The 230,686-nt window shown below is 60.3% G+C and carries 190 protein-coding genes, 4 tRNA genes and 2 pseudogenes (2 of these 196 only partly in view); 121 read left to right on the top strand and 75 right to left on the bottom strand.

What is annotated here, in order from left to right; all coding sequences use genetic code 11:
• The 20 genes from HNO52_RS12840 to HNO52_RS12745 all read left to right on the top strand — a co-directional run.
• On the top strand, positions 1–1,229 hold the 3' portion of the coding sequence (locus HNO52_RS12840; RefSeq protein WP_197565680.1) for an acyltransferase family protein. 877 nt of this gene lie to the left of the window's left edge; 1,229 of the gene's 2,106 nt are visible here — the last part of the coding sequence; its start codon lies beyond the left edge, outside the window; it ends in the stop codon at positions 1,227–1,229.
• Positions 1,226–2,269 (top strand): NAD-dependent epimerase/dehydratase family protein, encoded by a 1,044-nt coding sequence (locus tag HNO52_RS12835; protein WP_197565679.1) that lies wholly within the window; start codon positions 1,226–1,228, stop codon positions 2,267–2,269. Before HNO52_RS12840 ends, HNO52_RS12835 begins: the two co-directional genes overlap by 4 nt.
• Positions 2,270–2,323: 54 nt before the next feature.
• Positions 2,324–3,100, top strand: a complete 777-nt coding sequence (rfbF, locus tag HNO52_RS12830; protein ID WP_197565678.1) for a glucose-1-phosphate cytidylyltransferase — start codon at positions 2,324–2,326, stop codon at positions 3,098–3,100.
• A gap of 44 nt (positions 3,101–3,144) precedes the next feature.
• Entirely contained in the window at positions 3,145–4,467 is a 1,323-nt protein-coding gene (locus tag HNO52_RS12825) for an NAD(P)H-dependent oxidoreductase (RefSeq protein WP_197565677.1), read from the top strand.
• 10 nt (positions 4,468–4,477) lie between these two features.
• Positions 4,478–5,026, top strand: a complete 549-nt coding sequence (rfbC, locus tag HNO52_RS12820; protein ID WP_197565676.1) for a dTDP-4-dehydrorhamnose 3,5-epimerase — start codon at positions 4,478–4,480, stop codon at positions 5,024–5,026.
• Positions 5,027–5,064: 38 nt separating this feature from the next.
• Positions 5,065–6,093, top strand: coding sequence for a glycosyltransferase family 2 protein (locus tag HNO52_RS12815; protein ID WP_197565675.1), 1,029 nt, complete (start codon positions 5,065–5,067; stop codon positions 6,091–6,093).
• A gap of 105 nt (positions 6,094–6,198) precedes the next feature.
• Positions 6,199–8,013 carry an ABC transporter ATP-binding protein gene (locus HNO52_RS12810; protein ID WP_197565674.1) on the top strand — a complete coding sequence of 605 codons (1,815 nt, stop codon included), beginning with the start codon at positions 6,199–6,201 and terminating at the stop codon, positions 8,011–8,013.
• 149 nt (positions 8,014–8,162) lie between these two features.
• The gene (locus tag HNO52_RS12805) at positions 8,163–9,242 is read left to right on the top strand and encodes a right-handed parallel beta-helix repeat-containing protein (protein WP_197565673.1); all 1,080 of its coding nucleotides are present in this window, start codon (positions 8,163–8,165) and stop codon (positions 9,240–9,242) included.
• A gap of 226 nt (positions 9,243–9,468) precedes the next feature.
• Positions 9,469–11,376 carry an acyltransferase family protein gene (locus HNO52_RS12800; protein ID WP_197565672.1) on the top strand — a complete coding sequence of 636 codons (1,908 nt, stop codon included), beginning with the start codon at positions 9,469–9,471 and terminating at the stop codon, positions 11,374–11,376.
• 499 nt (positions 11,377–11,875) lie between these two features.
• Entirely contained in the window at positions 11,876–12,997 is a 1,122-nt protein-coding gene (locus tag HNO52_RS12795; protein ID WP_197569226.1) for a polysaccharide export protein, read from the top strand.
• Positions 12,998–13,119: 122 nt separating this feature from the next.
• Positions 13,120–15,354, top strand: a complete 2,235-nt coding sequence (locus tag HNO52_RS12790; protein ID WP_197565671.1) for a polysaccharide biosynthesis tyrosine autokinase — start codon at positions 13,120–13,122, stop codon at positions 15,352–15,354.
• A gap of 79 nt (positions 15,355–15,433) precedes the next feature.
• Positions 15,434–16,774 (top strand): hypothetical protein, encoded by a 1,341-nt coding sequence (locus HNO52_RS12785; protein WP_197565670.1) that lies wholly within the window; start codon positions 15,434–15,436, stop codon positions 16,772–16,774.
• Between the two features lie 40 nt (positions 16,775–16,814).
• The gene (locus HNO52_RS12780) at positions 16,815–17,762 is read left to right on the top strand and encodes a glycosyltransferase family 2 protein (RefSeq protein ID WP_197565669.1); all 948 of its coding nucleotides are present in this window, start codon (positions 16,815–16,817) and stop codon (positions 17,760–17,762) included.
• Positions 17,763–17,799: 37 nt separating this feature from the next.
• Entirely contained in the window at positions 17,800–18,669 is an 870-nt protein-coding gene (locus HNO52_RS12775) for an ATP-grasp fold amidoligase family protein (protein ID WP_197565668.1), read from the top strand.
• Positions 18,670–18,781: 112 nt separating this feature from the next.
• On the top strand, positions 18,782–19,858 hold the full coding sequence (locus tag HNO52_RS12770) for a glycosyltransferase (protein ID WP_197565667.1): 1,077 nt from the start codon (positions 18,782–18,784) through the stop codon (positions 19,856–19,858).
• A 1-nt stretch (position 19,859) separates the two neighbouring features.
• On the top strand, positions 19,860–21,029 hold the full coding sequence (locus HNO52_RS12765) for a glycosyltransferase family 4 protein (RefSeq protein ID WP_197565666.1): 1,170 nt from the start codon (positions 19,860–19,862) through the stop codon (positions 21,027–21,029).
• On the top strand, positions 20,984–21,604 hold the full coding sequence (locus tag HNO52_RS12760) for a sugar transferase (protein ID WP_197565665.1): 621 nt from the start codon (positions 20,984–20,986) through the stop codon (positions 21,602–21,604). Before HNO52_RS12765 ends, HNO52_RS12760 begins: the two co-directional genes overlap by 46 nt.
• Entirely contained in the window at positions 21,601–22,569 is a 969-nt protein-coding gene (locus HNO52_RS12755) for an ATP-grasp domain-containing protein (protein WP_197565664.1), read from the top strand. The genes HNO52_RS12760 and HNO52_RS12755 overlap by 4 nt, the downstream gene beginning before the upstream one ends.
• Before the next feature lie 39 nt (positions 22,570–22,608).
• Entirely contained in the window at positions 22,609–23,781 is a 1,173-nt protein-coding gene (locus tag HNO52_RS12750; protein WP_197565663.1) for a DegT/DnrJ/EryC1/StrS family aminotransferase, read from the top strand.
• A 37-nt stretch (positions 23,782–23,818) separates the two neighbouring features.
• Positions 23,819–24,583: an ElyC/SanA/YdcF family protein gene (locus HNO52_RS12745; protein WP_332107636.1), complete on the top strand. Its 765-nt coding sequence runs from the start codon at positions 23,819–23,821 to the stop codon at positions 24,581–24,583.
• Between the two features lie 123 nt (positions 24,584–24,706).
• Here the strand turns inward: HNO52_RS12745 and HNO52_RS12740 are convergent, their stop codons facing one another.
• Positions 24,707–26,728, bottom strand: a complete 2,022-nt coding sequence (locus tag HNO52_RS12740) for a polysaccharide biosynthesis protein (protein WP_197565661.1) — start codon at positions 26,726–26,728, stop codon at positions 24,707–24,709.
• A 524-nt stretch (positions 26,729–27,252) separates the two neighbouring features.
• Here HNO52_RS12740 and HNO52_RS12735 point away from each other — a divergent pair.
• Positions 27,253–27,690 carry a low molecular weight protein-tyrosine-phosphatase gene (locus tag HNO52_RS12735; RefSeq protein ID WP_197565660.1) on the top strand — a complete coding sequence of 146 codons (438 nt, stop codon included), beginning with the start codon at positions 27,253–27,255 and terminating at the stop codon, positions 27,688–27,690.
• 72 nt (positions 27,691–27,762) lie between these two features.
• A complete protein-coding gene (locus tag HNO52_RS12730) occupies positions 27,763–29,127 on the top strand; it encodes an O-antigen ligase family protein (protein ID WP_197565659.1) in 1,365 nt (454 codons plus the stop codon).
• Between the two features lie 678 nt (positions 29,128–29,805).
• Here HNO52_RS12730 and HNO52_RS12725 read toward each other — a convergent pair.
• Positions 29,806–30,249, bottom strand: a complete 444-nt coding sequence (locus HNO52_RS12725; RefSeq protein WP_197565658.1) for a DUF488 domain-containing protein — start codon at positions 30,247–30,249, stop codon at positions 29,806–29,808.
• A 281-nt stretch (positions 30,250–30,530) separates the two neighbouring features.
• Between HNO52_RS12725 and HNO52_RS12720 the strand changes: the two genes are divergently transcribed.
• Entirely contained in the window at positions 30,531–32,348 is a 1,818-nt protein-coding gene (locus HNO52_RS12720) for an asparagine synthetase B family protein (RefSeq protein ID WP_197565657.1), read from the top strand.
• Between the two features lie 10 nt (positions 32,349–32,358).
• Here HNO52_RS12720 and HNO52_RS12715 read toward each other — a convergent pair whose 3' ends face one another.
• The 5 genes from HNO52_RS12715 to leuS form a co-directional block, all read right to left on the bottom strand.
• The gene (locus HNO52_RS12715; RefSeq protein ID WP_232090283.1) at positions 32,359–33,237 is read right to left on the bottom strand and encodes a PA2778 family cysteine peptidase; all 879 of its coding nucleotides are present in this window, start codon (positions 33,235–33,237) and stop codon (positions 32,359–32,361) included.
• Between the two features lie 80 nt (positions 33,238–33,317).
• A complete protein-coding gene (locus tag HNO52_RS12710; protein WP_197565656.1) occupies positions 33,318–33,710 on the bottom strand; it encodes a PA2779 family protein in 393 nt (130 codons plus the stop codon).
• Positions 33,711–33,892: 182 nt separating this feature from the next.
• The gene (gene holA / locus HNO52_RS12705; RefSeq protein ID WP_197565655.1) at positions 33,893–34,951 is read right to left on the bottom strand and encodes a DNA polymerase III subunit delta; all 1,059 of its coding nucleotides are present in this window, start codon (positions 34,949–34,951) and stop codon (positions 33,893–33,895) included.
• Between the two features lie 36 nt (positions 34,952–34,987).
• Positions 34,988–35,485, bottom strand: a complete 498-nt coding sequence (locus HNO52_RS12700; RefSeq protein ID WP_197565654.1) for an LPS-assembly lipoprotein LptE — start codon at positions 35,483–35,485, stop codon at positions 34,988–34,990.
• A gap of 22 nt (positions 35,486–35,507) precedes the next feature.
• Complete coding sequence (leuS, locus tag HNO52_RS12695; protein WP_197565653.1) at positions 35,508–38,090, bottom strand: leucine--tRNA ligase; 2,583 nt, start codon at positions 38,088–38,090, stop codon at positions 35,508–35,510.
• 206 nt (positions 38,091–38,296) lie between these two features.
• On the opposite strand from leuS, the gene HNO52_RS12690 reads away from it, so the two are divergent.
• A complete protein-coding gene (locus HNO52_RS12690) occupies positions 38,297–38,812 on the top strand; it encodes a zinc ribbon-containing protein (protein ID WP_197565652.1) in 516 nt (171 codons plus the stop codon).
• A gap of 7 nt (positions 38,813–38,819) precedes the next feature.
• Here HNO52_RS12690 and HNO52_RS12685 read toward each other — a convergent pair whose 3' ends face one another.
• Positions 38,820–40,076: a hypothetical protein gene (locus tag HNO52_RS12685; RefSeq protein ID WP_232090281.1), complete on the bottom strand. Its 1,257-nt coding sequence runs from the start codon at positions 40,074–40,076 to the stop codon at positions 38,820–38,822.
• 126 nt (positions 40,077–40,202) lie between these two features.
• Positions 40,203–41,093: a LysR family transcriptional regulator gene (locus HNO52_RS12680; RefSeq protein WP_197565651.1), complete on the bottom strand. Its 891-nt coding sequence runs from the start codon at positions 41,091–41,093 to the stop codon at positions 40,203–40,205.
• Between the two features lie 129 nt (positions 41,094–41,222).
• Between HNO52_RS12680 and leuC the strand changes: the two genes are divergently transcribed.
• The 21 genes from leuC (at position 41,223) to HNO52_RS12575 (ending at position 63,693) form a co-directional block, all read left to right on the top strand.
• On the top strand, positions 41,223–42,668 hold the full coding sequence (leuC, locus tag HNO52_RS12675) for a 3-isopropylmalate dehydratase large subunit (protein ID WP_197565650.1): 1,446 nt from the start codon (positions 41,223–41,225) through the stop codon (positions 42,666–42,668).
• A gap of 3 nt (positions 42,669–42,671) precedes the next feature.
• The gene (gene leuD, locus HNO52_RS12670) at positions 42,672–43,325 is read left to right on the top strand and encodes a 3-isopropylmalate dehydratase small subunit (RefSeq protein WP_197565649.1); all 654 of its coding nucleotides are present in this window, start codon (positions 42,672–42,674) and stop codon (positions 43,323–43,325) included.
• A 177-nt stretch (positions 43,326–43,502) separates the two neighbouring features.
• Positions 43,503–44,582 carry a 3-isopropylmalate dehydrogenase gene (gene leuB / locus HNO52_RS12665; RefSeq protein WP_197565648.1) on the top strand — a complete coding sequence of 360 codons (1,080 nt, stop codon included), beginning with the start codon at positions 43,503–43,505 and terminating at the stop codon, positions 44,580–44,582.
• A 105-nt stretch (positions 44,583–44,687) separates the two neighbouring features.
• The gene (gene asd / locus HNO52_RS12660; RefSeq protein WP_197565647.1) at positions 44,688–45,800 is read left to right on the top strand and encodes an aspartate-semialdehyde dehydrogenase; all 1,113 of its coding nucleotides are present in this window, start codon (positions 44,688–44,690) and stop codon (positions 45,798–45,800) included.
• 169 nt (positions 45,801–45,969) lie between these two features.
• Positions 45,970–48,567, top strand: a complete 2,598-nt coding sequence (locus HNO52_RS12655) for a FimV/HubP family polar landmark protein (protein ID WP_197565646.1) — start codon at positions 45,970–45,972, stop codon at positions 48,565–48,567.
• Between the two features lie 7 nt (positions 48,568–48,574).
• Positions 48,575–49,519: a tRNA pseudouridine(38-40) synthase TruA gene (truA, locus tag HNO52_RS12650; RefSeq protein WP_197565645.1), complete on the top strand. Its 945-nt coding sequence runs from the start codon at positions 48,575–48,577 to the stop codon at positions 49,517–49,519.
• A complete protein-coding gene (locus HNO52_RS12645; protein WP_197565644.1) occupies positions 49,516–50,163 on the top strand; it encodes a phosphoribosylanthranilate isomerase in 648 nt (215 codons plus the stop codon). Before truA ends, HNO52_RS12645 begins: the two co-directional genes overlap by 4 nt.
• Positions 50,164–50,224: 61 nt before the next feature.
• Positions 50,225–51,439, top strand: coding sequence for a tryptophan synthase subunit beta (gene trpB / locus HNO52_RS12640; RefSeq protein ID WP_197565643.1), 1,215 nt, complete (start codon positions 50,225–50,227; stop codon positions 51,437–51,439).
• Between the two features lie 2 nt (positions 51,440–51,441).
• Positions 51,442–52,257 carry a tryptophan synthase subunit alpha gene (gene trpA / locus HNO52_RS12635; RefSeq protein WP_197565642.1) on the top strand — a complete coding sequence of 272 codons (816 nt, stop codon included), beginning with the start codon at positions 51,442–51,444 and terminating at the stop codon, positions 52,255–52,257.
• A 75-nt stretch (positions 52,258–52,332) separates the two neighbouring features.
• Complete coding sequence (accD, locus tag HNO52_RS12630) at positions 52,333–53,358, top strand: acetyl-CoA carboxylase, carboxyltransferase subunit beta (RefSeq protein ID WP_197565641.1); 1,026 nt, start codon at positions 52,333–52,335, stop codon at positions 53,356–53,358.
• 72 nt (positions 53,359–53,430) lie between these two features.
• Positions 53,431–54,654 (top strand): bifunctional tetrahydrofolate synthase/dihydrofolate synthase, encoded by a 1,224-nt coding sequence (gene folC / locus HNO52_RS12625; protein ID WP_197569223.1) that lies wholly within the window; start codon positions 53,431–53,433, stop codon positions 54,652–54,654.
• Positions 54,655–54,683: 29 nt separating this feature from the next.
• Positions 54,684–55,385 carry an SPOR domain-containing protein gene (locus tag HNO52_RS12620; protein ID WP_232090279.1) on the top strand — a complete coding sequence of 234 codons (702 nt, stop codon included), beginning with the start codon at positions 54,684–54,686 and terminating at the stop codon, positions 55,383–55,385.
• 4 nt (positions 55,386–55,389) lie between these two features.
• Positions 55,390–55,953 carry a CvpA family protein gene (locus HNO52_RS12615; protein ID WP_197565639.1) on the top strand — a complete coding sequence of 188 codons (564 nt, stop codon included), beginning with the start codon at positions 55,390–55,392 and terminating at the stop codon, positions 55,951–55,953.
• 56 nt (positions 55,954–56,009) lie between these two features.
• Positions 56,010–57,533, top strand: coding sequence for an amidophosphoribosyltransferase (gene purF / locus HNO52_RS12610; protein ID WP_197565638.1), 1,524 nt, complete (start codon positions 56,010–56,012; stop codon positions 57,531–57,533).
• A gap of 8 nt (positions 57,534–57,541) precedes the next feature.
• Complete coding sequence (locus tag HNO52_RS12605; RefSeq protein WP_197565637.1) at positions 57,542–58,738, top strand: O-succinylhomoserine sulfhydrylase; 1,197 nt, start codon at positions 57,542–57,544, stop codon at positions 58,736–58,738.
• Positions 58,739–58,883: 145 nt separating this feature from the next.
• Positions 58,884–59,438: a cytochrome b gene (locus tag HNO52_RS12600; protein WP_197565636.1), complete on the top strand. Its 555-nt coding sequence runs from the start codon at positions 58,884–58,886 to the stop codon at positions 59,436–59,438.
• A 38-nt stretch (positions 59,439–59,476) separates the two neighbouring features.
• Positions 59,477–60,061 (top strand): YceI family protein, encoded by a 585-nt coding sequence (locus tag HNO52_RS12595; protein ID WP_197565635.1) that lies wholly within the window; start codon positions 59,477–59,479, stop codon positions 60,059–60,061.
• 222 nt (positions 60,062–60,283) lie between these two features.
• Positions 60,284–60,637, top strand: coding sequence for a PAS domain-containing protein (locus tag HNO52_RS12590; RefSeq protein WP_232090277.1), 354 nt, complete (start codon positions 60,284–60,286; stop codon positions 60,635–60,637).
• A gap of 119 nt (positions 60,638–60,756) precedes the next feature.
• Positions 60,757–62,067 carry an MATE family efflux transporter gene (locus HNO52_RS12585; RefSeq protein ID WP_197565634.1) on the top strand — a complete coding sequence of 437 codons (1,311 nt, stop codon included), beginning with the start codon at positions 60,757–60,759 and terminating at the stop codon, positions 62,065–62,067.
• Between the two features lie 83 nt (positions 62,068–62,150).
• Positions 62,151–62,621, top strand: coding sequence for a Spy/CpxP family protein refolding chaperone (locus tag HNO52_RS12580; protein ID WP_197565633.1), 471 nt, complete (start codon positions 62,151–62,153; stop codon positions 62,619–62,621).
• Positions 62,622–62,988: 367 nt separating this feature from the next.
• Entirely contained in the window at positions 62,989–63,693 is a 705-nt protein-coding gene (locus HNO52_RS12575) for a hypothetical protein (RefSeq protein ID WP_197565632.1), read from the top strand.
• Between the two features lie 82 nt (positions 63,694–63,775).
• On the opposite strand, the gene HNO52_RS12570 is transcribed toward HNO52_RS12575, so the two are convergent.
• A complete protein-coding gene (locus tag HNO52_RS12570; protein ID WP_197565631.1) occupies positions 63,776–65,314 on the bottom strand; it encodes an NCS2 family permease in 1,539 nt (512 codons plus the stop codon).
• Positions 65,315–65,526: 212 nt separating this feature from the next.
• Here HNO52_RS12570 and HNO52_RS12565 point away from each other — a divergent pair, with 212 nt between their 5' ends.
• Complete coding sequence (locus HNO52_RS12565) at positions 65,527–66,273, top strand: Crp/Fnr family transcriptional regulator (protein WP_197565630.1); 747 nt, start codon at positions 65,527–65,529, stop codon at positions 66,271–66,273.
• Positions 66,274–66,352: 79 nt separating this feature from the next.
• On the opposite strand, the gene HNO52_RS12560 is transcribed toward HNO52_RS12565, so the two are convergent.
• From HNO52_RS12560 to cfa, 3 genes are all read right to left on the bottom strand, one after another.
• Entirely contained in the window at positions 66,353–67,540 is a 1,188-nt protein-coding gene (locus HNO52_RS12560) for an amino acid aminotransferase (RefSeq protein ID WP_197565629.1), read from the bottom strand.
• Between the two features lie 143 nt (positions 67,541–67,683).
• Positions 67,684–68,595 (bottom strand): GGDEF domain-containing protein, encoded by a 912-nt coding sequence (locus HNO52_RS12555; protein WP_197565628.1) that lies wholly within the window; start codon positions 68,593–68,595, stop codon positions 67,684–67,686.
• Between the two features lie 222 nt (positions 68,596–68,817).
• The gene (gene cfa, locus HNO52_RS12550; protein WP_197565627.1) at positions 68,818–69,969 is read right to left on the bottom strand and encodes a cyclopropane fatty acyl phospholipid synthase; all 1,152 of its coding nucleotides are present in this window, start codon (positions 69,967–69,969) and stop codon (positions 68,818–68,820) included.
• Positions 69,970–70,160: 191 nt separating this feature from the next.
• On the opposite strand from cfa, the gene pyrF reads away from it, so the two are divergent.
• The gene (gene pyrF / locus HNO52_RS12545) at positions 70,161–70,862 is read left to right on the top strand and encodes an orotidine-5'-phosphate decarboxylase (protein WP_197565626.1); all 702 of its coding nucleotides are present in this window, start codon (positions 70,161–70,163) and stop codon (positions 70,860–70,862) included.
• A gap of 5 nt (positions 70,863–70,867) precedes the next feature.
• Here the strand turns inward: pyrF and lapB are convergent, their stop codons facing one another.
• Genes lapB through HNO52_RS12530 form a run of 3 tightly spaced genes read right to left on the bottom strand, consistent with a single transcriptional unit; the run spans position 70,868 to position 72,685 of the window.
• Complete coding sequence (lapB, locus tag HNO52_RS12540; protein WP_197565625.1) at positions 70,868–72,055, bottom strand: lipopolysaccharide assembly protein LapB; 1,188 nt, start codon at positions 72,053–72,055, stop codon at positions 70,868–70,870.
• Entirely contained in the window at positions 72,056–72,361 is a 306-nt protein-coding gene (locus HNO52_RS12535) for a LapA family protein (protein ID WP_197565624.1), read from the bottom strand.
• Positions 72,362–72,388: 27 nt separating this feature from the next.
• The gene (locus HNO52_RS12530; protein WP_010629003.1) at positions 72,389–72,685 is read right to left on the bottom strand and encodes an integration host factor subunit beta; all 297 of its coding nucleotides are present in this window, start codon (positions 72,683–72,685) and stop codon (positions 72,389–72,391) included.
• Positions 72,686–72,885: 200 nt separating this feature from the next.
• Here HNO52_RS12530 and HNO52_RS12525 point away from each other — a divergent pair, with 200 nt between their 5' ends.
• A complete protein-coding gene (locus HNO52_RS12525; protein WP_197565623.1) occupies positions 72,886–73,179 on the top strand; it encodes an FAD assembly factor SdhE in 294 nt (97 codons plus the stop codon).
• A complete protein-coding gene (locus tag HNO52_RS12520; protein WP_197565622.1) occupies positions 73,139–73,531 on the top strand; it encodes a hypothetical protein in 393 nt (130 codons plus the stop codon). Before HNO52_RS12525 ends, HNO52_RS12520 begins: the two co-directional genes overlap by 41 nt.
• A gap of 19 nt (positions 73,532–73,550) precedes the next feature.
• Here HNO52_RS12520 and nadB read toward each other — a convergent pair whose 3' ends face one another.
• From nadB to uvrY, 7 genes are all read right to left on the bottom strand, one after another.
• A complete protein-coding gene (gene nadB, locus HNO52_RS12515; RefSeq protein WP_197565621.1) occupies positions 73,551–75,146 on the bottom strand; it encodes an L-aspartate oxidase in 1,596 nt (531 codons plus the stop codon).
• A gap of 87 nt (positions 75,147–75,233) precedes the next feature.
• A tRNA-Leu gene (locus tag HNO52_RS12510) sits at positions 75,234–75,320 on the bottom strand.
• A 39-nt stretch (positions 75,321–75,359) separates the two neighbouring features.
• Positions 75,360–75,433 (bottom strand) — tRNA-Cys (locus tag HNO52_RS12505).
• A 13-nt stretch (positions 75,434–75,446) separates the two neighbouring features.
• Positions 75,447–75,521: transfer RNA gene (locus HNO52_RS12500), tRNA-Gly, on the bottom strand.
• 70 nt (positions 75,522–75,591) lie between these two features.
• Positions 75,592–76,140 (bottom strand): CDP-diacylglycerol--glycerol-3-phosphate 3-phosphatidyltransferase, encoded by a 549-nt coding sequence (gene pgsA, locus HNO52_RS12495; RefSeq protein ID WP_197565620.1) that lies wholly within the window; start codon positions 76,138–76,140, stop codon positions 75,592–75,594.
• 69 nt (positions 76,141–76,209) lie between these two features.
• On the bottom strand, positions 76,210–78,024 hold the full coding sequence (gene uvrC, locus HNO52_RS12490) for an excinuclease ABC subunit UvrC (protein WP_232090810.1): 1,815 nt from the start codon (positions 78,022–78,024) through the stop codon (positions 76,210–76,212).
• Positions 78,025–78,074: 50 nt separating this feature from the next.
• On the bottom strand, positions 78,075–78,722 hold the full coding sequence (uvrY, locus tag HNO52_RS12485; protein WP_197569221.1) for a UvrY/SirA/GacA family response regulator transcription factor: 648 nt from the start codon (positions 78,720–78,722) through the stop codon (positions 78,075–78,077).
• Positions 78,723–78,984: 262 nt separating this feature from the next.
• Between uvrY and HNO52_RS12480 the strand changes: the two genes are divergently transcribed.
• Positions 78,985–79,060, top strand: a tRNA-Ala gene (locus HNO52_RS12480).
• A 72-nt stretch (positions 79,061–79,132) separates the two neighbouring features.
• On the opposite strand, the gene HNO52_RS12475 is transcribed toward HNO52_RS12480, so the two are convergent.
• Positions 79,133–79,375, bottom strand: a complete 243-nt coding sequence (locus HNO52_RS12475; RefSeq protein WP_197565618.1) for a hypothetical protein — start codon at positions 79,373–79,375, stop codon at positions 79,133–79,135.
• Between the two features lie 188 nt (positions 79,376–79,563).
• Here HNO52_RS12475 and HNO52_RS12470 point away from each other — a divergent pair, with 188 nt between their 5' ends.
• Together HNO52_RS12470 and HNO52_RS12465 are read left to right on the top strand one after the other, a co-directional pair.
• On the top strand, positions 79,564–80,535 hold the full coding sequence (locus HNO52_RS12470) for an SDR family oxidoreductase (RefSeq protein WP_197565617.1): 972 nt from the start codon (positions 79,564–79,566) through the stop codon (positions 80,533–80,535).
• A gap of 88 nt (positions 80,536–80,623) precedes the next feature.
• Positions 80,624–82,048: an amidase gene (locus tag HNO52_RS12465; protein WP_197565616.1), complete on the top strand. Its 1,425-nt coding sequence runs from the start codon at positions 80,624–80,626 to the stop codon at positions 82,046–82,048.
• Between the two features lie 27 nt (positions 82,049–82,075).
• Here HNO52_RS12465 and HNO52_RS12460 read toward each other — a convergent pair whose 3' ends face one another.
• A complete protein-coding gene (locus tag HNO52_RS12460; RefSeq protein WP_197565615.1) occupies positions 82,076–83,752 on the bottom strand; it encodes a GGDEF and EAL domain-containing protein in 1,677 nt (558 codons plus the stop codon).
• 357 nt (positions 83,753–84,109) lie between these two features.
• Between HNO52_RS12460 and HNO52_RS12455 the strand changes: the two genes are divergently transcribed.
• Positions 84,110–86,107 carry a diguanylate cyclase gene (locus HNO52_RS12455; protein WP_197569220.1) on the top strand — a complete coding sequence of 666 codons (1,998 nt, stop codon included), beginning with the start codon at positions 84,110–84,112 and terminating at the stop codon, positions 86,105–86,107.
• 212 nt (positions 86,108–86,319) lie between these two features.
• Here HNO52_RS12455 and HNO52_RS12450 read toward each other — a convergent pair whose 3' ends face one another.
• The 3 genes from HNO52_RS12450 to flgA all read right to left on the bottom strand — a co-directional run bounded on the left by HNO52_RS12450 (position 86,320) and on the right by flgA (position 87,877).
• Entirely contained in the window at positions 86,320–86,769 is a 450-nt protein-coding gene (locus HNO52_RS12450; RefSeq protein ID WP_197565614.1) for a flagella synthesis protein FlgN, read from the bottom strand.
• Positions 86,766–87,047 (bottom strand): flagellar biosynthesis anti-sigma factor FlgM, encoded by a 282-nt coding sequence (flgM, locus tag HNO52_RS12445; RefSeq protein ID WP_197565613.1) that lies wholly within the window; start codon positions 87,045–87,047, stop codon positions 86,766–86,768. The genes HNO52_RS12450 and flgM overlap by 4 nt, the downstream gene beginning before the upstream one ends.
• 140 nt (positions 87,048–87,187) lie before the next feature.
• Positions 87,188–87,877 (bottom strand): flagellar basal body P-ring formation chaperone FlgA, encoded by a 690-nt coding sequence (flgA, locus tag HNO52_RS12440; RefSeq protein WP_197565612.1) that lies wholly within the window; start codon positions 87,875–87,877, stop codon positions 87,188–87,190.
• A 184-nt stretch (positions 87,878–88,061) separates the two neighbouring features.
• Here flgA and flgB point away from each other — a divergent pair, with 184 nt between their 5' ends.
• From flgB to flgL, 11 genes are all read left to right on the top strand, one after another.
• A complete protein-coding gene (gene flgB / locus HNO52_RS12435; RefSeq protein WP_197565611.1) occupies positions 88,062–88,475 on the top strand; it encodes a flagellar basal body rod protein FlgB in 414 nt (137 codons plus the stop codon).
• A gap of 31 nt (positions 88,476–88,506) precedes the next feature.
• Entirely contained in the window at positions 88,507–88,914 is a 408-nt protein-coding gene (flgC, locus tag HNO52_RS12430) for a flagellar basal body rod protein FlgC (RefSeq protein WP_167110799.1), read from the top strand.
• A gap of 5 nt (positions 88,915–88,919) precedes the next feature.
• A complete protein-coding gene (flgD, locus tag HNO52_RS12425) occupies positions 88,920–89,612 on the top strand; it encodes a flagellar hook assembly protein FlgD (RefSeq protein ID WP_197565610.1) in 693 nt (230 codons plus the stop codon).
• An 82-nt stretch (positions 89,613–89,694) separates the two neighbouring features.
• Positions 89,695–90,981, top strand: a complete 1,287-nt coding sequence (gene flgE, locus HNO52_RS12420; RefSeq protein ID WP_197565609.1) for a flagellar hook protein FlgE — start codon at positions 89,695–89,697, stop codon at positions 90,979–90,981.
• 19 nt (positions 90,982–91,000) lie between these two features.
• The gene (locus tag HNO52_RS12415) at positions 91,001–91,756 is read left to right on the top strand and encodes a flagellar basal body rod protein FlgF (RefSeq protein WP_197565608.1); all 756 of its coding nucleotides are present in this window, start codon (positions 91,001–91,003) and stop codon (positions 91,754–91,756) included.
• Positions 91,757–91,799: 43 nt separating this feature from the next.
• Positions 91,800–92,582, top strand: coding sequence for a flagellar basal-body rod protein FlgG (gene flgG, locus HNO52_RS12410; protein WP_197565607.1), 783 nt, complete (start codon positions 91,800–91,802; stop codon positions 92,580–92,582).
• Positions 92,583–92,771: 189 nt separating this feature from the next.
• Positions 92,772–93,425, top strand: coding sequence for a flagellar basal body L-ring protein FlgH (locus HNO52_RS12405; protein ID WP_197565606.1), 654 nt, complete (start codon positions 92,772–92,774; stop codon positions 93,423–93,425).
• Between the two features lie 49 nt (positions 93,426–93,474).
• On the top strand, positions 93,475–94,587 hold the full coding sequence (locus HNO52_RS12400) for a flagellar basal body P-ring protein FlgI (RefSeq protein WP_197565605.1): 1,113 nt from the start codon (positions 93,475–93,477) through the stop codon (positions 94,585–94,587).
• Entirely contained in the window at positions 94,587–95,708 is a 1,122-nt protein-coding gene (flgJ, locus tag HNO52_RS12395) for a flagellar assembly peptidoglycan hydrolase FlgJ (protein WP_197565604.1), read from the top strand. Before HNO52_RS12400 ends, flgJ begins: the two co-directional genes overlap by 1 nt.
• Before the next feature lie 61 nt (positions 95,709–95,769).
• Positions 95,770–97,713, top strand: a complete 1,944-nt coding sequence (gene flgK / locus HNO52_RS12390) for a flagellar hook-associated protein FlgK (protein ID WP_197565603.1) — start codon at positions 95,770–95,772, stop codon at positions 97,711–97,713.
• A 20-nt stretch (positions 97,714–97,733) separates the two neighbouring features.
• Positions 97,734–99,029 carry a flagellar hook-associated protein FlgL gene (flgL, locus tag HNO52_RS12385; RefSeq protein WP_197565602.1) on the top strand — a complete coding sequence of 432 codons (1,296 nt, stop codon included), beginning with the start codon at positions 97,734–97,736 and terminating at the stop codon, positions 99,027–99,029.
• An 86-nt stretch (positions 99,030–99,115) separates the two neighbouring features.
• On the opposite strand, the gene fliR is transcribed toward flgL, so the two are convergent.
• The 13 genes and pseudogenes from fliR to fliF form a co-directional block, all read right to left on the bottom strand.
• Positions 99,116–99,907, bottom strand: coding sequence for a flagellar biosynthetic protein FliR (gene fliR / locus HNO52_RS12380; protein ID WP_197565601.1), 792 nt, complete (start codon positions 99,905–99,907; stop codon positions 99,116–99,118).
• A gap of 7 nt (positions 99,908–99,914) precedes the next feature.
• Positions 99,915–100,184 (bottom strand): flagellar biosynthesis protein FliQ, encoded by a 270-nt coding sequence (gene fliQ, locus HNO52_RS12375; protein ID WP_197565600.1) that lies wholly within the window; start codon positions 100,182–100,184, stop codon positions 99,915–99,917.
• 42 nt (positions 100,185–100,226) lie between these two features.
• Positions 100,227–100,988, bottom strand: a complete 762-nt coding sequence (gene fliP, locus HNO52_RS12370) for a flagellar type III secretion system pore protein FliP (protein ID WP_197565599.1) — start codon at positions 100,986–100,988, stop codon at positions 100,227–100,229.
• The gene (gene fliO / locus HNO52_RS12365) at positions 100,985–101,425 is read right to left on the bottom strand and encodes a flagellar biosynthetic protein FliO (RefSeq protein ID WP_197565598.1); all 441 of its coding nucleotides are present in this window, start codon (positions 101,423–101,425) and stop codon (positions 100,985–100,987) included. Before fliO ends, fliP begins: the two co-directional genes overlap by 4 nt.
• Positions 101,422–101,993, bottom strand: a pseudogene (gene fliN / locus HNO52_RS12360) (flagellar motor switch protein FliN). Before fliN ends, fliO begins: the two are co-directional and overlap by 4 nt.
• The gene (gene fliM, locus HNO52_RS12355) at positions 101,986–103,032 is read right to left on the bottom strand and encodes a flagellar motor switch protein FliM (RefSeq protein ID WP_197565597.1); all 1,047 of its coding nucleotides are present in this window, start codon (positions 103,030–103,032) and stop codon (positions 101,986–101,988) included. Before fliM ends, fliN begins: the two are co-directional and overlap by 8 nt.
• Positions 103,033–103,049: 17 nt before the next feature.
• On the bottom strand, positions 103,050–103,526 hold the full coding sequence (gene fliL / locus HNO52_RS12350; RefSeq protein WP_197565596.1) for a flagellar basal body-associated protein FliL: 477 nt from the start codon (positions 103,524–103,526) through the stop codon (positions 103,050–103,052).
• 111 nt (positions 103,527–103,637) lie between these two features.
• Complete coding sequence (locus tag HNO52_RS12345; RefSeq protein ID WP_197565595.1) at positions 103,638–104,906, bottom strand: flagellar hook-length control protein FliK; 1,269 nt, start codon at positions 104,904–104,906, stop codon at positions 103,638–103,640.
• A gap of 19 nt (positions 104,907–104,925) precedes the next feature.
• Positions 104,926–105,381 carry a flagellar export protein FliJ gene (gene fliJ, locus HNO52_RS12340; RefSeq protein WP_197565594.1) on the bottom strand — a complete coding sequence of 152 codons (456 nt, stop codon included), beginning with the start codon at positions 105,379–105,381 and terminating at the stop codon, positions 104,926–104,928.
• Positions 105,378–106,775 carry a flagellar protein export ATPase FliI gene (fliI, locus tag HNO52_RS12335; RefSeq protein ID WP_232090275.1) on the bottom strand — a complete coding sequence of 466 codons (1,398 nt, stop codon included), beginning with the start codon at positions 106,773–106,775 and terminating at the stop codon, positions 105,378–105,380. The genes fliJ and fliI overlap by 4 nt, the downstream gene beginning before the upstream one ends.
• A 9-nt stretch (positions 106,776–106,784) precedes the next feature.
• On the bottom strand, positions 106,785–107,531 hold the full coding sequence (locus HNO52_RS12330; RefSeq protein WP_197565593.1) for a flagellar assembly protein FliH: 747 nt from the start codon (positions 107,529–107,531) through the stop codon (positions 106,785–106,787).
• Positions 107,524–108,528 carry a flagellar motor switch protein FliG gene (gene fliG / locus HNO52_RS12325; RefSeq protein ID WP_197565592.1) on the bottom strand — a complete coding sequence of 335 codons (1,005 nt, stop codon included), beginning with the start codon at positions 108,526–108,528 and terminating at the stop codon, positions 107,524–107,526. The genes HNO52_RS12330 and fliG overlap by 8 nt, the downstream gene beginning before the upstream one ends.
• Complete coding sequence (fliF, locus tag HNO52_RS12320; RefSeq protein ID WP_197565591.1) at positions 108,525–110,264, bottom strand: flagellar basal-body MS-ring/collar protein FliF; 1,740 nt, start codon at positions 110,262–110,264, stop codon at positions 108,525–108,527. Before fliF ends, fliG begins: the two co-directional genes overlap by 4 nt.
• 283 nt (positions 110,265–110,547) lie before the next feature.
• Here fliF and fliE point away from each other — a divergent pair, with 283 nt between their 5' ends.
• Entirely contained in the window at positions 110,548–110,877 is a 330-nt protein-coding gene (fliE, locus tag HNO52_RS12315) for a flagellar hook-basal body complex protein FliE (protein ID WP_167110757.1), read from the top strand.
• Between the two features lie 3 nt (positions 110,878–110,880).
• Here fliE and HNO52_RS12310 read toward each other — a convergent pair whose 3' ends face one another.
• Positions 110,881–111,246 (bottom strand): flagellar protein FlaG, encoded by a 366-nt coding sequence (locus HNO52_RS12310; RefSeq protein ID WP_197565590.1) that lies wholly within the window; start codon positions 111,244–111,246, stop codon positions 110,881–110,883.
• A 340-nt stretch (positions 111,247–111,586) separates the two neighbouring features.
• On the opposite strand from HNO52_RS12310, the gene HNO52_RS12305 reads away from it, so the two are divergent.
• The 7 genes from HNO52_RS12305 to HNO52_RS12275 all read left to right on the top strand — a co-directional run bounded on the left by HNO52_RS12305 (position 111,587) and on the right by HNO52_RS12275 (position 120,805).
• Positions 111,587–114,109: an EAL domain-containing protein gene (locus HNO52_RS12305; protein ID WP_197565589.1), complete on the top strand. Its 2,523-nt coding sequence runs from the start codon at positions 111,587–111,589 to the stop codon at positions 114,107–114,109.
• A gap of 171 nt (positions 114,110–114,280) precedes the next feature.
• On the top strand, positions 114,281–115,252 hold the full coding sequence (locus HNO52_RS12300) for an OmpA family protein (RefSeq protein ID WP_232090273.1): 972 nt from the start codon (positions 114,281–114,283) through the stop codon (positions 115,250–115,252).
• Positions 115,253–115,350: 98 nt separating this feature from the next.
• Entirely contained in the window at positions 115,351–117,174 is a 1,824-nt protein-coding gene (locus HNO52_RS12295; protein ID WP_197565587.1) for a methyl-accepting chemotaxis protein, read from the top strand.
• 139 nt (positions 117,175–117,313) lie between these two features.
• Entirely contained in the window at positions 117,314–118,678 is a 1,365-nt protein-coding gene (fliD, locus tag HNO52_RS12290) for a flagellar filament capping protein FliD (RefSeq protein ID WP_197565586.1), read from the top strand.
• 334 nt (positions 118,679–119,012) lie between these two features.
• On the top strand, positions 119,013–120,107 hold the full coding sequence (locus HNO52_RS12285; RefSeq protein ID WP_197565585.1) for a FliC/FljB family flagellin: 1,095 nt from the start codon (positions 119,013–119,015) through the stop codon (positions 120,105–120,107).
• Positions 120,108–120,294: 187 nt separating this feature from the next.
• The gene (locus tag HNO52_RS12280; protein WP_197565584.1) at positions 120,295–120,621 is read left to right on the top strand and encodes a hypothetical protein; all 327 of its coding nucleotides are present in this window, start codon (positions 120,295–120,297) and stop codon (positions 120,619–120,621) included.
• Positions 120,608–120,805: a hypothetical protein gene (locus HNO52_RS12275; protein WP_197565583.1), complete on the top strand. Its 198-nt coding sequence runs from the start codon at positions 120,608–120,610 to the stop codon at positions 120,803–120,805. The genes HNO52_RS12280 and HNO52_RS12275 overlap by 14 nt, the downstream gene beginning before the upstream one ends.
• 148 nt (positions 120,806–120,953) lie before the next feature.
• On the opposite strand, the gene HNO52_RS12270 is transcribed toward HNO52_RS12275, so the two are convergent.
• Together HNO52_RS12270 and HNO52_RS12265 are read right to left on the bottom strand one after the other, a co-directional pair.
• Positions 120,954–122,927, bottom strand: coding sequence for a diguanylate cyclase (locus HNO52_RS12270; protein WP_232090272.1), 1,974 nt, complete (start codon positions 122,925–122,927; stop codon positions 120,954–120,956).
• A 104-nt stretch (positions 122,928–123,031) separates the two neighbouring features.
• On the bottom strand, positions 123,032–125,614 hold the full coding sequence (locus HNO52_RS12265) for a bifunctional diguanylate cyclase/phosphodiesterase (protein WP_232090271.1): 2,583 nt from the start codon (positions 125,612–125,614) through the stop codon (positions 123,032–123,034).
• 353 nt (positions 125,615–125,967) lie between these two features.
• Between HNO52_RS12265 and HNO52_RS12260 the strand changes: the two genes are divergently transcribed.
• Complete coding sequence (locus HNO52_RS12260; RefSeq protein WP_197565582.1) at positions 125,968–126,165, top strand: hypothetical protein; 198 nt, start codon at positions 125,968–125,970, stop codon at positions 126,163–126,165.
• A gap of 122 nt (positions 126,166–126,287) precedes the next feature.
• On the opposite strand, the gene HNO52_RS12255 is transcribed toward HNO52_RS12260, so the two are convergent.
• From HNO52_RS12255 to HNO52_RS21485, 9 genes are all read right to left on the bottom strand, one after another.
• The gene (locus HNO52_RS12255) at positions 126,288–126,692 is read right to left on the bottom strand and encodes an acyl-CoA thioesterase (RefSeq protein WP_197565581.1); all 405 of its coding nucleotides are present in this window, start codon (positions 126,690–126,692) and stop codon (positions 126,288–126,290) included.
• A 62-nt stretch (positions 126,693–126,754) separates the two neighbouring features.
• Positions 126,755–128,332 carry an indolepyruvate oxidoreductase subunit beta family protein gene (locus tag HNO52_RS12250; protein ID WP_197565580.1) on the bottom strand — a complete coding sequence of 526 codons (1,578 nt, stop codon included), beginning with the start codon at positions 128,330–128,332 and terminating at the stop codon, positions 126,755–126,757.
• On the bottom strand, positions 128,325–130,481 hold the full coding sequence (locus HNO52_RS12245) for a thiamine pyrophosphate-dependent enzyme (RefSeq protein WP_197565579.1): 2,157 nt from the start codon (positions 130,479–130,481) through the stop codon (positions 128,325–128,327). The genes HNO52_RS12250 and HNO52_RS12245 overlap by 8 nt, the downstream gene beginning before the upstream one ends.
• A 57-nt stretch (positions 130,482–130,538) precedes the next feature.
• Positions 130,539–131,855 (bottom strand): TRAP transporter large permease, encoded by a 1,317-nt coding sequence (locus HNO52_RS12240; RefSeq protein WP_197565578.1) that lies wholly within the window; start codon positions 131,853–131,855, stop codon positions 130,539–130,541.
• A gap of 1 nt (position 131,856) precedes the next feature.
• The gene (locus HNO52_RS12235; protein WP_197565577.1) at positions 131,857–132,381 is read right to left on the bottom strand and encodes a TRAP transporter small permease; all 525 of its coding nucleotides are present in this window, start codon (positions 132,379–132,381) and stop codon (positions 131,857–131,859) included.
• A complete protein-coding gene (gene dctP, locus HNO52_RS12230) occupies positions 132,374–133,351 on the bottom strand; it encodes a TRAP transporter substrate-binding protein DctP (RefSeq protein WP_197565576.1) in 978 nt (325 codons plus the stop codon). Before dctP ends, HNO52_RS12235 begins: the two co-directional genes overlap by 8 nt.
• 41 nt (positions 133,352–133,392) lie before the next feature.
• The gene (locus HNO52_RS12225; RefSeq protein ID WP_197565575.1) at positions 133,393–134,274 is read right to left on the bottom strand and encodes a cyclase family protein; all 882 of its coding nucleotides are present in this window, start codon (positions 134,272–134,274) and stop codon (positions 133,393–133,395) included.
• 487 nt (positions 134,275–134,761) lie between these two features.
• Entirely contained in the window at positions 134,762–135,256 is a 495-nt protein-coding gene (locus HNO52_RS12220; RefSeq protein WP_197565574.1) for a hypothetical protein, read from the bottom strand.
• A gap of 133 nt (positions 135,257–135,389) precedes the next feature.
• Entirely contained in the window at positions 135,390–135,704 is a 315-nt protein-coding gene (locus tag HNO52_RS21485; RefSeq protein ID WP_442907052.1) for a hypothetical protein, read from the bottom strand.
• A gap of 138 nt (positions 135,705–135,842) precedes the next feature.
• On the opposite strand from HNO52_RS21485, the gene HNO52_RS12210 reads away from it, so the two are divergent.
• From HNO52_RS12210 to HNO52_RS12075, 27 genes are all read left to right on the top strand, one after another.
• Positions 135,843–137,069 (top strand): GGDEF domain-containing protein, encoded by a 1,227-nt coding sequence (locus HNO52_RS12210; protein ID WP_197565572.1) that lies wholly within the window; start codon positions 135,843–135,845, stop codon positions 137,067–137,069.
• Positions 137,070–137,146: 77 nt separating this feature from the next.
• The gene (locus tag HNO52_RS12205; protein ID WP_232090270.1) at positions 137,147–141,142 is read left to right on the top strand and encodes an EAL domain-containing protein; all 3,996 of its coding nucleotides are present in this window, start codon (positions 137,147–137,149) and stop codon (positions 141,140–141,142) included.
• A gap of 95 nt (positions 141,143–141,237) precedes the next feature.
• On the top strand, positions 141,238–142,893 hold the full coding sequence (locus HNO52_RS12200; protein WP_232090269.1) for an HD domain-containing phosphohydrolase: 1,656 nt from the start codon (positions 141,238–141,240) through the stop codon (positions 142,891–142,893).
• 197 nt (positions 142,894–143,090) lie between these two features.
• Complete coding sequence (gene fliS, locus HNO52_RS12195; protein WP_197565570.1) at positions 143,091–143,510, top strand: flagellar export chaperone FliS; 420 nt, start codon at positions 143,091–143,093, stop codon at positions 143,508–143,510.
• A gap of 1 nt (position 143,511) precedes the next feature.
• A complete protein-coding gene (locus HNO52_RS12190) occupies positions 143,512–143,895 on the top strand; it encodes a flagellar protein FliT (RefSeq protein ID WP_197565569.1) in 384 nt (127 codons plus the stop codon).
• Positions 143,892–145,238, top strand: a complete 1,347-nt coding sequence (gene fliK, locus HNO52_RS12185) for a flagellar hook-length control protein FliK (protein ID WP_197565568.1) — start codon at positions 143,892–143,894, stop codon at positions 145,236–145,238. The genes HNO52_RS12190 and fliK overlap by 4 nt, the downstream gene beginning before the upstream one ends.
• The gene (locus tag HNO52_RS12180; protein ID WP_442907051.1) at positions 145,219–145,500 is read left to right on the top strand and encodes an EscU/YscU/HrcU family type III secretion system export apparatus switch protein; all 282 of its coding nucleotides are present in this window, start codon (positions 145,219–145,221) and stop codon (positions 145,498–145,500) included. The genes fliK and HNO52_RS12180 overlap by 20 nt, the downstream gene beginning before the upstream one ends.
• Before the next feature lie 342 nt (positions 145,501–145,842).
• Entirely contained in the window at positions 145,843–146,169 is a 327-nt protein-coding gene (flhD, locus tag HNO52_RS12175; protein ID WP_197565567.1) for a flagellar transcriptional regulator FlhD, read from the top strand.
• Positions 146,170–146,172: 3 nt separating this feature from the next.
• Positions 146,173–146,748 carry a flagellar transcriptional regulator FlhC gene (gene flhC, locus HNO52_RS12170; RefSeq protein WP_197565566.1) on the top strand — a complete coding sequence of 192 codons (576 nt, stop codon included), beginning with the start codon at positions 146,173–146,175 and terminating at the stop codon, positions 146,746–146,748.
• A gap of 191 nt (positions 146,749–146,939) precedes the next feature.
• Positions 146,940–147,812 (top strand): flagellar motor stator protein MotA, encoded by an 873-nt coding sequence (gene motA, locus HNO52_RS12165; protein WP_197565565.1) that lies wholly within the window; start codon positions 146,940–146,942, stop codon positions 147,810–147,812.
• The gene (gene motB, locus HNO52_RS12160) at positions 147,809–148,756 is read left to right on the top strand and encodes a flagellar motor protein MotB (protein WP_197565564.1); all 948 of its coding nucleotides are present in this window, start codon (positions 147,809–147,811) and stop codon (positions 148,754–148,756) included. The genes motA and motB overlap by 4 nt, the downstream gene beginning before the upstream one ends.
• Before the next feature lie 55 nt (positions 148,757–148,811).
• Positions 148,812–151,187 carry a chemotaxis protein CheW gene (locus HNO52_RS12150; protein WP_232090267.1) on the top strand — a complete coding sequence of 792 codons (2,376 nt, stop codon included), beginning with the start codon at positions 148,812–148,814 and terminating at the stop codon, positions 151,185–151,187.
• 2 nt (positions 151,188–151,189) lie between these two features.
• Complete coding sequence (locus HNO52_RS12145; protein WP_197565563.1) at positions 151,190–151,684, top strand: chemotaxis protein CheW; 495 nt, start codon at positions 151,190–151,192, stop codon at positions 151,682–151,684.
• An 86-nt stretch (positions 151,685–151,770) separates the two neighbouring features.
• Complete coding sequence (locus HNO52_RS12140; RefSeq protein ID WP_197565562.1) at positions 151,771–153,138, top strand: methyl-accepting chemotaxis protein; 1,368 nt, start codon at positions 151,771–151,773, stop codon at positions 153,136–153,138.
• Positions 153,139–153,227: 89 nt separating this feature from the next.
• Entirely contained in the window at positions 153,228–155,414 is a 2,187-nt protein-coding gene (locus tag HNO52_RS12135) for a methyl-accepting chemotaxis protein (RefSeq protein WP_197565561.1), read from the top strand.
• 50 nt (positions 155,415–155,464) lie between these two features.
• Complete coding sequence (locus HNO52_RS12130) at positions 155,465–157,657, top strand: methyl-accepting chemotaxis protein (RefSeq protein ID WP_197565560.1); 2,193 nt, start codon at positions 155,465–155,467, stop codon at positions 157,655–157,657.
• A 20-nt stretch (positions 157,658–157,677) separates the two neighbouring features.
• Complete coding sequence (locus HNO52_RS12125) at positions 157,678–158,520, top strand: CheR family methyltransferase (RefSeq protein ID WP_197569214.1); 843 nt, start codon at positions 157,678–157,680, stop codon at positions 158,518–158,520.
• Positions 158,521–158,654: 134 nt separating this feature from the next.
• The gene (locus HNO52_RS12120) at positions 158,655–159,716 is read left to right on the top strand and encodes a protein-glutamate methylesterase/protein-glutamine glutaminase (protein ID WP_197565559.1); all 1,062 of its coding nucleotides are present in this window, start codon (positions 158,655–158,657) and stop codon (positions 159,714–159,716) included.
• Between the two features lie 57 nt (positions 159,717–159,773).
• Positions 159,774–161,552 (top strand): methyl-accepting chemotaxis protein, encoded by a 1,779-nt coding sequence (locus tag HNO52_RS12115; protein WP_197565558.1) that lies wholly within the window; start codon positions 159,774–159,776, stop codon positions 161,550–161,552.
• 76 nt (positions 161,553–161,628) lie between these two features.
• Positions 161,629–162,018 (top strand): chemotaxis response regulator CheY, encoded by a 390-nt coding sequence (cheY, locus tag HNO52_RS12110; RefSeq protein WP_111415342.1) that lies wholly within the window; start codon positions 161,629–161,631, stop codon positions 162,016–162,018.
• A 35-nt stretch (positions 162,019–162,053) separates the two neighbouring features.
• On the top strand, positions 162,054–162,746 hold the full coding sequence (gene cheZ / locus HNO52_RS12105; RefSeq protein WP_197565557.1) for a protein phosphatase CheZ: 693 nt from the start codon (positions 162,054–162,056) through the stop codon (positions 162,744–162,746).
• Between the two features lie 204 nt (positions 162,747–162,950).
• The gene (gene flhB / locus HNO52_RS12100; protein WP_197569213.1) at positions 162,951–164,138 is read left to right on the top strand and encodes a flagellar biosynthesis protein FlhB; all 1,188 of its coding nucleotides are present in this window, start codon (positions 162,951–162,953) and stop codon (positions 164,136–164,138) included.
• The gene (gene flhA / locus HNO52_RS12095) at positions 164,135–166,216 is read left to right on the top strand and encodes a flagellar biosynthesis protein FlhA (protein WP_197565556.1); all 2,082 of its coding nucleotides are present in this window, start codon (positions 164,135–164,137) and stop codon (positions 166,214–166,216) included. Before flhB ends, flhA begins: the two co-directional genes overlap by 4 nt.
• Positions 166,217–166,219: 3 nt before the next feature.
• Positions 166,220–168,442, top strand: a complete 2,223-nt coding sequence (gene flhF / locus HNO52_RS12090; RefSeq protein WP_232090265.1) for a flagellar biosynthesis GTPase FlhF — start codon at positions 166,220–166,222, stop codon at positions 168,440–168,442.
• A complete protein-coding gene (locus tag HNO52_RS12085) occupies positions 168,443–169,033 on the top strand; it encodes a hypothetical protein (RefSeq protein WP_232090263.1) in 591 nt (196 codons plus the stop codon).
• Positions 169,030–169,452: a flagellar protein FlhE gene (locus HNO52_RS12080; RefSeq protein WP_197565555.1), complete on the top strand. Its 423-nt coding sequence runs from the start codon at positions 169,030–169,032 to the stop codon at positions 169,450–169,452. The genes HNO52_RS12085 and HNO52_RS12080 overlap by 4 nt, the downstream gene beginning before the upstream one ends.
• Positions 169,453–169,508: 56 nt before the next feature.
• Positions 169,509–170,207 carry an RNA polymerase sigma factor FliA gene (locus HNO52_RS12075; protein ID WP_197565554.1) on the top strand — a complete coding sequence of 233 codons (699 nt, stop codon included), beginning with the start codon at positions 169,509–169,511 and terminating at the stop codon, positions 170,205–170,207.
• Positions 170,208–170,209: 2 nt separating this feature from the next.
• Here HNO52_RS12075 and HNO52_RS12070 read toward each other — a convergent pair whose 3' ends face one another.
• Together HNO52_RS12070 and HNO52_RS12065 are read right to left on the bottom strand one after the other, a co-directional pair.
• Positions 170,210–171,412 carry an EAL and HDOD domain-containing protein gene (locus HNO52_RS12070; RefSeq protein ID WP_197565553.1) on the bottom strand — a complete coding sequence of 401 codons (1,203 nt, stop codon included), beginning with the start codon at positions 171,410–171,412 and terminating at the stop codon, positions 170,210–170,212.
• Positions 171,413–171,495: 83 nt separating this feature from the next.
• On the bottom strand, positions 171,496–172,269 hold the full coding sequence (locus tag HNO52_RS12065; RefSeq protein ID WP_197565552.1) for an EAL domain-containing protein: 774 nt from the start codon (positions 172,267–172,269) through the stop codon (positions 171,496–171,498).
• A 317-nt stretch (positions 172,270–172,586) separates the two neighbouring features.
• Between HNO52_RS12065 and HNO52_RS12060 the strand changes: the two genes are divergently transcribed.
• Genes HNO52_RS12060 through HNO52_RS12050 form a run of 3 tightly spaced genes read left to right on the top strand, consistent with a single transcriptional unit; the run spans position 172,587 to position 176,862 of the window.
• Positions 172,587–173,405 (top strand): motility protein A, encoded by an 819-nt coding sequence (locus HNO52_RS12060; protein ID WP_197565551.1) that lies wholly within the window; start codon positions 172,587–172,589, stop codon positions 173,403–173,405.
• On the top strand, positions 173,398–174,084 hold the full coding sequence (locus HNO52_RS12055; RefSeq protein WP_197565550.1) for an OmpA/MotB family protein: 687 nt from the start codon (positions 173,398–173,400) through the stop codon (positions 174,082–174,084). Before HNO52_RS12060 ends, HNO52_RS12055 begins: the two co-directional genes overlap by 8 nt.
• A 45-nt stretch (positions 174,085–174,129) precedes the next feature.
• A complete protein-coding gene (locus HNO52_RS12050) occupies positions 174,130–176,862 on the top strand; it encodes a bifunctional diguanylate cyclase/phosphodiesterase (RefSeq protein WP_197565549.1) in 2,733 nt (910 codons plus the stop codon).
• A gap of 27 nt (positions 176,863–176,889) precedes the next feature.
• On the opposite strand, the gene argF is transcribed toward HNO52_RS12050, so the two are convergent.
• Positions 176,890–177,810, bottom strand: a complete 921-nt coding sequence (argF, locus tag HNO52_RS12045) for an ornithine carbamoyltransferase (RefSeq protein ID WP_197565548.1) — start codon at positions 177,808–177,810, stop codon at positions 176,890–176,892.
• A gap of 165 nt (positions 177,811–177,975) precedes the next feature.
• Between argF and grxD the strand changes: the two genes are divergently transcribed.
• On the top strand, positions 177,976–178,326 hold the full coding sequence (gene grxD / locus HNO52_RS12040; protein WP_197565547.1) for a Grx4 family monothiol glutaredoxin: 351 nt from the start codon (positions 177,976–177,978) through the stop codon (positions 178,324–178,326).
• Between the two features lie 227 nt (positions 178,327–178,553).
• Entirely contained in the window at positions 178,554–179,198 is a 645-nt protein-coding gene (locus HNO52_RS12035; protein WP_197565546.1) for an HPF/RaiA family ribosome-associated protein, read from the top strand.
• 26 nt (positions 179,199–179,224) lie between these two features.
• Here HNO52_RS12035 and rnt read toward each other — a convergent pair whose 3' ends face one another.
• Positions 179,225–179,890: a ribonuclease T gene (gene rnt, locus HNO52_RS12030; protein WP_197565545.1), complete on the bottom strand. Its 666-nt coding sequence runs from the start codon at positions 179,888–179,890 to the stop codon at positions 179,225–179,227.
• A 194-nt stretch (positions 179,891–180,084) separates the two neighbouring features.
• On the opposite strand from rnt, the gene HNO52_RS12025 reads away from it, so the two are divergent.
• The 3 genes from HNO52_RS12025 to HNO52_RS12015 all read left to right on the top strand — a co-directional run bounded on the left by HNO52_RS12025 (position 180,085) and on the right by HNO52_RS12015 (position 182,936).
• Positions 180,085–181,305, top strand: a complete 1,221-nt coding sequence (locus HNO52_RS12025; RefSeq protein ID WP_197565544.1) for an argininosuccinate synthase — start codon at positions 180,085–180,087, stop codon at positions 181,303–181,305.
• Between the two features lie 72 nt (positions 181,306–181,377).
• On the top strand, positions 181,378–181,677 hold the full coding sequence (locus tag HNO52_RS12020) for an HlyU family transcriptional regulator (RefSeq protein WP_197565543.1): 300 nt from the start codon (positions 181,378–181,380) through the stop codon (positions 181,675–181,677).
• 131 nt (positions 181,678–181,808) lie between these two features.
• Positions 181,809–182,936 (top strand): DUF294 nucleotidyltransferase-like domain-containing protein, encoded by a 1,128-nt coding sequence (locus tag HNO52_RS12015; RefSeq protein WP_197565542.1) that lies wholly within the window; start codon positions 181,809–181,811, stop codon positions 182,934–182,936.
• A 42-nt stretch (positions 182,937–182,978) separates the two neighbouring features.
• Here the strand turns inward: HNO52_RS12015 and HNO52_RS12010 are convergent, their stop codons facing one another.
• The 9 genes and pseudogenes from HNO52_RS12010 to HNO52_RS21480 form a co-directional block, all read right to left on the bottom strand.
• Entirely contained in the window at positions 182,979–184,979 is a 2,001-nt protein-coding gene (locus HNO52_RS12010) for a methyl-accepting chemotaxis protein (RefSeq protein ID WP_197565541.1), read from the bottom strand.
• A 214-nt stretch (positions 184,980–185,193) separates the two neighbouring features.
• A complete protein-coding gene (locus tag HNO52_RS12005; protein WP_197565540.1) occupies positions 185,194–187,941 on the bottom strand; it encodes an ATP-binding protein in 2,748 nt (915 codons plus the stop codon).
• A gap of 4 nt (positions 187,942–187,945) precedes the next feature.
• A complete protein-coding gene (locus HNO52_RS12000; RefSeq protein ID WP_197565539.1) occupies positions 187,946–188,146 on the bottom strand; it encodes an Asp23/Gls24 family envelope stress response protein in 201 nt (66 codons plus the stop codon).
• On the bottom strand, positions 188,143–190,206 hold the full coding sequence (locus HNO52_RS11995) for a 3'-5' exonuclease (RefSeq protein ID WP_197565538.1): 2,064 nt from the start codon (positions 190,204–190,206) through the stop codon (positions 188,143–188,145). Before HNO52_RS11995 ends, HNO52_RS12000 begins: the two co-directional genes overlap by 4 nt.
• Positions 190,206–190,577, bottom strand: coding sequence for a response regulator transcription factor (locus tag HNO52_RS11990; RefSeq protein WP_197565537.1), 372 nt, complete (start codon positions 190,575–190,577; stop codon positions 190,206–190,208). Before HNO52_RS11990 ends, HNO52_RS11995 begins: the two co-directional genes overlap by 1 nt.
• A 148-nt stretch (positions 190,578–190,725) precedes the next feature.
• Positions 190,726–191,013, bottom strand: coding sequence for a hypothetical protein (locus HNO52_RS11985; protein ID WP_197565536.1), 288 nt, complete (start codon positions 191,011–191,013; stop codon positions 190,726–190,728).
• A gap of 137 nt (positions 191,014–191,150) precedes the next feature.
• Entirely contained in the window at positions 191,151–191,552 is a 402-nt protein-coding gene (locus HNO52_RS11980) for a response regulator transcription factor (RefSeq protein WP_197565535.1), read from the bottom strand.
• Between the two features lie 48 nt (positions 191,553–191,600).
• A complete protein-coding gene (locus HNO52_RS11975) occupies positions 191,601–194,621 on the bottom strand; it encodes a CheR family methyltransferase (RefSeq protein WP_442907177.1) in 3,021 nt (1,006 codons plus the stop codon).
• Between the two features lie 93 nt (positions 194,622–194,714).
• A pseudogene (locus HNO52_RS21480) lies at positions 194,715–195,244 on the bottom strand (chemotaxis protein CheB); the annotation flags it as partial.
• 268 nt (positions 195,245–195,512) lie between these two features.
• On the opposite strand from HNO52_RS21480, the gene HNO52_RS11965 reads away from it, so the two are divergent.
• From HNO52_RS11965 to HNO52_RS11955, 3 genes are all read left to right on the top strand, one after another.
• The gene (locus HNO52_RS11965) at positions 195,513–197,186 is read left to right on the top strand and encodes a carbon starvation CstA family protein (RefSeq protein WP_197565532.1); all 1,674 of its coding nucleotides are present in this window, start codon (positions 195,513–195,515) and stop codon (positions 197,184–197,186) included.
• A gap of 15 nt (positions 197,187–197,201) precedes the next feature.
• Complete coding sequence (locus HNO52_RS11960) at positions 197,202–197,504, top strand: cory-CC-star protein (protein WP_197565531.1); 303 nt, start codon at positions 197,202–197,204, stop codon at positions 197,502–197,504.
• Positions 197,505–197,786: 282 nt separating this feature from the next.
• Complete coding sequence (locus HNO52_RS11955) at positions 197,787–198,794, top strand: ArsA family ATPase (RefSeq protein WP_197565530.1); 1,008 nt, start codon at positions 197,787–197,789, stop codon at positions 198,792–198,794.
• 9 nt (positions 198,795–198,803) lie between these two features.
• Here HNO52_RS11955 and HNO52_RS11950 read toward each other — a convergent pair whose 3' ends face one another.
• The 6 genes from HNO52_RS11950 to metG all read right to left on the bottom strand — a co-directional run bounded on the left by HNO52_RS11950 (position 198,804) and on the right by metG (position 206,218).
• Positions 198,804–199,547, bottom strand: coding sequence for a YdcF family protein (locus HNO52_RS11950; protein WP_197565529.1), 744 nt, complete (start codon positions 199,545–199,547; stop codon positions 198,804–198,806).
• Between the two features lie 13 nt (positions 199,548–199,560).
• The gene (locus tag HNO52_RS11945; RefSeq protein ID WP_197565528.1) at positions 199,561–200,622 is read right to left on the bottom strand and encodes a carboxysome shell carbonic anhydrase domain-containg protein; all 1,062 of its coding nucleotides are present in this window, start codon (positions 200,620–200,622) and stop codon (positions 199,561–199,563) included.
• Between the two features lie 146 nt (positions 200,623–200,768).
• Positions 200,769–201,407, bottom strand: a complete 639-nt coding sequence (nth, locus tag HNO52_RS11940; protein WP_197565527.1) for an endonuclease III — start codon at positions 201,405–201,407, stop codon at positions 200,769–200,771.
• Between the two features lie 25 nt (positions 201,408–201,432).
• Positions 201,433–202,203, bottom strand: a complete 771-nt coding sequence (locus tag HNO52_RS11935; RefSeq protein WP_197565526.1) for an RnfABCDGE type electron transport complex subunit B — start codon at positions 202,201–202,203, stop codon at positions 201,433–201,435.
• Between the two features lie 155 nt (positions 202,204–202,358).
• The gene (locus HNO52_RS11930) at positions 202,359–203,945 is read right to left on the bottom strand and encodes a diguanylate cyclase domain-containing protein (RefSeq protein WP_197565525.1); all 1,587 of its coding nucleotides are present in this window, start codon (positions 203,943–203,945) and stop codon (positions 202,359–202,361) included.
• Between the two features lie 230 nt (positions 203,946–204,175).
• Positions 204,176–206,218: a methionine--tRNA ligase gene (metG, locus tag HNO52_RS11925; RefSeq protein WP_197565524.1), complete on the bottom strand. Its 2,043-nt coding sequence runs from the start codon at positions 206,216–206,218 to the stop codon at positions 204,176–204,178.
• A 182-nt stretch (positions 206,219–206,400) separates the two neighbouring features.
• Between metG and HNO52_RS11920 the strand changes: the two genes are divergently transcribed.
• The 4 genes from HNO52_RS11920 to HNO52_RS11910 all read left to right on the top strand — a co-directional run bounded on the left by HNO52_RS11920 (position 206,401) and on the right by HNO52_RS11910 (position 209,747).
• The gene (locus HNO52_RS11920; RefSeq protein WP_197565523.1) at positions 206,401–206,934 is read left to right on the top strand and encodes a DUF421 domain-containing protein; all 534 of its coding nucleotides are present in this window, start codon (positions 206,401–206,403) and stop codon (positions 206,932–206,934) included.
• 59 nt (positions 206,935–206,993) lie between these two features.
• Positions 206,994–207,158, top strand: a complete 165-nt coding sequence (locus tag HNO52_RS11915; protein WP_197565522.1) for a hypothetical protein — start codon at positions 206,994–206,996, stop codon at positions 207,156–207,158.
• A 233-nt stretch (positions 207,159–207,391) separates the two neighbouring features.
• Positions 207,392–207,556, top strand: a complete 165-nt coding sequence (locus HNO52_RS21085) for a hypothetical protein (protein WP_232090261.1) — start codon at positions 207,392–207,394, stop codon at positions 207,554–207,556.
• On the top strand, positions 207,522–209,747 hold the full coding sequence (locus HNO52_RS11910) for a DNA polymerase II (RefSeq protein WP_232090259.1): 2,226 nt from the start codon (positions 207,522–207,524) through the stop codon (positions 209,745–209,747). The genes HNO52_RS21085 and HNO52_RS11910 overlap by 35 nt, the downstream gene beginning before the upstream one ends.
• Before the next feature lie 128 nt (positions 209,748–209,875).
• On the opposite strand, the gene HNO52_RS11905 is transcribed toward HNO52_RS11910, so the two are convergent.
• From HNO52_RS11905 to HNO52_RS11895, 3 genes are all read right to left on the bottom strand, one after another.
• On the bottom strand, positions 209,876–213,055 hold the full coding sequence (locus HNO52_RS11905; RefSeq protein ID WP_197565521.1) for a transglycosylase domain-containing protein: 3,180 nt from the start codon (positions 213,053–213,055) through the stop codon (positions 209,876–209,878).
• A 144-nt stretch (positions 213,056–213,199) separates the two neighbouring features.
• On the bottom strand, positions 213,200–214,675 hold the full coding sequence (gene thiI, locus HNO52_RS11900) for a tRNA uracil 4-sulfurtransferase ThiI (protein WP_197565520.1): 1,476 nt from the start codon (positions 214,673–214,675) through the stop codon (positions 213,200–213,202).
• Between the two features lie 294 nt (positions 214,676–214,969).
• The gene (locus HNO52_RS11895) at positions 214,970–215,254 is read right to left on the bottom strand and encodes a hypothetical protein (protein WP_197565519.1); all 285 of its coding nucleotides are present in this window, start codon (positions 215,252–215,254) and stop codon (positions 214,970–214,972) included.
• 458 nt (positions 215,255–215,712) lie between these two features.
• Between HNO52_RS11895 and HNO52_RS11890 the strand changes: the two genes are divergently transcribed.
• The 6 genes from HNO52_RS11890 to HNO52_RS11865 form a co-directional block, all read left to right on the top strand.
• Positions 215,713–217,941: a TolC family outer membrane protein gene (locus tag HNO52_RS11890; protein WP_197565518.1), complete on the top strand. Its 2,229-nt coding sequence runs from the start codon at positions 215,713–215,715 to the stop codon at positions 217,939–217,941.
• 111 nt (positions 217,942–218,052) lie between these two features.
• Positions 218,053–220,224, top strand: a complete 2,172-nt coding sequence (locus HNO52_RS11885; protein ID WP_232090257.1) for a type I secretion system permease/ATPase — start codon at positions 218,053–218,055, stop codon at positions 220,222–220,224.
• Positions 220,224–221,666: an HlyD family type I secretion periplasmic adaptor subunit gene (locus tag HNO52_RS11880; protein ID WP_197565517.1), complete on the top strand. Its 1,443-nt coding sequence runs from the start codon at positions 220,224–220,226 to the stop codon at positions 221,664–221,666. The genes HNO52_RS11885 and HNO52_RS11880 overlap by 1 nt, the downstream gene beginning before the upstream one ends.
• On the top strand, positions 221,663–222,277 hold the full coding sequence (locus tag HNO52_RS11875) for a response regulator transcription factor (protein WP_197565516.1): 615 nt from the start codon (positions 221,663–221,665) through the stop codon (positions 222,275–222,277). The genes HNO52_RS11880 and HNO52_RS11875 overlap by 4 nt, the downstream gene beginning before the upstream one ends.
• A gap of 178 nt (positions 222,278–222,455) precedes the next feature.
• Positions 222,456–230,333: a retention module-containing protein gene (locus HNO52_RS11870; RefSeq protein ID WP_197565515.1), complete on the top strand. Its 7,878-nt coding sequence runs from the start codon at positions 222,456–222,458 to the stop codon at positions 230,331–230,333.
• A gap of 91 nt (positions 230,334–230,424) precedes the next feature.
• Positions 230,425–230,686: the 5' portion of a tryptophan synthase subunit beta like protein gene (locus HNO52_RS11865; protein ID WP_197565514.1), read on the top strand. 65 nt of this gene lie beyond the right edge of the window; 262 of the gene's 327 nt are visible here — the first part of the coding sequence; the start codon lies at positions 230,425–230,427; its stop codon lies off the right edge, out of view.

Raw genomic sequence — 230,686 nt, 5'->3', positions numbered from 1 at the left:
TATGGCATCAGCCAGTGTTCGCGTTCGCCAGAGAACGTAGCTTGGGCCCCATTTCCCATATCGACTTCATTCTGTTGAGCATACTCTCCCTGCTGCTGGCCTGGTTTTCCTGGCACTATGTCGAATTACCCTTCCGTAATCGCAATAAATATACTCGACCCCAGATCTTCAGCACGGCCTTGGTAATGTCGTGCCTGATGATCGGTGTGGGTTTCTATGGTACCTACTCACAGGGTATCCCATGGCGCTTTAATGGAGAGCTTGAAAACCTAGTGATGGTGCGTTCACAAAAGAAAATAAACGCAAACTGTCAGAGCACTCCGGGAAACTTGCTGCCATTTGATGAGACATGTGTGTACAACGAGAACGGAAATAGGACGGTCGTGATATGGGGAGATAGCCAGGCAACGCCGTTAGTCGGACCGGTAGCCGAACGAGTCGATGCGCTTGACATGAAGGTAAGACAATTCGTTTATACAAACTGCCTGCCAATAGCGGGTTATACCAGAAGTGATGAACCGGAATGTGGTCGCCATAACGAACAAGTTCTGGAGTACGTCCTGGAAGACGATAGCGTCGAACTAGTCATGATGCTTGGACGATATCCGCTTCAATTTGAGGGTGTATCATTCAATAACGGCGAAGGAGGAATCGAGCACGATGGAGCGGTACGTGCCGTACCCATGAACCGTCTCGACATAAGTGATGAAGAACTTCGCATTGAACAGGTTGGGTCACTGCTTAAGGAAACTGTCGAGAGAATGGCTCGCGCCGGGAAACGGGTCGTCCTGGTCTATCCGGTACCTGAGGTGGGCTGGGATGTGCCTTACTTTCTGGTCAAGGAAAGATTGTACGGCATTGAACGATTTGCTCCCCTCTCTACGAGTTACGAAGTTTTTAAGCAGCGTACAGCATCGGCTTATGAACAAATGGCTAGAGTCGTGGAACATGACAATCTGATAAAAATAGAGCCGGCCAGACTATTCTGTGATACCTACCTGCCCAGTCGCTGCGCTACCCAGATCGAAGAAGTACTTCTTTATTACGATAACAATCATTTGAGTGTAGCCGGTGCTTCGATTCTGGTAGCACAGATATTTGAAGAAATGAAAAGCAAGGGTTGGGTGAGCGAAGAGGAGCTCAAGCTGAGCATGCTGAACGGTGGCTCAACTGGTAATGTCTTGCAGCAAAGCGACTCTGACTATCTGCAACGGGAGACTAGGCGATGAAGGTGTTGATTCTGGGGAACATGGGATACGTTGGGCCCGAAGTCACCAAGGAGCTGAAACGACGGCATCCTGAGTCGGTGTTACATGGTTATGACAATGCCTATTTCTCACACTGCCTGACGGGGGTCGACCGAAGCCCTGAAAGGCATCTGGAAAGGCAGTATTACGGGGATATACGCTATCTTCCAGAAGGATTGCTGGAAGGCTATGACGCCGTGGTACAGCTTGCCGCCGTTTCCAACGATCCCATGGGTAATCGCTTCGAGACCGTCACCCAGGAGATCAACCAGGAAGCCACCGTAAGGATTGCCAGACGGGCGGCGCAGGCTGGTGTGACGCATTTCGTCTTTGCGTCGAGCTGTAGCGTATACGGCCTAGCGAGCGGGGAGCCCCGTAAGGAGGCCGACCCGCTCGCGCCAATGACTGCATATGCTAGGTCCAAGATCGGCTCGGAGGATGCACTTGCTGCTATTGAAGGTGACATGATCATTACCAGCCTGAGGTTTGCGACCGCCTGTGGTATGTCGGCGCGCCTTCGCCTGGACCTGGTGCTGAATGACTTCGTTGCCTGCGCTCTTGCACAGAAAAAGATCACCGTGCTAAGCGATGGAACACCTTGGCGTCCCTTGATCGATGTCAGCGACATGGGGAGAGCGATCGACTGGGCCATTCAGCGACAGGCAAACAATGGGGGGCGCATTCTCAGCGTCAATGCCGGCTCCAACCGTCGAAATCACCAGGTGCGCGAACTGGCGGAAGCCGTCGCTGATGCTATTCCCGGAACGAGCGTTCACATCAACGAGAAAGAGGCGATCGATAGCCGCTCATACAAGGTGGATTTTGGCCTTTTCGAGAAGCTGGCTCCGGAGCATCAGCCCCTGATGTCGCTTCAAGATTCCATCCAAGGCTTGGTAGCGGGATTGTCCCGCATGAAATTTTCGGATGCGGGATTCCGAGATTCGCATTTGATGCGATTAAAAGTTTTACAAGACCATGTTGAACAAGGACGGTTAACAGAGGGCTTGGAATGGGTGGAGTAGCGAAACGGCTTTTACTTAAACGATAAAAAATAAGATTTTAAAGGGAGAATTATTATGAAAGTTGTGATTCTTGCTGGTGGCTTCGGAACTCGCCTGAGTGAGGAAACATCTATCCGGCCCAAGCCAATGGTGGAAGTGGGAGAGCGACCCATACTTTGGCACATCATGAAAATCTATTCTCATTATGGATTGAAGGATTTCGTAATACTGGGCGGTTACAAGGTCGACTACATTCGTAATTATTTCCTCAATTATCGCGGCAGACAGACAGATTACACCATCGATCTGAAAACGGGGCGTGTCGAGTGGCTGAACGGTGTTAGCGAGGACTGGAATGTGACGGTCCTCGACACAGGCTCGGAATCACTAACGGGAGGAAGGATAAAGCGAGCTAAGCATCTCATCGAGAATGAGACCTTCTGCTTGACGTATGGAGACGGTGTAAGCGATGTGGATATCGGACAACTTATCGAAAGCCACAAGCAATCAGGTTGTTGGTGCACGCTGACGGCAGTCACCCAGCCGGGACGCTATGGTGCACTCAGGCTGGATGAGAGTAGCAATCACGTCATGGCTTTTCGTGAAAAGGGAGCCGTCGACGGAGGTTTGATCAACGGCGGTTTCTTCGTCTGCGAGCCCGAGGTACTTGACCTGATCGATAACGATCGTACGACGTGGGAGAACGAGCCCATGGAGCGCATGGTGCAGATGGGCAAGTTGGGTTATTACCATCATCAGGGCTACTGGCAAAGTATGGACTCGCTACGTGACAAGATGGTGCTCGAGGCGGCATGGGCCGATACGCCGCCATGGAAAGTTTGGAAAGATTGAGCAGAGCTTTCAAATTGTTTCTACCAGCTGGGAAGCAAAGAACGATGATGATCGTAGATACGGCATTAGCCAAGCGGGAAGCGGACAATAAACCGATTCGTGTGGGCATGGTCGGAGCGGGTTTCCAGGGTAAAGGCATCGGCTTACAGATCATGACCGCAACACCTGGCATGACCCTTTGCGCCATCGCCAATCGCCATGTCGAATCGGCCATCTCGGTGTTTGAGCAGGTAGGGATTGCCCCAGAGCGATGCGATACGACAGCGGAGATCGAATCGGCAATCGCCAGGGGGGTGCCCGTGGTTACGGAAGATGCCAGCGCTATGGCCGCGTCTGACGGTCTGGATGCCATCGTTGAGGTTACGGGTTCTATCGAATATGCGGCAGAGGCAATATTGACGGCCATCTCCAGTGGCAAACACGTCATCCAGATGAATGCTGAGCTCGATGGAACGATCGGTCCCATCCTGAAGCGCAAAGCGGAACAGGCTGGGCTGATCTATACTTTTTCGGATGGTGACCAACCGGGTGTACAGATGAACCTGCTTCGGTTCGCTGAAGGTTTGGGGATCAAACCTGTACTGAGCGGCAACATCAAGGGATTGCATGATCCTTACCGGAACCCCGAAACGCAGCGCGCATTTGCGGAGCGATGGGGTCAGAAGCCCGCCATGGTGGCTTCTTTCGCTGACGGTACGAAGATCTCGTTCGAGCAGGCGATTGTGGCGAATGGCACGGGAATGCAAGTCGCCCGCCGCGGCATGCTCGGTCCCGATTTCTCGAACGGCGACCCCAGCTCACCACTCGTGCCCATCGAGGAAACGCTATCCAGCTTCGAGCCTTATCTGGATGCTTCAGGACCCGGACTCGTCGACTACGTGGTGGGAGCCCGGCCAGGCCCTGGCGTCTTCGTCATCGGCACTGTGTCCGATCCGCGAAAGCAGCACTATCTTGAACTCTACAAACTGGGAAAGGGGCCCTATTACTGCTTCTATACCCCCTATCATCTTTGTCATTTTGAAGTGCCGACCTCGGTCGCACGAGCCGTGTTGTTCAACGACCCTGTGTTAACCCCTCGCGGAGCCCCGGTTGTCGGTGTCGTAGCCATGGCCAAGAAAGACCTCGAAGAGGGGGCAATCATTCGTGAATTTGGCGGCTTCGAAGTATACGGCGTTGCCGAGAACATTGAGGTCATCCGCAGAGAGAGGCTTTTACCCGTTGGTCTGGCGCTCGGTTGCGTCGTGAAAAAGCGCGTCGCAAAGGATGTGCCTCTGACTTTCGATGATGTCCGGTTTCCTGAGGGACGCCTGGTTGACCGGCTGTATCGGGCGCAGGAAGACGTTTTCTTTGAGAAAATCGAGGAATAGGGGGTTAAATATGCAGTTCATCCAGACAGATCTCAAGGATGCCTACTTGGTGGAGCTTGAACCTCGAGGTGATGACAGAGGCTTCTTTGCAAGAACCATGTGCAGAGAGGAATTCGCCACGATAGGAATTAAAAACGATTTCGTTCAACAAAATACCTCCTTCTCGGCCCAGCGCGGCACACTTCGCGGCCTACACTTTCAGAAGGCCCCTGATGGAGAGGATAAACTGATTCGTTGCATCCGCGGTGCCATCGTTGACGTCATCGTCGATATTCGGCAGGACTCGCCTACCTACATGCAGCATCAGATGTTCGAACTCACCAGCAGAAACAGGCTGCAACTTTTAGTACCCAAGGGATTTGCCCACTCCTTCATGACACTGGAGGATGACGTGGAAGTCAGTTATCTAGTGACAGCACCCTATACACCGTCATCTGAAGATGGGCTACGCTACGATGACGTAGCCCTCGGCATCGAATGGCCTATGCCAGCTTCGGTGATCTCTGACAAGGATGCCAGTTGGCCATTAATTAGCGAGCGCTCCTCTCGACTTTATTAAGCCAAAATATATTAAAACGCTGACGCAGGGAGAATACCATGGAAAACAAGGTGATCGGCGTTATCCTTACGTACAATCGAAAGGAACTTCTCAAACGCTGTCTCAAGGCGGTTCACTCTCAGACCCGTCCGTGTGATATGGTTCTGGTGATCAATAACGCAAGCACCGATGGAACGTTGGAGTATCTGACATGTGGTAAGTATCCGGACATAAAAGTTTATACCATGAAGAAAAATGTGGGCGCGGCAGGTGGCTTCAATGCTGGATTCCGATTGGCCTACGATAACGGAGCGGACCATATATGGATGATGGACGATGATGTCATCCCGGATTCGGAGGCCTTGGAAAAATTGCTGCAGGCCGATGAATTTTTAGCCAATAAGGGTATGAAAAAAAGCTACCTTCTTTCAACTGCCTATACCGAACTTGGCCAAGTGTGCAATACGCCACAAGTGAGTAATGCGAGAAATGGGGCAGGGTATTTCGATTGGCCTGAACAATTGAAACATGGGTTGGTGGCGATCGGAAGTGGTACATTCGTCTCGATCTTGGTGCCTCGATCGACGTTGGAAAAATACGGCCTTCCCATTTCGTCGATGTATATCTGGGGGGAAGATGCCGAGTTCACCTTGAGAATCACCCAAGAGCAGCCAGGATATCTAGTCGGTAATAGTCACGTAGTTCATTTACGGCATGGCGGTGGGACGATTAGTATCGTCGCCGAGTCCAATCCTACGCGAATCGGCTATTATAAAAATTTTATAAGAAATAATTTGTACATTTCCAAGATTTATAAAACAAGGCGCAGAACAATATCGATTTTATTTAATAATATGTTTCTGGTTTTAAAGATGCTTGCAAGAAAAAAGATTTACAAAGCATGGGTCATTACGCTCGGGTTGGCTCAAAGCTTTGGCTATAAACCCAAAGTGGACCATGTGAATAGCACGTACGATTATTCAAGCGTTAGCGTTTCCTTTCCCGAGTCGGATCCTGCCGATACGGAAGATAAAACAAGAATAGCATGCGGTGGGACTTATCAGCAGGGATATGCGCGCTCAATATAAATCTACTGCTCGTTATGCATAAGGGAAGAAGATAGGTTGTGGCCATGAATATGCTCGCTTCTTGAGTTTAATCGATCTCGTTGCGATCGACATAAGGAATATAACATGCTAAGGAAATTAAAAGATCTTTACGTTCTGCTGACCAGGGAGCAGCGTATAAAACTTTTGAAGCTGCAAGGCCTTATCATCGTAATGTCCTTTGCTGAAATAGCAGGCGTCATGTCGATTGGCCCTTTCATGGCGTTGGTAGGTGACATGACAATACTGGAAGAATCTCAAGGTATTGCCTCGACGCTGTATCGTATGAGTGGTATTAAAACTCCTAGCGATTTTCTTTTCTGGCTGGGCATCATGGTATTAATGGTGCTGGCAGCAGCCACCTTCATATCAATGTATACGGTTTGGCGTTTGTCGCTATACGGCGCAAAAGTAGGCGCAGAATTGGGAAATAGGCTTTATCGATACTACATGTTCCAACCCTGGTTATATCACGCCACTACCAGTAGCAGTCACCTTACTAAGCAGATTTCTCAAGAAACCTTGCGGATGACGAATTTTGTCATTAATCCTTTGCTGCACATGAATGCGAAGCTTGTTATGGCATTTTTAATGAGCATAGTGATTTTTATCTATGACCCCATGGTGGCATTAATCGGAATCTCGATCTTTGTGGCTTCCTACTATCTTCTTTTCGTCACAGTGCGCCGGCGGCTCACCAAAAACGGCAAGGCAATTTCCGAAACCCAATCACAGCGCTTCAAACTGATGGCGGAGGGTTTTGGCGGTATCAAAGACGCGCTGCTGTTGGGCCACCAAAAGACCTTCATCGATCGGTTTGAGAAGCCCAGCATGCAATTTGCAAAAGCGGCAGGCAGCAACCAGGCCATCAGTCAGGTGCCACGCTACGCAATGGAGCTCGTCGCCTTTTCCAGTGTGATTTTTCTGGTTCTGTACTTACTAGCTACACACAACGGCAATCTAGGAGCTATTTTGCCAATACTTTCAATATATGCAATGGCCGGCTTCAAGTTGTTGCCAGCGCTGCAGAAGGTGTACTCCAGCTTATCGCAGATACGCGGTAATCTTGCTTCCTTCGAAGCGGTGAGAGACGACCTTTATAATAGTTCTGAACCAAGGGAGAAGGAACGGAGCTTGGCGGTGAGAAATGATATGGTCGGTAATATCACGCCCCAAGACGTTATTCGACTGGATAATATTGTATTCAGTTATCCCGGTGCACGGGAATTCGCACTTAACGGTGTTAGCATGGAAGTCCCGGCCAATCGCATGATTGGAATAGTAGGCGCCTCGGGATCGGGAAAATCTACGATCATTGATATATTACTTGGGCTCATCGATCCGGATCAGGGCGAAATCAGCATCGACGGCGTTCGTATCGAAACACACAATAAGCGGCAATGGCAGAATACACTTGGGTTCGTGCCACAAAGCATCTTTCTTGCGGATACCAGTATCCGAGAGAACATTGCTTTTGGCGTAGAGCCTGGAAAAATTGACGAAGAAAAATTAGACCGTGCTGCCGGTATGGCAAACCTCCACGAGCTCCTCGAAGAGCTTCCCAATGGGCTAGATACTTGCGTAGGTGAAAGGGGGGTTCAACTTTCAGGCGGGCAGCGCCAACGCATTGGTATTGCCCGCGCACTGTATCACGATGCTAAAGTACTTATTCTAGATGAAGCAACTAGTGCTCTGGATGGAATTACAGAAAAACTTATCATGGAAGCCATCCACGATATCATGGGGAAGAAGACCATTATAATGATTGCGCATCGACTTGCAACGGTTCGTCAGTGCAACCGAATCTATCTCATGAAAGAGGGGAGGATGATTGATTCGGGGAGCTATAGTGAGTTGTCCAGCCGCAATGAAATATTTCAGCGTATGGCGGCACATAGCTGAACATACTGGAAGGAGGCCGGATTATGTCACTTGGATCGGTTGGAAACGTTTCCACCAGCACTTCTCAAGCTACCTCGACAGCTGGCATGCGAGCTACAGTCAATGACACAGGCGGTATGTCTCGAAAAAGAAAGTGTCGACCAGACAGCATGACCACCAGCGAAATGGACATAGCGCCTTCGGGCGATCCCATCCGTGACCAGCAGCAGCTACAGACTTTCCTGGATAACATCGCCACCGATGGCATTGTGGGTATCATCGAGGCGGGTCACTGGTTTCTTTACCGCAAACTGCGCTTGCATGACGGTACTCGTCTCAGAGGGCAGGGCATGGAAAGGACCATTCTTGAAGCCAGGGCAGAAGACTGGCGTCAGGATGATTATGTTGCCATGCACTTGGACGTTGGTGAGAGCCTTCATCCACACGGTATCTTTCTATCAGACTTCTGCATGATTGGCGCTGACAAGCACGCAACGGACAATGGCCCACTGATTCGTCTTGAAGGAATGTCAGACTTTTTGATTGAACGAGTTAGAACTGAGGATGCATCGAGCTACGGAATCTTCGTTACCGGTTATGGCATTGGCCGCTTCACCAATGACATACATAGTGACTTCTGGAATTCGACTCACCGCGGCATTATACGTCAATGTCGTGCTCTGCGTGGTCAAGTCGGGATAGGCTGTGAAGGAGGGGCTCAGAACATTCTGATTATGGGTAATCATACGGACGGCCAGGTCTTGCATGGCTTTCGTCTCGCTTCGGCCTATGACACTCAGCTCCTAGGCAATAGTGCAATAAAGACAAGGAACGCGTATTGGATCGACCGACACCGAGGTATTCACGTGCTACATAACACAGCAGCCCAAGTTGAACGCGGGTGTGTATATGGCGGATTTCACGTAAGCCGTGACAGCGAGATGTCGACGGGCTTATGGATCATAGGAAATCAGTTCAAAACATCTAGATCGGCGATAACGGATGCCTACCAGGGGAATGCAGACAAGTTTACCCGCATCGTAAAGATTAAGGACAATTATCTGCAAGGGGGAAATATTCGCCTTCTCTGGTCCAAGCAAGTAGATGTCCAAGGTAACGATGGCGACGGTCGCAACGCTATCGTTACCTCTCATCAGGTCACTGGGATGATAGGTAATAATTTCATGAGTTTGATTAACAGGTCAGATGGGGTGGACGATATTGGAAGAAATTACTTAAGCAAATCTTGATGTGTTAAAAGATTGAAGTTGTGTGATAAAAACAAAACAGGGGGCATTAACTCTCTCCACTCCACTTCGAGATAAATTGAGCACTTGAGCTCTAATTTAATTAGTCGTATTTATTTGCTCTTTGTAGATCATGAAGTATTGAAATAGATTATCTTTCCTTAGTAATCATCACTGCTGTAATGAGCTCAAAAAACGATTGAAAATTCATTGGAAAAAACCGTAAATCATGGCATATAGAAAAGACATAGACGGTTTAAGAGCTCTAGCAGTACTTTCGGTGATTGCTTTTCACTCGGGACTGGATTTTACTTCTGGCGGATATGTCGGGGTGGATGTTTTTTTTGTGATTAGTGGCTTTATTATAACCAACATGATTTATAGGGAGGTTAAGGAAAAGGAGTTTAGCTATGTTGGATTTTATAAAAGAAGAGCCGCTAGACTTCTTCCTGCCTTTATTATTACTTTGCTCCTGGTTTTTGCTTTCGGGTTCTATTTCTATACAACCAAGTCGTTCGACAAACTTGGGAAGGAAATATTTTTTTCTTCACTTGGTACAGCAAATATTTTGTTTGCCCAAGGAGTCAATTATTTCGCTGAAGGCTCAGCTTACCAGCCTTTAATGCATTTATGGTCGCTTGGTGTCGAAGAACAATTTTATCTTGTGTGGCCCACTTTGTTGCTGGTAGCTTTTAGGATTTCAGATGGCGCAGTTATACCTTTGACGGGAATTGTCTTGGTTATAACAACTTCAATGGTTATTTCGGCAACTAATGACGGTAATAGCAAAGCATATTTCTTACTTCAATATCGGGCAAACGAACTATTGATTGGATCTCTTACGGCTCTTTTGTTGGCAAAATACCATAAGGATAAAGTAAAAGAGAACTACAAAAGATATCTAAGTTATTTGGGATTGTCGCTTATGGTTGCGCCCGTCTTGCTTTATGATAAAAATACTGCTTTTCCAGGTTATAACGCACTACTACCTTGCATTGGCGTTGCGCTCATCATCGCTTTTCCGAACAGAGGGCTTGTCACTAAAATGCTGTCTCACGGGATGTTGGTTTTAATAGGACTAATATCTTACCCATTATATTTGTATCATCAGCCATTTGTTTCTTTCGCTCGTTACTTCGAATTGGACATGCCGTCCTATGTTATGTTTATAACTATAGCTAGCCTATCGTCTCTTTTGGCTATGCCAACCTATCATTATATAGAGAAACCGATTAGAAACATTGCACGATCAAGCTCAATTAGTTCTTCGGCGACCATAATAGGGCTATGTCTTTTCATCCCAGTCTTGGCTGCCATTGGTTTTATCGTTGCTAAAACCAACGGCCTACCGGAGCGATTCAAGTACTTGAATCAATTTGCATTGGAAGTTACCGAATTTCATTCATCCACTTTTCATGATAATTACGAGCGCGGCTTTAATATAAGCAATACTGAACACGGAGAGATTTTATTCGTTGGTGACTCAGTATTGCAGCATTACGTTTTACCATTTAGTATCGCTATAGGGCTTGGGTCAGACGAGGTGGATACAGTAACGCGAGGCGGTTGTGTGCTTCTGAAAGGAGTAGAGTTTAATGATAAATACGCAGATATATCCTGCAATGATTTAAGATCAAGCTTATATAGTTCACAGAAAAACTATAATTATGTCGTAATTTCCCAGTCCTGGGAGTTATACCAAGACTCAGTCACCAATTTTCCTGACGGTAAAAGAAGTTATGATAGATGGACAGCTTTTATAAACCAGACAGTAGAGCATTTCTTACAGTATGCAGATGAAGTAATCATTATCGGAGCCCATCCAAGGGTCTCTGGGGCTACGAGCTTGCAACCTTCTATACGACTTACCAAGGAGTCCTACCTGCACGGGTTGAGGTCGCTTGAGATAGATAATGCTGCAAGTATAAGTTTAGCAAGTAACTTTTTCCTTGATTTCGAGAATATTAATGGCGTTACCATTTTGGAGCCACACAAAATTTTCTGCTCCCCCAACTGTATACTCAGCAGTGATATATGGTCTTACTACAGCGATAGTCAACATATCACGAGCGCAGCCACAAATTTTGTTGTCGAGAGAATAAAGCATACGCTTGCGATAAGGACAGGCGAAAGATGAACGAAACGTCTGGAAGTAAAGCTAAAGAAAAGGAAAGTCACCATCCAGACGGTGAACCGTTTCTAAGCCTAAAAGGTTGAATGGCTTAATTTTTTCATACCTACCATGGCTCCAAGCGTGAAACTGCTGGGAGCGGATAGCACATTAACCCAGGCGTAATTCACGCCGTAGTAAAAAAATCGAAATATCAATCGCTTAGTTTTTTCAGCCTGTTGGGTACTGACATTCCATCATGTCCCGACTCAACCTGGACGGATGAAGAAATCCATGCTCTTTCCGGTTCGTATTTTTTGTAATCTTGTGTAATGGTTATTGTATTCCTGTAACTTCTGGATGAATAACTGAAGTACTCAAGCTCTCAGCTAGCAGACAGAAAGGAAACTAGGAAAAGGGCTCGATCTCTATGCAGCGCCCTAGAGAATGTTTGCTATCAGGGGGATGCAAGTTAGGGGAAACTGCCATGAGCACACGAAATGACATGAAAGCAAGGGAGAAGACAATGAACAAATTTTCACGTGGTGCCTGCTTCGTTGTTGCATTGCTGCCACTGGGCATGGCAGGTGGGTGCGCCCTTGCGCCTGGAGGTCACATCGACTATGAAGCGCAGGAAGTTTCATTGGATGAACAAATAGATATCGTTACGATTACTCCCGAATTGATTGCGGAGTATCGCATAGATAGCGATACAAGCAAAGCTCAAGGCGTCACTACGGAGTTAACGAGTGAAATTGAAAATTATGAATATCGCGTTGGCCCTGGTGACGTCCTGAATATAGTTGTCTATGAACACCCCGAACTTACCATCCCGGCGGGTGGGGAGCGTAGTGCGGAGGAGTCTGGTAATATAGTTCACTCCGATGGAACTATCTACTACCCCTACGTAGGAAATTTGAAAGTCGAAGGCCGCACTGTTAGTGAAATTCGACAAATGATTACCAGCCGTCTTTCAACTTACGTAACCGAGCCTCAAGTTGAGGTCAGGGTGGCTGCTTTTAACTCCAAAAAAGTTTACGTCAGCGGCGAGGTCAATACACCTGGAGCACAGCCTATCACAAATGTTCCGATGACAATACTGGATGCAATCAGTGCTGCTGGCGGAGCAACGGAGAATGCAAACTGGCACAATATCGTTTTGAGTCGGAACGGTCAGGAGAGAACTATCTCTCTTTACGAAATGCTGAAAAGAGGAAACTTGGCACATAATTCGCTTCTGCAACCAGGCGACCTACTTCATATCGCTTCTTCTGAAAACCAAAATATATCGGTAATGGGCCAAGTAAGAAATCCAGGTAATATCACGACGGGCAGGGAGCGTATGAGCCTGACCGACGCACTCGGCCGCGCGGGTGGGGTTGTTGAGTCTAGAGCTGAACCTTCGGGTATTTTTGTTATTCGTGGTAATCCTGCCGGAAGCAACAAAATGGCGACGGTATATCAGCTCGATATTTCCAATGCCGTCGCTCTTAATATGGGTTCCTATTTCCCTCTCGAACCACATGATGTCGTTTACGTAACCTCGGCTCCGCTGGCGCGCTGGAATAACGTCATTAGCTTACTTTTGCCGTCCATATCCTTGCCCGGTAATGTGGCGTCAACCTCCAATGAAATTGGCGATCTCTAAAACAGCGAAGCTCTTGTCTATGGCGGGCACATTTCGATAAGTACGAAAAGCTGTTGTGCCCGCCCTTGTTGAGATTCTATCCAAGTCGCTATTGATGCGCGTATTCAGAGGGATGGCTGACGATGAATAGCTTGAATTCAAATAGCCCGGTTCTCAATACCGGATCTGGTGTGGCGCCGGCCGTCAGCATACCTGGGGATGAGAACGTTGACCTAGGGCGCACGCTGGGCATGCTGTTAGATAATAAATGGAAAATTATAATCTTGACCTTGCTGTTCGGATTTGTGGGGGCTGTATATTCGTTGTTGGCCACACCTATTTATCAAGGTGACGCACTTGTTCAGGTTGAAAAGACAGGGCCTAGAACGGGTGCAGATGAAATTGCTGCGATGCTACTGCAAGAGGAGCCAATTACCGGTGCCCAGATGGAAATCCTCCAATCACGACTTATTGTCGGGCAGGCTGCCAATAGGCAGAAATTGGATATCAGTGTGACTCCTGTCGTATTTCCATTTATTGGTAATGCGATTATCCGCTACGACATACCTCGCCCCGATTTCGCGCAGGGTAGACCGGAAATTTGGGGCGGTGAGCATGTCTATGTAGAATCATTAAGCGTAGCTCCCGAGCTGGAGAACAAGCCGTTAACACTTGAAGTTGCTGAGGGAGGGTATCGAGTTCTTGGTCCTGAAGGCGAGGAATTGCTGTTTGGTCGTTCAGGGGAGCGCTCCGAATCAAGCAACCCTTGGCTTGAAATATACATAAGCGAAATACAAGCGCCGATTGGAGCTCAGTTCGCACTGCGAAAGCGAAGCCAGCAAGCCACTATCGACTATCTCAGAAACCGTTTTGTCGTTACTCAGAAGGGTGAACGCGACACAGGTGTTTTACAGCTTATTCTGACAGGGCCCGACAAGGATGAAGTGAAGAGCTCGTTGAATGCAATTTCAGAAGTATACTTGGCCCAAAATATTGCCAGGCAGGCAGCTGAAGCAGAAAACAGTCTTGTGTTCCTGGATGAACAACTGCCTACAGTGCGCGAGCAATTGGTTGAGGCTGAGAATCGGCTTAATACTTATAGAATGGAGCAGGAAAGCGTGGATCTCACCGAAGAAACACGCAACATGCTTGCCGGCATGGTGGACATTGAGAGTCGCTTGAACGATCTTGAAATGCAGGAAGCTGAATTGTCACGTAGATTCACTCCAAACCATCCTGTCTATGCTGCTTTGCTTGAGAAAAGGGCTCAGCTTCAGCGCGAACGTGCCAACATGGAACAGCGTACCAGCAACCTGCCGGAAACCCAGCAGCAGATCCTGCGCATGAACCGTGATGTCGAAGTCACTCAACAAATATATGTCCAGCTCTTGAACCGCATGCAAGAGCTCAACATTGCCAAAGCTGCAACAGTTGGTAATGTAAGAATCATTGATTTCGCCATGACGCGGTCAAATCCCATTAAGCCTAAGTCCAGCTTAATCGTAATAATTTCACTTCTCGTTGGGTTCTTGCTGACTGTAAGCTTTGTTTTGCTGCGCGGCTTTTTAAGCAAAGGTGTGGAGAGTGCTGAGCAGTTGGAAGATATCGGACTTCCTGTCTATGCGACGGTTCCCCGTTCGGCAGACCAGATGAAGCTGGTAAAACGTGTCAAATATCGTAATAACAAAGCAAGCCAACATGCAATTGGGAGTTTTCTTGCCAAGTTGTACCCGACGGACATGGCCGTTGAGGCTATACGTGGTCTTCGTACCAGTCTACACTTTGCCATGATGGATGCGCTCAATAATGCAATTATGATTACGGGTCCCAGTCCTGGTATAGGCAAGAGCTTTGTTACCATTAATCTAGCGTTTGTTTGTGCTCAAGCAGGACAGAAAGTCTTGGTCATTGATGCGGATATGCGCAAGGGGAATTTGCACTTTACCTTTAACGACAAGTCAGAGAATGGTCTCTCGGAAGTACTCGCCAGCAAGCTGACTGTCGAGCAGGCGATCAGGCGCTCGGACGTGCCCGGACTGCATTACATGACCCGTGGTGTCGCGCCGCCTAACCCATCGGAACTTCTGATGCGCCATAGCTTCGCTGAAGCGATTGGCAAGGTCGGGCAGGAGTATGACATTGTGCTCATTGATACTCCTCCTGTTTTGGCGGTCACCGATGCGTCGATCATAGGCAAGGTTGCCGGAACGTCTCTTCTCGTTGCTCGCTTTGGCGTCAATCCGATAAGGGAAGTGAGAGTTGCGTCACGCAGGTTGGCTAATACAGGCGTGCATGTGCAGGGGTGCATTCTAAACGCAATCGAGAAAACGGCAGCCCTTAGCTATGGCTACGGCTATTACAGTTATTCATATAAATAACAATGCCCGCCAAAGCTTGGTGGGCAAACACCAGGCTTTGGGATCTTATCTTCTACATCTATGTTTAAGGTGGAATGCCGTGAAGTATACGACCAAGACAGCAGATGTTGATAGTATTCGCGGTGGGCTCCGTTATATACATGGTATCAGCTCTGCGCATATCTGCTGGATGACTCTATTTCTGTATCTCTACCTACTGAGCCCATATTTCGATCTTCGAGTTGCTGTGCTTCACGGCGGGATGCTGTCGATTGCACTGTTACTGGGTGCTCATCCAGCCATTTCTCTCAAGGCAGTGCAGCAAGTTCCCTTGTTAGTAACTTTTATTGGGCTTTGTCTCTTTTGTTTATATAACTTGACGGTTTTCATTTTTTATACTGAGGTTTTTGCTACGACCTTCTTGACATACATGATACAGGTTGCTCTTTATATTTTGCTAGGATATGTGCTGGCTTTATCACTAATGATAAAGTCACTGGACATGGACCAAGTCTTAACTTTGTGCTTCAAGCTTGTGGTTTTTATTGTGTTCGTAAATTCTATGATCATTCTTATAGAGTATAACTTCCCGCCGTTTAGGCATTTCATTGAATCGATGCTTTATCAACCGGAGAATTCTAATATTGATTATCTTACGAGAGAATTTCGTCTCCGAGGTATGGCTTCTGGCGGGGCGGCAAATCTATCACTGTTTCATGGCACGGTTTTGATACTTCTTCAGGCGCTTTATGTCAAGAAAAAAATAGGCTTTCTTTATTTTGTTACAGCTTCGGTAACCATTTTTACTTCTCTCTTGTTTATTGGGCGTACAGGGATAGTGGTGGCAATCATCGGAATCACATTATTTCATGTACTGAATTTTGTATTTTCAAAGGAAAAGCTGTCTTTTCGTCGTTTCCTTCTCTATATCACTATTGCTGGTATCGTCATGGCTGTCCCGCCAGTCTTTGCCTTTCTCTTTCCGGAAAACGTTCTTTCATATTCTATAAGTTTCTTATATCAAGGTATAGAAGGCGTTCAGCAAGAAGGAACCACTGCGGCTTTGGCCAGGATGGTAAATATCCCTAACGAATGGCCTAAGTTGCTGTTCGGAGTTGGTGTGCATAGCGGTGACTTTAGTTTACAGAGAAGTGTGGACCTCGGCTATATGCGAATGTTCACTGCTTTGGGAATTCCTGTGGCTATCGCATTCTACTTTTTTGTAGCCTTCCTTGGCAAAAGTGTCTATAGCGTAACGCATTACAAAAGTTTCTGGATCGTATTCATGATTATTATGTTTATTGCTGAGTACAAGGAGCCCTTTATTTTCAAAGGGTATTCTGCAAGGCTTATGTGGTTGATTATTGGGGTTGGGCTCTGTTACAGATACTCTTCTTTGCAGTCTAATTGTAATAAAACAGCCTCCGATTACGCACAATGATTTAGCGATTACGTTCTCGCATGCACAAAGGGAGAGAGTCATGCGTCCCATAATTTCCATTGTGGTTCCTGTATACAATAAAGAAAATTATGTTTCACGATCTATTATGTCAGCATTAGATCAGACATACACGGAGTTTGAAATAATCGTCGTCGATGATGCTTCTACAGATAGCAGCATGGAGAAGGTGGAAGAATTCAAGGATTCCAGAATTCGTGTGCTTCACCGTTCGCAGCCCGGCCCTGGAGGATATGCCGCTCGTAACTATGGCATACGCGAAGCCCGAGGGAGCTGGATTGCTTTTCTCGATGCCGATGACGCTTGGTTTCCTGAGCACCTCGCTCAATCGATGCGAATTGCTAACGAGTTTCCGGAAATTTCCCTTATCAGTGCCGCCCGGATGAGTGATATGGACGGGGCGATGAAGCTGGATCCCTTTGCGAAGCAGTTTATTTCTCAAGGCCCTCAGATACTTTACTTATCTGACTACCTTGAGTTCGCTTGTAAAGGGTTGAGGGCGATGGGGACAAATTCGATACTCATAAAGCGGGAGGCACTCTACCGCAATTCCATTTTTCCGGAGGGTCGTGCCGAGCGCTCAGGAGACCTTTATACCTGGGTAATGCTAATAGCAAGAATGAAGCTCATGGTTTGGTCCCCTCATGTTGCCTCTATCTCCTATCGTCAAGCCTCTTTCGTTTCCCGAAACAGTGTCCCTTCTATGCGCTTGTTTCATGAAATGGTGAGCGATTTGGAGCCTTATATCGATGAATGTCAATCCAAGGCTTTGAAAAAGTATGTGAATAGAATGGTGAAGTATGCTTGGCTTGAAAATAAAAAGGTTAGCACTAACATAGAAGTTTCTGAGCTGTGTAGGTCTTTTTACTGGGATGTTGATTTGATCTATTGCTGTAAATGGTTTCTGATTTCTTTGTTGCCATTTGATGTCCTTGTATCTCTTCACAAGCGCCATTTGTCATCTCGCTAGTATGGATCCTGCTTCCTTTTGGGACGGAGAGTGTGTCATGAAAAAAATATATCGCTTGGTTCCCGTTGGTCTTCGTGAAAGGGCTGCCTTCATGCTACGTGCTGGTTATTATCCTCAGTTCAGCAAACCTATTACGTATAACCAAAAAGTAAACTACCGCAAATTGTACTGGAAGAACTCTTTGTTTGTTACATGTTCTGATAAAGTTGCTGTTAAAAAGTATGTGGCGGAAAAAATTGGGCATGAACATATCATTGACAGTGTTTTTGTTGGTGACATGATTACGCCCGCACAAGCAAAGCAGCTAATGGAAAATTACGGTTCTTTGGTTGTTAAGGCTAACCATAACTCCGGGCCCGTTCAGTTTCTTGACCCAGGTGATAGCGAAGAAGCCATCCAGGTTGTTTGTCAAAACATCAAAGATCAACTTAATGAAGACTACGGTAAGGTAAAGCAGGAACCTTGGTACAGTCATGTAAAACCAAAGGTTCTTGTTGAGCGCAAGTTGCACATGATGGATGGTTCTGATCCTTGTGATTATAAATTTCATGTTTTTAATGGTCGTGATGGAGGCAGGCAGACTGTAATACTCCAAATGGATTACGATCGCCATAAGATGTTGCATCGCTCCTTTTTTAACGAGTCGTTAGATTGGCTACCTTTTTCTTGGAAGCAGCCTTGCCTTAGAACCAGTATTGTTCGCCCGCCAAGATATGACAGGATGCTTGAAATTGCGAAGTTGCTGGCGCTTCCTTTTTCACATGCCAGGATTGATCTTTACAATATTGACGGCAATATTTATTTCGGTGAAATAACTTTTGCCCATGCCTCAGGAAGAGGTAAATTTTCCTCTATTATTTATGATAAATGGTTGGGGAGGTTGTGGGAGCTTGATCCCGCTATTTAGAAAAATAAAACTGTTATTTACCTCTGAGGGTGGTTTTCCTGTCATGCATATCATGCACATTATTACTAGTCTATACCCTGGTGGAGCTCAGTCGGCTCTGTGCCGCCTATGCATGAACGACACGAATAACAAGCATACTATCGTTGCAATGATCGGTGGTGGGGAATTAGAGGTAAGGTTAATTGACCAAGGCATTGTTGTGGAGACGCTGGGTTTCACCCGGCAGGGTGGCCTATTCAAGGGGTTCTTGGCTCTCTGGAGACTTTTAAGATCGTATCGCCCGGATATTGTCCAGACATGGATGTACCACCCAGATCTAATTGGCGGTCTTTGCGCTCGTCTCGCCGGGGTCCGTCATGTCTGTTGGGGCATTCGACATACCGCACTTGAACCCGGTAAGAGTTCACGGTCATCAATGTTGATCGCGCGACTGTGCGCTTCGTTGTCCGGCTTGGTGCCCACCAGAATCGTCTGCTGTGCACACAAAGCGGCGCGAGTACATGAATCACTTGGATATCGATCCGACAAGTTGGTCGTGATTCCCAACGGTTACGATCTTTCTGATTTTTATCCCTATGTTGAGGATAAGAATGAGCGTCAAAAATTCCTTTGTGATAGCGAACAGCTTTTACCTATTTTGGGAATGGTTGGTCGCTTCAATGCACAGAAGGACCATGAAAATCTACTGAGAGCTTTGGCAGATCTCAAATCGCGCGGTGTGGGCTTTCTCTGCCTGCTGGTAGGGGCCGACCTCGATGCTGACAATAGAATGCTCTCCATATGCATTGAGGAGCTTGGACTTCAGCAAGATGTTAAATTGCTGGGGTTGCGGTCGGATATCCCGGCAGTTATGAACGTTCTCGATCTTCATATTCTCTCGAGTTCATTTGGCGAGGCTTTTCCTAACGTGATTGCCGAGGCCATGGCATGTGGAACCCCTTGTGTCGGCACGGACGTTGGGGATACATCAGTGATTATCGATAAGTGGGGATGGGTTGTCCCTCCTCGTGATTCCAAGCAGCTTGCCGATGCCATCTATGAAGCAATAAAAGAGCGCGAAACTTCCCCTTCGTTGTGGGCTCAGCGTCGCCAGTCATCGGTGGAGCATATAAGGACGCATTTCACTATCGACCGAATGGTCACTGCTTTCGATGACTTGTGGTCAGACTGTATGGAGGCGAGAAAATAATATGAAATTTCTCATCGTTGCCGGCGCGTCAGGATCACTGATTAATTTTCGCGGCCCGCTCATCAAGGATCTTATAGCAAGTGGGCTAGAAGTACATGCTGCCGCACCGGATCTAAGCAAAGACGTCCTGACGCATACGAAGCTGGAACAAATAGGGGCTAAGGCACATGATGTCTATATCAGTCGTACTGGAATTAATCCTTTCCACGATATCCGTACTCTGGTAGAGCTGGTGCGCCTCATGTGGGTCATCAAGCCCGACTACGTAATGGGATATACGATAAAACCTGTGATTTTTGGTACTTTTGCTGCTGTGCTGATACGTTGCCCGAGGCGTTTTGCACTGATTACGGGTTTGGGGTATTGCTTCTCCAGCTATGGGCAAACTGCTAAAACACGCTTTATTGGAAGTATTGCAGCCAAACTCTATCGGCATTCGCTGCGTTTTTCCAATAAGGTTTTTTTTCAGAATCCTGACGATCAGGCCCTATTTCGCGATCGGAATATAATCAACGAATCTGTTCCTTCGGTGGTAGTCAACGGCTCCGGTGTTGATATCGATCACTACATGCCGTGCGCCTACCCACGGAAAGTCGTATTTCTACTGATTGCGCGACTATTGATCGACAAGGGGGTTCGCGAATACGCCAAGGCGGCCTATAACCTCAAGACTAAATATCCAGAGGTCGTTTTCACGCTGGTCGGCGATCTCGATAGTAACCCAAACTCCATCACCGCTCAGGAACTCGACCGTTGGGTCCAGGATGGCGTCATCGACTATTTGGGCAAGCTGGATGATGTGCGCGATGCCCTGAGCAACGCTAGTGTCTTCGTTCTGCCTTCCTTCTATCGCGAGGGAATTCCCAGAACGATTCTCGAGGCTCTGTCAATGGGGCGTCCCATCATTACCACGGACACTCCCGGTTGTCGCGAGACGGTCGTCGACCAGGAGAACGGCTATCTAGTGCCTCCCCGGGCTGCCCCTGAGCTGGCGAACGCCATGCGTGCCTTCATTGAGTCACCGCAGCTCATCGCCACCATGGGGAAGCGCTCTCGCGAGCATGCACTTCGTAAATATGATGTACGCAAGGTCAATGCCATTATGCTCAAGGAGATGGGAATTTCATGCTCAAGCGTCTCTTCGATATCAGTGTTGCCACGGTCCTGTTGATCGTTCTGTCGCCGCTTATGCTTGCGATCGCCACCTTGGTTAGGCTCAAGCTCGGCACACCCGTGCTATTCAGCCAAGTGCGTCCCGGGCTGCAGGGTCGACCTTTCCGGATATTCAAGTTCCGCACCATGCTTGATTCGCGCAATGACGATGGTGAATCACTGTCCTCGGACAGGCGTTTGACACGCTTTGGCAAGAAATTGCGGGCGACGAGTCTGGACGAGCTGCCGGAACTCTGGAACGTATTAAAGGGCGAGATGAGCCTTGTCGGACCCCGTCCGCTGCTCATGGAGTATCTTCCTCTCTACAGTCCTGCCCAGTACCGTCGGCACGAGGTGCGGCCGGGCATAACCGGCTGGGCTCAGGTCAACGGACGTAACAATTTGAATTGGGAAGAGAAGTTCCGCCTCGATGTTTGGTATGTCGAGCATCATTCGCTGTGGCTTGACATCAAGATTCTACTCCTGACCGTTACCAAGGTGTTGGCTCGAGAAGGTATCTCCCCCAGAAGCCACGAGGTCACCCCACGTTTCAATGGTTCCAGCAATGCTCGCTCATTGGACAGAAACCCATGATGCGTCACAACGTTCTTCTTCTATCTGCGGGGCGACGGGTCGAGTTGCTGGAGTCCTTCCGCAAGTCGCTGAGCTTCCATCTGCCGCTGGCCAAGGTATTCGCGGCCGATACAGCATCTCGTTACTCTGCTGCTTGCCATGTGGCTGATGCTTGCTTTGACATACCGCGAGTGTCCGATCCCGGTTATATAGACGCTTTGCTAGCGCTGTGCCGAGAGAAGCAAGTTGGGCTGTTGATACCTACGATTGATACCGAGCTAATGGCTCTTTCGCAGTTCCAGGATCGATTTCTGGAAGAAGCGACTCAACCCGTCATCTCAGATGCAAGGTTAATAGCGCATTGCCGGGACAAGCGACTCACTGCCAAGGTGTTCAAGTCGATCGGGATCGATACGCCTGAAGTTTATCCGCGCCACGACCTGTCTTTCCCTTGCTTCTGCAAGCCTTACGATGGCAGCAGTGGCAAGGGTGCCTTCCTTGTCTCCGGACCGGATCGCCTCAGTCGTTCCATGCTTGAAGACGAACGAAACATATTCATGGAGTTAATCGGCAATGATTACAACGAGTATACCATCGACGCTTACTATGATCGGCATGGAGAAATGCGCTGTCTCGTACCGAGGCAGCGCCTTGAGGTTAGAGGCGGTGAAGTCAGCAAAGGAGTAACCCGCGGGGGGTACGTTTACGAGTATCTCACCAGGCGCCTCAAGCGGTTGAACGGCGCACGCGGCTGCATCACAGTGCAGCTCTTCTACCAGCCCGTTACCCAAAGCATCAAAGCGTTCGAAATCAATCCGCGTTTTGGAGGCGGCTTTCCTCTTGCCGATGCTGCCGGAGCCAATTACCCCGATTGGCTGATTCGCGAATATCTCCTGGGACAAGAGATCGAGAGTTTCGACCGATGGCAGCAGGATCTCTTGATGCTTCGTTACGACGCCAAGGTATTGCTGTCGCACAACAAGTAGCGGCTTTGCCGGCATTCATAAACCGAAGGGGCTTTACTTATGTTGAATACCCACTTTTCCCCATGGCCCTCCTTCACCTTTGAAGAAGCCAAAGCGGTCGAGCAGGTACTCCTCTCGAACAAGGTCAACTACTGGACCGGCGAGGAGGGGCGAGCTTTCGAGCAGGAATTTGCCATGGCAACTGGCTGTGAGTACGCCATCGCGGTCTGCAATGGTACGGTCGCCATGGAACTGGCGCTGCGCGGACTGGGTATCGGCCCCGGTGACGAAGTCATCGTTACCTCACGTACTTTTATAGCGTCTGCTTCCTGCATCGTCGCGGTGGGCGCGACTCCGGTCTTTGCCGACATTGACCGTGACTCCCAGAACATCACTCTCACCACAGTTGCCGCCAAGATTACACCTCATACGCGCGCTATAATCGCGGTCCATCTGGCAGGGTGGCCTTGCGACATGGACGGACTCTTGGCACTGGCGCGCAACGGGATCACTGTGATCGAGGATTGCGCACAAGCCCACGGGGCTCGATATCGGGGCCACGCTGTCGGATCCATCGCGAAAGTGGGTTGCTGGTCCTTCTGTCAGGACAAGATCCTGACGACAGGTGGGGAGGGCGGTATGGTGACGACCAACGACCCGGAGCTATGGCGGCTCATGTGGTCCTACAAGGATCATGGCAAGAGCTGGGATGCCGTTTATCAGGAACGGCACCCCCCCGGGTTTCGTTGGCTGCATCACCACTTCGGTACGAACTGGCGGCTCACCGAGATGCAGGCGGCCATCGGAAGGTTGCAGCTGCGTCGCTTGACGGAATGGTCCGAGAAGCGCCGGTACCATGCACAACGCATCTGGGAGGCTGCCAAGGAGTGCTCGGGGTTGCGGGTACCGACACCTCCCGAGTACATTCAGCATGCTGCCTACAAGTGCTATGTATTCGTCGAACCGGAGACGCTAGCCGGGGGTTGGGACCGGGATCGCATCATCGATCAGATCGTATCCCGCGGCGTGCCATGCTACAGCGGTTCCTGTTCTGAAATTTATCTGGAAAAGGCCTTTGAGGGAACCGGTTGGAAACCGCCGGAGGGGCTTCCAGTGGCGAGGGAGTTGGGCAGAACCAGCCTGATGTTTCTTTGTCACCCTACGCTAACCGAGGCGGAGCTTGATCTCACTTGCCGAGTTCTGTCCGAGGTGATGTCGCTCGCCGTTGATTGACTGGCATCGTATTGCACCCTGAGTTTACAGGAGCTCCATGTTCTCCAACTTGAAGGAACTGATTGCCGTCTACGCGATGCCGTTACCTCTCTTCGTTATTTTTCTTGGCCTCGCTGCGCTGCTATTTTTCAGCGGCCGACGGCGAGGAGGGTTCGGGTTGGGTGCGCTGGCTACGGTCATGCTTCTATTGGCGGCTTGTAGCCCCTTGGCTGATAGGTTACTGGAACCCCTCGAAAGTCGTTACCCGCCGCTGCGGATATCGGGTGACGAAACATGGGTGGAAACCATCGTGGTACTGGGAGGAGGTTGGCAGCCCGAGCGCGGGGGCTCAAGCTTGTCGCGTTTAAATGAAAGTTCACTCTTTCGGCTGACCGAAGGATTGAAACTGATGCAGGATTTTCCTCAGGCTCGCTTGGTGGTTAGCGGCGGTAGTCGGCGAGAGGGCATGCCTCCCGTGGCAGAAGCTTATGCTCAAGCGGCCGCCGAGCTTGGCGTATCTGCCGTGGAGCTGGTGGTTCTCGATTGGCCCACCGATACCGCAAGCGAAGCCCGGGCAGTACGTGACCTGCTCGATCGAGGCAGCAGGCCATTGTTGGTTACTTCCGCCTCTCACATGCCCAGGGCCATGGCCCACTTCCGGGCTGTAGGTCTCGATCCTGTGGCGGCCCCAACCCATCGACTGGTAAACCCCGGAGTGGCATGGAACTTGGCTTACTGGCTGCCCACCAGCCAGGCATTGAGCAAGACAGAGCGTGCTCTCCACGAGTACATGGGGCTTGCCGCTTTGGTATGGGAGCACTGAAAGCTTCCCACCACTTCTCACTGATCTCTATAACTTCTACGTCTATATAACTTTTACGTCTAGAGCGCAGACGTCAGGCTCAGGCTTTGCTGCTCTCGACCACTGCTCGAACGCAGCGGCTGCTCATCCCTTCATCGAGGGAGAGGATATGAAGGCGGTGGGTGCTGCCTCTTGCAAATCCGGCACCTTTGCCGGTCGGCGACTCCCGATTTCCATGGGAAGATCCAGCGAGCGCTGCCTCGAAGGGGCGGGTGTCCGACCTAGCCACACCTGGTCGACGATCTCATCCGTAGGAACATAACCCGTGGGGGCCGCAATCAGTAGTTCTCGAATCCTCTCGAGCTCAAGATATTCGACAGCTTGCAATAGCTGCCCCAGATAAGCTTCCATGCGCGACCAGGGCCAGTAGTGTTCTCTGGCTGTTCTGATGCGCGGATGGTCCGTAGGCGCCACGTTCTCTCCTATAAGTAGCTCCTCGAAGAGCTTCTCGCCGGGTCGCAGGCCCGTATGACGGATCTCGATGTCACCTTTGGGATTCTCCTCGCTCAGCACTTCCAGCCCCGATAGCCGAACCATCTCCTTTGCCAAGTCGGCAATGCGTACCGGCTTGCCCATGTCGAGTACGAAGACGTCGCCACCGCTACCCATCGCACCCGCCTGAATCACTAGCTGAGCGGCCTCGGGAATGGTCATGAAGTAGCGTGTCACTTCTGGGTGGGTCACGGTAATGGGCCCCCCTCTGGCGATTTGCTCACGGAACAGCGGAACCACCGAGCCGGAGGAGCCAAGAACGTTTCCGAAGCGGACCATGCTGAAGCGCGTGTGAGACTGATGGTCGGCCAGCGCCTGACAGATCAACTCGGCAATCCGCTTAGTAGTCCCCATCACGTTGGTAGGGCGCACCGCCTTGTCGGTCGAGACCAGCACGAAGGTTTCCACCTTGCAGGCCACGGCTGCCTGAGTCGTGGCCAAGGTGCCGAAGACATTGTTAAGGATCCCCTGGGTCACGTTGTGCTCTACCATGGGAACATGCTTGTAGGCTGCGGCATGGTAAATGGTTTCCACGCCGAAGGTACGCATCACGGTGTCCAGGCGCTGCCGATCCTGCACAGAGCCCAACAGTGCCCTCACCGACACATTCAACCCCTGTTCCTGCATTCGCTGTCGCAGGGCGCGCTCAATGGTGTAGAGCGCAAACTCGCTGAGCTCATAGAGCAGCAGTTCTCTGGGGGCCTGCTGGAGCACCTGGTGGCACAGTTCCGAACCGATGGACCCCCCTGCGCCAGTGATCATGACCACCTTTCCCCGTACATTGGCATCCAAGAGCTCCTGATTCGGCGGCACTGGGTCGCGCCCCAGGAGGTCTTCCACGGTAACGTCGCGAATTTCGTTGAGGCGGGTATGCCCGGCGATCATTTCTTCCATGCTCGGCAGGGTCTGAACGGGGACGGACAAGGGCTCCAGGACACATAGGATCTCCCGTCTGCGTGAGCGTGGAGCGCTGGGCATGGCCAGCAGGATTCGTTCGGCCCCGTAGTGCTTGAGCAGGCGTGGCAGCATTTTGGGGTTGTAGACCTGTAGTCCCTCGACAAAGGTACCGTGCATACCCCGCCAATCGTCGACGAAGGCAACCGGCGCATATTCAGAACCCTGCCGAAGGGTGTTCACCAGTTGCGAGCCCGCTGCTCCGGCACCGTAGATGATGACCCTGGCCTTGTAGCGGATCATGCTGTGCATATTGAGCGAGCGTAGTAGGTAACGCACCCCGCCTAAGCTGAGCAAGGCCAGCATCGGATAGATCAGGCAGATTGATAGTGGCAGGGGGATGGAGGACAGGCTGGAGATGATGGCGAGCAGAGCTGCGGAGGCCGAAATCCCGATTAATAGCGTTTTCATCGCCTTGACGCTGAGGTAGCGAATCACAGCGCGGTAGAACCCCAGCCTCGCGAATATTGCAAGGCTTATCGGCAATACGATCAACCACATGCCCCAGGCGCCATGGTCAAGGAGCGGCTCAATGTTCTCGAGGCGCAGCCAGATGGCCGTGACGAAGCTAAGGGTCAGCAAAATGGCATCGATGAAAATTTGTATCATTCGCTTGTAATGGCGAGGCAAGCGAAAGAGACGGTAGAGAATCATCAACATGTCGAGTCCTTTCTGCAAGTGATATCTAAAATAACTTGAAAAGGAATGGCTGCCAGACCAACATGATTCTCTGCGAGCAATCCCTTTTGTTAAACAATGTTACGAAGCATATGAAAGTAAATGGGAATACCCAAGTTGATTTTCCTAAGCAGGGGCTCGACATGCATACATTTAGTTACAAACAAAAGATGAGTGAAGTTTGAATCAGATATCATCAGGTTTTTAATACTTCAGATGAGGGTGGGGGACGAGCTATCTGTGAGAGATAAATGGTTAAGTACACTTGTCGGTTTGATAGCTAGGAATTAAGAGGGAGTCTTCTAATGCTTGGTTTGTGGATAAATGAAATTCAAACTAGGAAAAATAGTAATATCCTTCTCAGGAGAAAATTTCTCCAATCTATTTTTGGTGAGGTGGCGTGGTACTTGGCGCGTCATCATCGACCAGGCTCATCCTTTGAGGTGCGCTGTGTACGTAGCGGACCGAAACCTGGCTAATTCTGCCAATGTCATCACCGAGGCGCTATGTTTCAACGAATCCTAATACTTTGCACCGGCAATATCTGCCGTAGCCCTGTCGCTGCGGCGATGCTGGAAGATCGACTAACCGGCAAGCAGATCGAGTCAGCGGGCCTGAACGCGCCGGAAGGTCAGGGGATAGAACCCACGGCCCGTTTATTGGCCGAGGCCGAAGGTTTGGACGTCAGTGCTCACCAGGCGCGCCAAGTCAGCTTGGAAACCCTGTTCAAGGCCGATTTGGTGCTGGTGATGTCCGATGGCCAGCGCCTTGCCGTTGGCCAGATGGCTCCCTCCGTGCTGGGTAAGACAATGCTCTTCGGACGCTGGCTGGATGGCGGTCAGGGACGAGAAATTCCCGATCCCTACCGCAAGAGCGACGAAGCGTTTCGCCAAGTACACCAGCTGCTTCACGAGGCTGCCGATAGCTGGGTCGGCAAGCTGTGAAGCAAGCCTGGGCTCAACGTGGTTGGCTCGCGTCAGAGCAGGCCGGTGAATGGAAGGTCAGGAGGGTGGCGAATGTCACAAGCCACGTCGGGGCGAAGGATAGCCGAGCAAGGCGACATCTCTTGGCGATGGGTGAATACGGGCCTGCTGGGGGCTTTCGTTTCTCTATTGCTTCTAATCCCCAGCGGATACAAGTCAGTGCCGCTAGCGGCACTGATGCTGGCTCTCGCGGGGGCGATGTTGCGCCGTGACCCGATGAAGGAGGCGTGGCAAAGGCTGGATAGGGAGGATCGGCTCTGGCTGTTGTCTCTTATAGCTTTCTCAGGGCTGTGGTGCTTGGACGCAGCTCGCAGCAGCGTATTCTCTGGCGTGAAGCCGGATAACGAAATGATGCCGTTATGGTCTCTGTTGACGGCAGGGTTGATGATGTGGTGGCGTCGATACCCACCCTCACGGCTGGGCTTGTGGATAGGCTTGGTCGTAGGAGGGGTGGGAGTCGGTGTCATTGCTTTGTATGAGCGCTTCATGCTCGGTGCTTATCGCGCTGACAACGGTATGAATGCCATACCTTTCGGCAATCTCTCACTGCTGCTTGGTGTGCTGGCGCTAGTGGCCATGCTGGGTCGCGTAGACCGTCCGATTTCCTCCTGGTCCTTGCTTACTCCTGCATTGGGGCTATCCGCGGTGGCCGGTCTTGCTGCCTCCTTCCTGTCCGGCACCCGCGGCGGCTGGGTGGCCGTCCCCCTGCTTGCCTGGATGAGCTACGGAGCCTTTTCCCCCTTTCTTTCTCGGCGCCGGCTACTCCAGATGGCCGGAGGGGGCTGGCTTTTGGTGGTAGCGCTGGTAGCGATGACTGCTTTCACGGACTACGGCGTAATCCAGCGGGTAGAGCGTGCCATAGATGATGTGCGGGACTATGTGATCGAGGGTGATGGTGGCAGCTCCGTGGGGCTGCGGCTGGAGATGTGGCAGGCCGGAGGACGTATGTTCATGGAAAAGCCGCTGCTGGGGTGGGGAGATGAGGGGCTCAAGGAGGCACGTGATATGATGGTGAATCTCGGTTTGTTGCATCCCGGGGCGATACGCCACGATCAATTGCACAGCGACCTGGTGGATACCGCAGCACGACGCGGCCTGCTGGGAGTCCTGGTATTGCTGGCTTTCTATGGGATGCCGGCGGTGTTGTTCGCGCGTCACCTCCGCTGCTCTCGCGACATCCAGGCGAGAGCTCTAGCGTTGTCAGGCCTCCTGATCGTCACCGCCTTCATAGGATTCGGACTGACGCAGTCGATGCTGAGAGACGTGAGAGGACTGAGCGGCTATCTGGGATTGTCAATGGCTTGCTGGGTGCTACTGAAGGCACGTCAGGCTGAGATGGGAAGAACGCCAAACGTGGGAACCGGTGCGGTGGCGCTATACGATGAAGCGTTCAAATGAGTTGCGGCATAAGGGATATATGTTACTTTCTGTATCTGTGTTATATTGCGTATTGAGATGGTCGAAAGCTGACAGACAATGGCATATCCCAAAAGGGATAAAAGGCTTGTGGCTATCTCATTCATGATAATGGCTGCTGACAGAGCGTCTCAGCATTAAAATTTGCCATGAACGAGTACGAAATCTCTCAGGTAAAGGAAGTTTGATAAGACCGAATACTTCTTTAGATCCTGATGGTTTTGATGATCGTTACTACGCATTTTTTTGCTGCTGATGCTGCTGAAAGCAACTCATCAAGAACCCGCTTTTCTGATGAGGTGCTTAAATGAGCAAGATGAATACTGTACGCCTCCCCGTCGCTAGAACATCCAAGGAGCTGCGCAGGGAAATGTTGCGCGCCAATCGGTTCCTGGGAAGACATCAAGCATGGTGGGGGCTGGTGCTAACCCCCGTCATTCTCTTTGTGTTTGCGCTTTTGACTGTCAGTGGCTGGAATTGGTGGTGGCCCTTCTCCGCCTTCATGCTGTCCTGGGGAGCAGTCGAGCTATGCTTCCTTCCGCGTCGCCTAGCGATCCAGCGGCTCGCTGCGATTGAGAGCCGCGCCGAAGTGGTAAGGCTGGCCTGGCTGCATGGCGTCGCTTTGCGTGATGTCATCCGACAGCGGCATCGAACCGGACATTAGTCATGTTCTTGTTTCCCATTCCGGTCCAGTAACCCCAAATAACAAGGAGGAGAAGAGGGCAAGGCATCCTCGGCGTCTTCCTGCTGCAGTGCACCGAGAATCATCTGGCGCAGGAGGGGCAGGTGCGACTCTTCCAGATTGCGCATCGCAGAAAGCAGCGTAAGCTTACCCCGTCGGGCATGACGCATGAGAGGAAGCAGATTGTGGGGGGCATCACGTAGCTCCCCCCGGTAACGAACGGCAAACACCGCACTGCTGATATCTCCCCTTCGCAGCTGCCGGCTCAGGGCGAGGGATGGCGAGGCATCACGATACCAGTCAGTTAGTTCCAACCGCTCCCTTGGCATACCGCGTGGCCAGAGCCTGTCCACCAGGATGCGGGCGCCATCGCTGGCGTCGGGCTCGGCATAGATTCTCTTCAGTGCAATGTCGTATGACATGGGCACCTCCAGTCCTTGTCCGGGATGACTAGTTTCGTCATTACACCGAGTGGAAGCAACTCATACCTGTTTGGTTGTCTTTTTGGCCTGCCGTCACGTCGTAGGAATTTTTCTGGACGCTTGCTTTGTTCGTTTCCGATGTCATCGCTCGGGCGGCAGCAAGGCGGGGTTGGACGCCGCGATACGGGTGAGGTGTACTGACATGGATTTCATTAGGCTCGGACATCGACGAATCCAATCCTTGGTGCATAGTCGGGTCCGCCATCAATGCGAGGGATTGTATGAGCGATTTCCTATTCAGCTCCAGGCGCCTTCCCCCGGGTTGCCTCGCCAAGGAGCTGGAATCGATTTATCTCGAGGATCCCGTTTCTGCTCGGGAGTTCCATGGCGACTGGGGGTCCTTGGCCATAACCCCATCTCGTTATTCCGGTTTCGCTCCAGTCGAGAACGGAACCCATTTCTGTGTGATCATCGGGGGGCCGGTGCTGTATTTCCATGACAACCACTTCCTGACTGGCAACGATGACCAGGCAGGAACGAGGGCCATACTCGCTCACTTTGAAGAGGGTCAGGTTGACTGGGGCGAAGACCTCAGTGGTCCCTTCGTGATCTTGATCATTGACAAGGCCTCGCGTCGTGTCATCTGCATCACCGATCTCATGATGTTCATCCCCGTCTATCGATACCTGCGAAAGTCCTGGCTGGTATTGGGGACTCATGTCGATGCACTAGCGGGAGCCTGCGGCCCGGAGGTGGATTTCGATGAAGCTTCACTGGTCGATTTTATTCTTCACGATGTCGTGACCTTTCCATACAGTGCCTATCACCAGATTCGTCAATGCCACCCAGCCACGAAGCATGTGTTTAGGCTGCTGCGGCATGGAAAGGCTCCTTGCTTGGAGCGTACGGCCTACTGGCTGCCCAGTGAAACGGCGACTTTCCCCAATCTCAAGGAGGCGGCCGAGGTCTTGAAGGAAGGGCTCAATGGCTACATCGAGCGGGTCACGGGCTCGATGCGGCGGGTGGCCCAGTTCATCAGTGGTGGAGAGGACTCACGGGTGCTGGCAGCCCTGCTGCCGCCGTGGCTGGAGCGGGACAGCTTCATCTTTCTCAATAGCATGACCCGAGAGGGCCGCATTGCCGAGAAGGTGGCATCCGCTTCAGGGACTCGCTTCCTTGCCGATTATCGAGACGAACTCCATTACTTGAGCATCTTGCCGGAAGCTTCGAGTCTAGTAGGTAGTGGACACCAATACATCCATGCTCATGCCTTGGGTTTCCACCGGCGTCATGGGCTTGCGGATTACGATGCCGTTTTTGGAGGCTACGTCAGCGATTCCCTGCTTAAGTCACGCTCCGCGCGGAAGCTTCCGCTGTCCAGTTTCTTCAGCTTCCTGCCGCAGTGGCAGTTACCGGGCGAGACACGGACGCAGGCGGTAAAAAATCCCCTGTTTCCCGACCGGCTGCTGCAGGAAGTGACGCGGCGGCGTCGCGAGCATTTTCGCAGAGTGAGAGCCCTGCGGCCGCAAAGCGCTCACGAGTGGTTCTCGCTCTGGCCGATGACAATGCGGCTTGGGATTTCCAACCTCTACAGTAACCGTCGTCTGTTCAGGAGCTACGAGGTGTTCATGGCCAAGGAGGCGGTGAAGGTCAGTGCCGCTTGTCCTGCGCGCTGGAAGCTCAATCGACGATTGTTCCTCGCCGCGTTCGGGCCGTACCTGAAACGGACCCGCTTTCTGCTCCATGCGGACGGCCGGCTGCCGGCCTTTCCCTGGTGGGTGAATTTTCCATTGCATACCACGCTGTGGACCGCGCGGGAACTGGCAAGACGCTTGGGATTGCAAACGCGTTACCAGGGCTCCTGGGCCGATTGGAAGACGCTAATGGCCAGTCCAGAGTGGGCGATGGCAAGGGCCGGTGTGAGGCCTGAATACGTGCGGCTCCCGTCATTGTGTGCCGCATTGGCATCAGGTGCTCTGCAGGAGCATGGGCTCAGCGCCATCCAGCGCATCAACCTTCTGCAAACATGCCAACAAGTCAGCAACGCGAGCCTGCGTCGACAAGCGGAATGGCGGAGCACCTCGGCCCGCATATGCTGAGATCGCCGCACTATGTTTCGAGCGCGTCCTGTGCGCGCTTCTGCCATGGTCCGGGCAGGTCGGCGGCACGTGACAGCGCCCGCTGGGCTTCTCCATCTTCCCCTTGGGCTTGCAGCAACAGACCCAGGTTCAACCAAGCTGCCCCCAGGTCTTCTCGTTGTCTCACGGCGTTCCGCAACGCCTCGATGGCACCAAGTCTATCGCCAATGTTATGGCGGGCATTGCCTAGGGCAAAATACCCCATCCCGGAGCCCGGGAAACGCGCCACCAAGGCTTCCCAGGCCGGCAGGGCGGCCTGGGCGCCCTGGACCTGCTCGAAGGTGGCGATTGACTCCAGTGCGCGGCGCTGACCCACGCTCTGCGGCATTTCTCCTGGCGCCATGGCGACGAATGCCCAGCGCTCGCTGCGTGCCCAGGTGGCATCGAAGCGGCGAAAAGACTCGATACGCTCCGCCTCCTCGCCGCTGTGCAGAATCATCTCCTCGGCATCCAGATCGTAGCCGATGGCAACGGCATAATGCCACATCGGCCATGCCGGCAGTGCAAGGTTCTGCATGACAACCACTGGCTGGCCGGCGGCAATTTCAGTCAGCAACGCATCCAAGCTGCCATTCAATACGAACGGAATTCGGCCGTGGCGTCTCACAGTCGCAAGCATTTCGGGCTGCACGCTGCCTTCACGATCAGGAATGAACACCTGTGGAATCAGGCTCTCCATAGCCACATCCACGTCGCTATGGTTGAGCGCCATGGCCAGCGAGGCGGGGCCGCACTGGTACTCGCGCTGGGAATGGAAGGGCACACCGTCGATCAAAGCTTGCCGGGGGAGAGCCTGCTTGGTGCTCTCGGCTAAGCGCGGCGTGGAGGCACAGCCCGTAAGTACGAGCATCAAAAGGACCAACAGCAGAACGCCCGCGAAGCGGGCGTTCATGCATGCTGGCTGGAATCGGCCTTGCATGTCATGCCTCATCAGCGCGTGAACGGGAATACGTTGGTCAGGCCCAGAATATCGGTGACCAACAGGACGAGGAAGATGAGTACCAGAGCACCGACGACGCTGGCACCGGCGGGCAGTTGGTCGAGCTGTTCGGCCATCTGACGTGCCTCTTCATCGGAGAGGGCAGCGACGCGGGCTTCGACTTCGGCTAGGTCGACACCCTGGGCCACGAGTTGCTCCTGAACGTCAGCCCGGGACAGGATCTCATTGATACGTTCCCGGTCGCTGTCGGCCCGTTCTGCGGAGAGGGCGGCCTGGGTAGAGATCAGCTCGCTGGCAGGCTGCGGCGCGGCCGAAACGGAGACGCTGCCGAGCACCAGGGCCAGGATCAGCAGGGGGCTGAGAAAGCGGCGGAGTGTTTTCATGATCAGTGTTCCTTCTTCTTGGGTAAAGGCTTCCGGCTCTTGAATGATCCAACGCTCCCTGTTCGGGGAGCGCAGACGTCCACGTGCTCCAACGATGCTTTATAAGTATAAGCAGAAAGCGCGTGAAATTTCATGCCCTTGCATTCTAGTTGAGGGAAAGTTTTCTATTGGCGGCAGCAGCCTTAGCCCACACGGTAAGAAGAGGGCAGCTCGGCAAGGAGGCCGCGCCCGCCCGCAAGCGTCAGGGCCAGGTCGTGAAGACCCTGCCACAATGGCAGGGGTGCCGCCCCCTTGATCGAGAGGTCGAGACGCTGGGAAAACAGTAGTAGCTTGTGCAGGCGTTTCCTCGGCAAGCGAGAAATGGCCTGTTGGTAGGCGGGGCGACGCTTGTCGAAGATGGCCGGCTTCTGCGCCTTGCAGGCGTGTTCGAAGCTCTGGCCCTGATCGAGGTGTTGATGCAGAGAGAGTAGCGTACGCAGTTCGCGGTTGAGTGCCCACAACACGATGGGGGCTTCGACGCCTTCACCGCGCAGGCCGCGGACGATGCGCGAGACGCGAGCTCGCTCGCCCTTGAGGCAGGCATCGGCCAGAGTGAAGACATCGTAGCGAGCGCTGTCCTCCACGCCTCCTGCAATCTGTGTCGGGTCGACACGCGTTCCTGGCGGTAGCAGCAGGGCCAGTTTCTGCAACTCTTGGTCTGCTGCGAGAAGATTGCCCTCAGTGCGCTCGCCCAGCAGGCGTGCGGCATCGAGATCCAGCGAGAGACCGTGACGCTCGGCGCGATCGCGCAGCCAGAAGCCCAGCCTGGAGACGTCTACCGGCCATACCGGCACGAACAAACCGAGCTTGTCGAGTGCCTGGAACCAGGCGCTCTTCTGCTGACGGAAGTCGAGCTTGCCCATGCTGATAAGCAGCACGTTATCCTGGGTGCCCGGTGCATCGGCATACTCTCTGAGCGCCTTGGCGCCCTCCTGCCCCAGGTTCTGGCTGCCCAGGCGCAGCTCGATCAGCTTGCTCGAGGCGAACAGCGAAAGACTGGCCGAAGCCTCGCGCAGCCGGCCCCAGGCGAAATTGTTTTCCACGTGGAGAATGTCGCGCTCCTCGATGCCGCGCTCGCGGGCAACGGCGCGCACGCCATCGCAGGCTTCCATGTGCTGCAGCGGCTCCTCACCGGCAACGATCACCACCGGGGGTAGCTTCTTGGCCAGTGCCTCCGGCAGTTTATCGGCAAAGACTTTCACAGCAGTACCTTCACGCGAGCGCCTTCAACATGGTCGTCATGGGCGAGCGTCTCCCAGCGAGCGCAGTCGGTCGAACAGGCGGCGCAGGGCCTCCTGGCGAAGCTCCTGACGGGCCTCTTCGCGCAAGTCATCCTGGGCCAGCAGGTTGTCGTCGCTGACAGTGAAGCGGGTCGACACCTCGAGGCGTCGTTCGGTCAACTGATAGGCGCCATCGCTGCGTCGCTGGACTGAGAAGGGCACCGACAGGTTCATCTCGTGCTCTTGGGGGCCACTGTCGAGCACGCTCATCTGACGCTCACGGAATGTCTCGGGGCCGAGGTTGAGAATCAGCGGGGCGTTGTCATGCACCCGCGTGCCGATCGACGCCAGGCGCTCGGCCACCAGGCGAGACAGCTCGCTGTCGGCTCCCGCCACGGCGAGTTCATTCACGGTCAGGCCCGGCGTATCGAAGCCACGCAGGTGAAAGCCGCAGCCGGCCAATGCCATGGCCGCACTTGCGGTCAGGGCGAGAGTGAGAAATCTGCGTCGCTGCATGAATGCTCCCGTTCGGTCTGGGTCAGCCCACTACAATATTGACCAGCTTGCCCGGTACGACGATCACCTTGCGCACTGTCTTTTCCTCGGTGTGGCGTTGAACGTTCTCGGCGGCAAGAGCTTCTGCCTCGATGGCCTCTTTGGAGGCATCGGCAGGCACTTCGATGCGGGCACGCAGTTTGCCGTTGACTTGCACTACCAGTTCGAGGGAGTCACGCGCCAGGGCCGACTCATCCAACTTCGGCCACTGTGCATCGATGGCTGGCTCTTCGTGACCCAGTTCGCGCCACAGAGCATGGCAGGCATGCGGGGTGATCGGGGCGAGCAGCAGAACGCAGGCCTCTACGGCCTCGCGAGCCACCGCCAGGCCCAGGGGAGTGGCATCTTCAAACTTCGAGAGGGCGTTGCTCAGCTCCATCACGGCGGCAATGGCGGTATTGAAGGTGGTACGCCGGCCGATATCATCGCTGGCCTTCTTGATGGTCTCGTGGGTCTTGCGGCGCAGCTCGCGCTGGGCCTCATCGAGCGCCGAAGTATCCAGCGAGCCCGGTTCGCCTGCCTCCAGGTGTTCGGCCACCATGCGCCACAGGCGCTTGAGAAAACGGCTGGCACCCTCGACGCCGGAATCGGACCATTCCAGTGACTGCTCCGGCGGAGCGGCAAACATCATGAACAGGCGCACGGTGTCGGCACCGAAGCGATCTATCATCGACTGCGGGTCGACGCCGTTGTTTTTCGACTTGGACATCTTCTCGATGCCGCCCATCTCCACCGGCTGGCCGTCGCCGATCAGCACCGCGCTGACCGGGCGGCCCTTGTCGTCGCGCTTGACCTCCACATCGGCGGGGTTGAACCACTCTTTGCCGCCGTTCGGCGTCGGGCGATAGAAGGTCTCTGCGATCACCATGCCTTGGGTGAGCAGTCTCTGGAAGGGTTCGTCGACCTTCACCAAGCCCAGGTCGCGCATCAGCTTGGTGAAGAAGCGCGCGTAAAGCAGGTGCAAAATGGCGTGCTCGATACCGCCGATATAGAGATCCACCGGCAGCCAGTAGTCGGCACGCTCGTCGAGCATTGCCTGCTTGTTGTCGGCACAGCAGAAGCGCGCGAAGTACCAGGATGACTCCATGAAGGTGTCGAAGGTGTCGGTCTCGCGCACCCAGCCGTCGCCGAGCTCGTAGAACTCGGGCATCTTCTTCAGCGGCGAGCCACTAGCATCGACGGTGACCTCCATGGGCAGGGCGACCGGCAACTCATCGTCGGAGAGCGGTACGGTCTGGCCCTCGGGGCCGTACTTGACCGGGATCGGCGCGCCCCAGTAGCGTTGGCGGGCCACACCCCAGTCGCGCAGGCGGTAATTGATCTTCACCTCGCCGCGACCCAGTTCCTTGAGCCTTGCTGCAATGGCATCGAAGGCGGCATCGAAGTCGAGACCGTCGAACTCGCCGGAGTTGATCAACCGGCCGTATTCCACGTAGGCGGCCTCGGAGAGGTCCGGTGCCCGGCCATGGTCGTCGGCTATCACCGCCTCGATGGGCAGGTCGTACTTGGTGGCGAACTCCCAATCGCGCTGATCGTGGCCGGGCACCGCCATGACCGCCCCGGTGCCGAATTCCATCAGCACGAAGTTGGCGACATAGACGGGCACCTCACGGCCGCTCAGCGGATGCACGGCCACATGCCCGGTAGGCATGCCGCGCTTCTCCTTGGTGGCAAGTTCCGCTTCGGTGGTGCCGCCGCGGGAGCATTCTTCGCAGAAGGCGGCGAGCTCGGCGTTGCCTTCGGCAGCCGCCTTGGCCAGCGGATGGCCGGCGGCGACCGCCACGTAGGTCACCCCCATCAGCGTGTCGGGGCGGGTGGTGTAGACCGAAAGCGGCTCGGCAGCGCTTTCATCGGCGGCCTTGATGTCGAACACGAGTTCTACGCCGCGCGACTTGCCGATCCAGTTGCGCTGCATGGTCTTGACCTGCTCCGGCCACTCGATCTTGTCGAGGTCGGCAAGCAGCTCATCGGCGTAGTCGGTGATTTTGAGGAACCACAGCGGAATCTCCTTGCGCTCCACCAGGGCGCCGGAGCGCCAGCCACGACCTTCGATGACCTGCTCGTTGGCCAGTACGGTCTGGTCCACCGGGTCCCAGTTGACGGTGGCCATCTTCTTGTAGACCAGCCCCTTGTCGACCAGCTTGGCGAAGAACCACTGCTCCCAGCGATAGTAGTCGGTGTCGCAGGTGGCGAACTCGCGGCCCCAGTCGTAGGCGAAGCCCAGCGCTTTGAGCTGGTTGCGCATGTAATCGATGTTGTCATAGGTCCACTTGGCCGGTGGCACCCGGTTCTGGATCGCGGCGTTCTCGGCCGGCATGCCGAAGGCGTCCCAGCCCATGGGCTGCATCACGTTCCTGCCTTGCATGCGCTGGAAGCGCGAGACCACATCGCCGATGGTGTAGTTGCGCACGTGCCCCATGTGCAGCTTGCCGCTGGGGTAGGGGAACATCGACAGGCAGTAGAACTTCTCGCGGCTGGCATCCTCCACCGCCTTGAAGCACTGATTCTGGTCCCAGAACTGCTGGGCGTCGCGTTCGATTTCAAAGGGCTTGTACTGTGCGTCCATCGGCTTTCGAATTGACCTTAAAATGTTCGGGCACGGAGCGTCGTGCAGATGCGCAGGAAGTTGTCCGACGTCATGCCTCGCCGTCAACCACACGATAAAACGTTGAACTGACGGCAGGATGGCGTCTAAATGGTAACCAAGGATACCCCAGTAGGGCATGCCCGGCCATGCCCGGCCTATGCAGAACCCGCTTCGAGGAGATGACCATGAGCGAACGTCCCGACTCTCATCGCGAACATCGGCTGCGCGAAGGCTACGAGCGTATGCTGGCCCGCTTGCGTGAAGGCGCGGGTGACCTGACCTGGGAGAACCTGCAGCGGGAGCTGGACGAGGCGGTAGAATTCGAGGCCGAGTTCGAGGAGTTCACCAAGGATGAGCTCGCCCTGCTGCGCGCCTGGGTCGAGCGCGACCTGATCGACATGCGGCGCTATCTGCAAGCGGGCGGACGTGGTGTTGCCGCCTGGCTGGGGATCGACCTCGACCAGCTTTCGCGCAAGGTGGTGGACTCGCTGTTTTCCATTGCCGATCGCAGCATCGTCGAGAACGCCCGGCTTAATGAAGACCTCGAGGCCGCCCGCGCCGACTATTGCGAGGGCGAGGTGGCCGCTCCCGGGCGGATGGCCTGCGTGCACTGCGATGCGGTGGTCGAACTCGAGGGCGTAACACGCATCGATCCTTGCCATCAGTGCGGCCACCGCTACTTCTACCGTGTCTCGCAGTGAGCCTGCCTCACAGCCAGGCGTCGAGACCCAATATTGCCATGACAACCAGGACACTCAACACCAGGGCATAGTTCTGGTTGTAACGCATCATGCGGTAGCCGCTGACGCCGTAGCGGCCCTGCAGTGACAGATTGATTCCCGACAGCGGCCCTACCGAAGTGCCCACTGCCCATGAAGCGAGGGCGGTGAAGGCGAACAGGGTTTGCTCATTACCGCTCAGGTTGAGCATCGAAGCGAGTACCGAGACGCCGATGATTGGATGCAGCCCCACCACGGCACTGGCCACGATCGCGAGGAAACTGAGGACGGCCTGAGCGGGGCCAAAGCGGGTGAATAGCGTCCATTCACTGCCCGTGGCTGCGGCAACCAAGGTCGAAAGTCCCAGGGTTAGTAGCCCGGCAGAGAGGAACAAGGCAATTTCACCGCGCATGGCGGGCAGGCGCGACAAAGTATGTTGGCGCACGCGGTGAAGGGTCCAGCGCGGCCCGGCGGGCAGGTTGCTGGCCAATGCCACGGCCGGCAACAGGAAGGTGATGATGCTGACGATGCTGAGTTCGGGAGTCAGCTGGAAATGAAACAGCATTACCAGGGCGGCCATCACCACCGGCATCAGCAAGCTGCGCGGCGAAAGCGAGAAGCCTGCGACCTCGGTCAGATCGAAGCGGCGTGACAGTTCCAGCGTGGTCAAAGTGCCGCTGAGCAGCGCCAGCGGTAGGCCCACTGCGAGAATTCGGGCGTACTCCATTTCCGGTGCCAGGGTCATCACCACACCCATGGAGGCGAAAAAGGGGGACCACAACGCTGCGCTGGAGAGACCCCGGTTCAACGCCAGCAGCTGAGGCGTGGTCAGCGGGCCGCGCCGAGCCAGCCGGTCGCCGATCATGAAGACCGTCGACAGGTTGAGGATGGTGCCGAGCAGGTGCACGCCTAGCCAGGTGCCCAGGGTGCCGCGGCGACCGGTGACAGGATGGCCCAATTGACGTTTTGAGCCGCTGCGGTTGCCAATCAGCCCGATGAAACTCACCCCGACCAGCATCGCCACTACATAAGTGTTGCCGCTAGTGACGGTTGGCCAAGCGATTTCGGCGGCGTAGCGCCACCGTGCCAGGACCAGTAGCCCCAGGCCGATGGCGGCCAGCGCTCCGGCCTGCCAGCGGGTGCGGCGAGGAATGTCGCGCCACAGCAGCAGGGTGGCTAGCCATAGTGCATAGCCGACGCCGTTTGGCAGCGGTGTCAGCCCGGTGAAGCCGAGAATCTGCAGCACCAGGCCGATCAGTATCAGTACGCCAGCCAGGGTGTGGCGCGTAGAGGTCGATGGAGAATCGGGCGAGGGGGCGATGACGTCGGGCTCCGGATCGAGGTGTTTTGTAAGCAGTCTAACAATATTCTCTTATGCGCGGCGACTCGGTGCGTCACGCGCTTCTTCCAGCAGCGCCAGCATCGCCCGCGCAGCATTCGATAGTGTACGGCTTCGGTGCACCAGATAGCCCAGCGAGCGATGAATAACGGGATGCTCCACGTCCAGCTCGTGCAGCTCTCCGGCGACTAGCCGCTCCGGCAGCAGGCTCCATCCCAGGCCAATCGCCGTCATCATCTTGAGCGTTTCGAGATAGTTGGTGGAAAGCGCCACGGGTAGCGTAAGGCCGGCAGCGGCGAAGCGCGACTCGATCAATGTGCGGGTAAAGGTCAAGGGGCCGGGCAGTACGGCATCGAAGTCGCACAGCTCGTGTAGCATGAGGCGCGCGCGACTCGCCAGCGGATGATCATGGGCGCAAACGAAGCACATTCGATCGTCCCACACCGGCACTACGTCGAGTTGCGGGTCTGGGTGCGGGGCCAGGGTGACCACGGCCATTTCCAGTTCGCCATCCAGCACGCCCCGGTAGGCCTGCTCCGAGTCGAGGAAACGCAGGTCCATTTGCACTTCCGGATGGGCCTGGGTGTAGGCCTTGAGCAGCGGTGGCAGGCGATGCAGGCCGATGTGATGGCTGGTGGCCAGGGTCAGGCTGCCAGCGACCCGACCCTCAAGATTGATCAGCGCGCGGCGGCTGTCGTCGACCATTACCAGGATTTGCCGGGCGCGGGGCAGAAGTACCCGGCCAGCCTCGGTGAGCGTGACGCGGCGGCCGATGCGGTCGAATAGCCGAGCGTCGATCTGCGTTTCCAGTGAGGCGATGCGCTTGGAAACTGCGGGCTGGGTCAGATAGAGCTGCTCGGCGGCGCGGGAGAAGCTGCCGCTGTCGGCCACGGCGAGGAAGGCCTGTAGGCTTTGTGTGTCCATCGTTTTGTTGTATTCCTTTAGGGAATCCAATGAATAAATAACATGAATTGCTTTTATGGACGAGCCACGCAAGACTTGGTCAAGACTCGGACCGGATAGCAAAGGGCCATAAAGCCCGGGGAGAACGATATGACAGGCCAGACGCTTTACGACAAGCTGTGGTCACAGCACCTGGTGAAGGAGCGCGACGACGGTACCGCACTGATCTATATCGACCGCCAACTGCTGCATGAAGTGACCTCGCCGCAGGCCTTCGAAGGGCTGCGCCTGGCCGGCCGCAAGCCGTGGCGTCTCGACGCCAACCTGGCCACGCCGGACCACAACGTGCCGACCACGTTCAAGGAGCGCGCCGAGGGCAACGCCGGCATCAAGGACCCGGTGTCGCTGATCCAGGTGCAGACGCTCGACGACAACTGCATCGAGTTCGGTATCGAGGAGTTCAAGATCAACGACCCGCGCCAAGGTATCGTTCACGTGGTGGGGCCGGAACAGGGCGCCACGCTGCCGGGCATGACCGTAGTCTGTGGCGACTCCCACACTGCCACCCATGGCGCCTTCGCCGCCCTGGCCCACGGCATCGGTACTTCCGAGGTGGAGCACGTGCTCGCCACCCAGTGCCTGCTGGCGCAGAAGATGAAGAACATGCAGGTGCGCGTCGAGGGCAAGCTCGGCACCGGTGTCACCGCCAAGGACGTGGTGCTGGCGATCATCGGCAGGATCGGTACCGCCGGCGGCACCGGCTACGCCATCGAGTTCGCCGGCAGCGCCATCCGCGAGCTTTCCATGGAGGGCCGCATGACGGTGTGCAACATGGCTATCGAGGCCGGCGCCCGCGTCGGCCTGATCGCCGTGGACGACACCACCATCGAGTATCTTGCCGAGCGCCCCTTCGCCCCCAGGGGGGAGCAGTGGCAGGCCGCCGTGGCCGACTGGCGCAACCTCGTCTCCGACGCGGACGCCCAGTTCGACAAGGTGGTGACGCTGGATGCCAGCGAGATCGAACCGCAGGTGAGCTGGGGCACCAGCCCAGAGATGGTTACCGGCATTTCGGGCGAAGTGCCCGACCCGGTCGAGCAAGGCGATGACACGGTCAAGCGCGGCTACACCCGTGCGCTGGAGTACATGGGGCTCGCGCCGAAGCAGAAGATCACCGACATCAGGCTCGACAAGGTATTCATCGGTTCGTGCACCAACTCGCGCATCGAGGACCTGCGCGAAGCGGCTAAGGTGGCGCGCGGCAAGAAGGTGGCTGATTCGATCAAGCTCGCCATGGTGGTGCCGGGCTCCGGCCTGGTGAAGCGCCAGGCCGAGGCCGAAGGGCTCGACAAGATCTTCACCGAGGCGGGTTTCGAGTGGCGTGAGCCGGGCTGCTCCATGTGCCTGGCGATGAATGCCGACAAGCTCGGTGCCGGCGAGCACTGCGCCTCCACCTCGAACCGCAACTTCGAGGGCCGCCAGGGTTACGGTGGTCGCACCCACTTGGTCAGCCCGGCGATGGCCGCCGCCGCCGCCATTGCCGGTCACTTCGTCGACGTCCGTCGCTTCGACGCCCAGTCCGCAGCAGAGGAGGCCTGAGCCATGAGAAAGTTCGAACGTACCGAGGGGCTCGTCGCTCCGCTCGACCGGGCCAACGTCGATACCGACCTGATCATTCCCAAGCAGTTCCTGAAGTCGATCAAACGTACCGGCTTCGGCGTTAACCTGTTCGACGAGCTGCGCTACCTCGACGAAGGCCAACCGGGACAGGACTGCTCGCAGCGCCCTGTGAATTCCGATTTCGTGCTCAACCAGCCGCGCTATGAAGGCGCCAGCGTGCTGCTCGCACGGCGCAACTTCGGCTGCGGCAGCTCACGCGAGCACGCCCCCTGGGCGCTGGAGGACTTCGGTTTTCGCGTGGTGATCGCGCCGAGCTTCGCCGACATCTTCTACAACAACGCCTTCAAGAACGGCCTGCTGCTGATCACCCTGCCCGAGGAGACGATCGACCGACTGTTTGGCGAAGTGGAAGCCAACGAAGGCTATCGCCTCGATGTGGACCTCGAGAGCCAGCGCGTTATCACACCAAGCGGGGAGATCCTCGAATTCGAGGTGGATGGTTTCCGCAAGCACTGCCTGCTCGAGGGGCTCGACGACATTGGCCTCACCCTGCAGGACGAGGACGCCATTCGCGCCTTCGAACAGCGCCACCGCGCCGAGCGGCCGTGGCTGTTCCGCGATGCCGCTCAGGTCTGACACGCTTACTCTGCAACCGCTGGAGAAGCGAGGCTGATCCGGCGGCAGGCCTACGAGGAGGCGCTGTGAACCCATCCCTGGGCGCTACTTTTGCCATCCATGGCAAAAGACCTCCTTTACGGCCTGCCCCCGGCGCCCCGCTTGGCGACGGTGGTAGCTACTTAAGGAAACAACAGAATGACACGCAAGATTCTGATATTGCCGGGTGACGGCATCGGCCCCGAGATCACTGCCCAGGCCAGCCGTATCCTGGCCGCCTGCCAGGCCCACGGCCTCGACGTCGAAGTGGAGGAGGCGCTGGTCGGGGGCGCGGCCTATGACGAGCACGGCGAGCCGCTGCCCGCCGTCACGCTGGACAAGGCCAAGGCCGCCGATGCCATCCTGCTCGGCGCCGTGGGTGGTCCCAAATGGGATAAGCTCGAGGATCTGGCCAAGCGCCCCGAGAAGGGGCTGCTCGGCCTGCGCAAGAATCTTGGCCTGTTCGCCAACCTGCGCCCGGCGATCACCTATCCGCAGTTGGCCAGCGCCTCCAGCCTCAAGCCCGAGCTGGTGGCCGGCCTGGACATCATGATCGTGCGCGAGCTCACCGGCGGCATCTACTTCGGCCAGCCGCGTGGCATCGAGGTGCGCGACGGCCAGCGCGTCGGTTTCAATACCTACGTCTACTCCGAGAGCGAGATCGAGCGCATCGGCCGGGCCGCCTTCGAGCTGGCGCAGAAGCGCGGCAAGCGCCTGTGCAGCGTCGACAAGGCCAACGTTCTCGAAGTCACCATCCTGTGGCGAGAGGTGATGGAACGCCTGGCGCCGGAATATCCGGACGTCGAGCTTTCTCACATGTACGTCGATAATGCCGCCATGCAGCTGGTGCGCGCGCCCAAGCAGTTCGACGTCATGGTCACCGGCAACATGTTCGGCGACATCCTTTCCGATGCCGCGGCGATGCTCACCGGCTCCATCGGCATGCTGCCCTCGGCCTCGCTCAACGAGAGCGGCCAGGGCATGTACGAGCCGTGCCACGGCAGTGCACCGGACATTGCCGGACAGAACGTCGCCAACCCGCTGGCCACCATCCTCTCGGTGGCGATGATGCTGCGTTACACACTGGGCGAGCCGGCACTTGCCCAGCGTATCGAGGACGCGGTGGGAAAAGTGCTGGACGACGGCTTGCGGACCGCGGATATTTCATCCGAAGGCATGCGCACCGTGTCGACCCGCGATATGGGAGATGCGGTGCTGTCGGCCTTCGAGGCAGCCTGAGCGCCGTCTCCCGAATTGCTGCCGTTCCCCTGAGCCCGGGCTCGCCTGCGAGGTGGGCCCGGGTCATGTATACTATTGGCCTCATTCTTTTCAGGAGGACTTCACATGTTGAAAGTCGGTTTCGTCGGTTGGCGCGGCATGGTGGGCTCGGTGCTCATGCAGCGCATGCAGGAGGATGGAGATTTCGACGGCATCGAGCCGATCTTCTTCACCACCTCCCAGGTCGGCAAGCCTGGCCCCGACATCGGCGTGGACGTACCTCCGCTCAAGGATGCCACCGACATCGATGAGCTCAAGGCGTTGGATGTCGTGATCACCTGCCAGGGCGGCGATTACACCAAGCAGGTCTATGGCGACCTGCGCGGCAGTGGCTGGAAGGGTTACTGGATCGATGCCGCCAGTACCCTGCGCATGGAGGACGAGGCGACCATCGTGCTCGATCCGGTCAATCGTCGTGTCATCGACGACCAGTTGGCCCGTGGCGCCAAGACCTTCGTCGGCGGTAACTGCACCGTCAGCCTGATGCTGATGGGGCTTGGTGGGCTGTTCGAAGCCGACCTGATCGAGTGGATGACCTCCATGACCTATCAGGCCGCCTCGGGCTCCGGCGCCAAGCACATGCGCGAGCTGCTCAATCAGATGGGCGCGCTGCGCGATAGCGTGGCGAGCGAGCTGGACGATCCGGCCAGCGCCATTCTCGATATCGATCGCAAGGTCACCGAGGCCATGCGCGGTAAAGAATTCCCGATCGAGAACTTCACCGCACCTTTGGCCGGCAGCCTGCTGCCCTGGATCGACACCAAGTTGGATAACGGCCAGAGCCGTGAAGAATGGAAGGGCAGCGTCGAGACCAACAAGATCCTTGGGCTCCAGGACAATCCGGTACCCATCGATGGCATCTGCGTTCGCATCGGCGCCATGCGCTCGCACAGTCAGGCCTTCACCATCAAGTTGAAGAAAGATGTGCCGATAGATGAGATTGAGGAGCGCATCGCCAAGCACAACGAATGGGTCAAGGTGATCCCCAACGACAAGGAGGCCACCATTGCCGGGCTGACGCCGTCGATGGTCACCGGCACCTTGAGTGTTCCGGTGGGCCGCCTGCGCAAGATGAACATGGGGGGAGAGTATCTTTCCGCGTTCACTGCCGGCGACCAGCTGCTGTGGGGTGCTGCCGAACCGCTCAAGCGCATGCTGAAGATCCTGCGCGAGCAGTGATCGTCTCGCAGTGCCAATGACGGGGCATCTCCTGCGGGAGGTGCCCCGTTTTTGCGTGAGGCCTGCGGCAGGCGCTGCGAGGATGTGTTACATATTTCTTCAAGATCTTGATCCCGGTCGTCAAAAGAACCGGACGCTTTTAAGCAAGCGGGCAACGCAAGGGAGCTCAATGAGACGCAAGTTGACATTAGCCATGCTGCTGGCGCTGTCGGGGGCAAGCCCGCTGGCGCTGGCACTGGGGGTTGGGGAGGCCGATGTGCGCTCCTCGCTCAATACACCGTTGCGTGCCGTCATTCCGCTCACCGATACGGCCGGGCTCGATCCCGACTTGCTACGTGTCAGCGTGGCCGAGGCTCGCGAATTCGATTCTGCCGGGCTGGTGCGCACGCCGCTTGCGGCCAGTGTAAAGACCGATGTCGCAGTGCGTCAGGGGCAATGGGTGGTGACGCTGTCCAGCGTGCGTGCGGTGCGTGAACCTTGGATGGACCTGCTGCTGCGCTTCGACTGGCCCTCGGGGCGCCAGCTTCGTGAAATCACTTTACTGCTCGATCCACCCGATTACGACAGTATGCCCGCACTGGTGAGCGGCTCGAATCATCAGCCTGAACCTTCGTCCAGGCCATCCGCCGAAGAGCGGCCGATCGCCCCCGAAGTGGCGGGAGCTCGTGCTGCCGCTGCGCCGATGGTCGGCCAGGTTCAGGGTGAGAATGACGCTTGGGTCGGCAGCGGCGATACCTTATGGTCGGTTGCCGGGCGCCTGCGTCCCGACAACAGCATCAGCATGGATCAGATGATGGTGGCGCTGGTCGAAGCCAACCCCGACGTCTTTCCCTCGGGCAACATCAATGCCATGCGCGCAGGACACTCCCTTGATGTGCCGTCGCGCGATGCCATCGCCGCACGCTCCGTGGACGAGGCATCCCGCATCGTTCAGGCCATGAATCAGGCCTGGGCCAGTCGCAGTGGCGGCGCGCCCGCCCGTGTGCCCCTGGAACCGTCGATTGCGGCAGGCGAGAGTGTGGTTGCTCAGCACTCTCCGGCCGTGGCAGAGCCGGCTGGGCAAGCCGAGGACCAGGCTGAAGCAGAGGCTATGTCGCCAGCCGCTGAAGCCGATGCGTCGCCTCGGCTCACGCTGCTCAGCGACGATGAACTTGCCGCCGAGACCGCAATGGGCATTGCCGAGGATAACGACCGGTCGGCATCGAGTGACGAAGGCGTTCTCGATGCCGAGGTGCTGGCTACGCTGGGTGTCGGGGAATTGGCCATGGAGGGGAGCGACCCGCGCTTCGTACTGTTCGAGCGGCGCTGGCAAGAGAGCCGCGCCGCGCTCGAAGAAGTGCAGGCCGAACGCGACGCTCTACAGCAGGAACTTGGTGGCTTGCGTGACGACGTCGAGGCCATGCGCGAGCAACTGACTGCCCTGCTGTCCAGCGGTGCGGGCAGCGAAGGCATCGGATCCGGCAGCGTGGTGGTGCAGAGCGAGCCCGACACCCAGGTCGATGCACCTTGGTGGGGAGGCATGTATCCGACGGCCTTCGATCGCAACCTCATCCTTGGCGGTGCGGGACTGGCTGCCTTACTGGGTCTCTGGCTGTGGGTTCGCCGCCGTCAGCGCCGAGAAGCTGCCCCGGCGACGGGAAGCAATGCCATGCCCAACATGATCCACGGCATGCCGCCTCCCGGTGACGTGACGATGCCGCCCGGCGCTCCCACCAGTCCACCCCCGCCCATCGCTTCAGGCATGACTGTCGATGAACCCGGTCCTCACCTGGAGGAGGTGCCGCGCAGCACCATGCCGCAGGCCGAAGCGATCAGTGAAGCAGATATTTTCATGGCGTACGGCCGCTACGACCAGGCCAGGGAGCTGTTGGAGGCGGGCCTGGACCGTGATTCCGAGCGACATGACCTGCGACTCAAGCTGCTCAACGTACACGTGGAACAGGGCAACCGGCAGGCGGCAGAGCGCGAGGCGCAGTTGCTGGCCGAGACTGGCGACTCCGCGCTGGTGGCTGAAGCCGGGAGGCTACTGGCCAAGCATCAGCCCACGCCGCCCAGCAATGGCGCCCAGGCGAGCAGTAATGAAGCGCCACGCGATGACGCCCAACCAGCGGGGCAGAAGATCGTTGAACCGAAGGAACACGCTGCGGAGCAGGGGGCGCCTTCGGTTCCGGTCGAGCCGCAGCAGGTCGACTTCCCCCGCCTTGATACTGTCGGTCGCGAAGACACGCCGCCGGACGAGGTGGCGCCCCAGGAGCCGCCGCCACGGGATGAGACGACGGACGAAACCCCGGATGAACTTGGCGACGAGAAGCCGCCAACCGATGTTTCGCGACAGACACCGCTCGCCGAACGTAGCGAGACGACGGAGTGGCGAACGATCGATTACCAGCCTCCTACCTTGGACCCGGAGCCGCCGACACGTGAAGAGACACCCATGCAGCCCAGCGTCGAGTTCCCCGTGATGAGCGATGTCTCTGATGCTCCCCAGGAGGGCGAGCAGACGGAACGCTCGAGCGCTCGTTCAAGCGATAAGGCGGAGGAGCCCGAGTGGGAGGTGGAGGAGGTGGCCTTCCCGCCGCTGGATCGCGATAATGGCATTGCCATGGGCGATGACGCCAAGCGTGACGACCTGGAACAAGCGCGCCTCTTGCTGAAGAACGGCGACATGGAGCGGGCTCGCCCGCTGCTGCAGCGGTTGTTGAGGCACGGCGGCGATCCGCAAGTACGCGACGAGGCCCAGCACCTGTTCACTCACTATCGGCTCTGAAGGCGGCATGACCCTGTTTCGACATCTCGATGAACGTCACCCCCTGCATGGCCGTCTGGCCATGGGGGTGGAATATGACGGTAGCGCCTACTGTGGCTGGCAGCGACTCAAGCATGCCCCCTCGGTTCAGGCCGAGCTGGAGCGGGCGCTCTCCAGGGTGGCAGGCCAATCGGTGACGGTGCATGCCAGCGGTCGGACCGATTCGGGCGTGCACGCCACGCGTCAGGTCGTGCATTTCGATGCACCCGCCTCGCGCTCGCAGAAGGCCTGGGTGTTCGGTGTCAACGCCAACCTTGCTCGCGATGTCGCGGTGCATTGGGTGCGCGAGGTGCCCGACGACTTTCACGCTCGCTTCAAGGCGCTGGCGCGACGCTATCGCTATATCATTCTCAACCAGATGAGCCGGCCGGTGCTGGAGCGTCACAACGTGACATGGTGCCGCGACCCGCTCGATGCCGATACCATGCACCGTGCGGCTCAGGCACTGGTGGGCGAGCATGACTTCTCCAGCTTTCGTGCTGCTGGCTGCCAGTCGAAGACGCCTTGGCGCCATCTTCACTTCATCGAGGTTCGTCGGCATGGACCGCTTGTCGTCGTCGACGTGCAGGGAAATGCCTTCTTGCACCACATGATCCGGAACATCGTCGGGGCGCTGGTCAGCGTGGGGCGTGGCGAGCAGGACGACGGCTACCTGGCTGAACTGTTGACGCTCAAGGATCGCACGCTCTCCGCCGTGACTGCGCCGGCGTGTGGGCTGCACTTCGTCGATTCGCTCTACGACGAGGTCTGGGGGTTGCCGCAGGAGCCGCTCGGCCCGAACCTGCTGGCATTTCTGGGAGAATGGAGCGGCGAGCGCGAACTGCCGGCGTGTCCCATGGTCGAATTTCGCCGAGGCCGGCCAGTGGCCGGAACGAAGAGGGACGATTGCAGGGTGAAGGAGGGTGATTCATGAGGCTGATACAGCCCGTGCGCACGCGCATCAAGTTCTGCGGTCTGACACGCGAGCAGGACGTGACCGACGCCGTGGCGGCGGGAGCCGATGCGCTCGGCTTCGTGCTCTGGCCCGGCAGTCGCCGGCATGTCGATGAAGAGCGCCTCGCAGCGCTGGCGGCCTGCGTGCCGGCCTTCGTCACCCGGGTGGGGTTGTTCGTCGATGCCTCGCCCGAGTTCGTCATTCGCGCCAGCCGCCATCTCGACCTGCTGCAGTTCCATGGCGAAGAGAGCCCCGCCTACTGTGCCGGTTTCGAGCGACCCTGGATCAGGGCGCTGCGCATGCGCGACGGCATTGATCTGCACGGCGCGGCCGAGGCCTATGCCGGCGCCCAGGCGCTGCTGCTGGACGCTTATCGCCCGGGCGTGCCGGGCGGCACCGGGGAGACCTTCGACTGGTCGCGAATCCCCGCAAGCCTGACAAAACCTGTTATTCTCGCGGGTGGGCTGAGCCTGGGCAACGTGGCCGACGCCATCGAGCGCGTGCACCCCTTCGCAGTGGACGTCTCCGGCGGCGTGGAAGCCGAACCCGGCTGCAAGGATTCCCGCCTGCTGTCGGCTTTCGCCACGGCGGTGACTCAGGCCGACCGCAAGCGCCTGGGATAATCGTTTCGCCCAAGCTAGATTCCATCCCTGTCCCTTATGGCGACCCTATGAGGTGTCTTTAGTGAGCAAGTTCAGTGACCTGACCCGACTGCCGGACGCACGTGGCCACTTCGGCCCCTATGGCGGACGGTTCGTCTCGGAGACCCTGAGCTTCGCCCTGGACGATCTCGAGAAGACCTATCTGCGTCTTCGCGACGATCCGGATTTCCAGGCCGAATTCGACTACGACCTGGCCCATTACGTGGGCCGTCCGTCACCGCTCTATCATGCCGAGCGATGGTCGAAGCAGCTCGGCGGTGCTCAGGTCTGGCTCAAGCGCGAAGACCTCAATCACACCGGCGCGCACAAGGTGAACAACACCATCGGCCAGGCGCTACTGGCCAAGATGAGCGGCAAGCCGCGGGTAATCGCCGAGACCGGCGCCGGTCAGCACGGGGTGGCCACCGCCACCGTGGCGGCACGCCTGGGCCTCGAGTGTGAGGTCTACATGGGGGCCGAAGACGTCCAGCGCCAGAAGCTCAACGTCTACCGCATGCGCCTGCTCGGGGCCAACGTGATACCGGTGGAGTCCGGTACCCGTACCCTCAAGGACGCCATGAACGAGGCGCTGCGCGACTGGGTCACCAACGTCGACGATACCTTCTACATCATCGGTACCGTGGCCGGGCCGCACCCGTATCCCATGATGGTGCGCGACTTCAACGCCGTGGTCGGGCGTGAGGTGCGCCGGCAGTCGCTGGAGGAGTTCGGCAAGCTGCCCGACGCGCTGGTTGCTTGCGTCGGCGGCGGTTCCAACGCCATGGGCCTGTTCTACCCCTTCGTCGAGGATGACGAGGTCGCCATGTTCGGCGTCGAGGCCGGCGGTGACGGGGTCGATACCGGGCGTCATGCTGCGCCGCTGACGTCGAACGCGCCGCGCGGTGTGCTGCACGGCAACCGCACCTACCTGATGTCCGACGAGGGCGGCCAGGTATCGGATACCCATTCGATCTCGGCGGGCCTCGACTATCCGGGCGTGGGCCCCGAACACGCACTGTGGAAGGACGTCGGGCGGGTACAGTACGTGACGGCTAATGACGACGCGGTGCTCGAAGCGTTCCGCGAGCTGACCCGGGTGGAAGGCATCATGCCGGCGCTGGAATCGGCCCATGCGTTGGCCCATGCCAAGGTGCTGGCGCCGACCTTGCGGCCCGATCAGAACATCGTGGTCAACCTCTCCGGCCGCGGCGACAAGGACATCATGACGGTCGCCAAGATCGACGGCCTGGAGTTTTGACGATGAACCGAATCGATAAACGCTTCGCCGAACTCAAGGGTCAGGGCCGCCGCGCGTTGATTCCCTACATCACCGCTGGCGACCCGGCACCGCAATATACCGTGGGATTCATGCATGCCCTGGTAGAGGCGGGTGCCGACGTGCTCGAGCTGGGCGTGCCGTTCTCCGACCCGATGGCCGATGGCCCGGTGATCCAGAAGGCTTGCGAGCGGGCGCTGAGGCACAGCGTGCGCCTGAGTCATCTGTTCGAGATGGTGCGGGAATTTCGCCAGGCCGATCGCGACACGCCGGTCGTACTGATGGGCTACCTCAACCCCGTCGAGCGTATCGGTCTCGAGGCCTTTGCCGATCAGGCCGCAAATGCCGGCATCGATGGCGTATTGACCGTCGACATGCCGCCCGAGGAGGCCGATGAGTTCGGCCCCATTCTCAAAGCGCGAGGTCTTGCCTCGATCTTTCTCGTGGCCCCTACCACTTCAAGGGAACGGGCCGCTACAATATGCGCCCATGGCGAGGGCTACCTCTACTATGTCGCGCTCAAGGGCGTAACCGGGGCCGCAACGCTCAACGCCGACGACGTGGCAAGTCATCTGGCGCCCCTGCGCGAGCTGACCGATCTGCCGCTGTGTGTCGGTTTCGGCATTCGTGACGGCGCCTCGGCGGCAGAGGTCGGCAAGGTAGCCGACGGCGTCATCGTCGGCAGCGCCTTGGTCAGCCGCATCGCCGCTAACGCCGAGCGGCCCGAAGCGATCGCCGGTGAGCTCAAGGCGGTGCTCAGTGAGATGCGCCAGGCCCTGGATGCGCTGCCGACTCGCTGAGCTTGCCTTTGCCCAAGATTCGATTCATGACGCCTGGTACGGCTGGGCGCAACAGCATACGGAAGCCTTTCTGACATGAGCTGGCTCGACAAGATTGTTCCCTCCATGGGGCGGATTCAGCGCAAGGACCGGCGGGCCAGCGTGCCCGACGGCCTGTGGCGCAAGTGCCCGAAGTGCGAGGCGGTACTCTATCTGCCCGAACTGGAAAAGCATCACAACGTCTGCCCAAAGTGCGACCATCATCTGCGCCTGACCGCGCGCAAGCGGCTCGACTGGTTTCTCGACAAGGATGGGCGGGAAGAGATATCGGCCGAGCTCGAGCCGGTGGACCGTCTGAAATTCCGCGATTCAAAGAAGTACAAGGACCGGCTCAACGCGGCGCAGAAGGAAACCGGCGAGAAGGACGCTCTGGTGGCGATGCGTGGCACTCTCGACGGCTTGCCGGTGGTCGTGGTGGCCTTCGAATTCACCTTCATGGGTGGTTCCATGGGGGCCGTGGTGGGCGAAAAGTTCGTGCGTGCCGCTGCCCTGGCCCTCGAGGAGCGCATTCCGTTCATCTGCTTCTCCGCTTCGGGTGGGGCGCGGATGCAGGAAGCGCTATTCTCGCTGATGCAGATGGCCAAGACCTCGGCCGCACTGGAGCGCCTGCGTGAAGCCGGTGTGCCCTACATCTCGGTACTGACCGACCCCGTCTTCGGTGGCGTCTCGGCATCGCTGGCCATGCTCGGCGATCTCAACATGGCCGAGCCCAACGCCCTGATCGGTTTCGCCGGGCCGCGGGTCATCGAGCAGACCGTACGTGAAAAGCTGCCCGAAGGCTTTCAGCGCAGCGAGTTCCTGCTTGAGCACGGCACGGTGGACATGATCGTGACTCGCGGCGAAATGCGTAACCGTATCGGTTGTGTGCTGCGCAAGCTCACCCATCAGCCCCCTCACGGGCTTGAATTTCCCGAGCTGGTGGAGCCGGATCTGGTAGACGAGGCCGAGCGTGCAGCCTCGGAGGAAGGTGAGATCATCGAGGCCGTCGAGCCCGAGACGCCGGATGAATCGTCTTCCTCGACGATATCCGGAGATACCGACCGCTCTGACTCGGCGCGCTGATTGCTCGTGAAACCTTCGACGCCATCTCGCACGCTTGACGCCTGGCTCGGCTACCTGGAACAGGTCCACCCGATGGGCGTTGACCTCGGCCTCGAGCGGGTGGCCGAAGTCGCTCGCCGCATGGGGCTGCTGGAACGTTGCCTGGCACCGTACGTCATCACCGTGGCAGGTACCAACGGCAAGGGCTCGACGGTAGCCATGATCGAGGCGCTGGCGCGAGCACATGGTCTCGCCACGGCCGCCTACACGTCACCTCATCTACTGCGTTACAACGAAAGGCTGCGGTTCGACGGCAACGAGGCGGACGATGCCACGCTCATCGCCGGTTTCGAAGCCGTCGAGGCGGCGCGCCTGGCCGATGAGCCCGTGAGCCTGACCTACTTCGAGGCCGGCACCCTAGCGGCTCTGTGGGCGATCGCCCAACGCCATCCCGATCTCGCCGTGCTCGAGGTCGGGTTGGGTGGCAGGCTCGATGCGGTCAACGTCATCGATGCCGATGTCGCCGTCATTACTACCATTGCGCTCGATCATGCCGACTTTCTCGGCACCGACCTCGAGGGTATCGGGCGCGAGAAGGCCGGTATCATGCGTGCCGATCGTCCTGCCATTCTGGGCAGTCACGCGCTTCCCAAGAGTATTCGTCAGTGCGCCGAGGAATGCGGTGCACCGGCTAGGGTGCTGGGGCAAGATTTTCACTGGCACCCTGGTGGCGCCGGTCGCTTCAACTGGCGGGGAAAGGATGCCGTTGGGGCTTTTTCAAGCCTTGAGGACTTGCCCGATCCGGGACTGCCGCTGGACAATGCTGCTACGGCCTTGCAGGCCCTGCAAGCGGCCGGTCTGGCGCTCGACGAAGTGAGTTGCCGGTTGGCCCTGCGCGAGCTGCAGGTGCCCGGCCGCATGCAGTGGCTGGGACAGTGGTGTCTGGACGTAGGCCACAACCCACATGCTGCCGCTTATCTGGCGGGAAGACTCGCTGAGCAGCCATGCCGCGGGCGTACCTGGGTGCTGCTCGGCATGTTGGGCGACAAGGATGCCGATGGCGTCATCGGGGCGCTGGAGGGTGTCGCGGATGGCTGGGTCGCCGTGAGCCTGGCCGGTGACCGGGCACGTGCTGCCGCGGATCTGGCAGGACGCATCGAGGTCGCCGGGGGGCATGTGGCTTATCAGGCCCCGACGCCCGAGGACGGCGCGGTGTGGTTGTCCGGTCGCCTGGCGCCCGACGATCGTGTGCTGGTATGCGGCTCCTTCTTCACGGTAGCGGCCATACTGGCATGGAAACAGGCGCAGGCGGCATAAGCGGGGCAGGAGGGATGATGAAGTACGGAATGCGCGAACGAATCAGCGGTGCAGTCATTCTGATTGCCTTGGCGGTGATCTTCGTGCCGATGCTGTTCGATGAGCCGGCACCCCGCGACGAGCGCCCCCAGCCGATGCTGACCATCGAGCAACCGGTGCCGGTGGAGCGGCGCAACGTACCCGATCCGCAGCCGCCGACGAGTCTTGGGCAGATCCGTTCGCCCGAGACGAATCCGGCGCAGGTAGAGCCGCAGCCGCCGTTGGCTGATGTCGAGCCTGAGCCTGGCGACCCCGAACGTGTCGAGCCGGAGCCGGCCGTGGCGCTGCAACAGGCTGGCGCGGGCAGCGACGCGAACCAGGCCTCATCGCCGGCCGAGACACCTCGGCAGGATCCGATTGCCGACCTGGCCCGGGCCGCTTCCGAGCGCCTGGAGAGCAGCCAATCCCCTGCCCAGAGCTCCGGGCCCGAGCGTCAGGGCTCGTCGGCGAACGCATCGCCTGAAGGGGAATGGGCCGTGCAGGTGGGAAGCTTCGGCGAGCCGGGCAATGCCGAACGCCTCCAGTCACAGCTGCAGGAGAAGGGGTTTCCCGTCTACAGCCGGCAGCGCGACAACAACATGACCACGGTCTATGTGGGTCCCTTCGAGTCCTCGGACTCCGGTGAGCGTGCCATGAGCGCTGTGAAGGAACAGGTCAACCTGCAAGGTCTGCTGGTCAGAGTGAGAGAGTAAGTCGATGACGCTGACCTGGATCGATTGGGGCTTTCTCGCCGTACTGGCCATCTCGACACTGGCTGGCTTCATGCGCGGACTGATACGTGAAGGCCTGGGCCTGGCGGCCTGGATCATCGCACTGTTGGCTGCGCGGCTGCTTGCCGAGCCGGTAGCCGATCTACTCTCGGGGCTGATCGACAGCCCCGACGGCCGGTTGGTGCTGGCCTTCGTGCTGGTTATCCTGGGGGTGGTGCTGCTTTGTGGCATCATCATACGCATGGTGCATGCCGCCGTGGAGTGGGTCGGCATGGGTTTCTTCAATCGTGTCGCCGGCGCCTGTTTCGGCATTGCACGAGGAGCGGCGGTGCTAGTGGTGGCGACCATCCTGATCAGCCTGACGCCGCTGGCACAACTGCAAGCATGGCAGGATGCCGAGTTGCGCCCGACCTTCGAACAGATGCGCAACTGGGCCGTGAATCAGCTCGAGGCCTGGGAAGGCCGCGTTCCCGAGGCGCCGGAAGGGTGGCGGAACATTCCGTTGCCCGAGCGTCGTGACCGGAACGAACCCGGCGCCGAGGCGTTGTGAACAATGGTTTCTTCTTGCCGACCACCGTCGGCACCCTGCAAGCGAGGTAAGGTGGAATGTGCGGTATCGTAGGCCTTCTGGCCAAGCAGACCGTGAACCAGGCGATCTATGACGCTCTGACAGTGCTTCAGCATCGCGGCCAAGATGCCGCGGGCATGATGACATGGAGCGAAGGGCGCTTTCTGCTGCGCAAGAGCAACGGCCTGGTACGCGATGTGTTCCACACTCGCCACATGGCGCGGCTGCAGGGCAATCTGGGTATCGGCCATGTACGCTATCCCACCGCGGGCTCGTCCAGCGAGGCGGAGTCGCAGCCGTTCTACGTCAATTCCCCTTACGGCATCGCGCTGGCCCATAACGGCAATCTGACCAATTCGGACCAGCTCAAGCAGGAGCTGTTCTCTTCCGACCTGCGTCATATCAACACCAGTTCGGATTCCGAAGTACTGCTCAACGTGTTTGCGCATGAGCTGGGCAAGCAAGGGTTGCATCTCTCTCCCGGCGACATCTTCGACGCAGTGCGACGGGTGCATCGTCGCTGCCGCGGTGGTTACGCCGCGGTGGCGATCATCAATGGTGTCGGCCTGGTCGCTTTCCGCGATCCCAATGGCATCCGGCCGGTGGTGTTCGGCACTCGCGACGAGGGCAACGGTCAGGAGGTGATAATCGCTTCCGAGTCGGTAGCGCTCGACGTGGGCGGCTTCGAACTGCACCGCGACCTGGCGCCGGGCGAGGCGATCTTCGTCGACATGGAGGGTCAATTCCATACCCAGCTGTGTGCCGATGCGCCTACGCTCTCACCCTGCATTTTCGAACATGTCTACCTGGCACGCCCCGATTCGATCCTCGATGGCGCCTATGTCTACGGCACACGCATGCAGATGGGGCGCAAGCTCGGCGACCGCATCCGCAGCGAGTGGCCGGAACACGACATCGACGTGGTGATACCGATCCCCGATACCTCACGTACCTCGGCGTTGGAACTCGCTCAGCACCTGGGCGTGACCTATCGCGAAGGTTTCATGAAGAACCGCTACATCGGGCGGACCTTCATCATGCCGGGCCAGACCCAGCGCAAGAAGTCGGTACGCCAGAAGCTCAACGCCATCGGCGTCGAGTTCAAGGACAAGAACGTGCTGCTGGTGGACGACTCCATCGTGCGCGGCACCACCTGCAAGCAGATCATCCAGATGGCGCGGGAGGCCGGCGCCAACAAGGTCTACTTTGCCTCGGCGTCGCCCCCGGTACGCTATCCTAACGTCTATGGAATCGACATGCCGGCGGCCTCGGAATTGATCGCGCATGGTCGCAGCGAAGCCGAGGTGGGCGAGTTGATCGGCGCCGACCGTATCTTCTACCAGGACCTGGACGACCTGAAGGAGGCTTGTCGTGAGGTCAACCCGGGGCTCGAGCAGTTCGACTGTTCAGTCTTCGATGGTCGCTACGTGACCGGCGATATCGACGATGGTTACCTCTTGGCGCTCGAAGCCTCGCGCAACGATGCCGCCAAGCAGGAGCAGAGTGTCGGTGCCCATGCACTGGTGGGCATGCATAACCAGGAAGACGACATCGACGATTGAGGCCCACCATGCATGACGAGATGACCCCCGACGACAGTTGGGCACTGGAAACCCTGGCGATTCGTGCGGGCCATCAGCGTACCCATGAGCAAGAGCATGGCGAGCCGATCTTTCCCACCTCGAGCTTCGTCTACGCCAGTGCCGCCGAAGCGGCGCGCAAGTTCAAGGGTGAGGAGCCGGGCAATGTCTATTCGCGCTTCACCAATCCCACCGTGCATACCTTCGAGCGTCGCTTGGCAGCGCTCGAAGAAGGGGAGCGCTGTGTCGCGACCAGTTCCGGCATGGCGGCGATCCTGGCGACGGTACTCGCCCTGTTGCAAGCCGGTGACGAGATCGTCGCCTCGCGTTCGCTGTTCGGTTCCACGGTCAGCCTGTTCGACAAGTATTTCGGCAAGCTGGGCATCACCACGCGCTATGTGGAGCTCGCCGACCTGGCGGCCTGGGAGGCAGCGATGACGCACCGGACGCGTCTGCTGTTCGCCGAGACGCCCTCCAATCCGCTCTCCGAGGTAGTCGATATCGCGGCGCTTGCCGATATCGCCCATCGCAGTGGTGCGCTGCTTGCCATAGACAACTGCTTCCTGACCCCGGCGTTGCAGAAGCCGCTGGTGCTGGGGGCGGATCTGGTCATTCACTCTGCCACCAAGTACCTGGATGGGCAGGGCCGGGCGGTCGGCGGAGCCGTGGTAGGGCGTGAAAAGGAACTCGAAGAAGTGTTTGGCGTGGTGCGTACCTGCGGACCGTGCCTGAGCCCATTCAATGCCTGGATCTTCACCAAGGGGCTGGAGACGCTCAATCTACGTATGCGTGCCCACTGCGAGAATGCCCAGGCCTTGGCCGAGTGGCTACAGGGGCACCCTGCAGTGACGCGGGTGCACTACAGCGGCCTGCCGGACCACCCGCAGCACGGGTTGGCAAGCCGTCAGCAGAAAGGTTATGGCGCGGTGCTTGGGTTCGAGGTCAAGGGTGGGCGCGAGTCGGCATGGTCGGTCATCGATGCCACTCGCATGCTCTCGATCACCGGCAACCTGGGTGACGTCAAAACCACCATCACCCATCCCGGTACCACTACCCACGGGCGTCTTTCCGATGCTCAGAAGCAAGCCGCGGGCATCGGCGAAGGTCTGGTTCGCGTCGCGGTGGGGCTCGAGGCACTGGAAGATATACGTGTCGATCTCGCACGTGGGCTCGATGCGCTGATTTGACCTGTCCGGAATGCTGAGTGATGCATGTTCGGATGCGGAACAGGGAATTTTTACGAACGTAACGTTCGGTTTTTTCAGCGCATCCTGAGCATTCGTTACGGTATGCTGCCACCCATCGATGACGAAGCTCAACGGGAGCGACGAGATGTGGCGCAACACTCGCTCAGGCTGGGGCCTGGTCAGCATAACCCTTCACTGGGCCAGTGCCGTGGTGATCGTTGGCTTGTTCATTCTCGGCTGGTGGATGACGGACCTGAGCTATTACGACGCCTGGTACAACCTCGCTCCATGGTGGCACCGCTCCATTGGTATGCTGCTATTGTTCGCCACGCTGCTGCGCGTCCTCTGGCGCCTGTTCCAGCCGACGCCCGTCGCTCACGGTAGCCGCATGGAGCGTGTCGCAGCGCACTTGGGTCATATCGCCCTCTATGTGCTGCTGCTCACGGTAATGGTTAGCGGCTACCTGATCTCCACCGCCAAAGGGCGTGGCATCGGCGTCTTCGACTGGTTCGAGGTGCCCGCGTTCTTCAGCAACCTGCCCGACCAGGCCGGCATTGCCGGCGAGATCCACTGGTATAGCGCCGTGGCGCTGTTACTACTGGCAGCAGGGCATACTCTGGCGGCGCTGAAGCATCATATTCTCGATCGCCACGATACCCTTACCCGTATGCTGAACCCGGCACGTACGCGTCGCCGTTGAACGCCAGCGCTATGAGCGCTACCACCAAGGAGAGACTCATGTTCAAGAAAGCCGCACTCGCTACTGCCTTAGGCGCCGTTTCCCTGGCCGCCACCGGTCTGGCCCTGGCCGACGACTACGTGGTGGACACCGAAGGCCAGCACGCCTTCATCCAGTTCAAGATCAACCATCTCGGCTATTCCTACATTCTCGGCAACTTCGAGGAATTCGAAGGTCGTTTCCACTACGACCCTGAGGACCTCGAGGCATCCAGCGTAGAGATGGAAGTACAGGTGGGAAGTCTAAATACCAACCATGCCGAGCGTGACAAGCATTTTCTCAGCAGCGACTTCCTGGATGCCGACGAGTATCCCACTGCCACCTTCGTCTCCACCGGCTTCACGCCCAACGGCGACGAGGAAGGCGTGTTGACCGGTGACCTGACCTTGCACGGCGAGACCCGCGAGATCGAGATGCCGGTGACCCTGATGGGGGAAGGTGAGGATCCCTGGGGCGGCTATCGCGCCGGCTTCGAGGGCAGCACCATGCTGACGCTGGCCGACTTCGGTATCGACATGAGCGAGTTCCCCGAAGCGATGCATGAACTCGAACTCTACGTCACCTTCGAGGGTGTGCGTCAGTAGCCAAGCGCTGGTTGCACGATGAAACCCTCGGCGCGGCCGAGGGTTGACCTTTAAGCAAGCCGTAGCGGGGTTGTCGCCGTTTTCTAGTACCATGCAGGCCTAACTCGGTCATGGAGTCTGCAGGTGGGCTACTTTCTCAGATGTATCCGTTGCCTGTTGCAAACGTTTCGGCTCCGCTCACACTCAGGTAGCAAGAATTGCCAAGCTGATTCACGTTTCAGGGTGCTGCTGGAAAGTCTGCCTAACGTTGCAGTACAAGGCTATGATCGCAACCGACGAGTCATCTACTGGAATGCGGAGAGTACTCGACTGTACGGTTATCAGGCCGAAGAGGCCGCTGGTCGCTATCTCGAAGAACTCATCATTCCCGAGACCATGCAAGCGCAGGTGATACAAGATCACACCGCATGGCTACGCGTAGGGAAAGTAATACCGCCGGGGCGCCTGGTACTGCAAGAATGGCGAGGGCATCCGGTACCGGTCTATTCCTACCATGTGATGCTCGACGAGTTCACCAAAGATCCCGTCATGTTTTGTGTCGACGTTCGTCTCGATACCATCGAGGCCGAACAGTAAACCTCGTTTGCGCTTCGCTCCCTCGATAAGGTACTGGAGACACTACTGTAGTGATATCGCATCCTTCTCGTTCAGTTGACGTCTCTCTGGGGCTGACGCTCTGGCGGCAGACTTGGCCGATGGCCATCGGGGTGTTGGCGCTGCTCGGCTTCCAACTGGTGGACAGTGCCTTCGTCGCTCGCCTGGGTACTGCGCCGTTGGCGGCGCAGTCGTTCACCTTTCCGCTGACCTTCCTCATCATCGGCGTTCAGGTCGGGCTTGGCATCGCCATCGCAGCACTGATCTCGCGCGCCTTGGGCGCCGGTGAGACAGCCAGGGCGCGGCGTCTTGGCTCGCTGGTTCTGATGGTCGGTAGTGTGACCCTCGCTCTGCTAGCGTTCGTGCTGTGGTGGACCCAGACGGCAATTTTCTCCCGCCTGGGTGCCGACGAGGCAACGCGCGAGCTGATCCGCGATTATTGGACGCCTCAGTTGCTGGCAGCCTGGCTGGGGGCAGTTCTCTACTTCGTCTATAGCCTGTTTCGTGCCCATGGCGATACGCGGCTACCCGGCAAGATCATGGTGATTACCAGCTTGTTCAACCTGCTGCTTGATCCGCTTTTTATTTTCGGTGTGGGGCCCTGGGCGGGGCTTGGTCTCCCCGGGGCAGCCTGGGCCACGGTTATTGCCTTTGGCTGCGGGCTGCTGCTGGTTGCCAAACGGCTGGGACAAAATGATTGGCTGGCGCGTGAGGGGCTCAGGCGGGAGCTGGCTGGCTCGGCACGTCCCTTTGTCGGTATTGCCGGACCGGCCATGGTCAGCCAGTTGATGCCGCCGTTGGCGTCAATGCTTGCCATCTCGGTGGTGGCGAAATTGGGGGAATCAAGCGTGGCCGCATGGGGACTTGCGAGCCGGCTTGAAACGCTGACTCTGGTGGTGGTACTGGCCATGACCATGTCGCTGCCGCCATGGCTGGGGCGTTGCTACGGCGCTGGCGACTGGGCGCAGGTCCGGCAACTGGTGCGGCTGGCATTGAGGATCGTGGTGGGATGGCAACTCACCTTGGGCCTGGTATTGGCTCTGCTCGCCCCATGGGCTTCTCATCTGCTGGCGGGCAGTCCTGACGTGCGAGACGACTTGACGCTGCTGATCCGTTTCTTGCTGCCGAGTTATGCCGCTCTTGGTGTCTGTATGCTGGTGGTCTCCGCTGGCAATGCGTTGGGTTGGCCGCTACATGCCATGCTGATGTCCACGGCGAGGCTGTTCCTGTGCTATCTCCCGTTTCTCTGGTTGGGTGCTGTGCTTGGTGGCTTGCCGGGGCTCGCCATGGGGGCGGCTTTTGGCAACCTGCTGGCTGGGATGGCCGCTTGGCAACTGATGCGCCGCATGCTGGCACGAAGTGGAGCTGATGCCGACACCGAGTCGAAACTTTTGCCTCGTGAGCGAACCTGACGCTTGTTCCGCTGTCAGGGTTAGGACGTAGTGGCTCGACCGGTTCGGGCCATGAAAGCAACTCTGATGGAATGGAGTAAGTAATGAAGCTCACCAAGTTTCTGGCAACGATCACACTTACCCTGGGAATCGTCGGCGTAGCATCGGCACAGCAGATGCAGGCACCGCCTCAGGGGGATCAGGTGGATCAACTCGATCAGTTGCTCGATCTGGACGAGAACCAGCAGCAGGAGATTCGTAGCCTGCTGGACGAGGCTGAGAGTCAGCTGGCACCCAAGGAGCAGGAGGCACAGGCGCTCCAGGCGCGCCTCGGCGATTATGTCGGGCCCGATTACGATGAAGACCTCATTCGTGAGGATGCCTCACGGCTGGGTGATCTGACCGGTGAGATCACGGCCGAGACGGTATTGCTCCAGTCACGCATCGAATCGGTATTCACTGAGGAGCAGCGTCAGCAGTTGGATGATGCGATCGCTCAGCAGCAGCAACAGATGCAAGATCTTCAGAATCAGATGCAGCAGCAAGAGGGGCAGCCGGCCCAGCCAACCCAATAAGTAACTCTCCGGCAGCGGCTTCCTTGCTGGGAGCCGCTGTATTCCCTCCGCTTGTCCTCCTTGTACTTGTTTCCCGCATATCCGTGTCGTGGAAAGCAGACAGGGTTATTCCTCCTCAAATCGTCATTCTGCGCGATTTCTCTCCGATTTTTCTCCGGTTTCTGTTGCTTCGTTGCGACAGTTAATGGCGTGAAGGTGAGTGGTAAGCGCTATTAATAAAACAGCGTTCTCTTATAACTGCATATTTTCCAGTCAGTTTTTCTCTCGTGGCATACCTCTCGCAGGTGAGTGACGAGCGGTATCGCTGATGAGCCGCTCATGAGGAGTCTCACCGGAATAGCCCAAGGAAATGGGCCAAGGAGGCGCTATGAAGCTCAAGACACTGACTGCCAGTATAGCTCTGATTTTTGCCGGTCTGGCCGGCGCGACCGCTCATGCCGAGCCCGAAGGGCAGCAGAGCGGCAACTTTCATGCGGTAGGTGTGACCAGTGAGTCTTCTACCATGCTGCTGGCCCAGGCCGGCGAAGCCGGTGGTGGCCTGGATGGAGGTGCCGAGGGCAGTGTCGGCGGTAGTGCTGATGGTGGCCTTGATGGAGGAGCCGAAGGCGATGTCGGTGGCAGTGCCGATGGTGGCCTCGATGGAGGAGCCGAAGGCGATGTCGGTGGCAGTGCCGATGGTGGCCTGGATGGAGGAGCCGAAGGCGATGTCGATGGCAGTGCCGATGGTGGCCTGGATGGCGAAGCCGAAGGCAGTCTTGACGTCGACACCGACGGCGATACCGAAAGTGGTCTCGATGGAGATGCCGATACCGAAGGTAGCCTAGATAGTGATCCTGACGTCGAGAGCGATGTGGAGGCAGAGTCCACGGAGGAGTTCGGCGAGGAATCAGAGCTGGAGGCGGGCGTTGAAACTGAGGCCAACGCCGACAGCCGTACGAAAGCCCCAGGGTTGGATCGCGCGATGGAGCGAACCGCTGAGCCTGCCCAGGATCGGATCGAAGATAACCGTGATCGTATCAGGGGAACTGCCGAGAGTGAGACGGAAGTCGAGGGCGCCATCGACGCCAACTGACCCCTGGCTCGACAACCATCACCGTAGATGATGCAGAACGAAGTACCGTGGGGCGCTGCTGCACCCCACGGTGTTTGTTGCCTCAGTCAACGGCAGGCGGTTGCGTGGTTGCAGCAGGCCGCGAAGAGGAACCGTGAGGTGCTGCCAACTTTTCTTGCTGCCAGGCAAAGTACAGGAACAGGATGCCCATCACCAGGTAACCAAGGGTGAAATCCCAGGCAGCGTTCAGGGCCAGTTCCGGCGCATGCATCAGACCGACGAAGGAGAAGGCGGCCGCCACCGCGGCGAAGATGGCCGCTCGACGGAACTGATGATCGATGACTGAGACGGTCATGGCGCCGATGAAGATGGCCATGAACATGGCGCCCTGGCCCATGGCGACGATACCGCCTGAGATGTCCGCCACGACCTCACCGGCGCCGCGATTGAAGCGGGTCATCACGTAGTTGGCGAAGTAGGGCAGCATGGCCAGTGCCACGGCAGGGTAGTAACGGGTGTCGTTGCTCTGAAAGGCAGTGGCGATCATCGACATGCCGACGAAGACGAGGATGGGGGCAACTACCGAGACTGGAATGATGGCGGCCAGGGCGGCGATCAGGCCGAACATGGTGGCCAAGGCATAGACCGCCCCGTTGAGTATGCTGTAACCTCGGCCCGCGCCCATCCATTTCGCTCCGACGGTGGCGATATACACAGTGGTGGGGAAGACGCCACCGAACAGGGCGCCGAGCATGGTGCCGGCGCCATCCACGGCCTGGCACTCGCGCACGTCGTACTTGTCTCCGGCGGCTTCCATCGCCTCGACGTTGTTCATGGTCTCTATGGCGTTGTACAGCGTTATCGGCAGGACCACGGTAAGCACCGCCAGCATGCCGGTGAATAGCAGCCCCAGCCCCTCGAACCAAGCCAGGTTGGGCAACAGCGGGTAGAAACCGAGGTGGGTGAAGGCGTCACTGAAGCGCTCGCCGCCGGCATCGCCGATCAGGTAGGCCATGGCGGTACCGATGACGATGGCAAACAGTGAAGTGGGTAGACGGAAAGGCATGCTGACCCGTGCCACCAGTCCGACGATGATAATTGCCAGCACCAGCAGACCGACCACTGGCATCTCCAGGGTCTTGAACAGCATCTCGCCGGCAATGAAGGTCAGTGCCACGCCAGCCACGGCGCCGAGCATGGCGGCCCTGGGAAGATGGTACTGAACCCAGCGGCCGATCAGGCTCACGGCTACCTCGATGGCGCCGCTGATGAAGCAGGCCGCAACGGCCACCTTCCAGGCCAGTTCGGCATCGCCGGTAAGCTGCTTCGCGGGTAGCAGCACGCCGAACAGGAAGACGAACATGACCGGTGTGGAGATACCGTAGGAGAGGGCGGTGACATCCGCGCGGTTCTCCTTGCGTGCCAGGCGAGCCGCGCTCCAGGCATAGTAGAAATTGCCCACCATTACCGCCACCGCTGCCCCCGGCAGTACCTGGCCGAATACGATGGAGGCGGGGAAGCCCATGCCCAGCATGCTGATGGCAATGATGACGAAGTTCGCGATATTGTTCTGGAAGAGGGCGAAGAAGGCATCGGTGTCCTCCTTCTTGTACCAAGGGTAGTGCACAGGGGAAGCCGCCATGATGAGCCTCTTGTGTGTTGGGGTTGTAGTCAAGGCAGGGCCAGTTTGGCTTCGGTCTGACTGATTGGTCAAGTCTGCCTTTGTCGTAGTCGTGCTTGGCCCTGGCCTGTGTCAGGTCGCCAGAGCATGGCGGATTGCGTTGGAAGCACCCAGGGTTGCTTGGGTGTCATGTCGAAGCAAGGGCTTTGGCCCGTATCGAAGGGGGAGTATCAATGAGCTCAGACGAGAGCTGTGTAGTCCGCCATTTCAGTTATTACAGTCCGTTATCCGAAGAGGACAAAGCACTGCTGAGCGCTCTCGAAGATAGCGCCACGCCGGTGCGGGCTGGCACCGTGTTGTGGGAGGAGCGGGATGTTGCTAGTGAATTCTGTACTCTCAAGGCTGGCTGGGCGTTCTCTTATCGAAACCTGGAAAACGGTACGCGACAGATACTCGAGATCTACCTGCCGGGCGATATCATCGGGCTGCGGGAATTTGCCTTCTCTCAGCGCCTGGCCGGCGTGCAGATGGTCGAGGATGGCGAAGTCTGCTTCTTTCCTCACTGCAATCTCGTCAACATTTTTCGTCTTTCTTTTACCCTGACTTCGATACTGTTTGCCGTAGCCAGCCGTCAACAGATCTTGATCACAGAGCGCCTGGTCAACCTGGCTCGCCGTAATGCTCGCCAGAAACTGGCTCACTTTCTATTGGAAATCTACCAGCGCCTCAAGCAGACCCATGCACACGGCAGCGATAGCATTCGCTTGCCGATGTCACAGGAAATCCTTGCTGATCTGCTGGGGCTAAGCCCTGTGCATATCAGCCGTACGTTTAGCGCCCTGAGCGAAGATGGTCTGGTCACTCGTAATCGCCACGTGGTGACGTTTCCGGACCTGGAGGCGTTGACGCAGGAGGCCGGGTTCGACGATCGCTACCTGATCGAAAATATTCGCCCTGTGCTGGGTGGCTACAAGAAGTGAGGACGCGGGCCAACTAAGGGGACAACGCTGCGCCCCGGCATGTGCCGGGGCGCAGCGTTGTTAGTCTTGCTAGGCTCGGTCAGTTGACTGCCGCAATAGCCTTGGCCAGGTAGGGCAGGTTCTCATGGGAGAAGCCAGCCACGTTGGCCCGGCCTGAACGTACCATGTAGATACCGAACTCATCGCGCAGGCGATCGACCTGCTCCGGCTGCAGGCCGGTATAGGAGAACATGCCACGCTGCTCGGCAACGCAGGCATATTTCTGGTCGAGCCCGTAGGGTTTCAGTGCTTCGACGAAATCGCGGCGCAAGGTGTTGATGCGGTCGCGCATTTCCGTGAGCTCCTCGCGCCAAATGGCGGCCAGTTCGGCGGAGTGCAGTATCTCGCTGACGATGGCACCGCCATGAGCCGGCGGATTGGAGTAATTCTCGCGGGCGACGATGGCTACCTGCGAGCGAACGTTCTCCATCTGCTCATTGTTCTTCGCCACCATGATCAGGCAGCCAGTACGCTCGCAGTAGATGCCGAAGTTCTTCGAGCAAGAACTGGTAATTATCACCTCGTCGAGGCTTTCGGCCAACAGGCGAACGCCATAGGCGTCCTCGTCGAGACCCTCGCCGAAGCCCTGATAGGCAAAGTCGACCAGAGGCAGCAGGCTGCGCTCACGGATCACTTCGAGGATCTGCTGCCATTGCTCGCGGGAGAGATCGAAGCCGGTGGGATTATGGCAGCAGGCGTGCAGCACGATGACGTCGCCGGCGGGGATCTGCTTGACCGCGGCCAGCATACCGTCGAAATCGAGGCGATTCTCGGCGTCGACATAAGGATACTTGTGGAGCTCGATGCCAGCAGCGGTAAAAATACCGTGATGGTTCGGCCAGGTGGGGTTGCTGACCCAGATTCCCTTGCCGGGTAGCTGGGTGCTGATGAAGTCCGCAGCCAGGCGCAGCGCGCCGGTGCCGCCCGGTGATTGTGTCGCGCTGGCGCGGCCGGCCTCAAGCACCGGTGAGCCTGCGCCCAGCACCATCGGCAGGATGACTTCGCCGTACTCGGGTGCGCCATGGGAGCCGATATACGTTTTGGTGGTTTCGTTCTTGAGCAGCAGGGCCTCGGCTTCCTTGACGGCGCGCATCACCGGGGTGTTGCCCTGGGCATCCCTATAGACGCCGACGCCGAGATCGACCTTCTCCGGATTGGTATCCTTCTTGAAGGCCTCGATCAGGCCGAGGATGGCGTCCCCGGGAACCCGCTCAATATTTTCGAACATTGATTTCGTCACCTCATGGTTCTGGCAGCAAATTAGGATATTCGTGCAAAGCCAGGGCTCGTTCCCGCTTGGCCCGTTACTTATCCATGATGCCATTGCCATGGGAAATCTGCCACTCGGCTGATGGCACCCGCGAAGGGCAATCAGCCGCTGACGACACGGTTGCGCCCTTGATGCTTGGCCGCGTAAAGGCTGCGGTCAGCCCTGTCGATCAAGGTATCTCTTGGCTCACCCAGGCGATATTCGGCAAGACCGATACTGGCCGTGACCTGACCGGCATCGATACCGAAATTGTGCTCGGCGATGGCACGGCGCAGCCGCTCGGCCAAAGGACGGCTGGCTACCAATGGGGTCAATGGCAGTATCACGGCGAACTCTTCCCCCCCGAGTCGGCCCACGACATCTTCTTCCCTCAGTAGTTGTTGGCAGATAGTGGCAAACTCGGCAAGAACCAGGTCGCCTTGCAGATGACCCCAAGTGTCGTTGATCCGCTTGAAGTGATCCAGGTCGATCAGCATCAGGGAGAGCGGGCTACCATGACGATTGCTTCTGGCAATCTCTTCCTCCAGCCGAGTCATCAACCTACGGCGATTGGCCAGACCGGTCAGGTCATCGGTATCGGACAGCCGGCGTAGCCTGGCCTCCTCAGCCATTTGCTCGGTAATGTCGATCATCAGGCCGTACCAGAGCACACCGGTCTGTGCATCTTCCGGCTGGGCACGCAGCGCCACCCAACAACAACGCTGGCTCGACAGGCGTATGCGGAACTTGGTGGCGATGGGAATGCGCCAGCGAGCCGAGCGTTCGATGGCAGCCATCACGCGCGGGTAATCCTCCTCGTCCAGCCGATCGAGCAAATGGCGAGCGTCCTGATTCAAGGCGTCGCGGTCGATTCCTGGCAGGCCGGTGCCGCTTCCGGCCAGGTAGGGGAAATGCATGTGTCCGTGATGGTCACGATGAAACTGAAAAACAACGCCGGGCAGGCGTTCCGTGAAGTCACGCATGCTGATCGGCTCGTTCAGCTCCCCTCCCGTCATGGCATTCTCATCAGGCATGCGGGCATCCCTTGTGGCCTGCTGCGCACAGGCATGAGTCCTGGTGTTGTTATGTATCGGCTCGATGCCTCGTCACGCTATCAGCGGGAAGCCGCCTGCCTTCAGAAGGGAGCCGTTGGGTGAATGACTAATATACGTTGTAACGGTACGTAAATCATCTAGCAGAAGCTGTAAGAGATTGTCTATATAGCTTGTAAGAATAAGACGCACACAGCGTTGATCTCATCGTGGTGCGTCGTAGCGCGCCCTTCTACCGCGCGAGAAGACCACCTGCCAGAGCTGAAGGTCACGGGCACGGAAGGCGCCGGCGCACACCGACAGGTAATAGCGGAACATGCGCTCGGTGCGCTGGCTGTAGCGATCTGCGATCTCGTGCCAGTGGGTGTCGAAGTTGTCGCGCCAGGCCATCAGCGTTCTGTCGTAGTCGGGGCCGAAGTTGTGCCAGTCCTCCATCAGAAGCAGACTCTCGCTGGCATCGGCGATATGGCGCGCCGATGGCAGGACTCCATTGGGGAAGATATAACGGTCGATCCATGGGTCGACGCTGATCTCTGAGTGATTCGAGCCTATGGTATGCAGCAGGAACAAGCCGTATTCGGCCAGCAGTCGTTCGACGGTCTGGAAGTAGACTTCGTAGTTGCGATGACCCACATGCTCGAACATGCCGATGGAGACGATGCGATCATAACAACCGGTCAACTCGCGGTAGTCCTTGAGCTCGATCTCGACGGGCAAGCCGGCACAGCGCTGTCTGGCCAGCTCCGCCTGTTCGCGTGAGATGGTGATACCGGTGACCGAGACACCGTAATGGCGGGCTGCGTATTCGGCGAAGCTGCCCCAGCCACAGCCGATGTCGAGCACATGCATGCCGGGGCGTAGTTCGAGCTTGCGACAAGCCAGCTCGAGCTTGGCAAGCTGGGCTTCGTGGAGCGTCCTGGCTTCCTTCCAGTAGCCGCAGGAGTAGCACATGGTCGGATCCAGCATGCGCTCGAACAGGTCGTTTCCCAGGTCGTAGTGGGCCTCGCCGACGATGTAGGCGCGGGCTTTGCTCTGCAGGTTGAGCAGCCCAGCCTGGAGGCGATACATGATGCGATCCGCAGGCGGGCGAGCCCGCTCTCCCAGACCGTGCTGAAGCAGGCGGCAGGCCAACTCATCGATCTGTTCGCACTCCCACCAGCCGTCCATGAACGACTCCCCCAGCCCCAGGGAACCTTGGCGCAGTATTCTCGAGCAGAAATCGGGATGGTAGATCTGCGGGTCCCAAGGGGCCTCGCCGTTGAGTGTCACGCCGGAACCTTCCAGCAGCGTACTCAGCACCCGCTGGGCGCGGCTGTCGGTCAAGGCGATGGGGCCTATGCGTTGTTCACTTGTCATGGAGACCTCCCGATCCATCAGTTCAGGGGCATGGCGCTGGCCGTCGTCGTTTCCTTGCTATTTTGAGGATTTGAGCGAATCCGGCATCCGAACTCATATTAGGTAAGAGCATAGTTCAGCCTGAAGAGAACGGTGAACCGTCAGGGACTGGTATAATTGAGCGAACTGACCACGCAGCCGGAGCACTCAACGTGTCTAGTGATTCGCCACTGATCATTGCCCTTGATCATCCCTCTCTCGATGCCGCACTGTGCCTGGCCGACCGGCTCGATCCCGAGCGCTGTCGCGTCAAGGTGGGCAAGGAGCTGTTCACCCGCAGCGGCCCGGAGGTGATCGATGCGCTGCATGGGCGTGGCTTCCAGATTTTTCTCGACCTCAAGTTTCACGACATCCCGAACACCGTGGCTGGGGCCGTACAGGCGGCCGCCGAGCAGGGCGTATGGATGGTCAACGTACATGCCAGCGGTGGCAGGCGAATGATGGAAGCCGCGCGAGAGCGACTGGATCGCCATGGTTTGGCCACCCACCTGATTGCCGTAACGGTACTGACCAGCATGTCGGCAAGCGATCTTGCTGAAGTGGGCGTCGATGCGAGCCCGGCACAGCACGTCGAACGGCTGGCCATGCTGGCGCGTCAATGCGGCATGGATGGTGTGGTGTGTTCGGCTCAGGAGGCGGCCAGCTTGCGCGAGCTGTGTGGCGACGACTTCCTCAAGGTGACGCCGGGCATCAGGCCCAGCAGTACCGAGCATGGCGACCAACGTCGTGTGATGACGCCGGGCGAGGCAATGACGGTCGGGAGCACTCATCTCGTGATTGGGAGGCCGGTGACCCAGGCGGACGATCCGATGGTGGCCTTGAGGGCTATCGAGCAGGAACTGGCCGCGCGCTGAACCCCTTATTCCCCTTCGATGCCGGTAATGGGACGGGTGGTGCCCCAACTGCGGCAACTGGGGCACTGCCAGTGGAGCGGCTGGCCGGCGAAACCACAGCGCTGACACCGATGTCTGGGCCGGGCTGTCAGCAAGGTATGGGTGTGTTGCTTGAGTAGCTGCAGCCGGTTGTCGGGTGCGCCTTGCTGCTGCTGCTGGTGCTGATAGAGATCCAGCAGGTAGTCGAGTGCGCCCAGGCTAGGTGCCCGGTTGAGCTGCTCGCTGACCAGCTCGATGGCGACTTGTAGCCCATGGCGCTTGCGCTGAGTCTCCGCCAGCAGAATGATCAGGCTGGTTACGTGAGCCCGCTCGAGCAGCCGCTCCAGGCAATCCACCAATCCTGCTTCATCATCCAGCATGGCATAGGCGTGATGTAGCGGTTCCAGCGCAACCGGCATCATGTCCAGGTCCTGGTCCGGAATGCGCATGAGGGTCCGGATGGCCTCACGATAATGCCCGGTGTCCTGAGACAAGGCCGCCAGCAATAGGTTGGCGCGCACGCAGCGCGGGTCGATGGATAGCGCCCGGCGCAAGTGCTTGCGGGCCAGACCTGGGCTTGCGGAGCAGCGCTCGTGATCGGCCATTTCGCAGAGCCAGTGGGCCGCTGCCCGGCGGATGTCCTCGTGCTGGCGAATCAGGTTGGGATAGGCCACGTCGAAGGCGGCTTGCCACTCTGCCTCGCGATCGAACAGGTCCGCCAACAGGCGCTTGGCGGCATGACGAATGTCCTCATGGCTGGAATCGTGAACCAGTTGCTGTAGGACTCGCTCGCTACGGTCGAACAATCCCAGGTGCAGAAAGTCCCGTGCCAGCTCGAGCTGTACCTGTTCGCTCTGCAGCGCCGTCAGGGTGGGGCGAGCCAGCAGATTCTGGTGGATCTTGACGGCACGGTCGGCCTCGCCCCGGGTGCGGAACAGATTACCCAACGTAATGTGGGTATCGATGGTCTCGCTGTTGACTTCCAGCGCATTGACGAAGGTTTCGATGGCGCGATCGGGCTGTTCGTTGAGCAGATAATTCAAGCCGACGAAGTAGTCCCGCGACAGCGTATTCGGTGGTGCGCGATCATGGCTACCCTGGCGCTCACGGCGGCCTAGCCACCAGCCAATGGCTACGGCGGCCACCAGCAGCACAAGCAGCAGGGCATCTGGCATTTACGGCAGTTCCTTGAGCTCCTGAACGCGAAGACGGTCGAGTTCCTTGCGTTGCTGACGATTCAATCGCTGGGTGCGTGACAGCGCGGTGCGCAACCTCAGCCAGACTCCTGTCATCGCCAGCATGCCCAGCACTACGCCGCAAACCAGGGCGGTCAGGAGCCAGACGGAGAGCGATATGGGTGGTAGCTCCATCCAGATCAGGTTGAGCGGTACCGTCTGCTGATTGTTGACGGCGAAGAGTATGCCGACAAGCAGAACCGCCAGCAGAATGATGGCCAGGATCAGGCCTTTGAGCCAACGCATGTTTCTATCCCTTGTGAATGGAAAGTGTTAGTAGCCGAGGGCGCGGCTGGCATTGACCTGCTCGCGGAGCTCCTTGCCAGGCTTGAAGTGTGGCACGAACTTGCCCTCCAGCGCGACCGGATCGCCGGTCTTGGGGTTGCGACCTACCCGTGGCTCCCGGTAATGCAAGGAAAAACTGCCGAATCCCCTGATCTCGACTCGCCCTCCCTCGGCCAGCGTATCGGTGATGTCGTCGAGAATCAGGCGAACCGCGGATTCGACTTCCTTGATCGAAAGTTCAGGCTGGCGCATGGCGATCTGTTCGATCAACTCGGATTTGGTCATCGGGTCATCTCCAGGCATTGCCCGGTCCGGTGGGACCTGGGTGGCATTCTTGTTCTTCCGTCAGCATACTGCTCAAACCGAGATAAAACAACGCACTACGACCATGGTCAAGAAAAATGGACAAGTCGGGTCGAAGCACTGCCGCATTTTTCCGGCTCCGGTATACTGGATGCTCATTCCCCTAACCATCGAGGCCGACGTTGAGCGAAGCGAATACCCCCGATGCCGCTGCCTTGCGCAAGCGGCTCTATTGGCACTCCCGGCGCGGGATGTGGGAACTCGACCTGCTGCTGATCCCTTTCCTCGAACACTGCTACGACCAGCTTGGGGCCGATGACCAGGCGGCTTACCGTGCCTTCATCGAGGGTGAGGATCAGGATCTTTTCGCCTGGCTGATGCAGCGCGATGAGCCCGCCCCGGAATTTCGTCGCATCGTGACGCTGATTCAAGAACATGCCGAGAACGCCGACAACGATCCGCATCGTCCCGTCTAGGCTGGCATGGGGCAGCCAGTGGCTGCTGGGGTTGGCGGTCAGCGGTGACGTGGTGGTCCATGCTCCCGGCTGGCTGACGCTGGTAGCCCTGGCGTGGCTCCTGCCGCTGGGTTGGTGGCTCTGGCGCGGACAGGCTCGCGGTGAACTGCAGATGCTGCCCAAAGCCGGCGGCGGCTGGCACTGGCTATGGCGTCCGGCGGCGGCCGTCGAGGCCGCTCACGTCGAGTTGCGGTGCGCCTATCTCGGCCCTTGGCTGATTGCGCTGGAGATCGGACATCGCCGGGCCTGGCTATGGCCCGATAGCGCTTCGCCTGCTGCGCTGCGACAGTTGCGGCGCGCCTTGGCTCGTTGATCGAGGCTTCGAATGGCTCTCAGGCTGGGTGCGAAAGGTCGTCCATGTGGAGTCTCGAAGGCTGGGGCGACAGGTGATGGGGCTGGCAGTCCGGATTGAAGTGCAGGCCGCGTGACTCACGGCGCTGGCGAGCCGCCAGAACCGTCAGGCAGGCCAGCCTGACGGCATGCCATAGACTCGCCAGCGCTGCGCTGGGTGCAGCGCTGGCGAGTACGGCTTCCACTTCCCGACTCAGCTCACTCAGTTCTCTTGCTGCGGTATCGAGGCCCGCGTCGCGACGAACGATCGCCACGTGGCGGCTCATGATGTCACGCATTGTCTTGCGCCACTGCTGGATCTGCTGGGCTGCCACCTGATTTCCACCCCAGTTGCCTGCTGACAGCGGCGCCGTGGCTGGAGCATGGCTGAGTGCCAGCTTGGCGGCACAGCTGCGCGCGTAAACCAGGCATTCCAACAGCGAGTTGCTGGCCATGCGATTGGCGCCGTGCAGCCCCGTGCAGGCGACTTCACCGATGGCGTACAGGTGCGGCACGCTGGAACTGCCATCAAGGTCGGTGGCGATACCGCCGCAGCTGTAGTGGGCAGCGGGCACGACGGGAATCGGCTGTCGAGTAATGTCCAGCCCGCGGCTCAGGCAGTGGCTATGAATGGTCGGGAAGTGATGGCGAATGGATGTCTCACCGAGATGGGTCACGTCGAGCCATACATGAGGTGAGGCGGTACGCTGCATCTCGGCATCGATGGCGCGGGCGACGATATCGCGTGGCGCCAGTTCGGCACGCTCGTCCAGTGCGAGCATGAAGCGTCGACCGTCCGTGCTGTAAAGCCGTCCACCTTCACCTCTAACCGCTTCGCTGATCAGGAAAGGCGGGCCGTCCGGGTCGTAGAGACAGGTAGGGTGAAACTGCTGGAACTCGAGGTTCATCAGCTCGGCTCCCAGCTCGGCCGCCATCATCATGCCTTCGCCGCTGGCCGGGTGTGGGCTGGTGGTATGCCGGTAGACGCCACTGGCGCCGCCGGTCGCCAGTACGGTATCGCTGGCCAGCAGTTCCAGTAGCTGGCTGCGCTCGTCCAGGCAGCGAGCACCGCGACAGTGCTTCTCCGTGTCGGCCAGCAGGCCAATGGCGACGAGGTCGTCGCGGATGGTGATCGCCGGATGTGCCTGGACATGGGCCTTGAGGGTGTCGAGCACGGCACGCCCGGTGGCATCTTCGGCATGGATGATGCGACGGGCGCCATGACCGCCTTCCCGAGTCAGGTGGTAGGGGTAGCTGGCGCTTGGGCTGTCATCGCGAGTGAACGGCACGCCGAGTGACAATAGCCACTCGATGGCAGTGGGCCCTTGCTCGACGGTGAAGCGCACGGCCCGCTCGTCGCATAGGCCATCGCCGGCCACCAGCGTATCCGCCACGTGGGCCTCGAAGTCGTCCTGGGGGGAGAGTACGGCGGCAATGCCGCCCTGAGCCCAGCGGCTGGCACCCTGATCGTCGCTGGCAGGACGCACCAGGGTGACGCGGCGTGTCTCGGCGACGTGCAGGGCCAGGGTCAGGCCGGCAACGCCTCCGCCGATCACCAATACATCGTGTTCGCTACGAGTCGGGGTGCTAGGAGCCATGCGCGTTCTCGCTGAAGCCTGTTATGCAACAGCCAGCATGCCGTAAAGGTGTCCGGCTGGATAGGAGCGAGGGGATAGCGAAGAGCCTGGTGCCCGGAGCCGGGCTCGAACCGGCACGGTGTTGCCACCGAGAGATTTTAAGTCTCTTGCGTCTACCAATTTCGCCATCCGGGCGGCACGGTTTCGAGCAGGCAGCTGAAAGGGGTCAAGAAATGGAGGCTGGAGTCGGAATCGAACCGGCGTACACGGAGTTGCAGTCCGCTGCATGACCACTCTGCCATCCAGCCTCTATGAGTCGTTTGGAGCGGGAAAGGAGATTCGAACTCCCGACCCTCGCCTTGGCAAGGCGATGCTCTACCACTGAGCTATTCCCGCTCGACTCGAGAGCGAATTATACGGATAAGCTCGTTAATGTCAATCACTTGATGACGCCGGGAGCATGCTTCTACATCGCCCGAGACAGGTGGGGCCAGGCAGCGCGCAAGTATATATACATTGACCAGAGCGTCATGATGGCAGCGACGTGCAGGGTGAAAATCCCGACCAGGGCCAACTGAGTTCCCGGAGCGAAGGCCAGCAGCAGCAGCAGGGCGACCATCTGCAGCGTTGTCTTCACCTTGCCCAGCCAGGAGACGGCTACGCTGCCTCGCTTGCCCATCTCGGCCATCCATTCGCGTAGCGCCGAGATCACGATTTCACGTCCGATGATTACCAGGGCCGGCAAGGTCAGCCAGATGCTATCGTAGCGCTCGATGAGTAGGGCCAGGGCCACGGCCACCATCAGTTTGTCCGCCACCGGGTCGAGAAAAGCGCCGAAAGGAGTGGACTGGTTCCAGCGCCGTGCCAGGTAGCCATCGAGCCAGTCGGTGACAGAGGCCAGTGCGAAGAGACCGGCAGCCACCGGCATGCTCCAGGCATAAGGGAGATAGAAGAACACCACCAGCAGCGGGATGAAGGCGATTCTAGCCAGCGTCAGGATGTTGGGGATGTTCATGTGACGGGGGGTCCTTGCCTTGGAACGGAAAAGCCTAAGTGGGCCCCATTCTATCTGTACCGGACGTTATCATCCATGCAGGGAGCGATGAATCGTCTCTGCCAAGGTGGCGCTGATGCCCGGCACGCGGGCGAGTTCTTCTCGGCTTGCCTGCTTGACGCCCTGCAGCCCGCCGAAAAATCGCAGCAGCTCCCGGCGGCGCTTGGGGCCGATACCCTCGATATCTTCCAGCGCGGAGCTGCGGCGGGCCTTGTCGCGGCGGTTGCGGTGCCCGGTAATGGCAAAGCGGTGGGCCTCGTCCCGCACGTGCTGGATCAGGTGCAGGGCCGGCGATGCCGTCGGCAGGTCGAGGGTGCGGTCGACGGTCTCGATGAAAAGCGTTTCGAGGCCGGCCTTGCGTGTGGTGCCCTTGGCCACGCCAAGCAGACGGATGTTGCCGAGTTCCAGCTCGCCCAGTACCTGGTGTGCCAGATTGAGCTGCCCCTTGCCGCCATCCAGCAGCAAAATGTCCGGCGTGGGTCCTTCACCCTCGGCGAGGCGGCGAAAGCGCCGGCTCAGCGCCTGGCGCATGGCGGCATAGTCGTCGCCGGCAGTCACGCCTTCGATATTGAAGCGCCGGTAGTCCGACTTCCGCGGGCCATTGCGGTCGAACACCACGCATGAGGCTACTGTCGCTTCGCCATGGCTGTGGCTGATGTCGAAGCATTCGAGTCGCTCGATAGTCGTCTCGAGCGCCAGGGCTTTCTGCAGCGAATCGAAGCGGCGGTCGAGTTCATTCTGGCTGGCAAGGCGACTGGCCAATTGCTGCTCGGCGTTGGTGCGTGCCAGTTCGAGCCATTGGCTGCGATGGCCGCGGACCTTGTGGGTCACGCGTACGCGTCGCTCGGCCCGGCTGCCCAGAGCGCTTTCCAGAATATTGTCGTCGGGGAGCGGCAGGCTGCTGATCACTTCGCGAGGAATCTCGCGACCTTGGCCAAGATAGTACTGGCTGACGAATTCTCCCAGCAGCTCTGAGGCCTCAAGGCCCAAGCCGTTGTCTGGCGAGTGGTGACGAGCTCCCAGCAGTCGCCCCTGACGTACCGCGAGAACCGAGATGCACAGCGCACCTTCGCGTTCGGCCAAGGCAAATACATCGGCGTCGCCGCCTTCGGTATCGACGAACTGACGCTGCTGGAGCTGGCGCAGGTGCTGGATCTGATCGCGCAAGCGGGCGGCGTCCTCGAATGCCAGGTCACGGCTGGCGGCTTCCATGGCCTCGGTCAGTTCCTGCGTGACCTGCTCGCTGCGGCCTTCGAGACACATCACGGCATGCTCCAGGTCGCGCCGATAGTCGGCTTCGCTGATGTAATCCACGCAGGGCGCGCTGCAGCGCTGGATCTGGTACTGCAGGCAGGGGCGTGTGCGATGGGAAAAGACACTGTCCTCACAGTTGCGTATGCGGAAGATCTTCTGCATCAGCGAGAGACTTTCCCGTACCGCGCCACTGCTTGGGTAAGGGCCGAGGTAGCGTCCATCGTCGTGGCGCCTGCGGGCACGCTTGTACTCGAGTGCGGGGTAGGGATGGCGATCGCTGACGAAGACGAAAGGATACGACTTGTCGTCGCGCAGCAGGATGTTGTAAGGCGGCCGGAGCTCCTTGATCAAGGTCTGCTCGAGCAGCAAGGCCTCGATTTCACTGCGCGTCACCGTGACCTGGACGTCAGCGATGCGAGACACCATGGCCTGGGTCTTGGTATTGAGTGCGCCGCGAAAGTAGCTGGCCAGGCGAGCCTTTAGCCGCTTGGCCTTGCCTACATAGAGGGTGTCACCGCGCTCATCCAGCATCCGGTAAATGCCGGGGGCTTGCGTGAGGTTGGCAAGGAACTGCCTCGGGTCGAAGGTCATGGCGCTCTGGCTGTCTTGCATGGAAGCAATAGGTTACCAGAAGCGTGCCTTCAGTTGGCGGTGTCGAATCCTTCAATGAGGCCGTGCTTAAGCCCCAAGTGGGTGAGTTCCACGTCGGTTTCGACGCCAAGCTTCTCGAAAATCCGGTAGCGATAGGTGTTGACGGTTTTGGGGCTGAGGAACAGCCGATCGGAGATTTCCGAGACCCGCTGGCAGTTGACGATCATCATGGCCACTTGCAGTTCGCGCTGCGAGAGCTTGTCGAATGGGTTCTCCTCCGAGTCGAAACGCGAGAGGACCAGGCGCTGCGCGATGTCGGGGCTGATGTAGCGATGCCCGGCGAATACGCTGCGGATGGCGTCGACCATGTCCGGTACCTGGGTGTCCTTGCTGATGAAGCCGCCAGCACCGGCATCGAGCATTCGCTGTGCGAAATTGTCTTCCATGAAGCCGGTAAGGGCCAGAATGCGCACATCGGTATTGTTACGCATGATTTTTCGAGTTGCTTCAAGACCGCCGATACCTGGCATACGCAGGTCCATGAGAATGACATCCGGCTCGAGCTCGCGACATAGGGTGATGGCTTCCTCGCCGCTGGCGGCTTCGCCCAGCACATCTATATCCTCTTCGTTCTCGAGCAAGCGAGCGAGACTGGTGCGAACCAGGTGATGGTCATCGACAATGAGCACCTTGATCAAGACTGACATTCCTCGTCATTGCGGATAGCTGGCGGCGACGAAAAGACAGTCGCGGCGGAGCTTGAACTCGGGGCTAGGCTCTTCATCGCCGAGCCTTCGGCATATTTAGGTGCAAGCTTGCCATACTCATGAGGCAAGGGAAATTGAACGAGCATCCCGATTCCCGCTTTCTATCAACGAAGCGCATGTTCTCGTGCGTACTATTGACGAGCTTGGCTGTGATAGGTACGATACGCCTCGTTCTCGCAGGTCGAGGGCGTGTGGGGCCTTAGCTCAGCTGGGAGAGCGCAACACTGGCAGTGTTGAGGTCAGCGGTTCGATCCCGCTAGGCTCCACCAACGAAATATTATGAATCAGCCGCTTGGCGCACCGCGCCAGGCGGCTTTTTCGTGTCTATGTCGCTGGTACCTCTACCTTTCTGCACACCATTGAGTATATGTGCCCTGTTCGTCAGGATGACCTAGACGCCACTTGGGGGCCACATCAAGCATTTCTTCCCGATACCACTGTTCGACGTTCTCGCAATAGCGCTGCTGATCCGGTGACAAGTCCTCCGGGTTTACTGTTTCTGCCTGATCCCTTGCATCGTTGAGCAGATGGATGCCAGCGCCGATGCCGACTGCGCAAGCGGCAGCCACCAATGCCTTGTTCATTTTCATTTCCTTGCCGTATTGCGCATTTATTAACCAAGGTTAGCCCCTTGATACCCAAAGATACAAAGTTGGCTGTTCACGCTACGTCATTCTCACGCTCCGTCGTCTACGTTATGGGCACGGTCGGAAATGCTGGCGGCACCGGGCTGTTGCCGGCCCGGTGTGGGCGCCATCAGGGAGGAGTCAGGATGCGTACAAATGATTTGCGCGATGCGGTAGTCGTGTTGACAGGCGCTTCGAGTGGCATTGGCCGAGCTGCTGCCCAAGAGTTCGCGCGATGTGGTGCCGCACTGTTCCTCGTCGCCCGCGACCGTCAGGCTCTTCACGATGTAGCCGAGACGTGTCACCGCCTGGGCGGTCAGGCCCGGATCGTCGTTGCCGACGTCAGCCAGCCCGACGACATGGAGCGAGTTGCCAGGAATGCGTTCGATACGGCAGGCCGTATCGATGTCTGGGTCAACAACGCTGGGGTCGGTGCGTTGGGACCGTTCGAGGAAGTGCCTCGCGAGGTGCATGAGCAGGTATTGCAGACCGACCTGCTGGGCGGTTTGCGAGGTGCCCATGCGGTGCTGCCGTACTTCAAACGGCAGGCGTACGGCATTCTCATCAATAACGTCTCACTGGGGGGGTGGGCGCCACAGCCCTATGCCGCCTCTTACAGCGCCGCGAAGTTCGGCTTGCGCGCCTTTGGCGAGAGCCTGCGTGGCGAGTTGCGTGATTGGCCGAACATCCATGTCTGCAATGTCTTCCCCTCCGTCATGGATACGCCGGGTTTCCGGGATGGGGCGAACTATACGGGTCGTGTCGTCAAGCCCGTGCCGCCGGTCTACGACCCACGGCGTACGGCGCGGGCCATCGTAGGGTTGGCGAGGCATCCGCGGCCTAGCGTCTACGTCGGTTTGCCCGCCGTGATGTCGCTGTTTGCGCAATGGTTGCCCGGCTACAGTACGCTCAATGCCAGCCTGGTGGATGCCTCGCTGGGCCGCGCACGGCCGCAGTCCGAATCGCCGGGGAACCTGTTCGCGCCTCCTCGAGGAGAGCGGCGCATCGATGGCCGCTTTCGCTCGCCACGTCTGCGCCGGCGCATGCTGGCAGTGGCGTCGGCGGCAACTGTCGTGGCATCGATAAGTTGGATGATGAGCCAGCGCCACCAACGCTAATCGCTGCGTCGCGAAGCCTCTAGTTTGCCCAGCGGGATGTTTCTTCCCCACAATCGTAGGAAGTCTCACTGGAAAAAGGGAGGTTCTCGTGAGCGATACCGATCTCGGCACTATGGATGCAGGGCAGCTTCGGCAGCTTTTCGAAAGCGGCGCGGCTTCACCCCTGGAGGCAACGAGAGCTGCTCTCGAGCGAATCGATCGATTCAACGATCGGGTCAATGCATACGTACTGGTCGACAGGGAGGGTGCACAGGCGGCTGCCGAGGCCTCGACCCGGCGCTGGCGCGAAGGCCGAGCTTTCAGCCCCATCGATGGCGTTCCTGTCTCATTGAAGGATCTGACCGAGTCCGTCGGCCTGCCGGCGCGCAAGGGGTCGCTGACGGAGTCGGACGCTCCCTGTGAACGGGATTCCCCGCCGGCGCGCATGCTGCGCGAGGCGGGAGCGGTCATCCTGGGCAAGACCAATACGCCGGAATTCGGCTGGAAGGCCATTACCGATAATCGCGTCTTCGGCGCGACGAGCAATCCATGGGACACCAGACTGACGCCGGGGGGCTCTTCGGGCGGCGCGGCGGCGGCGGCGGCGCTCAATATGGGCGTGCTGCACCAAGGGGGCGATTCAGGCGGTTCGATCCGCATACCCGCATCATTCTGCGGTGTGTTTGGCTTCAAGCCCACCTTTGGCTGGGTGCCGGAGTGGCCGCGCGCGAAGGAAGCCTCGCTTTCCCACTTGGGTCCATTGACTCGAACCGTGGCCGATGCGGCGCGCATGCTGAACGTGATAGGACGCTACGACTATCGAGACCCCTACGCCTTGCGTGGTCAGCCCCACGACTGGGGGGAAGAGCTTGGTCAAGGGCTCGAGGGCATGCGTATCGCCTATTCACCCACGTTGGGCTATGCCCGGGTAGAGTCCGAGGTGGCCGAATGCGTACGCCAGGCAGCCTGTCGGCTCGCGGAGCTCGGCGCCGAGGTGGAAGAGGTGGACCCTGGTTTCGAGTCGCCCATACGTATCTTCAATACGCTCTGGTTCACTGCTTCGCTTGCACTGTATCGAGAGCACGGCGAGCGGCAGCGCCGACTGCTCGACTCCGGCCTGGTGGCCGATGCGAAACGGGCCGAGCAGTTGAGTGCACTGGACATGTTCTATGCCCTGAAGGAGAGGGCGCGCCTGACGGAGAGGCTCGAACATTTCAACCAGTGCTACCACTTGGTCATGACACCGTCGGTGGCGGTGCGTCCCTTTCCTCTCAATCACGACGTGCCGCCGGGCACCGGCATGCGCGACTGGGAGGAGTGGGCGCCGTTTTCCTATCCCTTCAACCTCAGTCAGCAGCCTGCTGCCTCCGTTCCCTGCGGCTTCACGTCGAGCGGCCTGCCTGTGGGGTTCCAACTGGCGGGCGGCAAGCATGATGATGCGCGGATCCTGAGGGTCAGCCACGCCTATCTATCGGCTTTTCCGCCGCGGTTCCCCGATGAGCTCGATCTGGCGCGAGGCGGTTCGGTCGTCTAATGGCGACTCCCGGTCAGGACGACCCCCTCACTCCTCGGCCGGCCTGTGCTCCTCGAGCCATTGGCTCAATGCCTCGGCCGGCATCGCCGGGCAGTACAGGTTGCCCTGCACGAGACGTGCGGAGACCGGCTCCAGGTTGGATGCCAGGTTTACGTTGTCGATGCCGACGATGACGGGCTCGATATCGAGAGCGTTCAGCAGGCGACACGATGCCTCCACCAAGCGCCGCCCATCCTGATGCGCTCCGACCAGTTGAGCATCGATGGTGGCCTTGTGAAAAGGCAGGCGAGATAGCCAGGCGAGGTCGACGGAGTTTGTGCCGACGCCCTCGACCGCAAGGCGTATGCCGAGCCGCTCGAGCCGCTTCAGCAGGTGGGTTGCCTTGTCCAGGTCGCTGCCGATACCGTGTGAGGGTACCTTCAGGGTCAGCCATTCGAAGGCCCCCGTCTCCTGGTGCCGCAGGAAATGGTCCAGTGGCCTGTGGTCGAAGGTGTCCTGCGCCAGATGCGATTCGCAGAGCTGGATGGAAACCGGCAGCCCTCCCAGGGCAGAGCCGGCGTCATGCCATTGGCGATGGTCGGATATCGAGGTCTGGATCATCCAGCGGTTGAGTCTTACGCCAAGTCCCAGGCGGGCGAGAACGTCCATGTAGTATCCCGGTGGTTGCTGCCAATGCTTGGGACGTTTCCAGCGCAGTACGGCTTCCAAGCCGGTACAGAGAAGGCTGTGCCGATCAAGCTCCGGCTGGTAATGCAAGACAAAGTGTTGCTCCGGCATATGAACGGCTTCGCTGAGCAGGCTCTCGAGCTGTTGTTTTTCCTTGAGTCGTGCCGTCAAACGATGATCGACGAAGGCCAGGCGGCCGGGCCCCTTCTTGCGGGCGATGAACATGGCGCTCCGGGCGGCTGTAAGCAGCGTCTCGACATCTTCGGCATCGGTGGGGTAAAAGGCAATGCCGATCGATGCCGTCATCAGCAAATAGCGATCCCCCGAGATAAAGGGGGGGTCCAGGGCTTCCTGCAGGCGTTCTGCTACCAGCTGTGCCGCCTCCGCAGTGCCATCCTTTTCCAGCAGAACCACGAACTGGTCGCTGCCAAGCCTGGCCAGGGTATCCTTGCTGCGCACCTCGCGTTGCAGCCGCTGGGCCAGTTCGCCCAACATGCGGTCTCCCTCGATATGCCCTGCCGCGTCGTTGACGGTCTTGAATCGGTCGATATCGATGAACAGCAGCGCCAGGGTGGTGTCGGCACGCTCGGACTGGGCCAGAGCGTGGCCCAGGCGGTCGCGCAGCAACAGCCAGTTGGGCAGGCCGGTGATGGGATCGATGTGAATCCAGTGACGATCGTCGAGTATCTCGCCGTTGGCTCCGGTGAGCTGGACGAAGCTATGCAGAAAGTGGCCTGGTTGCTGGCGTTCGTCGAGTATCGCGTCGACCGTCATCAATACCGGTAGTGACTCGCCATCGGCGCGACGACAGAGCACTTCCTGTTGCCAGGAGTGTGTCAGGTTCGTTTTGGTGCCAGCGGTAACCGGCAGGTGCGAAGGCGTGCGACGGGAGACGTAGAAATGCTCGATCGGCCAACCGCTCGTTTCGGCGCAATCGCTACCGGCGATGCGGCAAAAGGCATCGTTGACCAGCACAATGATGCCATTCTGGTCGGTGATGACCATACCGGTCTGGCTCTGCTCGAAGGCATGTTGCACCAACCTCGCCGGGTGTTGAGCAAGGACATGCAAGTGCTTGCCCGGGGGACGGTTACCTTTTTCGGTCATCTGAGCGGCTTCATTAAGTTGAGTTCGGGTCGACTTCAAATCTTTATCGGCCTGCCTCGCCAGGACTTGAGCAAAGGTTCCCCCCTCCCTTGCGTTGAGGGGTAGGGTCGTCATGTTGAGTAACATGTTTTGATGCGTCTACAGGGCTCAAGTTCGCTTCGGGCGTGCCGATAACGAAGTTAGTTCTCCTGCCTTGGTGCGGGGCTGCCAGGAAGAGGCGGTACACTCTGTCAAGGCGAAGCCGACAGGCCATATTCTACCTCCATCAAGGGGATTTCATTGCACGTGATGGCACCAATCGCGTCACTGGCTCGCTCGATCTGTTCGCTGCAGGGGCGTCTCCTAGCGGGGCTGGCCATGACCTGGCTGGTAATCGTCGGCGTCGTTCTGGTACTGGCCTGGCAGTTTGGCAAGGGGCTCGTCGATGAAGCCAATCTCTCGCATCTGCGCTACGAATCGCAACTGATCGCCGATGACTTGACCCGGCAGGTCGACCGCAGGATGGGCGCGCTCAAGCGACTCGAACGGGATCTGCGTGATGCCGAGGCAGATGAGCTTGCGTCTCTATTGGCCAATAACCAGGTGCTGCTGGAGTGGTTCGAGGGTTTGATGGTGACCGATGACGAAGGGCGTGTCGTTGCGGATTCGCCCATCGTGCCGGGGCGAGTGGGGCTTGAAACCGCAGACACGGAATATTTCCGCATGGTTCGACACTCACCATGGCCTTACGTCAGCCACCCCTTCATCGGCAGGGCGAGCGGTGACTCCCTGGTGTTGATGCTGGTGCCGCGCTTCGACGAGCTAGGTAGATTTGCCGGCGTGGTCGGCGGCATGATCAACCTCACCCAAGGCGGCCTGTTTCGCCGGTTGGAGACGATCCGCTTGGGCGAGGATGGCTACGTATCGGTATTCACCGCAGAGGGCGAGCGGCTCTTTCATCCGCGGCGCCAGCCATTAGCGCTCAGGGGGGAGGCCCTTGACGACTCTCCGGCGCTGCAGCAGGCGCTGGATGGTTGGCAGGGGGAAACGGTCACTCAGGCAAACAGCGGTGCCCCGACCCTGATGTCGTATCGCCAGATCTGGCCGGCTAATTGGATCGTCAAGGTGGCGATACCCCAGGCCCAGGTTCGGCAGCCCTTGGGCGACTTTCTGAGCCGGCTATGGTGGGCTTGGCTGGTACTGGCGGTAGTACTTTTGATTACCATGCGCCTTTTGGTCAGGCGACTGCTGCGCCCCCTGCACCGGCTCGAACGGCAGATCGCCCAGGTCGGAGCGGGCGAGAGGCGTTATCTGGAGCTTTCCACCAACATGCATGAGCTGCGTCAGGTCGCCAGCAGCTTCAACCACCTCGAGCACGAGCGTCTGGCGGCGCTGGAACACCTGCGCGATCGTCAGGCGTTTCTCGATGCGGTGCTCGGCTCGACTCCGATTGGCATGTTCGTGGCGGATCTGAACGGTCGTCTCAACTATCTGAACCCGGCGCTTCTCGAACTGCTCGGGCTCGACGAGCTGCATGGCGACAGAGAGTGGTGGGAGCGCATACACCCCGCAGACCAGCGGGGGGCCGAGGACATGTGGCAGCATACCCTGGCAACCGGCAACGATTTCGTGCGCCAAATACGTTTCCTCCATTCAAGCGGGGCCACGCTGTGGGTCGAGGTCCATGCCAGTCAGGTGCAGGGCAACGAGCAGTCGCTGGGTTTCGTGGGCATGGTAAAGGACATCACTGAGCGACGGCAGCAGGAGGCACTGCAGCGCTGGGAGGCCGAACACGACCCCTTGACGGGGCTGCTCAATAGGCGAGGCTTCGAGCGACGCCTCGAGGAGGCACTGGCGGAGTATGCCAAGACTGGTACCCCCTCGGTGCTGATCCTGTTCGATCTCGATCGCTTCAAGCCGATCAATGACGAGGGTGGGCACGCCCTGGGTGACGAGATGCTGCGGCGAGTCGCTCAGGTGGTAGCCTGGGAAGTGCGGCGCAGCGATCACGTCGCTCGCCAGGGCGGCGATGAATTCGCCGTCCTGCTACCCAGCTGTACGATCAAGCAGGCGAGTGAGATTGCCGAGTCCTTGCGTCGCGCAGTGTCCGAGGTCACGGTGACCAATGAGGACAAGACCTACGCCATCACGCTCAGCATGGGAGTCACGGCGCTGCAAGAGGGCGACGAGTCGGCCGAGACCGTGCTCGCTCGCGCCGACGAGGCGAGCTACAAGGCCAAGGCGGATGGACGTAACACCGTGGTGATCACGACCTTCGACGACGATCTGATCGATAGCCTGTGGTAACGGAACATGCACGCGGCCAGGTCGGAGGAATAAATAGGCTTGCTACGGGCGGGTTGGCAGTGTCGGTTACGCTGAGGCAGTGTGTCGGTGATGCGAGGGTGGTGCCGGCCGCCTGAGCAGCCGTCAAGCTGCGCCGGCAGCGATGCGCTGAAGCGAAGTATTGCATAGAAGGAAGCGAGAGGAGGGTGGGGCAGAGACGTCAGGAGGCGGTGCTAGACCGAGGCATTGATGCGCCCCGACTGGGCGGCAACACGCCCGCTGGAGCGATATACGGTTTTCTCTGCGGCCTGATGAATATATTCCAGAAGGCGTGTGTTCTGCTCCATGCGTAGTTTCACCAACTTCCCGTTCAGGACATTGAGACGCTGGGCTTCGCGAGTCAGTTCAAGGGTATGCAACCAAGCGTTTTCACAGCCGGCATCAGTCGCTGCTTGGCGTGCTCCTTCCGCTCCGCTGGCATAGCCCAGCCGCTGCTGTACGCCTTGACGCAGCGTTTCGCTGGCTTCCAGCTTGGCCAGTAGCGTCTGCTTCTGCACGGCAATTTCGCCGAGCACGTTGCCATCGATCTCAGCATTGGCCAGTACGGTGCGCTCTTGCTGAAGCAGTTCGATGACTCCGCCCAAGCGCCGCTGTTGTTCCTGAAGAAGCTTCGCCAGGCTCATTCCCCACGGCTCTCCGCAGACAGCGATTCGATCAGGGCATCGGCAATGCGCTCGGCACGAATTTCCAGCCGCCCCTCGCGAATGGCCTCGCGAATCTCCTCGACCCGTGTCATATCGACGTCACGTGAGGTGTCGGCGGCCTTCTGGCTGAGATGGGTGGCGGCAGATGGGCCGGGTTCCTGCTGTCCTGCAGGAGTGGCACCCTTGACCGGCTGAGCCTCCTCGCGCGGAGTCGTCTGGGTCGGGCGAGTCAGGGGGTTCTGGCTGTTGATTTTCACGATAATGGCCTCATGACCGAATGCTTTCATCTGCTATCGGCAGCGCGCTGGATAACTTTAGGCCTGTTTTTTCGGCAAGAGTTTCCAGGCGGATACGCCTGTGCTTGCAAGATGCACTCGCCAACGTACTGCGCTCGGTTTCAGAAGTCTACGACAAGGGTGCCCTCTCCGACCACTTCGGCGGTCACGACTTCACGGTTGTCGAAGCGCACCCTGATGCGGTCGCCCAAAACTCCAGGCTCCAGGGCCTGGCCCTCACGGGATACACGAAACGCCGAGCCGCGAGCTTCGACCACGACATGCTGGTTTCTCTCCACCAGCGGCAGGCTGCGAAACTGGTGAGCTTGCAGGGGCTGACCTGGGGGCAGGGGGCGCGTCGCTGCCTGGCCGACGATCTCGTTGATATCGAGCAAGGTACGATTCGGCAGTTCGGCAAGATTGCCCGTCTGCATCGTCAGGTGATCGCGTCGCACAGTTTCGCCCGCCGCCAGCGGGGCGGCTAGCACCGGGTACTCTCCCACTACCCCGACCTCTGCCTGCAAGTAGCGCACCTGGCGACCATCGCTGCCACAGCGTACGCCCACGGAAATACGTCCCAGAGGTGCGTCGCCTGGGCGCGCCAGGAAAGGCTCGGGAAATTCGCACGCCGGCAGCCTGGCGGACGGTGGGTGCAGTTCGATGATGAGTTCGTCACCCAAGGCCTGGGTCTCTTCGTGCAGGAAGGCGTGTACGGCTTGCAGCAGTTCGGTGTCTTCGGCCGAGGCTGCCGCAATCGGCAGCAAGCCGGCCAGTGACAGCGGTAGCAACAGGGCGAATCGGATCAGACGCATGAAACAAGGCCGTCCAGCTGGATGGTGATAGCAGGATTCTAGCGGGAGGCTGCGGACTGAAACAGCGGAAATGAACGAGGAAAACCGGCCTGTTCCTGCCATTGAAATGACAGCGGCGTAGCTATTCTTCAACCTCAAGAAGTTCCGCATGACATCCATTGGGTTTGTACGGGGGAGTGCCGGCATGATCGACCAGCTCGAGGCCGCCTTTAATTATCACCAGCAAGCGCTGGGCCTGCGCCAGCAGCGTCACAAGGTATTGGCGAGCAATATCGCCAATGCCGATACGCCCAATTACAAGGCGCGCGATATCGACTTTGCCAGTGAATTGAAGAAGGCGGTCGATCAAGGGCGCACCACCGGCGGTGGGCTATCGCTGGCGCGCACCTCCGAGGGGCACCTGCCCGGTCGGGCCATGGCGGCGCCCATTCAGGAGCTGCTCTATCGCATTCCCGACCAGCCAAGCCTGGACGGCAATACCGTGGACATGGACCGCGAGCGCACCCAGTTCGCCGACAATACGGTGCGCTACCAGGCGGCGCTGACCATCATGAACAGCCGCATCCAGGGGCTGAAGAACGCCATGCAGCCGGAATAACAGGCCGGAACAAAGGGAGAGAGATCTTACCATGTCGATGTTTTCCGTGTTCGATATCGCCGGCTCGGCCATGAGCGCCCAGTCACAGCGTATGAACGTCACCGCCAGTAACCTGGCCAACGCCGACAGTGTGGCCGGGCCGGACGGCGAGGCTTACCGGGCCAAGCAGGTCATGTTCGAGTCGCGCTTGCAGGGCGGCCACGGTATTGGCGGTGTCGGTGTGCGCGAAGTGGTCGAGGACCCCTCGCCCCTGCGCATGGAGTACCGCCCCGAGCATCCCTTGGCCAACGAAGAAGGCTATGTGTCGATGCCCAACGTCGAGCCGGTACATGAAATGGTCAACATGATCTCGGCATCACGCTCCTATCAGGCCAACGTCGAGGTCATGAACACGAGCAAGCAGATGATGCTCAAGACACTCACGCTGGGCGAGGGTTGATCGCCATGTCCAACACCATCGACGCCAATGTCGTCACGCGCATGAACCAGGGTGGCCCCGCTGCACGCGATGCCAGCCAGTCCGGCGACCTGCGCAACAACTTCATGACTCTGCTGATTGCTCAGATGCAGCATCAGGATCCGCTCAAACCGATGGACAACCATCAGATGACCAGCCAGTTGGCGCAGATCAATACCGTCAGCGGCATCGAGGATCTCAACGAGACCTTGAGTGGCATCACCGACCAGATGAACGCCGGCCAGACCCTGCAGGCTACCGGCCTCATCGGCAAGGGCGTGCTGGTACCCGGCGACCGCGTTTTGCTCGAGCAGGGCGAGGATGGCGAGCCGCATACCACCCCGTTCGGCATCGAGCTGCCTCAGTCGGCCGAGAACGTGAGGGTTGTGATCACCAATGCCAGCGGCCAGGTAATCAACCGCTACGATATCGGGTCGGCCAAGGCGGGAGTTGAGTCATTCACCTGGGATGGTCGTACCAGCGAAGGCGAGGCAGCCGTTTCGGGTTCCTATCGCGTACGCATCGAAGCGACCAATGGCGACAAGACGGTGAGCGGCACCACGCTCAACTACGCCGTGGTCGGCGGAATAACGCCTCCCGACCAGAATGGTGGCGTGAAGCTGGACCTGGGAGCCGTCTATGGCCAGGTCGGCCTCGACCAGGTCAAGCAGATTCTTTGAATTTTCATTCATTGACACAGCATACGCAGCATAAAAGAACCGCGCATAGCGGCACTTTCAGCGGTAGGCAGAGGAACGAAAAATGAGCTTTTCACAAGCACTTAGCGGCCTGAACTCCCAAGCGCAGAAACTCGGGACGATCGGCAATAATATTGCCAACTCCCAGACCGTCGGGTTCAAGGGCTCCAACGTCCAGTTCTCGGATGTATTCGCCAATTCCAAGGTCGGCCTGGGGACGCGGGTGTCGGCCGTGCTGCAGAACTTCAGCGAGGGTAACGTCGAGTCGACCAATCGCAACCTGGACCTGGCGGTAGCCGGTGAAGGCTTCTTCCGCTACGCGGATACCAGCGGCGAAGTGGTCTACTCACGCAACGGCCAGCTCTCCATGACCTCTGAAGGCGACCTGATCAACGCTCAGGGTTTCCAGATCATGGGTTACGGCCTCAATGCCGCGGGCGAGGTGCAGGTAGGTGGCCAGCCTCAAGCGCTGAATGTATCGGCCGAGGAGCTGGCGGCAAGTGCTACGACTCGCGTCGGCACTACGCTCAACCTGGATGCGCGCAAGGTGGCAGGCTCTGATATGAGCACTACCGAAGTCAGAACTGACAATACTGGCACGGCGACGACTAACATTGATTACCACTACTCGAATAACTACACCGTTTACGACTCGCTGGGCAATCCTCGTAACATCACTGTGTACTACGAAAAAGTTGACGAGTTCCCCGCCGGTACACCTGTTCAGAATACCTGGGCTGCCCGTATGACATTGGATGGACAGGCTCTTATGAACGGAGCTGATCCTCGCGCATTTGAGATCAGCTTCGATGCAAATGGGAAGCTACGGAATGCAGGTGACGTAGCTAATGGTGGAATAGCTGGTATCGAGTTTCTTTCTGCTGATTTCTTTAACGGCGAGCCGGACGACCTCTCCTTCGACCTCAATCTGGCCGGTACCACCCAGTTCGGTAACACCTCCACCGTCAGCAGCCTGACCCAGAATGGCTACACCTCCGGTACCCTGGTGGGCATCACCATCGATGAGAACGGCACCATCATGCGTAACTACTCCAACGAGGAGTCGCGTGCTGCCGGTCAGATCGCGCTGGTCAGCTTCCGCAACCCCGAAGGCTTGACGCCTGGCGGCGACAATGTCTGGCGCGCCTCTAACGAATCGGGCCAGGAGCTGGTCGGTGCCCCGGGTACCGGTCTGCTGGGCGGGATCGTTTCTGGGGCGGTCGAGACCTCCAACGTCGACATGGCACGTGAACTGGTCAGTATGATCGTGGCTCAGCGGGCCTACCAGGCTAACTCGCAGACGATCAAGACTCAGGACGAACTCCTGCAAACCGCGATCAACCTGCGCTAAGTCGGACGGAGCCTGAGTCATGGACCGCATTCTCTATACCGCCATGAGCGGGGCCAAGCAGAGCATGGACCAGCAGGCGGTGGTCAGTCACAACCTGTCCAACGTCTCCACCAGCGGCTTTCGCGCCCAGTTGCATGCCATGCGCGCTGTGCCGGTTCAGGGCGACGGCTTGCTGCCGACCCGCGTTTCGGTAGCGGCGACCACCCCGGGCAGCGATTTCAGCCCGGGGCCGATCACCCATACCGGGCGCGAGCTGGACGTGGCGATGGAAGGTGGTGCCTGGCTAGCCGTGCAGGCTGACGACGGTACCGAGGCTTATAGCCGACGTGGCGATCTGCAAGTGGATGGCAATGGCCTGGTCACCGTGGTGGGCCGCCCGGTAATCGGCGACGGTGGCCCCATCATCGTGCCGCTGGGCTCGAGCGTGACTATTGGTGCCGATGGCACCCTCAGCGCCATCGGTGAGGGCCAGGGCCCTGAGGCCTTGGTCGACGTGGGCCGGCTGAAGCTTGTCACGCCGGAGCAGAACCTGCTGCGCGGCGACGACGGCCTGTTCCGCATGCCACCCAATGCAGAGGGCGAGGTCGCTGCGCTGGAAGCCGACGAGGAAGCCCGTGTTGTCAGCGGTTCGTTGGAAGGCAGCAATGTGAGCGCGGTGGAGGCCATGGTCGCCATGATCGATGTGGCCAAACGCTACGAAATGCAGATGAAAGCGATCAGCACCGCCGACGAAAATGCCCAGCGGGCCAACAGTCTGCTCTCTATCCAAGGCTAACGGCTCCATCCAGGGCTGTGGCCCGTAGGGTCAAGGAAAAAATATGATCAAGTCACTGTGGACGGCCAAGACCGGCCTGGAAGCCCAGCAGGTCAAGCTGGATGTCATCTCCAACAACCTGGCCAACGTCAGCACCAACGGCTTCAAGCGCTCGCGGGCGGTGTTCGAGGATTTGCTCTACCAGAACCTGCGTCAGCCCGGTGCGCAGAATGACGTGCAGAACCGCCTGCCTTCGGGCATGCAGGTCGGCACCGGCGTTCGCCCGGTGGCCACCGAACGCTTGCATAGTCAGGGCAGCCTCGAGCAGACCGAGAACTCGCGCGACCTGGCGATCAACGGCAACGGCTTCTTCCAGGTGCTGATGCCGGACGGTAACACCGCCTATACCCGCGACGGCAGCTTTCAGCTCAACGAGAACGGCCAGATGGTGAATGCCAACGGCTATCCGCTCGAGCCGGCCATCATCATTCCCGACAATGCCCTGTCCATCTCCATCGGTGAGGACGGCATCGTCTCGGTGACCCAGCCCGGCGTCAACCAGGCGTTGGAGGTGGGCCAGATCACCATCTCGACTTTCGTCAACGCGACCGGCCTCGAGAGTATCGGTGGCAACCTCTATCGGGAAACCACCTCTTCCGGCCCGCGTAACGAGGCCATGCCGGGCATGAATGGCGCCGGGCGCCTGTTCCAGGGCTACGTGGAAACCTCCAACGTCAACGTGGTGGAGGAGATGGTCAGCATGATCCAGACCCAGCGAGCCTATGAGATCAATAGCCGTGCCGTGCAAACCAGCGATGAGATGCTGGCGCGCCTGAGCCAGCTGTGATTGAAGATCAACGCAACATCTTGGCCTGAAGCGTTTGGCTGGAAGCGAGTAAGCATGAAAGGTACGGGGACTCTCTCAAGTACTAGCTCAAGTACTAATTCAAGGTATAACTCAAGTACTAATTCAAGTGCTAGCTCACGTACTAGCGCAAGTACTTGCTCGGCGAGGATATCGACCGCGCGAGTGGTCATGGCGGTTCTCGCCATCGCGATGCTGGCCCTGGGCGGTTGTGCCCAGGTGCCACGTGCCTCTGTGGTGGGAGAGCAGGAGCAGATCAACATCGTCGAGCCGCCGCCGCGAATGGCCAATGGCTCCATCTACCAGGCGCATCGTGGGGCTCAGCCGCTGTTCGAGGATCGTCGCCCGCGCATGGTCGGCGATATCCTGACCATCGTGCTCGACGAGCAGGTCAGTGCCAGCAAGAACGCCCGCTCCAACATGGATCGCAGTGGCTCGGCCGGTCTCGATCTGGTCGAACTTCCCGATGCCCTGGAGCGTCTGGCCGAATACGGTTTCGACCTCTCCGGCGAGAGTGACTTTGCCGGTGGCGGGGGTTCTCAGGCCAACAACAGCTTTACCGGAACGATCACCGTGTCGGTGCTCGAGGTGATGCACAACGGCAACCTGCGCGTGCGCGGCGAGAAGCAGATCGCCATCAACCAGGGGGTCGAGTTCATTCGCTTCTCCGGTGTGGTCAGCCCGCGCACCATCACCGGCCAGAATACCGTGCCTTCCACGGCCGTGGCCGATGCGCGGATCGAATACGTGGGCAATGGTTATATCAACGAGGCGCAGTACATGGGCTGGATGCAGCGCTTCTTCCTGAACATTTCGCCTTTCTGATGGAAGCGCACGAGGGCGAACAATGAAGCAGATCGGGATGAACCGGAATATGAGGCAGATTACCGTGTTGGCGAGAGTGCTGCTGCTGTTGGCGCTATTGCTGCTGGCGCTGCCGGTACAGGCCGAGCGGATTCGGGAGATTGCCGGCTTCGCCGGCGTACGCGACAACCAACTGGTCGGCTACGGCCTGGTGGTCGGTCTCGACGGTAGCGGCGACCAGACCATGCAGGCTCCCTTCACCGGACAGAGTCTGACCAACATGCTGTCGCAGCTCGGTATCACCGTGCCGCCGGGCACCAACATGCAACTGCGCAACGTAGCCGCGGTGATGGTGACGGCCGATCTACCGCCTTTCTCGCGCCCGGGACAGCGGCTGGACGTCAACGTATCGTCGATCGGCAACGCACGTAGCTTGCGTGGCGGTACGCTGCTGATGACACCGCTCAAGGGCGCCGACGGTGATACCTATGCCATCGCCCAAGGTAACCTGCTGGTTGGCGGGGCCGGGGCGGCGGCGGGAGGCGCTTCGGTACAGGTCAATCAACTGGCCGGCGGCCGCATCGCCGGAGGTGCCATGGTAGAGCGTGAGGTGCCGCTCGATCTGGGGAGTAATGGCGGGCTGCTCGAGTTGGAGTTGAAGCAGGCCGATTTCGGCACTGCGCAGCGCGTGGTCAACGCCATCAACGACGAATTCGGCCGGCCGGTGGCCGCGGCGATGAACGGTCGCGTCATCGCGCTCGACGGGCCGATGAATGCCAATTCACGGGTCAACTTCATGGCTCAGGTGGAGAACATCCAGGTCACGCCCACGGAGGCGTCGGCCAAGGTCGTCTTCAACGCCCGCACGGGCTCGGTCGTCATGAACAGTGCAGTCAAGTTGCATCGTGCGGCGGTTGCCCATGGCAATCTCTCCATCGTGATCGACCCGCGCTTCATGGTCAGCCAGCCGGCACCCTTCAGCGAAGGTGAGACGGTGGTGGTGCCCGATACCGAAATCGAGGTTCAGGAGCAGGACGCTTATCTGCGCGTGGTCGAGGGTGCCGATCTGGTGGATGTGGTCAATGCGCTCAACGCACTGGGTGCCACGCCCACCGACCTGATGGCCATCCTCGAGGCGCTCAAGGCTGCCGGATCGCTGCGCGCCGACCTAGAGATCCTCTGATGAGTATTCAGGACGCCACCGGCCAGTTCGCCCTCGACGTACAGGGGCTCGAGCGGCTCAAGCATACTGCACGTCAGGATAGCGCGGCCGGGCTGCGCGGTGCCGCCCAGCAGTTCGAGGCGCTGTTCCTGCAGATGATGCTCAAGAGCATGCGCGACACCATTCCTTCCGGTGGCCTGCTCGAAGGCCAGCAGGGCGAGTTCTATCAGTCCATGCTCGACCAGCAATGGGCGCAGACCATGGCCGGGCGTGGAGTCGGCTTGGCTGATCATCTCGTCGCTCAACTCGAAGGCCAAATGGGCGGATCGCCTTCCCGCTCCGGCGTCGCCGACCGTGAGCTCGGCGAACTGATCGCCGGTATTCCCCGCGGTACGCCCAGGGTGCTTCAGGATGCCCTGCAGCCGGCGAGCGAAGAGGAAGCGCGTAACGATGAAGACGATACGACAGTACGCCAGGCCGAAGCGGTAACGGCGCCGAACAGTTTCCTCGAAGAGCTCGAGGCGGTGCGTGGCGGCTTCATGTCGGCGCTCGATGCCGAGTTGCCCGCAGCATCTGCTGCGCAGGCAGCGATGTCTCCCCAGGCCAACCTCACGGCTCCTCAGGCGTCTCGTACGAATGCAGCGGCAGGCGAGCACGTGCAGCGCTTCATGGAACGCCTCTCGGCGCCTGCCCAGGCCGCCAGTCGACAGACCGGTGTGCCGGCCGAACTGATCCTGGCCCAGGCGGCACTGGAAACCGGCTGGGGGCGACATGAGATCGCCACTGCCGATGGCGGTAACAGCTACAACCTGTTCGGCATCAAGGCGGGCAGCAACTGGGAGGGGCGTACCGTTGACGTTACCACCCATGAATACATCAATGGCCGGCGCACACGAGTCGTCGATACCTTCCGCGCCTACGGCTCCTTCGAGGAAGCCTTCACCGACTATGCGCGGCTGATCGGCAACAATCCACGTTACGCGGAAGTGACGACTGCCGGGAATGCCGAGCAGGCAGCCAGGGCTTTGCAGGCGGGAGGCTATGCCACCGACCCGGCCTACGCCGACAAGCTGGTCGCGGTAATGAACAGCATGGGTCCAGTGCAGCAACGTGGCGATTCGCTGGTCTTTTTCAGTTATTAAACTTCTAAAGTTTGGCGTCTTCAGGCCGATATAACGGGCATTGGCGAAAGGAAACGATACCATGAGCACCATTTTTTCCGTCGGCCTGAGCGGCCTTAATGCCGCTCAGAACGCGCTGAACACCACCAGCAACAATATCAGCAACGTCTATACCCCCGGCTACAATCGGGAGCTGACGATTCTGGGGCAGAACCGTGCCGATGCCGGCGTACAGGTCAATGACATCCAGCGCCAGTTCAACCAGTATGTGGCTTCGCAGCTCAACGCTGCGACCAGCTCCTCCAGTGCACTGCAGACCTACGAGAACCAGATCAGCCAGATCGACAACCTGCTGGCCGACCGGGACGCCGGCCTGGCGCCGCTGATGCAGAACTTCTTCTCGTCGCTGGAAGACCTCGCCGGTGCACCCTCCGACCCGGCTGCCCGTCAGGGCTTGCTGGGTACCGCCGATACGCTGACTGCTCAGTTCCGTGCCTTCGATGGCTATCTCGAAGACATGCAGAAGGGCATCAACGGCCAGATTGCGGATGAAGTCACCCAGATCAATAACACGACCGAGCAGCTCGCGACCCTCAACCGCGAGATCGCCCTGTCGCGTGCGCGCAGTGGCGAGGCTCCCAACGGACTGCTCAACCAGCGCGACCGACTGATAGCCGAACTCAGCGAGCGCATGGATATTCGCTTGAACATTCAGGATGGCAAGAGCTACAACATCAGTCTGCCCAACGGCCAGCCGCTGGTCGCCGGCACCAACCACTATCGCCTACAGGCAATGGAGTCGCCGAGCGATCCGCAGCGTACCGTGCTGGGCTACAAGGATTCGGGCGGCAAGGATGTGGTATTGCCAGAGGACACCATCAAGGGTGGAACTCTCGGAGGGTTGATGACCTTCCGTGCGGAAACGCTGGACAAGACACAGAATCAGATCGGCCAGTTGGCAGTATCGCTGGTAACAGGCTTCAATCAGCAGCATCGCCTGGGACAGGATCTCGACGGCGAACAGGGTGCCGATTTCTTCTCCATCGGCCAACCGCAGGCCTACTCTCTGCCGCGCAACATCAGCGGGGCAGAAGTCGTCGAGGCGAGCTTCGATGAGGCGAACATCAACAAGCTGCGCGCGACCGACTACTCGATCCGCTTCGATGCGGCGGGCGATCCGCAGGTAACTCGCAAGGACAATGGCCAGGCCGTGCCCGCCGCCGAGGTCAGCTGGGAAAACGAGGTGCTGAGCTTCGGTGGTATCAAGCTCGAGTTCAGTGAACCGCCCGCCAGCGGCGATCGCTACGAAGTCCAGCCGGTGCGCCGCGCTGCGGCGAATTTCGAGTCGCAAATCGGTGATCTGGACAAGATCGCGGCGGGGAGCTTCGTTACCGCCTCAAGCGACATGATATCGGGACAAGTGCGTGCCGAATCGGGTGCGCTCAGTGGGCTCGAGGCCGACGAGCTTTATGCCATTACTCTGGATAGCGCGGGGGAGCTGACCTTTGGCTTGGCAGCAGGACAGGAAATGCCAGCGACCATCCTGGTCGATGGCGAGGAGCGAACCGTTGCCGCTGATGGCACGATTAGCGGTGCTCCTGTGTCAACCGGTGCAACGCTCACCGTTGACGGTGTGAGCTTCGAGGCAATGGTCCCCAGTGCCGCACAGGGTGAGTTTACGCTCGACCTTGGTATCACCGCTTCCGGTACCGGCGACAACCGCAATGCACTTGCCCTGCAGAACCTGCAGAGCGAGGCCCTGGTGGCAGGGCGAGCATCGTTGAGCCAAGCCTATGCCGGCATGGTCAGCGACGTCGGCAACCGTGCCAATATCGTCAAGGTCAACCTCGATGCCCGCCAGGGGCTCACCGACCAGCTCAAGGCGGTGCAGCAGTCCGAATCCGGCGTCAACCTGGACGAAGAAGCAGCCAACCTTATCCGCTACCAGCAGTTTTACTCAGCTAACGCCCGGGTCATCGATACCGCTTCGACGGTCTTCGATACCATCCTCGGCTTGCGTAACTGATTACCCGGGAGACCAGTACGATGCGTATCAGCACCGTGACCATGTTTGACCAGAGCGTCTCGGCCATGAACCGCCAGCAGGGCGACTTCATGAAGGTCGGCCAGCAGATTGCTAGCGGACGCCGGGTGGTCAATCCTTCCGACGACCCGCAGGCGGCTTCTCGTGCGGTGGGCGTTTCCCAAGCCAAGGCCGTGACCGAGCAATATGCCGATGCAAGGGTGTCGGCTCGCAATACCCTTGCCCAGGGGGAAAGCGTGCTCAATAGTGTCAGCGATGCCATCACCAGTGCCAAGACACTGCTTGTGCAGGCGGCGAGCGATACCCTCAGCGATGTCGACCGTCAATCGGTGGCCTCCGAGCTACGTGGCATCTACGAGACCATGGTTGGACAGGCCAACGCTACCGATGGTAACGGGCGCTTCCTGTTCGGGGGGTATCGGGACGACTCGCCACCCTTTGCGCGCACTACGGGCGAAGGTGTTTCGGGTACTCAGTATATCGGTGACGAGAACACCCGAGAGCAGCGTATCGATTCCTCTCGTCTGATGCCGGTTGCAGATAATGGCATGGCAATCTTTAAGAGCGTCCCCTCCGGTGCGGGCTATGTAGCGCGGGCGGAAAAAGAGTCGGCAGGCAATGTCAGCATCGGCACCCAGCCGGGCTATGTGCGCAACGAAGGTTCTGTCGCCTTCACCAGCGGCCCGAATCGTGTCGACCCGGATAATGCGCATTTCGGCAAGCCGTTCGAACTTGAGTTTTCCACCAATGTGGATGGCGATCCGATCTTCTCAGTGAGTGCCATAGAGGCAGACGGTACACGGACGCCCATCATTACCGAGGCGGTTTACGAAACCGGCAAGTCGGTCAGCTTTGGTGGCATCAGTATCACGCTGGAAGGCACACCGGTAGATGGTGACCAGCTTCAACTACGACCGGCGAACCATGCGGATGCCAACCAGGACGTATTCAAAACACTCAAGGACGCCATCGATGTGCTCGAAATGGACCAAGGCGGCCTCGCCGAGAACCGTGCCCATTTCCGCAACACCATCAGCTCCACCATGCGTGAGCTGGATAACAGCCTCGATAACGTACTGACCGTGCGCGCTTCCATGGGGGCGCGGCTCAACGAGCTCGACGTGGTCGATGCCGTGGGTGATAACCGCATGATGAACTACGAGCAGACGCTCTCGGATCTGGTTGATCTGGACTACAACGAGGCCATTGCCGAATACAGCCTGCGCCAGGTGGGGCTCCAGGCAGCACAGAAAGCCTTCGTCGACGTCAAGGGTCTGTCACTGTTCAATTTTTTGTAAATCATTAGTTTTTCGCTTCCCTGCAGACCTTATAGGTATAACCCATGAGGTCTCTTTCGCCGCTCCGGCTTGCCGGGGCGGTTTTTTTATGTGATCGGCGCCAACGCCTCAATTAGAGAATAAAGAAAGTGGATGGCATTGCTGAACAGTCTTTGCAGAAAGCGTGACATATCCGTCATCAGCACCATCAGCAGCACGAGGCCGATGAACAGCGTCATGGGGAAGCCGATATTGAATACCGTCAGCTGTGGGGCCGAGCGGTTGAGAATGCCCATGGCCAGGTTGATGATCAGCAGCGAGCCCACGACTGGTAGCGCCAGCGCCATGCCCGCCACGAAGATGGTACCGCCGTAACGAACCAACATTTCGAAAGCAGCAGGGTTGAAGGAGCCGATGCCGATGGGCAAGCCGTGGAAGCTCGAGACCAATGCTTCCAGCACCATCAGGTGCCCGCCCAGGGCCAGGAATAGCAGTAGGGTAATCATGTAGAAAACACGTGACAGGATCATGGTGTTGGTGCCGCTACCGGCATCGAAAAAGGTAGCGAAGGCCAGGCCCATTTGCAGGCCGATGAACTCACCAGCAGCCTGCACCACGGCGAACGTCACGTGCATCACCAAGCCCATGGCGATGCCGATCAGCATCTGCTCCACCATGATGCCAAACCCTGCCCAGGACATGATCGGCACGTCGGGCATGGGAGGGAGTACCGGCGCGATGACCAGCGTGATCAGCAAGGCCAGCCCGATCTTGGCCTGCCTGGGTACGCTGGAATGACCCCACAGCGGGGCGGCGGCGAAGAAGGCCAGGATTCGCACGAATGGCCATAGCAGGATTACCAGCCAGCCGTGCAGCTGGGCGAAGGTCACCTCGACCATGCGTGCCTCACATCAACATGCTGGGTATGCTGGTGAAGAGGTCGCGAGTGAAGTCGACGATCAACCCGATCAGCCAGGGACCTGCGAGTACCAGCACGGTGAACACGCCGAGAATCTTGGGGATGAAGGAAAGCGTCATCTCGTTGATCTGCGTGGCGGCCTGAAACAGGCTCACGATCAAGCCGGTCAGCAGGGCGGTGATCAGCAGCGGGCCGGCCAGGAACAGCGTGACGCGCATGCCCTGGTAGGCAATGCTCATGACCATTTCCGGTGTCATATCGACTCCTCGCCGAGCATGGCTCGGTCTTGTTACGTCGGCCTAGATGAAGAAGCTTTCCGCCAGCGAGCCGATGATCAGCTGCCAGCCATCCACCAGCACGAACAGCATCAGCTTGAACGGCAGCGAGATTGTCGCCGGCGGAACCATCATCATGCCCAGCGACATCAGCGTACTGGCCACCACCAGATCGATGATCAGGAACGGAATGAAGACGGTGAAGCCGATCTGAAATGCAGTCTTGAGCTCGCTGGTGACGAAGGACGGCACCAGAATGCGTAGCGGCACGTCCTCGGGGCCCTGCATCGGGCCTACCTCTCCCAAGCGCGCAAACAGCGCCAGGTCGGGCTCGCGAGTCTGGGCCAGCATGAACTCACGAAAGGGCTGCTGGGCCAGCTGCAGGAACTCCGGAAACGTGATCTCCTCAGCCGAAAGGGGGACCCAGGCGGTTTCGTAGACCATGCTGATAACCGGGGACATCACGAAGAAGGTCAGGAACAGAGCCATGCCCAACATCACTTGATTGGGTGGCGTTGACTGGGTCCCGATGGCGGTGCGCAACAGACTGAGTACGATGATGATGCGTGTGAAGCTGGTCATCATCAGCAGTGCGGCCGGCAGGAAGGCCAGCGAGCTCAACAGCAGCAGCGTTTGAAGCGTGATCGACCATTGCTGGCCGCCGCCTTCCAGCGGCTGGCTGACGATGCCGGGAATCTGCTGGGCATCGGCACCCAGCGGCAGCAGGGCGAGAACCGGCGCGACAAGCAGAGCGAGCAGATGCAGCGAGCGAGAAGAGACGATCATGAATTTCCCCGTCCACGAGCGCCGCCCAGGCCGGCATTATGCTTGAGCGCGCGCGCGAAGCGGGCGGCAAAGCGCTCGCCCTCGGGCACGGAACCAGAGGAATCGTCGGGCGGGCGAGCCGGTGCTGCAAGCTCATGCAGCTTATTGATCTGGCCGCCGCCGACACCGAGCACCAGCCAGGTCCCTTCGACCTCGACGATAACCACTCGCTCTCGGTTGCCCAGGGCGGCACTGCCGATAACCTGCAGATGGCCGCCGGCTGCGCGTTTTTGCGGGTTCCAGCGGCGCAACAGCGCCGTGCAGACCAGGATGATGGCGATGACCAGCGCCAGGGCGGCGGCAGTCTTGCCGAGGGTGGCCATGCCCACCAGGGCATCGCCACCAACGGCAAAGGACTCGAGCCCGGTGGAAGCTTCGGGAGTGGCGGTGCTGCTCATCGGTTGAGTTTCTGCACCCGCTCGGAGGGGGTGATGATCTCGGTGATGCGAATGCCGTACTTGTCGTCTACGACGACGACTTCGCCCTGGGCGATCAGGTAACCGTTGATCAGAATGTCCATCGGCTCACCGGCCAAGCCATCGAGTTCGACGACGGAGCCTTGGGCCAGTTCCAGCAACTGCTTGATGGTCAACTTGGTGCGGCCCAGCTCCACGGTCAACTTGACCGGGATGTCCATGATCATTTCGAGATCGCGAGCGGTACCGCCTTCCTTGCCCTTGTCGAGCGGGCGGAATACGCGATCACCAGCTGACTGGGGGGCGGAGGCGGGTGTACTGCCACCGCCGAAGTTTCGTCTGCCGCGGCTTCAACCGCTTCCTGCTCGGCTAACGCTTCCGCCCAGGGATCGTCCTCGGCGCTGGGAGCGGACTCGGCCGCTTCCTGCTCGGCCATGGCCTCGGCCCAAGGGTCGTCGTCGGTTGCAGGTTTGTTGTCCTGCTGCTCGGACATGGCGGAGGCCCAGTCGTCGTCGGAAACGTTCTGATCGGGTTTCTTGGGATCAGTCATGCTTGTAGTCCTTGGCTTGAGGCGCTGCGCCCTTGATGAAGGCGTCCTTTGACACCGGATTCTGTGCACCATGGTCGATGATGCGGATGACACGCAGCGCGCGTTGCTCGTTCTGGCTACCGTAATCGCACTCCATCACCGGTACGCCATCGACGCTGGCGGTGACCGTCTCGGGTAGCTCGAGAGGAAGAACGTCGCCCACCTTGAGCGCCATGACATGGGCTATGCGGGTAGGGACATCGGCAAAATTGGCGATCAGTTCTACTTCGGAGCGACGAAGTTCGCCCGCCATGCGCTTGGTCCAGGACCCATCCTGATCGTGATGGCCATCGTTGAGCGGGTTGGCCAGCAGGTCGCGCAGGGGTTCTACCATCAAATACGGAATGCAGATCTGAAAGCTGCTGGAGAGATTGCCGACCTCGATATTGAAGTTCGTATTCACCACGATCTCGTTGGGCGAGTTGGTGATGTTGGCGAACTTCGACTGCATCTCCGAGCGCAAGTAACTGATCTGCAGCGGATAGACCGACTTCCACGACTCTTCGTAGGCATCGATGGCCAACTGCAGCAGACGCTGGATGATGCGCTGCTCGGTATTGGTGAATTCGCGGCCTTCCGATTTGGTCAGGAAGCGTCCGTCGCCACCGAACAGGTTATCCACCACCATGAAGACAAGGTTGGGCGGGAACACGATCAGCGCCGACCCGCGCAGCGGCTTCATGCCGATGATATTGATATTGGTCGGCACCGGCACGTTGCGCGAAAACTCGCTGTAGCTCAGGTAGCGTACCGAGTCGACGGTTATGTCGGCACTACGGCGCAGCAGGTTGAACAGCCCCATGCGGAAATGCCGCGCGAAACGTTCGTTGATGATATCCAGCGCCTGCAGACGCTCGCGAATGACGCGGTGCTGTGTCGCCGGGTCATAAGGGCGTACGCGGGAGTCGCCGTCGCTGCGCGCAACCGGCTCGTCGTCGCCGCTGACGCCCTTGAGCAGGGCGTCGATCTCATCCTGTGACAGCAGATCGTCTTGGGACATGGTGGCCAGGGCACCCGTTATTGCACGATGAACTCGGTGAACAGCACGTCCTGAATTTCAAGGGACGGCTGGGGCTCGGTCAGTGGCTCTGAGAGCATGGCAATGACTTCCTCGCTCAGGCGGCGCTTGCCACTCGGCGTAGTCAGTTCGCTTGCCTGCTTGCCGGAGAACAGCATCAATAGCCGGCTGCGCACCTGTGGCATGTGCTCATCCAGGATTTCGCGAGTTTCTTCATTGCCGACCTTCAGCGAAATGCCGGTATACAGCAGACGCGAACCGAAATTGTCGTCAGCGAGATTGACCGTGAAGGGTTCGATCTTGATGAAGATCGGTGCCTGGCGCTCCAGCTGTTGCGTCTGTATGGCTTCTTCTCCATTGCCGCTGCGGTCGTTCAGGACCATGTAGATGGCCGCCCCGGCTGCTGCCGTGGAGAGCAGTACCAGCAGTATCATCAACCACAGGAGCTTGGAGGAGCCACCCGTCGATTTCGCCATTGCCTTGCCTTTGTCTATGTTGGTCTAGCAGTTGGAGAGAGTATGCCGGAGGCGCGCGGCTCCTGATGACAGGAACAGGCCGCGCGAAAGGGCTTATCTTGCCTTTTTGTCTCAGGCGTAAAGGTTCACGCGACCGTCCAGCGAGAGCGTGGTAGCGGAAGGCGCTGCGAGCACATCATCACCCAACAGGGCCGGATCGTCAGCGACCTGTGCACCCTGGCCACGCTGGCCGTCACGGCCGGCGAATGCCTGGGCATCCTGCCGACGCTGTTCGCCCACCGAGGTTTCGCCCAGGCTGATACCCTGCTCGGCCAGCGCCTCGCGAAGCTGTGGGATGGCCTGCTCCAGCACTTGGCGTACCTGGGCATGGGCAGACAGGAACTGGGCCTGGGCACCCTGTTCAGTCATTTTCAGGCTCACGGCAAGCGGCCCAAGCTCGGCTGGGTTCAAGCGAATCTCGACCTGTTGTTCACCGCCTTGACGGGCGAACTGAACCAGCTGCTGGCCCAGTTGGCCGGGCCAGGCCGGGCTCTGTACCGGTGCGGCAAGGCTGGTGTGGGTGAGCAGGGAGGGCTGAGCGGTTGCGCTGGCCGGTGTTGCCGTACTGGCAGAGGATTGTGCCATCGGTGCGGATTCCGGCACGAAGCCGCCGCGTGCTGCGTCGGCTGCTACCGCACGCAGTTCGCCACCGCCAGGCTGGGGCGTGGAGACTTTGGCCAGGGCACTCGTGAAGTCGGCGGGACGCGCCGGAGTGCTTGCGTCACTATCGATTTCCTGGACAGAGGCGGTAGCGGATGCCGTCAACTGAGCCGCCAGCGGTTTGTCGGGCGCGGCCGTGGTGGGCACGGCGGGCATGTCAGGGCGCGCGGGTCGCTCTGCCAGGGCATTTATCCCCAGGGGGGGAGCGCTAGGGCGCTGAGTCTCCGAGGCTACGACTGTCGCCACCAGGGCGGCGGCGTGGGGGTGCTCGGTGAGCTCTAGCGGAATTTCACCAGCGGGCAATGCCAGTTCCAAGCTGGGTTGCGGTTGCACGTTGGTTACTGCGGGCTGCTGATGGCTGCCATCGATCAGCGCGAGTCTTGCCATGATCTCGTTCAGCTCGGCATCGGGCAAGGCAACGTCGGTCTCGCCATCGAGCCGTTGACCGGCGTGGGCATTCAGTGCCTGAAGCAGTGCCTGCTGTGCCGCCATGGTCGGTGGCGGCAGGCCTTCGACCGAAGTGGCGTTCAAGGCGGCCGGGAACGTGACGCTGCCGGCCTGACCGGGCGCGCTCTGGGCGGCTTGGTTGAGCGCCAGGGCGAATTGGCCATGGCCAGCGCCGGATTCCGGTTTGCCGGAGAGTGGCGTCGGCAGAGCGGACAGGATCATCTGAATATTCATGGTTATCTCCTTTGCCGAATCACGATGTGTATCCGGCACGCAGGCGCAAGAGCCGTCCGGCTGACATCTCGTCATTGATACGCTGTTCGCGGCGCTCCTCTTGACGCTGCCGCTCGACATCCCGGCGCGATACCAGCGTATCGTAGGCCGAGAGCCGCTTCTGTTCCTGCTGCCACTGCTGCTGGCTCTGCTGGACCCGTTGCTGCTGGGCATCGAGTGCTTGCCTGGCCCGCTGCAGAGCGGTATCCAGCGAAGCCAGGAACTGTTGATAGTTATGCATGCTGGCCGGATCGATGCCTTCACGCATGGCCTGCTGCAGGCGTTCGGCATACTCGAGCCGATAGCGATTGAGCGACTCCAGTTGGGAGGCCACCTGGCGCTCGTTCTGACGTTCACCAGCCAGCAGTTGACCCGCCTGATCGCGGGCATCGCGGGCCAGATCGCTCAGCATGGCGAGTTGAGACGATGCACTCATTGTCTGACTCCTAGGGTTTCAGCCAGAACCTGTCGAGAAGCCTCGATCGAGGCATTTTCATTCATGCCCTGCTGGAGGAAGTGCTCCAGCTGCGGGTAACGCTGGACGGCTTCGTCCAGCTGGGGATCGTGACCCGGGCTGTATGCGCCTACGCTGATCAGGTCGCGGTTGCGCTGATAGCGAGAGAAGAGCCGCTTGAACGCCTGGGTCATGGTCAATTGTTGGTCGTCGATGATGTGGGTCATCACGCGGCTTATCGAGGCTTCTATATCGATGGCCGGGTAGTGGCCGGCTTCGGCCAGAGTCCGTGACAGCACGATGTGGCCATCGAGAATGGCGCGTGCCGAGTCGGCGATGGGGTCCTGCTGGTCATCGCCTTCGGTGAGTACGGTATAGAAGGCGGTGATCGAGCCGCGGCCGCGTTCGGCATTGCCGGCACGCTCCACCAAGCTGGGAATCTTGGCGAACACCGAGGGTGGATAGCCCTTGGTCGCAGGAGGCTCGCCGATGGCCAGGGCGATCTCGCGCTGGGCCATGGCGTAGCGGGTCAGCGAATCCATAATCAACAAGACGTTCTTGCCCTGGTCGCGATAGCCTTCCGCCAAGCGCGTGGCATAGGCGGCGCCCTGCAGGCGCTGCAGCGGAGAGGTGTCGGCGGGGGCCGCTACCACCACTGCGCGGCGGCGCCCCTCAGGGCCGAGAATGTTGTCGATGAAGTCCTGCACCTCGCGGCCCCGTTCACCGATCAGGCCCACCACGATGACGTCGGCCCCGGTATAGCGGGCCATCATGCCGAGCAGTACCGATTTACCGACACCGGAGCCGGCGAACAGCCCCATGCGCTGCCCGCGACCGACGCTGAGCAGGGCATTGATGGCGCGAATGCCGACGTCGATCTGCTCGTTGATCGGCGCCCGCTTCAGCGGGTTGAGCGGCGGGGTGGCGAGTGGGGAGCGTGGCGCATCGTCCAGGGGGCCGAGGCCATCCAACGGGTCGCCGTTGCCATCCACTACGCGGCCGAGCAACGATTCGCCGAGAGGGAAGCGACGGGCGGCGTGATCCGGGCCATCGCCCAGCGGGAAGACGCGAGCACCGGGCATCAGGCCGGCGATCTCCGTGAGTGGCATCAGAAGAAGGCGTTCGCCGTTGAAACCGACCACCTCGGCCTCGGCGAAACGGGGCGGCTCGCTGCTGCCGGACGAGAGCAGTTCGATGCGGCAGGCATTGCCCAGTGCCACGCGCAGGCCGACGGCCTCGATCACCATACCGGTCGCGCGGAGCACCCGACCACTGGCGCGAAAGCCGGGCACCGTTTCCACACGCGCACGGACATGCCGCAGCGTATGCTGCCAGCGTGCCTGGTGCGTGTTGGTCGATGCCGCTGTTTCGCTCATGTCCTGCCTCTATTCTTCGTTATTGCCGGGGGGAGTCGCCGTACGTCGCCGCCTGACCTGTGATTTGACGGCCTCCCAACGGCTCTCCCAGGTGGCGTCCAGCTCACCGTTGGCGCTCGTTACCCGGCATCCTCCACGGGTCAGCTGGGCGTCTGGCTGCAGCTTCCAGCCTGCCGCGGCCAGCTCGCTGCCCAGGTGTTCCTCGACCAGCTTGTGGTCCTGGGGATTCAGCCACAGGCGCTGTTGCCCGATCATCGGTGGATCGGTATGAAGTAACGCCTTGATCAGTTCCAAAATCTGCTTGGGACGTGCCTTGAGCGCCTCGCCGGCCAACTGATGACCCGTTGCCATGGCCAGCTCGACCAGGTCGTTGGCGATCTCTTCGTCGAGCAGTTCGAGCGCATCCGTGAACTGCTCGGCAAGCGGCTTGAGCGGCGTCACGACCTCATGAATGCGTTGCTTGAGTTCGCTCTGGGCCTCATCACGGCCTTCTCTCAGGCCCTGGGTAAGACCTTCGCTGCGCCCCGCCTCGAAGCCGGCCTGGTAGCCCTCTTCGCGGGCTTCCTGAATGACCTTTTCGCGCAGTGCTTTCAGCTCCGCCTGGCGCTGAAAAGCGGCACGGCGCCTGGCCTGCTCGGCGGGGTCGAGCTCCTGTGCAGGACTCCTGTCGTCCGAACTCTCGGCGTGCAGCTCGCCCATACGCCAGCGCTGCCAGGGCGCATGGCGTTCGGAAGAGGAGGGCGCCCGCTCAGACATAGGTGTCGTCTCCGCCGCTCAGCACGATCTCGCCGGAATCCGCCAGGCGGCGTACCACCTGAAGGACGGATTTCTGCTCGGCTTCGACCTGGGAGACGCGAATCGGCCCGCGGGCTTCCATGTCCTCGCGCAACAGGTCGGCGGCACGCCGCGACATATTGCGCAGGAACTTCTCCATGAGCCCTTCGGGGGCGCCCTTGAGCGCCACCACCAATGAGTTGGTGTCGATCTCCTTGAGCACCAACTGGATGCTGCGGTCGTCCAGGTCCATGAGGTTCTCGAACAGGAACATCTCGTCGATGATCTTCTGGGCCAGGTCCTCGCTGTGGGCACGTACCGTTTCGATGGCGGTCTCTTCCAGGGAGGAGTTCATCAGGTTGAGAATCTCGGCCGCAGTCCTCACGCCGCCCATCTTGCTGCGCTTGAGGTTCTGGCCGTCGAGCATGCCGGTCAGCACCTCGGTGAGCTCCTGCAGGGCGGCCGGCTGAACGCCACTGAAAGTGGCGATACGCAGAACCACGTCGTTGCGCAGCTTGTCGTCGAATTGCTCCAGCACGTCGGCGGCCTGATGCCGCTCCAGATGGACCAGGATGGTGGCGATGATCTGCGGATGCTCGTCGCGGATCAGCTCGGCCACCATAGAAGCTTCCATAAGGTTCAGCGAATCGATGCCGCTGCTGCTCCCGGTGGACTCCAGTATGTCCTCGATCAGGCTGGTGGCACGTTCGCTGCCCAGGGCCTTGGTCAACACCGAACGGATGTGATCGCTGGAGTTGAGGTTCAGCGCGATGAACTCTTCGGTTTCACGATGGAACTCCAGCATGACCTGCTGCATATCCTCGTGGGAGACCTGGTCCATCTCCGCCATCTCCATACTGAGCTGCTGGATCTCCTTGGGCGCGAGGAACTTGAACACCTCTGCGGCACTATCCTCGTCGAGGGCCAGCATCAGGATGGCGCTGCGGCGTACGCCGCTCATGGTCTTGGCACTGCTCATTCTTTATTCATCCAGCTGCGTACGATCATGGCGATCATGCGTGGATCCTCCTGGGCGAGCTCACGCAGCTCGGCCAAGTGGTCTTCATAAGCCGAGGAGCGGCGCTTGCGCTTCGGCTTCTGGTAGGGGCGCAGTGCGTCGTCTTCTTCGCCTGCCGCTTCCAGCTCGCCTTCGCTTGCCTCCGTGTCGTCGCCCACACGAACCTGCAGACCGGTACCGGGGGTCGTGGCCAGCATGGGCCGCTCGGTATGACGCTTGATCAGCGGACGCAGGATCAGCAAGTAGCCCAGCAGGATACCCAGTGCCACCAGCAGGTAACGCCCGATGGTGAGCGCCAGTGCATGCACCTGGGGCGACTGCCACCACTCGAGTTCCTCGAACTCCTCAACGTCACGAGTGAACGGGCTGTTGACGACTTCAATGGCGTCTCCACGTGCCTGGGAGAAGCCGATGGCCTGACGCACCAGGCTTTCGATCTGAGCGATCTCGACCTCGCTGAGCGGAACGCGCTCCCATTCGCCTTCTTCGTTGCGCTCTTCACGGTAATCCACTACCACTGCGGCGCTCAGGCGAGTCACCTGCCCTTGGCGGTGCTGAATGTGCTGAACGTTGCGGTCGACCTCGTAGTTGACGACGTCGTCCTGGTTCAGGTTGTTCAGCGCCTGTAGGCTCTGCTGGGCTTCCTCGGTGAGCTCTCCTTCTTCATCGGTGGGCAGATTTTCGATGGGTGAGGGTGCGACTCCCGGAGGGGTGTTGCTCAGCGCACCGGGTATGCCCATTGCCACACCGTCGCCACCGTTATAGGAAAGGCTGGACTGGCGGCTGCGCACTGCGGCTTCGTTGGGCGGCTGGTTGGGGCCATAGCGCTCGCTGGTTTCTTCGCGACGTGAGAAGTCGATCTGGGCGGCTACCTGGGCGCTGATGCTCTCGCGGCCAAGTATCGGCGAGAGAATGTTCTCGATGCGTTGCTGGAAGGAGCGCTCGACCTCGGCGATATAGTCGAGCTGAGTCGCGTCGAGACCACGACCCTGGCTGTTCGGCATCGACAGCATGCGACCGCCATGATCGACCACGGTAATGTTTTCGGCGGCGAGGTCCGGTACGCTGCTCGAAACCATGTGAATGATGGCATTGACCTGGCCATCGCCGATGACCCGACCGGGTTCCAGGGTGACGATGACCGAGGCCTTGGCTGGCTCGCGGTCGCGTACGAATACCGAATCGCGGGCCATGGCCAGGTGAACGCGGGCGCGGGAAACCGGCCCGAGGGATTCGATAGAGCGCGTCAGCTCGCCCTCGAGGCCGCGCTGAAAGTTGACCTGCTCAGCGAACTGGCTGACACCGAAGGCTTGATTGTCCATCAGTTCGAAGCCGACGTTGCCACCGCGCGGCAAACCTTGTTCGGCCAGTTGCAGGCGCAAGCTGTGAACGGAATCTCCCGGCACCAGCAGCGCTGTTCCACCCTCGCTGAAGCGATAGGGAACGCCGCGAGTGTCCAGTTCGCCGATGATGCGGCCGCCATCGGCCTCGGTGAGGTTGCTGTAAAGGACACGATACTCGGGCTCGCGCGCCCACATCAGCAGAGCCACCACGATTGCGATCATGGCGGCTCCACCGATCAGAACGGCAAACAGCGGGTTTCCGCGAAGCTGCTGCTGGAGTCGCTCCAGCAGCGCAGTGGAAGACGCGCTACCCGAGGCGTTCTGACGCTCCTGCGTCGTGGCACCGTTGCTCATGCGCCCCCCCGTAGGAGAGCGCCATCGGCTGCTTGCAAAATGTTGCTGGAAGATGGCATCGACTGCATCCGTTCACCGCGTTCTGGCTGCCCGCAAGGGGCGCAACTGTGATGGGAGCTATTATGCGAGCCGTCTTCCAGTCCAAAGGCGGGAAAAGCCCCTTTTTTACCTGCCATTTGGCAGTTTGGTAAATCTTCGTAAGCTGTTAGCCTTGCTCTACATTCGCCAGGGGCCGGTTGGTTATGGCAGCGGCAAACTATCATTCTGCAAGAGGGCATGGATCATGAGTTCACCGGCCATCCAGTCGGCGCTGGCACAGATGCAGAGCCTGGCGACCCAAGCCGGCGGTCAGGTTGGCAAGGGGCAGCAGGTTTCCACTCAGGTGGGGCAGGGCGGCTTTGCCGGCGAGCTACAGGCTTCGATACAGCGCATCAACAGCCTGCAGCAGGCATCCGCCGCCAAGACCATGGCGTTTCAGGCCGGCGATCCCAATGTCGAGCTCAACGACGTCATGGTCGACATGCAAAAAGCCAGCGTCGCCTTCCAGATGGGGCTGCAGGTTCGTAATCGCCTGGTGACGGCCTATAAGGACGTCATGAACATGCAGGTGTGATACTCACACCTTCAGGTTGATCAACCGCCCCTGCAACTCTTCCAGCCGCTCGGCGATGGCCAGTACTTCCTCCGAAGGAATTTGGCGCAGTACGTCACCCGTTTCACGATCCACGATGCGGGTAATCACCCGTGACGTGTCGTTGAGTTCGAATTCCACGCCGTACTGGCGAAGTACTTCATTGATGCGTTGAATCGGCTCGACCAGGTCGGCAGAGCTGGGCGATTGGCCGTGGCTCTTGGCCTGGGCCAAGGCGGTTCCGGCCGAAGGTAGCGTGGCGAGCACGGTTTCCTTGCGCTGGCGTGGTGTCAGCTCGTGAAGTGCCGACGTGTTCAAGGCATTGGTGGCATCGGTTAGTGGCGAAGACATTTCGTATTTTCCTTATATATGCCTTTGCTGAAGCAGTCCTTCAGCATCCTCCCCAAGGCCGCCTAGTAGACAGCCTCTCCCGCAAAACCTATCGGCACAGCCGCGAATAACTTTAATGTTTGATGCAATTTTTTGCGCCCTTGAGCGTACCGTTGGACATTTTTTCCGTTCGTTGATGCAAAGTTATGCCAAGTGGATAAAATGCAGTTACGGATTGGCTACATTTTTAATGTTGCATCCAGACAAGCAGGGATCTTGAGCAGACAGGGAAGCGTGCAGGTTGCACTTGGGTTCGCTGTAGACGTTGACTCAAGCAGCAGTTTCCAGCCAGCGAGGCGCCATGAGCCAAGAGCTAACTATCGAACGCATCATGCAGTCCGGGTTGCTGACTTGTGAGTTCGAGACACCGCTGTGGATGGCAGCCGAGCGAATGGCGGCACGCCAATGCAGCTCGATCGTCGTGGTTAAATCGGGCCAGCCCCTGGGTATCTGGACGGAACATGACGCGCTTGCAGTCAATTTCGCCGACCCCGATGCCGTACGTCAGCCCATATCGGAGTTCATGAGCCAGCCGGTGGTGAGCCTGCCCTCAGGCACGCCGGTCAGCGAAGCCGCGCTGCGCTTCAATGCCGAGCGGCGCCGGCATTTCCTTGTGGTGGATGACGCTGGCGCCCCGCTGGGAATCCTTTCGCAAACCGATGTTGCCCTGAACCAGGGGCTCGAGCCCTACCTGAGGCTGCGCGAGGTTCAGGCCGCCATGCGTCAGCGCGCGCTGGTGCTGGAAGGCGAGCTGCGCTTGGCCCAGGCGGCGCGTTCGATGCGGCTCTCCGAGTGCGATGCCGTTGTGGTCAAGTGCGAGGATGGCGAGCTGGGCATTCTCACCGAGCGTGACCTGGTGCGGTTCGTGGCGCGCCATCCGGGGAATACGCCAATCGAATCGCTTGCCAGTCGACCCCTGCTGACGGTGCACCAGAACGATACCCTGATAGCCGCGCGGGATCTGCTGATGAATCATCGCGTACGCCACCTGGCCGTGCTGGATGAGGCCGATGAAGTGGTAGGGCTGCTGGGCTTTCGCGACATGCTGGCTGGCGCCGAGCACCTCTACATGCAGGACCTGCGTAACGCCCTGGAGCAGCGCGACCGTGCGCTTGCCCAGTCGCGGGAAAACCGGCAACTGGCCGAGCGGGTGATCGATTCCTCGCTGGAAGGAATCATCATCACCGATACCGCTAATCGCATCGAATTCGCCAATCGTGCATTCACCCATATGACCGGTTACACCGCAGAGGAGGTGATCGGAAAAACGCCCGCAATACTGTCGTCGGGGCGCCACGACGCTGCCTTCTACCGTCAGATGTGGGACGCCCTGCAGCGCAGTGGTTACTGGCGCGGCGAAATCTGGAATCGGCGCAAGAGCGGCGAGCTCTATCTGGAAATGCTGACGATCACGGCGATCACCGACGATAGTGGGGTAGCTACGCATTACGCTTCGCTGTTCAGCGACATCACACACCTGCGTGACAATGAAGAGCGTATTCGCAGGCTGGCCTACTACGATGCCCTTACCGGGCTGCCCAACCGTCGCCTGCTGGAGGACCGACTGGAGCTGGCGATACGCCACGCCCATCGCAACCAGAGCCGGCTGGCCGTCATCTTTGTCGATCTTGATCATTTCAAGGAGGTCAACGATGCGCTGGGCCACGCCTTCGGTGACGAGCTGCTGGTCATGATGGCCGAGAGGCTGCAGCTACGCCTGCGAGAGGATGACACCCTTGCCCGTCTCGGGGGCGATGAATTCCTCGTGCTGCTTCCCGACCTCGAAGAGGTGGACGAAGTGGCCCGAGTAGCCCGACGTCTGGTGGAAGCCGTCCGCGAGCCTTGCGTGATCGAAGGCCAGGAGTTTCGCCTCGGTTGCAGCCTGGGTATCAGCCTCTACCCTGATGATGCTTCGACGGCGGAATCGTTGGTACATAACGCCGATGTCGCCATGTATCGGGCCAAGCAGGAAGGCCGCAACGGCTACCGCCTCTACCGCAACGAGATGAATCTGCAGGACGATCGCCAGCGCGCGCTCGAAACGGCCCTGCGCGAGGCGTTTGCCACGGGAGAGGGCTTGCAACTGCACTACCAACCCGTTTTCCAGCGTGAAGGAGGCCGGCTGCAGGGCGCCGAGGCGCTGCTGCGTTGGCACCACCCCCTGTTGGGCAGCGTGCCGCCGGCCAGTGTCGTCACCTTGGCCGAGCGTGCGGGGCTATTGCCGCAGCTGGATGAGTACATTCTCGAGCAGATCTGCACGCAGCTGGCCGCCTGGAGCACCTTGGGGGCCGGGCCGGTCCCCATCAGCATCAACCTGTCGGCAAGCCAGTTCTGGCAGCACGACCTGCCCGTGCGCGTGGCCACCAAACTCAACGTACACAAGCTGCAGCCGGGCCTGCTGGGTTTCGAGATCGCCGAGCGCACGCTGATGGAAAAACCCCACCAGGCGGCCATCGTGCTCAAGCGCTTGCGGCGCCTGGGTGGCGAGGTCGCCATCAATGATTTCGGCACCGGCTATGCCTCGTTCGGTTATCTCCAGGAGCTGCCGATCAGCATGGTCAAGATCGACCGCCGTTTCGTGCAGCGCCTGGATAGCGGACAGCGGGGCAGTGCGGCCATCGTGGCCGCGGTGGCGGGGCTGGCTCGAGAAATGGAGCTGCGCCTGGCTGCCGTCGGGGTCGAGACCGAGTCGCAGCGTGAAGCCCTGGCTCGGCATGGCGTCGAACTGATCCAGGGGTATCTCACCGGCCAACCGCTGCCGGCCGACCTCTTCGCCAAACGCTATCTGGCCACCCGCAATGGCGTGACGCCTCAAGACGCCTGACAGTTTCAGGCGGTATCGAGAAACCGGCTTCGGCGGGCGCTTTTCATGGTTTCACCCGTCATCGAGACCCGTTAGTCTAGGCATCTTTTCGCGTCTCCCTTTCATGCCTCCAGGTTAACAACCGTTTCGATGAGTACCCTGCACTCAAGCAGCGGTGATCATCGTGGGCCCATGCGCCACGAATCACTGATGCCGACCCACTACGATCACGATCAGGACAGCACCTGGATGATCGGCTACCTGGACATCATGACCCTTCTGGTGGCGCTGATGGTGCTCATCTTTACGCTTTCCAGCTTCGGGCAGCCTGACGAGGAGGCAGCGCCACTCGCCACGCACGTTCCCTTTGCCATTCCGTTGCCCAGTGAGATGGCAAAGGCGTTGCCTGTGCCGGCCGTGCCTCGTCCGGCTCGCGGCCAGCTGAGCCAATCTGCTATTGCAGCTGCGCTGGGCGTGGCAGGGCTACCGCACCCGGCGCCGAGCGAACGGGTTGCCTTTACGGCTCCGCCCACGCCGCTGGCCCTGTTGGCGAAACGTGAGTCGCCTCTGCCTGTATTGTCGCCACCGGCGTCTCCGCAACCGGTGTTGGTGGCCAACGGCCCACTGCCGGTTTCCGCTGCCGAATTTGCGCTGGTGCTGACCGATCGCCCGCCGAACGGCGTTGGGGTAATCGACCCGCAAGCCATAGCGGCGACCGAGGAGCTGCAAGCCGTGCTGAGCGAGCGTTTGGACGATGCCCCATACCTGGCAGACCTCGAGGGAGTTGAGGTTTCGCGGGTGGCCGAGGGTATCAAGCTGCGCGTGGAGGATCGGATGCTGTTTCCCACCGCGACGGCCGAGTTGACCGACGACGGTGAGGCGCTCGTTCAGAGCCTGATGGAAGTGATCCAGCGCCACGATGGAGAAGTCGCTGTGGAGGGGCATACCGACAGTCGTTCGATTCAGACCGAAGAATTCCCCTCCAATTGGGTGCTCTCCAGTGCCAGGGCTATCGCCATCGTTCACGCCCTTGAGCGGGCGGGTGTCGACTCAGAGCGTCTTCGCGCAGTGGGCCTCGCCGATACACGCCCCCTGGCCAGCAACGACACGAGGGAGGGGCGGGCTCAGAATCGCCGAGTGGAAGTTATTATTCACGCGCGCTGAAATCCACCTAAAGTCTATTCTCTCGCGGCCGATATGCGGGTAACCCCGGTGCAAGGAGGCGTCCGGCTCCGCATCCCGTTACAAGCGAGACCCCTATCATGCTCACCTCTTTGCGACTGCGCTTGCTGTTGGCCACGGCTGCCGTCATTGCCGTGTCGCTGCTACTCAACGCCGCCATTAACTACTTCACCCTTCAACGTCATAACGACCAGCAGATCGCGCGCAACCTGGCGGCCGAAGCCCAGGGCAATGGACTTGCCATCAGCGAGTGGATCGAGGCCCGCGCTGACATGCTGGAAGCATTGGCACCAGTCGCTCGAAATGATGATCCGATGGCAGCGCTGCAACAGGGGGCCGCTGCCGGTGGCTTCATTTCGGTGTATCTGGCCGACCCGGCGGATGGCAGTGGGATTTTCTCCGACGGTTGGAATCCGCCGGCAGACTATGATCCGCGCCAGCGCCCGTGGTACCTCCAGGCCGTAGAGGCCGGTGACACCATCGTTACGCAGCCCTACGTGGATGCCAGTACCGGCGGTTTGATCGTCACCATCGCCACGCCCTTCCATGTCGATGATCAGCTGGTTGCGGTTGGCGGTGGGGACATCGCCATCGATACCATCGTGGCCAATGTGGGTGCCATTGCACCAACACCGGAAAGCTTCGCCTTTCTGGTTACTGCCGATGGTACGTTAGTGGCGCATCCCGATCCCGAGATGACGCTGGAACCGGCTTCGCGTCTGTCCGAGACCTTCGATGCCGGCTACTTTTCTTCCCCGATCGGCGTTGAACAGCCAGTGCACCTCGCCTTGGAGGGGCGCAACAAGCTGCTGCGTAGCGTGCCCATCCAGGGTACCGACTGGCAGCTAGTCGTAGCGCTGGACGAACGCGAAGCCAGGGCCGGACTGCGCACCGTACTGGGAACATCGCTGGTGACCCTGGTACTGGTGGTGCTGGGGGCGGCCCTGGTGCTGGGAACACTGCTCAAACTGATGTTCCGCCGGTTGCAGGCAGTACGCGATGCCATGACCGACATCGCCAGTGGTGAAGGCGACCTTACCCGACGCCTGCCCGAGAACGGTCGCGATGAGGTGGCGCAAATCGCAGGCGCCTTTAACCAGTTCGTATCGCGTATCGAGAATGTCATGCTCACCATTCGTGATGCCAGTGAGTCGGTGACCGTAGCGGCGAGCGAAATCGCGACCGGCGGCCAGGATCTCTCCCGGCGTACCGAGAATGCCGCCTCGAGCCTGCAGCAGAGTTCGGCCTCGATCGAAGAGATCACCAGCACCGTCGAGCACACCGCGGATTCGTCGCGTCATGCCAGCGAGCTTTCTCAGTCGGCTTCCGATGTGGCGACCCGCGGCGGCCAAGTGGTGGGGCAGGTCGTGAACACCATGGAGGAGATCACGGCCTCTTCGGAGCGCATCGGTAACATCGTCAAGGTAATGGATGGCATTGCCTTCCAGACCAACCTGCTGGCGCTCAACGCCTCGGTCGAAGCAGCGCGTGCCGGGGAACAAGGCCGGGGCTTCGCCGTTGTGGCAGGCGAGGTACGCCAGCTGGCGACGCGCAGTGCCGAAGCGTCGCGTGAGATTCGTAGCTTGATCGATGCATCCGGCCAGAAGGTGGCCGCGGGTACCGAATTGGTTCGTCGCGCAGGCGCGACAATGGAAGAACTGGTGGCGGGCGTGAATCGAGTGGCCAAGGTTCTGGGCGAGATCAGCGTGGCGGCAAGTGAGCAGAGCGACGGTATTGGTCAGGTCAATGTGGCGGTTGCCGAACTCGACCGCATGACCCAGCAGAACGCCGCTCTGGTGGAAGAATCGACGGTGGCGGCCGAACAGCTCAAGGATCAGGCCGACCGTCTAGCCGAAGCCGTAGGTGGGTTCAAGCTCAGCGAGCGCCGGTTGGCCCAAGCCTGAGTGTGACGCAAGCTGAACTGGCCGCAGGGAAGCGGCCTGCTGCGTATGGAAAAAAATTTTTGAAGCGCTAAAGTTCCTTGCGCTGCGGCCGATAGCGGTTCTAATCACTAATCTCTGCCAACCCAGGGAAGCGAATAACATGGCATCGATCTCTTCACTCGGCATTGGCTCCGGCCTCGACCTGAACGGCCTGCTCGATCAGCTGCGCAGTGCCGAGCGGCAGAAACTGCAGCCCATCGCACAGCAAAAGGCACAACAAGAGGCGAAGATATCCGCCTTCGGTCGGCTCAAGGCCGGTGTCGACAAGCTTCAGGGCGCGGCGCAAGCGCTCAATGATTCAACGCTTTATCAGAAGCTCTCGGCCAGCGTGCAGGGCGATGGCATGTCGGCTTCAGCCAGTGATGCGGCGAGCCCAGGCCGTTACGACGTTGCGGTAACCAGCATTGCTACTGCCGGCACGCTGGCAACGACTCGTGTGGATAGCTTGGAGACCAGTCTCACCGATGCCGGTTCCACCCTGGACCTTGCTTTCGGAGATGGCACTACCCATACGGTGGCTCTGGAGGCCGGCAGCACGCTGGAAGGCATGCGCGACGCCATTAATGCCGATGAGGCTGCCGGCGTCGATGCTTCCATCATCAACGATGGGACTGGCTATCGTCTCGTGCTCTCTTCGAGAGAGACGGGGGCTGATGCGGGTATTACCGGAATGACTTTCACGGGGCTGTCGGCCGGTGTCACGCTAGGGGAAGATGCCGCGACGGCCCGTACAGGCAAAGATGCCAGCCTTACGATCAATGGCATCGCCATCACCAGTGCCACCAATACCGTGGAGGAGGCCATCCAGGGTGTAACCTTGTCGCTTACGCCGGAGGCCGAGGGCAACACCTTGAGCCTCACCGTGTCGCGTGATGACGGTTCGGTCAAGGACGCGGTCAACAAGTGGGTGTCCGCCTACAACGAGCTGCAGTCCACCATTGGCCGGATGATCAAGCCTGGAGTCGACGGCACCTCGTCTGGCGAGCTTATTGGCGATCGGACCGTACGCACCCTGGAGTCGCGTATGGTGCAGGACCTCACCAGCAGCGTACCAGGCGGTGACTTTTCCTTGCTCTCGGATCTGGGTGTTTCTCTCAACAAGGAGGGAAAGCTGGAAGTCGACGAAGCGGCCCTGGATGCCGCCATTACGGATTCTCCTGCGGCAGTGTCAGCCTTCTTTGCCGGTGATAGCGAAGAGGCCGGCATGGCCGGTCAGTTCAGTGGCACCCTGAAGCAGATCCTCGACGACAACGGCATGCTCGGCAATGCCATCGAGGGTGCCGAGAGCCGTGTCGAGAGCCTGAACGAGCGCTTTACACGCATGGAAGCGAGCGTTGAGCGAACCATCGAGCGCTATCGCCAGCAGTTCTCTCAGCTGGATACCATGATCGCCCAGATGAACCAGACCAGTGACTACCTGTTCCAGCAGTTCGACATGATGAACGCCCAGCTCGGACGGGAGTGATCGCTCGTTTGTATCAGAGGAAAAGCGCCGCCAGGCCCCGCCTGGCGGCGCTTTCGCGTTGTTGGTTGCACGCTGCGTTGTCTCGTGCTGACTTTGTGTATGCGGTAATCGCAGGGCTGCAAGCTGGGCTTGGAGCGCTAGGGTCGGGTAACAGCAAAAACTATCAACGCCAAACGAAAAAAATTTCACCACGCCCTAAAGTCTTGCCGGCAGGTGCCGTTAATTAGGGTAACGGCCAACGGCGCCGTTGAGGTAGGCCCGAGATGCTGGGCCAGTTAAACAAGGTTCAGTGGGCCCGCCAATGGAGCCCTCAACGAAAAGAAGGAATGATTCCATGTCAGTGATCAATACCAACATCACTTCCATGATTGGCCAGGCCAACCTGTCCAAGTCACAGAATGCCCTGCAGACCTCCATGGAGCGCCTCTCCTCCGGCCTGCGTATCAACAGCGCCAAGGATGATGCGGCGGGTCAGGCCATCGCCAACCGCATGAGCAGCCAGATCACTGGTCTGTCTCAGGCGCAGCGCAACGCCAACGACGGTATCTCAGCGGCTCAAACTGCTGAAGGCGCCCTTAATCAGGTAAACGATAACCTGCAGCGTATTCGTGAACTGACTGTTCAGGCTCAGAACGGCACCAACTCCGGCGATGACCTTAATTCGATTCAAGCAGAAATTGAGCAACGGGTTAATGAGATCAATCGCATTTCTGATGAGACCAGCTTCAACGGCGTGAAGGTCCTCTCAAAGGATCAAGATATTTCAATTCAGGTCGGTGCCAATGATGGTGAATCCATCGATATTGAGCTTGAAGAGATTAATTCAGATACCCTGAGCATGGATACATTCAATGTGAATGGGTATGTAGATAATGTTACTGCAAAGGTTGCTGGTGACTTCACGGATAGTAATGATGTCGCAATAAGCACCCTTACCCTTACTGATAGTAATACTGCTGGTGCTGGAACAAATGCGCTTGTTCAAGATGATGCGGGAAACTATTTTGTTGAAAATACAAACGGCACTGTTAAAACATATTTTTCAGTAAGCGAGAGTGACTTTAAAATCACAGATGATTCTACTGGCGCAGCAGGGGATGGTGAGCTCGAAGTAGCATTTGATTCCTCAGCCCAAGGTCAGACTGAAGCTCGTACCACTGATCCTTTGGCAACTTTGGATGGTGCTCTGAGCCAAGTTGACACACTTCGCTCTGACCTCGGTGCTATCCAGAACCGTTTCGAGTCTGCCATCACCAACCTTCAGACCAACGAGACCAACCTGTCTGCTGCCCGTTCGCGCATCGAAGACGCCGACTACGCGACCGAAGTGGCTAACATGACCAAGGCTCAGATCCTGCAGCAGGCCGGTACTTCCGTACTGGCACAGGCAAACCAGATTCCGCAGAACGTGCTGTCTCTGCTGGGTTAATGGTTTAGCTGGTAAGGTTGTACTAAAAGCAGGGCGAAAGCCCTGCTTTTTTATTTCTAATAAGCTGAATTAATATTTTTTTCTACTTGTGCCGAGCGAAAGTCCGCACAATATTATAGCCAGATGTAGGGAGTTCGATTTGGAATCTAGTGTTACGTTATCTGTTCGAGAGTTACTGGAAGATCTGGTGCCGAAGCTCAAGGCCACCGAACGTTTCATACGCGATACGCTCGTCTCCAGAATCGAGCGTTGTTACGATCCGGCCGAGAAGCTTAGCCTCAAGAATTTGAAGATCGAATTCGAGCTCGAAACCGTCATGATCCGCATGAACCTGAAGCATCTGATGCGCCGCTACTCCGTCGAGCTCTTCGAGTTTCAGGAGGGGAAGAAAGACGATGCGCTCCTTGAGCTGCAGGCGGAAGAGGCTGTGGCCATAGAAAGCCTTCGTCGTCTCTACCTGCGTACCCACGAGTGGCAGACCGATCGAGAGGGGCTTCGCTATGACGGAGGATGAGCATCAGCAAGTCATCAGCCAACTGGAATCAGTGATTTGCGAGACCCGCGAGACGTTAGCGGCCTTCGAGGTAACCGGCATGGATGAGCAGATGCCGGAAGATTATGACAAGCTGTTAACGATTCTCGACCAGTCCGTCAAGCAGCAGCGCGAGCATACGTGGGCGATGCTGGGTCTTTCGTAACTCGTCGCGCTTTGACGAATACTTCATAGACGATAAACGCTGTTTTTTGCTTGATGTCTTCAATAAGCTGGCGTCGCTGAAGGACCGGTCGACATCGATCCGCAGCTTGTCGGCCAATTCACCGCCCAACTGCCAGCGCTGCTGTTGCCTACATCCAGACCACCCGGTTGCGTCCCTGCGCCTTGGCTTCATAGAGCCCACTGTCGGCTCGCTTGATGGCGGGCTTGAGGCTGGGCTCGTCCATGTCTACCGATGTGACACCGAGTGAAGCGGTGTAGCGAAGCAGGTGCTTATCGATCCCTTCCTGGCCCACTTCTACCGGGGCATTTTCCAGCGCCTGGCGGAGTCGCTCGGCGACTTGTATGGCCTGATCCAGAGGGGTATCGGGAAGCATGGCAACGAACTCTTCACCACCCATCCGGCAGAGCACATCGCCCTCTCTCAGCAGGCCTTGGGCCGTTCTGGCAAAGGCCTGCAGCACAAGGTCGCCTGCATCGTGGCCATACTCGTCATTGATGCGCTTGAAATGGTCCAGGTCGATGGCGATCAGGCTGAGGGGGGCACCGCTCCGTCGTGCTCGGGCCATCTCTCTGGCGGCTTGGTCATGCAGATAGCGACGATTGCCCAGCCCTGTTAGCGGGTCCGTCATGGCCTGGCGAGCCAATGCCTCTTCCATCTGCTTGCGTTCGCTTAGATCGAAGACCATGGCACGCGTGTTCACATATCCATGGCGCGTGATATAGGCGGTAGCCTGAATGACCACGGGGAGCGTCTCGCCGCTGCGAGTGAGCAGTTCGCACTCCGCGGCGCCCTCGCGCTCAGGGCCCAGGACAGCCTGGAAAGCCGTTTCGAAGGCCTGGCGAGTTTCGGGCGTGACGAAGTTGCGGTAATTGCGCTTTTCGATAACCTCCTCGGCACTGTATCCCAGCCAGGCGAGCTCGGTGCGGTTCATCTTCACCACTCGGCCATCCGCGTCGAGTGAGTGGTAGCCGCAGGGCGCGTTCTCGTAGAGATCCCTCACATCGAGGGCGTACTGATGTGCCTCGTGGGAGAGCTGCTGAGCCTGTCGCCGCAGCGCGTGCTGGCGATGATGGCTGATCGCCCAATACACACCGAAGGCGATGGATAAGAGATACAGCAGGAGAAGGATGAAAAGCAGGGTTTTCTCTTCATGGAGAAGCGTTGCGAGACTGGGCTTGGTCAAGACGATACCTAGCCGCCAGGGTTGAAGGCCTGGCTCGCTGGTCACCATTCCGGCCTGGCTTTGGTAATGGTGGATGCGAGCGTCGTACGTCTGGAACATCACGAGCCGCTCGTCGAGGTCTGTCTTGCCATGATGGCGCGGCAACAAGGCCTTCCAGGTTTCCGGCGAGTGGGACGCGAAGTGGCCGCCGAAGGGTAGCGGACCTTGTGTCTCGTCCAGTAGCCAGGTTCCGCGTGCATCCACCAGCAGCGGGTAGGACGCGGCATCGAGTGCCATGGTTTGTTGAAGGTGAGTCGCGAGTGTTTGCCAATCCAGAGTGAAGCGCAGAATGCCTTTACGATGCCCCTGCGTATCGTACACGGGGGTTGCGATATCCATCACGGGACGGCCAACCGACGGCCCGCTTTCATACGGCAAGCGGCGTCTTGGCGAAGAGAGATAGACATCGCGAGGCGCAAGCAACCTGGCCTCGTGGAGAAGAACGGCATTGGCATCTTGCCCGGCGGGCGGTAAGCCGGCGTGGCCGACGCTCAGCAGCGCTCGGCCATCCAGGTCGGTCAAGCTCAGCTGGGCATAGCGAGCATAGTGAGGCAACAGTGTATCGAACAAGGCGCGAACTTGCGCTTTGGTGAGCTGTGTGGCGGCCTCGAGAGGCGGGGATTGGGCCACCCCCACGCCATCCAGATAACGCTTGAGCAACGGCATCTCGGCCGTTGCCAGCAGATGATTGATGCTGGCGTTGATGTCTTTCTGCAGCGTCCTGTGGCCCCCCTGCAGCAGGGCATCCGCTGTGGATATGGCCCCATCGAGCCGAGCGTCAAGGTGGGCGCGAAAGACCGGGTACAGGGTAGCCGTTACCAGGATGACAGGCACGATGACGGCCATGGCCAGTCGCTTGCAGAAAACGTTGATCGCCACCGAGAGGCCTCCTGAGGGGTCACGCGCTTGGCGTAAGCCGGCGCATTCTAGGGGAAGGCCCAAGAGATGGGAAACACTGTTTTTTTAACGACGCCATTTATACGTTAATTCCCTCCGCGTACGCCTTCAGGTAAAGGGTTGGGCAGGGTCAACAGATCCTCCCAGGGCATCGGCCTGGCGAAGTAAAAACCCTGCAGCATGTCACAATCGCGACGAATCAGATCCAACTGCTGCTCACGCTCCTCGATACCTTCGGCCACCACCGCCAAGCCCATGTGATGGGCCATGGCGATGATGCCCTGTACTATAGCGGCACTGCTGTGGTCGGTAAGGATGTTCCGAATGAACGCGCGGTCCAGCTTGATCTTGTGAATGGGCAGGTCGCGCAAGTAGCTGAGGCTGGAGAAGCCGGTGCCGAAATCGTCAATGGCAACCGTGATGTTCATCCCGTCCAGGATGCGAATCATCTCGATGGCTTCCTCGGCGCCCCCCAGCAGGATGCTCTCGGTCATCTCCAGTTCGAGGAGTTCAGGCGGCAGCCCCGTCTCTTTCAGGATACGCCGCACTTCATCGAGAAAGCCGTCGCGGCGGAACTGCAGCGACGAAATATTGACCGCCACGGGGTACACCCGTTCGCCCTTGGCGTGCAGGTCGGCCAGGCTTCGACACGCTTGTTCCAGCACCCAGCGGCCCAAGGGTATGATCTGGCCGGTCTGCTCGGCGATAGGAATAAAAATGCCGGGCGACACCATCCCATGCCTGGGGTGGTGCCAGCGAACCAGGGCTTCGACGCTGCAGATCTGGCCACTGACGGCATCGACGATCGGCTGATAATAGAGCTCGAACTGGTTCTCACGCAGCGCCGTGTCGAGATCATGACGCAGCAGCGCGTGTTCGCTGATGGCCTGCTTACCATCTCCCTGATACCACTGCCAGGTATTGCGTCCCTGTCGCTTCGCCGCTTCCACGGCCAGGTCGGCGTGTTGAACCAACTCGTGTGCCTGTTGAACGTCCTCATCGCTGCAGGCGATACCGATGCTGGTGCTGATATACAAGGTACGCCCCTCTATCTCGAAGGGGCACTCCAGCGCTGCGAGTATACGCTCGGCGGCGGCGGCCACCTCCGCGCGATCCTTGAAGCCGGGCATCAGGAAGACGAACTCATCCCCGGTGAGGCGGGCCAAGGTATCGCTGGGGCCAAGCAACTGACGAAGGCGGCCGGCGACCGACATCAGTACTCGGTTGCCCATGGCATGGCCCAAGCCATCGTTGATCGCCTTGAAACCGTCAAGGTCAAGATACATGACCGCCAGCAGGCTCTGTTCCCGCTGGCTCAATCGGAAGTCCTGCTCGAGGCGGTCATCGAGCACGGACCGGTTGGGCAGGTCAGTGAGCATGTCGTGAGTGGCCTGGTAGGCGATCCGGGCCTCCTGGCTCCGGTCTCGCGTTATGTCCTCCTGAATGCCGATAAAGTGAGTACAGTGTCCGCCGTCATCGAAAACCGGGCTGATGGCCAGCCGGTTCCAGAAGGGGGTGCCGTCCTTGCGGTAGTTGAGCAGCGTGACCTGTACGTCGGCTTGGGCGGCAAGGGCCTGTCGTATCGCCTCGATGTCCTTGGGATGGGTTTCGTCGCCCTGCAAAAAACGGCAGCTCTTACCAAGCACTTCTTCCTGCGCATATCCCGTCAGCTCGCAGAAAGCTTCATTGGCATAGACGAGCGGCATGTCTGGTTGGGTGGCATCGCTCATGACGACCCCATTGGGGCTGGCCTCAATGCCGCGCTTCAACAGACGCAGCTCGGCTTCCTGGCGTTTACGCTGGGTGATGTCCTGGCAGATGCCGTAGACGCCAACGATTTCGCCCTCGACGATGACGGGAAAATTGGTGACTTCCAAATGGCAGGTGTGGCCGTCAATATGGGTGGCCAAGGTCTCGTACCGGCGAGATGCGCCGGCCTTGGCAGCATCGAAGGCGGCCTGGGTCAGTTCGCGATACGCTGGTGCGACGAACTCATTGAAGTGGCGACCCAAAAGCTCTTCTTCGGAGCAGCCAGTAATCGACTCCTGGGCAATGTTCCCACGCTTGAACCTGCCCTCTAGATCGAACTCATATACGCCGTGCGGATGATAAGCGAACAGCGAGTGATGCCACTCGGCCAGGGTACGATGATGGCGATTGTCACGATCCCGGACAGTCGCCAGGGCGACCAGGGCCGCGGCTTGTCGAAGGCGTCTCTTGCTCAAGTCGCTGGGGGCGTTGGGCTCACGGTAATAGGTACCAAACGTGCCCAGCAGCTCTCCTTGCGCGGTGACCACTGGGCTCGACCAGCATGCTCGAAACCCCTCGGCCAGGGCAGCACTGCGAAACGATGCCCAGCGTGGATCCGTCTGGATATCTTCCGTAAATACTTGCCGGCGATGGTAAGCCGCCGCACCGAAGGAGGCGGCCTCCGGGCCAAGGGGGACATTCTGGAGCTGCTCGAAATAGTGCTGCGAGAAGCGAGGGCTGGGAAACAGGCTGAGCGTGCAGTTCGTCGAATCGAAGCGCATGAAAGCCACTTCGGCGCCAGGCAGCATCATGCCGATCCAGTCGGCAATCGCCTCAAGGGTATGCCCAAGCGGAGCCTGCTGAGCAACCAGTTCATGAATGTCCTGCTGGGCTTCCAGCAGGGCGAAATCGTCGGGCACGTGGGGGGCTCCTGCAGCCTCTTGCTGCGGCCGAATTGATTAGGAGGCTGATTACTTTTTCTTAAGCATAATGAATGAGGCGAACTGGCGAGGCAAGTTGGCAAACGGGCGGAAACATGGCTTTAACAGCGATTTCCGTGCCCCGTTCCACGCTAAGGCCGGGGCACCTAACGCCGTTGCAGGACGCCGCGGCTTGCTATGCCCCAGCGGGCGTCCTCTGTCAGCGAGTGAGAGGTTACGCGTCGATGCCTCCCATGGTTGACCCTCTTGAAAAATTACCTCATTCTTCATTTACATTGCAGTTACATACCAATGAAAACAGGTTCCCACGCAGGGTCCTTGGAGTGCACAACATGTTCGTCTCGCTGATTCCCAGCTACGCCTCTCTTCCTACCACCACGCACGAGAGTGAAATCGAGTCTCTGCTCGACAACCTGATGAGCGACGAGGGACTGACTCGCCAGCAGCAGGATCAGCTGCTCGATCTGCTGATTCTCGAGCGTGCCGATATCAAGCGCCAGCTGTACCGTCAGCAGAGTGAATGCGCCTAGTCAGCGCTTTCTTCAGTCCATCTTGCTCGTCGCTTGGCACCGCCGCGCTTGATGCGGCAGCTTGATCTCCTTCGATGAGATCCATAGCCGCCTGACAGGCTCAGTGGTCGCTGCAGTTTCCTTCAGGTGTCGTTGAGCAAGAACTCCTGGCGCATGGCATCGGGCCAGGGCAGGGGGCGGCCGGTTGCCAGATTGATCAGCACCAGCGTTAACAGGACTTTCAGGCGGGGCTGGTCATCGCCTGTGGCGGTGATGTCGAGCTTGAGGCTGGTTCGCCCCACGGCTTGCGGGAGCAGGCGGAAGGTCAGGGTCTCCCCCAGCCGGCTTGGCGAGAGAAACTGGGTTTCGAGGGCGACGACAGGAACGCCTCGCCCCGATGCCACGAGCTCGGGAAAGCCGCAGCCCACCACGTCGCTGAACCAGTCTTCGACGGTGGCATTGATCATCTCGAAGTAGCGCGGGTAGAAGACGATGCCGGCCGGGTCGCAGTGCTCGAAGCGTACCTTGCGTCGTGTGGTGTAAGTCATGTTCTTGTTCTCGTTCATGTCCGGCCCTGGGTATGTGATCCCAGCAGCCGGGTATTGAATTCCTAGAGCTGCTTCACGGCGATGCGAGAGGTGCCCGCTTCCTGCACTTTCGGCTTCCATTCCCCCACGCTGCGCTGCAGGGTTTCGCCCTTCTCGTCGGCGAGAGCGGCGTCGCGGAGCTGGTGCAGGCGAGCGGCGGCATCCGGTTCATCGCCGAAGCGTTCGAAGGCCAGCATCACGGTATTGAAACTGGCCAAGCCGCGCTGATGGGTGTCGCCATAGCCTTTCACCAACCCCTGCGCCTTGATGACTTCCAAGGCCACATCCGGGGAGATGGCGAGCGCGCGATCGACCGCAGCCAGCCAGGCCGCGATGCGCTGCCATTCATCACGATAGCGTAGGGTTCGCTTGCGCCATCGCCGCAGGCTCGCCACGCTCAGCAGCAGTAGGAACCCTCTCAGCCGCTGGGGGCTGATGCGCCGACCGCGCTGGGTGATTTTGGCCAGTGGCCGGCGAATCGAGTCGGTACGCATCACCCAGCTACCCAGGCCGGCCGGCAGGGTGTCGCAGATCTCCTCGACGCGCGGATGCATGAATTCGGCAGTGTAGACGATCTGCTCCGGCTCGGCCTTGACCTCACTGCGCACCCGATCCTGGCGTTGCCGGCGGATCTTCATATCGGCCACGCGAATGGTGTCCTCGTAGCTCATCCACAGCGCCAGGTGGCGGGCCAGTTCGCGCAGAAGGGGCATATGCTGCTCCTCTTCTGCTGGCATATGCTTCCTGCGCTCCTGGAGCAGACCCAGGTACTCTCCGGCGTATTCAAGATCCTGATAGTCGATCAGGCGCAGCACGCCCTCGCGCACCACTTGCCGCACCGGCTCGGAAAAGCGACTGTCGATCTCGCCCAGTATGGCGTCGAGTTCCGCATCGCCTGTTTTGGGCGACGTCTCGGCTTCCCTTGGCGAGGCGTCGCTCGGCGCTGCATGGGGTTCGGCCCCCTGTGCCTGCTGGAAGCCTTCATCGAAGGCACGCAGGCTCGCCGCGACACCGATGCCGCCGTCGCGTATCGCCTGCTCGAACGCCTCGCGTGGGAAGGGCAGCGTCTGGCTGCCGGCCAGGGCGCCGAACAGTACGGCGCTGATCACGCTGCCCTGGCGGCGCGCCGTGTCTTCCATGTCGAACTCGATGAAGCGCCGGGCATGCCGGCGAAGCTGCTCGCGTATCGGTTCCGGGTCGAGAATGCCGTTGCCCAAGGCGCTCTTCTCGGTGATGCCATAGACCCGGTGGCTCGAGGCGATCACCGTGGAGCGGTCCGGGGTCACCAGCCCGCGCTCCAGGGCACGGCCGGCCTCCATGAACTCGGCGGCCAGCACGATATCGACATCGCCCGGCGAGGGCATCAACGCCAGTACCGGCGCCTGGCCGGCGCGTTCGGCCTCGGCTTCGGGAAAGAGCTCGAGATAGTAGATGGTGGCCCCGGTGCGCTGGGCGACGCCGGGCACCGAGGTGGCCTGGGCCAGATAGCCGTTGCTCTCGGCCAGGTGGACGATCCAGTCGGAGAGCACGCCACCGCCCTGGCCGCCCATGGCCATGATGGCCAGTGTGATCGGACGCGTGGCTGTGGTCATGTCAGGCATGGGCCTCTCCCGAAAGATGAGCAGTAGAAGGCAACTGGGCCAGGCGTTTCTCGTGCCATGCCTGCAGGCGGCGGATGATGCCTTGACGCCAGCGATGCTTCAGGCGATCCCAGCGGCTGGGGTGGCTGATGACATCGGCGCGGTAGAAGGAGGGGCAGAGCACCGCGGCATGGGCCGCCTCGCCGCACAGGCCACAGCCCACGCAGGTGTTGTCGACCTGGGCGATGGGGTGTTCGCGCAGCGGGTCGGGATTGGGCTGTATCGACAGCGAGGGGCAGCCGGAAATACGGATGCAGGCGTGATCCCCGGTGCAGGTGTCGCTGTCGACGCCGAAGCGCTGGCGAACGGTGCGCTTGCCCTCCTTGAGGGCCTGGCGCACCTTGGGCTTCTCGCGCCGCTGCAGGTTCAGCATGCACTCCGACTGGGCGATGATCACCTTGGGCCCCTTGGCCTGGGTGGTCAGCGCTTCCGTGAGTGTCTCCTTCATGCGCTGCACGTCGTAGGTGCGATCAACGACTCGTACCCACTTGACGCCCACCCCTTTGACCGCCTGCTCGATCGGGATATTGGTATGGCGGTTGGGGTTCTCGGCACGCGAGGAGGGGAGGTCCTGCCCGCCGGTGGCCGCCGAGTAGAAGTTGTCTACGATCAGCAGCACATCGTCGTCGCCGTTGTAGACGGCATTGGCGACGCCGTTGGTCAGGCCGTTGTGCCAGAAGCCGCCGTCGCCCATCACGCTGATGGCGCGCCCGCCCTTGGAGCCGTGGAAGGCCGACGCCGCGGAGGCACCCAGGCCATAGCCCATGGTGGTGTTGCCGATATTGAAGGGCGGCAGGATCGAGAACAGGTGGCAGCCGATATCGCAGCTGACATGGCGTGGCCCCAGCTCGCGTTCGACGAGCTTCATGGCGGTGAAGATGGGCCGCTCGGGGCAGCCGGTGCAGAACCCGGGCGGGCGAGGCGGCAGGGTGGGCGCCGCTGGGGCTGGAGCGCGGGCCGGCTCGTCCTGTGGCAGCAGTTCGGGGGCGGCGGCGGCCAGAAAGCCGCGCAGGCCTTCGAGCATCACCTTGCCGGTGTATTCGCCGGCCTTTGGCAGTACGTCCTTGCCGTGCAGGCGGGTGTCGATATCGGCACGACGCAGAATGCTGGAAAGCGCCTGCTCCAGGTAGTCGGGTTGCCCCTCTTCGATCATCAGCACGGCACGCTTGTCGGCGCAGAAGGCTTCCAGCTCGCTGTCCACCAGCGGGTAGGTGACGTTGAGCACATGCAGGGGGATGCGGCTGTTGCCGAAGGTGTCGGCCAGGCCCAGGCGCTCGAGCCCGCGAATGACGCTGTTGTAGAGCCCGCCCTGCAGGATCAGCCCGACCTCGCCATGCTCGCCGGGAAAGGTCTCGTTGAGGCCGTGCTCCTGGATGAACTGGACGGCGGCCGGCCAGCGCGCGTTGATCTTTTCGTGCTCGTGCTGAAAGCTGGCTGGGGGCAGTACGATGCGGCTAGTGTCGCGCACCGGGTTGGCCAAGGCCTCGTCGATGGTGAAGTCAGGGGAGCGGTTTGCCTGGGTCTGGAAGCGCCCGTGCACGTGGCAGGCGCGGATACGCAGCTCCAGCATGACCGGGGTATTGCTGGCTTCCGACAGCTCGAAGCCCATCTCCACTGCCTTGACGATGGAGGGCAGGTTGGGGCGCGGGTCGAGCAGCCAGATCTGGCTTTTCATGGCAAAGGCGTGGGTGCGCTCCTGCATGATGCTCGAGCCGTCGCCGTAATCCTCCCCGACGATGATCAGCGCGCCGCCGGTCACGCCGCCCGAGGCCAGGTTGGCCAGAGCATCGGAGGCGACGTTGGTGCCCACCGTGGATTTCCAGGCCACGGCACCGCGCAGGGGATAGTTGACCGAGGCGGCCAGCATGGCCGCGGCGGCGGCCTCGCTGGCGTTGTTCTCGAAGTGCACGCCGAGCTCCTCGAGGATCGGCTGGGCATCAGCCAGCACGTCCATGAGATGCGAGATCGGCGCACCCTGGTAGCCGCCGACATAGGCGACACCGGACTGCAGTAGCGCCTTGGTGACGGCAAGAATGCCCTCGCCCTGGAAGGTTTCACCCTGCCCGAGACGCAGCTTCTTGACCTCTTCGACAAACGTTCTTTCCGCCATGTTGTTCTCCTCGCCGCTTGGGCATTTCGCCCTCGCCGTGAGTGGTGTTGTGGGGTATCAGCGCATCAGGTTTGGCAAGCCGGTGGCCAGCCAGGGCAGTGCAACCACCAGCGCCAGAACCAGCATCTGCAGCAGCAGGAAGGGAAACGCGGCCTGATAGACCTGGGTCAGGCGGATGCCCGGTGGGGCGACGCCCTGCATCACGATCAGCAACAGCCCGAAGGGCGGGGTCAGGAAGCTGATCTCCATGGCGACCAGGAACAGCACGCCGATCCAGATCGGGTCGATACCCAGGCTCGCCACGAGCGGCATGAAGAAGGGCAGGGTAATCATGATCATGCTGATCTGGTCGGCAAAACAGCCCAGCACCAGCAGCACCAGCAGCATGCCCAGCACGACCATCAGCGGTGTCAGTTCCCAGCCAGTCACCACTTTCAGCAGCCCGTTGGTGGCGCCGGAGAAGGAGAGCAGCTGGGAGAACGTGGTAGAGGCCACCAGCACGAACAGGATCATGACCGAGACCTTGGCCGTTTCCATCAGCGACTTGCTCAGTGACTCCAAGGTCAGGCAGCGGTAGCACAGGGCAGCGAGGGTGGCCGCGACGGCGCCGAAGGCGGCGGATTCCGTGGGTTCGGCCCAGCCGGCCAGCAGGCTTCCTACCACGGCCACGAAGATGCCGCTCAGGGGAAGCACATAGACACAGAAGGGTTGCCAGCGCTGCCAAGCAGTGAGGCTTTCGTCGCCGTCATCCGCCGGGGCCAGCTCGGGATTCCACGAGCAGCGGATCATCACGTACATCAGCACGGCAACACCCATGAGAATGCCCGGAATGATGCCGCCGATCAGTAGCTCGCCGATGGAAATGCCGGCCAGGCTGCCCAAGGTGACCGCCAGCGCCGAAGGCGGGATCAGCATGGCAATGCCGCCCACTGCCATGATCGGACCCATGGCGATGGAAGGGTGGTAGCCGCGCTTGAGCATGTCCGGTAGCAGCGAGCTCCCCATCATGGCGGTGTTGGCAATGCTCGACCCGGAGAGGGTGGCGAACGCGGTGCCGCCCAGTACCGAGACGATGCTCAGGCGGCCGGGAACGCGCTTGATCAACCGCTCGATGGCGGTAATGGCCTTGTAGGCGAGGCCCGTGTGAAACAGGACTTCACCCATGAGCACGAAGAGGGGGATGGGAATCAGCGAAAAGCTGGTGATGGCCTCGGCGCTGTTGCGCGCCATCTGCATGATGCCCATCTCGCCGCCCATGAAGATAAAGGCACCGACGAGATTGATCGCGATAAAGGCGAAGACCACCGGCAGGCCCAGCGCCATCAGACAGACAAGCCCGCCCACCAGCAGAAGTAGAGCTGAATGCCACTCCATGTCAACGCTCCCGTGGCAGCATGAGGCGCCACAGGCGGCGCAGGAACTCGAGGGTCAGCAGAGCGAAGCAGGTGGTCGGGAGAATGAACGTCCACCACTCCGGAAAGACGAAGGATTTGTAGACCATCGATCCGCGGCTCAGGTACTCGGCGCCGGTGGCCAGCAAGTAGTAGCCGAAGCACAGGCAGACCAGGGCACCGAGCAGGTTGATGCCCATTTCCAGATAACTCCGGTATGCCTTTGGCAGCGCCTGTTGGAGAAGATCCACCCGCACATGGGCGCCGTGATAGAGCACCCAGGGGGCGGCCAGGAAGGTGGCGGCGGCGATGGCGTATTCGCTGCCTTCCACTGTGCCGTAGATCGAACCGACACCCAGGTTGCGGCTCAAGACATTGAGGACGATGACAATCGACACGACACCGATGATGATACCTGCGGCAAGGCCGCAGGTTTGCATGACGTAGTGGTACGCCTTCAGCAACGGTGAACGTGCCACCGTCTTGTCGACAAGAGTGGTGTCATTCACTGTCCAGAATCTCTCTCAGTCGCTCGGCATTCTCGGCATGCTCCTCCGCCAGCCGCTCCCACTGCACCTGGTAGGCCATCTCCAGGTAACGCTCGCGCTCTTCGCCCTCGAACTCAATCACCTCGATGCCCGCTTCGGCCTGACGACGCTCCTCCTCGGCGTTGATCTCCTCGTTGAGGCCGTTCTGCTCTTCCAGCCAGATGGCCTTCTCGGTGAGATAGTCACGCTGCTCGTCGGTCAGGTTGTCCCACGCGTCCTGGTTCACCAGCACGCCGACTTCGACGTGATAGAAACCGGGGTCGACGCGGTAGCGGGTATGCTCCTGCCAGCCGAGGTCGAAGATGCCCTGAACCGGCCAGCCGTAGCCATCCACCGTGCCTCGCTCCAGCGCGGTATACACCTCACCGGGTGGGGTCTGGGCCGCCTCGCCGCCCATGGCTTCAGCGAAGGCACGGTAAACCGGCGTGATACGCATGCGCAGGCCGTTGAGTTCGGGGCTGTCGATGGGCTCGTTGAGATACAGGTGATAGCGGTTGCCGTAGTTGGTGTAAGCCAGGTAGTGCACGTTCATCTGCTCGCGCCACATTTCCTGCAACTGCTCGAAGCGGCCCGTTTCGCGTAGCTCCTCTGGGGAATAGCGCGTCAGGTTGAGGGCATGGGCAGCCGGCAGTGAACTGGTATAGAACGCCGAGGTGACGAAGGCCATATCGACGACACCGTTGCTTACCGCATTGCCGATCTGAAACGGGGGCATGGTTTCGGGGCCGCCGATGAAATCGACCTCGACCGGTGCATCGGGATCGTTCTCGATCTCTTCGAGAAACATCTCGAAGGTGTGCGGGATGGCCGTGCCGGGAGTGAAGGCGCTGACGGTACGCAGCGTTGCCGTGTCGGCGGCGGCTTGGCTCACCAGCCCCAGCGTGACGAGGGCGGTGCCGAGGGTCGTGGTCCAGCGGATATGACGATTCATCTTTTATCTCCGTTGTTATTGTCCTGACAGGGGATGCGGTTTCAGTCGTTGAAGGAAGTGCCGATCGCAACGGGCCTGACCGGTGCCTGTGCGGCTCCTTTCGTCTGGGCGGGAAGAATCATGGTGCAGGAGGTCCAGACCCGGTCTGCGGCCAATTCATCCAGCCGCGCATTCTGAATCTGATAGATGCCTGACTGCGTCAGGTTGGAGTGGTGGATAGCGAAGGGGAGCCCATCCGGGACACCCTCCGGCATCGCCTCTCCCGCTAACATGCCTTCGGGAGCTGGGTCGGTGAAAGGATTATCCAGGGCGACCAGCACGATGGCCTGCTCTTTCAGCCATTCCACGGTATCGAAGGCCAGCCCCGGCCCCTGGGTGTAGTAGCGCTCATCGCCGCTATCCCAATACTTGCCCCAGCCGGTATGTATATAGAGCACATCGCCGGGCAGCAGGCCGCGCCAGGCGAGTCCTTGGGCTTCAAGCATGCCTTGGATGTCGTCGCGAGTGATCAAGTCGCCGGCGGCGAGTGGTTCGCCCTCGTTGAGGTAGGTCGCGGCATCCAGCAACACGGCCGAAGTGACGATAGGGGGAAGATTTTCGAGGCCGAGCTTCTCGAGCGGAGCATCCGGAGTCGGTTTCACCTCATTCTGGGTGAAGCCGCCGAAATAACGCAGCGCCTCGGAGGGAAACTCCCCTTCACCGTTCCAGCGCTCTGGCAGGAAGGCGAAATGGCCTAGCCCGTCGAGTTGGGTACCCTGACCGCCTACGTTGCCGCTGGTGGATTCGGTATTGAATCCGTGGCGAGTGCCCGGGATGCCGCTGGATGGATCGAAGCGGTAGGACTCGGGTTCGGCAAACGGCGATTGCGGCATTGACGCACTGCGCGGATGGGCCAGCTCATATGCCTGTGCTTGGGGATCCATGAGGTGAAAGGCACATCGCTGCCAGGTGCCAGGACCCTGGGTGTTCCCCATGCCGACTTCATCACCGCTTGGCCAGGGTGGCAAGGGCGTCGGCTGGACATTCTCCAGGTGGGCCTGATGTTCGTCAGATGGGGCCGCCTGGGTTGTAGTACAGCTCAAGGCTGCCATGCACGCGGCAATGGGTAGCAGTATCAAGCGGGGTGTCATTGTCTTTGTTCCCTTGCTTGCTGATTTTCATGCAAATTTTGATTCGCACTAGGACACGATTGTGCGAGGTGCTGAAGTCAGCCTAGGGGGTTATTCAATTTGTTTCAAGATTGAAGTTTCAGGTTTGAATACTTCGCAGGCTCATTATAATGGCCAGCGTTGCCCCGTTCAGTTGAGGGAAGTTGCCACTGGGATTGCGTTTAGCCGCGGTAAGAGGATCGAGATGGGGCCGAGGGCGGTGGGCACGCCTTTGGTGCCCACCGCGCGATGATCGGCAGGTTCAGCGGGTCGGGTTCAGCTCGGTAAACGTCAGTGTCGCCGGCTGCATCTGGTCGCTGCCGTGAACGCCCACCCAGACGTTGTACATTCCGCTTGGCGGATTCTGGAACATGACCACGGGATCGAGACCGTTGAAGTCGTCGTTGCAGTACCAGCGACCATCGGGTGCGTTTATGATCAGGGTAGTGTCGCTGCCTGAGGTGGCGGTGACGTAAAGCGGCATGCTGCCGGCGGTATAGTGCAGATCGACGTCCGGGGCGCTGGCCATGATGTACCCGGTACAGTTGGGACCCAGCTTCGCACTGACTTGGTTGGAGCCTCCGGCCTGCAGGCTCTGGGCCCAGGGGTCGGGAGTGAAACCGGCCTGAAGATGCACGCTGCCATAGCTGGGTTCGGCGCTCCAGTCCGGTTCCTGGGCCTGGGCGCTGCCGAGAGCCAAGCCCAACATCGAGGCGACAACCACCTTGGTGAAGCGACAGATAGAGTGTGTGTTCATGCTTGATGTTCCTGCGTCAACGAGCACTGGGCTCTTATCGTTGGTATGAGGGAAAGGTAGAATAATGCCGAAGGCAATCGATGAGAAGTCGCTGATTCAACACTGCTTGTCTGCCACTATCTAGGCACGTAAATCACTGGATCGGTAGAAACGCATGCCGTGTATCGATGTTGTGCTGGAGCTTTCTGCCGAAGCCTGCCTTGCTCATTACGAGGGGCGGGTTGGGCAAGTTGTGGCCCGCAGTCTGGACGGTCGGCGCGTGATGTTCCCGGCCGAAGCGCTGCGTCGAGTGGTGGCCAGAGATGGGGTTCATGGCACCTTTCGACTCTTCTTTACCCCGGAGGGGCGCTTCCAGTCGATAGCCGCTTTGCCACGAGCCGCTTTGCCACGAGCCGCTTTGCCACGAGAAAGATGAAATGGCGCTTAAATGACGTGTTGTTTGTCGCATGTCAAACCCTTGGGTCTCGTTACGTTGAGCAGGCTCTGATATAACGACGAACCAGCATCGTGATCCTTCGCTCAGGCACAGGTGCAGCGCTTCCGTTTACGGCCATCTCGAAGTGCGGCCGCTCTACAAGGCCATGTCATGCTCTCCAGCAATCCTCATGAAACCCGCGAGTTCCAGAACCGTCGCCTGGATTCGCTGGCCGAGCCACCCGAGGTGGGGCATGAGCTGTTCGTCGGCTTGAGCGCCCTGCGCGATACTTTGAGCAACCGCCACCATTCGCGCGACTTCACCTTCGCCCATGCGCGCTATCTGCGCAGCCGCGTCCTGGCGCTTGGTCTCATCTTTACGCTGCTTTCGCCGCTCTGGATCGTGGTGGACTCGCTGGTACTGCCGAGCGAATTGCTGTGGTACACCCTGGCGGGAAGGGTAGGGTTGTTGCTGGGGCTGGTGGGTGTACTGACGCTGGCCTACTTCAGCCTCGAGCGGATACGGCGCATCCGCTTCAGTGCCGGTATGCTGCTGGCGCTGCCGGCGGGGTTCTATCTGTTCGTGCTGATCATGCTGCCAGCAGAGCAGGTTGGCAGTCTGGTCGGGTATGGCTTCATCCCCTTCTTGCTGGTGGCGGCACTGAGCGTTTTTCCCTTCACGCTGCTGGAGTCGCTTGCTGCCGGCCTTGCCATGCTTGGGCTGCTGGCGTTTTCCCAGCTGTTAGATGGCAGCTGGCTGACCGGTCGCGGCTTGGAGAGTGTCTGGCTGCTCTCCAGCCTATTGGTCGTTTCCTTGGCGGCCAACCACTTCCAGCTCAGCCTGTTGCTGCGGCTCTATCGACAAGCTACCCATGATCCCTTGACCGGTCTCTTCAACCGCGGCGCGCTGGAGGAGCACCTGGAAAAAGTCCAGGCCTGGCAGCGTGACACCGAAGGCCAGGATAGCCTTGGCAGTGTGCCCTGTTCGCTGCTGATGGCCGATCTCGATCATTTCAAGCGTATCAATGACAGCTACGGCCACTCGGTCGGCGATAGCGTGCTGTGCCAGTTCGCCGAGCTATTGATGCGGCAGACGCGCCGGCACGACTGTGTCGCACGCTATGGCGGCGAGGAGTTCGTCATCATATTGGTCGGCAGTGGCCAGGCCAGAGCGATGGAGATTGCCGATCGCATCCGGGATGCCGTGGAAAAAGCCGAGTTTTCCAGCCATGACGGGCAGCCCATACCCATCACGACCAGCATTGGCGTGACCCGGCTGGAGCAGGACGAGCCGGCCCAGGGGGCGCTCAAACGTGCCGATGATGCGCTCTATCGCGCCAAGCGCGAGGGACGCAACCAGGTAGTAGCGGCCCAGAATCCCGGCGATCCTCCCGTCTAGTTCCTTCTGTCTAGATCCTCAAGTCTTGCGGCTCGCTGCCGATACATTATTCAGGCAATTTAGCGAGCGGGGGCGGAATGCCCAATAATCTACAGCAAGTAGCACTGCATACCTGGTTGATACTGGTACCGATGCTGCTTTTAGCCATGGGAATAATCAACGGGCTGGCCGCCTGGCAGCTACCTGGCGACTGGCAGCCTACCTGGGTGAGCCTGCCCGTCATGCTGTTGGTGGGTAGTGGTCTGCTGGCAACACTGCTGAAAAATAGGCCAACGGCGCAGCTCTGCGGAGCCCTGCTGTTGCCTATTGGTTTGTTTGCGCCATTGCTTTCGTGGTGGCCACGCGTGGTTCCCGAAGCGCTAAGCCTGGATCAGGCGCCCCTGACACCTGCTACCAGTGTCGCGGTATTGATCGCGTCGGCATGCCTGATGGCGGGCAATGGTTCGGCGCGCTCGCGTCTATGCTGGTGGTTCGGTGGCGTCGTTCTCTTCCTGGTCGGTGGTGTGAGTGTTGCCGCGGGGTTGTGGCCGGATCTGCTTGCTACCGGCCCATGGGGTAACGCCTTCGCTACGCCTTTCACTGCCTTTCCTGCGCTGCTGAGTGGTGCGGCCATGATGATGATGGCACGCCACGCGAGCGTTACCCCCATATGGAGTCGGTCGATTATCCTGGCCGTGATCGGTGGGGTTCTTGCCAGCGGTCTTGCCTGGTATGCCCTTACTTGGCAACAGCATGATGCCAAGCTTCGGCATGCCTCCGAGTTGCTTTACACCTTCAAGGCGAACGCTGAACGCGTGGTCGATGACAAGCAGCGTGAAATACAGCGTATGGCCGCGCGCTGGGAGCAGTTCGGAGGACTCCCCCCGCAAAGTTACCGCGAATCGGAAGTCGACGATGTCTTCCGTGATATGCCGAGCCTGGACTCCCTTCATTGGCAGTCAGGGCTGGACGAAGAGTTTCGCTGGGGGCGGGAAAGAGACGATTTTCACCTGTCGGGCTGGATAGAGGAACACGACTGGCTGCTGGATTGGCTGGCGGTGGGAGGGACTTATCCGCGGTGGGTACTGCCGGGCGAACGACGTCCCGAACTTGCCTTGATGGCCGTGCCATTGTCGCCTCCCGCTCACGGCCAACTGGTCGCCGTACTCGATCTCACGCGCCTGTTTCGCGAGGAGGTGAGCGCGCTGATCACGCCGCTACGACTCTCCGTCCAGCGTAACGCGAGCCTGATGGTGGCCAACCGTCGACAGGACGCTGCGAGTGGGGTTGAGCTTCGGCGTGGCTGGGTAGTGCTGCCCGGTGGAGCTACCGTGGGCATGCGTATCCACGGCGGTGGGCCGCTTTCGGCCAACATGGCGGGCCTGCTACCGCTGGGCGTAGCCGTGGGCGGGTTGGTCATGACCTATCTGCTGGCTTTCAGCCTCGGGATGGCCGGCCTGAGCCAACGCCGCTCGCTGGCTCTGGCGCGCACCCAGCGACACTTGCGTGCACAGCAGCGCGTGCAGACGCTGATCGCGCGTGACCAGCCGCTGGAGGATACCCTCAAGGCAATCTGCCGGATCATCGAGGCCCAGGTGCCGGGCGGAATCGCTTCCATCATGCTTTGCGACGAGGCTCGCCTCCGCCTGGAGCAGCTCTACAGCGTCAACCTGCCGCAAGCCTATTGCGATGCGATAGAAGGCGTGGCGATAGGCCCCGAGAACGGCGCCTGTGGCCGGGCGGCGTATATTCGCGATTTCGTGGTAAGCGCCGACATCGCCAGCGATCCGCGCTGGAATGGGTTTCATGAACTGACAGCACGGCATGGGCTAAAAGCTTGCTGGTCTTATCCGGTGATCAGCAGCAATGCGCAAGTGTTAGGCACCTTCGCCATCTACTATCCACAGCCGGGCGAACCCTCACGGAGCGACAGACGGCGCGTGATCGAGGCGGTCGAGCTGGTATCGCTGGCCGTGGAGCGCGAGCGTAACCGACGGGCACTGAAGGAGAACGAACAGCGCTATCGCTCGATGTTCACCTATCATCCCGATGCTGTCTTCTCCCTCGACCTGAAAGGAAATTTCACCACCGCCAATGCCGCCTGCAGCAGCGTGACCGGCTATCCCCTCGAGCAGCTGATCGGCCTGCATTTCTCGAAACTGGCACAGGCGAACGATCGGGAACGCATCGAATCGCTCTACGTCGAGGTCGACAAGGGCGAGGCGTTCCGTTATACGGTCACCATTTGTCACCGCGAGGGGCGTAGCGTCTATCTCGACGTGACCAACCTGCCCATCGTGGTCAACGACCGAGTCATCGGTTTCTATGGCATCGCCAAGGACATGACCGAGCGCCATCGGCAGGAGACGGAGCTACGCATACTGCAACGCAGCGTTGAAGCCAGCATCAACGGCATCGTCATTACCGATGCCCGGCAGCCCGATAATCCGATCATTTATGTCAACGAAGCGTTCGAGCGTATCACCGGCTACGGGCGTGACGAGGTGCTGGGGCACAACTGTCGTTTCCTGCAAGGCAGCGAGACCGATGCGGAGGCCATGACGCAGTTGAGGCAGGCGATTGCCGGACAGCACGAGCTCAACGTCACGCTGTGCAACTACCGCAAGGATGGCTCGCCGTTCTGGAACAACCTCTACCTGTCTCCGGTGAAGAATGGCAAGGGCAGCGTTACTCACTTCATCGGTATCCAGCACGATATTTCCGAACGCAAGTCCTATGAGGCGAAGCTTTCCTATCATGCAAGCCACGATGCGTTGACGGGGCTGGCCAACCGTTCGCTGTTCGAGGATCACCTGATGCATGATGTGCTGCTCGCCCAGCGGCACGGATGCCACCTGGCGGTGCTGTTCCTCGACCTGGATGATTTCAAGCCGATCAACGACAGCCTGGGACACGAAGTGGGCGACCAGATCCTGATCCAGGCCGGCCAACGCCTGGGCGAGGAGCTCAATCCTGGCGACACGCTGGCTCGCTTCGGCAGCGACGAATTCGTCATTCTGCTACCTGAACTGGAGCGCGAAGAAGAGGCCATCCGCCTGGCCGAACGCTTGCTGGCCCGGGTTCGCCGCCCTTATCGTGTTGGCGAGCACGAACTCTACATTGGTGCCAGCGTGGGCATCGCCTTCCTGCAGAAAGAGCTGGAAAGTCCCGTCGAGCTGATTCAGCAGGCCGACATGGCGATGTACCGTGCCAAGCAGAAGGGACGCAATGCCTGGGAGTGCTTCACCAGCGATATCAATGATGAAGTGAACGAGCGCATGGCATTGCGCAATGATCTTCAGGAGGCGATCGAGGCAGAAAACTTCGAATTGCATTACCAACCCTTGCTGGGTGCCAGGAGCGGCCAGGTGGTCGGTTTCGAGGCGCTGGTTCGCTGGAAGCATCCGGTCAAGGGGTATCTCTCACCGGCACTGTTCATTCCGTTGGCCGAGGATACCGGCCAGATCGGACCCATCAGCGCTTGGGTGTTACGCCAGGCATGTCGTGACATGTGTCGCCTGGCTGCGGAGGGATACGGGCGTTATCGCGTTTCAGTCAACCTTTCGCCATTACAGTTCCGTCGCGTCAACTTTCTGGGCGATCTGCAGCAGGTGCTGCAGGAAACCGGCCTGTCGGCAGATTATCTCGAACTGGAACTCACCGAGGGCATCCTGATGGCCGATACCGCGGCGGCCATCGAGACACTGCATTGCCTGCGCGAGATGGGCGTCGAGGTTTCCATCGATGACTTCGGTACCGGGTTCTCGAGCTTGAGCTATCTGAAGCAGTTGCCGATCGGCAAGATCAAGATCGATCGCAGCTTCGTATGTGACGTCACCACCAATCGTCATGACAGTGCCATCGTTCAGGGCATCATCTCCATGGCCCACCACCTGGGGCTGGCGGTGGTGGCCGAGGGTATCGAACAAGCGCAGCAGCGCGACTTCCTGGCGGCTCATGGCTGCGACGTATTTCAGGGTTTTTTCTTTGCGCGTCCGATGCCGCTCGAAAAGTTACAGGACTATTTGAAGCAACGGGCTGCTGTGTCCGGCCAGTTGACAGGCGCAACCACGTCGGTAGATGACGAGGCGTAGGCGAGCGACCCGACACGTTCAGACAATAAGCACCAATAACTAGCTGAGGGGGCAGGGTAGCGAGGATGGCGCAGGTTCAGGATGAGTTTCTTCGAGTGGGGAGCCCAAGCGAGATCGAGGCACTGCTGGAACGGTTGGTCCAGCCTGGCGGAGCTTCGCTGCTGCTGGACCGGCCCGATAGCACGCCCATGCCGGTGGTGGTGATGGAGCAGACAGCACCGCAATCGCTGCTGCTCGACATTACCGCCGTGCGGGAGATTGCCGGCGAGCTGAAGCGCGGCATCGGCTTTCGCCTGTTGGGCCAGGTACAGGGCAAGATGATCCGCACGCCGGCGATCAAGTCGCGGCAGATCGATACGGTGGACTCAAGGGTGCAGTGCCGATGTGAATACCCGCATTACCTCGAGGAACTGCAGCGGCGCGAGGCCTTCCGTGCCCGCTTGCGCCTGGGCATGGAAGTGGGAGCCATCGTGCGCAGCGCCGAAGGTGAGGCTACGGTTCAGGGGGACCTAAAGGATCTGTCCCAGCAGGGCTGTCAGCTGGAACTGCCTTCTTCGGCCGCTACGCTGCTTGCCGCGGCCGTATTGGTCGAGATCGAATTCTGTTTCCCCAACGGCACGCGCTTCACGATTCAGGCATTACCCCGTCACACGGTGGCGGATAGCGACCGCCAAGCCTTGAAAGTGGGGTTTCAGTTCGAGAACTATACGGCCGAGCAGGAGCGCAAGCTGTGGTTTTTCGTCCGTGAGATCGAGCGTGAATCATCGCGATATGGCGATGATGCCGATGTTGGGCGCTTGCCGTCGATGCTGTTCCAGAGCCAAGCGGCCGGCGCAGTTGCTCCAGTCGGCCGGCGCAACCTGCAGGCTTATCCCACCCCGATGGCGCGTCGGCTGGCGCGGGTGGCGGGCTATCTCGATGCTCAACTGCTCGAGTTGCAGCAAGGTGACGACATTGATTCCGTTCAACTGTCTCGCCATGCCGACATGCTGATTCAACTGGCCGAGGAGGACATCGAGGCGCTGCTCTTCGCCACCCGCTGCCTGGGGCAGGAGCCGATGTTGGTCCGTCACGGGCTGGGTGTCGCCGTGCACCTGTTGGCACTGGCCAGCAGCAATTCGGTGCCGCGCGACGTGCGCAAGGCAATGGCTGCCAGCGCAATGGTGCATGACCTGGGCAAGGGGCTCTTGCCCCCGGGCCTGCTGGCTGCCGAGTCGCTGGGTCCCGAAGGTTATGCGCGTCTTCATGAACACGTGGGTCTGTTGCAGCAGCGCCTGGGGAGTTGCCAGTGGCTGGCGGTAAGCGTCATGCACTCAGTCGTGGCCGGTATCAATGAGCGGCTCGATGGGAGCGGTTATCCCGGTGGGGCCGCAAGCGATAGCCTAACCGAGCTGGCGCGCATGAGCGCGGTGGTGGATGTGGTGGATGCCATGCGGCGCAGTCGCCCCGATCGCCCCGCCTGGCGCATCGATGCCGTGTACCGGCACCTGCTCAAGTCGCCCGAGCAGTTCGACCCGCGCTGGGTGAAGCGATATGTACAGCGCTTCGGATTGCGCCCGGTGGGGTCGTTGGTGCGGTTTTCCAATGGCACGCTGGCCTGGATACAGCGGCTCGACCAACAGGGCAAACCCTTCCAGGTACAGCTTACCGAAGAGGTCACTCCGCCCGGCGAGGCAATGGGGGAGGTATTGCGAGGGAATATCACGTCGCGCCTGGGCGAGATGGTCGAGGAGGTTCCCATCTCGACATGAGAGAGGGTTGGAGCATGGGCCGGCGATATGGATTTCGCGCATCTAAAGTTGGTGCACTCTGGGCCGATAGTACGAAATAACCCCATGGTCACGGGCTTTTCACGGGAAGCATTGGCGCGAAGTCTGCCAAACTATCCGTAAACTGCCATGTAGAAATCGTGACCTTTTTGCAGCCACGATATTTCGGAGAACGATTCATGAGTACCATGCGAGGAGCAGGCGCTTACGGCCGTGGTGCCGGAGCCTATGCGCGTGTTGGCGTGGAGAGCGGTGTAATGTCGGCCACGCCGCACCAGCTGATCGTGATGCTGTTCGACGGGGCACAGGGGGCCATTCGCGCGGCACGCATCCATATGCAGGCGGGGAATATCGCGGAGAAGGGAAAGTCTATCTCCAAGGCGCTCGATATCGTCAACAATGGGCTGCTGGCGGCCCTGGATACCGAGAAGGGCGGCGAAATCGCCGAGCGGCTGGGTTCGTTGTATGACTATGTCAGTCGGTTGCTGCTGGTTGCCAACCTGCACAACGACCAGGAGAGCCTCGATCAGGCCGAGAAACTGCTGGACGACATCGCCTCGGCGTGGCGAGAAATAGGCGGTGCGGGAGTGCAAGGCTGATATGGCTATGTCCCCCACTCGAGCCGTTCTTGACGGCTACACCCGGCTCAGGCAGCAGGTTTCTGTCATGCTAGAACTGGCTCGGGCCGGTGAGTGGGATGCGCTCATCGAACGACAGTCCGGCTACCTGCAGCTTGCCGACCATCTCAGGCAGCTCGACAAGGAGGCCGTGCTCGACGATGACGGCAAGCAGTGCAAGGCTGCGCTTCTGGAAGCCATTCTTGCCGATGACCTGGAGATTCGTGAACAATTGATGGCGCGGCGCAGCGAGCTAGGCCAGCTCATGGATACCAGCCGGCGGCAGCGCGATTTGCATCGCAGCTACGGCAAACAGGCGGCGTCCGTGGTTGATGCCTCCGACAAGTTTGGCCCGGGGACGCCGTGAGTGGCATCACGCCACTGCTCGATACACTGCTCCACCAGGTGCTGGGCAAACGTATCGATACGGCCCCTCCCCGTGATCTGACCGAGCCGGTTCGGCCGGTCGACCCGGGCGAGGGGCCGCGGGCACTACATAGCGACTCGCGGCTGGAAGGGCGTCGCCCGGGTATGGCGCCGCTGCCTGGCACGGGCACTCCAGCCCCGCGTGGCGATGGCCTGGTGCCGCGCGGCGACCCAGCACTGCCTCCCGCTTCCTCTCAGACCCATTTCAGCCCCTCGGCGCGTACCATCGCCGACCTGCTGGTACGTTTTCCTGCCCCACCATCGGTGTTGAGCACCGGCTCGCCACTGATGAGGGCTGACGAACCCCCAAATGCCACCACTCTTGCCGCCCGGTTGCAAACCGGGGTACGCGACAGCGGACTGTTCTACGAGTCGCATCTCTCGCGCTGGTATCGCGGCGAGATGAGCCGACAGCAACTGGAAGGCGAGCCTCAAATGCTCCGTACGCTGCGCTTTACGCCGGCAGCGCCGGGCAACGCTCCTGCTGCAGCTTCTAGCGCATCCATGGCAGCACCGAATGCTGGCTCTGTGATGACAAGTGGTGCGCAGGTTATGCTGCCGGCAGGACAGGTTCAGCCCGCGCCAGCTGCGCCGGGCCAAGCATTGCCGGGTCAGGCATTGCCTGGCCAAGCGCTGCAGGGACAAGCTGCTTCCGCAGCCAACTCCTACATTGCCACCGAGTCGCTATATCCCGCGGCGGCACGCGGTGAGAGGGCTGGAGGCGAGAGCCAGGCGACCGCTTCTGGCCAGGCGCGTGACGCGGTACAGCCGGGGGCGCCGCGAGCCGAAGGGCCGGAATTGGCCGGTCGCGAGGCAGCCGAGCAGCTGATTCGTTCACGCTCGGTTGGTGGAGAACCCGTGCATGAGAGCCTTCAGGGGCTGGTGCGTCATCAGCTCGAGATGCTGGTAACGCCTGTCTTGCGCTGGGAGGGGGATGTCTGGTCCGGCATCTTCATGGCGCTGATGATCCAACTGCCGGCCGGGGCTCGACACGAGCATGAAGGCACGGCAGAGGGGGAAGATGAATCGCAGCAAGAGGCCTGGCATTCCGAACTCCAGCTAACGGTGCCAAGCCTGGGTGAGATTCGTGTGGCGATGTGGCTGCAGGAAAAGCGTATTCGCCTGCAATTGCTGGCCAGGGATGATGCCACTCTGCAGATCTTGGAAAGGGGAGTGCCACAGCTGGAACAACGACTCCGGGATGCTGGGTTGGCGTCGGTGCTGGTCGATGCACGCCCTTGGGACAGGGAGAAAGGGGGAACTGATGATGGAGTCGAAGCCTGAGCGACGCCGACAGGCGGTGGCGCTGGCCTATCGCGACGGCGACGATGCCCCGCGGGTGCTGGCCAAAGGGTATGGAGACATGGCCGAGCGGATTCTGGCCGAGGCCACGCGACAGGGAATCTACGTTCACGATGCGCCCGAGCTGGTATCGTTGCTGATGGGGTTGGATCTGGATGAGCGGATCCCGCCGATGCTGTATCAAGTGATCGCTGAATTGCTCGTATGGGTGTATGAAATTGCCGAAGCGCAAGAGCTCCGTTGAATGAGCAGAAGTTTACTTTGTAAAAAATTGTAACGCATTGCGCACTTTCTTGTTTATGTCAAGACACATCTGTGTCTTTTTTTATGTTCGCGTACAAGACGTTAACAATTTAGTCCGAAAGGCTTAGCTTCCTCAGCCTTTGGTCTGAAAGCTCCTTGCGTTTAGAAAGGTTGGCAGGTATCAAAACAGTGGTCACAATGCATGTGTGTGAGATATGTCCTTAATCAGGTGCTGCCTGGTGACCTCGTTGCGTAACACGACGTATCTCTAGGCCGTAGTCCTGAATAAGCGCATTACAAAAAACAAAGGACACGCAAATCAATAGCGTGCAGGGAAACTGAAATGACAAACGCGAATCACCTGGATGAGATCCAGGAGCTGAACCTTGCCTATCTGCTGCTGGCCCAGCGTCTGCTCAATGACGACCGCGCGGCGGCGATGTTCCGTCTCAAGATCGATGACGAAACCGCCGATCTGCTCGTGTCTCTTGGTGCTGTCCAGCTGACCCGTCTGGCGCGCACCAATCAGCTGCTCTGTCACTTCGGCTTCGAGGGCGCCGAGCAGTTGCGTCAAGTGGTCGATAACCCCCGTGACAATGGATTGTCGCAGTTCCACGCCTCGTTGCTGATGGCGGGCCGTGGAACCGTATCCATGTCACGGGGGGCGTGAGCGATGTCCCAGAAAAGCCTTGTCGAGGAAATGCAGCAGGTCCAGCTTGCCATTGAGCTGATCGAGCTGGGCGCTCGCCTTCAGGTGCTGGAAACCGAGACCGACCTGAGCCGTGCCCGTCTGATCCGTCTGTTCAAGGAAGTGCGGGGAATGTCACCGCCCAAGGGCATGCTGCCCTTTTCCACCGACTGGTTCATTACCTGGCTACCGAACGTACATGCCTCGCTGTTCTATAACGTCTATCGCAGCCTGATCGAAGAGCAGAAGTGCGAGCGTATGCAGGCCTTCGTCACGGCCTACCGGCTCTACAGCGAGCAGGTCAGCATCGATCAGGCCGAGCCGGTGCTGGGGCTGACACGCGCCTGGACCCTGGTCAGGTTCTTCGAGAGCGATCTGCTGCAGCTGTCTACCTGCAACAGTTGCAGTGGCCATTTCGTCGCCCATGCGCACACGCCGGATCAGGACTACGTCTGCGGTATCTGCATGCCGCCCTCGCGTGCCGGCAAGACCCGCAAGCGCCGCGATCGTGAGGCGGAGGAAGCCGTTAGCCGTGAGGTTTCGCTCAAGCGAGTCGGTTGACGCTGCTGACGCCTCATCACATGCCTGCGTAACAAGACGCCGCCTTCGGGCGGCGTCTTGCTGTAAGGAGGCGCCGAGTGGGCAGGTGAGCGAGCTGGCGTTCTCTTTTTGGCTGCCAGGCCTCAAGTGTGGCAACGCTTGGCCGATAAGTAGTGATAACGATGGCTTACATCCATTAAAGGGTATCGGTTGTGCTGATTCTACTAGGGTACTTCGTAGTCTTAATGTGCGTCTTCGGCGGCTATGTGCTGGCCGGGGGCTATCTCGGACCACTCTATCAGCCGACCGAGCTGCTGATCATCGGTGGGGCTGGGGTAGGGGCCTTCATTGCCGCCAATAACGGCAAGGCGATCAAGGCGACGTTCAAGATCATTCCCAAGCTGCGACGTACCAAGAAGTACAACAAGCAGATGTACATGGAGCTGCTGGCGGTACAGTTCAAGCTGCTGACCAAGGTGCGTCGCGAAGGCATGCTCGGCATCGAGCGCGATATCGACACCCCCCAGGAAAGCGCTCTGTTTCAGGAGCACCCCACGGTGCTGGCCGACCCGATGATCATGAATTTCATGACCGACTACCTGCGCCTGATGGTGGCCGGCGGCATGGATCCGATGGAGATCGATGAATTGATGCTCCACGAGATCGAGACCTTCGAGCAGGAAGCACATATTCCAGTGGATGCCATTGCCAAAGTGGGCGATGCCATGCCGGCATTCGGCATCGTCGCGGCAGTCATGGGGGTGGTGAAGGCGCTGACATACGCCGATGCGGGCCCCGAGGAGATGGGGCAGATGATCGCCCACGCCCTGGTCGGTACTTTCCTCGGCATCTTGATGGGCTATGGCTTCATCAATCCGGTGGCGAGCAGCATTGAACGCCAGGTCAAGGAGGCGGAGAAAATGCTCCAGTGCATCCGCATCACTCTATTGGCCAGTCTGCACGGCTACGCGCCGCAGTTGGCGGTCGAGTTCGGCCGCAAGGCGCTGCATACCGCTGAGCGTCCTGGGTTCACCGAACTCGAGGAGTACGTACGTAACGCCAAGTCGGGTGCGGCAGCAGAATGAGTGCGGGTGGCGACAAGCGCCCGATCATCATTCGGCGCAAGAAAGTAGTCCACGCTCACCATGGTGGCAGCTGGAAGATCGCCCTGGCCGACTTCATGACGGCGTTGATGGCGCTGTTTCTGGTCATGTGGATTCTCTCTGTGGCAAGCCCGGAGCAGCGTGAGGGCGTCTCCGATTACTTCAGTACGCCGCTCGTCAGTGCGGTCACCGGCGGGGATCGTGCCGGCAGCACCAAGGTCATTCCCGGTGGCGGCCCCGATCCGGCCCACAGTGAAGGAGAGCGGGCCAGAATCGATACTCGGGAGTTTTCGCGCCCAAGCGAGCAACAGCGGCGCTTCTTCATGGACCTGCAGCGGCGCATAGAGACGGTGATCGAAGCCGACCCCGAGCTGCGTGAACTGCGCCAGCAGATGCGCTTCGACCTGACGCCCGAAGGGTTGCGTATCCAGTTGCTCGATACCGAGCAGCGGCCGATGTTTGCCATCGGCAGCGACCGCGTCGAACCCTACATGCGCAACCTGTTACGGACTATCGCACCGCTGCTCAACGATCTGCCCAATGACCTGAGCATCGGCGGTCACACCGATAGTCGCCCCTACGCGGGTGGGTATCGAGGCTACAGCAACTGGGAGCTGTCAAACGGTCGAGCCAATGCCTCTCGCCGAGAGCTGGTGGCCGGTGGGCTCGACTCGGACAAGCTGCTGCGGGTATCAGGCTTCGCCGACCGTGTGCTGCTACCCGATACCGATCCGTTCGATGCGGATAACCGTCGAATCGAGCTGCTGGTGCTGTTGCCGGAGGTTGCGGAGTATATTCGCCGTCCGAACATTCTGAACGGCCCCGGCGTGCCGAGCCCGATGAGCACCCGCTCTGACAGCGAAGCCGATCAGGTTCCCGTACAACAGTTCACTGAAGGCCTGCGTCGTGCTCTCAATCCCGAGTAGGAAGCGAGAGTAAGGCGTTGGACAAAACCAATTTTACATCAGGTGGGTGAAGCGCATGGATATCACGGATTTCTATGACACTTTCTTCGAGGAAGCCGAAGAGCTGCTGGCCGACATGGAGCGCTACCTGCTTGAGCTCGACGTGGACGAGCCGGATACCGAACAGCTCAATGCCATCTTTCGTGCGGCCCATTCGATCAAGGGCGGTGCCGGCACGTTCGGTTTCGACGTGCTTCAGAGAACCACTCACCTGTTCGAAAACCTGCTCGACCATACCCGCAAGGGCGAGCTCAAGCTGCGCCGGGATATCGTCGATATCTTTCTGGAAACCAAGGACATGCTCAGTGATCAGCTAAATGCCTACCGCAATAGCGACGAGCCCGATCAAGAGGCCTTCGAGCGTATCTGCGAGACGTTGCAGCGGCTGGCGCTGGAGGAAATCGGTCAGGATCTGGATGGCGGTGCCTCAGCGACACCGCCACCGAAGGCCGAGCCAGTCGCCGAGGCCGCCCCGGACAAACAGCCTGAAGAGGCTAAGCCTGCCGATGGCGAGCAGCGTATCGTGACGCTGCTGAACGTGGGCGAGAAAGATCGCCAGTTGCTGGTGGAGGAACTGGGGCAGTTGGGAGAAGTGGTCTCACACCAGGGCGACGAGCAGCGCTACGAAGTCGTGCTCGTCTCCAGCGATAGCGATGACGATATCGAAGCCGTGATGTGCTTCATCATCGATGGCGATCAGTTTCAGATCAGACCTGCCGCCTCCGGCCAGTCCGAGGAGACAGCCGACACGCCTCTCGTCGCCGGTGAAGGGGAGCGAGTCGTCACACTCTTGAATGTGGGAGAGAAGGATCGCCAGCTTCTCGTCGAGGAACTGGGCCAACTGGGCGAGGTGGTTTCACAGCAGGGTGACGAAGCCTGCTACGAGGTCGTCCTGGCTTCCTCTGTCAGCAATGACGATATCGAGGCGGTGATGGGCTTCATCATCGATGCCGAACAGCTGCACATCAGCCCCGCCGGTGCCGCCAGTGAAGCGGCAAGTGCGGAGAAAACAGCCGCAACGCCGGCATCGGTGGATGCCGTCAAGGCGACTGACACTCCCAAGCCTGCCGATAAACCAGTAAGTCGGCCGACCCCGAAAGCGACAAACGATGACGCTTCGAAGCCTGCCCGCGGCAAGGCCAAGGCAAAAGGGCCCGAGAGTTCTTCCATTCGTGTTTCCGTCGACAAGGTCGACCAGATCATCAACCTCGTTGGCGAACTGATTATCACCCAGTCGATGCTCGACCAGACCGTCAGCGAAATGGAGGGAGTCGCCGACAGCGCGCTGCTCAATGGAATGAGCCTGCTGCAGCGTAATGCCCGGGACCTGCAGGAATCGGTAATGTCGATCCGCATGATCCCGATGGATTTCGTCTTCAGCCGCTTTCCCCGGGTCGTGCGTGAGACCGCCGGCAAGCTGGGCAAGGAGATCGAGCTGGTCACCGAAGGCGAATCCACCGAGCTCGACAAGAGCCTGACCGAGCGCATCATCGACCCGCTGACGCACCTGGTGCGCAACAGCCTCGACCATGGCATCGAACCGCCCGACGTGCGCGAGGCGGCAGGCAAGCCGCGTACCGGCAAGCTGGTACTTTCGGCCAAACATCAGGGCGGCAACATCGTCATCGAAGTGATTGACGATGGTGCCGGTCTCAACCGCGACAGGCTACTGGCCAAGGCGCGCGAGAACGGCTTGCCCGTTTCCGACACCATGAGCGACGACGAGGTGTGGCAGCTCATCTTCGCCCCGGGCTTCTCTACCGCCAAGGAAGTGACCGACGTCTCCGGTCGCGGTGTCGGTATGGATGTGGTCAAACGCAACATACAGGGCATGGGCGGGCATGTGTTGATCATGTCCCAGCCAGGCGAAGGCACCACTATTCGCATCGTGCTGCCGCTGACGCTGGCGATACTGGACGGCATGTCGATCAAGGTCGGCAACGAGATGTTCATCCTGCCGCTATCCGCCGTACTCGAGTCGCTGCAGCCGGCCAAGGAGGACCTGTACGCCATGGCCGGTGACGACGTGGTGCTCAAGGTCCGTGACGAGTACCTGCCGGTCGTGGCGGTGCACGAGGCGCTGGACGTACCCAACGCCAAGACCAAGCTCACCGAAACCATCGCCGTGATCGTGCAGGGTGAGGGGCGTCGCTATGCCCTGCTGGTGGACGACCTGGTCGGTCAGCAGCAGGTAGTGGTCAAGAACCTGGAAACGAACTACCGCAAGGTGCCGGGAGTATCGGCCGCGACCATCCTCGGGGATGGCAGCGTGGCGCTGATCCTCGATATTACCGGCCTGCATCGCCTCAGCCGTGCCAAGAAAGAAAAGCGCCGGCCCGAACGCGAACTGCAATCACTCGAAGCTCTTACCGACAAAGCGCTGGAGACCTGATCATGAACCAATTGAAAGATGCAACATTGGCCGCAGCCGAAGCCCACAACCGTGAATTCCTGGTGTTCTCGCTGGGTGACGAAGAGTATGCCGTCGACATCCTCAAGGTGCAGGAAATTCGGGGCTACGAGAACGTCACGCGCATCGCCAACGCGCCGGACTTCATCAAGGGCGTGACCAACCTGCGCGGGGTCATCGTGCCCATCGTCGACCTGCGCATCAAGTTCCACCTCGACAAGGTGGAGTACGGCGGCCAGACCGTGGTCATCGTGGTCAACGTCGAGGACAGGGTCGTCGGTATCGTCGTCGATGGCGTGTCCGACGTGATGACGCTCTCGCCCGACCAGATCAAGCCGGCACCTGAATTCGGCGTGACCCTCTCGTCGGACTTCCTCAGCGGGCTGGGTAGCCTCGAGGATCGCATGCTGGTGATCGTCGATATCGACAAGCTGCTGACCAGCGACGAGATGGAACTGGTCGAACGCGTGGCTGAGTGAAGTAAGGCTGAACTAAAGTTCGCCGCCTGCTTGCCGATGTCCGTATTTAAGACGATGTTTTCGCACGCCGCTCACGAGGGGATGACGTGAAGTATCTCGACAACCTGACAGTCCGGGCCAGCTGGTTTCTGGTACTGCTGTTCTTCTGCGCGATGCTTGTCGCGCTGAGTGCCTTGGGCCTCTATGCGCTGCAGCAAGGTAGTACCGCCGTCGCTGCCATGGCACCGCATGCGGCGGAGTCTGGCGCTGCCTACCAGGCATCGTTTACCGCTACGGCCGATCTGATACGCCTGGCGATCGTTGCCATGCTGGCGGGTTCGGCAGTGGTCATGGGCATCGTGGTCTGGGGCATCAGCGTCAACGTGCTGCGACCACTCGCCCGTCTGGTCGGGTACTTCGAGGGCTTGGCGCAGGGCAATCTCTCCCAGCCGGTGGAAAACCGCGGCAACAACGAAATTGGGCGTCTCTTCACTTCGCTCAGGCACATGCAGGACGGACTGTCGGGCACGGTGGGCACCGTGCGCAGCAGCAGCGAGAGCATCTACCTGGGGGCCCAGGAGATCGCCGAAGGCAACGGCGAGCTGTCGTCCCGCACCGAACAGCAGGCCGCCTCGTTGGCCGAGACCGCTTCCAGCATGGAGGAACTGGCTTCCACGGTGGAACAGAACGCCGACAATGCGCGCCAGGCCAGCCAACTGGCCGCCGAGGCATCGCGCACCGCCGCCCAGGGGGGCGAGGTGGTCGGTGAGGTCGTCTCGACCATGCACGACATCAGCGAAAGCTCGCACAAGATGTCCGACATCATCGGTGTCATCGACACGATTGCGTTCCAGACCAATATCCTCGCCTTGAACGCCTCGGTCGAAGCGGCACGTGCCGGCGAGCACGGCCGTGGCTTCGCCGTGGTGGCTCAGGAAGTACGCAACCTTGCGGGGCGCAGCGCCTCGGCGGCAGGTGAGATCCGGGTGCTGATCAAGGCTTCTCTCGAGAAGGTGGATGTCGGTACTGCCCGAGTGGACCAGGCCGGCCAGACCATGGGTGAGATCGTGGCCGCTGTTCAGCGGGTAAGCGACATAATGAACGAGATCGCCTCGGCCTCGCTGGAGCAGAGCAACGGTATCGGTCAGGTCAACCAGGCCGTGACCCAGATGGATCAAGTGACTCAGCAGAATGCGGCGTTGGTGCAACAGGCCGCCACGGCGGCGACCCAGCTCGAGGCCGAGGCCGCTCGCCTGCGCGAGGCCGTATTGCGCTTCCGGCTGGCTGGGCAGGCGGAGGAGTCCTCTAGCGCACGCCAGCGCACGGAGCGCATGAGCCATCAAGCAGAGCCGGCGAAGGCCCTGCCGTCAGCAGTACATCGCGATCCGCTGCCTTCCGGTCGCTCTAATGGTGCCAACGACGCATCGAGTGGGTCGAGAAACGAAAAAATAGAAGAAGAGTGGGCCTCGTTCTGAGGCGGTAGAGCTCCTGGTTAGGTGGAGGCAGGGAAGCATACGCCCGTACTCCACCCCTGACGAATAAAGCCGGTACGGGGAACTTGTAAATGCGCAACAATCAGCCAGTCACGCAACGGGAATACCAGCTGGGCGATCAGCAGCTTCTGATCACCCGTACCGACCTTGATGGCCGGATTACCTATGCCAACGCTGCCTTCGTCGAGGTCAGCGGCTTCGAGCATGACGAACTCATCGGGGCGAACCATAACATCATTCGTCACCCCGACATGCCGGTGGAGGCCTTTGCCGATCTGTGGGATGTGGTCAAGAAAGGCGGATCCTGGCAGGGGTTGGTCAAGAATCGGCGCAAGAATGGCGACCACTACTGGGTGCGGGCTACGGTCACGCCGATTGTCGAGGAAGGCAAGTGTCTCGGCTATACCTCGGTCCGTACAGTCGTCGAAGCTGGCACTTCAGAAGCCGCTGAACGTGCCTATGCGAGGATTCGCGCCGGACGTTCCGGCCTCGCCATTCGTAAAGGCAGACTGGTGCGCCGGGGTCCACTGGGCTGGCTGGCGCGTATCAACCTGCACTCCATCCGCGCTCGCCTCTCCATGCTCACCTTTTCGGCACTGTTGCTGCTCGCGATCAGTGGCGGCGTGGGGCTCTATGGTCTGGAGGCATCGGGGCAGCGTCTGGCGGAGCTGAACCGTGACGGCTTGCAGGACGTCATACGCCTGCAACAGCTCGGCCAATTGGTCAATGAGGGACCGCAGGGGCTCAGCGCCGAGCAGCGCATGGATATCCTGGGCGAGCGGCACCAGCGAGCCGAGGGACTTTCCCGTATCGCCGGGCAGCTTACCGGGCTGTGGGGCGACTACCTGGATCGCGAAGTCAACCGTACGCCGATGGCGCTCGAGTTCGATGCTTCTTTGACGAGCTTCCTGACCGATGGCTTGGCCCCCATGGCCGAGGCGTTGGGAGGAGAAGAAGCCTTCGATGCCATGATGGCGCTGAACAACCAGACGGCGTCGCTGCGTGAAAGCGCGGATGCCCTGATCACCCAGGTGAACCAACTGATCGAGCAGCAGCGCCTGGCGGCGCTGGGCATGGCGGAAGAGGCCGAGCAGGGGCAACAGCAGATGCTGATGGGACAACTGGGTTTCATGGCGCTCGGCTTCGTGCTGCTGCTGGTCATAAGTTTGTGGATCATGCGGGCGATTACCCGGCCGGTACGCCGCGCGTCCGATTTCACCTTGCAGATCGCCTCGGGCAACCTGGCGGTGGCGACGCCGAAGCAGACGCGCGACGAGATCGGCGCGCTGCTCGGCTCGCTCGATACCATGCGCAAGAGTCTCTACAGCACTACCGAGCGTGTGCAGCAGGGCATCGACGTCGTGACCCCGGCATCGCGTTCCATCGCTCGTGGCAATGAGGACCTCTCGGCGCGCACCGAGCAGCAGGCCGCCTCGCTGCAAGAGACCGCCTCCAGCATGGAGGAGATGACCACCACGGTGCAGCAGAATACCGACAATGCGCGGCAAGCCAGCGGCCTGGCGCTGGACAACGCTGGCCGCGTGCGCGATACCGGCGAGTTGATGCATGGCGTGGTGCAGACCATGCAGCGCATCACGGCCGGCGCCGAGAAGATGAAGGACATCATCAACGTGATCGACTCGATCGCCTTCCAGACCAACATCCTGGCGCTGAACGCCTCGGTGGAAGCGGCGCGGGCGGGTGAGCAGGGGCGTGGCTTCGCCGTGGTGGCCGGTGAGGTGCGCAACCTGGCCGGACGCAGCGCGGATGCCGCCAAGGAGATTCGCCAGTTGATCGACGGCTCGGCCAGCGAGATTCACGAGGGGGCCAGCCAGGTGCAGCGCGCCGAGAGTGCGATGGCCGAGGTGGTGACGGCCTCGCAGCGGGTCAATGACATCATGAGCGAGATCACGGCGGCGTCCGAGGAACAGAGCAGCGGCATCGGCCAGATCAACCAGGCCATCACCGAGATGGATCAGGTGACCCAGCAAAATGCCGAGCGCGTACAACAGAGCGCGCGGGCGGCAGGCGATCTGCAGCACCAGGCAGAGCAACTGGCCCAGGCCATTCGTGTCTACCGCCTGCGCGGGGCTGGCCCCGAAATCGTGTCCAGCCAGCCAAAGGGGCAAGGGCACCAGCCTGCCGGCAGGGAGCCAGTGACCATGGCGCTTGGGTTGCAGCACGATCCGCGCCCCGCCAAGCGGGCTCCTGCCAAAGCGAGCAAGCACGTCGTGGAAGAAGAGTGGGAGACTTTCTGAAGGCAAGTCGTACCGATGGACTCACCCAGAGCGGCACAGGAATAATAATTATGCGCGACAATCAGCCGGTGACACAGCGGGAATTCAAGTTGAGCGATGAGCACCTGCTTATCACTCGCACGGATCTGGAGGGGCGGATCACCTACGCCAATTCGGCGTTCGTCGAAGTCAGTGGTTATTCCCATGAGGAGCTCATCGGTGCTCCGCATAACCTGATTCGTCATCCCGACATGCCGCAGGAGGCCTTCGACGATCTGTGGAAGACGATAAAGAAGGGCGCTTCCTGGCAAGGGGTGATCAAGAACCGGCGCAAGGATGGTGACCACTACTGGGTACAGGCGACGGTCACGCCGATTCTCGAGGAGGACAAGTGCCAGGGCTACACCTCAGTACGCACGCGTCCCGATGCGGCTGTCGCCGAAGCGGCAGCTCGCGCCTATGCCCAGCTTCGTGAAGGGCGACAGAAACTGGCCGTAAGGCAGGGCCAATTGGTGCGGCGCGGACTGCTGGGTGCGCTCTCGCGGATCAACCTTCATACCATCCGCGCCAAGCTGATCGCCCTGACCCTGGTGCCGGTATTGCTGTTGCTGCTCAGCGGGGGCGTGGGACTCCACGGCCTCAAGGTATCGGGTGACCGCGTAGCCCAAATCAACGGCAACGGCGTGCAGGATATCGCCGATCTTCAGCGTATCGACCAGTTGCTGAGCCAGTTGACGACCGACCTGGAGCGTCCGGTACGCAACCCCAGGGCGTTGCGTCTGGAGCAGATTCAAGAGCTGGCCGATCAATCCGAAGGTGTCGTCGAGCGAATCGATGCCTCCTGGGTAAGCTTCCTCGACGGCGAGGATACCGCCCGCGAAGAAGTCACTGCTCTCGATGCCCAGCTTGGCGTCGCCGTCGACAACGGCATCCGACCCACGCTGCAAGCGCTGATAGACGGCAGCGGCTTTGCCGCCTATGAAGCCTATAACGATGTGCTGCGCCCGGAAGTCGATGCCATCAGCCAGAGCATCAACGTACTGGTCGAGGGCAAGCTCGACTATGCCAACCAACTGGCCGAAGAGGCCGAGCGCGGCCAAGCCGTAATGCTCACGGGCCAAATTGCGGCACTGACGATCGGCATCCTGTTCCTGATCCTGCTGGGGTTCTGGACCCTGCGGGCGATTACTCGCCCGGTGCGCCGCGCCGTTGATTTCACCCTGCAGATCGCTGCGGGCAACTTGGCGGTACGCTCCCCCGATCGTGCGCGCGACGAAATCGGTGTGCTGCTCGGTGCGCTGAATACCATGCGCAAGAGCCTCTACAGCACCACTCGCAGCGTTCAACAAGGCATCGACGTCGTGACCCCGGCATCGCGTTCCATCGCCAGTAGCAACGAGGACCTCTCGGCGCGCACCGAGCAGCAGGCCGCCTCGCTGCAGGAGACCGCCTCCAGCATGGAGGAGATGACTACCACGGTGCAGCAGAACACCGACAATGCGCGGCAAGCCAGCGGTCTGGCCCTGGACAATGCCGGGCGCGTACGCGACACCGGCGAGCTGATGCATGGCGTGGTGCAGACCATGCAGCGCATCACGGCCGGCGCCGAGAAGATGAAGGACATCATCAACGTGATCGACTCGATCGCCTTCCAGACCAACATCCTGGCGTTGAACGCCTCGGTGGAGGCGGCGCGGGCGGGTGAGCAGGGGCGTGGCTTCGCCGTGGTAGCCGGTGAGGTGCGCAACCTGGCCGGACGCAGCGCGGATGCCGCCAAGGAGATCCGCCAGTTGATCGACGGCTCGGCCAGCGAGATCCATGAGGGCGCCAGCCAGGTACAGCGCGCCGAGAGCGCGATGGCCGAGGTGGTGACGGCCTCGCAGCGGGTCAATGACATCATGGGCGAGATCACGGCAGCGTCCGAGGAGCAGAGCAGCGGCATCGGCCAGATCAACCAGGCCATCACCGAGATGGACCAGGTGACCCAGCAGAATGCCGAGCGCGTGCAACAGAGCGCACGGGCGGCAGGCGATCTGCAGCGTCAGGCGGAGCTTCTCGACAGGGCAATTCGTGTCTTCCGGCTGCGTGGCACCGGACTCGAGCAGGTCCCTGTCGCCGCTGTGAGAGAGCAGGAGCAGACCTCGGAAAACACAGGGCGGTCACGCTCAGCAACCCCCGCCTTGTCGCATGACCCGCTTCCCGTGAAGCGTGCTCATGTTAAAACAAGCAAGGCGACAGCCGATGAAGAGTGGGAAACATTTTGACCAAGGCACAGAGCCCCGGGATGGAACCGGGGCAATGGTCCGGGCTGGGTCACCTCGAGCGTGACCTGATCCTAACCGACGATGATTTTTCCCGGATTCGCCAGCTGATCTATCAGCGCGCGGGTATCGTGTTGGCTGAACATAAGCGCGAAATGGTCTACAGCCGTCTGGCCAAGCGCTTGCGGCATCATGGCCTGACTCGCTTCAGTGACTACCTGGAGAAGCTGGCGCGCCAGCCCGATGCGAAGGAGTGGGAGGCGTTCACCAATGCGTTGACGACTAATCTCACGGCCTTCTTCCGTGAGATGCATCACTTCCCGCTGCTGGCCGAGCACGTGCGCAAGTCCAGTGGACCCGTACGAATTTGGAGTGCCGCCGCTTCGACCGGAGAAGAGCCATACTCGATTGCCATGACCCTGCTCGAAACCCTGGGGTCACGGGCTTCGGAAGCTCGAGTCGTGGCCACCGATATCGACACCGAGGCGTTGACACGAGCCCGTGCCGGGGTCTATCCCGTCGAACAAGTCCGCAAGATTGAAGAGAGTCAGGTCAAGCGCTTCTTCCATAAAGGAAGAGGTCAGCACGAAGGGCTTGCCAGGGTGCGACCCGAGGTGTCATCGATGGTGGAATACCTGTCGATGAACCTGCTGGCGCCACAGTGGCCGCTAAAGGGTCCCTTCGATGCGATTTTCTGTCGCAACGTGATGATCTACTTCGACAAGCAGACCCAGGCGCGAATACTCGAGCGTTTTGCTCCCTTGCTCAAGCCCGACGGTCTGTTATTCGCCGGCCACTCGGAGAATTTCTCGTACATCAGCAAGGTGTTCCGTCTGCGAGGGCAGACGGTATACACCTTGGCCTAGGCGTCTTCCGAAGCGCCGACGAACGAAGCCAGTTGCCGGACGAAGCCCTAAAGTTTTTGCCGACCCAGCCGATGTTTAAACATATGTAGTTGCCTTGGGGCGCAAAGACTCCCTAACGAGACAGGAGACCTGCCTTGGGATCTAACAGGATCAAGGTGTTGTGCGTTGATGATTCGGCACTGATTCGTGACCTGCTCAGCGAGATCATCAACTCCCAGCCGGACATGGAGGTCGTGGCCGTGGCGCCAGACCCATTGGTGGCGCGCGACCTGATCAAGCAACACAACCCTGACGTCCTGACACTCGACGTCGAGATGCCGCGTATGGATGGTCTCGATTTCCTCGAGCGGCTGATGCGCCTGCGGCCGATGCCGGTGCTGATGGTGTCGTCGTTGACCCAGGCCGGCTCGGAAATCACTTTGCGTGCGCTGGAGTTGGGCGCGCTGGATTTCGTCGCCAAGCCTTCATTGGGTATCCGTAATGGCATGCTCGAGTATGCCAATGACATTGCCGAGAAGATTCGTGCCGCGGCCAAGTCACGCCCACGCCAGGCGCGTCAGGCTCAGGCGACGCCCAGGGCAACCCTCAAGGCACCGCTGGTATCGAGCGAGAAGCTGATCATCATCGGGGCCTCCACGGGGGGGACGGAAGCGATCCGTGCCGTGCTGGAGCCGCTGCCGGCCAACAGCCCGGCCATCCTGATCACCCAGCACATGCCTGGCGGGTTCACCCGCTCCTTTGCCGAGCGGCTCAACCGCCTGTGCAACATTACGGTGAAGGAAGCCAGCGATGGCGAGCGGGTTTTGCCGGGCCATGCCTACATCGCGCCCGGCGATGCGCATCTGAAGCTCGCACGCAGCGGGGCGAACTACGTGGCCAGGCTCGATGACGGGCCGCCTGTCAATCGTCACCGTCCTTCGGTGGATGTGCTGTTTCATTCCGCTGCCACCCAGGCCGGACGCAACGCCATCGGCGTGATTCTCACCGGAATGGGCAAGGATGGGGCCGCCGGGTTGCTCGAAATGCGCCAGGCGGGTTCGCCCACGCTGGCTCAGGACGAGGCAAGCTGCGTGGTCTTCGGCATGCCGCGTGAGGCGATTGCACTGGGAGGCGCCGCCGAAGTGGCAAGCCTGGACGATATACCCGAGCGCCTGATGGCCCTGGTGGCGGCTTCAGGACGTGCGCAGCGAGTCTGAAGAATTAAAAAACAAGACAAAAGAATAGTGTCACCTTACGCAAGGAGCACCCTGGTAATGAGTCGACTGATTCGTAATATCAGTATCAATGTTTCGGTGATTGCCGCCTTGGTCAGTTTCGCCGTGCTGATCGGCGTGGTGGCGCTGCTCTCGTTCCTGTCCGAGCGCCAGGCGGAGCGTGTCATGACGGACCTCGAGCGTATCAATACTCAACAGCTCAACGAGATCAACCGCGCCGACGCTCTGCTCAACGTAGCGCGCGTCAGCCTCGAGATTGCTTCCAATCAAATCATGCTGGGGCGCATGGCCGATGCCAATCAGCAGCTCGATATCGCCGTGGACCGTATGGACCGGGCCGAGGAGCGTTTGAGCCATTTTTCCGCAGCGCCCAAATCCGATGACTCCTTGGAAATGGCCCTGGAGCTCGAACAGAATTTCACCACTGTGCTCGGCCTCGTTCGCGATCAGCACGAGGCGCTGGACCAACTGAATACGCCGGGCTTCAGCAAGCTGCGCGATGAGCTCATCGAGCCCAGTGTCGTGCTCGCCGACAACATGACCGAGTTCGTTCACTATGGTTTCAGCACGGGACAGGCGATGGCCGCCGACTTCCGTGCCCAAGCCGACCGATTCGCTGCCATCAAATTGGGTGCCCTGGTCCTGGCCGCGCTGGTACTGGTGCTGGTGTATGTCGGCCTGCGCGCCACGGTAATCCGTCCGCTCAACTCCGCGGTCAAGCATCTACAGACCATCGCCAAGGCCGACCTGACCGGCAAGATTCCCGAAGGTAGCCGTAACGAGATCGGCAAGCTGTTCAACGCCATGCGTAACATGCAGCAGAGCCTGACCCGCATCGTCGGCCAGGTCCGCGGCAGTAGTGGCTCGATTCATACCGGCACCCGCGAGATGGCCAGTGGCAATGCCGACCTGTCGTCACGTACCGAGCAGCAGGCGGCCTCGCTGGAGGAGACGGCCTCGAGCATGGAGGAGATTACCGCCACGGTCCGCCAGAACGCCGACAATGCGCGCCAGGCCAGCGGGTTGGCGCTGGACGCCTCCACCACGGCCGTGCGCGGGGGCGAAGTGGTCGATCGCGTGGTCAAGACCATGGGCGATATTTCGACCAGCTCACGAAAGATCAGCGACATCACCAGCGTGATCGATTCGATCGCCTTCCAGACTAATATCCTGGCGCTGAACGCCTCGGTGGAGGCGGCGCGAGCCGGTGAGCAGGGGCGTGGCTTCGCGGTAGTGGCCGGTGAAGTGCGTAACCTGGCCAGCCGCAGTGCAACGGCGGCCAAGGAGATCAAGGCATTGATCGATGGTTCCGTGTCGCAAGTGAAGGAGGGGTCGACGCTGGCCGAGCAAGCCGGCGAGACCATGGATGATGTGGTCAAGGCGGTACGGCGCGTCACCGACATCATGGACGAGATCGCCGCAGCCTCGCAGGAGCAGAGCGACGGTATCGAGCAGGTCAGCCAAGCGGTCGGGCAGATGGACCAGGTGACCCAGCAGAATGCCTCGCTGGTACAGCAGGCAACAGCGGTCGCCGCCTCGCTCGAAGAGCAGGCCAGCCGTCTCGAGCAAGCCGTGGCGATATTTCGCCTGTCAGGTGATGCCGGCAGTACAGGCACAGCGGCCGGCGATCAGTACAGGACGATCACCAAGTCATCCGATGGCGCTGTTGCCTGGGTCAAGCACAACGATAACCCTATCCCTGTGAAACCGAGCACGTCCGCTAGCTCTCCATCGCGTGAAGTGGCCGAGGTCGATCCCAAGCCGCATCGCAAAGCCCGGCGCGAGTCCATGGCTGAGGCTGAATGGGAAGAATTTTGACGGCTTAACAATACCCACGACGGCATTCGTCGCCGTCCGACGACGATCAATGTTTGTTAGATAAAGAGGAATCACGATGGCTGACAAGAACATGAGCTTTCTGGTGGTCGACGACTTTCCGACCATGCGCCGGATCGTTCGGAGCCTGCTGAAGGAGCTGGGGTACACCAACGTCGAGGAGGCCGAAGATGGCCAGGAAGCGTTGAGCAAGCTGCGCTCCGGCTCCTTCGAGTTCGTGGTTTCCGACTGGAACATGCCGAACCTCGACGGCCTGGAGATGCTCAAGCAGATCCGCGCCGACGATGCGCTCAAGCAGTTGCCGGTATTGATGGTGACCGCCGAGGCAAAGAAGGAAAATATCATCGCAGCAGCCCAGGCCGGGGCCAGCGGCTACGTAGTGAAGCCGTTCACCGCCGCTACGCTGGAAGAGAAGCTCAACAAGATTTTCGAGAAGCTGGGCAAATGACGCTGGCAGCCCCGCTTGCGGAAGGAGATTACAACATGAGCGCAAACGAGCAGCCAGGCCAGGCTCAAGCGGCCGGCGCCGCCGGCGAGGAACTTGTCCAGCGTATCGGACAGTTGACCCGCATGCTGCGGGAGAGCATGCGCGAGCTGGGTCTGGACAAGGAGATCGAGAAGGCGGCCGAGGCGATTCCCGATGCGCGGGATCGATTGAGCTACGTGGCGACCATGACCGAGCAGGCCGCAGAGCGCGCCCTCAACGCCATCGACCGGGCTCAGCCGCTGCAGGATTCGATCAGCAACGGCGCCGAGTCGCTGGACAAGCGCTGGGCCGAGTGGTTCGCCGAACCCAAGGAGCTCGATGAGGCGCGCGACCTGGTCAAAGAGACGCGCTCCTATCTGGCCGATGTACCCGACAAGACCCAGGCGACGCAGAAAGAGTTGCTCGAGATCATGATGGCCCAGGATTTCCAGGACCTGACCGGCCAGGTGATCAAGAAGATGATGGATGTGATCCGTGAGATCGAGCACCAACTGGTACAGGTGCTGATCGACAACGTCCCCGAGGAAGTGGCCCGCGAGAGCATGCAGCGCAAGGCCAACGATCAGTGGGAAACTGAAGCCCGTCGCCGGGAGGAGGGGTTGCTCAACGGTCCCCAGATCAAGCCGGGTGCCGATATCGTAACCAACCAGGACCAGGTTGACGATCTGCTCGATCAACTCGGCTTCTGAGTCCGGCGAAAGCTCTCTAGTACCCGTTCTGCCTGGACTCGCCATGTAGCCATTCGCTCTTCCAACAAGCGGCTTCCCCACCGCCATGCTTCCTCGCGCCGAAGGTCGAGGCCGATAAGGCCACGATCATCGGCGCTTTTTGTCGTATCGACCGCCTATCGATAACGCCACAATGGCCACCGTGCAAAAGAGTGTCTGGTGACCATGGCCGACGAAAGCAGCGATCAGGAAAAGACCGAAGAGGCCACGCCACGTCGCCTGGAGAAGGCCCGTGAAGAGGGCCAGGTTGCCCGTTCCCGAGAGTTGACGACGTTTATGCTGCTGTTGGGAGGCGTCGTCGGCATGTGGTCGATGGGGGGGATGCTCTACGACCAACTGGGGTTGGTCATGGAGCAGGCCTTCCTGTTCGAGCGGCAACAAGCGTTCGAGACCGGCCCCATGCTGAGCAACGTACTCGACCTGGGGAGTCGTACGCTGCTGACCATGCTTCCGTTGTTCCTGTTGCTCGCGGTGGTGGCACTGGTGGCACCGGCGATGCTGGGAGGGTGGCTGATCTCGGCCAAGTCGCTACAGCCCCAGTTGTCCAAGCTCAACCCATTCAAGGGCCTGAAGCGCATGTTCGGCACTCAGGCGCTGGTCGAGCTGTTCAAGGCGGTGGCCAAGTCGATACTCATCGGTGGGGTCGGCATGGCGTATCTGTACTTCAAGCGCGGCGAATTCCTGTCGCTGTTGGATCAGCCGTCTACCCAGGCGCTGGCCCGGGCGCTGATGATGGCGGCCGAGGCTTGCGGGTGGATGGTACTGACGCTGTTGGTGGTGATCCTGATCGACGTGCCTTATCAGCTCTGGAGTCATGCCAAGAAGTTGCGCATGTCGAAGGATGAGATCAAGCGTGAGCACAAGGAGTCTGAGGGCGACCCGCACGTCAAGGCGCGGATTCGCTCACAGCAGCAGGCCATGGCACGCGGCCGCATGATGACCAAGGTGCCCGAGGCGGACGTGATCATTACCAACCCAACGCACTATGCAGTAGCGCTACAGTATGACGAAAAGGGCATGAGCGCCCCGAGAGTGGTCGCCAAGGGCGCCGACATGGTGGCGGCGCGTATCCGCGAGCTCGGTGAAGAGGCGGGTGTGCCGCTTCTGCAAGCCCCACCGCTGGCCCGCGCCCTGTATCATCACGTCGATCTCGAGCACGAGATTCCGATGGACCTGTATACCGCCGTCGCGGAAGTCCTGGCCTGGGCCTTCCGCCTCAAGCACGTGTCACGAGAGGGGGGAGAGGTGCCGCCTACACCTGAGAATTTGCCCATACCGGAAAATCTGGAAGTGCCTGCCGCCGACGCGGTCGCTGACCAGGGCGCCGCTGGACCCGGCGGAGTGCGTCGATGAAGTCACTCAGTCATATCATCGGGCGCCGCGACTGGATGGGCGACGTACGCATGAAGCTGCTGGCCGGCCCGATCCTGATCATCATGATCCTTGGCATGATGATCGTGCCGCTGCCGCCGTTCGCACTCGACCTGCTGTTTACCTTCAACATCGCGCTGGCCGTCATGGTGCTGCTGGTCAGCATGTTCACCCAGAAACCGCTCGATTTCGCTGCGTTCCCGGCAGTGCTGCTGTTCACTACGCTGCTGCGCCTGTCGCTCAACGTGGCCTCTACCCGGGTCATCCTGATGGAAGGGCATCAGGGCGGCGATGCGGCCGGCAAGGTAATCGAGGCGTTCGGCGAGTTCCTCATCGGCGGCAACTTCGCCGTGGGTCTGGTGGTGTTTCTGATCCTGGTCATCATCAACTTCATGGTCATCACCAAGGGTGCGGGACGCATCGCCGAAGTGGGCGCGCGTTTCATGCTTGATGCCATGCCGGGCAAGCAGATGGCCATCGATGCCGACCTCAATGCCGGTTTGATCGGCGAAGAGGACGCTCGACAGCGCCGTGGTGAGGTCGCCCAGGAGGCCGACTTCTACGGCTCCATGGACGGTGCCAGCAAGTTCGTGCGTGGCGATGCCATGGCCGGCCTGGTGATCATGGTGGTCAACGTCATCGGCGGGTTGATGATCGGCATGCTGCAGCACGGCATGGGCTTCGGTGATGCCGCCAAGACCTATACGCTGATGACCATCGGCGACGGTCTGGTGGCCCAGATTCCGGCCTTGGTGATTTCGACCGCCGCCGGCGTGACCGTATCCCGCGTCAATACCGAGCAGGACGTCGGCCAACAGATGATCGGCCAGCTGTTCGTCAACCCCCAGGTATTGGTGCTGTCGGCCCTGGTCATGGGTCTGTTGGGCCTGGTGCCGGGGATGCCCAACCTGGTGTTCCTGATTTTTACCGGGCTCTTGGCCGGGTTGGCCTGGATGCTGACGCGCCAGAAGGAGCAGTTGCAGATAGAGCAAGAGCTCAATACCGAGCCGCCGCCTCAACCGGAAGCGCCCGAGGCCAGTTGGGAAGACGTCCAGTTGGTGGATACCCTGGGTCTAGAGGTTGGGCATCGTCTGATACCGCTGGTCGATCAGCGCCAGGACGGCGAGCTGCTGGGTCGTATCAAGAGCGTGCGCAAGAAGTTTGCCCAGGAGGTCGGCTTCCTGCCCGCCGTGGTACACATCCGCGACAATCTGGAGCTCGGTGCCAACACCTACGTGATCACCCTGAAGGGCGCCGAGATCGGCCGCGCCGAGGCTTTCCCCGGCCAGTGGCTCGCCATCGACCCAGGCCAGGTCACCGGCCAGCTTCAGGGCACACCGACTACCGACCCTGCCTTCGGCCTGCCGGCCGTCTGGATCGATGGAGGTCAGCGCGAACACGCCCAAGTCTACGGCTACACCGTCGTCGATGCCGGTACCGTGATCGCAACGCATCTCAACCACTTGTTGCATCGCCACGCGGCCGAAATGCTCGGGCGCCAGGAGGTCCAGAAGCTGCTCGACAAGCTGGGCGAGGAGCAGAAGTCGCTGGTCGAGGACGTGGTGCCCAAGGCTATCAGCCTGACCGTGCTGCAGCGCATCCTGCAAAATCTTCTCGACGAAGACGTCTCCATTCGCGACATGCGCACCATCCTGGATACCTTGGCGGAATACGCACCGCAGCAGCAGGATAGCAGCGAGCTGACGGCGCTGGTGCGGATCATGCTGGGGCGGGCAATTACCCAGCAGTGGTTCCCCGGCCGCGATACGCTGAACGTGATCGGTCTGGATGCACAGCTCGAACAGGTCCTGCTGCAGGCCATGAATGGCAACGGGGCGCTCGAGCCCGGGCTGGCCGAGACCTTGATGAGTCAGACCGAACAAGCCGTGGAACGCCATGAGGCGAGCGGCGAGCCAGCGGTATTGGTCGTGCAGCATAGCCTGCGTCCGCTGCTGGCTCGTTTCCTGCGTCGGCGCATGCGCCATCTGGTGGTCATGTCGCAGGCGGAAATACCCGATGATCGGACACTGCGCATCGTGACGCTGGTGGGAGGTCGATAACCGATGAGTGTCATGCGTTTCGTAGGTGCCAACAGTCGTGAAGCCATGCGCCAGGTCCGTGCGGCCCTGGGCGACGAGGCCCTGATCCTGGCCAACCGACACACCGAGCAGGGTGTCGAGATCCTGGCGATGGCCGAGTCGGCGGCGACCGATGGCAATGTCGGCAGCGGCGACTCCTCGCCGCGGCCAGATGAACCGAGTTCCCTGCCAACCGCAGCGCCTGCTAGGCCGGCAAGCCCCGACCCGGCCCAGGCTTTCGAAGCCATGAGTGCAAGGCTGCTCGAGGAGATGCGCGACATGCGCGCACTGCTCTCGCGTGAGCGTAGCCAGCCGGAATCGACCGGGACGCTGGGTGAGCAGCTCGTGCTGACGATGCGGGAGGCCGGCTTCGGCCAGGTGCTGGCTGAAGAGGTGGTGTCGGCCCTGCCCGAAGAGTTGGCGCTGACGACGGCCATGGATGAGCGTGCCTTGGCGTGGCTGGCGCGCCAGTTGGCCAGGCGGTTGAGCGGCCTGGACGACGAGGCCGCCTTCATGGATCGCACCGGTATCGTGGCGCTGATCGGGCCCACCGGGGTGGGCAAGACCACTACCACGGCCAAGCTGGCGGCACGCTACGTCATGCGCCACGGCACTCGACCGGTGGCGCTGGTGACGACTGACAGCTTCCGTATCGGTGCCCATGAACAGCTGCGCATCTACTCGCGCCTGCTCGACGTGCCGATGTATGCGCTCAACGCCGACCAGCCGGTATCGGATTTGCTGGGCCGCATGAAGGGCAAGTCCTGGATCATCATCGACACGGTCGGCATGAGCCAGCGCGATCACCGCGTGATCGAGCAGGTCAGTCATCTTCACGGTGGCGATTCACCGGTGCGCCTGGTGCTGCTGCTCAATGCCGCCAGTCAGCCCGAGACTCTCGAGGAGGTCGTGGTGCGCTATCGCCAGGCGGCCCAGGCGGCCGGCGGCGAACTGCACGATTGCATCATCACCAAGCAGGATGAAGCGGGGCGGTTGGCGCCGGTGCTCGATATCGTCATGCGGCACGGGTTGCGTCTGCTGTTCGTCTCGCACGGTCAGCGTGTGCCGGAGGACATGGCACTCGCTGAGCCCGATGTCTTGATCGAGCAGGCCCTTGCCGATCGTGCACCGTTGGCAAGCCCGGCTGTACGGCAGGCGGCGGAGCCGGCCGCACGAAGTAGCGGCAATCTCATGGGGCAGGGGCGCCGCCTCGCCGCTGTATTGCAGGCGCTGCGCCAACGCCTGCCTGGCTTCGAGCACCTCGAAGAGGTGTGGAATTTGCTGGGGCTGCCGTCATCCATTCAGCAGCAGCGCCTCGAGCGGCTGCTGGCAGACTATCCTCGTACCGGCCAGGCGCTGGGCATGATCTGGAGCGACCGTCGCCGTGTGCCGGGCGAGAACTGGTCGATGCCCGACGTGGCGCTCAGCCCGGAGGGCACCTGGCTGGCGCTTCCGCTGTTGCAGCATCGCCAGGTGGCGGGGCAGCAGGCGCGCCTGGAGGCCTCGCGTGAGCGGTACGATATCGATGTGCATCTGTTGAACGGCCTGCCCGATGGTGAGTCGGGAGAATGGCTGGAACGCCAGCAATCGAGCTGGTGCAGCCAGGTACGTGGCAGCCAGCGTGTCGAGTACGCCGGCGAGCGCCGTACCCTGGCATCGCTCGTTGACGCTGGCGAAGCCGTTGGTGAAGTACGCTGTCGTTTCCGCGGCGCGCCAGGCCGACTCGATCTCTTCACGCTTCCCATCAGCGTTACCCTCAAGGGCAGTCGGCGCGATCAGCCGCGCCTGGATGCGCGGGCCTGGCTCGGTGAGGTTCGCGACGAGGAGAGTGGCAAGGTCCTCGGCAAGCGCTACTGGATTACCCCGGCGCAGTTGGGTCGCGAGCCCCAGTCACTGCTGCTTACGCTGCTGCAGAGTGACGTGCTGCCGCAGCTTGCACGCCGTGCCTGGCAGCGCCTGGACCCGGCCGAGCTGGGGGAGCTGCGTGCCGACCAGCGCCTGTTGATGGCCAGTGGTCTGGCGGCGGTGGCAGCTCATCTCGACCTAGCCGAGGACGAGGCGGCGATGGATCTGCGGGCGGAACTGCTGGGGCTCGGCGGTGGGCGTCGTCGTCGTCGCGACGTGGCGCTGCTCGAGTCGTTGGTACAACTCTTTATGGTGCGCGATGCCATTCGCCACCTGGGTCTCGGTGAAAGGGAGACAGGCTAGATGGGATGGGACCAGGCCGCAGGACTGCGCCAGTGGGCGAACGCTGAATCGCCGGATTGTCCGACACATGTGGCCGAAATGCTGGTCGAGCTGGCTGATTCCGCGGGGGGCATGATGGAAAGCTCACGGACCGCCACTCGGTCGCCGGCCAAGCCAGCACAGACGGGTGCTGGCGTGACGCCATCGCGTACCGCAGGTAACGCTCAGCAAGTGACACTGATGGTACTGGGCCTTCCGGGTACCGCAGAACGGCATACTGCCAAGGTAACCGAATTGCTCGAGAGCTGGGCTCGCGAGGGGCGGCGCTGGGTAGGCGACCCGCGGGCCTGGCGTGTTGTGGCGCTGCCGGTCAACAGCCCGCATTTGCCGCTGCTGGTCACACAGCAATCGCACTGGGCGCTTTGGGTGGACGACGATCTGGAAGCGTTTCGCCGTGGCTATCGCATGCTCAAGCAGATCGCCGAGCACGGTGGCCCGAGACGGTTACTCGCCGTGCACCCGCCGGGAGTGGGGCAACAAGGCCTATTGGCCAATCTGCAGTATGTGGCGGACGCTTATTTCGGTATCGAGCTACTGGTATTGGCGAGATGATACGTCAAGCGAGTGCTTGGCTTGCGGGTGTTGTCCTCTGTGGCTGGTGGGTGGGTACCGCCCACGCTGCCGGCAGTTGGGTCGCCAGCGCCCCCTCGCTGATGGTGGTCATGGCCGATCGGCCGCTGTCATCCGCAGCCTTGCTGCCACCCTCGCCCGAGCTGGCGCGTGGTCAAGTGATGGGGCGGGTCGGTTGGCAGTATCAGCCGCCGGTCGGCAGTGAGGTGAATGCCTGGCTATGCCATCCGGGAGACTGCGTGCGATTGCCGGGGCCGCGTGGGCACACCGACCTCATGGTGGGGCTGCCGGCCGATACGCCACTGTATTTCCAGTTTTCACTGCAGGATCGCCGGCAACGTGCCGCGACCCTGCAAGGGCTGCAGGTGATCGTCAATCATGAGCACCTGCAACGTCCCTGACCCGTCGAGCCGTTCAATCGAAGCTCGCGGGAATTGTCAGCCGTGAGAGCAAGCGCATGTACACAGCACGAGGCAAGATTGAACAGGCAGAGCTGCTGGACGAGTACCTGCCGCTGGTGAGGCGTCAGGCGCTGTCCATGCAGGTTCGGCTGCCGGCGAGCATCGAACTCGACGACCTGATTCAGGCCGGCACGGTAGGGCTGCTCGAAGCCATGGGGCGCTTCGACTCGACCCAGGGCGCCAGTTTCGCCACATTTGCCAGCCAACGTATCCGCGGTGCCATGCTCGACGAGTTGCGCAGTCGGGATTGGCTGCCGCGCAGCGTCAGGCGCAACGCGCGGGCGGTCGATGAAGCAGTGCGGCGCCTTGAGCAGACGCTGGGAAGGGCGGCCGAGGAGACCGAGATTGCCGCCGAGCTCGATATGGGGCTGGAGGAGTATCGGCAGCTGCTCAACGACACCAACAGCGGTCATCTGCTGCCCTTCGAGGCGCTGATGGCCGAGGGGGTCGAGCCTGGAATCGAGGACGCCTCGATCGATACTGCCTATCGTCAGCTCATCGACGAAGAGAAGCGTCAGCAACTGGCCGAGGGCATCGAGGCGCTTCCCGAGCGCGAAAAACTATTGATGGCGCTCTACTATCAGGAAGAGCTCAACCTCAAGGAGATCGGTGTCGTGCTCGGTGTGACCGAGTCGCGGGTCTGTCAGTTGCACAGTCAGGCGGTGAGCCGGCTCCGGGTGCGACTCACCGCCTAGGATTAAAGGTTATCCATCAGCGCCTTGGTGCTGGCCAAGGCATTCATGTAGCAATTGTGGAGGCGGTCGGCCGGCACGTCGTCGATGGCTTCCTCGACCTGACGCTCATGGTTCTCACACAGGGTCAGCACGGCACCGAGAGGCCCTGCCTGGTGCTTGAGGGCGTCGATGATCGGCTGCCCCAGTGGCAGGTGTTCGAGGAGGGATTGGCGATCCTCCTCGAGCAGGGCGTCCATCATCGAGAACAGGCCTGTGGTGAAGGCATCTTCGGGGTCGAGTGAAGGAAAGGGAGCCGCCAGGTTGCGGCACATGAAGGCACGGATCAGCGCCATGCGCAGCACGATGCGAGACGAGGGCTGCAAGCTGGACAGAGTCAGCGTCAGGATCAGTCGGCGAAGCTCAATGAGCCCCAGCAGTTGTACGGCACGATGCAGATCGACTTCCTTGCCGCCGCGATGGAAATAGCTCGAGTTGGCCCGGCGCAGGATGGCCACATGCAGGTGGGGTACCTGTACCACCAACTCATGGAGCCGGTTGAGATCGTTGTTGTCTTCGTACAGCGCGCGAATCAGGCGGATCTGGGCGGCACGGTTACCATGACGCCCTCGGGGGGCCGATGCGATGAAACTGGGCTTGGCGAGATACTGCCCGTGATAATAGTCGCAACCCATCGCCTGATAGCGCTCCAGTTCCTCCCGACTGTCGAGATTCTCGACCAGCAGCTTGACGTTGCGTGCGGGGAGCCGCTCCAGTGTCTCCTCGTCGAGGTCCTGGGGGGAGGTGAGCACGATGATGTCGCAGCGACCGAGCATTGCCTCCGGGTCCTGCTTCAGCAGGCGGGTCGATACGATGACCCGGTAGCCGCGCTCGCGGATATCGTCCAGGCGTACCAGCAGCTCGGCATCGACCGTGTGCGCTTCGGCAACGCCCAGCGCCAGGCGCGGTGCCGGCGTAGGCAGCAGTTCGGGGCGGTCGAGCCACTCCAGTGGCAGGTCGACGAACAGCGTCCTGTCACCCAGCAGACCGCCATCTCCGAGTTCGTAGACGGCGCTGGCCAGTGCCCTGGCCGTAGCGGCCATGACCTCCTCGGTTTCGGTGTCGGTTTGCCGGGTATAGACCAGGCGATCCGCCACATGGTGATGGCTGGCATCGTGAATCGGATGAAGAGCGACAGTGAAAGGATCGTGGTCCCTTTGCTCAGGCATGCTGCTTGGCTCCGTGCTGAGTGCGGTGCACTCGGAATATTCTCAAGTTTCAGGCTGACATGATCGTGATCGAACCGCTTTCACTAAATTGCCCGCTGCAATTCCCCCAGAGCCGGCTCCAGGCCAGGGGTCAGTCTCTCGAGGCCGGGGCGGGCAAAGAAGAAGCCCTGTTGTCGGGTAATGCCGCTGCGGGCAAGCCACAGGGCTTCCTCACGGGTTTCCACCCCTTCCGCCACCAGGTCGATGTCAAGCTCGCGCCCCAGGGCGATGAGGGAACGCAGGATGGCCTGGCGTCGCGAGTCGCTGTCGCAGCTCATCACCAGGGCACGGTCGATCTTGAGGCGGTCAGGGTGCAGTTCCACCAGCAGGTCGAGGTTGGCAAAGCCATTGCCGAAGTCATCCAGGGCGGTCACGAAGCCCATGTCGCGGTAGGCCTCGATGATGTTGCGCAGATGCTGTCCCTGAACTCTTTCGGTTTCCGTAACCTCGAAAATCAGTCGCTCGACCGGCCAGCCGACCTGTTCGGAAATTGCCAGCGTTGCCTGAATACAGGCCGTGGGCTCATAAACTGCGTTGGGCAGGAAATTGATCGACAGGCTCTCGCGCATGCCGAGCCGACTGGCGAGTTCGATGGCGCGGATTCGACAGGCCTGGTCGAATCGGTAGAGCAGGCGAGGCGTGACCTGCGCCAGGATGCTGGCCGCGGATTCGCCTCCCGGACCTCTCACCAGTGCCTCGTAGGCGGTGATGCGGGCCGAGGCAAGATCGACGATCGGTTGGAAGGCCATGGTGAACGGGAACGGCAGTGGCCCCTCGCAGCGTTCGCAATGTCCTTCCTTCTCGGCGCATCGATGCATGGCTACTCCTGTTTGGTCGCTATCGGCCAACTATTTGTTCTCCCGCACGCTATGGCCGCTGCGGGACTCGCTTGCCGGCAAGGTGCAAGCAAGCAGCGCCTACCATCATCCATCGAGACAGGCCGGATAGAAGGGCCCGCTGCCGACGAAGATCTCATGGCTAACGTATCGGCCGTGACCGAGGAAACTTTAGCGCGATGCGGAAAGGTTGATCTGGGTCAATTGGATGCAGGCTTTGTCCAGCCATGGCTAAAGTGTCACCATTCACAGCCGATATTTACCTTTAGACTCGATGCGCTTTATTTTCAGGAGCTTGCATGAATCCATCTACCATTATCGGCATGTTTGCCAGCATCATTCTGCTGGTCAGCGTGCTGTTCTTCACCGCCGAGTCACCGCAGAGCTTCATCAACCTGCCGGGCCTTGCCATCGTGTTGGCTGGAACCATGGCGGCCACCTTCATCAGTTATCCACTCAAGGAAGTCTTACGTGTGGTGCGTCTGGTGGGCTTGGTGTTTCGTCGGGAAAACACCTATATGCGTGACGATATCAAGGAGTTGGTGGATATCTCGCGGCTATGGTTCAAGGGCGATGTACGCGCCGTCGAGGCGGCGCTGGAAAAGGCACGCAATCCATTTCTGCGTACCGGCATCCAGCTGGTCATCGCCAATACCAAGGCGGAGGAGATTTTCGACCTGCTGCGCTGGCGCATCGCCAGGCTCAAGGCACGCGAGCACGCCGAGGCACAGATATTCCGCACCATGGCCACCTATGCCCCGGCCTTCGGCATGATCGGTACCCTGGTCGGGCTGGTCAACATGCTCGAAGTCATGGAGTCGGGTGACCTGCATGTCATCGGCCCGCGCATGGCGGTGGCGCTGCTGACTACCTTCTACGGCATTCTGCTGGCCAACCTGGTGTTCAAGCCCATTGCCGTGAAGCTCGAACGACGCACCGAAGAGCGGCTCATCGCAATGAACATGGTGCTCGAGGGGATCTCGTTGATTACCAAGCGCCGTCTGCCGTCCTTCATCGAAGAAACCCTCAACTCTTTCGTCGCCAACTATCACGACGAGATTCGCGATCCGGAAGTGAGCAAGCGCGACGCCTCCAATGGAGAAGCGCAAAATGCTTGATCGCAGCACGCGAGACGTGTTGCATCCCCCCGTTATCGACGGCGGGGACGGAGAAGGCTGGCTGGTAAGTTATCTGGACGTGCTGACACTGCTCATCACGCTGTTCGTATTGCTGCTCTCGCTGGCCGGCAACGGTGCCGCCATCAAGGGAAACCGACATGGCGGTGAGGCGAGTGCCCTGGTCACGCCGCAAGCGGAAGCCGTGGCTCGCATGGTAGCTGGTACAGGGCTCGAGCCGCGCCATGACGGATTGCAGCCGCATTTCCCCGGGCTCGACATCGAAGGTGTCAGCGTGACCGAGGGACAGCAGGGCATTACCCTGCGCATCGACGATAATCTGCTGTTCGACAGTGGCCAGGCCATACTCACCGGGCAGGGCCGGGAAGTATTGAGCCGCCTGCGCGAAGTGCTCGCGACATTCGAGGGCGACATCTCGGTGGAGGGGCACACCGACAGCATTCCCATTGCTACCGCGCGTTTCCCGTCCAATTGGGAACTCTCTTCTGGACGTGCCATCGCCGTGTTGCGCTACCTGTCCGAGCTGGGTTTGCCGGCCGAGCGCTTGCGTGCGGTGGGCTACGCCGAAACGCGTCCGTTGGATAGCAACGAAACCCCCGAAGGGCGTGCCGCCAACCGCCGCGTGGAACTCCTGTTGCACCAAGATGCCCCGAATGCCTAACCCTTGTATACGGTTAGCGCTCTCGATGGGAATCAGGGACACCGAATGACGCCAAGAGAGAAGGGAGGCGCCCGTCCGCCGCGTCGGCGCTGGTCGGCTTGTCAGGCTTCACTGCTCTACGCTGCCGTGATGGTATTGCTGCTGGCCGTAATGAGCTGGGCGCTCGTGGATCGTCACGATCGTGAGCTACAGACGGCGCGCGAGAGAACCCAAGCAAAAGCAGAACTCGTGGCTGAATGGGCGACCGCGGCATTTTCACGAACCGATGACACCCTGAGTGGTCTGGCCAATCATTTCGCGCTTTCCCTGAAGGACGAGGAGAACGTCTGGATGGCCGACGCCTTCGAAACCCTGCTGTCGCAGCGCCAGCAGAGCCTGCCATTCCTTGAAGTCCTGGGTATCATCAGCCATACCGGCACGTCGCTCTATACCACGCAAATGGGCAAATTGGGGTATGACGACCCTGAGGCACGGGCTTTCCTGCGCCGTTTTTTGCAGAGTCGCGAACAGGTACTCTCCGCCGTCTACTGGAACCCAGAGTTGAATGGCCGGCGCATGCTTTATCTGCGCCGAATGTTCGATGCCGAGGGCTACTTCACCGGCGTGGCTGCCGCGCATCTGGACCTGCTCTATTTCAACCAGACCTTGGAGGCGCTCCAGCTCGGCCCCGGAGATAACATCACCTTCATCGATGACGAAATGCGCCTGATTGCTCGGCGTCCGGGCCTGCAGGGCCTGACTGCCAACGAGGTGCTGGGGATGCGTATCGAGTCATCTGAAGTGGCCGAGCTCATGCAGGACGGTGCCGGTCGCTCAATGGTCATCACCTCTCCTCTGGATGACGAGCGTCGCCTCTTCAGCATGGCGCGAGTCGAGGGGTTGCCTTTTGCGGTGGTCGTCGGCGATAGCCTCAACCATGTCCTTTCCGGCTGGCGCGACAAGGTCGTGCTACTCGTGCTGGGGTGGCTGGTCGTGGCTGTCATGGGTTGGTTCCTCCTGCGCCACTATCGACGCTTGGCCCGTACCGAAAAAGAGCTATATCGCAGCGAGAAGGACCTGCGCCGGATCAACGAGTCGCTGCAGGCGGAGCTGGATATCGCTGCGCTGGCGTTCGATACGCATATGGGCATGTTTATCACCGATTCCAGCGGTGCCATTCGCAAGGTCAACTCCACCTTCGAGCGGATCACCGGATACCGTGCCGAAGAGGTGCTGGGGGAGAACCCGCGCATCCTCAATTCGGGGCGGCACGATGCCGACTTCTACCGAACGATGTGGACCAGCATTCACGAGAAGGGAAGCTGGCACGGTGAGGTGTGGAATCGGCGCAAGAACGGCGACATCTACCCCCAGTGGGTCACCATCAGCGCTGTCAGGAATGAGGGCGGCAAGGCCAGTCATTATGTCGCCACCCTCAGCGACATCTCGCTGCGCCGGGCTGCCGAGCAGGAGGTCCACCGCCTGGCGTTCTATGATCCGCTGACTGGCTTGCCCAACCGGCGCATGTTGCTCGACCGGTTGACCCAGGCCATGCAGGCCTGGGCGAATCATGAGCAGCAAGGGGCGTTGATGTTCATCGATCTGGACGGCTTCAAGCATATCAATGATACCCTTGGCCACCAGGTGGGTGACGAACTGCTGCAAATCATGGCCGAACGTATCGTCGAGGTCAGCCGCGAGTCCCAGTTGGTCGCGCGCCTGGGAGGCGACGAGTTCGTGATCTTGGCTCCGGAGCTGGGTAGCACGATCGAAGCTACCTCCCAGCAAGTGGAGCGCATCGCGACTCGCCTGCTGGCGAAGCTCGCCGAGCCCTGTCAGCTCGGCGAGCGCCGTCATCTACTCTCTGGAAGTATCGGCATTACACTCTTGGTGGATGGCGCCGAGGATGCGGAGGCGTGTCTGCAGCAGGCCGAGATGGCGATGTACCAGGCCAAACAGGCCGGTCGCAACATCTGGCGCTTCTTCGATCCGAGCATGCAGGCGGTAGCCGTGCGACGAGCGATGCTCGAAAGCGACCTGCGCCAGGCGGTACGGCGCAACGAGTTGCGACTCCACTACCAGGTCCAGGTCGATAGCCAAGACAGGGTGACCGGGGTCGAGGCGTTGCTGCGTTGGCTGCATCCGGAGTACGGCATGGTGCCGCCCGGTGATTTCATCACCATCGCCGAGGAGAGCTATCTCATTGTGTCGCTTGGTGATTGGGTGCTTGAGACGGCCTGTCGCCAACTGGCCGAGTGGACTGACTTGCCGAACCTGGCGGGTTTGAGCATGGCCGTCAACATCAGTCCATTGCAATTCCAGCAACCCGACTTTGTCGACCGCCTGGGAGCGATACTCGAGCAGACCGGAGCGCCTTCTGACCTACTGAAGCTTGAGCTGACCGAGAACCTGTTCATGGATGAGCCCGATGCGGTACGTGACACCATGCAACGCATCAAGGCGCTGGGCGTACGCTTCTCCCTCGATGACTTCGGTACCGGCTTCTCTTCGCTGAGCTACCTCAACCGGTTGCCGCTCGACCAGCTCAAGATAGACCAGTCCTTCGTGCGACCGTTGTTCGAGGACGCTGCCAATGCCGTGATTTGCGCATCGATCATTGATCTGGGGCGCAACCTGGGGCTGGAGGTTATCGCTGAGGGCGTGGAAACCCAAGCGCATCACGACTGGTTGGCACGGCAGGGCTGCCATGCTTTTCAGGGCTACTTGTATGGTCGTCCCGTGGCCATCGATATACTACGTGAGAAGCTCAAGGAGGCGGTCTGCCCCGCCGAAAGTTGATTCCCGACGGGGTGAATGGGAGCTGAGTCAGTGGTCGACCCGCCCCAGCAGCAGGAATTCGATCAGTGCTTTCTGGGCATGCAGGCGGTTACCGGCTTCCTGCCAAACCACCGCCCGCGGGTCGTCAAGCAGCGTCTCGCTGATCTCCTCGCCGCGATGGGCGGGCAGGCAGTGCAGGAACAGTACGTCGGGCCTGGCGCGGTCCAGCATGGCCTCATCGACCTGAAAGCCGGCGAAATCCGCCTCGCGCTTGGCTTGTTCCTCTTCCTGGCCCATCGAGGCCCAGACATCGGTAGTGACCAGATCGGCTCCGACCGTCGCCTCGGCGGGATCGTGCAGCAGTGTGATGCGATCGCCGGCGGCCTCGAGGATGTCCTGGCGCGGTTCGTAACCCTTGGGGCAACACACACGCAGCTTGAAGTCGAACTGGCGCGCGGCGTTGATCCATGAATGGCACATGTTGTTGCCATCGCCGATCCATACCGCCGTGCGCCCGCGCACGCTGCCGCGTAGCTCGGTCCAGGTCATCACATCGGCCAGCAACTGGCAGGGGTGATAGTCATCGGAGAGTGCATTGATCACCGGCACCGAGCTGGCGGCGGCGTATGACTCGAGGCCGGCATGGCAGAAGGTACGAATCATCACGATGTCGACCATCTCCGCCAGCACCCTTGCGGTATCCTCGATCGGCTCTCCGCGACCGAGCTGTGTGTCGCGCGGCGAGAGGAACAGCGCATGGCCGCCGAAGTGGGCCATGGCGGTTTCGAACGAGACCCGGGTGCGCGTGGAGGATTTCTCGAAGATCATCGCCAGCGTGCGGTTGGTGAACGGAGCATAGGTCGGCCCCTGGGCGCGCAGGCGGTTCTTGATCGTGATGGCGCGCTGGATGAGGTAGTGCGATTCTTCTGGGCTCAGGTCCAGCAGGGTCAGAAAATGGCGTGTCGCCATGGCGATCTCTCCGCGCGAAAAAACCACCATCCTAGCCAGCCTGCGGGGGATGCGCAATTCGCTCGTGATCAGTAGAATGGGGCCATGAGCTAAAGGCTGAGTATGGCACTCAGGTATTGTCCGTCCCGACATCCTCGGCATCCACCTCTTCCAACAGGAGCGCACATGAGCACTACCATCGAGAACATCCAGCGTCAGATCGGTGAAAACCCCATCCTTATCTACATGAAGGGCACTCCCCAACTGCCGCAGTGCGGCTTTTCCGCCCAGACCGTGCAGGCCCTGATGTCCTGTGGCGAACGCTTCGCCTTCGTCAACGTGCTGGATAATCCGGACATTCGCGCAGAGCTGCCCAAGTACGCCAACTGGCCCACCTTCCCTCAGCTGTGGGTGGAAGGTGAGCTGGTGGGTGGTTGCGACATCGTCGGCGAGCTGCACCAGAGCGGCGAGTTGGAAAAGCTGGTGAAGGAGGCGGCGGCACGTGCCAAGGCCAACGAGGAGGGCGGCGACGCCTGAACCCGTTACCCACCGAGTCCTAACAAGGCCCGTGAGCTTCGGCTCGCGGGCCTTGTGCGTTTCGGGCGGCGGATTCCTGAAGTGGAGACAAGACGCCCAGGTTACGGTAGGACACCAAAAGCCCCTGCGGCGACGATTGAAATAGCCCGCGCTCGCTACCACGCTGACTTTGGAATGCCGGAAATGGATTCAGGCACAAGTTTCAGAGGCAGGGAGGTAGTTGCAGTATGCAAACACCCTTGGAAATCACCTATCAGCACGTGTCACGCTCCGAATGGATCGACGAGTACATTCGGTCGCGTGTGGCCAAGCTCGAGCAATTCAATCACGATATCGTCTCCTGTCGTGTGGTCATCGAGCAGACCCAGAATCCCCACAAGACGGGCAACCCCTATCGTGCGCTCGTCGAAGTGAACCTGCCGGCCAAGGGGGAGCTCGTCGCCGAGAAGAGCGACAAGGTCACCGACCCCCAGGTCCAGTTGCGCCCGATCATCCGTAACGCCTTCGAGGCGATGGAGAAGCAGCTCAAGAAGCAGACCGCCAAGCGTGATGGCAAGGTCAAGCATCACAACGACGAGCCGATCCCCCCGGTAGCGACCGTGGTGCGCCTATTCGAGAAGGATGGCTATGGCTTCATCAAGAGCCTGAGCGGCGAGGAGTTCTATTTTCACCGCAATTCGGTGCTGCATGGCGACTTCGAGCGGTTGACCGTGGGTACCCGGGTACGCTTCGAACCCGACGAAGGCGAGAAAGGGCTGCACGCCAGCACGGTTCAGGTCATCGACAAGCCGGGGGTAGGCGGTGCGGCCGATGGCGAGGACGATCTCGACATGCCCGCCGGCTGGGAGCAGGACACCGGCACCCGCCACTGAGCATGTCCCGCCAGGGCCTTGGGGAGTTACAGTTCGTCGAGGCCCTGCTCGCGCTGTGCCAGTGCCCAGCCGCCCAGATCCTTGTAGCGGTTGACAATGGCGCAGAACAGCTCCGCGGTCCGCTCGGTGTCGTAGCGCGCCGAGTGGGCCTCCTGATTGTCGAACGGTATGCCCGCTGCGCGGCAGGCGCGGGCGAGTACCGTCTGGCCATAAACGAGGCCCGCCAAACTGGCGGTGTCGAAGCTCGAGAAGGGATGGAAGGGGTTGCGCTTGATGCCGCAGCGAGTCACCGCGGCATTGAGGAAGCCATGATCGAAGGCGGCGTTGTGGCCCACCAGCACGGCACGGGTGCAGCCGTAGGACTTGATCGCCTTGCGCACCGGGCGAAAGATCTCCCCCAGTGCCTCGGCCTCGGAAAGTGCGACACGCTGACGTAGGGGATCATCGAGCTTGATTCCGGTGAAATCCAGTGCCGACTGCTCGACGTTGGCTCCCGAGAAGGGCTGCACATGATAGGCGTAGGTGGCATCCGGCATCAGGTTGCCTTCCGCATCCATGGTCAGCGTCACCGCGGCGATTTCGAGAATGGCGTCGCGCTCCGCGTTGAATCCTCCCGTCTCCAGATCTACCACCACCGGCAGGAAACTGCGAAACCGCTGCGCCATCATCTCGCGAGTGATCGCCTCGCTCATGCACCTCTCCTCATCACGTGCCTCGTCGTTGTCGGGGACGGCTCCTTGCCAGCGCGCAACCGCCGCGGCCGGGCCGACTCTCATGGGCGAAAAGTCTAACAGCTTGGCTGCGATACGTCCCCCGCCGGTATTCGCCGGGCGGCAGCCACGCTATACTGCACGACTTGTGACGTTTACCTGAGAGGAGCCCTCGAATGTCCGATGTCAAGAAGGTCGTGCTTGCCTACTCCGGCGGCCTGGACACGTCCGTCATCGTCAAGTGGTTGCAGGAGACCTACAACTGCGAGGTGGTGACCTTTACCGCCGACATCGGTCAGGGCGAGGAAGTGGAGCCGGCGCGTACCAAGGCGCAAGCCCTGGGCGTCAAGGAAATCTACATCGAAGACCTGCGCGAGGAGTTCGTGCGCGACTACGTCTACCCGATGTTCCGCGCCAACACCATCTACGAGGGTGAGTATCTGCTGGGCACCTCCATCGCCCGTCCGCTGATCGCCAAGCGCCTGATCGAGATCGCCAACGAGACCGGCGCCGACGCCATCTCCCACGGCGCCACCGGCAAGGGTAACGACCAGGTACGCTTCGAGATGGGTGCCTATGCGCTCAAGCCCGGCGTCAAGGTGATCGCGCCGTGGCGCGAGTGGGACCTGACCTCACGCGAAAAGCTGATGGCCTACTGCGAGCAACACGACATCCCCGTCGACTTCTCCAAGAGCAAGAAGAAGTCGCCGTACTCGATGGATGCCAACCTGCTGCACATCTCCTACGAGGGAGGCATCCTCGAGGACCCATGGGCCGAGGCCGAGGAGGACATGTGGCGCTGGAGCGTGTCGCCCGAAGCTGCGCCGGATGCCCCCACCTACGTCGAGCTGACCTTTGAGCACGGCGACATCGTCGCCATCGACGGCAAGGCTCTGAAGCCCCATGAGGTGCTCGAGACACTCAACAAGATTGGCGGCGACAACGGCATCGGTCGTCTCGACATCGTCGAGAATCGCTACGTCGGCATGAAGTCCCGCGGCTGCTACGAGACGCCGGGGGGCTCCATCATGCTGCGTGCCCATCGCGCCATCGAGTCGATCACCCTGGACCGCGAAGAGGCCCACCTGAAAGACGAGTTGATGCCTAAGTACGCCAAGGTGATCTACAACGGCTACTGGTGGAGCCCCGAGCGGCGCATGCTGCAGGCCGCCATCGACGAGACCCAGAAGAACGTCTCCGGCGTGGTGCGCATGAAGCTCTACAAGGGCAGCGCCACCGTAGTGGGCCGCAAGTCCGAACAGTCGCTGTTCGACGAGTCGATCGCCACTTTCGAAGACGATGCCGGCGCCTACAATCAGAAGGATGCCGAGGGCTTCATCAAGCTCAATGCCCTGCGTCTGCGTATAGCGGCTGGTAAGGGCCGCCAGCAGAGCTGATCTGACGCGGTTCGAACCGAGACGCGCCGGCCCTTGGCCGGCGTTCTCGTTTGTAAGCACGAGGGGAGAACAATGCTGAAGAAACTGTTGGGTGGGCTGTTCGGGGCTGGCGAGTCCAAGCAGGGCAATGCCAAGGCCGCCGAGCCGGTGGAGTACAACGGCTACCAGATCGTTTCGGAGCCGGCGGAGCAGGGCGGCCAGTACCGCGTCAGCGGCTGGATCCGCAAGCCGGGTGACGACGATGACGTCCTGGAACACCGCTTCGAGCGCTCTGACCTGGTGCCGGGGCGCGAAGCCTGCGACCAGTTGATGGTGAGCAAGGCGCAGCGCTACATCGACCAGGCCGGTGACGATATGTTCAAGCCACGCTGATGGGCATAGGCATCCTGGGGCTCCTCTGAGACATTGATCGTCCTGGCCTGGCAGGCGTAATCCCTTGGCCCAAGTGCCTCATGACGTCTCTCTCGTTACACTCGCTTGACGTGGATGCGATGGGAGACGTTATGCAAGTGCTGCATCGGGCTTCACCCTGGCGCGAACTCTTCGTCGGCGACAAACTGCCGGAGCTGGCCAGCTTGTTGGAGCCACTACGCGAAGCGTTGGACGAGCTGGGACCGAGCCCCGACCTGCCCACCGCCCACGCCTGGCAATTGCAGCTGGTCGAGGCCCTGCAGCGGCTCGATCTGCCGGCCTGGCGCATCAGCCAACTGATCAGTGACCATAATGCCCAGCTCTACCGTCGGGCAATCCAGCTCTCCCTCGACGAGATGCTGGGGCTCGGCTGGGGTGAGCCGCCCGTAGCATTCTGCGTGTTGACGCTTGGCTCCATCGGGAGGCATGAAAGCCTGCTGGGACCGGACCAGGACAACGCCATGATCGTGGCCGACTACCCGGACGCTCGCCATACCGAGATCGACGGTTTCTTCCAGGCACTTGGCGAGCGCTTCACCGCGCGACTCGACGAGGCCGGCATTCCGTTGTGCAACGGTCATGTGATGGCGCGCTGGCCGATGTGGCGCAAACGCCTCTCGGAATGGTGCGAGCAGCTTGCGCTATGGACTCGGGATCGCCGGGTGAAGCGTGTCCAGCAGAGCAACATCCTGCTCGATTTTCATCCGGTATACGGCGATACCGACCTGGCCGAAGCGTTAGCCGAGCAGGTCGCACGGCTCATGCCCCATTCCGGCTTGTTCCTCGATGAAATGGCGAGCCTGCTCAACGAGGTACCCGTGGCGCTGGACCGCTTCGGCCGACTCGCCGGGGACGGCGAGGAGGCGCCGCATGAAAACGCTCTCAACCTCAAGCGCCAGGGTTTGCTGCCGCTGGTCAGTGCGGTGCGCCTGCTGTCGCTGCGTCATGGTGTGAGCGTGTCCGATACCCGCCTCAGGCTGTCGGCGCTGGTGGCGAAACAAGCACTCTCGGCGCGCCAGGCCAGGGTGGGAATCGCAGCCATGGAGCGCCTGCAGGAGCGGCTGCTTGCAGCACAGCTGGCGAGCCTGAAGGCGGGCGGCGCAGCCGATGGCTGGATCGACTTGGCCAAGCTTGAGGACGACCAGCGAATTCTGCTGCGACATGACATGCAGGTGATACGCAGCCTGGTTCGTGTCGCGCAGCGTGGAGCCGGCAGATAGTCGCCTCCCAAATGGCGGCGACTACCTGCCGTTAAGATCATGTCAGAAGGTTTCCCATTCCTCTTCAAGACGTGTTTCTCTGGGCTTTGGCTTCGGGTCCGCCACCGGCTTGGGTAGGATAGGTGAAGTAACCGCGGGAGTTGGGCTCTGCTGGCGTTGGGTGCGGGGTGACCAGTTGGCATCACCGTCTCCGTCTCCCAGCACGAACTCGGACATCAGTACATCCAGTCGCGACGCGTTCTCGTGCATGGTGGCGGCCAACCTGGCACTCTGGCTCACCATGGCGGCATTCTGCTGGGTCATGGTATCCATCTCGGCCACGGCAGTATTGACCTGTTCGATGCCTGCCGTCTGTTCTCGTGCTCCGGCAGTGATCTCGCTGATCACATCGGATACCTGGATCACGCTCTGGCGCAGTTCCTCCATGCGTTTTTCCACGCCCTGTACGATCGTATTGCCTTCCTGGGTATGCTTGACCGAGGTATCGATCAGATGGCGAATGTCTTTTGCCGCATCGGAGGAGCGGCTGGCTAAGTTGCGGACTTCCTGTGCGACCACGGCGAATCCCCGCCCATGTTCCCCGGCACGGGCAGCCTCCACCGAGGCATTCAAGGCAAGAATATTGGTCTGGAAGGCGATCGAGTCGATCAGGCCGATGATATTGCTAATCTTATTGGCAGATTCGTCGATGGCAGCCATCTTGGAGCTCATTTCGGTCATGGCTTCGCTGCCGCGCTCGGCAACGCCCGCGGCATTCACGGCCAGGCCATTGGCCTGTTCGGAAGCTTGGGCCGTATGCGACACCGTGGAGTGGATTTCTTCCATCGATGCTGAGGTCTCCTGCAGGTTGGCTGCCGCCTGCTCGGTGCGTGAGGAAAGCTCCTGGGTACCATCGGCGATATCGCCTGAGCCGGCCAGTACCATCCGCGCATTTTCCCGTACCTGCAGCAGCGTGTTCTGCATGCGCTCGACGAAGGCATTGAATTGCACGGCGAGCTGGCCTACTTCGTCCCGGCTATCCACCTTCAGGCGCTGGGTCAGGTCGCCCTTGCCCTGAGCGATATCGGCCATGGCCAGAGTCGTACGACGGATCGGAGACAGTACCTGGCGAGCTGAAATGAACACGATGCCCAGCAGCAAGGCCAGAGTTAAAGCGCCTGCCAGCATCAGAGAGACAAGCAGGTTACGGCTGACGCTGGTGAAAACGGCATTGGGTATGGCCACTGCCAGTGCCCAACCGTCGGTGCCGGCGATCGGGTTCCAGACCATGGTTACCGCACCTCCGAAGGGCGAAGTCACTTGGCCCGTTCCTGCCTGGCCTTCCATCATCTGTCGACCCAGGGCATCGGCCCCCACAAAACCCGCCTGGTCAGCTTCGGTGACGCGCAATGCCATGCGTACATCAGGATCCGGATGCGCTACCACCATGCCGCTTCGATCGACCATATAACCGTAGCTGCCGTCGCCGACATCGATGGACGAGGTGATCTCGGATGCCGCCGCCATGGAAAGGGTAATGCCTAATAGCCCGATGCGGTTGCCTTGGGCATCGAAGACCGCTTCGGCGATGATTGCTGTGGGTAGTCCGCTGACCAGCGATAGAACCGGGTCCCCGAGCATCCTGTCGGTGGTGCCGTCCAGGACCAGCTCCTTGAAATAGCCCCTGCCTGAGATATCGGCACGGGCGCCCGTATGCGTCACGGTATCGCCAGTGGCATCGGCAAAATAGAGCGATTCGATGGTGGCATCACCGGGATGGCGAGCCTTCAGCCATTCCAGGTGCGCCTCCACTGGAACCGGTTCAGCCAGGCGTTCATCCTTCGCCAGGCCTGTCAGCAGGGTCCGGTAGCCGGTGAGCCAGCGGCCGATCTCGTCGGCACGCGCCTCGACCTGGCGCATGCTGTTATTTTCCACCATGGGGGGGATGGCGGCATTCAGCTGGGTATGAACGATCAAGCCAAGCGCCAGGAAGGCTGCCAACAGGGGTAGGCCAACCGCACCAAGCAACTTCTGGGTCAAGGTCAAACGGGACAGGACTGTCATCAATAGCTCTCTTGCAGGGGGGCTTCTCTATGTTTCGCCATTGCCGGCTAACAGCCGGGCGATACTAGTTACCGCCTTGGCGCAGGCAAGGCGGGAGTGTTTACGGAACAGCGATTGTTGTTATTGGGAGGAACGGGCAGTGAATGATGTGAGCTCAATCAGGCCGATAGCGCTTTATCGGCAGGGAGGGGCTTAACTTGAATGTACTGCTGTGTCAGGCCTGTCCTGTTTCCTCGATCGCTTCCGGCAGTTCCATGATCAGGCAGGCGCCCTCTAGCGTCGGGGCATCGTCGACCCATAGCCGTCCCCCCAGGTGGGCCACGATGCCGCGGCTGATCGGCAGTCCCAGGCCGCTGCCACGTGGGCGGCCGTGGGCCTTGCCGCTGCTGGCGCCGTAGCGCTTGATCTGGTGGAACTTCTCGAACACCCGTTCACGCTCGTCAGGGGCAATACCCGGTCCGTTGTCCTCGACGCTCAACCTGAAGTTATTCTTGTGCCGGGCCAGGTGGAGGCGCACGCGCGGATCGTCGTCGTCGGCGAACTTGCCGGCATTGTCGAGCAGGTTGATGATCACCTGTTCCAGGCGATCGGGGTCGCCGATCACCGGCGCCTCGTCGAGTTCCAGGTCGACTTCGAGCGTAACGCCGCGATCCTCCTGCAGCCGATGCACGGCATCCACACTGTGGTGCACCAGCGCCGCCAGGTCGAGCCGCTGGGGAGAGAGCGTCAGTCGTCCGCTTTCCAGCCGCGCCAGGTCGAGGATCTCTTCGATCAGGCGTGAAAGCCGTTGGCTCTCCAGTACCACGACCTCGAGGAAGTGGATGCGCTTCTCCTCCGGCAGGTCCTTGCCGTCGCGCAGGATCTCGGCGAAGGCGCGGATCGAGGTGAGCGGTGTCCTCAGCTCGTGGCTGACCATGGCGACGAACTCGTCCTTGAGACGGTCGAGTTCGCGCAGGCGCTCGTTGGCCGCGCGCAGCTCCTCACCGATTCGCGCCAGCTCGTTGGATTTCTGCTCCAGGCGGCGGTTGTACTCCAGCGTCTGCGAGGTAGTGTCAAGAATGCTGAGAATCGCCTCCAGGTCCAGCGCCTCGCCGCGTACCACCGAATTGATCAGAACCCTGGCCGAAGCGCTGCCCAGGGCGCCCGACAGGGCCTGTTCGGCACGGGCGATCAGCGCCGGCGGGGCGGGAGTCTCGTCGGCCTGGCTGTCCTGCGGGTTGGCCAGTATCCGCGCCGTGGCGACGGCGCCCAGGTAGCGGCTGAGCAGGCTCTTGAGCTCGCCGCGGGTGGTTTGGCCGCGCCAGAGCGAAGTGTGTTCGAGCCCCGGGTTCATGGCTTCGGTGAACAGCGCCGCCTGGGTCTGCTCCACCGGGCTCTGGCGGGTGAACAACGACACGCCGACCAGCAAGCCGACGTTGGCCAGCAGGCTCCACAACAGGGCGTGGCTATAGATGTCGAAGCCTTCCAGGCCGAACAGGGCATAGGGGCGTAGCCATTCGAGGCCGAATGGCCCTTGGGCGAGGAAAGTGGCGTCGAGCCAACCCGACTGGGCGAAGCCCGGCAGCAGCAGGGTGTAGATCCAACTGATGAAGCCGGCCAACAGTCCCAGCGTCGCGCCAGCCCGGGTTGCGCCGCGCCAGTACATACCGATCAGCATGGCGGGGGCAAACTGAGCGGCCCCGACGAACGACACCAGACCGATGGTCACCAGGCTGTAGGAGTCTCCGATCAAGGCGTGGTAGAGGTAACCCAGCAACAGGATCAACACGATCGCTACCCGGCGAATGCCCAGCAGCCAACCGGCCAGCTCTCCCTGGGAGTTCAGGTGGAGCCGCTTGGAGCGCAGCAACAGCGGCATGATCAGCTGGTTACTGACCATGGTGGAGAGCGCGATGGTCTCGACGATCACCATGCTGGTGGCTGCTGAGAGCCCCCCGATGAAGACCAGCAGGGGAATGCCGTCGATGCCGGCCGAGAGCGGCAGGGTCAGCACGAAGCTGTCGGGGTCGCTGTTGCCCATCGGCAGCAACAGGCCGGCCATGGCGATGGGGATCACGAACAGGTTGATCGCCACCAGGTAGAGCGGAAACAGCCAACTGGCACGCTTGAGATGACGCTCATCGACGTTCTCCACCACCAACACCTGGAACTGACGCGGCAGGGTGAGAAAGGCCAGGAAAGCCAGCACCAGGGTGCCGACCCAGCCAATGGCCCCGCCGGGAACCACATCGAGGCTCAGGGCACCGCTCAGCTCGGGTGTGTCGGCAACCTGGCGAAACAGATCGCCGGGTCCGTTGAACAGCACGAACGTGACGAAGACGCCGACGGTGAGGAACGCCACCAGCTTGACCAGCGACTCGAAGGCGATGGCCGCCACCATGCCCTCGTGACGCTCGCTGGCATCCAGGTGCCGGGTGCCGAAAAGAATAATGAACACGGCGAGCACCAGCGCCACCCAGAACGACTTGTCGGCCCAGAAGCTCTCCTCGACGAGGCGGAACTCGGCGGCTTCGGGATAGTTGACCAGTACCGCGTGGCTGAGGGTTATCGCCTTGAGCTGGAGAGCGATATAGGGCGTGATGCCGATCAGCGCGATCAGTGCCACCAGCGCACCCAGGCTGGAGCTCTTGCCGTAGCGGGCGCTGATGAAGTCGGCAATGGAGGTGATGCGCTGAGTGCTGGCGATCCGCACCATCTTACGGATCAGCAGCGGTGCCATCAGCATGGCGAGCGTCGGCCCCAGATAGATCAACAGGAAGCTGGGACCGTATACCGCCGCCCGACCTACGCTGCCGTAGAAGGTCCAGGCGGTGCAGTAAACGGCGATCGAAAGCGCATAGACGGTAGGCGAGCCGATCACCGTACGGCCCTGTTCGGCGCGCCGGTCTCCCCAGGCCGCGATCACGAACAGCAGCGCCAGGTAGCCGAAGGCGACCGTCAGCACTACCGGCTCGGTTCTCATCGTGTCAGCTTTCCTCCTGCCGATGCTCCATCAGCCAGGCGGCCAGGGCGATGACCACCAGCCAGGCCACGAACAAGTAGAGTGGCAGCCATGAAAGCCCGGTGGATGAGGGACGATCGAAGATCAGTACCAGCGGCGGCGAGAAGAGCAGGGCGGCCAGGCCGATCAATGCCACCAGCCGGGCATGGGGGCCGGAGCCGCTCATGTACAGGCGTCCTCCCGGTCGAAGGCGGTGGCCTGAAGGGCCAGTACCTGCTCGAGGGTTTCGATACCGCGGGCTTCGAGTCGAGGAAGCAGTGCCAGCCACAGCTCGGCCGTCACTCGTGCATCGCCAAGCGCCGTATGTCGGGTACCCGGAGGGAAGCTCAAGTCGTAGCGCTCGGCGAGCGTGTCCAGGTCGTGGCCGTCCAGGCTCTCGTCGAGGGCTCGGGAGAGCAACAGCGTATCGAGCACCGGCATTTCCAGCGACGTGCCGCTTCCGGTGGGCTGCAGGGCCAGCAAATCGAAAGCGGCATTGTGGGCCAGAATCACGGCGTCACCGATATAGTCGCGGAAGCGCGGCAGGATCACCGGCAACGGCGGGGCGCCGGCTACATCGGCGTCGGTAAGGCCGTGTATGGCGGTACTGGCGGGAGGAATCGGCTTGCCGGGATCGACCCGCGTATCGAAGACGTCATCGGCCAGCAACCGGGCGTTGACGATACGGCAGGCGCCGAGGCTGACCACACAGTCGCCCCGGCGCAGCTCGAGCCCGGTGGTTTCGGTATCGAAAGCCACGATTTCCAGTGCTCGTAGCGGACAGCGGGCGAGTTCGGCATCGGGGGGTGGCAAATCGGCGATGCCGAAATCATGAAACTCGGGGCGCGGCGGCAACTGGCTGGGCGGTGCGCCGACGCGATCCACGGCGGGTAGCGGCAGGCGCAGGCGGGCGTGCTCCCCATCGCCATCCGCCAGGCTCCAGGCATCGCTGGCGTGCTGACGCAGCAAATCGCCGATTCGCGGTGAGAGGGGCAGCGTCTCGAGTCGCTGTTCGCACCATGCCGCCAGTTCCCGCTGCGGCCACGGTTTGCCGGGCCAGACCAGATCGAGATAGACGCGGCGGTTGCCGATCAGGATCTCGCCCTCGAAGTGCGTGGTGCCGGCATGCTCGCTCAACCGCTGCAGCAGTGCCACCAGCATGACCAGTAGCGCCGGGGCATCGCCCTTGAACCAGGCGGGCATGCCGATGGGTAGAACCTCGAAGGGAGTGTCGTCGAGTCGTTCATTGAGCGACTGCCACAGGTCGTTGGACCACAGCGGCACCAGCCGCTCGCCCTGCTGCTGCATGTCCTCGATCAGGCGGCCGAGTTTTTCGATCTCGTCGCCCAGGGCGCGGCTCTCCTCGTCGATCACCGCCTCCAGGCGGCGCTGCAACGTATCGTCGATGTGCCTGGCATGGCGTACGCTGCCCAGTGCCTCGGCGGCACTGGCCAGGCTGGCACCGTGCCGACGCAGCGGCGCCATGTGCTCTGCCAGGCCGGCCCGTGCGCCCATCTCGCTGGTCCAGGCGGCGGTGGCATCGGTCAGGGTCAACAGCGTCTCGCCGTTGCTCTGCGGTACCCGGCGCATCACCATGTGCAGCCAGCGCTCATCGCAAGGAATCAGCAACTCGCGCGGTGAGCCGTCTCTCGGCAACTGTCCCAGCGCATCCTGCAGGCTCGCTATCGGCAGCAAGGCATCCAGTCGCTTGCCTAGCCCGAGCCCGGGATGCCTTCCGAGCAACGTCTCGGCGGCCTGGTTGAACAGCAATAGCCGACGGTGGTGGTCGCATAGCAGCAGTGGCGTATCGAGTACTTGCAGTAGTGTCTCGAGCTCCTGGCGTATGCGCGCCGCGCTGCGAGCGCCTTCGGCGTGGGCCGTGGCCAGGCGTTGACGATCGCTGCGCCAGGCTTCTCGCACACGCAGCAGGTCGGGGCCCAGGCCGCGCAGCCAGCCTTCGGGAGGGTAGTCCTCGCGGGCATCCGGGTTGGCCACGAGGCGTGCCAGTTGAACCTGAAGATGGCGCAGTGGAGTGAACAGCATGCGCTCGAGCAGCAGCCCAACCAGGAAGATGGTGCCGCCTCCGGAGAAACAGCCGAGCCACAGCACGAGGCGGGCGAAGCCCTGGGGTTGGAACAGACTATCGAGCCAGGCAGCGAAAATGGCGCCACCCAGCAGGCTGATACCGCTGAGCAATAGCCACAGGCCGATCAGACGCTGACGCTTGGGCAGCTTGCCCCCCCTCATCAGGTGCCCTCGGCCAGCAGGGTTTTGACCTTCTGTACCAGTGCCTGGGTCGAGAAGGGCTTGGTGACATAATCATCGGCGCCGAGCGCCAATCCCTTTTCCCGTTCCACTTCGCGCCCATGGGCCGTGAGCATGATGATGGGCAGCCTGGCGTGGCGTGCATCCTGGCGGAGCTGTTCAAGCACGTCGAAGCCGCTGATGCCGGGCAGGCTGATATCGAGCAGGATCAGGTCGGGGGGAGACTGGTCGACCTTGGCCAGGGCGCCTTCGCCGTCTTCGGCCGTATCCACCTCGAAACCGGCCTGCTGCATCAGGAACTCCAGCGACAGGACGATGTTCGGCTCATCGTCCACCACCAGCACCTTGGCCATTCATGACTCCTCGAAGCATATTGGTATCTTGTTGATTACCAGTCTAGTGCGCGCGGCAAGTGCAGCAAAGACGACCTTGGCAGAAGAGCCCGCCTGTGGCTGATGGAGCGTTGCTCGGGTAGCGGGAAAGTGTGGCCGGGATGGATGGTCAGCGCGGCTCGTCGCTATCCTTGCCGATGCGTCTCGGCTTTGGCCCCAGCGGGCCGAGCCACAGCCACACCTGCAGCAGCACCAACAGCGGCAGCAACCAGGCAGGGGCGCCGGTCGTGCGGGTCAGGATGTAAAAGATCAGGTACGCGGTGATGCCGGCGGCGAGGCCCACCAGCGTGAACCTGAAGGCGCTTGCCTGGCCGGGCTGGCGGGTGACGCGAAACAACAGGCCGACGAAGGCACCGAAGCTACCGGCCATGGCAAGCTGAAGAAGGATGTCTTGCATGAGTGTCTCGCTATCCGGGCTGGCGTTACTGGCAGCGTAACGTCTAACCCATGCCCGTGACAGTAAGACCTTGGATCGAGCCTCGATGACGAGCCGGTCGGATATGCTGGGCCGTCCGGCACTCGAATAGGGCGAGCTCAGTAGTGCAGCGCTGGGCTGATGTAGCGCTGGCCCTGCAGCATGTGCCGTATGGCCACCGGCAGTTCGTCCGGATCGCCCTTGAGCAGGTAGCCTTGGGCACCGGCCGTCATGGCCTGATCGGCATAATGCCGCTCGCTATGGCCCGAGAGAATGGCGCAGGGCAGGGAGGGATAGCGCTCCTTGACCGAGCTGATCAACTCCAGTCCGCTGATACCGGGAAGAGAGAGATCGGCGATCACGAAGTCGGGCACGTTCTCGGTGAGGCTTTCCAGCGCGGCCTCGCCGGAGCCGAATGTGCCACAGACTTCGAAATCCTCTTCCTGCTCAATGTACTCCTGCAGCATGGCCAGCATGAAGGAGTGATCCTCGACGATCAGTATGCGCGCTGTGGTATCCATACCCTGAGATCCTTTGTGTAGTCAGACGTTGCGCAGCGACTCGTGGAGCTACTGCCAAGACGGCGTTGCCGGTACCCATATGAGAATAGTCGTTCCTTCGCCTGGCGCCGAATTGATTTCCATGTCTCCACCCAGCAGCCGCAGCCGCTCACGCACGCTCACGAGGCCGAATCCGGAACCATGCCTGTCTTCCATTACCTCCGAGGTGAACCCCTGCCCCGAGTCGCTGACCCGTATCAGGATACGTTCATCGGCCTGGTCCAGTTCGACGCGTGCCCGATCGACATTGGCATGCTTCTTGATGTTGAAGAGGAGTTCACGCACCACCTGGAACAGCAGAACCCGGAGGTTTTCGTTGGACGTAACTGGCGGGTTGAGTGTTTCGAGTTCGATCTCCAGGCTGTGCAATTGCTGCATCTGGCGCTTCAGCCAGCCGATGGCGTCGGCCAAGCCTTCATTCTTGAGTATTGGCGGGCTGAGATCGACCGTCAGCTGTCGGGTCGTCTCGATGGCTTCCTGTAGCCAAGAGTGTGTTCCTGCAACGGCTTCGGTCAATTCCAGGTGGCCCGCCGCCTCGAGCTTCTCTTCCAGCATGCGGGTCTTCATCTGCAGGCCATAGAGCAGCTGCTGCAGGTTGTCGTGCAGGATCTGGGAGACGCGGCGGCGTTCCTCTTGCTCCGCCATCGTCAGTTTCGAAGCCAACTGACGGACCTGCAGGGTCCGCTCTTCCACCCGCGCCTCCAGGGTCTCGTTGATCTCCTGGAGCGACTGTTCGGCAAGCTTGTGCTCGTTGATGTCGCTGTTCATGCCCACCCAGCCGCGAATCGTGCCGTCGGGCGCGCGCAGGGCATCTGCGCGCACCTCCGTCCAGCGATACTCCCCGCTCGCGGCGTGTAAGATACGAAACTCGGTATGCAGGGGCTCGCCCGTGGCAACTGCATGACGCCACAGGGCATGCACCCGCTCGCGATCTTCGGGGGCGACGGCATCGGTCCAGCCGATGCCCTGGAATTGTTGGAAAGTCTGTCCCGTATAAGCTCGCCAGGAGGGAGAATCCTCGACGATTTCGCCGTTGGCAGCAGTACTCCAGACGATCTGAGCCGAGGTGTCCACGAGCAGGCGGAAGCGCTCCTCGCTTTCACGCAGGCTCAACTCGGAGTTCTTGCGCTCGGTGATGTCAATGAAAGTGATCACCACGCCACCGATATGATCATCGCTACTGCGGTAGGGACGAACGCGGGTAAGGTACCAGCGATCTTCGGTATCTCTGACCTCGCGATCGATGGGTATCAGCCGCTCCAGCACTTGCCGGGCATCACCCAACAATTGTTCGTAGCCCAGGCGGTGGGTAAGATCGGAGAGCGGCCGGCCCCGATCAGTGGTGCGAATGTTGAACAGCGTTCCAACCTGCGGTGTGAAGCGCAGGATACGGAATTTCCGATCGAGGAAGATCGTGGCAATATCGGTAGCGGAGAGCAGGTTCTGGAGATCGCTCGAAAGCTGGCTGAGCTCTTCCACCTTGTGGCGGTTCTCCTGGTTCACCGTCGCCAGCTCTTCGTTCATCGATTGGAGCTCCTCCTTTGAGGTTTCCAATTCCTCCATGGCCGAGCGCAGCTCCTCGTTGGCCGACTGAAGCTCCTCGTTGGCTGCCTTCATCTCCTCCTGGCTGGTCTCGTACTCCTCGATGACCGCCTGCAGCCGCTGTTTATTGAGATCCAGTTCCTCTTCGAGCGACTGTGACGGTGCGCCAATTTCTTGATGGATTGCCGGCAACCTGCGTGGGATGTCTTCTTGCGTACGCTCCTCGAAGATCACCAGGGTCAGGCCCTGGTCCTTGGTTTCTTCGGGAGGACGGAAATGGACCACCACATGGCGAATGTCACCCTCCAGGCGCAGGGCAATGGGCTTGGTGCGCACGGCATGGCCGTTCTTGTCGATCCCAACCAGCGCTGCGCGCAGGTCCAGGCGCAGCTCTTCACGTATCAGCTTGAAGAGGTTCGACGTAGGAGTGCCCCCGGGATGAACGAGGTAGCGGCCGGCATTTTCCGAGAAGTGGACGACCGTGTGATCGGTGTTTATCAGAATGCTCGGTGGGGCATAGCGTTCGACCATCTGCTGGTGAAGCGCGCCATAGGAGAGCGTCTGTCGTTGCTCAGGCTCGGCTTTTTCCACTTGGCCCGATATGGCCGGGCGGCCGTGGGAAAGGGGAAATACCGGCAAGTGCAGGTCGTGTGTCGGCACGTTGCGCTTGCGGTAGAGGCAGTATTTCTTGTTCGCCACCTGGAAAAGCTCGGAGCGGTCTGATGTCTCTGAGGAGCCAAGCAACAGATAGCCATCAGGGTTGAGGGCGTAGTGAAAGACCTCGACCACATCGCGTTGAACCTCGCGTTGTAGGTAGATCATCACGTTGCGGCAAGTAATCAGGTCGAGTTTGGAGAAGGGGGGATCGCCGAGCAGATTGTGGGGGGCAAAGACCACGACCTCGCGCACTTCCTTGCGAACCCTGAACCCTCCGTTCTCCTTGACGAAGAAGCGGTCTACTCGCTCGGGAGTGACATCGATCTCGATGTCGCCCGAGTAGAAGCCGTCACGTCCGGACTTGAGGGAATCCTCGTGAATATCCGAAGCAAAGATCTGCAGGCCTGGCGGGTTGTCGTGCCGGCCGGCCTCCTCCAACAGCAGCATGGCCAGCGAGTAGGCTTCTTCACCCGTAGCGCAGCCGACCGACCAGATACGCACCTGATGTTCGGGCCCCTTGCCCTTGAAGAGGGTGGGGATGACATCCTTCTCCAGGGTGTCGAAGACTTCCCGGTCGCGGAAGAAGTTGGTCACGGTGATCAGGAACTCATCCGCCAGGGCCCGAGTCTCCTCCGGCTTCTCGCTCAGCAAGCTGGCATATTCCTGGAGATCCTCGGTATGCAACAGCTGCATGCGTCGCTGGATACGCCGCATCACGGTAGAGCGCTTGTATCGGCTGAAGTCGCGCCCGGTGCGCGTGCGCACCTGGGCGAAAATCCTGCCCAGAGTATGTCGTTGTGTTTCATCCAGCACATCGCCTTCGGTCGGCATGGCAATCCTGGGGCGCGTATGCACGTAACGCAGGATTTCGCCCGCCATTTGCTCTACCGGTAGCACCAGGTCCACGAGCCGGGTCGAAATGGCACTTTGTGGCATGCCGTCGAACTCGGCCTCATTGGGGTCCTGTACGACCGTCAGGCCTCCGTTGCCCTTGATGTCCTTGATACCCAACGTGCCGTCCGAACCGGTACCGGTGAGGATCACGCCGACCGAATCGCCGTCGTGGGTACTTGCCAGAGTACGAAAGAAGTGATCGATGGGCGCGCGCTCGCGCCGCGCTCTTCGAGCTGCGACAGGCGCAGGTGCGTATCGACAGTGTTGAGGTTGCGGCCCGGCGGGATGACGTAAACGGTATCGGGTTCGAGCGCTATGGTTTCTGTTACCTGCCGAACGGGCAGCCGGCAGAAGGGTTGCAGCAGGTCGGCGAGGTGGCTTTCATGCTCCGGCGATAGATGCATGACGACGACGAAGCTTAGCCCCGTCCGCTCCGGCACGTTGGCGAAGAAGCGCTTGAGGGCCGCGAGACCTCCGGCCGAGGCGCCAATGCCGACAATGGTGGGCTGGGTCTTGCCCGTTTCGGCTTGAACTGGCGTTTCCTGAGCTTCTTCCTGCATGGGTAACTTTCCCTCTTCGCCATCTGATGGCAGCGCATAACGAACCTTATCGTCCTGCATCTGGCTACGTTTTGCCAGCGTCCTGCCTTGCAATACTTAGATGCCACTTTAGTCGTATTTTCTTCAGCAGAAAGATGCCAGATTGGACTTGTCCTCCCGCTCTGCGCATCCTTTTCCAAGCAGAGCAAGGCGCGCTGCCGGACCTGACGTCTCGCATGACCTGCGAATCGATGAAAAGGAACAGGTTTCCCATAAGGAGCTGACCACAATGAGTGCTATCGTCCTGCTGGTGCTAGGTCTCGCCGGGATGGCGGCGGGGTATTTCCTCTACTCCCGTTTCATTGCCACGAAGATCTATCGCCTCGACCCGGATTTCACCACGCCCGCCCATGAGTTCGAGGATGGGGTCGATTTCGTGCCGACCAATCGATTCGTTCTCTGGGGGCATCACTTCACCTCGGTGGCAGGTGCCGCGCCCATCGTCGGGCCGGCCATCGCGGTTATCTGGGGTTGGCTGCCGGCCTTCCTGTGGGTCGTGCTTGGTACCGTGTTCTTTGCCGGTGTGCACGACGCCGGTGCCATCTGGGCCAGCGTGCGCAACAAGGCCAAATCGGTCGGCGCCTTGACCGGGGATGTCGTCGGCACCCGGGCGCGCAGCATCTTCATGATAGTCATCTTCCTCGTGCTGCTAATGGTGAATGCGGTCTTTGCCGTGGTCATCGCCGGACTGATGATGAACTTCTCCAGTGCCGTGGTGCCGGTGTGGGGCGCCATCCTGGTGGCGTTGATCATCGGTCAACTGATCTACCGCCGCATTCTGAGCCTGGCGATGGTGTCGATTCTCGGCGTCGTTGCGCTCTACGCCCTGATCTTCATCGGCCCGTCGGTACCGATCCAGATGCCGGCCGAAGTGGGTGGACTCTCGGGCAACGCCGTTTGGATCCTGATCCTGTTCGGCTATGCCGCCATTGCCTCGATGCTGCCGGTGTGGGTGCTGCTGCAACCGCGGGACTACATCAACGGCCTGCAGCTGTTCATCGGCCTGATCGTGCTCTACGGCGCCATCGTTCTGCTCAACCCCAGCGTGGTGGCGCCGATGGTCAACGGGGATTTGCCGGCAGGTACGCCATCGATGCTGCCGCTGCTGTTCGTCACCATCGCCTGCGGTGCCATTTCCGGCTTCCATGGCCTGGTTTCCTCCGGTACCACCTCCAAGCAGCTGGACAAGGAGACCGATGCCCGCTTCGTCGGCTACTTCGGTGCCGTCGGCGAGGGCATGCTGGCGCTTGCCGCCATCCTGGCCGCGACCGCCGGCTTTGCCAGCTTCGCCGATTGGCAGGCGGTCTATACCGTCTTCGGGGCCGGCGGCGTCAACGCCTTCGTCGAGGGCGGCGCCTACATGATCCACAACGGCCTGGGCCTGCCCGAAGCCACCGCGGCAACTCTGCTGACCGTGATGGCGGCGTTGTTCGCCGGTACCACCATGGATACCGGCCTGCGCCTGCAGCGCTATATCTTCCAGGAGTGGGGCGCGATCTATCACCAGAAGTGGATGACCCGCAACGTACCCGCCACGCTGCTCGCCGTAGGTGGCTGCCTGCTGCTGGCTTTCGGTGCCGGCGGGGCCGACGGCACCGGGGGCATGATCATCTGGCCGCTGTTCGGTACCACCAACCAGCTGCTGGCGGGCCTGACCCTGCTGGTCGTCACGGTGATGCTGGTGCGTCTGCGCCGTCCGATGTGGTACACACTGGCGCCGCTGTGCTTCCTGCTGGTGATGACCATCGCCGCGTTGGTCATCCAGTTGCGCACTTTCTTCAACGAGGGCAACTACTTCTTGCTGTTCGTGGATATCGTGGTGTTGATCGCCGCGATCCTGGTAGCGATGGAGTGCGCCTCGGCGCTGAAGCGTTCCCGGGCGGACATGGCCAGGCAGGAATGAGCGCCGGAGACTGACATGAACGACGATCATGACAAGTTGCATGGTTCTCGTCTCGAACGGGTTGGGGCCTGGCTGAGCCAGGCTCGTTTCTTCGCCGAGGAGATATACAGCGCGCGCTATCGCGGCGCCATCGCCCGGGCGAGGCGAGACGAGGATGACCTGTTCATGCTGTTGGTGTTCTCCGAGATGATGGGCGTGCCCAATCCGGCCGCCTATTACACGCTGGAGCTGCAGCCGCTGCTGCTGGAGCGCTTCCACGCGTGGCACCGACGCATGGGCATGGAGCGTTCGCCTTTGGATCATTTCAGGTGCTGCTAGTTTCAACAGGCAAGGCGCATCGGTGAATGAGCTTCGTGCGAGGCGCGTCGGGACAGCTCAAAGGAGAGGTCCTACGCCATGGGTGAGGAGCACTGCTCCGAACGGGCGGGCCATGGATAGCCCGCACCGGCCCTGCAAGTGGTGCAGGATGCAAGAGCGCAGCAGGGCGTCGGTAGCGCCCAGGGATGGGTTCACAGCGCCTCCCCGAAGAGCTGTTTCGGCACAGCGCCGGACGGAGTGAACTCCGGTCGCCAGCCAACCCTCGATGGCCTGGGAAGCGATATGAAAGCATTACTCGACAAACGCCTGCTCTGGGTCGGCGGCAAGGGAGGCGTGGGCAAGACCACGGTGGCGGCGTCGCTGGCCGTGCTGGCCGCGCAGCGCGAGCGGCGGGTGCTGGTGGTGTCCACCGACCCGGCCCATAGCCTGGGCGACGTGTTCGACCGGGAGCTGGGCGATGCGCCACGGCGCCTGCTGCCCAACCTGGACGCCATGGAGATCGACCCGGACGCCGAAGTCGATGCGCACTTGGCACGCGTCACCGAACAGATGCGGCGCTACGCCGCGCCGGAAATGATGCAGGAGCTGGAGCGCCAGATGCGCCTGACCCGCCAGTCGCCGGGCACTCAGGAAGCCGCATTGCTGGAGCGGCTGTCGCGCATCGTCACGGATGATGATGCAGCCTACGATCTGGTGATCTTCGATACTGCCCCCACCGGGCACACCCTGCGCCTGCTGACCCTGCCCGAAGCCATGGCGGCCTGGACCGACGGCTTGCTGGCGCACAATCGCAAGTCCGAGGAGCTGGGCAAGGTGCTCTCCCATCTGACGCCCAAGCAAGGCCGTGACGTCGCCACGCCCTTCGACGACCCCCGGGAGGACCCGCTCAGCGGTCTCGATGAGCGTACCCGCGACGTGGCACGCACCCTGATCGAGCGCCGGCGCCTGTTTCACCGTGCCCGGCGGCGCATCGAGAACGCCGAGGAGAGCGGCTTCCTGTTCGTGATGACACCCGAGCGGCTGCCGATTCTCGAGACGGTGCGGGCCGTGCAAGCGTTGGAGGCGGTCAAGGTCCCGGTGTCGGGGGTGGTGGTCAACCGGGTGATACCCGACGATGCCGACGGCGATTTCCTGCGTGCGCGGCGGGAGCAGGAGCGGACCTACCTGGCACGCATCGACGAGCAGCTCGCTCACCTGTCGCGACCGCGCCTGCCGCTGCTGCCGAGCGACGTGCAGGGCATCACGGCCCTGGAGGCGCTGGCTTCGCGACTGGAGCGTATCGGCTTCTAGAGTAACGTGCTAAGGCAGCAGGCTGCGCAGGTGCAGCGCAGCGCGCCCCAGCCACTCGTTCAGGGCGCGCGCGCTCTGGTTGAGGTGATAGGCGCGCGGCAGCCAGGCAGATAGGCCATCGGGAGTTGGGCTGGTGAATTCGGTGGGGGCGGGGACGACGGTCAGGCCTTGAGCCTCGAATTCCGCCACCGCCCGTGGCAGATGCCAGGCCTGCGATACCAGCGCGACCCGCTCTATGCCGTCGGCGCGCAGCATCTCGGCGCTGTGACGGGCATTCTCGGCGGTGCTGCGGCTTTCGCCTTCCAACCAGCGCACCGGCACGTCGAAGACATCACGCAGGGCGGCTGCCATCAGTCTCGCCTCGGCGGCTTGTTCGCCATGTACTCGGCCGCCGCTGACCAGCAACGGCAATTCGGTCTGGCGATGCAGGTAGGCACCATAGGCCAGCCGGCGCCAGGTAGGATTCGCCGGGGCGTCCCCCCAGCCGAATTCCGGCGCCGTGTAGTCGCGTCCGCCGCCGAGGATGACAATCGCCTCGGCGCTCTCCAGTTGGGTGCGGGCCGGAGTCGTGTAGGGCTCGAGCCCCTGGCGCAGAGAATGGCTGGCCATCGGCGTGGCGAGCAGCAGCAGGCCGAACAGCCCCAGCAGGATCAGCAGGGCGCCGAGGAATCGCCTGGGGCTTAACAGCAATCCCAGCAGCACCAACAGTACGTTGAGCGTGGGTGGCAACAGCAGGGTCTTGAGCAGCGTCATCGTTGCGTTCCGGTCATGCGTGATCGAGAAGTTCCAGCCTGCGGCTGGGCCAATGAACGACAGCGGTGCGCGATATCATGCTGGCCGCCAACCTGGGGTGTTCCCGGGCGATGACCCGGGCGGCGAACTCGGAGAGAAAGCCCGACTTCAGTTCGGCGCGGGCGCGGTCCACGCCGATCGACTCATACGGGGTCGAGGCCAGCAGCAGGAAGCCGTCGTCGGGGATGCGGCCCGCCTTCATGTTGGCCTCGATGATTCCCGCCGCGGTGCCGATGGGCTGGGAAAGGTCAGGGCTGTAGGGCCCCACGATCAGGGCGGTATTGGGCAGATGCAGGAAGTCGAAGCCTCTCCCGACGCAGATCACCCATTCGCGATGCTCGATGTCGAATTCTCGGGCGGTGCCGCGCAGCGAGTCGACATGCTGCAGGTTGCCCTTGAGCAATGGCAGCAGGTCGCGGCGAATATCGGCCGGCATGTCGGGGCACAGGCGGGTGACACGGCGCTCGAGATCGCGCTCCTCGGCAGGGGGCAGTTCGCTGATGTCGAGCATGGCGTCGTCGTCGCCGTGGACGATGAGCGCATCGGTATCGGTTTCGAAGCCGCATACCAGCGGGTAGACGTGACGATGGTCGCGGCCAAAGATGCGTTCGGCTTGGTGGCGTATTTCGTGAGCATGGGCCAGGGCGGCACCCGCGTCGCAAGCGAAACCGGCACAGCCGCGCGCCCGCTCGCCGCGGGAGAAATGATAGCTGATGATCAACAGTACGCCGCTACCGCCACGGATGGCTTCGTTGACGGCATCGGTGAGCATCTCGCCGAGGTAGGGCCAGCCCAGGTGGAAGATGCCACCAAGGTTACGGAACGGGGTGATGATACCCAGTGGCGTGCGCGTGGCATGGGGCAGGTGGATGCGCCCGTCCATGCACTTCATGACCAGGATCCGCGTGGGGTGGTTGGCCAGGTAGCGTTCGCGAGCGAGCCATGCCGAGGGGCTGCAAAAAGTGTCGGCGTGCTCACGCGAGAGGGCGAGTAGCGCCTCGATACGCTCACCGATGGGGCGGTCGTGCAATGGCATGGTGCGGCTCTGGTTATTATTGTCTACCGCTTATCGTCCCTGACTGTGCAGGACTATGCAAAACCTTCATTAGTCGAAGAAAACACGGCACAGTTGTCTGGGCGAGGGAAGCGCTTCATCTCGCGCGACAATGTGTTCAGCGCTCCCTAACCAAGCTCCACTTTTTCCTTGTACTCGCAGAGATCCTCGATCACGCAGCTGCCACAGCGCGGCTTGCGTGCCACGCAGGTATAGCGGCCGTGCAGGATCAGCCAATGGTGCGCATCGCGGCGAAACTCCTTGGGCACGTGGCGCAGCAGTTTCTGTTCGACTTCGTTCACGTTCTTCCCGGGGGCGATGCGGGTGCGGTTGGCAACGCGAAAGATGTGCGTGTCCACGGCAATGGTAGGGTCGCCGAAGGCGGTATTGAGGATCACGTTGGCGGTCTTGCGCCCCACACCCGGCAACGCTTCGAGCTCGGCTCGGGTGCGTGGCACCTCCCCGCCATGCTTCTCGACAAGCATGCGGCAGGTCTTCATCAGATTCTCGGCCTTGGTGTTGTAGAGCCCGATGGTCTTGATCTGCTGCTTGAGGGCATCGAGGCCGAGATCGATGATGGCCTGGGGCGTGTTGGCGACAGGAAACAACCGGGCGGTGGCCTTGTTCACGCCCACGTCGGTGGCCTGGGCAGAGAGTAGCACGGCAGTGAGCAGCTCGAACGGCGTGCTCCAGTTCAGCTCCGTGGTCGGCTCGGGGTTGTGTTCGCGCAGGCGAGCAAATATCTCGTAGCGTTTCTGAGCGTTCATGAGGGCTCTCGTTGCGAAGGTGCGCTCATGGCGATCCGGGCGCCAGGGATGCACGGGCTTCTTCGAGCAGGGTAGTGGCATGCTGAAGCTGGGCCTCGGCCCGATGGCAGGCTTCGCTGTCGTGTTGCCGCTGGGCGTGCTCGAGCTGCTGGCGAGCTCTGCGTACCGCCTGCTCTGCTGCTTTCGCGGCCATCTGGCGCTGGCGCTGTGGTGTCGGGCCGCTATGCGAGCCGCGGGTTTCCTTCCGAATCACTCGGCGCTGCCGCTCCAGCCGCTTCTCCCGCTCGAGGCGTGTCAGGCGTTGCTGGCGTGCTTGATACCGCTGACGGCCCAGTTGCGCCCGTCGGGCCAGGTACGCTCGTCGCTCGGTATCGGTGCTGGCGGCCTGCCATTCGGGGTGTGGCACCAGGTCGATGCAGTCGACGGGGCAGGGCGCAACGCAAAGTTCGCAGCCGGTGCACTCGGCGGCGATCACGCTGTGCATGCGCTTGCTGGCGCCCAGGATGGCATCCACCGGGCACGCCTGGATGCACTTGGTGCAGCCAATGCATTCCGCTTCGCGTATGACCGCCAACAGCGGAAGCTGAGCGGGCTGCTCGAGAGGTAGGGGTGGGCGTCCAGTCAGCTCGGCAAGGCGTGCGACGGTTTTCTCGCCGCCAGGCGGGCAGCGGTTGATCGGTTCGCCCGCGTCGATGGCCTCGGCGTAGGGTCGGCAGCCCGGGTGGCCGCACTTGCCACACTGGGTTTGTGGCAGCAGTGCGTCGATGGCCTCGATCAAGTTGCTGTGGCCCGTCACGGCATCTCCAGGTTGGGCGCAGGTAGAAGGCCAGCCTAGGCTGGCGGCCGATCATTATACGCTGCTGGGCCGGCCTGGGCATACCGCCGGGCCAGTTCCAACAGAGAAACCCTGGTCGTGTCTAAAAAAACGGCGTGGAGGCGACTCTCGAGAGCCTAGCGATCGACGGGGCTGAGCTGATCGCTAGTACAATAGGCCTCCACCCGATTGCGCCCGCCCGATTTGGCCTGGTACATGGCCTGGTCGGCGGCACGCATGATATCGGACGGGGTCGTCAGGTCAGCTCGCTGCATGGCAACGCCGATGCTGACCGTTACATTGGGGTCGGTCGGCGAATATTCGTGTGGCAACGCCAGTCCGTTTATCGCCTGGAGTAGCTCACGGGCATGGCCGAGGGCGGTCTCGAGTGAAGTGTCCGGAAGCAGGACGCTGAATTCCTCGCCGCCGGTGCGTGCCACCAGGAAACCATGCTTGCTGAGCTGATGTTCCATGCACTGCGCCAAGGCGATCAGGCAGGCATCGCCCGCCTGATGGCCGTAGTGGTCGTTGTAGAGCTTGAAGTGATCGATATCGATCATCATCGCCGCCGTACGGTGATGCTGGCCGGGACGCTTCAGCACCTCGGTAAATCGCTCGTCGAACAGGCGCCGGTTGGCCACGCCCGTCAGGGGGTCGTGCCGGGACAATTCAAGCAATTGCTCGGACTGCTGTTGCTGATGTTTCAGCAGATGGCGAAATTCACGGGCCAGGGTGCCGATCTCATCACGGCGTGTCACCAGACGACTGGGCATTGGCGGTGGCATGGTCGCCTGGTGGAGGTTCTGGGTGTAGTAGGTAAACTGGCGCAGCGGCAACAGCACCATGCGTTCGAGCAGCCACAGCACGATCAGCAACGTGACGATCAGCACGCCACCGGTCCAGTAGAGAGCGAAGCGAAACGTCTCCAGGCTTGCCTGGTAGCGTTGGCGGGGCAGTAAGGCGTCGATGCGTACGGCTCGGCTGGCGGGAACGGCAGTAACGCTGCGACTGGCGGCCATGTGGGTGGGCGAAACGCGTTCGAGCTGCTGGCTGGGAATACTACCCGCAACGACGGTGCCGAGCGCGAGATCGATACCTGTGGTATCGCGCAGTTGCTCGATCCAGGGCTCGGGGAGCGGGCGTATCATGGCCAGCCAGCCGGCCGGCGGCGATTCTTCCCGGTTCTGGTAGATCGGTGAAAGGGCACCCATGGCCAGCTGTGGCAGCGACAGCAGCCAGGTATGCGTGGCTTCCTCGAGCCCTCCATCGATTCGCTCACGAATTATTTGCACGGCGGGGGCGGCCCAATCGCAGGGAGGCTGCAAGCCGGGGCAGGAGGTGAACTCACCCTCTTCATCGAAGCCCGCTACCCAGTAAGGTTCGTAACTGTTGTTGAGAAAAAACATCAGCTGCAGATCGAGGGTCACCAGGGTGTCTTCGTAGAGATTGGAGTCTACGTACTCGGGTTTTACCCCACTGACGAAGTCGTATGTATCGTCCCAGTAGGCCCAGTCTTCCACCAGGCGACGCATGTGACCGAGCTCGCTGCCAAGGGCGCGCTCGGCCCGATCGAGCTCGGCGCTGGCAAAGGTCTCCTCGTCTTCCAGCAGGATCGGCATGATCTGATAACGGGCTATCAGTACCAGAGCAAGCAGGGCCAGGCACAGCACGGCGCACAATGACAGCAGGAAACGATTACGCAACGAATTGAGCACTGTCGTCATTGAGGCATGCCTGTTTGATGTTCCGCCACCCAACGGGTCAGGGTTGCCGGCACCGGTGTAGGTAATTGCTTACAAGTGATATCGGCTCAGGCTTACAAAGCTTTAGTAAAAGTAAGTTTTTTGTTGTAAGGAGCCAGTTCTTGCTCATGCCTCATAAAAAATTGGCTCTTGGAGCTCATTCTATAAAAAAACGCAGCCGAAGCTGCGCTTTTTTCTCGTAACAAGGCTGTTTACCTGACGCGCTGGCCGGGTTCGGCGCCGGAATCCGGCGACAGCAGATAGATGCCGTCGTCGTTTCCAGCCGCCAGCACCATGCCCTCGGAGACGCCGAAGCGCATTTTGCGCGGTGCCAGGTTGGCCACCATGACGGTCAGGCGTCCTTCCAGGGCTTCCGGGGCATAGGCCGAGCGGATGCCGGCAAAGACGTTGCGTGTCTCGCCGCCCAGGTCAAGGGTCAGTTGGAGCAACTTGTCGGCACCCTCGACGTACTCGGCCTTGGCGATGCGCACGATACGCAGGTCGACCTTGGCGAAATCGTCGAAGGCGATCGGCTCGGCGATGGGGTCGTCAGCCAATGGCCCCTTGGCCGCTTCTTTGAGTTTCTGTTCTTCCACCAGGTCCTCCTTCGATGCTTCGATCATGGCATCGATCTTCTCTCGCTCGACGCGGGTCATCAACGGTTTGAACTTGGCGACTTCGTGGCCCAGCAGCACCGCGTGACGGCTTGCCCAATCGAACGAGTCCAGCTGCAGGAACTGACGTGCCTGCTCGGCCATGGCCGGCACCACCGGGGCCAGATAGACCATCAACTGGCGGAACAGGTTGATGCCTACCGAACAGATTTCCAGGACGTCCTGCTCTCGGCCCTCCTGCTTGGCCAGTACCCACGGCTCCTTGTCGGCGATGTAGGTATTGGCTTCGTCGGCCAGTTCCATGATCTTGCGTACGGCACGCCCGAACTCGCGCGTCTCGAAATCCTCGGCAATACCGTCACCCACGGCGATGAAGCGCGCGACCAGCTCCGGCTCGGCGCAGTGGGTCGAAAGCTGGCCGTCACCCAGCTTCTTGACGAATCCGGCGCAGCGACTGGCGATATTGACCACTTTACCGACCAGGTCGGCATTCACCCGCGCAGCGAAATCATCGAGGTTGAGATCGAGGTCGTCGACCCGCGAGGTGAGCTTGGCGGCGAAATAGTAGCGCAGGTATTCGGGGTTCAGGTGCTCGGCATAGGTCGCCGCCTTGATGAAGGTCCCGCGGGACTTCGACATCTTGGCCCCGTTGACGGTGACGAAGCCATGGCAGTTCACCGCCGTAGGCGTGCGGAACTCGGCGCCGTGTAGCATGGCCGGCCAGAACAGCGCATGGAAGTAGACGATGTCCTTGCCGATGAAGTGATAAACCTCGGCCTCGGAGTCCTTCTTCCAGTAGCTATCGAAGTCGATGCCGGTGCGCTCGCACAGGTTCTTGAAGCTGGCCAGGTAACCGATCGGCGCATCCAGCCAGACGTAGAAGTACTTGCCCGGTGCATCGGGAATCTCGAAGCCGAAGTAGGGTGCATCGCGTGAGATGTCCCACTCGTTGAGGCCGGACTCGAACCACTCCTGCAGCTTGTTGCCGATCTGGGTCTGCACGTGACCGCCGCGGGTCCACTGCTTGAGGAAATCGGCGAAATCGGGAAGCTTGAAGAAGTAGTGGGTGGAGCTGCGTACTTCGGGCGTGGCGCCGGAGATCGCCGACACCGGGTCGATCAATTCCGCCGGGGTGTAAGTGGCGCCGCAGGCCTCGCAGTTGTCGCCATACTGGTCGGCGGTCTTGCACTTGGGGCAGGTGCCCTTGATGAATCGGTCGGCCAGGAACAGCCCCTTGACGGGATCGTACATCTGCTCGATATCGCGGGTGGCGATATGGCCGCTGTCGCGCAGTCGGGTATAGATCAGCTCGCTGAAGTAGCGGTTCTCTTCGGAATGGGTCGAGTGATAGTTGTCGAAGGCGACCCCGAAGGTGGCGAAATCGGCCTGGTGCTCCTTGGAAACGCGCTCGATCAGGGCCTCGGAAGTGATGCCTTCCTGTTCGGCGCGCAGCATGATCGCGGTGCCGTGGGCATCGTCGGCGCACACGTAGTGGCACTCATGTCCACGGCTCTTCTGGAAGCGCACCCAGATATCGGTCTGGATGTACTCCAGCAAGTGGCCAAGGTGGATCGAGCCGTTGGCGTAGGGCAGGGCACTGGTGACCAGGATCTTGCGCGGGGCGCTTGCGTTGTTCGACATATCGGCTCTGATATTCCCAGGAAAAACAGACCCTCGATTGTAGCCGTGTTGGGACATGACTGCACCCGGTTGCGCGGAGGCGGGGCGTTTCGTCTAGTAGGGGCGGCCTGGGTTTACCCATGATGCGCATGCCTCGCTGACTGCACTAGGCTGACATTGAACCCGCTGAGATGGAGGCTTGCTTGGATCCGATCTTCTTCGACACTCTTGCTGCCTTGCTGCGCACGGCAGTACTGGGCGTACTGGGCTATGTCAGCCTGGTGTTCCTGCTGCGAATATCCGGGCGCCGCACGCTGTCGAAAATGAACGCCTTCGACCTCGTCGTGACCGTGGCGCTGGGCTCTGTGCTCGCCAGCGTGATGCTTAGCAAGAATGTGACCCTGGCCCAGGGGGCCTTGGCTTTCGCACTTCTGGTTGGCATGCAGTTCGCCGTGACCTGGACCAGCGTTCGCTGGCGTTGGGTACGGCAACTGGTTACCGGTGAACCGGCGCTGCTGTTCTTTCGGGGGGACTATCTCCCGAATGCGCTGTTGAAAGCGCGAGTGACCAGGGACGAGGTGCGAGCGGCTGCCCGCGCCGCCGGGATGGCCGATCTGAGCAGGATCGAAGCCGTCGTGCTGGAAACCGACGGTTCCTTCAGCGTGCTGGGGCAGCGAGCCCAGGGCGCAGCATCGAGCCTTGATGGGGTGAAGGTACCGGGGCGTGACGAAGGGTAAGTCGAGACGTGGGGTTAAAGGCAGGTTGGCGATGCGACCTTAGCGAAAACCCCGACATCATGCGTATCAGTGATGAGCAGCCCGCCAACCCGGAAACGACCACCGAGGACCTCGGTTCCTACTGCGTGGAGGTCACCGAGACCTGGAACGCCTACGGCGAAACGCCTAACGGCCAGACCCTGTGGGCCAAGGACACACGGCGCGCTGTCGTTCCGTGTGACTGAGCAATTTCCTGACAGGAGAAGCTCATAGCCTGCGTCTGCCCGGCCCATGTCTTTGCATGGGCCGGTTTCGTTGGGGGGAGTTAGTCGGCACGATGATGCCTGGCAGACGAACCTGCGCCTACCGGTACTACTGCAAGGGAAGCGTTGGTCGGCGACAGCCCTGTGCCCTCTGGATAGAATGGCTGGCATGACAATGGGTTGGGAGGTGGGGGTGGAACAACAGCAGGGGGTTCGTGCTGACCCGCCACTGGCGGGATTCGACGGCCGGCACCGAGGTCGCGTTCTGGCTGGCCACCGATGATGGTCCTCGGTATATCCGCCTGCCGGTTCAGCCCTCGGTGGCGTTCTTGCCTGCCGAGCAGCGTGAGCAGGCCGAGGTGCTGCTGCGGCGAGCGTGACGTCGCGCTGCGCCAGCTGGAACTGCATGACTTCCGGCATCGTCCCGTACTCGGTCTCTACTGCCGCCAGCATCGCCAGTTGATGAACCTGGCCAAGCGCCTGGGCGATGCCGGCATCGATATCTACGAAGCCGACGTGCGTCCGCCGGAACGCTACCTGATGGAGCGGTTCATCACTGCGCCGGTCTGGTTCACGGGCAGCGCGGATGCCAGTGGCACATTGGTCGATACCCAACTGAAGCCAGCGCCGGATTATCGCCCCCGACTTGCCCTTGCGTCGCTGGATATCGAGACGAATGCCAGGGGGGAGCTCTATTCCATCGCGCTGGAAGGCTGCGGCGAGCGCCAGGTCTACATGCTGGGTCCCGCCAACGGGCTGGGTGGCAAGGCCGATGCTGACCGTGACTTTTCGCTCGAGTACTGCACCAGCCATGAGGCATTGCTGAAGAGCCTCAACGACTGGATCGCCCGGCACGATCCGGACGCGATCATCGGCTGGAACCTGGTGCAGTTCGATCTACGAATTCTGCAGAGGCACGCCGAGCGTCTCGGCATACCGCTGCTACTCGGACGCGGTGATGAACCGCTCGGCTGGCGCGCCCATGGCAGTAACACCAACCACTTCTTCGCCTCGGCCGCCGGGAGGCTGATCGTCGATGGCATCGAAGCCCTGCGCCAGGCTACCTGGCGCTTTGCCTCGTTCAGCCTGGAAAACGTCGCCCAGGAGCTGCTCGGCGAGGGCAAGGCAATCGACAACCCCTACCAGCGCATGGACGAGATCGACCGCATGTTCGCCGAGGACAAGCCGGCTTTGGCGCGCTACAACCTCAAGGACTGCGAGCTGGTCACGCGCATCTTCGAGAAGACCGAGCTCATCGACTTCCTGCTCGAACGGGCCAGCGTTACCGGGCTTCCTGCCGATCGCAGCGGTGGCTCGGTGGCGGCCTTCTCGCATCTCTACCTGCCGCGCATGCACCGGCTGGGCTTCGTGGCGCCGAACCTGCCCCGCGGTCGTGAGGCAGGCCAGGACAGCCCCGGCGGGTTCGTCATGGACTCTCGCCCGGGGCTTTACGACTCGGTGCTGGTACTCGATTTCAAGAGCCTCTATCCGTCGATCATTCGGACCTTCCTTATCGATCCGGTGGGGCTTGTGTCAGGGCTGGTGGAGCTCGAGGCCGAGACCGTGACGGGGTTTCGCGGCGCACGCTTCTCACGCAGCCGGCATGCATTGCCCGACATGGTGGCGCGGGTATGGCAGGGGCGCGAAGCCGCCAAGCGCGAGGGCAATGCGCCGTTATCACAGGCGCTGAAGATCATCATGAACTCCTTCTACGGTGTGCTCGGCTCGCGCGGCTGCCGTTTCTTCGATCCGCGCCTGGCGTCGTCGATTACCCTGCGTGGCCACGAGATCATGCGGCGTACCCGGGAGCTGATCGAGGCCGAGGGCTACACGGTGATCTACGGCGATACCGACTCAACCTTCGTGTGGCTGGGCAGTGCACACGAAGAGGTCGAGGCCCAAGCCATAGGCCAACGCCTGGTGGAACGAGTCAACCTCTGGTGGGCGCAGCATCTCGAAGTGGAACATGGCCTCGAGAGTGCGCTGGAACTTCAGTTCGAGACCCATTTTCGGCGCTTCCTGATGCCTACCATCCGCGGTGCGGAGGAGGGCAGCAAGAAGCGCTATGCGGGGCTGGTACGCGATGCTGATGGAGCAGAGCATGTCGTATTCAAGGGGCTGGAAACGGTGCGTGCCGACTGGACGCCATTGGCCAAGATCTTTCAGCAGGAGCTGTATCGGCGCATCTTCCTCGGCGAGACCTATCGCGACTACGTGCGCGACTATGTGAGCTGCACCCTTTCCGGTGAGTTCGATGAACGCCTGGTCTATCGCAAGCGGCTGCGCCGCCGGCTCGACGAGTATCGCCGCAACGTACCGCCTCATGTGCGTGCCGCGCGCATGGCCGACGAATGCAATGATCGGCTCGGGCGACCGCGGCAGTATCAGCATGGAGGCTGGATTCGCTACGTGATCACCGTGGCGGGGCCGGAGCCGCTCGAGGCGCGTCGCTCCGCCATCGATTATCAGCACTATATCAGCCGACAGTTGCAGCCGGTGGCCGATGCCATCCTGCCTTTCCGCGGTGACGACTTCTCCAGCCTGATCGATCGACAGCTAGGGCTGTTCTAATCCGAAAAGGGGGCCCCGGCGCTGCCGATCGGTTGGCCATTGAGGAAGCGGTGACGCCAGGCCCGGACCTACTCTTGCGGATAGCTCATGTCGCACACCTCGGAGAGCTCTTCGAGGAAGCGCTTGGACTAGCGCAGGGCGATATCCGGCGACAAAAGGGAGTCGGCGCCAGGGTCATCGGACTGATCCACTTCGGCATCTTCGGCAAAGTGGTACTCCTCGCGGGGCGTGGCTGGGCAGCTGTCCGTACCGGGTTCGAGGTAAGGGCGCAGTATTGGCTCCATGCCCTTGAGCACTTGCACCGGCAGGGCCGAAGTAAAGCGGAAGTCGTCAGAAGCCGTACCCGCCACGTAAGCGGTGAGGGTGCCGAAGTGGTTGTCGCCGAGGTAGAAAACGAAAGTGGCAGTGCGGTTGAGCGCGCGTGAACTGGTGACCTGTCCGTCGCGACCCACCGTTTCGATGCGGTTGTTGCCGGTGCCGGTCTTGCCGCCCAAGGCCAGTGGCGTGCCGTCCTCCTGTGCGAAGCTGCCGTGCAGGCGTCTGGCGGTACCGTTTTCGACTACTTGGGATAGCGTTTCGCGCAGCACTGCCGCCACCTCCGGGGCCATGACCCGCTGTGCACGTCCAGGGGCTGGCAGGAAGCGAGTCTCATAGGGCGTGTCGGCGGCGAACTGCAGCTCATCGATGCGCAGGGTGGGTTGTCTTACGCCACCGTTGAGGATGATACCCATCAGCTCGGCCAGTGCCGCGGGGCGATCACCCGACGATCCGACGGCGGTAGCCAGCGAAGGCACCAGGTGATCGAACGGGTAGCCCAGGCGCTGCCAGCGCTCATGGATATCGAGGAACGCTTCGACTTCGAGCATGGTGCGTATTCGCACGTCGCGGGCGCTACGATGCCGTGTTCGAAACAGCCAGCCGTAAACCTCCTGGCGCTCCTCGACACTGGCCGTAGCAGCCTCGTCGAAACTGGCCTCCGGATAGTCGAGCAGGTAACCCAGAAGCCACAGCTCGAGTGGGTGAACCCGGGCGACATAGCCTTGGTCGGTGAGCGAATAGCTGCCGGGTGTGTAGCGCTCGAAGAGGGTATCGACTTCGCGCTCGCTCAGGCGGGTGGCGCTGGGCAACCAGGCGCCGAGGAAGGCGGCGAAGTCGTCGCGGTTGGCCTCCGGGAACAAGTAGCGGTGCACCGCGGCCAGGCGCGGTGCGGAGACCGAGAGCCCCTCGAGGAAAGTGGCGAGGCGCTGATCGCTGTCAAGGTGACGGTACTTGCGCCAGAAGCGGTGCAGAAAGGTCCGTCCCTCGCGGTCGGCAAACAGGCGCAGGTACTCCAGGCGCCGGGGATCGCTGTCGTCCTCCAGCAATTGGGTCCGGTGTTCGTTGAGGTGCGTGCTGTAACGTACCAAGTCTCGCATCAGGCGAATGAAGGGCAGGTTGAGTGACTCGCGCATGGATTCGGTAAGCGTCGGGTTGCGACCGTTGTCCTCGCGGCGAAAATTGCTGAACGTGTGTCTCCCGCCCCCGGTGAAGAAGGCTTCCGCCGGGCTTGCCGAATACCGCCGCTCCATGGCCAAGGAGAGCAGCTCGTCGAGCGTCAGACCAGGAGCTTCGATGAGCCGATCCAGCACCCAGCGGCTAAGCACGTCCTGGCGGTCGGTCTCGACTGCACGAAGTGCCTCCATGCTCTTGCCGGCGTGACGTTCATGCAGCTCGGCCACCATTTCCAGATAGGTGGCCAATACCCGTAGCTTGGCGGTGGAGCCGAGCTCGAGTTTACTGCCTTCGTTGATATCGAAAGGCTGGTCGGTATTGTCGGTTTGCACACGCACCAGGAAGCCGTCTTCACTGCGCTCGAATAGAGTGAAACTGTAGCGCACGTCCTGGGTTCGATCGGGCGCAAGCAGGCGCTCCCCCAGCAGGCCGATCTCACCGGCGAACTCCGGATCCGCCAGGCGATGCAAATAGGCGGTGACTTCGCCCTGAAGGCTGGCGTTGAGGGTAGTACGAGCGCTGAGGTCGAGCCGATCGAGATCATACAAGGACATACCCAGCATACCGCCCAGGCGCTGACGTGCCACCCGCATTCCCTTGTCCGGCTCGATGCGCAGTCTGAAGGGCGTCTCGGTGTAGTCGCGGAAGGTCAGGCGTTGCTCCTGCGCTGCCTGGGCAAGGGTGTCCGATATCGCTCCGTCCTGCCACAGCAGCCTCAGATAGCTGTCAGTCAGTTCCTCCAGTGCTTTGCGACCGCTCATCAGATACCAGGAAGGGCGCCGCTGCGCAATCATCAACGCAACGACCTGGCGCAGGGCCAGCCCCTGCTCCGCTCGGCTATCGACCTCGTCGAAACCGATCGACAGGCGCCGGTTGAACGCATCGAAGTCGGCACTGAACCAGGCCCACAGGCCGTCGCCGATACCATGTACCTCGCCGTAGCCGGGGGCGGCCGAAAGCGGCACGGTGTTGAGGTAGTCAAGCGCCACATCCTGGCGAGCGGTCAGGGTCTGGGGGCCATCCTGATAGCTGCGCACGCTGGCCGAGACCATCTGGTGCAGCTTTTCCCGGGGGGAATTGGTCAGGCCCCGGGGCGAGTGGCGATACTTCTCTAGCTGAGTGGCCAGTGTGCTACCGCCTGCAGCCTGTCCGGGGAGGTCGAGGGCTCGGCCGACCTGGGACAGGGCCGCCTTGGTGAAGCGTGGCCAATCGACGGCGGGATTGGCGTAGGGCGTGCTCTCGTCCAGCAGTTGCCGGTTCTCGATGAAAAGCAGCGTTTGCAGCACCACGGGGGGAATAGAGTCGAAACTGGGGTATTGGCGCTGGGGGTGTCGGAACTGGTACAGGGTATCGCCCCGGCACTCCTCGATGGTCAGGCCAGCCTGAGTCTTCTCGGCGTAGGGAGGAAAGAAGCCGCGGCGAGTATAGTCGAGCAGGTTAGGCGAGAAGCGTGCCTGCTCGGTGATCTCGTAACCGCGCGACAACAGGCGTGCCTCCAGCTCCGGCAATTGTGTGTAACCCAGCCGTTGGTCGAAAGGGCCGTGGCCGGGGAACTGAATTTGGCTGCTGCTCCCGGACTCCAGCGTATAGCGCAGGGTTGCGGCGTAGCGCGAGAGTTCCTGGGCCTGAAAGTGCGATGTCTTGGCCTCGGCCACCAGCAGCGTGGCTAACGTGACACTGAACAATAGCAGCAGTATGCCCAAGCCCAGGTAGACATAGCGATGTGACGACGCTTCCTGGGGCGCCGGAGCGAGCTTCGGTTCCTGGATGAGAGGCGAGCGCTTCTCGAGCGATTCGCCCTTGTCGAGCCACGTCACGGCAGACGAATTCCGGCGTGACGAAGTCTTGCGCGCACCCATACGTCACTCCCCACCGACCGCGACCTGTTATTTTCGTTTTAGCGCAGTCCGGCGGGGCGATAAAGTGATTGTTAAAAAAGAATTTGTAACCGTCACCAACTGTCAAGAAGTGCGATAGACACCGAAGTGCCGCAACCCTCGGTCATGCAGGTGCATGGCCTGCATGCGGCTCATCACGCCCTGGTCGCAATAGAGCAGATAGCGGCGACTATCAGGCAGCGCCTCGGCACGTGACTGGAGTTCGAAGAAGGGGATCTCCAGGCACTCCACATGTTCGATCACGAGCGGTGCGGCTTCACGCTCCGCAGGAGGGCGAATATCGATCACGCTGACGTTGGACGCGTCGGCCATGGCCTGCAGGTCGGTCACCACCTCCAACCGAGGCCCACTGTCGGGTAGCGGCTCCATGAGCCGGTCGGAGCGAGTCGACACGGCCAGCTCAATGGCGGTATCGAGCACGCCGAAGTCGAAGTTCGCCTCGGCCGCGACGACCTTGTCGTGACGCGCCTGGGTGTTGGGCCGCTGGGAAACGGCGCCGCACACCTCCGGCATGCCTTCGGCGAAAGGAGCGGTACCGATCTGGCGGGCGGTATCGATGATCGACTGCTTGTCTTCGGCAATCAGCGGACGCAGGATCGGCACGTCGCTGGCCTCGTCGATAAGCACTAGGTTGGTCAGGCTCTGGCTCGAGACTTGAGCGATGGCATCGCCGGTTACCAGCATGGGTATGCGCATACGCGATGCGATGCGGCTGGCCGCGCGTACCATCATGCGCTTGAGCACCACACCGATGAGGCCGTCAGGTATGCTGCGCTGCAGTTCCGCCACCACGCCTTCGAACGGCACCGCGAAGAATTTAACCCGATGCGAGCGACCGTAGGTGTTCCATAGGTGGGACGTGACCTCACGCACAGCAGCCTCGTGACCGGCACCGCCGAGCTCGAAGAACAGGAAATGCGTCTTGATGCCGCGCCGCATCATCTTCCACGCCGCCACCGGCGAATCGTAGCCGCCCGAGATCAGGGTCAGGGCCTGGCCTTGCAGGCCCAAGGGGTAACCGCCCAGCCCCGGCCAGCGCTGGCGTACCAGGCGCAGGCGGCTTTCGACCACGTCCACCCTGACGTCCACGTCCGGTGCCTTGAGCCGAACGCTGGAACCGGGTGCTGCATCGAGCAGTTCCCTACCGAGATGACGCTCGAGGTCCTCCGAGGAGAAATCATGTATGCCTCGGCGTTTCACCGTCACACGAAAGGTTCGCCCTGCGATGACGTCCCGCCAGACCGGCAGCAGTCGCTCGGTCGTGTCGGCAAAGGAAAGGAATGGGACTTCTTCGACAAACTGCACTTCGTGAATGCCTGGAGTGCGGCACAGCATCTCTTCCACTTGATTGTGCCACTCCGCCGGGGCCTCGGCGGGTATCCGCACCTTCAAAGCGTCCCAGCCTCCCTGAACGTGGACGTCATCTCCCAGCGGGCGCAGTACGTTACGGATGTTGCCGACCAGGCAGCGGGTCATCTGGCGGCGCACGGAGCGCGACTTGATGGTGATTTCCGGAAATAGCTTCAGCAGATAGTACATGGCAACGCACTTGTGAAAGTTTTGGAAAACAATTGCTTGCCATTATACCAGAGCGGTGATGTCGGCGTGCGCCCGGTTAGCGAAGAGAGGCGCGACGGGCGCCGTGGCGCCCGAGCGAGCCGTCTTCGGGCTTAGGGAAGCTCTGAAGAAATCGTCGAGCGGGATGAAGCACAAGGCGCACGGAGCACAGAAACCGGAGCCTATGGGGGTATAGGTGAGGATCTCGACCGGGCTGGCGCACCAGCACCGCGCAACGCAGTGATTCGCACGCGCAGACATTTATGCAACGTTTCCCTAGTAGAGGGCCTGCTCCTCGTTGATCACTTCCTTGAGCAGTTCCAGGAACAGCTTGTCGGCTTCCGAATGTTCCTGTGGATCCTCGGGGATATGCACGCTGGTGGTATCGGAAATCTCGTTGGCGATGCGAGCCTGAGCCCCTTCCGGGTTGCCCTCGCCATATTGACGGCGCGCAATCTCCAGAGAGCGTTCCAGAATCTGGGGTTCCTGTAACAGTTTCTTGATGAAACCGCGCAGTTCAGTGATGACGCGCGTTTTTTGGATTTCGGATGAGGCAGACATGACGTCTCTCCTTGTGCTGATGGCTCATGTCGGTCATGGGCAGACGATAGCATGTTTGCTGGTCGGCGGGAGAGAGATGCCACCTGAGATTAGCCTCGCTGAGGGCTGGCCTGGCGTTCTCATGCTTGATCCAAGTCATAACCATGCCAAAGGTTGACATCAGGTAATGAGAAACTATTGGACTTTTTTACTGCCTCGGTTACGCTAGCTTACAAAAGTGCAACAATTACGGCTTAAGTGCCATAAGAAGTTAACTTAAGGGCACTTTGCTGCCACTCAAGTGTTACATAAAAGTTACACATGGGCGCCAGTAGGCAAGAATGCGTTATCCAAGGGAATCGGGAATGGATGCACCATCCGGCCTCTCCGGATGAGCCCCGCAATTACAAGAATATACCTTCACAATTCGACGGATTGCCTGTGCAGACAGGGCATCCGAATCATGACAGGGAACATACATGACTAATGCGATTGTCCACTCTCGTACCCATCGGTTGGCCAAGGCCATCATGGTGGGGACCTCCCTTGCACTCCTTCCGATTGTCGCAGCGGTTGCCCAGACTCTACCGCCAGGCCTGGCGGCGCCGGGTTCTGCCGATATCCAACAGGTGGTGCGTCAAGCATTGATCACCAACCCCGAAGTCAAGGCGGCCATGAACGGGCTAAGTGCCGCGGGGCACGATGTCGATGTCGCTCGCGGCAACTACCTCCCGAGTATCGACCTGGCCGCCGGCGTCGGGCTCGAGGAGCGTGAGGGTGACGGGCGAGGCAGCTACGACACCGATTTCGCCGAGCTGCGCCTGTCTCAGATGCTCTATGACGGCTTCGCTACACGTAGCGAGGTCGAGCGTCTCGACCGCGCCGAGCTGGTGCGCTATTACGAGCTGCTCGGTGCCAGCGAAAACGTGGCGCTGGAAGCCACGCAGGCCTATCTCGACGTCAGACGCTATCGCGAGCTGGTCCGCTTGGCCCAGAGCAACTACGCCGAGCATCTGCGTGTCTACAACCAGATCGAAGAGCGCGTGACCTCCGGGGCGGGGCGCGGGGTAGACCTCGAGCAGATCAGCGGCCGCCTGGCTCTGGCCGAATCGAACCTGATGACCGAAGCTTCCAACCTGCACGACGTCACGGCCCGCTATCAGCGTATCGTCGGCGGCTTGCCGGCCGAGAATCTGGCGCCGGCGCCGCAGCTCGATGATCGTCTGCCCCCTTCGGTGGCCGAGGCGGTCGATCTCGCCTTCCAGGGTAACCCCGATTTCCACGCTGCCATCGAGAACATCGAAGCGGCAAGGGCGGAACAATCCGGCAGCAAGGCCGGATTCCAGCCGCGGCTGGACCTGCGTGGCCGTACCGGCTCCAACAATAATGAGAACGGCTACGACGGCTTCGGTCGGCGCGATCGCCACAGCATCGAGCTGGTCGCCAGCATGAACCTGTACCGTGGCGGCAGCGATCTGGCCTCGTTCCGGGCGGCCAGCGACCGCGTCGAACAGGCGGTCGATCAGCGTGATCTGGCGTGCACCAACGTACGCCAGACCACCCAGATCGCCTTCAACGACACCCAGCGCCTGCGCGAGCAGATTCGCTACCTCAACGACCACCGTCAATCGATCGACCGCGTTCGTGGCGCCTATCAGCAGCAGTTCGACATCGGCCAGCGCACGTTGCTCGACGTGCTTGACAGCGAGAACGAATACTTCGAAGCCAGTCGGGCCTATACCAATGCCCAGTATGACATTGCCCTGTCCGATGCCCGTACGCTTGCCGCCATGGGCCAGCTGATGCAGGCGCTGGGCGTGATGCGCGACGACATGCCGACCCTGGCCGAACTGGGCAGCGACGGTGTGGCGCTCGACCCCAGCACCCTCTGCCCGGTCGAGGGCCCGAGCGGCTATACCCTGGCCGATTTCACCCGCGGCATCACCGCTCCTGCACCGACCCGCGCCCCTGACATCACGCTCTCTGCGGATGCCCTGTTCGCCGTCAACAGCGCCGAACTGGGCCCCGATGCGCGACAGGAACTCGACGCGCTGGCTGGCCGGATCCGTGATCGCAGCGATCTGGCGAGGGTATTCATCGCCGGCCATGCCGACAGCACCGGCAGCGATGCCATCAATGATCCGCTCTCCCAGCGGCGCGCCGACAGCGTGGCGGAGTACCTGGCCAGCCAGGGCGTCGATCGCGGCCTCATCCAGACCCGCGGCTATGGCTCGCGTCAGCCTGTCGCCACCAACGACACGGTGGAGGGGCGTCGTCAGAATCGCCGCGTGGAAGTCACTCTCGAGCGAGTGGGCGAAAACCTCGACCTGGGCGGCGTGCAGCAGTGGCCGGACGCGATGAGCGAGGCCGACGTCTCGGCACAGCCAAGCGTTGCGTCTGCCTGGGCCGACACCCAGCCAGTGGCCAGCGTCTATGGCGAGCTGGCATCCGTGGCGCAGGTCGAGCGGCAGGCGGAGAGCCTTCAGCAGGGGGCTTATCTGCAGGTGGTGACGCTCAGCAACTCCGAGCGTGCACAGAATGTCGGTTACCAGCTCAGTGACAGCTTTGCCCAGCCGATGCGGTTGGTCAGTACTTCCGATCTGCATCGCGTGCAGCTTGGCCCCATCGGCGACCCTGGCGAACTGGCAGCTCTGCGTGCCGAACTGAAGCGCCTTGGCTATGTCGACAGCTACGTCGTGCAAGGCTGAACGACTTGGGGTAAATGCTGCCTGTAGCGGGTTCGCTCGGCACAGGCAGCGATCGTTGTATAGCGCCATCCCGTCCGGCAGTGCCGGGCGGGCCTCATACCCGAGGTCCCTGTGACACAGCAAGAAGTACTGGATTCCTCCCTGAGTGCCGTCCGTTCGGCCGTTCGCGACGAACTGCTTGAGTGCCTGCAAACCATCGCCCTTGCCCATGACCATGCGGTAACGGCCGATTCGTTGACCGCTGGCCTGCCGCTGGAAGAGGGTCGCCTTACACCCGGTGTCTTTCCTCGGGCCGCTTCACGGGCCGGCATGACGGCGCGCATCGTCAAGAGTCGTATCGTACAGCTCAACCCGGCACTGTTCCCCGCTGTTCTGCTGCTGGAGCCGGGGCGTGCCTGCGTGCTCGTGGCGCTCGATATCAAGGCGCGCCGGGCCAAGGTGATCTTCCCCGAACTTGGCGATGCCGTGAGCGAGGTCGATCTCGATGGCTTGGCGGAAAGCTACGGCGGCCAGGCCATCTACGTACGCCCGCGCTTCCGCTTCGATGCGCGTGGCCCCGAGGTCGACAAGCAGCGTTCGCGCCACTGGTTCTGGAGTGTCATACGTGAGAACCGGCGGCTTTACCGTGATGTGATCGCCGGTTCCGTGGTCATCAATCTGTTTGCAGTGGCCATGCCGCTGTTCGTTCTCAACGTCTATGATCGTGTGGTTCCCAATCACGCCACCGAAACGCTGTGGGTACTGGCTGCCGGTATCTTCATCGTGCTCTGTTTCGATCTGGCGCTGCGCCTGATGCGCAGTGCCTTCGTCGACCTGGCCGCGAGCCGGGCCGACGTCAAGCTGTCGTCGAGGATCATGGCTCAAGTGCTGGGCCTGCGCATGGAGGCCCGGCCCGCCTCGACCGGCTCGTTCGCCTCGACCCTGCAATCCTTTGAGTCGGTTCGCTCATTCATCGGCTCGGCCACTGTGGTGGCGCTGGTGGACCTTCCCTTCGTTCTGCTCTTTGCCGCCATCATCGCGCTGATCGGTGCGCCGCTGGCGCTGCCCGTGCTGGCCGGCATCGTCATCGTGCTGCTCTACGCCATGGCGGCCCAGGGCAAGCTGCATGAACTGTCCGAGACCACCTGGCGAGTCAGCGCCCAGCGCAATGCCAACCTGGTGGAATCGCTGTCGCAGCTTGAAACGGTCAAGACCCTGCGCGCCGAGAGTCGTTTGCAGGGAACCTGGGAGAAGGCCACGGCCTTTCTCTCACGCACCTCGGCGCAACTGCGCCTGGTCAGCACCTCGGTTTCCAACGTGGCGATGTGGGCTCAGCATAGCGTCGCAGTATGCGTGATCCTGATCGGGGTCTACCTGATTATCGACGGCAGCCTATCGCAGGGTGGGCTGATCGCCGCCTATATGCTGTCGTCCCGAGCCATGGCACCGGTGAGTCAAGCTGCCGCGTTGCTCGCCCAGTATCATCAGTCGGCTACCGCCTTGAAATCCCTCGACGACGTCATGCAGCGCCCCGTGGAGCGGCCCGAAGGCAAGTCGTTCATCTCACGGCCGGTCGTCAGTGGTGAGATTCGCTTCGACAAGGTGTCGCTGCGTTATCCGGACGAGGAGCGCGACGCCTTGCGCGACATCTCGCTCAAGATAGAGCCCGGTGAGAAGGTGGCCCTGCTGGGGCGCGTCGGTTGCGGCAAGACCTCGCTCAACAAGCTGTTACTGGGGTTATATGCCCCCACGGCGGGTTCGGTACTGCTCGATGGCGTCGATCTGCGCCAGTTCGATCCCGTGGAACTGCGACGCCACATCGGCTACGTGCCGCAGGACGTCAGCCTGTTCTTCGGTTCGCTGCGCGACAACATCGTGGCCGGTGGCGGTAGCGATGGCGTCGACGACGAGGCGCTGCTGCGAGCGATCAACCTCAGCGGTCTGGAAAGCCTGGTCAATGGCCACCCGCAAGGCGTCGAACTCCAGGTGGGCGAGCGCGGCCAGATGCTCTCCGGCGGCCAACGCCAGGCCGTGGCCATCGCCCGGGCTCTGGTTCACGATCCCAAGATTCTGCTGCTCGACGAGCCGACCAGCTCCATGGACCACGCCAGCGAAGAAGCCTTCAAGGCCAACCTCGAGCAATACGGCGAGGGCAAGACGCTGGTGGTGGTGACCCATCGTACCTCGCTGCTTTCCCTGGTCGACCGCATCATCGTCATCGACGCCGGTAAGGTCGTCGCCGACGGTCCGCGCGACAAGGTCGTTGAAGCTCTGCGCAAGGGCCAGATCGGGAGGGCCAACTGATGACCGTCACGTCTCCCAAGGCTAAGGGCAAGAGCGCCGAGCAGCAAGGCTTCGAGGCGATCGGCCGTTTCACCGACGTGGGCGGCAGGCCGTTCCGTCCCTTCATGGACCGGCTGTTCTCCAAGCGGGTGACTTCCGCCCATCTCAACCGAGACTGGGCCAGTGACGCCGATTGGGCGCGCATGCAGCAAGACCCGATCCGGGCGCGGCTCTTTCTCTATATCGTGCTGCTTGCCTTCGCTGCGCTGATCGCGTGGGCCTACTTTGCCTCGATCGACGAGGTGACGCGTGGTACGGGTCGAGTGATTCCCTCCAGCCAGCTGCAGAAAGTTCAGTCGTTCGATGGCGGTGTGGTGCAGCAGATCATGGTGCGTGAAGGGGATGTGGTCGAAGCGGGACAGATACTGATGCGCATCGACCCCACGCGCTTCGTTGCCAACTTCCGCGAGAATCGCGCCCAGGCCCTGTCACTTCGTGCCCGTGCCGAGCGGCTGCGTGCTCTGGTGACCGATACACCCTTCAACCCAGACGACGACCTGCGCAGCGAAGCGCCGGAAATCGTCGCTCAGGAGCGCGAAGTCTACGAGAGTCGGCGTGAAGAGCTGCAAGAGCAGGAGAGCATTCTGCGCGACCGGATTCGCCAGCGCGAGGAAGAGCTCAACGAAGCCGAGGCGAGGCGCGACACGGCACAGCGTGAGGCCAACATGGCCAGCCAGGAGTTGAACCTGACACGGCCGCTGCTGCAGTCGGGAGCGGTATCGGAAGTGGATATCCTGCGTCTCGAGCGTGAAGTCTCGCGAGCAACCGGTGAGCGCAACCAGGCCGCTGCCGCAGTGGCTCGTCTGGAAGCGGCCGTGCAGGAAGCTCACACCCAACTGCGCGAAGTCAGCGCCGAACGGCGCAGCGAATGGCGCAACGACCTCGCCCAGACCCTGGGCGACCTGAGCGCGCTCGATGAATCCAGTGCCGGCCTGCAGGACCGGGTGCGCCTTGCCGAGGTGCGTTCTCCGGTGGACGGCGTCGTGCAGCGCCTGGGCATAAATACTCTCGGCGGTGTGGTGCAGCCTGGGCAAGAGGTAGTGGATATCATTCCCAGCGATGAACAACTGCTGGTCGAGGCACGGATAGCCCCGCAAGATATCGCCTTCCTGCGCCCGGGCCAGTCGGCAACTATCAAGCTGACCGCCTACGACTTCGCCATCTACGGCGGTCTCGAAGCCGAGCTGGACCATATCAGTGCCGACACCATTACCGACGACGACGACAACACCTTCTATCTGGTGCGAGTGAGGACGGTCGAAGGGGCGAACCTGGGCAGCGACATTCAGGTCATTCCCGGCATGACGGCCCAGGTCGACATCATGACCGGCAAGCGCACCGTGATGCAGTATCTGCTCAAACCCGTACTGCGGGCATGGAGCAACTCCATGGGGGAACGATGATGGCAGTCCTTTTCATTAGTCAGAGGCGTGCGGATATTCCACGGCTGCACAGCGCCTTTCCCGATGTCCGGCGAATCAATCCAGACCAGGCGCGCGTCATGGTGGACAGTGGCGATCGTGTCTGGTTGATGACGGATCATCTGGATTGGCCGGTGTTGTCCGCGATGCTGGCCGCACAAGGGGCCATCGTCGTCGTCATGTCGTTGGCTCCGAGCGAAGCGGAAGCGCTCAAGGCGCTACAGGCTGGTGCGCGTGGCTATATCCATGCACTGTCGCCCCCCGAACTACTGGGGCAGGTGGCCCTGGTTACCAGCAATCAGGGGGTATGGGTGCCGGCCGAGTTGCTCAGCAAGGTGATCGGAGTTGCATTCACCACCCTGGGTGGCCATGAAAGCCTGCCGCAGGGGAGTCTGTCCGCTTTGACGGAGCGTGAGCGTGCGGTGGCACTGGCGGTAGCGGAAGGCCGCACCAATAAGGAGGTCGCTCGCCAGCTCGATATCACCGAGCGCACGGTAAAGGCACATCTCGGCGCGGTATTTCGCAAGCTCGGCGTACGAGACCGCATGCAATTGGTGCTCAGTCTGTCCAGACAGGACGTTAATGTCGCCTAGGAAATCTTATTATTTTTTTAAAACAATGGCTTAACGATGATTCGTTAAGCCTTTTTTCGTTCGCAGGACATTCGCTTCGTTACCTGTCCATCGGTCCAATATTAATGTTTCGGTGTGTTACTTAATGTGTCGTCATGGGGTGAACTAATAAAACACAGACGACACAGGGAGCCATGTCATGGCCATTGCTACAGTTATCTCGATTACCGGCCAAGCCTGGGCGCGCGACGCCGAGGGCAACCTGCGCGAATTGCGCGTGGGCGATACCCTTCAGGAAGATGAGGTGCTGATCACTTCCGACAACGGCAGCGCCCAGCTCGACTTCGCCGATGGAACCGATCCGGTGCTGGTCGAAGACGGTGAGCAAGTGGTCATGACACCGGAGCTTGATGCCAATGAAACGGCCGACGTATCCGAATTCGCTGCTTTGGACGAAGATCTCGAAGCCCTGCTGACGGCGCTGGACGACGACAGTGTCGACCTGCTCGATGTGCTCGATGCCACTGCTGCCGGTGCCGGTCCTGGCGGTGGTGCCGATGGCGGTCATACCTTCGTGCGTCTTGCACGGATTGCAGAGAATACCGATCCGCTGGCATTCGAGTTTGATCTGGGACAACAGAGCGATCTGCCGGAAGTGGAAGGTGCTTTCTTCGAAATCGTCGAGCCCTTTGCCGGCGTTCTCGATGCTTCCCTGTTCGATGCCGAAACGCTTAGCGAAGCTGGGTCGGTGGTCACCGGCGTACTGCCGTTCTCCTTCGGTACGGGCGTCGATGGCAGCTTGAGCTTTGCTGACATGGACGGCGTTCAAGTGCAGGTCGGCCAGGAGAGTCTCACCTATAGCTGGAATGCCGGTAGCAACACGCTTACGGCTTCTTCCGAGCGAGGTGATCTTTTCACCCTGCAAGTCAATCCCGCCACTGGTGCCTTCACCCTGACGCAACTGAACAACCTGTTGCACGAAGAAGGCACGGACGAGGCGCTTACCAGCCTGGTCTTCACCGTGACCAGCACCAGCGGCTCTGCCACGGGCAGGCTGAATGTTTCCATCGCAGACGACAACCCCGTCGTCGAGAGCGTGGAAGCTTCGGATGCTCTGAGCGAACTGACACTGGAAACCAGCGATGCGGAGCTTGCGCCGCCGTTCATCTGGTACATGATTTCCGGGGGTTCGCCAAGCGAAGGGCCGATCTTTGATTTCCCGCGCTTCGAAGGCCAGGAGCCGGGTAACGACATTCCGCTTCCGCCGCCACCGTTCATGTCGAACAGCCAGGACCTGGCAGCATTCTTCGAGGCCACTATCAACTGGGGCGCCGATGACCCCGGTTCTGATTCGGCCCGTGATGCCAATACCCAGTGGAACTATGCGCTCTCCCTGAGCAGTGAGGGCGAAGGCCCGGTCGAATCCGGCCTCTCCGCCGGTGAACAGCCGATCTTCCTTCATCTCGTGAATGGAATGATCGTCGGCAGCATCAGCGAGACTCCACCGAGTGTCGAATCCGGCGCGGAAGACATTGCCTTCGTGCTGCACCTGGACGGCTCACAGATCTCTCTCGTCCAGTTCAAGGCGATCGACCACCCGAACCCCGAAGACCACTCAGAGACCATCTCGCTGGCCGATGGCCTGATTGAGCTCACAGGGACGGTAACGGTCGTCGACACCGATGGTGATACCGCCACCAACAGTACTGTCATCGATCTGGGATCGCTGCTCGACTTCGTCGACGATGGTCCGGAGCTCGAGCTGGGTGAAGTCGATCTCAGCGAAGTCGCTTTCGAAACCGACGATAGCGAAACCGTCAACGATACTTCCGTTGCTACTGCTAGTGTCGCACAGGCCTTCGATGCGGCGGTTTGGCCCTACTATGGGGGCGATGGCGCCGGTGAATATACGATAGACAACTACGCCCTGACTTTGGGCGAGGCCCAGCACAACCTCACCAGCGGCGGCGAACCGATCGTCTTTGAACTGGTCGATGGCGTCGTCATCGGCACCGCCGACGGCACCGAAGTGCTGCGCATCGCACTCGACGCCGCCACCGGCACGGTCACCGTGACCCAATCCGGCCCTGTCGATCATGCCGAGCAGGGAGACGACAGCGTCGGCTTGCCGGCGGGCCTGATCGGTGTGTCAGCCTCGGTTACCGTGACCGACAGCGACAACGACAGCGTTAGTGATACGCTGAGCGCCGATTTGAGCGGCACGATTACCATCAGCGATGACATGCCGAGCGTTGAGACCGACACCAGCGAACTCACGGACCTGGAGGTCGACGAGACCACCCTGGGTGCACCGGATAGCGCCGACTTCTCAGGTGCCTTCATCCCCGTTTTCGGTGCCGACGGCGAGGGCAGCGTCAGCTATAGCCTGAGCGTCATTGGCGATGGCGCGACCACGCTGCAAACGACAGCCAGCGGCGAAGCCATCAAGCTGGTAAACAACAACGGTGTGATCGAAGGGCGTACCGCAAGCGGTGAACTTGCTTTCACCATTGGCGTGAACGCCGAAACCGGGATAGTCACCCTGACGCAACACCTGGCCCTGTCGCATCTGGATGACGCCGATCCGAACGATCTACTCAGTCTTGTTGGAAGCGGCCTCACGCTTAGTGTCACGGCGACCGATGGTGATGGTGATACGACGACCGCAGGTATCGACCTGGGCGGTCAGCTTAGCTTTGCCGACGACGGCCCCGAAGCCAGCAACGACCTTGGCATTGTTGGGATCGGCCGCTTCGAGAAGTCCGGTAACGTCATGAACGATGACGAGCAAGGGGCGGACGGTGCCGAGGTCACTCATGTCCAGTTCGGTGGAGAAACCGTCGAGCTGATCGATGGCGTCGCCGTCATCCAGGGTGAACATGGTGAGCTGAGCATTCATGCCGATGGCAGCTATACCTACGTGCGCACTGCAACACCGGATCACCAGGGCCTGTTCCTGGACAAGTTCACCTACACCCTGACCGATGGCGATGGCGACACCGATACGGCCATCCTGAACATCGCGGGGCTTGATTTAGGCGTAGACGTCATCAATGAGCCGCCGTACGGGCAAGATGCACACCTGACCGTTAACGAGGCGCATCTGGCGAGCGGATCGAACCCCAATGCGGCAGAGCTGACCCAGGGCGGCAATTTCGTGGTTGGTGCGGTGGACGGTCTGGACCAGCTGACCATCTCCATTGGCGAAGGTGGCTATCAAAAGACCTTGACGGTCACTCGCAATGATGACGGTAGCTTCGATTTCAGTCAGGCGGCTATCGACACGGATGGCTACAAGCTTGAAGTTACCGGAATCGATTCGGTGTTGCTCGGAACCGGCTATTCCGTACGTTACGAATATACACTGAAGGATAATAAGGACCATTCCGGTTCAGATGAAAATGCCGCTCTGGTCCGAGACTTCACTATCACAGCCACGGATCGTGATGGTGATACCGCCAATGCCAATTTGAAAGTCAAGGTCATCGACGATTCGCCCACCGCTGAGTTGGATGGCCGCGAGAACGCGAAGGAAGGCGGCAATGCCATCACCGGCAATTGGAACACCGAGTCCGGTGCCGACAGCGAAGGTGCACAGCAGCTCATCTCCATTAACGGTGGCCCCGAGCAGGCGCTGCAGATCGGCCATGCCTATGAGCTGGACGAAGGTACGCTGACCATCAACGAGAACGGCACTTGGACTTTTGTGCCTGGCACCAACCTCGTTCACAGCAATGGCAAGGTGCTGGCGAGCTTCGAACTGATCGCCATCGACGGTGACGGCGACCGGGCCAGCGACACTCACCTTATTAAGATCAAGGACGGCCAGAACCCGACGCCAGGTGGCGAAAACGGCGAAGGCGGCACGGTTGATCTGATAGTCGATGAGCTTGGCCTGCGTGAGGGTGGCGACGTCGAGCTGGCAAATGCCGAGGCAGAGCTCACTTTCACCGCTGGCAGCGACAACATCGTCGACTTCGCCTTCGTCAACCCGGGCGCCATCAGCGTGAGCGGCCTCGAAGAGGGCGTCGAGCTGACCTGGGAAATCAACGAGTCGGGCGAGCTGATCGGTAGCCTCGGTGGCGAGCCGGTACTCAAGCTGACCCTGAATGGCGGTGAGATTGCTGCCGGCGGAAGCGGCACGGTCACGGTCAATGTCGAACTGATCGGCAACCTGCCCCACCACGCCAACGTCGATGAACTCGCTATTGGCGGTGTACAGGTCGTGGCTACCGACAGCGACGGCGACGTTTCCGCACCGGGCAGCATCAGCGTGCGTGTCGACGACGACCTGCCGAGCGTCGAGGGAACTGATCCTTCCGGTCACGAAGTCACCATTACCAACCTCAATAGCCTTGCCGGCTATAACAGCAGCTTTGGCTATTACATCAAGGACGAGAACGGCAACCCGACGGTCGGTATGGTCATCTGGGCCAACGTCAAGCAGGACAAGGGCGCCAGCTATGTCCTCGAAGGACATGCGCCTGGCGAGGTCGGCTACTTCATCATTCCGAACGGCGCCAACCTCAACTCTGGGCTTGGGAACGAGACTGAAGTCACCTTCCAGCAAGTCGATGGCGTCTGGGTAGCAGTTGCCCCGAATGGCGACCAGCTGAGTGGGCAGAACGCCAACGCGCCCGTGCTCTTCAATGATCCCTCGCTGAATCCCGGCGGCGATTCTCATGTCGAGAACAATGCCGAAGAGGGCGATATCAACTGGGAAGACGTCTATGGCGGTGGCGACAAGGACTACAACGACGTCAACATCAAGGTCGAGTGGGCGCCTGCCAACCTGACCGTGGACGAGTCCAATCTCGATGTCGACGCTGAGTTCGATTTCTCCGGCTACTTCAGCGCCGAGTACGGTGCCGATGGTTTGGCGGATCGGGAGTATAGCTTGAGTGTTGTGGCCGATGGAGCCAACTCCGGCCTGGTCGATACGCAGGCCGGCGATGAAGTGATGGTCAAGGAAGGGGAAGACGGCCAGATCGTCGGCTACGTTGTGATCGATGGTGAAGAAGTGCCTGTCTTCACGCTGAGCGTCGATGCCGAAACTGGCGTCGTGACGCTTGACCAAGTGAGGGCTGTCGTCCACTCAGGCGCCGGCCAGATCGGTGCGAGTGACGTGAACAATATCCTCGCCAATGTTGTCTTCCTGACCAAGGCCGTGGTAGATACCGATAACGACGAAGCCAACGCCATGATCGATATCGGTCAGGTCATTAATTTCCTCGACGTCGGTCCGGTTGCGCAGAATGACCTTGCGGAAACGGCTGAGGACACTGTCGTCACTGTCAACGTGATGGCCAACGACACGGACGGTGCCGACGGCGTCGACCTAATCAATGGTGTGGCACTGGTGGCAAACAGCCTCACCGGCAGCGGCACACTGGTGTACAACGACGACGGCACTTTCACCTACACCCCGGCGGCGGAGGAGGAAGGGGTGGTGAGCTTCGACTACACCCTCACCGACGCTGACGGCGACACCAGCACGGCCACGGTGACCCTGACGCTTGAGGACGACTCCGAGCCGACGATCGAGGTGGTACTGGCCGACGGCGACGACGGCGTGGTTTCCGAATCTGCCCTGCCCAATGGCAGCGGCGGCGGTGATCTGACCGCTGCCGGCACGCTGGTGGTGCAGACCGGCAACGACACGCTGGACTTCCTCGAGGTGCAGGACACCAACGGCGACTGGATCAAGGTCGAAGCGGGTGGCACGTCACTGCAGGGCAAGTATGGCTTGCTGACGGTGAACACCGACGGCAGCTGGAGCTATGCGCTGAGCGACAACACACTGGATCATGACGGCGACGATCTGACGGGTACCGATGATCAGGTGCAGGACGCCTTCCAGGTACGGGCGACCGACAATGATGGTGATGTCTCCCCCGAAGCCACGCTGGCCGTGGACATCAACGACGACGGTCCCGTGGCTGCCAACAATAACGGTGGCACTGTGACCGAAGATGCCATCGGCAACGTGCTCAGCAGCAACGTGCTTGGCAATGACAGCTTCGGTGCCGACGGTCCCGTCGGTGGTACCGCCAGCGTGGTCTGGAACGTCAGCGCCGAAGACCTGGCCGACATAGCTCAGTACGGCAGCCTGGTGCTGAACGCCGACGGTAGCTGGAGCTTTACCCTCGACAACAGCTTGGCCGCGGTACAGGCGCTGAGCGCCAGCGACCTGCTGAGCTTCAACCTCGGCTACACCATCACCGATGCCGATGGCGATACCGCCAGCACGACGTTGTCTCTCGCCATCCAGGGCGCCAACGACAGTGCCCAGGTAACGGTCAACGTCAGCGGCGCCGACAGCACCGTCCATGAAGCCGGCCTGACCTCCATCGCCGACACCAGCGAGACAGCGACGGGTAGCTTCCAGATCGCAGCGACCGACGGCATTGCCAGCGTCACGGTGAGCGGCCAGTCCTTCAACTTGGCCCAGCTGCAGGGCTTCAGTGCCGGCACGCCCTCGGCAGCCATCTCTACCAGCATGGGCACGCTCTACCTGACCGGCTATAGCGGCACGGCCAACGCAGGCACCATCAGCTACACCTATACCTTGGGTGAGGCACAGGCGCATGGGGCACCCGGCAGCAGCAACGATGGCTCCCTGACCGACAACGTGTCGCTCAGCGTGACCGGTGTGGGCGGCAGCACGGCGGAGGCGACGCTAACAGTCGACGTCATCGACGACACACCCAGCCTGAACAGCCTCAACCTGGCCATCGGGAACGTGGCGGGAAGTTACGAGGGAATTTATGAGTTCGATGTGGGAGCGGATGCTCAAGGCTTCCTCGACAGCTTCGGTGAAGGTTCGCTGATCTGGGCCGGCATGCCGGCAGACTATGAGTTGGCAGTTACCGGCTCCTCGGACACTTCGATCACCTATACTGCCCAGTCGGGTACCTTCGAATTCTTCAATCTCACATTGAATGCTGACGGTACCTATGCCTTCGATCTGCTGTCGCCGGCACCTGTCGTCGAGACGACTATTGAAAGTCTTCTGAGTACTTTTGATAAGTCGAACTTCTACACGGAAGAAGATAAGAATGCTTATTTATTCACCGCAGATCATTTTAGTGGAAAATTTGAGCTGGCGGTCACTGCGTACCGAAATGGAAACTTGGCCGATGTGACAATATCCGCATCGGATTTGGGTGCATTTTCCAATACAGTTGATGGGAAGCACGATGAAGCATTAAGGTTCGATGTCCGGCCAGTGAAAGGGGCGGGCGAAATTGGTATAAGCTCCTTTATCTTCAGCGTATCCAGTACTAGCGGGTCGAAGGTTGGTGACCAGGCTAAGTTGACTGTTTACGACGTCAATGGGGCCTCGATAATCTACACTGCGACTTTGGCTACTGCGGATGGCGAATTCGCCTTCAATATCGATCCAGCGCTCAATGTCGATTACATTGACCTGGCTCCTGCAGACAGCAACAGCTTTAAGATCGATGGTATCTCTACCAGTTACGTGACCCAGCTCTACCCGGAGGATTATCAGCTCGACTTCGAGCTGAGCGGCTCGGATGCAGATGAGGATGTGGCGAGCGCAGCGTTCACTGTCTCCGTCGAGACTACCGAAGACGGCACCTATGAAATCACCGGCACAGATGGTGACGACGTGGTGCATGGCACAGAGGGTGACGACACCCTCATTGGTCGTGCGGGCAACGATATCCTGATCGGCGGTGCCGGTGATGACACTCTCTTCGGTGGCCTGGGAGCTGATACCTTCGTCTGGAACTTGAATGATCAAGCCGCCGAGGGTGAAGAGCCCGCAAGCGACACGGTAGTCGACTTTGATCTGGGTAAGTTCGGTGACGACGCAGAAGCTGATAAACTTAGCCTCTCCGATCTACTCCAGGGTGCCTCCGACGAAACGATTGGCGACTACATCACGGCTGAGCAGATTGACGAGGGTGTCTTGCTCAAGATCAGCAGTGGTGGTGAAGGTACAGCTGTCGACCAGGAAATCCTACTGAGCGATGTTGCTTTCCTGGAAGGACAGACTGGGGAGCAGTTCATCAAGGATATTATTGAAAACGGTCAGCTTAGTATCGACTGATCGCAACGGTAGCAGCACCACCATCGCCCTGCCTGGAGACACCAGGCAGGGCGTTTGTTACTCTACGTAAAGACCTTTCAAGGGCAAAGCCATGTACATCAAGCGCAACGAATCGGGGCAAGTCGTGCAGGTCAGCCGTGAGGCGACGGCTGAGTGCCGTGAATTCGTGCCGCCGTGTTCACCCGAGCTACAAAGCTTCGTCGCGGAAGATGACGCCGAGAACCTGGCGCTGTCGAAGTCCGACCTGACCTTCGTGCGGGTACTCGAGGACGTGATCAACGTGCTGATGGACAAGGGCGTGATCAGCTTCACCGATCTTCCCGAGCCGGCCCAGCAGAAGTTGATGGAGCGTC

Source organism: Halomonas sp. MCCC 1A13316, assembly GCF_014931605.1.
GTDB lineage: Bacteria > Pseudomonadota > Gammaproteobacteria > Pseudomonadales > Halomonadaceae > Halomonas.
Note: the sequence above shows the minus strand (reverse complement) of the source record. Positions and strands in the feature narration are given on the sequence as shown.

Bases quoted from the DNA above. Each gene is read 5' to 3' on its own strand.
- HNO52_RS12520 (WP_197565622.1), top strand. From the start codon at position 73,139: ATGCCGAGAACGCCGACAACGATCCGCATCGTCCCGTCTAGGCTGGCA.
- nadB (WP_197565621.1), bottom strand. From the start codon at position 75,146: ATGGCTCCTAGCACCCCGACTCGTAGCGAACACGATGTATTGGTGATC.
- flgC (WP_167110799.1), top strand. From the start codon at position 88,507: ATGTCGATGTTTTCCGTGTTCGATATCGCCGGCTCGGCCATGAGCGCC.
- flgB (WP_197565611.1), top strand. From the start codon at position 88,062: ATGATCGACCAGCTCGAGGCCGCCTTTAATTATCACCAGCAAGCGCTG.
- leuB (WP_197565648.1), top strand. From the start codon at position 43,503: ATGACACGCAAGATTCTGATATTGCCGGGTGACGGCATCGGCCCCGAG.
- HNO52_RS11880 (WP_197565517.1), top strand. From the start codon at position 220,224: ATGACCGTCACGTCTCCCAAGGCTAAGGGCAAGAGCGCCGAGCAGCAA.
- flgL (WP_197565602.1), top strand. From the start codon at position 97,734: ATGCGTATCAGCACCGTGACCATGTTTGACCAGAGCGTCTCGGCCATG.
- HNO52_RS12615 (WP_197565639.1), top strand. From the start codon at position 55,390: ATGACGCTGACCTGGATCGATTGGGGCTTTCTCGCCGTACTGGCCATC.
- HNO52_RS12400 (WP_197565605.1), top strand. From the start codon at position 93,475: ATGAGGCAGATTACCGTGTTGGCGAGAGTGCTGCTGCTGTTGGCGCTA.
- HNO52_RS12775 (WP_197565668.1), top strand. From the start codon at position 17,800: ATGAAAAAAATATATCGCTTGGTTCCCGTTGGTCTTCGTGAAAGGGCT.
- asd (WP_197565647.1), top strand. From the start codon at position 44,688: ATGTTGAAAGTCGGTTTCGTCGGTTGGCGCGGCATGGTGGGCTCGGTG.
- HNO52_RS12710 (WP_197565656.1), bottom strand. From the start codon at position 33,710: ATGAAAACACTCCGCCGCTTTCTCAGCCCCCTGCTGATCCTGGCCCTG.
- HNO52_RS12530 (WP_010629003.1), bottom strand. From the start codon at position 72,685: ATGACCAAATCCGAGTTGATCGAACAGATCGCCATGCGCCAGCCTGAA.
- HNO52_RS12745 (WP_332107636.1), top strand. From the start codon at position 23,819: ATGTTCTCCAACTTGAAGGAACTGATTGCCGTCTACGCGATGCCGTTA.
- HNO52_RS12835 (WP_197565679.1), top strand. From the start codon at position 1,226: ATGAAGGTGTTGATTCTGGGGAACATGGGATACGTTGGGCCCGAAGTC.
- HNO52_RS12020 (WP_197565543.1), top strand. From the start codon at position 181,378: ATGCTGAAGAAACTGTTGGGTGGGCTGTTCGGGGCTGGCGAGTCCAAG.
- HNO52_RS12300 (WP_232090273.1), top strand. From the start codon at position 114,281: ATGCGCCACGAATCACTGATGCCGACCCACTACGATCACGATCAGGAC.
- HNO52_RS11915 (WP_197565522.1), top strand. From the start codon at position 206,994: ATGCGTATCAGTGATGAGCAGCCCGCCAACCCGGAAACGACCACCGAG.
- metG (WP_197565524.1), bottom strand. From the start codon at position 206,218: ATGTCGAACAACGCAAGCGCCCCGCGCAAGATCCTGGTCACCAGTGCC.
- HNO52_RS12760 (WP_197565665.1), top strand. From the start codon at position 20,984: ATGCTCAAGCGTCTCTTCGATATCAGTGTTGCCACGGTCCTGTTGATC.
- HNO52_RS12810 (WP_197565674.1), top strand. From the start codon at position 6,199: ATGCTAAGGAAATTAAAAGATCTTTACGTTCTGCTGACCAGGGAGCAG.
- HNO52_RS12450 (WP_197565614.1), bottom strand. From the start codon at position 86,769: ATGAGCCTGGCGAAGCTTCTTCAGGAACAACAGCGGCGCTTGGGCGGA.
- HNO52_RS12755 (WP_197565664.1), top strand. From the start codon at position 21,601: ATGATGCGTCACAACGTTCTTCTTCTATCTGCGGGGCGACGGGTCGAG.
- rnt (WP_197565545.1), bottom strand. From the start codon at position 179,890: ATGAGCGAGGCGATCACTCGCGAGATGATGGCGCAGCGGTTTCGCAGT.
- HNO52_RS12815 (WP_197565675.1), top strand. From the start codon at position 5,065: ATGGAAAACAAGGTGATCGGCGTTATCCTTACGTACAATCGAAAGGAA.
- HNO52_RS12595 (WP_197565635.1), top strand. From the start codon at position 59,477: ATGTTCAAGAAAGCCGCACTCGCTACTGCCTTAGGCGCCGTTTCCCTG.
- HNO52_RS12205 (WP_232090270.1), top strand. From the start codon at position 137,147: ATGCCCAATAATCTACAGCAAGTAGCACTGCATACCTGGTTGATACTG.
- HNO52_RS12210 (WP_197565572.1), top strand. From the start codon at position 135,843: ATGCTCTCCAGCAATCCTCATGAAACCCGCGAGTTCCAGAACCGTCGC.
- HNO52_RS12765 (WP_197565666.1), top strand. From the start codon at position 19,860: ATGAAATTTCTCATCGTTGCCGGCGCGTCAGGATCACTGATTAATTTT.
- argF (WP_197565548.1), bottom strand. From the start codon at position 177,810: ATGGCGACACGCCATTTTCTGACCCTGCTGGACCTGAGCCCAGAAGAA.
- HNO52_RS12560 (WP_197565629.1), bottom strand. From the start codon at position 67,540: ATGTTCGAAAATATTGAGCGGGTTCCCGGGGACGCCATCCTCGGCCTG.
- folC (WP_197569223.1), top strand. From the start codon at position 53,431: ATGGGCGTTGACCTCGGCCTCGAGCGGGTGGCCGAAGTCGCTCGCCGC.
- grxD (WP_197565547.1), top strand. From the start codon at position 177,976: ATGAGCACTACCATCGAGAACATCCAGCGTCAGATCGGTGAAAACCCC.
- HNO52_RS12225 (WP_197565575.1), bottom strand. From the start codon at position 134,274: ATGGATCCCCAAGCACAGGCATATGAGCTGGCCCATCCGCGCAGTGCG.
- lapB (WP_197565625.1), bottom strand. From the start codon at position 72,055: ATGCCAGATGCCCTGCTGCTTGTGCTGCTGGTGGCCGCCGTAGCCATT.
- HNO52_RS12180 (WP_442907051.1), top strand. From the start codon at position 145,219: ATGATGGAGTCGAAGCCTGAGCGACGCCGACAGGCGGTGGCGCTGGCC.
- HNO52_RS12075 (WP_197565554.1), top strand. From the start codon at position 169,509: ATGTACACAGCACGAGGCAAGATTGAACAGGCAGAGCTGCTGGACGAG.
- thiI (WP_197565520.1), bottom strand. From the start codon at position 214,675: ATGTACTATCTGCTGAAGCTATTTCCGGAAATCACCATCAAGTCGCGC.
- HNO52_RS11990 (WP_197565537.1), bottom strand. From the start codon at position 190,577: ATGGCCAAGGTGCTGGTGGTGGACGATGAGCCGAACATCGTCCTGTCG.
- uvrC (WP_232090810.1), bottom strand. From the start codon at position 78,024: ATGACCTTCGACCCGAGGCAGTTCCTTGCCAACCTCACGCAAGCCCCC.
- trpA (WP_197565642.1), top strand. From the start codon at position 51,442: ATGAACCGAATCGATAAACGCTTCGCCGAACTCAAGGGTCAGGGCCGC.
- leuC (WP_197565650.1), top strand. From the start codon at position 41,223: ATGACAGGCCAGACGCTTTACGACAAGCTGTGGTCACAGCACCTGGTG.
- fliL (WP_197565596.1), bottom strand. From the start codon at position 103,526: ATGGCGAAATCGACGGGTGGCTCCTCCAAGCTCCTGTGGTTGATGATA.
- HNO52_RS12535 (WP_197565624.1), bottom strand. From the start codon at position 72,361: ATGCGTTGGCTCAAAGGCCTGATCCTGGCCATCATTCTGCTGGCGGTT.
- HNO52_RS12060 (WP_197565551.1), top strand. From the start codon at position 172,587: ATGAATCCATCTACCATTATCGGCATGTTTGCCAGCATCATTCTGCTG.
- HNO52_RS12770 (WP_197565667.1), top strand. From the start codon at position 18,782: ATGAACGACACGAATAACAAGCATACTATCGTTGCAATGATCGGTGGT.
- HNO52_RS12050 (WP_197565549.1), top strand. From the start codon at position 174,130: ATGACGCCAAGAGAGAAGGGAGGCGCCCGTCCGCCGCGTCGGCGCTGG.
- HNO52_RS12655 (WP_197565646.1), top strand. From the start codon at position 45,970: ATGAGACGCAAGTTGACATTAGCCATGCTGCTGGCGCTGTCGGGGGCA.
- HNO52_RS11875 (WP_197565516.1), top strand. From the start codon at position 221,663: ATGATGGCAGTCCTTTTCATTAGTCAGAGGCGTGCGGATATTCCACGG.
- purF (WP_197565638.1), top strand. From the start codon at position 56,010: ATGTGCGGTATCGTAGGCCTTCTGGCCAAGCAGACCGTGAACCAGGCG.
- HNO52_RS12720 (WP_197565657.1), top strand. From the start codon at position 30,531: ATGAGCGATTTCCTATTCAGCTCCAGGCGCCTTCCCCCGGGTTGCCTC.
- cheZ (WP_197565557.1), top strand. From the start codon at position 162,054: ATGAGCGCAAACGAGCAGCCAGGCCAGGCTCAAGCGGCCGGCGCCGCC.
- HNO52_RS12260 (WP_197565582.1), top strand. From the start codon at position 125,968: ATGTTCGTCTCGCTGATTCCCAGCTACGCCTCTCTTCCTACCACCACG.
- HNO52_RS12070 (WP_197565553.1), bottom strand. From the start codon at position 171,412: ATGCCTGAGCAAAGGGACCACGATCCTTTCACTGTCGCTCTTCATCCG.
- HNO52_RS12825 (WP_197565677.1), top strand. From the start codon at position 3,145: ATGATGATCGTAGATACGGCATTAGCCAAGCGGGAAGCGGACAATAAA.
- HNO52_RS12580 (WP_197565633.1), top strand. From the start codon at position 62,151: ATGAAGCTCACCAAGTTTCTGGCAACGATCACACTTACCCTGGGAATC.
- rfbF (WP_197565678.1), top strand. From the start codon at position 2,324: ATGAAAGTTGTGATTCTTGCTGGTGGCTTCGGAACTCGCCTGAGTGAG.
- HNO52_RS12730 (WP_197565659.1), top strand. From the start codon at position 27,763: ATGTCACAAGCCACGTCGGGGCGAAGGATAGCCGAGCAAGGCGACATC.
- HNO52_RS12470 (WP_197565617.1), top strand. From the start codon at position 79,564: ATGCGTACAAATGATTTGCGCGATGCGGTAGTCGTGTTGACAGGCGCT.
- rfbC (WP_197565676.1), top strand. From the start codon at position 4,478: ATGCAGTTCATCCAGACAGATCTCAAGGATGCCTACTTGGTGGAGCTT.
- HNO52_RS12790 (WP_197565671.1), top strand. From the start codon at position 13,120: ATGAATAGCTTGAATTCAAATAGCCCGGTTCTCAATACCGGATCTGGT.
- HNO52_RS12800 (WP_197565672.1), top strand. From the start codon at position 9,469: ATGGCATATAGAAAAGACATAGACGGTTTAAGAGCTCTAGCAGTACTT.
- HNO52_RS12305 (WP_197565589.1), top strand. From the start codon at position 111,587: ATGAGCCAAGAGCTAACTATCGAACGCATCATGCAGTCCGGGTTGCTG.
- HNO52_RS11980 (WP_197565535.1), bottom strand. From the start codon at position 191,552: ATGGATACCACAGCGCGCATACTGATCGTCGAGGATCACTCCTTCATG.
- HNO52_RS12620 (WP_232090279.1), top strand. From the start codon at position 54,684: ATGCGCGAACGAATCAGCGGTGCAGTCATTCTGATTGCCTTGGCGGTG.
- flgE (WP_197565609.1), top strand. From the start codon at position 89,695: ATGAGCTTTTCACAAGCACTTAGCGGCCTGAACTCCCAAGCGCAGAAA.
- HNO52_RS11965 (WP_197565532.1), top strand. From the start codon at position 195,513: ATGAGTGCTATCGTCCTGCTGGTGCTAGGTCTCGCCGGGATGGCGGCG.
- HNO52_RS11870 (WP_197565515.1), top strand. From the start codon at position 222,456: ATGGCCATTGCTACAGTTATCTCGATTACCGGCCAAGCCTGGGCGCGC.
- HNO52_RS12565 (WP_197565630.1), top strand. From the start codon at position 65,527: ATGAGCTCAGACGAGAGCTGTGTAGTCCGCCATTTCAGTTATTACAGT.
- HNO52_RS12600 (WP_197565636.1), top strand. From the start codon at position 58,884: ATGTGGCGCAACACTCGCTCAGGCTGGGGCCTGGTCAGCATAACCCTT.
- leuD (WP_197565649.1), top strand. From the start codon at position 42,672: ATGAGAAAGTTCGAACGTACCGAGGGGCTCGTCGCTCCGCTCGACCGG.
- HNO52_RS12220 (WP_197565574.1), bottom strand. From the start codon at position 135,256: ATGAACACACACTCTATCTGTCGCTTCACCAAGGTGGTTGTCGCCTCG.
- HNO52_RS12065 (WP_197565552.1), bottom strand. From the start codon at position 172,269: ATGCATCGATGCGCCGAGAAGGAAGGACATTGCGAACGCTGCGAGGGG.
- HNO52_RS12575 (WP_197565632.1), top strand. From the start codon at position 62,989: ATGAAGCTCAAGACACTGACTGCCAGTATAGCTCTGATTTTTGCCGGT.
- HNO52_RS11945 (WP_197565528.1), bottom strand. From the start codon at position 200,622: ATGCCATTGCACGACCGCCCCATCGGTGAGCGTATCGAGGCGCTACTC.
- HNO52_RS12145 (WP_197565563.1), top strand. From the start codon at position 151,190: ATGAACCAATTGAAAGATGCAACATTGGCCGCAGCCGAAGCCCACAAC.
- HNO52_RS12255 (WP_197565581.1), bottom strand. From the start codon at position 126,692: ATGACTTACACCACACGACGCAAGGTACGCTTCGAGCACTGCGACCCG.
- pgsA (WP_197565620.1), bottom strand. From the start codon at position 76,140: ATGAACATCCCCAACATCCTGACGCTGGCTAGAATCGCCTTCATCCCG.
- HNO52_RS12795 (WP_197569226.1), top strand. From the start codon at position 11,876: ATGAACAAATTTTCACGTGGTGCCTGCTTCGTTGTTGCATTGCTGCCA.
- fliD (WP_197565586.1), top strand. From the start codon at position 117,314: ATGGCATCGATCTCTTCACTCGGCATTGGCTCCGGCCTCGACCTGAAC.
- HNO52_RS12055 (WP_197565550.1), top strand. From the start codon at position 173,398: ATGCTTGATCGCAGCACGCGAGACGTGTTGCATCCCCCCGTTATCGAC.
- HNO52_RS11985 (WP_197565536.1), bottom strand. From the start codon at position 191,013: ATGCAAGACATCCTTCTTCAGCTTGCCATGGCCGGTAGCTTCGGTGCC.
- fliR (WP_197565601.1), bottom strand. From the start codon at position 99,907: ATGGTCGAGGTGACCTTCGCCCAGCTGCACGGCTGGCTGGTAATCCTG.
- HNO52_RS12015 (WP_197565542.1), top strand. From the start codon at position 181,809: ATGCAAGTGCTGCATCGGGCTTCACCCTGGCGCGAACTCTTCGTCGGC.
- cheY (WP_111415342.1), top strand. From the start codon at position 161,629: ATGGCTGACAAGAACATGAGCTTTCTGGTGGTCGACGACTTTCCGACC.
- HNO52_RS21485 (WP_442907052.1), bottom strand. From the start codon at position 135,704: ATGCGACAAACAACACGTCATTTAAGCGCCATTTCATCTTTCTCGTGG.
- HNO52_RS12585 (WP_197565634.1), top strand. From the start codon at position 60,757: ATGGCCATCGGGGTGTTGGCGCTGCTCGGCTTCCAACTGGTGGACAGT.
- HNO52_RS12605 (WP_197565637.1), top strand. From the start codon at position 57,542: ATGCATGACGAGATGACCCCCGACGACAGTTGGGCACTGGAAACCCTG.
- flgG (WP_197565607.1), top strand. From the start codon at position 91,800: ATGATCAAGTCACTGTGGACGGCCAAGACCGGCCTGGAAGCCCAGCAG.
- HNO52_RS12310 (WP_197565590.1), bottom strand. From the start codon at position 111,246: ATGTCTTCGCCACTAACCGATGCCACCAATGCCTTGAACACGTCGGCA.
- HNO52_RS12780 (WP_197565669.1), top strand. From the start codon at position 16,815: ATGCGTCCCATAATTTCCATTGTGGTTCCTGTATACAATAAAGAAAAT.
- cfa (WP_197565627.1), bottom strand. From the start codon at position 69,969: ATGACAAGTGAACAACGCATAGGCCCCATCGCCTTGACCGACAGCCGC.
- flhC (WP_197565566.1), top strand. From the start codon at position 146,173: ATGTCCCAGAAAAGCCTTGTCGAGGAAATGCAGCAGGTCCAGCTTGCC.
- flhF (WP_232090265.1), top strand. From the start codon at position 166,220: ATGAGTGTCATGCGTTTCGTAGGTGCCAACAGTCGTGAAGCCATGCGC.
- HNO52_RS12645 (WP_197565644.1), top strand. From the start codon at position 49,516: ATGAGGCTGATACAGCCCGTGCGCACGCGCATCAAGTTCTGCGGTCTG.
- HNO52_RS12035 (WP_197565546.1), top strand. From the start codon at position 178,554: ATGCAAACACCCTTGGAAATCACCTATCAGCACGTGTCACGCTCCGAA.
- fliF (WP_197565591.1), bottom strand. From the start codon at position 110,264: ATGAGCAACGGTGCCACGACGCAGGAGCGTCAGAACGCCTCGGGTAGC.
- HNO52_RS12275 (WP_197565583.1), top strand. From the start codon at position 120,608: ATGACGGAGGATGAGCATCAGCAAGTCATCAGCCAACTGGAATCAGTG.
- dctP (WP_197565576.1), bottom strand. From the start codon at position 133,351: ATGAATCGTCATATCCGCTGGACCACGACCCTCGGCACCGCCCTCGTC.
- fliP (WP_197565599.1), bottom strand. From the start codon at position 100,988: ATGATCGTCTCTTCTCGCTCGCTGCATCTGCTCGCTCTGCTTGTCGCG.
- HNO52_RS12555 (WP_197565628.1), bottom strand. From the start codon at position 68,595: ATGCCTGATGAGAATGCCATGACGGGAGGGGAGCTGAACGAGCCGATC.
- HNO52_RS12115 (WP_197565558.1), top strand. From the start codon at position 159,774: ATGAGTCGACTGATTCGTAATATCAGTATCAATGTTTCGGTGATTGCC.
- HNO52_RS12700 (WP_197565654.1), bottom strand. From the start codon at position 35,485: ATGCAGCGACGCAGATTTCTCACTCTCGCCCTGACCGCAAGTGCGGCC.
- fliG (WP_197565592.1), bottom strand. From the start codon at position 108,528: ATGAGCAGTGCCAAGACCATGAGCGGCGTACGCCGCAGCGCCATCCTG.
- HNO52_RS12570 (WP_197565631.1), bottom strand. From the start codon at position 65,314: ATGGCGGCTTCCCCTGTGCACTACCCTTGGTACAAGAAGGAGGACACC.
- HNO52_RS12475 (WP_197565618.1), bottom strand. From the start codon at position 79,375: ATGAACAAGGCATTGGTGGCTGCCGCTTGCGCAGTCGGCATCGGCGCT.
- truA (WP_197565645.1), top strand. From the start codon at position 48,575: ATGACCCTGTTTCGACATCTCGATGAACGTCACCCCCTGCATGGCCGT.
- HNO52_RS12250 (WP_197565580.1), bottom strand. From the start codon at position 128,332: ATGCCTGACATGACCACAGCCACGCGTCCGATCACACTGGCCATCATG.
- HNO52_RS11895 (WP_197565519.1), bottom strand. From the start codon at position 215,254: ATGTCTGCCTCATCCGAAATCCAAAAAACGCGCGTCATCACTGAACTG.
- HNO52_RS12245 (WP_197565579.1), bottom strand. From the start codon at position 130,481: ATGGCGGAAAGAACGTTTGTCGAAGAGGTCAAGAAGCTGCGTCTCGGG.
- HNO52_RS12240 (WP_197565578.1), bottom strand. From the start codon at position 131,855: ATGGAGTGGCATTCAGCTCTACTTCTGCTGGTGGGCGGGCTTGTCTGT.
- flgA (WP_197565612.1), bottom strand. From the start codon at position 87,877: ATGCGTCTGATCCGATTCGCCCTGTTGCTACCGCTGTCACTGGCCGGC.
- HNO52_RS12690 (WP_197565652.1), top strand. From the start codon at position 38,297: ATGAGCGAACGTCCCGACTCTCATCGCGAACATCGGCTGCGCGAAGGC.
- HNO52_RS12295 (WP_197565587.1), top strand. From the start codon at position 115,351: ATGCTCACCTCTTTGCGACTGCGCTTGCTGTTGGCCACGGCTGCCGTC.
- HNO52_RS12725 (WP_197565658.1), bottom strand. From the start codon at position 30,249: ATGTCATACGACATTGCACTGAAGAGAATCTATGCCGAGCCCGACGCC.
- HNO52_RS11960 (WP_197565531.1), top strand. From the start codon at position 197,202: ATGAACGACGATCATGACAAGTTGCATGGTTCTCGTCTCGAACGGGTT.
- HNO52_RS11890 (WP_197565518.1), top strand. From the start codon at position 215,713: ATGACTAATGCGATTGTCCACTCTCGTACCCATCGGTTGGCCAAGGCC.
- HNO52_RS12025 (WP_197565544.1), top strand. From the start codon at position 180,085: ATGTCCGATGTCAAGAAGGTCGTGCTTGCCTACTCCGGCGGCCTGGAC.
- HNO52_RS11955 (WP_197565530.1), top strand. From the start codon at position 197,787: ATGAAAGCATTACTCGACAAACGCCTGCTCTGGGTCGGCGGCAAGGGA.
- HNO52_RS12010 (WP_197565541.1), bottom strand. From the start codon at position 184,979: ATGACAGTCCTGTCCCGTTTGACCTTGACCCAGAAGTTGCTTGGTGCG.
- flgK (WP_197565603.1), top strand. From the start codon at position 95,770: ATGAGCACCATTTTTTCCGTCGGCCTGAGCGGCCTTAATGCCGCTCAG.
- fliO (WP_197565598.1), bottom strand. From the start codon at position 101,425: ATGAGCAGCACCGCCACTCCCGAAGCTTCCACCGGGCTCGAGTCCTTT.
- HNO52_RS12805 (WP_197565673.1), top strand. From the start codon at position 8,163: ATGACCACCAGCGAAATGGACATAGCGCCTTCGGGCGATCCCATCCGT.
- flhA (WP_197565556.1), top strand. From the start codon at position 164,135: ATGAAGTCACTCAGTCATATCATCGGGCGCCGCGACTGGATGGGCGAC.
- HNO52_RS12740 (WP_197565661.1), bottom strand. From the start codon at position 26,728: ATGTTGATGATTCTCTACCGTCTCTTTCGCTTGCCTCGCCATTACAAG.
- HNO52_RS11950 (WP_197565529.1), bottom strand. From the start codon at position 199,547: ATGACGCTGCTCAAGACCCTGCTGTTGCCACCCACGCTCAACGTACTG.
- leuS (WP_197565653.1), bottom strand. From the start codon at position 38,090: ATGGACGCACAGTACAAGCCCTTTGAAATCGAACGCGACGCCCAGCAG.
- fliI (WP_232090275.1), bottom strand. From the start codon at position 106,775: ATGAGCGAAACAGCGGCATCGACCAACACGCACCAGGCACGCTGGCAG.
- HNO52_RS12405 (WP_197565606.1), top strand. From the start codon at position 92,772: ATGGCGGTTCTCGCCATCGCGATGCTGGCCCTGGGCGGTTGTGCCCAG.
- HNO52_RS12135 (WP_197565561.1), top strand. From the start codon at position 153,228: ATGCGCAACAATCAGCCAGTCACGCAACGGGAATACCAGCTGGGCGAT.
- nth (WP_197565527.1), bottom strand. From the start codon at position 201,407: ATGAACGCTCAGAAACGCTACGAGATATTTGCTCGCCTGCGCGAACAC.
- accD (WP_197565641.1), top strand. From the start codon at position 52,333: ATGAGCTGGCTCGACAAGATTGTTCCCTCCATGGGGCGGATTCAGCGC.
- flgJ (WP_197565604.1), top strand. From the start codon at position 94,587: ATGAGTATTCAGGACGCCACCGGCCAGTTCGCCCTCGACGTACAGGGG.
- HNO52_RS12415 (WP_197565608.1), top strand. From the start codon at position 91,001: ATGGACCGCATTCTCTATACCGCCATGAGCGGGGCCAAGCAGAGCATG.
- fliJ (WP_197565594.1), bottom strand. From the start codon at position 105,381: ATGAGTGCATCGTCTCAACTCGCCATGCTGAGCGATCTGGCCCGCGAT.
- HNO52_RS12150 (WP_232090267.1), top strand. From the start codon at position 148,812: ATGGATATCACGGATTTCTATGACACTTTCTTCGAGGAAGCCGAAGAG.
- fliE (WP_167110757.1), top strand. From the start codon at position 110,548: ATGAGTTCACCGGCCATCCAGTCGGCGCTGGCACAGATGCAGAGCCTG.
- HNO52_RS12285 (WP_197565585.1), top strand. From the start codon at position 119,013: ATGTCAGTGATCAATACCAACATCACTTCCATGATTGGCCAGGCCAAC.
- HNO52_RS12750 (WP_197565663.1), top strand. From the start codon at position 22,609: ATGTTGAATACCCACTTTTCCCCATGGCCCTCCTTCACCTTTGAAGAA.
- HNO52_RS12130 (WP_197565560.1), top strand. From the start codon at position 155,465: ATGCGCGACAATCAGCCGGTGACACAGCGGGAATTCAAGTTGAGCGAT.
- HNO52_RS12125 (WP_197569214.1), top strand. From the start codon at position 157,678: ATGGAACCGGGGCAATGGTCCGGGCTGGGTCACCTCGAGCGTGACCTG.
- HNO52_RS12080 (WP_197565555.1), top strand. From the start codon at position 169,030: ATGATACGTCAAGCGAGTGCTTGGCTTGCGGGTGTTGTCCTCTGTGGC.
- HNO52_RS12735 (WP_197565660.1), top strand. From the start codon at position 27,253: ATGTTTCAACGAATCCTAATACTTTGCACCGGCAATATCTGCCGTAGC.
- HNO52_RS12000 (WP_197565539.1), bottom strand. From the start codon at position 188,146: ATGAGCGGCTCCGGCCCCCATGCCCGGCTGGTGGCATTGATCGGCCTG.
- flgD (WP_197565610.1), top strand. From the start codon at position 88,920: ATGTCCAACACCATCGACGCCAATGTCGTCACGCGCATGAACCAGGGT.
- HNO52_RS12680 (WP_197565651.1), bottom strand. From the start codon at position 41,093: ATGGACACACAAAGCCTACAGGCCTTCCTCGCCGTGGCCGACAGCGGC.
- HNO52_RS12330 (WP_197565593.1), bottom strand. From the start codon at position 107,531: ATGTCTGAGCGGGCGCCCTCCTCTTCCGAACGCCATGCGCCCTGGCAG.
- HNO52_RS12345 (WP_197565595.1), bottom strand. From the start codon at position 104,906: ATGAATATTCAGATGATCCTGTCCGCTCTGCCGACGCCACTCTCCGGC.
- HNO52_RS12190 (WP_197565569.1), top strand. From the start codon at position 143,512: ATGGCTATGTCCCCCACTCGAGCCGTTCTTGACGGCTACACCCGGCTC.
- HNO52_RS11995 (WP_197565538.1), bottom strand. From the start codon at position 190,206: ATGAGGGGGGGCAAGCTGCCCAAGCGTCAGCGTCTGATCGGCCTGTGG.
- HNO52_RS11975 (WP_442907177.1), bottom strand. From the start codon at position 194,621: ATGCCGACCGAAGGCGATGTGCTGGATGAAACACAACGACATACTCTG.
- HNO52_RS12715 (WP_232090283.1), bottom strand. From the start codon at position 33,237: ATGCTCGTACTTACGGGCTGTGCCTCCACGCCGCGCTTAGCCGAGAGC.
- HNO52_RS12085 (WP_232090263.1), top strand. From the start codon at position 168,443: ATGGGATGGGACCAGGCCGCAGGACTGCGCCAGTGGGCGAACGCTGAA.
- fliM (WP_197565597.1), bottom strand. From the start codon at position 103,032: ATGTCCCAAGACGATCTGCTGTCACAGGATGAGATCGACGCCCTGCTC.
- fliS (WP_197565570.1), top strand. From the start codon at position 143,091: ATGAGTACCATGCGAGGAGCAGGCGCTTACGGCCGTGGTGCCGGAGCC.
- flhD (WP_197565567.1), top strand. From the start codon at position 145,843: ATGACAAACGCGAATCACCTGGATGAGATCCAGGAGCTGAACCTTGCC.
- HNO52_RS12455 (WP_197569220.1), top strand. From the start codon at position 84,110: ATGGCACCAATCGCGTCACTGGCTCGCTCGATCTGTTCGCTGCAGGGG.
- motB (WP_197565564.1), top strand. From the start codon at position 147,809: ATGAGTGCGGGTGGCGACAAGCGCCCGATCATCATTCGGCGCAAGAAA.
- HNO52_RS12005 (WP_197565540.1), bottom strand. From the start codon at position 187,941: ATGAGAACCGAGCCGGTAGTGCTGACGGTCGCCTTCGGCTACCTGGCG.
- fliQ (WP_197565600.1), bottom strand. From the start codon at position 100,184: ATGACACCGGAAATGGTCATGAGCATTGCCTACCAGGGCATGCGCGTC.
- flhB (WP_197569213.1), top strand. From the start codon at position 162,951: ATGGCCGACGAAAGCAGCGATCAGGAAAAGACCGAAGAGGCCACGCCA.
- HNO52_RS11930 (WP_197565525.1), bottom strand. From the start codon at position 203,945: ATGACGACAGTGCTCAATTCGTTGCGTAATCGTTTCCTGCTGTCATTG.